Here is a 230,686-nt window from a genome sequence, read left to right on the forward strand (position 1 = left end):
AAAAGCGCGCTACAATCGCTGAGATCAGCGTGTCACGCTTTACCACTGTTCCCGGACATTTCTCCGCTAGACATGCCTCAGCGTTTGTCCTCGGGGGATTTGTCGAGGGCGCGATCAAAACCCTTTTCCGCCGTCTTCTTCAGTTCTTCGCGATGGGCGTCGGCCTGTTTCGGGTCGCTCCGCGCCGCATCGCTTGTGGGATCCAGCTTTTTCGCGTCGACGTCGTTGTTGCTGTTGTTGTTGGCTGCAGCCTTGTCGTTGGTCATTCTTTTCTCCTGGTTGCCATCCCCAACCAGAAGCGATGCCATAGGTTCCAACGCAGCTATCAGCTAATGGACCTCACACGGTCGGCAGCATGCCGTTCAACCGTAGCCAGGTCTCCACCAGCTGGGTCCAGCTGCGCACCGATGGCCGGGTCTTGCCCATGCCCCAGCCGTGGCCACCGGATTGGAAGATGTGCAGCTCGGTGTCGACATCAGCAGCACGCAGTGCGCGGAACAGCATGAGGCTGTGGTCGACGGGCACGATAGGGTCATCCATCGCATGCGCGACGAAGGTCGGTGGCATGTCTTCCGTGACGTGCTGCTCGACCGAAAAGGCCTCGCGCATGTCTTCTGTCGGCTTCTTGCCGCAGATCTTCAAACGGCTCATGGTCTGGTCGAACGGCGCCATCATCGTCACGACCGGGTAGAGAAGGGCTGCGAACGCGACGTCGCTTGGCGAACTGTCGATTTCGTCGGTTTGCACGTAGAACTGCTCGGCGGCCTTGGTGGCCAGCATCCCGGCAACGTGGCCGCCGGCGGAAAAGCCCATCACGCCCAGCCTTGCCGGATCGATCCCGAGGCGTTTCGCCTCCGTGTGGAGGATCTTCATAGCCCGGATACCGTCGAGGAACGGCGCATGGATGCTCCAGCCCTCCTGCGGCACGCGATAGACGAGTTCAACGGAGGTGATGCCACGCGACGCGAAGTAGATGGCAGCCGGCGTGCTTTCGTTGACGATATCGACGCGCGCATATCCGCCGCCCGAACACATGAGCATCGCTGCCCCGGTCGGCTTGTCCGGCTTGTGGATGATAATGCGCGGCAGCGAGATCTGTGTCAGCGACCCGCGCGGCGTCAGGTTCTCGCCCTGGCCCGGACCGGCGCCACCCGGAGGTGAACCCGTCCAGAGGTTGATCACCTCGATCGTAGAATTCTGGGCAGGGTCTGGCGTGGCCGCCACCGCTGCGGTTGTCGTCGTCTGGACGGCTGCGGCTGCAACTGCCGCGCCAACCAGGAAATTTCGTCTTTTCAAATCCATCATCCCTGCCCCGTCAGAAGCATATGACTGAACTATGTCACGAATTTATTTCGAATAACGACTATAATGCACTGCAATATGGATGGTTGCTTTTTAGCATCGATTTTCGACGACTTTTCCACAATCGCAATTTTTGACACCCACTCGGATCAGCTAGGTACAATAGCGTAACCCATTGATTTCATTTCAAGACGTGCTTCTTGATATTCCACCGGTCATGATACCAGAGCCATTGCTCCGGATTTTCCCGTACCCAGCTTTCCACCTTGTCGTTCATCATCTGGGCAGTGGCCGGCAGATCGAGTGCGCCGGTATCGGTGCGCGGCAGCTCCATCCTTGGCTCGATTTCCAGCCGGAAGCGATTGTTCGGCAGCCGGACGCAGCGGGCCGGATAGACCTCGCATTCGAACTGCCGCACCAGCTTCGGCAGCAGCGGATTGGTCTTCACGTCGCGGCCGAAGAATTTCGTCCGCAGTCCCTTGCGGAATTTCTGGTCGACGAGCACGCCGACGCTGCCGCCCTCGTCCAGCTGGCGCGCGAGGGCAAAGGATGAGCCGGCATGCGAGGGAACCAGATGACCCATCCGCTTGGCGCGGAAGTCGTAGACTTTCTTTGCGACATAAGGATTGTTCGGAGGCCTGAAAAGCACGGTGACTTCAAGTCCGAAAGCGGCACTGGCCACCGGCAGCAATTCGAAATTTCCAGTATGGGCGGTAAAAACGATGAACGGCCGTGGATTGTCGCGCAATTCCAGAAAGATCGGTACGCCGGAAACCTCGATGCGGCCCGGCTCGCTCTTCTCGGGATCGAAGTCGAAAAGGCGGTCGAGGAACACATATTCCGCCGCCAGCCGCCCCATGCTCCCCCAGCTGGCAAGCGCAATTGCCTCGATCTCCGCATCGCTCTTTTCCGGAAAAGCATTGCGCAGATTGGTGAGCATTAGCGCATGACGACGCGTACGCGGACCGACCTTGCGCATCAGCCAGTCGGCAAACCGTATGCCGCCATCAGCTGGAAACAGCTTCAGGAAATTCAAGAACCCAAAGGCCAGCTGCGCGATCGACCATTGGCGAAAGTGCCGAAAGGCCAGTACGATCCGGGTGATGAAGAGCTTCACCGGTCAATCCATCTTCAGGATGATCTTGCCGAAGATCTGCCGCGACTCCATCCGCTCAAGCGCCCTGTCGATGTCGTCGAAACTTACTTCCGTGTCGATGACGGGATGCACGTAGCCGCGCGCCATCTTCTGCATGGCATCAGCCATGTTTTCCATCCGGCAGCCGAACGAGCCCATCAGCTTCAACTGCTGCTGGAACAGCATCATCAGGTTGATTTCTGTGGAGACGCCGGATGTCGAGCCGCAGGTGACCAGCCGGCCACCGCGCTTCAGGCAGAACATCGACTGTCCGAACGTGTCCTTGCCGACATGTTCGAAGACGACGTCGACGCCCTTCTTCTTGGTGAGCTTGCGCACCACGCCCTCGAAGCGGTCGACGCGGTAGTTGATGACGTGATCGGCGCCAAGCGCCTTGGCCCGTTCGATCTTGTCGTCGGAACCGACCGTGGTGATGACGGTGCAGCCAATGTTCTTTGCCAGTTGGATCGCCGCCGAGCCGATGCCGGAGCCGCCGGCATGGATGAGGATGGTCTCGCCGGACTGCAGCTTGGCATTGTCGAACAGCATGTGCTCGACTGTACCGAAGGTGACCGGGGCAAGCGCTGCCGCGATGGCATCGACGCCGGGAGGCGCCGGCACCAGCAGACGGGCCGGCAGGTTGACCTTCTCCTGCGCAAATCCGTCGAGATGAAAGCCATGCACGCCGCTGACGTTTTCACAAAGATTATCGCGGCCCGCGCGGCAGTGATGGCAAAGGCCGCAGGTGCGCGCGCCATAGATCGACACCAGCTGGCCCGGCAATACGCTGGATACGCCGGGGCCGATGGCTTCGACGACGCCGGATGCTTCGGCACCGATGACAAGCGGCATCTTGCGCTTGGCAAAGGCCATGCCGCGCCATCCCCAGACGTCGATATGGTTCAGCGCCACCGCTTTGACGCGCAACGTCACTTCGCCGGGACCGGGAGCATCCGGTTCAGGAAGGTCGGTGATTTCAAGCTTGCGGTCGTCGACGAGTTGCAAAGCACGCATGGAAAGGCCCTCCGCCCGAAGGCGTTATCAAGTAAATCGTGTGGCGACAGGCTCTAGAGCATTTCGTCCAGAACTGGAAGCCATTCCGTTGGCAGTACGCGGATGCCGGCGCAAAGGATCACGCGTCGGGCCGAATGAAAACAGCCGCCCTTTCGCAAGGCGGCTGTGTTTCAGACAAACTTGCGTCATTCGCGGCCTCTAGGCCGGATCGAGCGCCATGACAAGGCTGGCATTCTGCCCGCCGAAGCCAAACGAATTCGACAGCACCGCGTGGACCTGCGTCTCGCGCTTGACGTTCGGCACCACGTCGAGGTTGATGCTTGTGTCCGGAATGGCGTAGTTGATGGTCGGCGGCAGCGTACCCGTCAGCATCGTCTGCAACGAGAACACGGCTTCGACGGCGCCGGCAGCAGTCAGCGTATGGCCGATCATCGACTTGTTGGACGATACCGGGATGTTGGCAAGCCGCTCGCCGAAGACGGCCAGCATCGCGCCATATTCCATCTTGTCGTTTTCCGGCGTCGAGGTGCCGTGGGCGTTGATGTAGCCGATATCGGTCTCGGCCATGCCGGCGTCCGCGAGCGCCGCCCGGATCGTGGCAATGGCCGGCGCGCCGTCCGGCGAGGAGCGGGTGCGGTGAAAGCTGTCGGCCTTGTCGCCGGCGCCCTTCATGATGCCGAGGATTTTTGCCCCGCGCGCAACAGCTGATTCCAGCGATTCTAGCACCAGCGTCGCGGCACCTTCGGCAATCACGAAACCGTCCCGGTCCTTGCTGAAAGGCTTTGATGCTTTGGTCGGCGGATCGTTCTGGGTCGAAAGCGCCGAGAGCAGCGAAAAGCGGATCAGCGCCTCGGCGCTCAGCGAGCCGTCTGTCGCGACCGACAAGGCCCGCTCGGTGCGACCCTGGCGGATCGCCTCGATCCCGAGCTGGATTGCGGTGGCACCCGAGGCACAGGCTGTCGACAGCGTCACCGGCAGGCCGCGCGTGCCGAAGCGGTCGGACAACCGCTCGGAGATGGCGCCGAACGAGGCGGCCTCGTGGAACGACGGATCGGGCCGCTCGCGCATGGCGGCAAGAAAGCGTTCATAGGCATCGCCCGGATGATCGGCCGGCGGCGAGCGGTCGCCGAGCGCGAAACGGGCACTCCATTCCGGCTCGATCGGCGGAGCGGCCAGGAACAGCGGACCGTTGAAATCACCGGACAGGCCAGCCTGCGCCAGCGCCTCGACGGTGGTCTCGCGGGCAAACGCATAGGAGCGCTCGACGGCGTTGGAAATCGGCACCTCGATAAAATCGACGGTACCGGCGATGCGGGTCGAGATGTTGTCGGTCGGAAACCGCGTGATGGCGTGGATACCGGAGACGCCTGATGTCAGCGCATCCCAGTTGTCCTTCAGGCCCTGGCCGAGCGAGGTGATGATGCCCATGCCGGTAACGGCAACGATCGGGCGTCCGAGATGGTCCCTATAGGCTGCAGCTGTCATGCTCATCACTCCTGAGGCTCAGTGGACAGGACGGCAACGCCCTCGCCGCGCGTATGTCCGACGGTCGTCACGATCGCCGTCCGGGCGGCTGTGCCCATCGGCTTTTCATGGTTTGGGTCGAACGCCGGCACCTTGGCCTTGTTGGCCAGCGCCAGTGCGGCAAACGCGATGCCGAGCGGAAACTGCGTTTCGAGCCCGTGTCCGGTAACGCCGCCATAGCCACGGATCGCCGCTTCCGGGAGTGTCTTGTCCAGCACCGCCTTCTCGCGGGCTGCAATCTCGTGGAGACCGGAGCTTCCGGAGAACACGATGGTCTCGCTGCCGAAACCGATGGCAGGCTCGAGCAACCGCTCGAGGCGAGCCTCGAACTTGCCGTCGTCGCGGTTGCCGCGGTCGCCCTCGATCGCGTCGATGGTCGCATAGATATGGGCACTGCGGCTTTCGGCGTGGGCTCGTGATTCCAGAACCAGGAAGGCTCCGAGCGAGCCGACGATCATGCCGCCGCCGCCGCCTTCGCGACGAGACCACAAGGGCTGCCAGTCGCCGACGCTGTGGCCGCCGATCGATTCGAACAGCAGGATCATGTCCAGCCGCTCTGCCGAAAACGCGCCGCCGACCAGCGCATGGGTGGATTCGCCGGATTTGATGCGGTGAAAGGCGGTCTCGACCGCCGATATGCCGGCAGCCTCCTCGCCCATGAAGGTCCGCGACGAGCCGGTGACCTTGTGGACGATAGAGATATTGCCTGCGAGCAGGTTTGAAAGCTGGGCGAGAAACAGCGTTGGCCGTAGCTCTGTCGTCAGCTTTTCGTTGAGCATCAATTCGCGGTCGTTGCGCTTCAGGCCCTCGTCGACGATCAGCGTATCGACATTGATGTCGCGCTCGCCACCGCCGGCAGCAACGATCATGTCCATCGCGCCGCATGCCTCGAAATTGTCCTTGAAGCCGGCGTCGTCGAGCGCAAGACCGGCGGCAAAGACGCCGATGCGCTGCCAGTTCTCCATCTGCCGCTGGTCACCGCGCTTGGGGATCTGCTGCGACCAGTCGATCTCTGGCAACGGGTGCACGGGATAGGGCTTGAATTTTTCTGTCTCGACGATGACAGCCGGCGATGTGCCCGATGTCAGCAGCGCAACATGCGCATCCTTGCCGACGCCCTGGCAGGTTACGATACCGACGCCTGTGATGACGACGTCATTGGGAGCCTTGCTCATACATCAATCCTTTTCGGCTGCGTCGCGGATGGCCAAGCCTGTTCAGGCGCTGGCAGCAATCGCGTCGAGAAGCCCGACTTCCGTGGCGCGCTTGCGAACAATATCGGCCAGCGGCACCTCATTAAACGGCAGCGTGCGCAGCTTCAACTGCGCATCGCAGACCTTCTTGCCGGCGACAGTGATCTTCGCCTTGGTGACAGCATAGCCGGATCCGTCATGTTCCATAATGGCCTCGATATCGAGTACCGCATCCGGCTCGACGAAGGAACGCATCTTCGCGCCGTCGACGGTCATCAGGAACGGCATCGCGGCAAAATTCGTGGCGGCCAGAACGAGCATGCCGGACGCCTGCGCCATGGTCTCGATCAAGAGGACGCCCGGAACCAACGGCATTCCGGGAAAATGGCCTTCGAAAACCGGACTGTTGGACGGCACGACGGAGCGCGCCTTCAAGATACCCTTGGACAGGTCGACGGACTCGATCCGGTCGATCATCTGGAAATATTCCAGCAGCATGGTGCTCTCCGGTCCGACCCGCGAGAAAAAGCAAAGCGGGTGGGAGATAGTGCTTGGAACAAAACCGCCCGGCCGTCCTATCAAAGGCGGCAGGGCGTTGGCAAAGATGCAGCGGTAGCTCAGGCCTTGGCGGCGCGCAACTCATCGATCTTGGCGCAGAGATTCTTGAGGACGAAATACTCCTCCGTCGAGACCTTGCCTTCGTTGACTTCCTGCGTCCACTTTTCCAGCGGAATCTTGATGCCGAATTCCTTGTCGATCGCAAACACGATATCGAGGAAATCGAGGCTATCGATGCCGAGATCGTCGATCGTGTGGCTTTCCGGCGTAATCGTCGCCCGGTCGATTTCGCTCGTTTCCGCGATGATGTCGGCAACCTTATCGAATGTAGCAGTCACGCCAGTACCTCTTCAAATGATCTTTCGATCTTCGTCATAGGGAAATCCGTCTCAAAAGCCAATGGCCTGCGCGACAGCCTGCCCAAAATTTGGGACAGTGTGTCAGGCAGGGCGGTCGCTGGCTTACTGGCTGATGATAATGCGTGTGTTCTCAAGCCCGGCTTGGCTCGCCATGGAGAAGAACACAGCAGCATTCGCGGTCTGCAAGCGGACGCAACCGTGAGACGCCGGCCGGCCGAGACGGCGGACCTCGGTGGTGCCATGCACCGCATAGCCGCCGTTGAAGAACACCGCGAAGGGCATCGGGGCGTTGTCGTACTTCTTCGAGTGATGGTCGCGGGACAGCCACTTGGCCGTATAGTTGCCCGTCGGCGTGACATAGCCCGGCCGGGCCGTCGAGACTTTCCACTGATAGCGGGTGATGCCGTTTTCACTGACGGTCATCGTCTGGGCGGCAATGTCGATCCGCGCCAGGAGCGCCGAAGCATCGGCAGACGCAGCATAAAAACCGAGGCAGAGAGTTGCCACAGCAGCAGGAATTGTCGTCTTCATGATTTTCCCCTCGGTCGTTGCTTCGGAGCGAGCAATTTCGACTGGCAAAGGAATAGCACGAAGTTTTCTATATTGAATTAATTTGCACGACGCGCGCTGCCTAATTATTTTTTCCGGATCGCACGCAAATCTTTATTAAGAAATTAAAGTAAAACGAGAAAACCCGCAAGCACGGCCAGCGCCAGTACGCTGCAGGCCGTGTAGAAGATGGCCACGCCCGCCTCGACATCGCTCACGGTCGCGGTATCTCGCCCGGATCCGTTGATCATCGGTTCCCGCACAGTCTCTCCGGCATAGATACGCGGACCCGCCAGCTGTATATCGAGAGCGCCGGCCATGGCTGCCTCCGGCCTGCCGGAATTCGGCGAACGGTGCAGACCACCGTCGCGCGCGGCGATGCGAAAGGCATTATTGAGCGCCGTCACACCACGTCGCACCATCGCCCCGAGGGCAATCAACAGGATCGACAACCGCGCCGCCGGCCAGTTCGCGACGTCGTCGAGAAGCGCCGAGGCCCGGCCAAAATCGATGTAGGTCTCGGATTTATGGCCAATCATCGAATCGGCCGTATTGAGCATTTTGTATAGAAGCAGGCCCGGCAGGCCGAAAACCGCGTACCAGAGCACCGGCGCCACCACGCCATCGGAAAAATTCTCCGCCAGGCTCTCGATGGCCGCCCGACAGACAGCGGGCTCGTCCAGCGTCTCCGGATCGCGGCCGACAATGCGCGACACCGCGCGGCGTCCGCCTTCGAGCCCCTCCTGCCGCAACGCCTCCGAGACAGCAATGACATGGTCGGCGAGGCTCTTCTGGGCCAGGAAAACCGCCACCAGCACCGCTTCGATCAGCAGACCGAGCCAGCCGCACATCCCGAGCAAAGCATGCAGCACGCCACCGGCAAGTGCACTCAGCGCCAGCAAGGCCAGTATCGACACGAGACCGTTGCGACGACGGTCTGCGGCCGAAAGCCGCGTCAGATTATAGCGCTTGTCGACAAAGCTGATCGCCTTGCCGAACAGCACCACCGGATGCGGCAGTCTCGTCCAGAGCCAGTCGGGATCTCCAACGATCCGGTCGAGCAGCAGAGCCAATACGAGGATGAGCAGGTGTTCGTCGATGATCATGATGTCAACCCGGTGAGTGCCGAGGCCAGCCGGCGATCCTCTGCCGCATCGGCCGTCAGCCCGAAACGCAGCCACTCTGCGGCATAGTCGAATTTGCGGACCAAAATGTGATGCCGGCAAAGGTGCTCGTGAATCGCACCCGCCCTGCTGTCGACAACAAGGGAAAACAGATCGGTCCCGCCGGCAACCGACAGCCCCGCACCGCCCAGCACCGAGCGCAATGCGGCGCTGCGTTCGGCCAGGTGCCTGCCGATTACCGCCGTGTCTCCTGCAAACACGGTAGCCGCCAGCGACAACGCCGGACCCGAAACCGCCCAGGGTCCGAGCCAGTCCTCGAAACGTTCCTGCAGGAAAGGATTGGCGAGCACGAAACCGAGCCTGATACCCGCCAGCCCGAAGAACTTTCCAAACGACCGGAAGATTATCAGCTTGTCCATCTGGGACACCAGCGACGCAAGGCTCGCCTGCGGGCTGCCGTCTCCAAAAGCCTCGTCGACCACCAGCCACGCATCCTGCCGGCAAAGTCGATGCTGGCGCGCCACCAGTTGGTCGGGCGTATGAACGCGACCATCCGGATTGTTGGGATTGACGACCACCACCAGCCCATGCGCCTCCGTCACGGCGTCGAGATCGGCGATCTCATCGACGGCAAGGCCAGCCAGCGAAAACACGCGCCTGTACTCACCGTAGGTCGGCCCCAGCACGGCGACGCGCCTGTCCTCGACCACCAGACGCGGCAGCAGCTGGATGACCGACTGCGTCCCCGGCACCGGCAACGGCCGGCAATCGCCACTGCGGTAGTAGGTCTGCGCGGCCAGCCTGGCGCGCTCCACCAGATGTTGGTCCGGCAGCCGGTGCCATGCGCTCGCTTCTATCGGCGGGATCGCCACCGGGTTGGGGTTGATCCCCGTCGACAGGTCGAGCCAATCGTGGGCTTCGCCGCCGTAGAGATGCGCTGCGGCAGTGATGCCGCCGCCATGGGCGATCCGGCCGCTCATCCGGGCTCTCCGGACAGGTCGATCAGGTGCATATAGGAACCGGCGACATTGCCGCGCTGCAGGCCGGCCGTGCCGAGATCGTTGTCCAGGGCATCGGTAACGGCAAACAGCGGGTCGGCGTCGCCTTCGGATACCAGCGTCGAATAGTGAAATTCATGCGCTTTCATCGGCGCTTCGAAGAAGCTGCCCGGCAATGGCGTTACGCGGCGATAGCCGAGATGCCGCTTGCGCGTCTCGTAGCTGGTGACGACAGGCAGAAGCCCTAGCATCGCATGGCGCCCACCGGCTGCATCGATCAGCCCCTCACCGAGCGTCATATAGCCGCCGCACTCGCCAAAAATCCTGACGCCACGCCCGGCCGCCGCCCGCATGGCGGCGCGAAACGCGCTGGCCGAAGCAATGGCCCCGGCGTGCAACTCCGGATAGCCTCCGGGCAAATAGATGGCATCGGCATCTGCCACCGGTGCCTCGTCTGCAAGCGGCGAGAAGAACGAGATCTCCGAGCCGCGCCGCCGCCAGCCCAGCAGCATGTGTTCATAGGAAAAGGCGAAGGCGATGTCGCGGGCGACGGCGATCTTCTGGCCGAGCGGCGCCATGCGGAGAATATTGGCAGGAGAGGCCTTGGCATGTTCCGCACCGGCGCGCATCAGCAGATCGAAATCGCACTCGGCGGAAACAGCCGCTGCGGCACGCTCGACAAACTCCTCGAGCCCCGAGTGTTCGCCAGCCTGCACCAGCCCCAGGTGACGCTCTGGCACCGCCAGCCCCGGATCGCTGCGCACTACGGCGACGACGGGCATGCCGATTGCCCGCAGCGCCTGGCGCAGCATCAGCTCGTGGCGAGCGCTGCCAACCCGGTTGAGAATGACGCCGACGATGCGGATGTCGGCGCGAAAATTGGCAAAGCCGCTGACAAGCGCCGCCACCGATTGCGACGTCCGCGTCGCATCGACGACGAAAACCACCGGCAGAGACAGCATCGCCGCCAGATCGGCCGCTGTACCCTGACCATCGGCAGCGCCGTCGAAGAGGCCCATCATCGCCTCGACCACTAGCATCCTGCCGCCTTCCCGGTGGAGGGCGGCATTGGCGGCGATCAGTTCCGGGCGCATGCCCCAGGGATCGAAATTGAGGCAGGTCGTCCCGCTCGCCGCCGCATGGAAGGCGGGATCGATATAATCGGGTCCGGCCTTGCCCGGCGCCACGGCAACGCCCCGATTGCGCAGCGCCCGCAAGAGCCCGAGCGTTATCGTCGTCTTGCCCGACCCGGAGGACGGCGCCGAAATCAACAGCCCGCTCATACTCGCACCTGTCTCGGTTCGCAGATGCTTTCAGGCACCAATGTGCGCCCGGAGAGTGCGCCCAGCCAATCCAGCGATGGGCGCAGCCCTACCACCGCGCCGATGACGACGATGGCAGGCGGCGAAAGACCTGCGCTTGCAACATCCGCCTCGGCAGATCCGAGCGTCGTCTCCAGCACCTGCTGGCGCGGTGTCGATGCATTGCAGACGAAGGCGACAGGCTCGTGCAGCGACCGGCCGGCAGCAATGAGATTGGCAACGATCTGGGAGATGTGTTTCATCGCCATGTAGATGACGATCACCGGCGACCCCTTGCCGATCGCCTGCCAGTCGATGGCATCTGGCACCAGCCCCGACGAATCATGACCCGTGAGGAAGGTCACGGCGTGATTGACGTCCCGGTGGGTCACCGGAATGCCGGCATAGGCAAGTCCACCGATCCCGGCGGTGACGCCCGGCACGATGCGGAACGGGATGCCATGCTCGACGAGCACCAGCGCTTCCTCGCCACCACGCCCGAAAACGAAGGGATCCCCGCCCTTCAGCCGCAGCACCCGCTTGCCGGACCGCGCCAACTCGACCAGCCGCAGCGAAATATCGCGCTGCTTTGCCGAAGGCTTGCCCCCACGCTTGCCGGCATATTCGAGCACGGCACCGGCGAGCCTAAGGCAGGCATCGTCGACCAGTGCATCGTGGACGATGACATCAGCCTCAGACATAGCCTTTGCAACCAGCAACGTCAGCAAGCCCGGATCGCCCGGCCCCGCCCCGGCCAGCCAGACGCTGCCCGGCTCAAGGGTTGGCAATGTGGAAAACAGGGTTTGGCTCATGATTGCTGTCCTAAGCGCCGACTACTCAAATTGCAATCTTGCCTGACGCCGCACCGGATCGTCCAACGAGCATCATAGCCCCTGCCACTCTGGCGACGAAGCCGCACTCCACTATGCCTCCGCGTCTTCCAACAATACGACCGATATCTGAAGGCAGCAGCTATGTGAAAGCGTATGGTTGAACCATAGGATGAGCGAATTCCGACACCATCACCCCACGATCACATCCCGGATCAGATCCACGACCTTCTCCGACTCGATCCCGACGCACACCGTCTGGCTCGACAGTCCGTCCCAGTGGCCCGGGGGGAAGTGGCGGCCGTCGGGCTTGACGATGGTCTGGCCCTCGGCGATGCCGCCGCAGACCACGCGGACGGCACCTGATATCGAGGTGAAGAGGTTGGGGGCGACGATGTAGGCGCTGGCGCAGCTGTCGTGCACCATCATGCCGTCCTCGACCGCGTGCTTGTAGAAATCGATGTAGGACTGCGAGAGGTCGGCGAGCAGTTGCACGTCCTTGCCGCCGGCCTTGGCCATGTCGGCGAGATAGCTGCGGCTCATTGTGGTGATGGCTGTCACGTCGAGGCCGATCAGCACAACCTTCCAGTCGGCCGTCATGACGGCGTCCGCAGCCTCGGGGTCGCCGTAGATATTGGCTTCAGCCACCGGCGAGACGTTGCCCGGCACGTAGAAGGCGCCGCCCATGATGACGACGTCCTTGACCAGTCCGGCAATCTCCGGATCGTGCCTCAGCGCCAGCGCCAGGTTGGTCATCCGGCCGACGGCGACGAGCCGTACCTCGCCGGGATTAGCCCGGACGGTATCGATGATGAACTGGTAGGCCGGGCGCGGATCGATGGGAAGATCGATGGTTTCAGGCACGTCGATATCACCGAGACCGTTGACGCCGTGCACATGCGTCGGCCAGCCATGCTCCTTGCGCGACGGATCGAAGGTTGCGTCGGCGCCTCGTGCCACCGGGCATTCGAAGCCCCATTCACGTTTCAGGAACAGCGCATTGCGCGTCGTCGTGTCGACCGAGGCATTGCCAAAGATGGTGGTGACGCCGATCAGGTCGATCTCGGGATGACGGTGCAGGAAAAGCAGCGCCATAGCGTCGTCGACGCCGGGATCAGTGTCGTAAATGACCTTGTGCATGGAAATTCCTCATCGCGGCACGGAGCCGGCAGCCATCTCGGCCAGCGGCGAAAGACGTCACCATACCGGCGCCGGGCGGTTTCGCAATATCGCAGATGCCCGGCCGGTCGGTCGTCCAGCACGAAATTCAAACGACGGCGGCAATTGCCACGGTGGCGAGCACGGATTTGAGTTTCGGCACGATGAGCACGGCCTCAGGCCCCGCCCCGGCCAGCGCCGCAGCTTCCGCGACACCATGGCAACCGACGAGTGCGAAAATCTTGTCGGAGGGATTTTGCAGCCGCGGCGTCTCGCGCTCGAGCCGCTCGGCATCGAAAAACAGGGCCGGAATGCCGTAATAGGCCGCAACGGCAAGGATAGCCGGCTCCTTCGCCTTGCCGTCGATCGAGGATAGCGCCTGGAGGTCACGGGCATCGAGACCAGCTCCCGCGAGGGCGCACTTTGCCAGGGCCAGCAACTCGACGTCCGATGCGCCGCTCTCGCAGCCCATGCCGATCACAAGGCGGGACCTGCCGGACGATTGCCGATCGGAAGACGAATGGGTCACGCATGCTCTCTTCGGTAACAATGGCGATCTGTCTAGGCTTCAGCGCGGCTCACGTCAATTTTCGTCGCCCCCGCAAACAACGATTGCAGCCGGCAAGCGCGGGTGCCAGAAGACGCTCCAGTGAAATCGGGTGGCCCGCCGTGCAAGACATCTCCTTTCAACTGCTCCTGCTTCTGTTCATGGCAGCATTCTTTGCCGGCTTCGTCGATTCGATTGCCGGCGGTGGCGGATTGATTACCGTTCCGGCCATGCTGATCGCCGGCATACCGCCGCTGCAGACGCTCGGCACCAACAAGCTGCAAAGCATCTGCGGCTCGGCCTCGGCGACCATCGCCTACGCCCGCAAGGGCCATGTGCAATTGCGCGAGCAGGTGCCGATGGCAGCCATGGCGGCGCTCGGTGGCGTGCTCGGCGCGCTGCTGGCGACGATCATGCCAGCAGATCTGTTGCGCACCATCATGCCTTTCCTGCTGATCGCCATCGCTCTCTATTTCGCGCTGAAGCCCAACATCAGCGATGTCGAGACCCACAGGCGGATGACGGCGCTGATGTTCGGCCTGACCGTCGTGCCGCTGGTCGGCTTCTACGACGGCGCCTTCGGCCCCGGCACCGGCTCGTTCTTCATGCTCGGCTTCGTCAGCCTCGCCGGTTTCGGCCTGTTGAAGGCGACCGCCCATACCAAGCTTCTGAACTTCGGCTCGAATTTCGGGGCGCTTGTAGTCTTCCTGTTTTCCGGCGCCATCCTCTGGAAGATCGGCATCCTGATGGGCATCGGCCAGTTTCTGGGCGCCCAGGTCGGCTCGCGGCTTGCCATGCGTATCGGCGCAAAAGTCATCAAGCCGCTGCTGGTCGTCGTCTGCATCGCCTTCGCGATCAAACTGCTGGCCGATCCGAACAATCCCGTCAGGCTTTGGCTCGGCTACTGAGGGCTCCAGGGAACGCCGATTAGAACAGCGCCAGCAGCAGCGCACCGCTGGCAATCAGCGCAACGCCGAGCCAGTTGACCATTCCAAGCTTTTCCCCGAGGAAGACGACGCCGAAGATGGCGACCAGTACGATCGACAGCTTGTCGATAGGCGCGACGCGGGCCGCATCGCCGAGCTTCAGGGCCCGGAAATAAGCGATCCACGAGCCGCCGGTAGCAAGGCCGGACAGGCCGAGGAACAGCCAGGTCTTGGCAGAAATCGTCGAAGGCGCCTGCCATTGGCCGGTGGCGGTAACGATAGCGGCGAGGATGACGATGATCACCATGGTGCGGATCAGCGTCGCGAGATCCGAATTGACGCCGGAGATGCCGATCTTGGCGAAGATCGCGGTCAGCGCCGCGAAGGCGGCCGACAGGATCGCCCAGAAAACCCAGCTCTGCGTCATCAATATTCCACTCCGGCCTGCCCCTTGATCCCGGAGCGGAACGGATGCTTGATCAGCTCCATCTCGGTCACCAGGTCGGCGATCTCGAACAACTCTTCCTTGGCATTGCGGCCCGTCAGCACGACATGCGTCATATAAGGCTTTTCCGTTTTCAGAAACTCGATGACCTCGGCCAGATCGAGATAATCGTAGCGCAGCGCAATGTTGATCTCGTCGAGCAGCACCATCGAGTTGCGCTCGTCGCGGATAAGCTCCTTGGCCTTCTCCCACGCAGCTCCAGCCGCCGCCACGTCGCGGGCGCGGTCCTGCGTCTCCCAGGTGAACCCCTCGCCCATGGTGTGGAAGGCGCATATATCCGAGAAATGCTTCTCGATCAGATCGCGCTCGCCCGTCCACATCGCGCCCTTGATGAACTGCACGACGGCGGAGCGCTTGCCGTGGGCAATATGCCGAAAGATCATCCCGAAAGCGGCCGAAGACTTGCCCTTGCCCTTCCCGGTGTGGACGATGATCAGCCCCTTGTCGCCGCTCTTCGTCGCCATGATCTTATCACGCGCCGCCTTCTTCTTCGCCATCTTCTCGGCGTGGCGGCTATCGTCGGGCCTTTGCTCCGGCGCGGTCACGCCGTCGGTTGTGTCTTCGCTCATGGCTGTCGTCCTGAAATCTCGGGCTTCTGTGCCAGCGGGCCGCCCGGCCGGAAATGGAAACCGATTTGCGGCTCGCTAATTGTTTTCGGCGTGTGCAGAAAACTGGTCATACTCTCTACAACGACTATCATGCCAGCGCCTCTTCGCCTGTTTGCATCAGAGCGAACCGCGCCGAGTTGCTGCGCGGTGTCCACAGCTGGCGATCGATCGCCTCCAGCAGCCGCTCCTTCATTTCAGCGAAGGCAGCGGGGTTCTTCTCCGTCATGAAATCGGCAACGCGGGCGTCTGCTACGAAGGCCTGGTAGACCGCCTCGAAGTGGTGATCGCGGACGGCGCCTGTCGTTGCCGAAAAGGCGAACAGAAAATCAACGGTCGCAGCGATCTCGGCGGCACCCTTGTAGCCGTGGCGCATGACGCCGGAAATCCATTTCGGATTGACGACGCGGCCGCGCACCACCCGGCCGATCTCTTCCTCAAGCGAGCGGATCACCGGCTTTTCGGGCCGCGAATGGTCGTTGTGATAGATAGGCGGCCGGGCACCGCCCAGTTGCTCGGCCGCCGCCGCCATGCCGCCCTCGAACTGGTAGTAATCGTCGCTGTCGAGCAGGTCGTGCTCGCGGTTGTCCTGGTTCTGCACGACGGCCTGAATCGATGCCAGCCGCTCCTCGAACACACCGCGCTCGGCTTTGCCATCTTCACCGGCGCCATAGGCGTAGCTGCCCCAGACTAGATAGGCCTCGGCGAGATCGGCGCGCTTCTCCCAGCCCTTTTCGTCGATCAGCGCCTGCAGGCCAGCACCGTAGGCGCCCGGCTTGGAGCCGAAGACACGATAGCCGGCCCGTTTTGCTGCTGCAGCCGCATCCAGCCCCTCGGCCATCAGGCGCGCGGTTTCTCCCTGCATGCGGGCTGCGATCGCATTGTCCTCAGGGTCTTCATCCAGCGCGCCCACAGCCCGGACGGCCTTGTCGAACAGCGCGATCTGCTCGGGAAAGGCATCCCTGAAGAAGCCGGAAATCCGCAGCGTCACATCCACCCTAGGACGACCAAGCATGGCCGGCGGTATGATCTCGTAGCCGGTGACCCGCCGAGACGCCATGTCCCACAGGGGCTTGACACCAATCAGCGCCATCGCCTGGGCAATGTCGTCGCCACCGGTGCGCATATTCGACGTGCCCCAGGCCGTCAGGCCGATCGAGACCGGCCATTCGCCATGATCCTGGACATAGCGCCGTACCAGCAGTTCGGCCGAGGCCTTGCCAAGCTGGTAGGCCGCCGGCGTCGGCACCGCGCGGCTGTCGACGGAATAGAAGTTGCGGCCCGTCGGCAGCACGTCCGGCCGGCCGCGCGTCGGCGCGCCCGACGGGCCCGGAGGCACGAAGCGGCCGTCGAGACCGGCCAGCAGCCCGTCGATCTCGGCCGGTCCACAGGCCTGGATCGAGGGTTTCAGGCGGGACTCAATTTCGGCAAGCACGGCCTGCGTCTGCGACCAATCCGGCGGGCAGAGGCTGGTGCCATCGACCAACCGCGCGGCCAGCAATTCGATGCGCTCCACGGTATCGCCGTTGGTGCGCCATGGGTCGCCGGATACATCGACGAGGATTTTCGGGCGCTGGCCTGCCCAGGCATCGGCCATCCCGCAGTCGAGCGGGTCGAAGGTTTTGGGTTGCGGAGGTTTACCCCCCTCTGTCCTGTCGGACATCTCCCCCACAAGGGGGGAGATCGATGGGGCGGCGGCAATCTCCACACTGAAGTCCGCTTTTGCACCAAGCTCCGCAGGTGCATTTTTGTGACCATGGCGCGGCATACCAATCTCCCCCCCTGTGGGGGAGATGTCAGCAGAGCTGACAGAGGGGGGTAGAGCGGCAGACACAACCGCCGCAAGCCCAGCATCGGCAGCAATCGCCCGCTGCAGGCTCTGGTCGCCGCCCTCGCCCAAACCGCGCGGCACGCGGGCCAGCGCCACCGTCAGGTCTGTCAGCAGCCGCCCCTGCGGCGACACGCCGAAGACGTGCAGCCCGTCGCGGATCTGCATTTCCTTCAGGTCGCAGAGATAGGCATCGAGCTTCTGCAGCGCGCTGTCCTCGCTCTCGCCCTTGGCAATGCCCGCATCCTGATCGAGCCCGATATCAGTGACGAGATCGAGGATCTGCTTGCGCAGCAGCAGGATGCGGCGCGGGTCGACGCCGGAGGCTTCGTAATACTCGTCTACAAGCGCTTCGAGGTCCTTCAGCGGACCGTAGCTTTCGGCGCGCGTCAGCGGCGGCGTCAGGTGGTCGATGATCACGGCACTGGTGCGGCGCTTGGCCTGCGTGCCCTCGCCGGGATCGTTGACGATGAACGGATAGAGATGCGGCATCGGCCCGAGGATGGCCTCGGGATAGCAGGTCTCCGACAGCGCCAGTGCCTTGCCCGGCAGCCATTCGAGGTTGCCGTGCTTGCCCATGTGGATGACGGCATGGGCACCGAATTCCAGGCGCAGGAATGCATAGAAGGCGAGATAGCCATGCGGCGGTACGAGATCCGGCGAGTGATAGCTCTCCTTCGGATCGATGTTGTAGCCGCGCGCCGGCTGGATGCCGACCAGCATTTCGCCGAAGCGGGCAAAAGACAGGGCGAATGCGCCATCGACGACATAGGTGTCGCCCTCAGGCCCACCCCAGCGCGCCGACACTTCATCCTGAATCTGAACGGGAAGAGACGCAAAGAAGGTCTTGTAACGACTCATCGAAAGCGTTTCGCGGATGACCTTCCCGTCGCGGCCGGAGTTGGTCGGCCCCTGCATCAGATGGGTGATCAGCGCATCGCCATCTGCCGGGATATCGGCCACCGGATAACCGTTCGCCGCCATCGCCCGCATGACTTCCACCGTGCCGGCCGGCGTGTCCAGCCCGACGCCGTTGCCAAGCCTGCCGTCGCGGTTCGGATAGTTGGCCATGACCAGCGCCACACGCCGAGAGGCCGCCGGCGTCCGACGCAGCCGCGCCCAGTTGGCGGCGAGCGCTGCGGTATAGCGCATGCGATCGATCGATGGCTCGCTGCCGACGATATTAGCCTCCACCCGCTCGTCGTAGCGGGCTGCGGCCTTGAACGATACGGCGCGCGACAGCACGCGGCCGTCGACTTCGGGCAGCGCCACGTTCATGCCTAGATCGCGCGCCGAAAGACCCTGCGCCGAGGCAGTCCAGGCCTCCTTGGAAGACGCGGAGAAGATCGCCTGCAGCACGACGGCGTCGCTCGCCTCCAGCACCGTCGGCTTCCGGTCTGCGCCGGGGGCGGAGATCGCAAAGCCCGTGGTGTTGATGACCGCATCCGGCAACGCGGCGCCAAAAATGTCCGCGATGATGGACTTGGATGCCGGGTCCTTGAGACTATAGGCGAACACCGGCAGCGGCCGCACACCGGCCTCGACCAGTGCCGATATCATCGCCTCGACAGGCCGGGTCTCCCCGCTCTGAACGAGAGCCCTGTAAAAGCTGATTGCGACAATAGGCCGTTGCCCCCGGTTATTCTCCCCCCTTGTGGGGGAGATGTCGGCCCGGCCGACAGAGGGGGGTAACGTCGTAACCTCAGAGGCCGCCAGCCATTCCTCAACATCGACAACACCCTGCCCCGGCCACCAGATGCCGGCCTTGGCAAGCGGGCTCGCCGGCTGCGGTTTTTCGGCTCCGGACAGCATCGCCGACGCATAGGCCAGAAACGCCCGCGCGTTATCGTCGCCGCCCTCGATCAGGTAGGCCCACAACGCATTGAGATCGTCGAGCGCGATGTTGGAAAACGGCATGACGCCCGGATCCGGCTTGGAATCGCCCGGTATGACCGCGATCTTAACCCCCTGCCGTGTCGCCACTGAATGCAGCGCTTCCAGGGCATATTGAAAATAGCTGGCGCCACCGAGCGCCCGGACGATGATCATCTTCGCATGCCGCGCCGTCCGCTCGACATAGGTATCGACCGACATCGGATGTTTCATGCTGAGCAGGCTTGCCAGACGCAGCGAATGGGTGCCGTCATTGTGGGCATAAGCCGCAGCGATAGCGGCAAGCTCGGTATCGGCTGCCGACAGAAACAGGATATCGCCCGGCGATTGACCGAGGTCGATCGCCTCGTCGCCATCGGATATCGAGCCCTTCTGGGCTAGGAGAAGATGCATGTAGCACCTCCCCGATGGGCGGGTTCTAGCACGGGGCGGCGCCCCCCTCTGTCCTGTCGGACATCTCCCCCACGAGGGGGGAGATGTCACGCAGTGACAGAGCGGGGTAAGCCACGGCAAAGACCATCAAACAAGCACCTCGATCGCACTGCGTACCGCCGCCTGGTCCATATCGTGCAGCCCGATCACCACCAGACGCGTCGCGCGGACTTCGCCCGGCGTCCAGGCTCGGTCGAAATAATGGTCGACACGGCTGCCGACGGCTTGCAGTTGCAGCCGCATAGGCTTGCCCGGCACATCGACGAACCCCTTGAGACGCAGCACGTCGTGATGGCCGATGACTGTCTTCAGCCGCTCGATAAACGTGACCGGCTCGGCGATAGGCCCGAGGTCGACAACGAAACTGTCGAACTCGTCATGGTCGTGCGGCGTGCCGTCGGCATGCTCGATCTCGTGGTGGGACAGGCGGTTGCCGACATCGGCCTCCGTGCCGATCCCGAGCCCGAGCAGCACGGCTGCCGAAACCTCGCCGTTGCGAGCCTCGATCATCGGGGGCTTGCGCTCGGTGCGCGACTGGACCTCGGCACGCACGGCCGCAATGCCGGCGGCGTCCAGCAGGTCTGTCTTGTTGAGCACGATGAGGTCGGCGCAGGTCAGCTGGTCCTCGAACAGTTCCTCGATCGGGTTGTCATGGTCGAGCGAGGCATCTTCCGCCCGCGCCGCATTGACGGCGTCGTGGTCGTCGGCAAACCGGCCGGCAGCGACGGCAACGCTGTCGACAACGGTGATCACGCCATCGACCGTCACGTGAGTGCGGATGTCGGGCCAGTTGAAGGCCGCCACCAGCGGCTGAGGCAGCGCCAGGCCGGATGTCTCGATAACGATGTGGTCGGGCCGCGGGTTGCGGGCAAGCAACTGAGTCATCGTCGGAATGAAGTCATCGGCGACCGTGCAGCAGATACAGCCGTTGGTGAGCTCGATGATATCGTCGGCAGAGCAGTTCTCGGCACCGCAATCCTTCAACACGTCGCCGTCCACGCCGAGATCGCCGAACTCGTTGATGATGAGGGCGATGCGCTTGCCGCCGGCATTCTGCAGCAGGTTGCGGATCATCGTCGTCTTGCCGGCCCCGAGGAAGCCGGTGATGACGGTGGCGGGAATTTTCTGTTGCAATGAATCAGCCTTTCATTTTCAGCGGCAGTCCGGCGGCGACGAAATAGACGTCGGTGGCCTCAGCCGCGATCATTTGGTGGAGACGTCCGGCATGGTCGCGAAAATCCCGCGCCATGCGGTTTTCCGGCACGATGCCGAGGCCGACCTCGTTGGAGACGAACACCAGGCGCGCCCTTGCGCCCGGCAGGAATTTGCAGAGTGAGGCGAAGGCGGCAGCCATGTCGCGCTCCTCCATCATCAGGTTGGTGACCCACAGCGTCAGGCAATCGACAAGAACAGCGCGGCCGGGCGCGTCGATGGCACCGAGTGTGCCGACAAGATCGAGCGGCTCCTCATGCGTCGTCCAGCCCTCGCCGCGATCGACGCGGTGTTGGCGGATGCGCTCCGCCATCTCGGCATCCCAGGCTCGGCCGGTGGCGACGTAATGGCGGTCGAGGCCGGAGCCTGTAACGAGCGCCTCGGCAAAAGACGACTTGCCGGAGCGCGCGCCGCCGAGCACGAGGGCCGTTCCGAATGTTGGGGATGACATCAGGTTGTTCCGATCCTCACGCGGTTCTGCGCGAAGCTGCAAGCGTGCAACAGTTCGGATCAGGCAAGCGCGCCGCAATGACGCGCAAAAGCAAACGTTCAGCCATGACAACCTCCGTGCTGGCAGCGGGACGACGTCCCAAAGGGTGGGCTTTTCGCCCGGCACGGATGGCAGGTCTCCTGGCTCACGGTTGCAATCTCCGGCCGAAACGACGGATATCGTTCCGGCCGGAGATCACGGGTCTCTCTCGCCTTCCCGGCAGGTCATCATGAAAAGGCGGACGATTCGTAGATGAAGAGGCGTCCCACCCCGGTAAATCATGATGCCACGCCAGTGGCTTTTCCGATGCCTTCGACTTCAGGCCCGCCTGCACCATTGCAGAACATCACCCGTCGTCCCGGAACACCGGACGAAAGACCCTGACCGTTCTACAGTCGCGGGGTCGGCTGCGATAGGAGCGCCCTGTATGGGTCCGCCCGGTCACATTCCCTTTTGATCCCATACCGTTTTCACGGCGCGGGAACCTTCCGTTATGCGTTCAGGATTAGGCCTTCGCCTTATGCAAGTCAACTGATCGACGAATTCGGTTTCTGCCATATATGTGTTGAAACGGCGCTGAAATCATTCCCGGCGGCGGTCTTTTTGTCGCAATTGCCAGTGTAAAGACGTCCTGCTTTAAACAACCGCCTCTCTTTCATGCGTAACGCCATGCTTCAACGATTCCATGCGCCCCGCTTTCGCACCCTCCGGTCGCTTTTCGAAGCCGGGCGGATGCGCGCGATCCTGCGACAGAGCGAAGTCGGCCTCGTCATAGCCGGCGCCTTGGTCGGCGTGACGTCCGGGCTGGCGGTGACGGCCATGAGCCTGATCTCTCGCCAGATGCACATGCTGATCTACGGTATCGGCGATGACGGCAGGCTGAGCAGCGCGGTGATCGACAACAAGCTGTTGTTGCTGCTGGCGCCGATTGCCGGCGGCGTGCTGCTGGGGCTGATGCTGTTCATTCTCTCCAAGACCCGCAAAAAGCCGATGATCGACCCGATCGAGGCCAACGCGCTTCACGGCGGCCGGCTGTCGCTGACCGATAGCATTCTAGTCTCCATCCAGAACCTCATATCCAACGGTTTCGGCGCATCCGTCGGGCTGGAGGCCGGCTATACGCAGATCGCCGCCGGGATCGCCTCGAAACTCGGACTGAAACTGCAGCTGCGCCGCGGCGACCTTCGCACCCTTGTCGGCTGCGGTGCGGCCGGAGCCATCGCCGCAGCCTTCAGCGCCCCCCTCACAGGCGCCTTCTATGCCTTCGAGCTGATCATCGGCAGCTACACCATCGTCACCCTGACCCCGGTCGTCGTTTCCGCCCTCGTCGCAACGCTGGTCGCACGCCTGCTCGCCGGCAGCGACGTGATGATCGACATCGGAGATTTCGGCAGCGTCGTGCCGGCCGACTACATTCCGGCCCTGCTTCTCGGCGCCGTCTGCGCCGGTTGCGGCATCCTGCTCATGCAGGGCGTCTCCTTCATCGAGGAGCTGGCCCGCAAGAGCGCCATCCCCCAGTATGTCCGCCCGGCACTCGGTGGCATCGTCGTCGGCATGCTCGCGCTGATCTCGCCGCAGGTGCTGTCGGCCGGCCACGGTGCGCTGCATCTCAATCTCGGCCGCGATATCGCCATCCCGGCCTTGATCGGCATCCTGCTGCTGAAGTCGCTGGCCTCGGCGGTTTCGATCGGCTCCGGCTTCCGTGGCGGCCTGTTTTTCGCCTCGCTGTTCATGGGCGCCCTGCTCGGCAAGATCTTCGCCTACTCCGCGCCCTACTTCGATCACGCGACGCTGACGCCGGTCATCTATGCCGTGGTCGGCATGAGTTCGCTGGCCGTAGCAGTCATCGGCGGCCCGCTGACGATGACCTTCCTGGCGCTGGAAATAACGGGCGACTTTCCGATCACCGCGCTGGTGCTTGCCGCCGTCATCACCTCGTCGCTCGTGGTGCGCACCACCTTCGGTTACTCCTTTGCCACCTGGCGCTTCCACCTTCGGGGCGAGAGCATCCGCAGCGCCCACGATGTCGGCTGGATCCGCAACCTGACCGTCGCCCGGATGATGCGCCCCGACGTGCGCAGCGCCAACGTCAACATCAGCATCGCCGACTTCCGCCATGATTTCCCGATCGGCTCGACCCAGCGGGTCGTGCTGCTGGACGATGCGGAGAAATATGCCGGCATGGTGCTGGTGCCGGAAATATACGCCAGCCCCGTCGACCAGGACGATGGCGATCGCGGCCTTGGCGATTTCATCCGCTACAAGAACGACTTCCTGCAGCCGCAGATGAATGCAAAGCAGGCGGCCGCGATCTTCGACAAGACCGAAAGCGAAGCGCTGGCTGTGGTCAACAATCTGATCGAGCGAAAGGTCATCGGCCAGCTGTCGGAAAGCCATACCCTGCGGCGCTATTCGGAAGAGCTCGACCGGCGCCGGCGAGAGGAGTCAGGCGAACTCTGAGCCCGCAATCAATTTCAGTATTGACGCGTACGCACCACGCTCTAACTCAGTTGCATCATAACGTCCGGTACCGTGCCAAGTAGCGCTGCCGGCCCAAGCACCGAAAGCAAACATGGCAAACTCCTCCACGCCCGTCTGGTTCATCACCGGCTGCTCGACCGGCTTCGGCCGCGAACTCGCGACATTGGTACTCGAACGCGGCTGGCGCGCCGTCGTCACCGCCCGTGGCAAGGAGCGCGTCGCCGATCTCGTCACGGGTCACGAAGACAGCGCCCTGGCGCTGGACCTCGACGTCACCGACAAGGACCAGATCACCGCCGCCGTCAAGGCCGCCGAAGAACGCTTCGGCCAGATCGACGTGCTGGTCAACAATGCCGGCTACGGCTACCAGGCCTCGATCGAAGAGGGCGACGACGACGCCATCCGCGCCCAGTTCGATGCCAACGTCTTCGGCCTCTTCGCCATGACCCGGGCCGTATTGCCGGGCATGCGCAAGCGCCGCCGGGGCCACATCATCAACATCACCTCGGTCGCCGGTCTCGTCGGCTTTCCCGGCTCCGGCTACTATGCAGCCAGCAAGCACGCTGTCGAGGGCATGTCGGACGCGCTTGCCGTCGAAGGCCGGCCGCTCGGCATCAAGGTCACCTGCATCGAGCCCGGCCCATTCCGCACCGATTGGGCCGGCAGATCGTTGCAGCAGACGGTCTCCGGCATCGCCGACTACGAAGAGACCGTCGGCGCACGGATGGCCTCGACGTCAGCCATCAGCGGCAAGCAGAAGGGCGATCCCGTTCGGGCTGCAAAGGCGATGATGATGGTGACGGAACTGGAACACCCGCCGCGCCACCTGGTGCTCGGCGCTTTCGGCGTCGATGCCGTATCGAAAAAGCTTTCGGACAGTCTGGCCGAAGTCGAACAGTGGCGCGACACATCGATTGGTGCAGATTTCCCAGAGTCCGAACAATAAGCTCACAGCTATGGCGGCATTCCTCTTACCGCCCTTGAAAAGCCGGTCGTCCACAGCGACGACCGGAAACCACCTTACTGCGCCGTCGCGGATAGGCCGTGGCGAAAAACAGGGACAGCATGGATGACTGACAACAGGTCCGCTGCAACAGACATCGGCAAGCATGAGCCACCGCCCCTGAACGAAGGCCACCTGACCGCCATCCCACGGCCAGTGGCCGACCATGGAACCATCGGCAATCTGCGCACCACCGCTCTGGTCGCCCGCGACGGTGCCATCGACTTCCTGTGCTGGCCGAACTTCGACAGCCCCAGCGTCTTCCTGGCTTTGCTCGATCCGGAAAAGGGCGGCGCCTTCGAACTCTCGCCGGATATCGCCGGCGCGCGCACCATCCAGATGTACGTCCCCGAAACCAACGTCCTGATGACGCGCTGGCTCGGGCATGCCGGCAGCGCCGAAATTACCGACCTGATGCCGAGCCCGACTACGACCGGCGAGAGCGTCTGCCGGATCGTGCGCCGCGTCGCCGTCACGCGCGGCACAGTCACCATCCGGCTGAAATGCTGGCCACGCTTCGACTACGCCCGCACCATCCCGGACGTTACCGTCGATGAACACGGTGCCGTCTTCAGCGGACCGGACGGCTTGCGCCTGCGCCTGACCGCACCGGTGGCACTGACGCCGATGAACGGCGGAGTGACGGCGGAATTGACGCTCAAGGTCGGAGAGCAGGCGGATTTCACCTTCGGAGACGACGACGGCGTGCTCATGCAGACCGAGGAGGTGTCGTGCGTCATCCTCGAGACAAAAAACTACTGGCAGAAATGGGCTGCCCGGTCGACCTATCACGGTCGCTGGCGGGATGCCGTGACCCGCTCGGCACTGGCCCTTAAACTGATGACCTCGCTAAGCCACGGCTCTATGGTCGCTGCCGCCACCTTCGGCCTGCCGGAGGCGCCCGGCGGCGAACGCAACTGGGACTATCGCGCCACCTGGATCAGGGATGCATCGTTCACGGTCTATGCGCTGATGCGGCTCGGCTACCAGGAGGAGGCAATGGCCTTCAGCCGATGGACCGGCGCGCGCACCCAGCAAGACTGGGACGGCCAGCTTCTGATCATGTACCGGATCGACGGCAGTTCCGATCTGGAGGAAGTCGAGCTGGACCATCTGGCAGGTTACGGCGGCGCACGCCCCGTGCGTGTCGGCAACAAGGCTGCCGAGCAGATCCAGCTCGACATCTACGGCGAGCTGATGGACTCTATCTACATCAGCAACAAATACGGAGAGGCGATCTCCGATCGGGGCTGGCGCGGCGTTCAGCGCTTTGTCAATTACGTTTGCGACAACTGGCAGCTACCGGATGCCGGCATCTGGGAGGTGCGCAACGAACCGTCCGAGCATCTGCACTCCCGGCTGATGTGCTGGGTGGCCGTCGACCGCGCGATTAGGCTGGCTGAAAAGCGCTCGCTGTCCGCCCCCTTCGAAAAATGGGTGACGACGCGCAACGAGATCAGCGAAGACATCTGGGCGAATTTCTGGAACGACGAACTCGGCCACTTCGTGCAGGGCAAGGGTGCAACCAATGTCGATGGCGCACTGCTGCTGATGCCGTTGGTACGTTTCGTCAGCGCCACCGACCCGGCGTGGCTGGCGACGCTCGATGCGATCGGCGACCAGCTGGCCGACGACAGCCTGGTGAAGCGCTACAAGCAGGAAGATGGCCTCGACGGCCAGGAAGGTGCGTTTGCCGCCTGCTCCTTCTGGTATGTTGAATGCCTCGCCCGCGCTGGTCGCCTCGACGAGGCACGCATCAACTTCGAAAAGCTGCTGCTCTACGGCAACCACCTGCAGCTCTATCCGGAAGAGTTCGATGCGCGCGGCGAGTTCCTCGGTAATTTCCCGCAAGCCTTCACGCATCTCGCCCTCATCAGCGCTGCCTTCTATCTGGACAGGGCACTGGATGGCAAATTCGGTCAGTGGCGGGCATAGAAGGGCACGGCTTGTTAGCGTCACTGCTTCCCGAATAGTTTGATTTTTATCGGATAACGCGCCGAAGGTGTGTTGTCGTGTTTCATTTCAGGGCGGTTGCATCTCAGCGATTGACAATTTGCCGATATGTTTCAAGAGTGCGCCGCATCGGCTGACTGCTTGGGGGGCATGGGCTATGTCACGGCGCGCGATTATCGGACTGTCGGCTCTTTTGTTCGGCGCTTTCCTTTCTCTCGCGCCCGGACAGGCGGCGGACGCAAGCCGCCAGGTGGTGACCACCCCCGGCGGCGATTATTTCGGCTTCGACCTGCGCACCGTCCAGAACCAGACAATCGAGCAATGCGAGGCGACCTGTATCGCCGATCGCTCCTGCCGCGCCTTCACCTACAATCCGAAGGTGAAATGGTGTTTCCTCAAATCCGACTTCAACCAGCTGAACGATTTTCCGGGCGCCATTGCCGGCAAGATCGTCGAAGTCACAGCCCAGCCCGACATCGGCGCCGCACCCGCTTTGCCCTTCATCAGCGACAAGCTGCGCGACGATGCGGCGAAGGCAAAGGCGAACCTCGCTCTGACCGATGACCAGAAGACGCAAGGCGTCCAGAGCCTGGTGGCGCTCGCCCATGTCGAGCAATCGGCAAAGAATCCGGCAGAAGCCGTAAAAGCCTTTCTTGGCGCCCTCTCCATTACGCCGGAAGATCCCATCCTCTGGATCGAAACGGCGCGTACAGCAAACAGCATCAAGAACAATACTGAAATCGCCGGCCAGGCCGCCATTGCCGCGTTGAACGGCTATCAGCTGACCCGGACCAAGGAGAGCCGCGCCGACGCCCTCGCAGTGCTCGCGGCGTCGCTGGCCAATTCGGACAACGCCCGCGCCGCTCTCAGCGCCTACAAGGCGAGCCTGGCGCTGGTCAATTCCAAGACCGTTGCCGCTGCCTATGCCGACCTCAAAAGCCGCAAGGGTTTCCGCATTCTCGCCAATACCATCGACAATGACAGCACGACCCCGCGCGCCTGCGTGCAGTTCTCTGAAAAGCTCATCAAGAGCGGCACGGACTACACACCCTTCGTCACCGTCGACGGCGCAACGCCGAAGGCGATGGAAGCCAAGGACGACCAGATCTGCGTCGAGGGACTTGCCCATGGGCAGCGCTACAAGATCTCCTTTCGCGCCGGCCTGCCCTCCTCGGTCGATGAAACGCTAGAAAAGACCGCCGACGTCAGCATCTACGTCAAGGATCGCACCGCCTCGGTGCACTTCACCGGCGACAACTTCGTGCTGCCGCAAACCGTTCGCCACGGCATCCCGCTCGTCTCCGTCAACGCGACCACAGCAAATCTGAAACTTTACCGGATCGGCGACCGTGGCATCGCGCCGCTGCTCACCTCCTCGCAGTTCCTGACGCAACTGGATGGCTACAGCGCCCAGCGCCTGCAGGATGAATCCGGCGAACTGGTGTGGCAGGGCGCCATCGACATCAAGTCCGATCTCAACAAGGACGTCGTCACCAGCTTCCCGGTCGACCAGGCATTGCCGCAGCGCAAGCCCGGCATCTACGTGATGACCGCAACCGTGCAGAACGGCGGCGGCCAGGAATGGGATTCCCAGGCGACACAATGGTTCGTCGTCTCGGATATCGGTCTCTCCACCTATGCCGGCACCGATGGCCTCAGCGTCTTCACCCGCTCGCTTGCCACTGCCAAGCCGCTGGCCGGCATCGAGTTGCAGCTGCTCGCCAAGAACAATGAAATCCTCGGCACGGCCAAGACCGATGAAAACGGCCATGCCACCTTTACCGCAGGCCTGATGCGCGGAACGGCGGCCATGACGCCTGCCGTCATCACCGCCAAGGACGGCGATAAAGACTATGTGTTCCTCGACATGACGCGCGCCGGCTTCGATCTGTCGGATCGCGGCGTCACGGGCCGCAAGACGCCCGGCGCCATCGACGTGCTCGCCTGGACAGAACGCGGCATCTACCGCGCCGGCGAGACGGTGCACGCCTCGGTGCTCGCCCGCGACAGCGCCTCGGCGGCTATCGAGAACCTGCCGCTGACCTTTATCTTCAACCGGCCAGATGGCGTCGAGGATCGCCGCGTCGTCAGCAATGGCGGCCTGCTCGGCGGCTATACGATCGACTTGCCCCTGCAGACAAACGCCATGCGCGGCACCTGGACGATGCAGGTGTTCACCGACCCGAAGGGCACGGCGATTGGCGAAAAGCAGTTTCTGGTCGATGATTTCGTGCCGGACCGGATAGAGTTCGATCTGAAGAGCGAGGCAACGACCATCGACCTCGATGCGCCCGCCGCAGTGACGGTGGACGGTCGCTACCTCTATGGCGCGCCTGCTGCCGGACTCATCATCGAAGGTGACGTCGCGCTGAAGACGACGCGCGAAAGCGCCGATTTCCCCGGCTATCTGTTCGGGCTTGCCGACGAGCAGGCGAGCGAGGACACCAAGGTGCCTCTCGAAGGCCTGGAGCCGGTCGACGACCAGGGCCACGAGACCTTCGATGTTTCGCTCGCCACGCTGCCTTCCACCACACAGCTGTTGAATGCCAATATCACGCTGCGCATGCAGGAAGCCGGCGGCCGTGCCGTCGAGCGGTCGCTGACGCTGCCGGTCAAGGCGCAGGGACCGATGATCGGCATCAAGCCGGAATTCGACGGTAATCTCAGCGAAAATGCCATCGGCAAGTTCCATGTCATCTCCATCGACCGGGATGCAAAAAAGCAGGCGATGTCCGGTTTGAACTGGAAACTGCTGAGTATCGAGCAGAACTACCAGTGGTACCGCGACGGCTCCGGATGGAAGTATGAGCCGGTGAATTCGACGAAGCTGGTCGCCAACGGCACGATTGATGCGACAGCCGAAAACGGCGCCGAAATCGCAGTTCCCGTCGCTTTTGGGCGCTATCGTCTAGAGATCGAAACCGCTGCCGTCGATGGCCCGGCCTCCAGCGTCGAGTTCGACGCCGGCTGGTACGTTGCGGCATCTTCGACCGAGACGCCGGACGCCCTCGAAGTCGGCCTCGACAAGGAAAGCTATGCTGTCGGTGACACCGCCAAGCTGAAGATTTCCCCACGCTTTGCCGGCGAAGTGCTAGTCACCATCGGCACCGAAAACCTTGTCTCGACCCAGACGGCGAGCATTGCGGCCGGCGGTGGCGAGATCGACATTCCGGTGACCGAGGCTTTTGGCGCCGGCGCCTACGTCACCACCACCCTCTTCCGTTCGGGCGATGCGCAGGACAGCCACATGCCGATGCGAGCCATCGGCGTGAAATGGCTGAAGGTCGATCCCGCCCAGCGAAAACTGTCCGTCAAGCTGACGCCGCCGCAAAAGACCCTGCCACGCCAGCCTCTGGTCATCCCGGTGGAAGTCGCCGGTGCCGGTATAGGCGAAGAAGCCTATGTGACCGTCGCAGCCGTCGATGTCGGGATCCTCAACCTGACGCGCTACGAAGTGCCGGATCCCGATGGCTGGTACTTCGGCCAGCGTCGGCTCGGGCTTGAAATCCGCGACCTCTACGGCCGGCTGATCGACGGCTCGCTCGGCGCCATGGGCACCATTCGCACCGGTGGCGATGGCGCGGCGGTGGCACTACAGGGCAGTCCTCCGACCGAAAAGCTGGTCGCCTTCTTCTCCGGCCCGGTCAAGCTCGATGCATCGGGCAAAGCCAACATCACATTCGACATTCCGCAGTTCAACGGCACCGCTCGTATCATGGCTGTTGCCTGGTCGAAGCACGGCGTCGGTCATGCCAGCACCGACGTCGTCATCCGCGACCCCGTCGTCGTCACCGCCAGCCTGCCGAAATTCCTCGCCCCCGGCGACGCCAGCCGCCTGCGGCTCGACATCGCTAACACCGATGCGCCGGAAGGCAATTACCAGGTACAGGTCACCAGCAACCCGGCTGTCAGCATCGCCATGAAGGATGCGTCGCAGACCTTAAAGCTGGCAGCAGGTGGCAAGGTCGCCCTGACCCTGCCGCTGACCGGCGCACAGCCGGGAGCCGGTGTCGTCTCGATCAAGCTGTCGGGCCCGAACGGCCTGTCGCTCGAGCAATCGCTCGACATTCCCGTCCGTCCGTCGTCCCTCCCTGTCACCGAATCCCGGCCGCTGACGATTGCGGCAGGCGCAAGCCTGACCGTCAACGGCGAGCTTCTGGCCGACAGCCTGTTGCAGGGCGCCTCCGTCAGCCTCAATGTCGCCCGCGCCCAGGGCTTCGATATCCCGGCGCTGCTGATGAGCCTCGACCGGTATCCCTACGGCTGCACCGAGCAGTTGACCAGCCTTGCCATGCCGCTGCTCTATTTCAGTGAGCTCGCCAAGAAATCCGGCATGCCCGACGATCCCGATGTTCGCAAGCGCGTGCAGGACGCAATCTACAAGGTGCTCGCCAACCAGTCCTCGTCCGGCAGCTTCGGGCTCTGGAGCCCCGGCTCCGGCGATCTCTGGCTGGACGCCTACATCACCGACTTCCTGACCCGCGCCCGCGAGCAGAAATTCGACGTGCCGGATGCAGCCATGGTGCAGGCGCTCGACAACCTGCAGAATGCGGTCGGCATCGACGCCAACATCAAGGACAACGGCAACGAGATCTCCTACGCGGTCTATGTTCTCGCCCGCAACCGCAAGGCGGCGATCAGCGACCTGCGCTATTACGCCGACACGATGCTGTCGAATTTCCCGACACCGCTCGCAAAGGCGCATATTGCCGCGGCCCTCGCCCTCTACAGCGATGCGCAGCGCTCGCGCAACACCTTCCTGGATGCCATGCAGACGGCGGAGAAGGATGCCGAGACCAAGGTCAGCTTCGTACGTTCCGACTACGGCTCGTCGTTGCGCGACGGTGCCGCCGTGCTGGCGCTTGCAACTGCAGCCCGACCGGTGCCCCCGATCGTCTCGGACCTTACCAAGCTCGTCGTGCGCGAATGGCAGAAGAAGGGCAACACCAGCACGCAGGAGCAGACCTGGATGCTGCTTGCCGCCCGCGCCTTGCAGACCGGCGATGAAGACCTGAAGCTCGCAATTGACGGCACCCCCCATACGGGTGCCTACAATGCTCGCCTGACCGGCGACGAACTGCTGGCACACCCGATCACCGTCACCAACCAGACGGCCCAGCCGATCTCCGCCACCGTCACCACCATCGCTGCGCCGAAACAGCCGCTGACCGCCAGCAGCCAGGGATTCACGATCGAACGCAGCTTCTATACCTTCGGTGGCGAGGAGGCGAATATCAGCCAGGTCAAGCAGAACGAGCGCTACGTCGTCGTCCTGAAGGTCAACGAAGCCAACAACTGGCCTTCGAAGATGATGATCACCGACCTCCTGCCTGCGGGCTTCGAGATCGACAATCCGGGGCTGGTCAACAGCGCCCAGCTGTCGAACTTCGATTTCCTGCAGGAGGTCAATCCGGCCCATGTCGAGTTCCGCAGCGACCGATTTGCCGCAGCCGTCGATCGCGCTGCCGACGAAACGGGCGAGATAACACTCGCCTACGTCGTGCGCGCCGTGACGCCCGGCACCTACGACATGCCCGGCGCCAATGTCGAGGACATGTACCGGCCGCAGTTCTTCGCCCGCACGGCGACGGGCCGCATGGAGGTCGAGGCAGCAAAATAATGCGGTTCTGGCGCACCCTCGGCATCGGCACATCGGCATCGCTGCTTCTGGCGCTGGCGGCTGGCCTCGGCCTCGAGGCAGCCGACAAGGCCTATCCGCCGCCGCTTGAAAAGGCCATGGTGACATCGGCCGAGGTGCTCGACAGCGATGGCCAGTTGCTGCGCGCCTTTGCCACGCCGCAGGGTCGCTGGCGCCTTAAGACGACAGCTGCCGACGTCGATCCGCAGTTCGTCCGCATGTTGGTCGCCTATGAGGACCGGCGATTTTACGAGCATCACGGCGTCGACATCGTGGCCATGGGGCGGGCGGCCCTTCAGTTCGTCACCCACGGGCGCATCGTCTCCGGCGCCTCGACACTCTCGATGCAGGTGGCAAGGCTTATCGAGCCGCGCCCCGAGCGAACCTTCGGGGCAAAACTGCTGCAGCTGGCCCGCGCCATCCAGATCGAGCGCCGGCTGAGCAAGACCGAGATCCTCGACCTATACCTCACCCACGCCCCCTATGGCGGCAACCTCGAAGGCATCCGCGCCGCAAGCCTCGCCTATTTCGGCAAGGAGCCCCGGCGATTGACAGTGGCCCAGTCGGCCTTGCTGGTGGCGCTGCCGCAACTGCCGGAAAAGCGCCGGCCCGACCGCCATCTGCAGGCGGCAGAGGCTGCACGAAAACGGGTGCTGACCCGCATGGCCGTGGCCGAGATCGTCGGCGACAGCGAGGCCGGGCGCGCCGAGTTCAGCCCCATCCCCGCCCGCCGGCTGCAACTTCCGGCCTATGCCGCGCATCTCGCCGAGGCGGCCCTCAAAAAAGAACCGTCGGTCGGCCAGCACCACACGACCCTCAAGCGCAGCATCCAGCAAGGGCTGGAAGCCGTCGCCCGCGAATCTGCAGCCAGGCTCGATCCAAAAGTATCGCTGGCCATGGTCATGGCCGACAGCCGCACCGGCGAAATCGTCGGCGAGGTTGGTTCCGCCAACTATTTCGACGCCAGCCGCTCCGGCTGGATCGACATGACACGGATCAACCGATCGCCCGGCTCGACGCTGAAACCATTCATCTATGGGCTCGCCTTCGAGGAAGGCCTGCTCTCCCAGGAAACGATCATCGAGGACCGGCCCGCCGATTTCTTCGGCTACCGGCCAAAGAACTTCGACACCACCTACCAGGGCGACGTCACCGTCCGCCAGGCCCTCCAACTCTCCCTCAACGTCCCGGCCGTCCGCGTGCTCGATGCCGTCGGGCCATCCCGGCTGCTGGTCCGCTTCCGCCGCGCCAATGTGCGACCGGTACTGCCGGCGAATGAAACGCCCGGGCTCGCTATCGGCCTCGGCGGGCTCGGCATGACGCTGAAGGACCTCGTGCAGCTCTACGCCGGCCTCGCAAACCGCAGCAATCCGGTGAAACTCGGCGACGGCATCGTCGACAAGCCCGAAGTCGTGGACAGCCAGCCGCTGCTGGAGCCCGTTGCCGCCTGGAATGTCGCAGATGTGCTATCGGGCATCATCGCACCCGCCGGCAGCGCCCAGCACGGCATCGCCTACAAGACCGGCACCAGCTACGGCTACCGCGATGCCTGGTCCGTCGGCTATGATGGCCGCTATGTGCTTGGCGTCTGGGTCGGCCGTCCCGACAATGGCGCAGTCCCCGGCCTCACCGGCTACGCCTCCGCAGCGCCCATCCTGTTTCAGGCCTTCGCAAAATCCGGCGTCGGCATCACGCCGCTGCCGTCAGCGCCGATCGGCGCGGTGCGCATCGCCCAGGCGCAGCTGCCGATCAGCCAGCGGCGCTTCTCGATGGATGCCAGCGGCCTTATGGCCGCCACGACCCGAGAGCCTGCCCCGCAGATCGTCTATCCGCCGGAAGGCGCCCATGTCGAACTCGGCGAAACCAGCGACGGCCTGATGATGCCGCTGGTGCTGAAGCTGCAGGGCGGCCGCGCGCCCTTCCGGTGGCTCGCCAACGGCAAGCCCCTCGCCGCCATCGCCCGCAACCGCGTCAGCCAATGGACACCCGACGGCGATGGTTATTCCACCCTCACAGTCATCGACGCCGCCGGCCGCGCCGCAACGGTGGGTGTGTTTCTGCAGTAGCGGCAGTTCGCTGCTGGGACCGATCGATGGGTTTCATCCACCCCGTAAATTTGGCAGTCAACAACCTGCGGCGCGTCAGCGCCGCGATGGGGCTTTTTGCGGTAAAAGTCACTCGCTCTCATCGACTCGAGCGCACTGACAGCCGTGACGGGCACAGGAATAAAGGAAAGAGAAAGGGAGCTTGGCCTGTTGTGCACGACTGCGGAATGGCAGAAACATCGGCCTCGCACCTATCCCAGTAGCCGTCCGAGCCAGTCCTTGTCGAGCACCGCTTCGAGTTCGCTGGCGACATCGTCCAGGGCCTTGTCGACGCTCTCGCGGTAGTTGCTGCGGTCGCCGGAGAGGCCGAAGCTTTGGAGGAGGCGGGCGCGGTAGGTGTCGCTTTCGAACAGCCCGTGCAGATAGGTCCCCATGATACGGCCATCACTGGAGATTGCTCCATCCGGACGGCCATCGATGATGACGGGCGGGCGGGCGCAGTCGCTGCCGGTCGTCTCGCCCAGGTGGATCTCGTAGCCGCTGAGCGGTGCATCATACTCCGTCGACCGCGCAAAGCTGTTGCGCACCGTCTTTTCTGGCGCCATCGATGTCTCGACATCGAGGAGGCCGAGACCCGGCATTTCCAGCACGTCGCCCTCGATGCCGAGCGGATCGCGGATAGTCGTTCCGAGCATCTGGTAGCCGCCGCAGACCCCGATAACCCGTCCGCCACGCCGCACATGCGCCGCAAGGTCGCGGTCCCACCCCTGCCTGCGAAAATGCTCGAGATCTGATATCGTCGACTTTGAGCCCGGCAGGATCACCAGTGAAGCGTCCGTCGGCAGCGGATCGCCGGGGCGTACGAAGACCAGGTCGACATCCTGCTCGGCCCTGAGCGGGTCGAGGTCGTCGAAATTGGCGATGCGCGGCAAAACCGGTACCGCGATCTTGAGCGCCCCCGCACCACCACGCGCCAGCCGCTCCAGCACCACCGAATCCTCTGCCGGCAGCCTTCCCGCCGACTTCAGCCACGGCACGACGCCGAAGCAGGGCCAGCCGGTAAAGCTGTGAATTGCCGCCAGCCCGTCGTCGAAAAGCGACACGTCTCCCCGGAACTTGTTGATGATGTAGCCTGCGATCATCCCCCGGTCCTCATCGGACAGAATGGCATGCGTGCCGACAAGCGAGGCGATGACCCCGCCCCTGTCGATGTCGCCGACGAGAACGACGGGAACGCCGGCCTTGGTCGCAAAGCCCATGTTGGCGATGTCGCCGGGCCTCAGGTTGATTTCGGCCGGCGACCCCGCACCCTCGACAATGACGAGGTCGGCGCCATCGCCGACATGGGCAAAGCTTTCGAGTACCGACGCCAGCAATCTCGGCTTCAGCGCCTGATAGTCCCGCCCCTTGGCCTGCCCCCAGACCTTGCCTTGGACGATGATCTGGCTGCCCACCTCCGATTGCGGCTTCAGCAGCACCGGGTTCATGTGGATGGAGGATGGGACGCGCGAGGCGAGCGACTGCAGCCACTGGGCTCGGCCGATCTCCCCGCCGTCGTCGGCAACGGCGGCGTTGTTCGACATGTTCTGGGGCTTGAAGGGACGGACCCGCAGTCCCCTGTTTGCGGCAAGGCGGCAGAGGCCCGCTACCAATACCGTTTTTCCGACATCGGAGCCGGTTCCTTGCAGCATGATCGCCCTGGTCATAGTCTGAAATTCCCGGTATCGGCTCGTCTTGAGCCCCTGCTCTACAGCCGTTCTGTCGAAATTATCGAGCGATATGACCGAGCTTCGGCGGCCAACTGGATGACTACTCTATTTGCGACAAACGATGACGACTTCGCTCGTTGTTTCGTGTCGACAACAGCATTATCTGCACGCCACATCACGCACAAGGCCGGGCTTCCGGCGCAGAGGATACCGGAATGCTTTTCGTCTTCAACAACAAGAATTCGATCCAGATCGCCTGGGGCTCGAAGGTCCCGTCGCAGAAGGCCGAAAGCCGCGCACAGGAACTGGATATCCGCAGCGGAACGGTTGGCGTCGTGCGCACGGGCTCCGCTGGCTAACACGCCAGACTGCACCGCTCGATCCATACCCCACACGCACAGACGAAAATCGCGCCGGCTGCAGGACAGCGCGGCGCGATTTATATACCGGAGGTCTTCGGCAGAGGCGCGAGACAGGCTTTCTCCGGGACGCAGTACCTGATCCGGAGAAACAGCGGTGTCGCCGCCTTGGCACAATCAATAGACGGACACGGTTACCGGATGGTTATTGAGACGTTAATTAAGAATGAATCGTGTTTTTTTTCGATTTTTTTCACGGCCCGCGCTCAGCCATCGAAGGACGCGAATGGAATACAAAACGTCTTGCGCAGGCGTAGCAATTGAACTTTTCTCCATGTCCGCACTTTAGAAGGACCTTTTTTGCCTCGCGTGTGCACAATTTGCAGCCAGTAGCCTCACCTCTCAGGCTATTTTGAAGGCTTTTCCGGCAGCTCAGCGATAGTCCCGGCATCTGTCCGCACATCCCCCCCGGTTGATTTCTCCGCATGAATCCTTAGGCTCGATTTCAAGGTATGAAAAAGCGCGCCCCGGGGGATCTTCTATCCTCAGGCACAATAACAGCGGACATACCAAAGGGGACCGGCATGGACGCTTTCGGGCGCCTGGATCGGTGAAGCAGATACGGTCAGGGATGGGCGCGCCACATCGTGGGCGACCTCCGTGGCCGGATGCACGAACGTGATCAACGGCAAAAAACTGGGAGAACTTTCACATGAAGAAGCTCATCGCTTCCGTTATATTCGCAGCAGGTACCTATGCGCTCGCAGGCTCGGCAAGTGCAGCGGAGTGCGGCGACATCTCTATCGCCGAAATGAACTGGGCCTCCGCCGGCGTCGCTGCGCAGGTCGACAAGATCATTCTCGAAAACGGCTATGGCTGCAAGGTATCGCTGGTGACCGGCGACACCCAGCCGACATTCACCTCGATGAACGAAAAGGGACAGCCGGATATCGCCCCGGAACTCTGGGTCAACGCCGTTCGGACCGCGCTCGACAAGGCCACCGCCGAAGGTCGCCTGATCGAGGCTGCCCCGCTGCTCAGCGACGGCGGTGTCGAAGGCTGGTGGATACCGAAATTCCTCGCAGACGCCCATCCGGACATCAAGACCGTGCAGGATGCCCTGAAGCATCCAGAGCTGTTCCCTGCCCCGGAAGACAAGACCAAGGGCGCCGTCTACAACTGCCCGTCGGGTTGGAACTGCCAGATCTCGACCGCCAACCTCTACAAGGCGCTTGGCGCCGAGAAGGAAGGTTTTGCGCTGGTCGATACGGGCTCGGCAGCCGGCCTCGACGGTTCGATCGCCAATGCCTTCGAGAAGAAGACCGGCTGGCTCGGATACTATTGGGCACCGACCGCGATCCTCGGAAAGTACGAAATGGTCAAGCTGAGCTTCGGCGTTCCTCATGACAAGAAGGAATGGGATGCCTGCACCTCGCAGCAGGATTGCGCGGCCCCCAAGGTCAATTCCTATCCTGTCTCTGACGTCTTTACCGTCGTCACCAAGTCCTTTGCCGAAAAGGCCGGCGTTGCCATGGACTACGTCAAGACCCGCAAATGGGACAACGGCACCGTCGGCAAGGTGCTGGCCTGGATGACGGACAACCAGGGCACCAACGAAGACGGCGCGAAGTACTTCCTCAAGACCTATCCGGACATGTGGACCAAGTGGGTGGCTCCCGATGTCGCGACGAAGGTCAAGGCTTCGATCTGAACGATGCGACGGCAGGCCGGAAGGCCTGCCCTCACCTCTCGCCGCTGCAAGGATCGCGTCTCCCCATTGGAAGCGCATGCACCGAGGGGGTCACGCGACCACACTGCATCCGCCTGAAGGCGGACAGGCGAGCAGACTGAGAACCGGCATCAGCACTACACCACGGACGGCAATCTTGATAGCCACACGGATTGCGCGTCACTGCCCCGATAAAAAGGGCCCGGATAAAAAGGGGAATGTGATGGCTCTGCAATGTAGTTTTCTGCCGAATTTCCTGTGTAACTTCCCGGCGATCAACGACACGATCATCCGCGAAGGCCGCAAGAACATCGACGACGGCTTTCGCGGCATGGTGCGCTCCTGGGGCGCTGTGATCGACATCGTCGTCCAGCCGCTGCAATGGTTCCTGAACTACCTCGAGTGGCTGTTCACCAACACGCCTTGGTTCATCATCCTCGCGGTCATGATGGCCATCGTCTATCTCGCCAGCCGCAATATCAAGATCGTCATCGGCACCGCCATCTCCATGGCCCTGATCGGCGTTTTTGGGCTGTGGAACGATACGATGATCACACTCGCGATGGTCACCGTCTGCACCCTGATCGCCATCGTCATCGGCCTGCCGATCGGCATCCTCATGGCACGCTCCGACCGTCTGCAATCGGTGATCAATCCGACGCTCGACGTCATGCAGACCATGCCGAGCTTCGTCTACCTCATCCCGGTCGTCGTCATCTTCGGTATCGGCAAGGTGCCAGGCCTGATCGCTGTGGTGATCTACGCCGTGCCGCCGATGATCCGCCTTACCAACCTCGGGATACGACTGGTCGACAAGGAAGTGCTGGAGGCAGCAGATGCTTTCGGATCCTCCCACACCCAGAAGCTCTTCAATGTGCAGATCCCGCTGGCACTGCCGACCATCATGGCCGGCATCAACCAGACCATCATGATGTCGCTTGCCATGGTTGTCGTCGCCTCGATGGTCGGGGTGGGCGGTCTCGGCAAGAACACGCTGCAGGCGATCAACAACCAGTTCTTCACGGTTGGCTTCCTCAACGGCTTTGCGCTCGTCGCCATCGCCATCATTTTCGACCGTACCAGCCAGGCATACGGCAGGCGGCTGCAGAAACATTCGGAGGTGGTCCATGGCTAGTCACGCGATAGAGATCAAGAACCTCTACAAGATCTTCGGCCCCCGCGGCCGCGAGTACGTCGAGCAGGTGAAAAACGGCCTCGGCAAGACCGAACTCAACGTCAAGCACGGCCATGTGCTCGGGCTGCAGGACATCAACATCAACATGCCGGCCGGCGCCATCACCGTGGTCATGGGTCTCTCCGGCTCCGGCAAGTCGACGCTGATCCGCCATATCAACCGGCTGATCGACCCGACCGCCGGCGAGGTGCTCTACGACGGCGTCGACGTCTGCAAGATGACCGAGAGCGCGCTGCGCGAATTCCGACGCCACAAGACGGCGATGGTGTTCCAGAAGTTCGCGCTGCTTCCCCACCGCACTGTGATCGAAAACACCGTCTACGGCCTCGAGATCCAGGGGGTGCCACGCGCGGAGGCGCAGAAGAAGGGCCGCCACTGGATTGCACGCGTAGGCCTCGATGGCTTCGAGAACCACTTTCCGAACCAGCTGTCGGGCGGCATGCAGCAGCGCGTCGGGCTTGCGCGGGCGCTGACCAATGACGCCGATATCCTGTTGATGGACGAAGCCTACTCGGCGCTCGATCCGCTGATCCGCGTCGATATGCAAAGCGTGCTGCTCGACTTGCAGAAGGAACTGAAGAAGACCGTCGTCTTTATCACCCACGATCTCGACGAGGCGTTGCGGCTCGGCGACAGGATCGCCATCCTGCGCGACGGCAAGGTCATCCAGCAGGGCTCCGGCCAGGACATCGTCCTGCAGCCCGCCGATGAATATATCAGCGCCTTCGTCAAGGAAGTGAACCGCGGACGGGTCATCAAGGTGCAAACGGTGATGAAGCCGATCTCCGGCGAAGGCTCGTCTATGCGCCTTGCGGGCGACATGACACTGGAGATGGCTGCGCGCCAGATGACCGGCGCCAACCAGACGGTGGCCATGGTGGTCGACGCAGCCGGCAAGCCGATCGGCTCGCTCGATCTGCACAGCATCATCCTGGCGATGGTGACGCCGACCAGCCACACCGTCCCGGAAGCAAAAGCGGCGGCCTGACGCCGCCGCTGACGATTTACGATTGAACAGACGCGATCAAGCGGCCCGCAGCAATGCGGCGCCACTTCTCGCTGTTACTTTCCGCCGCCAAAGGCACGGCCCTCGGCGAAGTGCGGCATGACCATGCTGTCGAAGGTCTTCAATGCCGCGCCGATGGCCTGGTGCATGTCGAGATAGCGGTAGGTACCGAGCCGGCCGCCGAAATGCACATTGGCCTCCGCATCCGCCCGTGCGCGGTAGCGCAGGAACACATCCTTGTCCTGGCGCGTGTCGATCGGATAATAGGGCTCGTCCTTGCGCTGTGCGGAACGCGAATATTCGCGCACGACGACTGTCTTTTCGTTCTGGTAGTTCCGCTCCGGATTGAAGTGGCGGAATTCGAGGATGCGGGTAAAGGGCACATCCTCGTCGGCGTAATTCATGACCGCCGTTCCCTGAAAATCGCCGACATCCAGCGTCTGCTGTTCGAAATCGATCGTCCGCCACCCAAGCTCGCCCTCGGAATAATCGAAATAGCGATCGATCGGGCCGGTGTAGATGATCGGCAGCCCAGCCGGCAGCTGGGACTTGATGTCGAAGAAATCGGTACCGAGCATCGTCTGGATATGCGGCGAGGCCAGCATGCGATCAAAGATGGCGGTGTAGCCGTCTTTCGGCAGGCCCTCATAGGCATCGTTGAAATAGCGGTTCTCGAAATTGTAGCGCACCGGCAGCCGGGTGATGATGTGTTCAGGCAGGTCGCGCGGGTCCGTCTGCCACTGCTTGGCCGTGTAGCCGCGAATAAATGCTTCGTAGAGCGGCCGGCCGATCAGCGAGATCGCCTTTTCCTCGAGGTTGGAAGGGTGCTTGCCTTCCATCTCAGCCGCCTGCCCGGCGATCAACGCCCGCGCTTCGTCGGGCGAGAACCGCTTGCCGAAGAACTGGCAGATGGTCGCAAGGTTGATCGGCATCGAATAGGCTTGGTCGCGGTAGCTCGTGTAGACCCGATGCTTGTAGTCGGTGAAGCCGGTGAAGCGGTTTAGGTAATTCCACACCGTCTCGTTCGGCGTGTGGAACAGGTGTGCGCCGTAGCGATGCACTTCGATCCCGGTGTCCTTGTCGAACTCGCTATAGGCGTTGCCACCGATATGATGACGGCGATCGACGATCAGCACATTCTTCTTGAGGTCAGTCGCCACCCGCTCGGCAATGGTCGCTCCATAAAATCCGGCGCCGACGATCAGCAGGTCGATATTGGAAAAATCGGTCATAGTGTCTCAGCACCTTAGCGGAAGGTCCGCATCCCTTCATCGGGGCCCCGGAGGGCTGTCGGTATGGGGGAAGCGGTCACCAGTGAAACGGGCCCCGGGTGAAGGCCAGCGGCTTTCAAATCGATCGGATCGAAGCTGCAGGCCTTCCACCTTGGCGGCTTACCAAACGCCCTGCATCTTGACGGGCGTGTAGCGGTAGGAGTTGAACAGTGCGGCTTGCTCATCGACAGCCGCCTGAACATTGTAGGTAGCACCTAGAGGCCTCGTATGGGCCACCCCTACCGCATCGATGATAGCCATGCGGTTTGCAGGGCGACCGAGGAAAGCAGGCCAGAGATGGTCGAGGCCGTAGCCGGACTCCGCATCGCGCATCGAGCCGATGCAGATCTTCAGGGCAGCCTTGGAGAAGATCGGGCACATGATCTCAATGAACCCCTCGTGCCGCAAAATGCTGTTCGGCCGCTGGATCGTGATCGGATGGTTGGGGAAGCAACCCGGACCCTGCTTGAGCGACGGCTGCGCCAGTTCCAGCCCGTGCTTGCGGGACAGATGAAACATCCGATTGACGGTATCGCCATCGCAAAGCAGGTCGTCATCCGGGAGCCAGACGCGGTCGTAACCCCAGAGCGGGCTTCCCTCGTAGAACAGGTCGGAAATCAGCCTGAACTTCTTGCGCTTCGGAAGATGGGCGAGATATTCGAACGGGCTTTCGACGACGGGATCTTCGGCACCGTAATAGCCGACGCACAGATCCCAGCTGCGCGTCGCGGCATCCAGCCCGTCGAACCAGCGAGGATGCAGCGACTTAGAGTTGGCGGGGACAACGACGAGGTTGGGACGCTTAGGACCGTTTGCCGGCTGCACCAGGAACTTTGCGTTGCGCTCGTGCGACAGCTGCGTCGCAAACATCGGATGCTCGGGGTGAGGTGTCGACGTGAGCATGTAGATTGCAACAACGCCATCCACCACGCCCCTGCCTGCCAGCAATGCTACCTTCGACCCCTCCATGCGGGAGACATTGAAGACGATCGAAGGCAGACCGGTCTCGTCGATGAAGCACAAGAGGCCATTGACGACTTGCCAGTAATCCGTCGACGCATTGAAAAAATTGCCAACCAATCCGCCCGGAGCCAACACGAGGAACGGCGACAAGGTGCCGCGCTCCAGGTCGGCAAACTGCCAGAACGTTCCGGTTAGCATTTCTTCCGTTACCGGATCGGATTCGCTCAACCCAGCCAGAAAGTCTGAAGCTGTGTTTTCTCTTGTCGAAGCCAGCATATTCACTGTTTCTTCCCCTTCATGTCCCACCCCTGCTCGGTCTGTCCCGATCGTAGTTTCTTGAGTGATTTACGAAACTCGTCTCACTTCGTGGCGTTCGCCACGCATGTTGGTGATCGTCAGCGCCTTACCGTCTTCTGCGGGATCGAGCACGTCGACCATTTTGGATTGCATCCAGCCGACAGCTGCCCTGCCGTCCGTCATTGGGAACCAAGAGGCGACGATCTGCCCCTCGATGGTCACGGAGAAGTCGTTTCCGAAGGTCACCCGCTGGCCCGAATTTGTTTGCCACGTGCCGACGACGACACCGAGATACGGAAAGTAATTCGCCGCATTCGGCACGTTGGTGATGACGCAGACGAGCTGGTCCGGACGGCCCCGCCGGGGAATGATAGCGGCGATCTCGTAGGTCGCGCTGACCGTCTTGAAGAGGCCGAGCCACTGGCCGGGATGGAGCACGGCGCAATGGCTGTGACCGTCATCATAGCAGGCGATTACATGGTAGTTGAGACGGGCGCTGTCGTGGAGCTTGGCAATCAGGGCCGGCAGCGCATCCGGGGTGAAATGCTCGAGGACATCGGCAGAGCAGCAGATGTCGGCGCGCGGCAATGCATCCGTCAGCACGTTGGTGCTCTGGAAATGCACATTCGACGGCAACTGCCCGAGAAGCGGCGAACGCGCCCAGTCGAGGCCGATGACATTGCGGACCGATCCGGCAATAGCGCGCAGGAACCGTCCATTGCCACAACCGACTTCGGTCAGCGTTTCCGGCCGGGCCGACGCGATGACGGCTGCATGATCGACAAGCCAGTTATTGTTCTGGTAGCCGGCATCACCGTCGTGGAGACGCTGGTAGTCCGCCGCAGTAACGTTCCTGGCAGCGACATTCCGGTCGAGACCCGCCGCATATCCAGACTGCAGCAACTGGCTGTCGACAAGCCGCCTGGCATCGGGATCGGCACGCAGCGAGACAGCCAATTCCGCGAATCCGGCAAATGTAGCCCGTGCGACCTTGGTCATGATGTTGTCGCCGACGCTAGCAGCCAGACCGGCGCTATGCATGACAAATGCCGTCTGCGCGGCTAGGTCGTGCTCGATGCCCTGCCCCTGTGCAGCGACAATTTTTTCAGCGGGCGCGTTCCGCCAGTTGCCAGCCTGAGCTGCATTCCTGTCGTTGGCCTCGGCAAGCTGGGATTTGACGTTACCCAGTTCGCGCCGCAACATTTCAACATTCGCATGCGTCCTGAAAAGTTCGTCACGCTCGCCGGTGAAAATTGGCGGCACGTGCCGTACCCTGCCGAGCAGGGCCTTTTCGATGCAGCGATCGATGGTTTGACGGTCTTCGATCGAAAAACAGCAGTTGTCCAGATAGTAGGACACAAAGCGCGCTGCCCGGCCTTCCTCTGGCTGCGAGCGGTGGGTGAATGCTGCGTCGAGGTCAGCGAGCGATCCGCACGGAAAGCCGCCCAGTTCATACTCGCTGGATGCGAAAGTGAAGACCGCCTTTTCGTAAAGCAGAGCCTCCAGGCCAACGCCTGAATTGGCGACGATCACCGTTTCGCACTGCTCCAGATGCCGATGGATGGAAGCCGTCGATACCATCACATTGCGGTGCCGGGCCTGCACTTCGTCAAGGGTTCGTGTAACGAGGCCATTGGTGCATTGCGGATGCCGCTTGACCACAAGCAACCGCCCGGTGACATCGGCTTGAGCCGCGGCATGGCGCAGAACCTCGAGCGGATCGATACGACAAAACTGGGCGACGGGATCTTCGAGCAACTGCATCGGGAAATAGACAAAGGGGCGGCCTGCATCGAAAGCTTCGCCCGATTGTTCGTACTTCGACGTATTGCCGGCCCTGAGAGCCATCACCAGCGCCTTCACGCGGCGGCGGGCGGCCTCGGTATTGACCGCGTCGATACCTTCCGCATGCAGCTCCGGAAACCGCGCAAGTGAACTCCAGCCGGAAAAACCATTCTCGTCGAAGGAATACCAGCCGACGATCGGCGTTTCCTTGATGCGCCAGATATTCGGACCATCGCCGACCGAGTGATAGGAGATGGTGATACCGCCGTTCGGCGGGCGTCTTGGGGCCAGATGCGTCCCGAATGGCACGATGGAGAGATTGGTCGTCACGCGGCGACGACCGAGGCCTGCGCAGAGTTCAGAGAACATCTTGCGATGACGGTCCCCGTCGGCTTTGACGGTAAACCAGAATTCCGGAACCTCGAGGTCCACCGGCACAGACGCGACGTCCGGCGCGAAGGATCCATCCAACAACGGCTTGTTCGGGATGCCGGTATTCCAGGCAACTGTGGTGGGCATCGAGAATCCTTTGATGTCTGATCTGTTGCCAGAGGATTCCAGCATTAGCTTGCGCCAGCCTGTTCGGCACACGCATGGAGAGTCTCGAACCTCGCCTCCAGCCCCACGAAAGCAACCGCTTCTATCCAAGCGCAAAGCCTGCTGACTGGAGAACCCGATGTCCCTCAATGAACCGCTGATCCTGTCGATATGCGTTCCCACCTATAATCGGCAGTTCCTGCTCGAGCGGAACGTCACCTTCCATCTGGATGCTTTCCGGCGGATCGGCATTCCCTTCGAGATCGTCATCGTCGACGACTGCTCGACCGACGATACTGCGGCCTATATTGCCTCGCTCGCCGACCAGCCGGAGATCTCCGCCTTCCGTCGCGCGACGAATTCCGGCTTTCTCAGCAACTATGCCTTTGCCATGCAGCGCGCCCGCGGTCGCTATGCTGTGTTTCTCGGCGATGATGACCTGCTCATTCCGGAAAAGGTCATCGAATATCTTCGGTTGATGGAGGCGGACAGCGAGATCGGCGTCGTACAAGCTCCGTGGCTGCTGGTCGATGCGCGGCCCGGCGGCGGCGATATGTCGCCATTCTACCATGTCGCCTCCCCGACCAGGCATCGCAAGGGCGACTTCCGCGCCCTGCTCGATTTCATCATCAACGGCCATATCTTCCCCGAGTTCATGATCATCCGCCGGGAAGTGCTGCTGCGGTCGATCTCCAGCCCGACACCCTTCATTTTCTGGGCCTTCCTCTACACGACACGAGCTCTCGACAAGGCCGATATCCTGTTCATGCCGGAGCCGTTCGCGCGCGTCACCGCCGTCTCGGACGATCCGCGCCTGCAGCAGGGCAATAAGGAATGCATGTTCCAGTGGGACAGCTATCGGGGGGGGCTGGAATATCTCGCCTCGCAGGCGCTGCGCACGCCGGATCTCCCGCAGGACTACCGCGCTTCCCTGATGGCCCGCATCACCGGCTTTATGCTGCAGCGCCAGGCGGTGGCCTTGCGCCTGCACGTCTCGGCAAAGAACTGGGTCGAGGCCTACATCATGTATCACCGCATGGCTGTCTATCAGCCACAGCCTCTCACGGCCGATGCCTATGGCCAGATCTGCAAGCTCGCGGGCATCGTAACCGCAGCCACAGAGGCCGTCGCCTTCAACGGCGAACCGGCGATCCTCGATCCGGTTATCAACGATACGACGCTCAGCCTGCTGCCGGAATCGATCCAGCAAAAGCTTACCCGCGACCAGCGGACCGGAATGGACGGCGACCGCCCCCGCGCCTACCTGCGGTTCACGCCCGAATTTCCCGAGCGCCACGGTGCGAAGGATGGCGTTTTCGATATCATGAAATACATGGCGCAGTTCGTCTGACCCGCATTTCCCAGCCATTTGAGAGCATGACCACCATGACGACAGCCTTTGCCGACCGCGACGCCATCGCCGCCAGACTTTCCACACTGGCTGACGCCGACCGCTCCGTCATCGCCCTGATCATGGAAAATCCGCTACAGGATGTCAGCCTGATCGAGGGCCTGCACTGGCACCTGGATCAGGCCTCGAAAGCCAAGTTCCTCAACAGCATGAAACTCGAAGCGCTCGGCGAATGGCTCGGAAATGCCGCACCGGCCCGGCTGCAGATCCGCCTGTCCGAAGTGGCGAAATCCAGCCAGCACCCGTCATATGCGGCGTTTAGGGCAGGTCTGACGCGATCGGGCGGCCTGGAGCGCGCCTTTCCGAAGGTCTGAACGGCTTTCAGTCAGGCATCACAGCTGTCACGGCGATGATTGGCCCGAGCGGAAATGCGCTGTCTTCCCTCTGCCACTCCGGCACATAGAGGCTGGAGATGCTGCCGTCCAGGAACAGGGCGTTGCGGCAGCCGAGCACGTCGCGAAACAGCGTGGCGAAATCGTGAAAGCGCACCTCGCCGTCGGACACCACGAACACTGCTTTTCCGTCCGCATCGACACCGACACCATTGCGCCTCTTGAGGCTTGTGCTGTCGATCAAGAACGACGGGTGAAGCGCCCCGTCGATCACTAGCATCGGTCCCGATTGCGTGGCGTAGAGCGGCTCGATACCGGCGGCGGCAAACGCCTTTGTCTCCATGACGCCGACAGCGCCGGGCTGAATGTAGAACACGCCGTTCGGCAGCAGGCGGAAATTTCCCCAGCCTGTGCCGGTGTCGAGCGCCTTCTGCTGGCTGCCGCCCTCGACATAGAGACCGACCGGGCTCTGGTCGGGCTCGTACATGCCACCGTTCATGGCAAAGCGCAGCGATAGCCGGTCACGCGCCAGTGCATCGCGCAGCGCCGCGAACGAGCCGTATGGCTTTCCGGCGCTACCGTTGGAAAACAGGCGGATGTTGTCTTTGGCGGGGTCGAAGCTGCAGACGATGTAGCTCGCCCCGAGATGCTCCACCTTGCGGCAGTTGCCGCCGGTCACCGGTGTCTCGGCCATGACGGGCGTCGAGACGAGCCCTGCCAGAATAATCAACCATCGAAACAAACGTCACGCTCCCCGGCAACAGGCAAATTCAAGACAACAGATGCGGCGGCAGATAGGTGACTTCAAGGGTTGCTCGGTGCGCGTAGTGGCGAGCCCGAATAATGACCCGGATGATAAAGAGATAAAAAATAATAAGGTGTCGGCCGCGACATGCGTCGCAGCCGACAGAATTCGTCAGATTACTGAGCTGCCTTCTTGACAGTGTGGCCAGCCGTCTGGGTCGCGTTGACCGTGTTGGCAGTGTCCTTGCCCATGCCTTTAATGGTATTGGCGCAGGATGCGAGAAGCATCAGGGAAATGCAGGCGACGCCGACTTTTGCGATGACGGAAGAAGACATGATTAGCGGTCCTTCGTGAATGGGTTTTTGACGACAATAAGGCAGAAAGTAAACCTTCCGTCCCCAAAACGCGCCACATTGAAAAAGGTTCACATAAATAACGACGTGGATGCGGTGCCAGCCAAAAGCCCGTGAGACAGGGCCTCAGGCCGCCCGCGCCATCTCGCCGAAAGCGTGCCGGATGCTTTCCGCGACAGCCGCTATTGGTCCCGTGACTTCGCGCGCAGTCAGCAACCGGATATCGAAAGTCGTCAATTCCGGCAGCCCTTCTTTCGCGCCGAGTATAGCCATGTCTTCGGTGACGTAGGAGCGGGGCAGAGGCGCTACGGCGAGATCAGACACGACGGCCGCGCGTTGGGCAGTGGTATGGGCGCTGAGGAAGGCTACGCGATAGTTCCTTTTCGCCTGCTGCAGCTGGTGGATTGCATCGGAGCGCCATATGCAGCCGTCCTCCCAGATCGATATCGGCAGAGGATCCCGGCGATGGGCCGTGCCGCATTTCGCACCGGCCCAGACAAGCCGCTCGGTGTAGATGACGTCACCCTCCGTCGGAAATGGCCTCGTCGAACAATTGATGAGCGCCAGGTCGAGTCGTTGTTCCGCGAAGCGCTTCTTGAGGGCAAGGCTCATGTCGACCACGACGTCGACCATGATGCTGGGATAGCTCTGCGAGAATCGCTTCAGGATGCTCGGCAGCAACCGCTCGCCTATGTCGTCCGGCGCTCCGAGCCTGACGACGCCGCTCAGTTCCGGCATGATGAAACGCGACACCGCCTCGTTGGACAGCGCCAGCATGTTGCGCGCGTAGGAAAGCAGCATTTCGCCATGTTCGGTGAGGCTGACGGAACGGGCATCGCGCAGGAACAGGACGACACCGAGTTGCTCCTCGAGCTTCTTGATCTGCATGGACACCGCTGACGGCGTGCGATGTACGGCCTCGGCCGCCGTTGAGAAGTTGCCGGTCTCGGCAATCGCCACGAAGGTGCGAAGGACATCGTTGTCGAGCAACGGCACGGATCGGCGCAGCGGAACGTTCATCGACGCATCTTTCAATTTTTCTGATTTATATAGCAATATCATTTCGTTTTGCTGACTGTCAATAAGCTTCTATAGCATCGATCTCACCGCCACCTTGAACAGCAGAGGAACGAGCCATGATCCGCTCCTACCTATCCGATGTCATCGATCACTGGACCAACAGTCGAGACCGCGCGCTGCGCCAAACAAACGCTGCGACCCTCAGACAAATGTCCCACCTGCCCCCGCATCTTGTAGCCGACGTCAACGCCCGCGGCTTTCCACCCGACACCGCCCTTCCACAAATCGGAACAACGGCAACCGTCAACTTTTCTTATGGATGCTATAAAATCTATTCGTTTGAATGATGAGTGATACAGGCCCATATCAGCGTGGCCAACATCAACACAACCAAAAGGAGATCAATCATGACCACCATCAGCTATAGACGCCCTTCCCACGGGCGCCCGTCGTTTATCCTCTTCAGCGGCACGCTTTCCCGCCTGTCCGCCTACGTTCTTTCGCTGGCCGATCGCTGGTCTGAGCATCAGGCTGCCAGGCAGATCGAAGCGATGCCATTCGACATGCGCAAGGACTTTGGCTGGCCTGCTGCCGACATTTCGAGCGACCGCAAATGATGCGACAAAATACGACATTTCCGGTCGATTTCAGGGCGACGCTCGGCTGATTAGCAGCGTCGCCAATCCAACCTTCAGTAATATATTAATCGTTATATTTCATGGACTTATGAGTCTTACCAGATCCTATATCGTAAGCTTTTGCCTTGACTTTTTTTGACAAATCATAAATCTTTGACGTGACGCAAATAAGCCTTTGTGGCCATCATCTTCCATGAGACTGTCGCTTTCAGACTAATTTTCTGCTGAAATCGATATGAGGGACGCGGGCATGGTGGTAGCGCAGCATCAGGTGGAGCAAGGCAAGACGCCCGGCAAGAAACGCTCGATCGTTTTCTTCCTTATCCCGCACTTTACGATGCTGCCATTTGCGGCAGCGATCGAGACATTGCGCATTGCCAACCGTATGCTTGGCTATACTGCCTACAGCTGGCGACTTGCCTCGACCGACGGCGACAAGATCTATTCATCGAGCGGCATTGGCATCGAGGTCAACTCGTCGCTGGCCGATGAGCGACGATATCTGGGCGGAGAGAGCCGGCCCAGCATGGTGCTCGTCGCCTCCGGCATCTATGTCGAGGAGTTCCAGAACAAATCGGTCAATGCCTGGCTGCGAGAATCCTACAATCGCGGCGTCGCTGTCGGCAGCCTCTGTACGGGCGCCCATGTGCTTGCCCAGGCGGGGCTCCTGAACGGCAAGCGCTGCGCAATCCACTGGGAAAACCTGCCGGGTTTTGCCGAAGCCTTTCCGCAGGCCGAAGTCTATGCCGACCTCTACGAAGTCGACAGCAATCTCTACACCTGCGCCGGCGGCACGGCCTCGCTGGACATGATGCTCAACCTGATCGGCCAGGATTTTGGCGAGAATCTGGTCAACCGCGTCTGCGAACAGGCGCTCACGGACCGCGTCCGCAGCCCGCACGACCGCCAGCGTCTGCCGCTCCGAGCACGGCTCGGTGTCCAGAATGCCAAGGTGCTGGAGATCATCGAGGTAATGGAAAGTCACTTGTCTGAGCCACTCTCGCTGCTCGACATCGCCGACGACGCCGGCCTGTCGCGTCGCCAGATCGAGCGGCTGTTCCGACAGGAAATGGGCCGTTCCCCTGCCCGCTACTATCTCGAGATTCGCCTCGATCGAGCAAGGCACCTTCTGGTGCAGTCGTCGATGCCGGTGGTCGAAGTCGCCGTCGCCTGCGGCTTCGTCTCCGCGTCGCACTTCTCGAAGTGTTATCGCGAACTCTACAACCGTTCGCCGCAGCAGGAGCGGGCCGAGCGCAAGCTGACCATGTCAAACGTCCGCACCGGCGTCGTCATCTGAAGCCGGATAACGGCTACCGTCCCTCTTCCGCCGCCATCCTAGTGTCGGAGAAGACACGATTGCGCCCGCGGTGCTTGGCCATATAGAGAAACTGGTCGGCAGCGTTGAGATAATTCTCGAACGTCTCCTGGGCGTTGATCGACGCTATGCCGATTGACACGGTCACCGACAGCGCCTCGCCGTCTGCCTGGATTTTCAGACCGGAGATATTTTCGCGCAGTTCCTCGCAGAACTCGGTTGCGACGGATGAGTCCATGTCTGCGAACAGGATGGCAAATTCTTCGCCGCCGATCCGCGACAGGAGGTTGCGGCTGCCTTCCAGAAACGTCTGCAGCCGCGTCGCGACCGCCTTCAGCACCTGGTCACCGATCTCGTGACCGTAGGTGTCGTTCAGCCGCTTGAAATGGTCGATATCGAGGATACCGATGGATGGTCGTGTCTCCAGCCTGAGGCAGTCATTGGCAAGGCGCGGGCCCTGATCGAAGAAGTAACGCCTGTTATAGAGACCGGTGAGATAGTCGACCGAGGCGGCGGCGCGCAGCTGGCGCATTTGCGACAGCGTGTCGATCACCCGGCTGATCCGGTATTTAAGCTCTTCGGCAACGAAAGGCCGACGCAGGAAATCCGTGGCACCAGCTTTCAGGTACGCCGTTGCGGCCAATCGGTCGTCCGACGCAGATAGGCCGATGACCCGCAGGCGATCGGAATTCCGCCTATGGGTGATCTGCCGTGTCAGTTCCCATCCCGTCCCGTCCGGCAGCGCATCGTCGATCAGGACCAGCTCGATCTCGGAATACTGATCCAGCGCCTGGATAGCGGCAGCACCGCTCGCTGCTTCATAGACCTCGAAGCGCTGCATCTCGAGACTGTCGACGAGCATCTTCCGGGCCACGGGCATCGCGTCCACGACGAGCACCCTCGTCTTGCTGTTGGTAATCGAACGACGCACGGAAGCCACGAGATTGTCGGCTGCCTGGGTATTGTCCTTCAGTACGTAGTCGATAATGCTGCGCTCCATCAACCGGTCGCGCATGTCGATATCGGCCGCTGCTGTAAAGACGATGCTCGGGACCCTGTGGTCGAGGAGCATGTCGAGTGCTTCGCCGTAGGCAGCATCCGGCAGATTGAGATTGACGATGGCCAGGCTGAAACCGTGATCGCTGGCGCGAATCGTCGTTTCCAGCGTCTTCATGGATGTACAGAGCGTGACATCGAGATTGAGCTCGACGCGGAAACGTTGGGAGAGCATCGAGCCGAACATGCGGGAATCTTCGACCAGGAGAACCTTCTGGCCGCGTCTCGCCGCAGGGCTCAGGTCCCGCGAGAATTTTTCGAACAACAGGTCGCTCATTGCCGGCAGCCCCCCCGGCAATGCGACCGGCCCACATTCAATGCGGGCAGCGGGATAGTCAGCAGATCAAGACAGGGATTTATGAACACCGGGGTCCAACAGTTTGTAACTAGTCACCGCGAAGTGGGCATGAACGGGCCCCGAAGCGCCTGTTCTTTCTCAAGCATAGGCCTTCTGCTGGCGCATCGATTGGATCTGCAGCAGGGTATCGAGGTTCTGGTTGACCCTGCAGTAGAATTCCTCGTCGATGAACGGCCGCAATATGAAGTCGTTGCCACCGGCCTTCAGGAAGCGGGCCGACAGCAGCCGATTGGTCGACGACGACACGCCGATGATCCGCAGCTGATGCGAGCCGATGCTGGAGCGGATGCGCCGCGTCAGCTCGAATCCGTCGATGTCGGGCATGTTGTAGTCGGTGATCATCAGGCCGATGTCGGCATTGGCCTTGAGGATTTCCAGCGCCTTGGATCCGTTCTCGGCAACGCTGACGCGGAAATTGTAGCGCTTCAGGCGGCTGCTGAGAAGCGCGCGCGCTGTTGCGCTGTCATCGACGATCAACACGTGGTGGCGGTGATTGGTCAGGAAGCGACAAACCGATTCTGCCAGCAGGTCGACTGCGAAGATGTTGTCCTTGAGGATGTAGTCGACGATATCCTTGGCGAGCAGCGCGTCGCGCATTCCCTCATGGAAGGTGCCTGTGAAAACGATCGTCGGGATGCTGAGGTCAGTCAAGTATTCCAGCGCCTCGCCATTCTCGGCACCCGGAAGATTGATGTTGGAGATCGCCAGCTTGATCGGCTCGGGCGACTTGTCGTAGGCGAGCTGCAAATCTTCGAAGTTGCCGCAAATCTCGATCTCGATGTCGAAAAGCTCTTTCAGCCTCTTGCTGATCATCGCGGTAAAGACATGCGAGTCTTCGGCCAGAAGTATGCGAGCCCCCGCAAAGGTCCCACCCGAATATTGCATTCCGGAAATGCCTAAAAATGCCATGACTAACCTTCGATGAGACCTCACTGACCGAAGAATAAGGCAAAGCATTTGAGTTTGTGTTAATTTTGCGACGACTTATGTAAATCGCCATTCAGCTGCAGCAAGTCTGCAGCATTACAGAGTAGATCAGGACTGCACTTCAGGTTTGCCATCGACTTTACGCCGGCTGGGCCTGGTTCGTGTCTCCGCTGGCACCGGCGCTTCTGGCGGCTGGATCGGCGGCTCGACGATGTAATCAGCCTTTTCGATGCTTTCAGGTAGCGTGGCTTCCACCCGCTGTCTTTCCGCGCGGCGGCTGATGTGCAATTCCTGCTGCGGATAAGGCATGTCGATGCCTTCCTTCTTAAAGCGCTTCAGGATGGCAATGCGCAGGTTGTTGCGGATAGGCATGCCATCGGAGAGGTCAGCCAGGTAGAACCGCATCTCGAAGTCCAGCGACGACGGACCGAAGCGGAGGAACTCGACGTGCGGCTCCGGGTTTTTCAGCACCTTGGGCACCGCCTTGACCAGTTCCAGCAGGATTGCCATTACCTGCTCCGGGTCGCAGTCATAGCTCACCGAAACCGGGATTTCGGAGCGCGCGAGCCTGTTGCGGTGCGTCCAGTTGCCGACCGACGCATTGATCAGCTCGGAATTCGGCACGATGATCGATTGCTGGCGAAAGGTCTCGATCTCCGTCGCACGGACGGAAATACGCTTGACGATACCCTCCGAAGTTCCGGAAACAATCCAGTCGCCGACCTTGAACGGCCGCTCCACCAGGAGAATGAGGCCGGAGACGAAATTGGACACGATGTTCTGCAGGCCGAAACCGATACCGACGGAAAGCGCACTTGCAACCAGCGCAAGGCTCGACAGATCGATACCCGCAGCCGAAATGCCGATCACGGCGGCAATTGCCACGCCGAGATAGCCGATGCCGGTCTTGACCGAGTTGCGGACGCCGAGATCGACCTGGCCACGCGCCATGACCGTGCCGTCCAGCCAGCGCTGGAACCAGCGGGTAACGAGGTAGCCGCCGATGAAGAACAGGATGCCGGCAAGGATACCGACGAGGGAGATCCTGATGCTGCCGAGCCTGATCTCGGTGAACAACCGATAGAAGAAGATTTCCAGATCCTGAACGTGGAACCCCCACGACAACAGGATGAGCGGGATGCCGGTCATCAGCGCGAACACATAGATTGCCAGTCCCGCCACGAGGCCCGCTTGGTCGAGCATCGCGGTGCTGATGCTCGCACGGCTCTGCAGAAACCGGCCGATCGATGTCTCGGGGAAATTCCCCTGATCCGATACTGCCTTGCCGAGCAGGATGCCGAGATACATGGTGACGAGAACGGCGCTGGTGACGATCAACTGCAGCGCGATAAAGCGGGCGAGCCCGACATAGCCAATCACCGCCATGAAGATCAGCGCGGCACCGATGACCCTCAGGATGATGGCGAGTCCGTGCGGCCAGCGGCGGCCCGGGGCCTCGGGATCGCCGCTTCTCGCAAGCATCGGCTTGCCGAACGACACCGCGATGAAGATCAGGCCGATGATCATCGCTGCAGAGAAGCTCTTCGCTACGGTGACGATGACCGGCGAGCCCATCGATTCGCTGATGCGATTGAGGACGAAATCGAGGCCATTGACGATGGCAATGGCGAGCAGGCACCAGCCTACGGATCGAGCGCCCTTGTTGGAGAGCTTCACGAGCCGCCAGCTGGGCTCGAACGGCGCAAAGACGGCGTTGACGAAGCTTGCTACGAAATAGACCAGCCCGACGAAACCGAAAACTGCTGAAAACACCGGCGCGATGTCCGGCCGCAGCACATTGAAAGTCTCGAGGAAAAAGAACGAGAGCACGAGGAAGGCAGCCACCGACAACGCCCGGATCATCGTCGACCAGAACGCGATGGAGAGCCGGCTCATATAGGAGGGAGCCTCGATCGTCTCGTCACGGAAGAAGTATCGCCCGAAAAGCCGGTACCCCCCGGCCATGAAGATCAGGGCTGCGGCAAGGGACAGGAAAACAGCGGTAAACAGCGGGATCCGCTTGAATTTCCAGACGAACGTACCCCAGCTCGAGAGGGCGTTGCGAAAGTTGACAGCCTCCTGCACGAGCGCCTGGCCGGCGTCGTCGAAGGTCGACAGCGAGAGTTCGGTACGGCGAAAGAGGGTATCGGCAAAAAGGCGCCGCCGGAGCTCGGTGATCTGACCGGACACCCGATTGGCACTGGCCGTCAGATTGTCCGCATCGCCCATCACGACGTTGATCTGCGCGATTGCAGACGTCAGCTTTTCGCGTTCCTGCGTGACGATGGGAGCCTCGGCAGGCTGGCCCTCTTTCGGAGGCGGGCCGATCTGCGTCAGTCGCGCCGTCATTTCGTCGGCCCGTGGCTTCAGGCGCCCCGAGATCTCGGTCGCGGCACGGGTGAGATCATCGGCCTTTCCGGCAAGGACCACCAGCGCATCGTCATCGGACGCGCCCTGTTTGACGCTATCCTCGAGGGAGGAAAGCTGTTTGCGAGCCTGGGCGATCTCGGCAGCCGTTCGATCCAAGCCGTTGGCCGCAGGCGGTTGCTGTTTTTGCTGGGCATCCGCCGACGGCGCGTCCGGCTTGGTCGCATCGGGCTTTGCTGCATCTGGCGTGGGCGCGTCAGGTGCCGCCGCAGGCGCTGGCGTTGTCTGGGGTGACGATGTCGCCGGAGCCGCCGACTGCTGTGCGCGTGCCGGCAAGGCAATCGCAGTCGCTGACACGGCAAGTGTCAGGAAAAGGACGGAGATCGAATTCAGAAGTGGTCGCAAGCGTCTTCCCCAGGTGAACAGGTCAGTTGGCGAGATCATCGTCATCGCTTGTAAAGCAAACCAAGGCGACAGAAAGGCAACATTCACAGCACTTGCAAGTCGCGCGCCGCATCGATCAGTCGATAGAGAAATTCAACATCGCCCGCGTGCCCTGGCGGTCGGGGGCGTAGAGAATGCTGGACTTCAGGCTGGATGCCATCGCCGTCAGGATCTTGGTGCCAAGTCCCGTGCCCTTGGCCGGAGCCGTCCGGTCGAAGCCGACGCCGTCGTCTTCGACATGCACGCGGAGGCCACCCTGGCCAGTCTGGTCGACAACCACGCGGATTTCACCGGTCTGGCCGGCGGGATAGGCGTACTTATACGCGTTGGTGACAAGTTCACTAATGATCAGGCCAAGCGTGATCACCTTGTCAGTCGACAGGATGACATCGTCGCACTCGACCTTCACGCTATGCGGCCGCTGCTCGTCGCGCATGGACGCCTCGAGTTCGGCAAGCAGGCTCTCCAGATATTCCTTTACCCGGACGGTACCGACCTCGTGGCTGGTGTAGAGCCGCCGGTGGACGCTGGCGATGGCGTTGATGCGGATCTGCGTTTCCTGCAGCGCGTCGATGGTCACCTGATCCTTGGTGACGGAAGCCTGCATGCGGATCAGCGCGGCCACCAGGCCGAGGCTGTTGGCGATCCGATGGTTGACTTCGGAGAGCAGTAGCTCGGCGCGGTCGCGTTCATGGCGGATCACCGCCTGGGCGCGCAACGTATCGCGTCGAAAGCGCGCCCGCTCCAACCCTTGGGCCAACGCTGCGGCCAACAGGTCGAAATAATCGGACGAAACGCCCTTCATGACATAGTCGTCGGCGCCGGCCTTCAGGGCCGCAACTGCAACGCCGGCATCTCCCGATCCGGTCGCGTAGATGACCGGCGGATGATCGGCACCGGAGACGATGCAGGGCAGCAGGTCCAGCCCCGTTTCCCCTTCGAGGAAATGGTCGAGGACAATCGCGTCAATGCCGCCTTCGGCAAGACGCGCCAGGCCAGCAGCGCCATCCTTCGCCAGATGAAGCTCGTAGCCGCGACGCTGCATGTTCTTGCGCGTCAGCACGCCGAGTGCTTCATCGTCGTCTATATAGAGAATATGGATCGCAGCATCCGCCGCAGCATCCAGCTCTATCATTCCACCTCCGGGATCTTCATGACGGCAACGAACATGCCGAGCTGCTGTATCGCATGCACGAACTTGTCGTATTGCATCGGTTTACTGACATAGACGTTTGCGCCGAGGTCGTAGCAACGGGCGATTTCGCGCGGGTCGTCGGTGGTCGTCAGAACGATCACCATTGCCCGCCTCGTATGCTCGTTGGCCTTGACCTTCTGCAGAATATCCAGCCCGCTCATGTCGGGAAGATTGAAGTCGAGCAGGATGAGGATGGGCTGCCCACGCGAAGGCTCGCCACTGCCATCCTTGCCAAGCATGAAGTCGAGCGCATCTCCGCCTGTGACGAAGGGCACAATCTCGTTGGTGACGCCGGCACGACGGATATTCTTCTCGATCAGCCGTGCGTGGCCTTCATCGTCTTCGATCATGATGATCTTGACGGTATTCGGGGAACTCATCATTTCGAATCTTCTCTTTTCAATCGGGCCATATCGGCAGCAATCTTAACTTCGAACGTTGTCCCCTGCCCCAGCTCGGAACTAACGGTAACATCTCCGCCGAGACGCCGGGCCAGCGCGCGAACATGGGCAAGGCCGACGCCGTCGCCCGGCATGTCCTGTCTGCCCGAGCGCCGGAACAGTTCGAAAATCCTCTCTTGGTCGCCTGCAGCGATTCCCCGTCCATTATCGCTGATTTCGACGCTCGCGAACATACCGTGGCGCCTGCCGGAAATGGAGATCTTACCGCGCCGTGAGGGGTCCAGGTACTTGATGGCATTGTCCAGCAGGTTGCCGACGATCTGCTGCAGAGCCAGCCGGTCGGACTGCACCTCAGGAAGGACACCCTGTATATCCACTTCGATCTCGGCCTCGTCCAACCGGTGACGGAGCGTACCCAGCGTGTCCTCGACCAGCTCCGACAGCTTGATCCGATCGCGGTGCAGTTCGCGGTTTCCGGCCCGCGCAAGCACAAGGATCTGGTTGATCAGATTGTCCATCCGACGCATCGAAGTCCGGATGAAACCAAGTGCTTCCGGGATATCCGTGTCGACTGCCTCGATGGCCGCACGACCTTCGATCGTTGTGAGATCGGCATTGTTTTTCTCGAGGTATGACTTGAACACCTGTGCGGCGCGATCGAGCTCCTCCGTGAAGCCCATGATGTTGACGAGCGGCGCGCGCAAATCGTGGCTGACGATGTAGGCGTAGGCCTGCAGCTCGTCGTTTGCCCTTTGCAGCCCTTGAGTGCGGGCGACCACTGTCTCTTCCAGCGTTTCGTTCGCACTGGCAAGCTGCAGTCGTGCCGCCTCGATCTGCCTATGGTGATCGCGGATAAGCTTGAACGCGCCGGCGGCTAGTGCCACGAGCAAGGCCGCACTGACGGCAATGATCGCCGAAAGTGACGTCGTCGATGCCCTGAGCGAGGCGATATGGTCGCCCGAATTGACGATGCCGCGCTGCTGGATGACATTGATCTCACGACGGATTTCATCCATCAGCTCGATCCCGACATTCGATTCGACCAACGCGATCGAACCGGCAGTGTCACCGGCGGAACGCAGGTCCACCGTGCGTTTCATCTCCGCGAGCTTTCGATCCATGAGGGATTTGAGATTGTCCAGCGAAGACTGGGGAACGCCGATCTCGAGCAGGCGCGGCGTGAGCGCGGCAATTTCGGCCGGGATCGACACTGCGGATTTCGTGAACGGCGCAAGATAACGCGCATCGCCGGTCAGAAGATAGCCGCGCTGTCCGGTTTCGGCATCCTGCGCCGAACTCAGAAGGTTGAGCACGCGATTGTTGAGACGGCTTGCATCGACAGCGCTGTCCGCCTCCTCCGCCGCACGACCGCTGAAATACAGAGCGCCGAGAACAACGAGGAGCAGGGTTATAGCGCCAACGGTCAGGATCGCAGGGATGGAGCTGGAAATCGATTTATTGAAACGTATCATTTTAGCTACGATGCACCCATGCCGACCGTTATCAGGCCAGGCCAGACGAGATGCGCCTGTAGCGACGCCACCGATCCCTTCGGGAACGCCCCTGGATTGAAATGGTTCCCAGGCCTCTGAAAAATAATCGATATTCGTGGCATCTCGTTAAGCCGCCTATTGGGAGCCCGGGGACGTGGTCTACCTAGCCCGTCACGGAAACAAGCGCTTCTTCAGCATCTAGCCCTTGCGTCCCGCTCGCCACGAATTGCTCAAGCGTCATATTGTCGAGGATCGTTGCGACGGCGTCGCGAACCACGGTCATCGACCTCCGTACCTGGCAGCCTGCCGGATCGGCACAGTCGTCGCAGGCTTCAAAGGCAGTACGGCTTGCACAACGGATTGGCGCCAGCGGCCCGTCAAGGGTGCGGATCACATGGCCGATACGGATTTCGGCCGCAGGACGAGACAGCGAATAGCCGCCCCCGGGGCCCTTCTTCGAGCGCAGCACGCCGGAATTTCGCAACTCCAGCAAAATCGCATCGAGAAACTTCTTCGGAATGTTGTTGCGCACAGCAACATCGTTGATGAAGGCAGTTTCGCCCGGGCCCAGACGAGCAAGATCGACCAACGCCTTGAGACCGTATTTTCCTTTTTTTGTCAGCATGAGATTCGTTACCTGAAGACGCACGACCGCAGCATCTCGCTGATCGGCAATCACGCAAGCTGCGTAACGCCGGGAGAGCGCGCGGGCAAGCCGATATCGCAGAAATTGCAGGCTTATAAGACGATAAAATTGCGTTTGGACGAGAGGCGGCCGCAACCCGCTAGATGCTGTGCAGGCGCTGCGTCGCTGGAAACATTGCACGGACCGTATCTGCAACGCCGGATGCGACGAAGACCGCGTGCTCCGTTACCTGCGGCAGGCCCATCAGTTCGCCGAATGTACCGCGCGCCAGCGGTCCCGATATGAACAGGGATTCCGTCGCCGTGCCGGACGTACCGATCGCTTGTGAATTTGCATTGCAGTCGAGACCGAGCCGCGTTGGGTCGTTCACCAGATAGCCTCGTTCGGCCAGACCTGCCAGGAAGGGCTGGCTGCGAAGGATGCCGCCATGCCCCGGCCCCGTTGTGACCACCACCGCATCGAAATGCCGCTCGACCCGCTGGCGCGACCGCCCGAGCCGTAGCACGCAGAGGATGCTATCTCGGTCGATTGCAACTTCGGCCACGGAGCCAGCCAGCACGGTCATTCGGCCGTCGGCGATTGCCTCCTCGCTGGCAGCCTCGACTTGCGGCGCGACACGGAACCGGTGGACGTCCCAGAACGGCCGAAGGTGACGTGCGATCCGCCGCCTCTCCCCGACCGGCAGGCCGCGCCACAGCGCCTCGCCATGGCCCCTCACCTGATCGATGACCGCATGCCAGCTAAGCCCCTCCCTGCCCGCTTCGCGAATGGCCGCCCGCACGCGTTTGAGAAGTCCTGATGCAGTCTGCGCAGGCTCGGAGGTGAAATCGCCGAACGGATCCTGCGGCATCGAAGGATGACCGCGCGATCGCAAGCCTCGGCGTGATACCGCTGTGATCTGTCCCCGATGGCCTCGCAGACCAAGCGCTGCAACGACATCGGCCGATGTCAGCCCGTTGCCGACGATCAGCACACGGTCGTCGACACCGATCGGGTCGAGCGCGACCCGCCGGGTCGGGTCGGCGACAAAGCGCGGATCTCCGGCAAGAACGCTGGCAAGCGGCTCCGGTGCGGACGGTGCCGGATGGCTGGTCGCAATGACGAGTATATCGGCGTCGATAACATAGCCTCCCTCGCCCGTCAGATGCCACCGGCCATTGAGGCGATCGGCCGAGAGCACGCGCTCGCGGACATGGCGGATGGAACCGCTCTCGACCAGCGGCCGGATCATCGCGTTCATGTAGCGTCCGAAAAGACCGCGCCTCGGATACAGGGCGCCGCTGGCTGCCAGTGCGTCAGGATCGTCGGCAAGAGCCTCGTTCGCATCGATCCAGCGCTGGAAGTGCTCTGGATCATCCGGAAACAGGCTCATGCGGGTGGATGGCACGTTGATGCGGTGGGCAGGCTCGACAGTGTCGTAGGCGAGACCTGCGCCAAGCAATGCCCGTGGTTCGAAGAGTACTATCTGTTGCCTGCCGAACAGACCTGTTCCCGCCAGATGGTAGGCAACCGCCGCCCCTGAGACACCACCTCCAACAATGGCAACAACAGGAATTGTCTCGGGCGAAGAAAGCATCAGCTAGTCCTTTTTATGCATCGCCTGCCGGAAGCCTAACTCTACTCCGGGCGTCGCGCGATCAATATACGCTGGTGGCGGCGTGACAAGGGAAGGGCTTCCCCTCATGAGACGGGCAGCGGAATGTTTTTTCGAGCTTTTCCGCAACCCTGAATTTTATTCATGACGACCCATCCAAAGAGGAGTACACTGGACGCTCTCTTGAGGAGGAGAAAAACATGGAAATCTTCAGACTGCTGACAGCATTCGACTACCTGCTGGTTGCTGTACTCTGCGGCGTATTCGCACTGGCGATGGCCAACGGAAGAAGCCATCGCTGATAAACAAAATCGGCCCGAAGATCTGAGGAGACCTTCGGACCGACCTACTCTCGATGCTCAAAGCGGCAAGCCCACATGGGCTGCCGGGCGAAAAGGGCTGAAGAAACCCTGCTCCTTAAAGCGAAACCTTGGCATTCTCGCCCATGTCGGGCTTGGCGCTCGACATGGCTGCGGCAATCATCTTGACGTAGCTGACGACGGTGCCTGGGCTATCCCAGTATTCCGCATATTTCGGCGTGACTTTCAGAACCCGGATAGACGGGTCCTCCGCGCTTTCCCACCAGGCTTTGGCGGGCGTCGAGAAAAGTTCGCGGATCCGCTCACGGTCGTTAGACACTTCTGCATCGCCCGTCACGGAAACATACTTCTGGCCCTTTGTGTCGGCAAAGGACAGGCCGACATTATGCCGGCGCTCGATTTCCTCGTCCTTGTGGCTAGCCACGTCCGTCAGAAAATAGATCGCATTTTCAATCGGCTCGAAATGGGCTGCCATTGGCCGCGAACGGATGTCCTCGCCGACCCGGGTGGAAAGCATGCAGAAAAGGATCTTCTCCATCAATTCCCAGGTGCGTGCGACCTTTTCGTTTTCCTGTGTCATGACATTTCCTCTTTTGACTAGATGAACGGCTTGCCGCCGGTGACTGCAATAGTGGTACCGGAAACATAGCTCGACAGCGGATCTGCAAGCATGACGTAAGCTGTTGCGAGTTCCGCCGGCTGCCCCGGCCGCTTCATTGGCGTCTGCTTGCCGAAGTTGGTAACGTTCTCTTCCGGCATGGTGGATGGGATAAGCGGCGTCCAGATCGGGCCCGGCGCAACGGCATTGGCGCGAATCCCCTTCTCGGCCAGCATCTGCGCCAATCCGCCCGTAAAGTTCTGGATGGCGCCCTTGGTCGTTGCATAGGCAAGCAACGTCGGATTTGGCATGTCGGCATTGACCGAGGTCGTGTTGATGATCGAGCTACCGGGGGCCATGTGTTCGACGGCTGCTTTTGTCAGGTAGAACATAGCGTGGATGTTGACCTTGAAGGTCAGCTCCCACTCTTCATCGGATATCTCCGCGATATCCTTGAAGGTATTCTGGTGAGCGGCATTGTTGACGAGAATGTCGATACCTCCGAGTTCGGATACGGCCTTGTCGATGATCGCCCGGCAATGGGCTGCATCCTGGATATCCCCGGGCACCAGAACCGCCTTGCGTCCGGCCTCTTCGACATAGTGCTTCGTCTCCGCTGCGTCCTCGTGCTCATCGAGATAAGAAACGAGCACATCCGCACCCTCCCGCGCAAATGCGATTGCGACGGCGCGACCGATGCCGCTGTCGCCGCCGGTAATTACGGCGCGCTTTCCGGCCAGACGTCCGGACCCCTTGTAGGAGCTCTCCCCGTGGTCGGGCTTCGGATCCATCCGGGCCGTCTTGCCGGGGATGGACTGTGACTGCGTGGGAAATGGCGGCTTGGGATAACCGTTCATGGCCTGTCTCCTTTTGGTCGGCTTGGACCAGACTAACCAGCGTTGCGCGTCATGGTTCCCCACCGAAGTCTCCGAATTCAATCTGAAGGATGGCGGCACTGAAGCCTGCAGGCTGCGGATGAGCGTTCGGCAATTTGCCACGCACGCCATCGAACGGCACGGATCGGAACTTCAAGGGCCCGAATTTGTTTCTGAACATGACAATGAGAGGATCATCATGACCAACACCCTGCACAAGGCAGACGCGACCGGCAAGCTTGAGCTGGCCAACGAAACCGCGCCAGTTTCCTACAGCGTGACTGTCGCGACCGAAAAAGAGAATGGCAAGTTTGCTGTTACCCTGCTCGTCAAGGCACCCCGCGATTGGTTGCTAAAACGCGGCTTCACATCGTCTGCGACCCTCGTCAGGCACGATGGAGACCAGGTCGAACTCCATCATGATGGCGAACTCGACGTCGGCGAAGCAGTATCGGTCGAGTTGTCCGCAGTTGACACCTCCTGCTCCGACGACAGCGAACTGCAGCGCAAGTATCCAGAATTGCGCGGCTGAAGCCGTGCCGAACGGGAGGACCCGCAGACATGAGGCCAGCAGAGCGAGAGGTCGTCTTCTCCAAGCGCGCACTTGCCGCAACGATAACAGGGATCGACAGCGATGACGGCGCCGACGACATGATTGTAGGCCTGTCACTGGGTGAGGCTATCCTGTTCGTCGCCGAAGAGGCAGGTATAGGCGCTTCCAACGCCCATGTTTCTTATGGCGAGAGCAGAACTCTCAGCTATACCGATTGTCTCAGTGTCTATCGAGATTTCGGGCTATCCCTCAAGGCTGACGCGAAGAGTTGAGATTGTGAAACGCAGTGCCGGCGTACTGATCTACCGCTTTGCCACACATGGGGCACCCGAAGTCCTGCTCGTCCATCCGGGCGGCCCCTTCTGGGCCCGCAAGGACGAAGGCGCCTGGTCGCTTCCAAAAGGCGGCATCGAACCGGACGAGGACGATCTCGCCGCGGCCCGCCGGGAGGTCCGCGAGGAGATCGGCACCAGCCTCGACGGTCCGTTCACGCTGCTCGGGGAAATCAGACAGCCTGGTGGCAAAGTCGTCGTCGCTTTCGCGGCCAATGCCGAGATCGATGCAGACGCGATCGTCAGCAACAGTTTCGAAATGCAGTGGCCGCCGAAATCCGGCCAGATACAAAGTTTTCCGGAAGTCGACCGCGCCGGCTGGTTCGATCTCGATCAGGCGGAAATCAAGCTGCTGCGGGGGCAACGACCGTTTCTCGAGGCATTCAAGGCGTTCATGGAGCGCCTTGACGTCCCTAGTCGTCGAGCGTGATCCACGCGGGAGCATGATCGCTGGCATGCGCCCAGCCGCGGACGTCCCTGTCGACCCCGGCGTCGCACAGCCGCTCGACCAGCGAGGGACTGAGGAGGAAGTGGTCGATGCGCAAACCGGCATCGCGGGCATAGGCGTTGCGGAGATATTTCCAGAACGTATAGATCCGTTGATCGGGGTGCATCTGCCGTATGCCGTCTGTCCAGCCTTGATCGAGGAGCTCCCGGAAGGCGTAGCGGACATTGGGATGAAACAGCGCATCGTCGATCCAGCGTTTCGGATTATAAACGTCGAGTTCGGTCGGCATCACATTGAAATCGCCGGCAAGGACGACCGGGACCTCGAGCTCCAGAAGCTCGGTCGCATAGTCGGCGAGGCGCTGGAACCAGGCTAGCTTGTATTCGAACTTCGGGCCTGGTTGCGGATTGCCGTTCGGAAGGTACAGGCAGCCGACCAGGACGCCGCCGATTGCCGCCTCGATATAACGGCTCTGTCCATCGTCATCACCGGGCAACCCGCGTCTGGTCTCCAGCGGCATAGCGTCCCGCGCCAGGATTGCCACGCCGTTCCAGCTTTTCTGCCCATGCCAGATCGCCCCGTAGCCTGCCCGCTCGATTTCCCGAGCCGGGAAGCGGGTGTCCGGCGCCTTCAATTCCTGCAGACAGACGATGTCCGGACTGAATTCGTCGAGCCAGCGCAGCAGGTTTTCGAGGCGACCGTTCACGCCGTTTACATTGTAGGTCGCAATTTTCATCTGATGGCGTCCCTGCGCGTTGCAAGCCGCAACTCTCGCCTCGCAAACGGGTCAGGCGGCAAAAGGATGCATGCGGCCTGCCATGACCTTGCAGTTCCACTCCCTCGGCCGACCCGGGAAAAATCTGCTTTTATCTCTTCCGCTCCATGCTATCAGAGGGGATCGACAGGGGTGCTCCGTATTGCCGGGGCTGAGACCGAAGCGCACATGCTTCCAAACCCTAAAGCTGATCTGGATAATACCAGCGGAGCGAGGCGGGCTAAAATGTTTTCAGGCGCACAAATATCACTTTATCCGATGACCGACGATTTCGTCGGCGTCATCCACGGCGCGCTCGGTGCTCTGGACCCCTATCGTGACCAGATGCGGGTGTCGACCGACGATCTCTCGACCCTGCTGGTCGGCTCGACCGACGTACTATTTCCAGCGATGCGCGACCTCTTCGTGGCGGCAGCCTCATCGGGCAAGCACTGCGTACTGCACGCCACGGTATCGCGCGGCTGCCCCGGCGAACCCGACGATCCGATCTGCACGCCAAGCACCAGCATGGTCAGCACCCTACCGCTCGAAGAACGCAAGCAGGCGGCTCTCGCAGCCGTTCGCGAAACGCCCCTGACGGGAGAGACTGTCTCCGCGCAATTCTCGCTCTACGTTCTCGGCATCGATCAGCACATGGACGAGATCTACGGCTGCATCGACTTCCTCAAGCAGTCCGGCGTGTTCCACAGTTCAAAGAACTTCTGCACCAAGCTGCGCGGCGATGCCGGCGCGGTCTTTGCGACGATCAACGAGGCCTTCTGCCGCTTTGGCCCGACCATGGGCCACGTCACGCTCGATATCACTATATCTGCCCATAGCCCCTCGTCATCCTGAGATCAACCGGGGAAGCCAGCATTACTGTCGAGGATCGTTGCCGAGGTCTCGCGCCGGTTTCGGTTTGGCGAACAGATAGCCCTGAACCTGCGTGCAGCCGATCTCCTGGAGAACGGCGAACTGCTCCTCGGTCTCCACGCCCTCCGCCGTCGTCGACATCCCCAGGGTCTGGGCAAGAGCGGTGATGAGCCGGACGACGGACAGTGATTCCGAATGCAGGGTCAACTCGCGGATGAACGACCGATCGATCTTGATCTTGTCGAAGGGGAAACTTCTGAGATTGGACAGCGACGAATAGCCGGTACCGAAATCATCCATAGCAATCGAGATGCCGAGTTTCTTGAGGGCCAGCAAGGTCGACGCCGTATGGGCGCCTGCATCGAGCAGGACGGATTCCGTGATTTCCAGCTCCAGCCGGCCGGCCTCGAGCCCGCTATCCGTCAGGGCCGCGACGACCGTCTGGATCAGGTTGTCGTTACGGAACTGGATCGGGGAAAGATTGACGGCGACCGTGATGTGGTCAGGCCAGCGCACGGCATCGGCGCAGGCCTGGTTGAGCACCCACGCACCGAGCGCGCCGATCAGCCCTGTATCCTCGGCAATCGGGATGAAGTCCATTGGCGGGATTTGACCCATCCGGGGATGGTTCCACCGTAACAGCGCCTCGTAGCCGGATACCTGACGCGTCGCGGTGTCCACGAGAGGCTGGTAGTAAACTTCCATCTCGCGCCGCTTGAGCGCTTTGCGCAGATCGACTTCCAGCGCCTTTCGCGCCAGCAGCCGCTCGTCCATGTCAGGACGGAAGACGCGCACGCGTCCCTTCCCTTCGGCCTTGGCCTCGTACATGGCCAGATCCGCGTATTTCAACAGTTCTTCCGGATCCGAGGAATGCTGGGGAAACTTTGCCACGCCAACGCTGGCGCCAATGGTCACCTCGTGATCGTCCAACAGGTAAGGACGCGTCAGCTCTGCAACCAGCCGGATCGGCAGCTCCAGGCTCTCCTTCTCGCTGGCTTCCTCGCTCAAATCCTCGTTGGCTTTAAGGATATTGATGACAGCAAACTCATCGCCGCCGATGCGGGCGACGACGTCGCGGGGGCCGACATGGGCGAGCAGGCGCTGCGATACCCGCTGCAGAAGCTCGTCTCCAACGTGGTGCCCCATCGTATCGTTGACATCCTTGAAGCCGTCGAGGTCAAGGAAACATACGGCCACCGCGTCGCCGTCGCGCTTTGCCTCCTTCAGCTTGCGCTCCAGCATCTCCATGAACAGCACCCTGTTCGCCAGATTGGTCAGCGCATCGTGATGGGCCATGTGGGCGATGCGCGCATCCAGCCGACGCCGCTCCGTGATGTCCTCGTAGGTCGCAAGCCAGCCGCCTTCCGGCAGCGGCTCGTGGGTCACCACGTAGGCCTTGCGATCGGAAGCCTCATGCATGAAGACGCCGCGCCGCGCTTCCTTGATCAGCGGAATCTGGAGGGCAAGAAGCTGTTCGAAGGTCGAAGAACCAGACCCGGACTCGGAGGTTTTGGCAATGCTGTCGATGGACGTACCGCTGGCGATGCCGCGCGGCCGCGCCGCCATCGTCGAGAAGCGGTCGTTGCAGACGATCATGCGGCCGTCCTTGTCAAACATGCACAGCGCCTGCGTCATGTTGTTGAAGGCCGTCAGATAGCGAAAATTCTGCGCGTCGGTTTCCCGCGATGTGCGCTGCAGCTCTTCCGTTGCCCTGTTGAGTTTGTCGCGCGCGCGCGCAAGCAGCCGGTTGTGCTGGACAAGAAGGATGATCAGAGCGATGCCGCAGAGGATGAGGCCAGCGGTCAGGCCCGTATAGATCAGATGCAGCCGCTCAAGACCGGCCTCGTCTTCATCGATCTTCTTCGCACCGCTTTCGATTGCAGCGGAACCGAGCGCAATGACATCGGGCTCGATATCGGCGAGGATCTTCAATGCCGGCTGAGGATCGAATGGCGCCGTATCGCTCGCCGGCATCGAACGGTCGACCGTATCAAGCGCCGTCTTCAGCTGTTCGATGGCCAACTTGTTGAAATTGTCGTTGCGGACAAAGTTTCGAAAGGTGGCGTTTTCCAATACGCCGAGACGATTGAACATGATGTCCAGCCGAAGCCGCACATCTTTCAACGACACGCCGCTACCCGGGACCGAATAGGCCAGCAGCGTCTTTTCGAGCCGCAGCAATTCCGAGGACGTCTGGCTGACGCTCCAGGTCTCGTTATAGCCTGCGACCTGATGCAGGGCTTCCTGCCGCTCGATGATCACATAGGAGAGATAGGAAGAAGAAAGGACGAAAAAGCAGACCACCCCGGCGAGCACCCACTGGATCTTCCTGAACGCAACGGTGGTGCTTCGCAACGCCTGTTACTCCACGACGAGCTTGGCGAGTTGCCAGGCTGATCGGCCGTAATATGTCTGCGTCTGCAACTCGCTGTTGCTGTCGAACGGATAGACGATAAACAGCGGTCCCTTGTCGCGAACCGGCATATATTGACCGTCGCGCTTGATCGCCAGCATTGTGCCGTACTCGGCGAAATCGGAAATCGGGATGTTGATGGCGTAGTCGTTGAGCGCGACTGCGCGGACGCTTGTGCCTTTGGCCCCGACCATCTTCATCAGCTTGTCCATAGGCACGCCTTCGAACGTCACCACGCCCTCGTACCAGGGCGTCTTGGTCGACATCTTTTCCATGCCGAGGGCCTCCAGCATCGGCAGGTCGAACTGCGCAGTCCCCGCAACATTGGTGTTTGTGATGTCACCCGAAATCACCAGGATCGGCGCAGACTTCGGCGCAGCAAGGGATTGCGCCATTGAGGCCGATGACACCGCAAGACCGACGGCGATTGCGATAACCGCCCAAAATAACTGTCGCAAGAAAAGCTCCGATTCGAATAATTTTAAAATATGTGCGCTTGAAAATTCTTAATCCGGTAACCCCGAAAGGTCAGTTATCACCCGATCAATCATTTGCAACTGCTCTTGCTGCCCAGCAATCTCCCAAAGCCGGTCTTGGCCAGGCAGATCACTACCCACAGCGCGCCTGACGTGCAGGGTGGCATTTTGATCCCGGCTCAATTGCACTGAAAAGTTCTGTATTCTGCCGGCGCAACCCTTCAGCGAGCACTTTAGTTCCAGACTTTTGAAAAAGACCTGGCTTGGATAAGATTGAGGGCTTGGACAGCACTAAGGGCGATCGACTTGGTGGATGGCAGAGACCTTGATCCGCCATCCGTCAAGTTCGAACGTCCCGTCCCGGCTTGTGACCGCACGGACAATATCCGCATCGGTAATTTTCGCCTTTTTCGGAGCCGTCTTGCCAACGATGGCCCGCAGGCGTGGCAGGGTGAGTACGCCGTTATGCAGCGCAATGCCCCTGTAGTGAACAGAAGCGTGAAAAAGCGTGGAAGCCTCGATCATCATCACCTCCCTGATCGACCATCGGCGATCCTCCTCGCAGGTCCCGATATACATAACTTAGTAACATGACGCATTCGGCACAATGGTGGGGTTATCGGATGACGCGCTAAGCGCGAAATTCCTTAACGAATTTTATAGAATTCGCGGAAAGATCCAGACCGGAACTTGCGTACCCGGACCGTAGGTATCCTCCAAGGATACCTACAACAAATTGATTTTAAAGAGAATTTGGTGGGTGATGTAGGGCTCGAACCTACGACCCGCTGATTAAGAGTCAGCTGCTCTACCAACTGAGCTAATCACCCGCACCGCTTGTTCTTCCGGTGTGAGGGCGATATAAATAGGATCGCTTTCATTGTCCAGCCGATTGACGAATTTTCTTTGCCGAATTGTCAAAAAAAACCGGATAAGTCAGAAAACCCTTTAAAATCAAAGATCCAGCGTTCCGGACGCGATGCGAACAGCCTGGCCGCCAATACGCGCATTGGAAATTTCACCATTGGTGACATCGATGTGCAGATGGATGAGCGACGGCCTGCCCATCTCCACGCCCTGTTCGACGATGATCGGATGATGGCCATCCGGCAACCTGTCGAAACGATGGATGGCGCCGGACAGCGCGGCGACTGCGGACCCCGTTGCAGGATCCTCAACGATGCCCATGCCGGCGGCAAACATCCGCGCATGGAACTTTGCGGTGTGGTTGACCGCGCCTCGGCAGTAGAGGTAGGCCGAGGCCAATGCCCCGTCGACGAAGGGCACGGTCTTCTCCCAGAGCTGCGGATCGAACTCCACACGCCCGGCGGTGCCTATGTCGCGCACGGGAATGAGCAGGAACGGCACGCCGGCCGACCACAGCGACACGACGTGATTCTCGAAAGCGAGTTCGCTCGGCTGCAATCCCAGGGCATTGGCGATCCCGAGCCTGTCGAGCGGCAGGGTGATCTGCTGCGATTTGCGCGGCAGGTCGAATTCGGCAAAGCTCGCCTGCTGCTGGCGGAGGCGAACGGCGCAGCGCACCGGTCCGACCTTCTCCTCGAGCACGCACACCAGATCGAGTTCGCCGCCATTTCCGGCATGATTGCGCTCGGCAAGAGCTATAGCGGTGCCGACGGTCGGATGGCCGGCAAACGGCAGTTCACGCCCGGGCGTGAATATCCGCAAGCTGGCGCTGTGGGCAGGATTGGTCGACGAGCAGACGAAGACAGTCTCCGAAAGGTTCATCTCTCTCGCGATCGAAAGCATTTCCGCGTCGCCGAGCCCGTCCCCGTCGAAGATCACGGCCAGCGGATTGCCGGCCAGTTTGCGATCGGTGAACACATCGTAGATGCCGTAACTGCGAGCCAAATCAGCCTCCTGAAATCTTCGACGACGGGCAACCTGCCCGACCGCGCTGCCAAGTGCAAGGCGACTGGCTCAAGCCTGCCGATTGAAATACCAGTCGAGGATGGTCACCATACTCCCGTGGTAGGGCTGAGCCTTCGGATCGGCCGAACGAATGACCACAGCGCCGGCAATTTCCTGCTCCTCGTCGTCAATCATGTGCCGCTCGATTGCCGCCACCAATTCTTCCGCCGTCTGCGAAAAACGGAAAATGCGAAACAGCGTGACGGTGCTGTTCTGGTGGACCCCGTAATATCCGCCATCGGCCGTCGCAAGGTCCAGATCGAGCCCGGTTTCCTCCCCTACCTCGCGACGCATATTGGAGGCTATGTCGCAGAAACCGTCGACGATATCGTGTTCGTCTAGCGAGCCGGCAGCAAAATACACCTGGCCGGGATTGGCGGTATGCGCGCCCATCCTGATTGCCACCAGCGCCCCATCGGAGCTGGCGATGACGGGATAACCGAACAGATGAAAGCCGCCGCTGCGATCCGCCTGCTTGCGCCACCACATGAAGGACGAGAACGGCACCACGTGACCCTCGCCGCGAATTCCGGAAGAGGTGATCTCCAGACGTCGCTGGAACACCATCCGGCCGTCGAACAGCGTCGGGTTGGCGGCAATCTCCGCTGCCCAGTTGGCCGTGATGGCATCGGCATTGGCAAGATGGACCGGATGGTCGCCGGCCAGCACCCGCAGTTCTACGGCAGGAACCGCAATAACAGTCTTCTCAGGCGGCCATCCGGCGGTTTCTTCGATGCGTGTCGTGTTCATTATAAATTCCAGGGTCATGAGGTCGGAAAGTCGAGATGCGTGCTGCCTGTGCAAGCCACCGCATCGATGGCATCTCGATATCGGGAAATTTAGCCGGCCTTTCCTGTGACGGTCGATTTGAACTTGCCCATGAGGTAGGGGCCGGAAAGGACAGGCGCATATTTCGGGCTATCGCCCGGCGCCACGCAAGACGGCAAGCAGGAGATTTCCGAAAACCAGTTCGGCTGGTGAAAGAAGGCCAGTGACTGGCGACGCTGTAGCCCACCCTCCTCCGCAGACGGATTGACCACCCTGTGCATAGTCGAGACCCAGCGGTCGTTGGTCCACAGCGCCATGAGATCGCCTATGTTGATGACAAATGCACCGGGTACCGGCGGCACCGGTGTCCAGCTGCCGTCCGGTGCGATGATCTCAAGTCCCTTGGATCCCGGCTGCGGAAGCAGGATCGTCAGGCTGCCATAGTCCGTATGCGCACCCGCACGCAGTTGCCCCGGCTCGGGAGACACTGCCTGTTCCGGATAATTGAGAGCTCTGAGGGCGCTGATGGGAGCGTCGATATGGGCATCGAAAAAATGTTCGTCGAGCTGCAGTGCCGTCGCGAACACCCGCATGATCCGCGCAGCAAGGTCTTCCATTGCGCTATAGTAGTTCTTCCAGGCCTCGGTGAAACCCTTCGGAGCAGATGGCCAGATCGTCGCCGCATAGCAAAAGCTAAGCGCCTCCGTATCCGTCATACCCGGCGGTACGGCCAGAGGCCCGCCATTGAAACTCTCTTTCAGATCAGGCGGTGTCTCGACGTTACGCGATTTAGCCAGCGCTTCCGTGCCGGGCCCGAGATAACCGTAGGGATAGCCAGGATAAGGGGCACTGGCCTGCTGTTTCTCTGCCGCGGGCAAGTCGAAGAAGGCCTTTGTCGTAGCCCAGATGTCCTGAATAATGCCGTCGCTGATGCCGTGGTTGGCGATTGCCAGGAAGCCTGTCGAGCGGCAGATATCATCGACAACATTGCCAAGCCTTCGCTTATCGGAAGCCCCTGCAGCCTCATAGGCGCCGAGATCGAAGATTGGAAAAGCTGTGCTCTGCATGGCGACTCCTTTTGAACGACACTCGACTGAAACACAGCTGGCAGAGGGCGACAACCACCTCATGAGGGAGATCGCCATTCAGTGGCTACAGCCTCCAGCCGGCGCGGATGACCACCGGTATCCGGTCGCCCGGTGACACCGAATGGCGGGTGTAGGCGCGCAGGACCTGGCCATCGGGCAGAGCTAGCCGCACGGCATAGCGTTCGCCCTCGTAAAGCACCGCCTCAACGCTGCATTCGATCCCTTCGGCATCGGCGATGACGTCCTCCGGACGCACCAGAATATCGACAGATGCGCCACGACTGCTCGACGAACCCGCCATCAGAGGCGCCAGCGCCCTCCAGTCGAGGGCTCGTCCGACCGTCTCGGGCGATAGCGGCAGCGAAAGAATGCTGCCTTGGCCAATCAGGCTACCCACCAGCTTCCCCTCGGGACGGGCATAGATCTCGGCGGGTTCGGCAACTTGCAGCAAACGGCCTTCCGACATGACGGCGACATCCGTTGCCAGCGCCATCGCCTCGCTCTGGTCGTGCGTCACATAGACCATCGTGGCACCAGAGCGCTGGTGGAACTCGCGGAACGTTTCCTCCATCTCCTTCTTCAGATGTCGGTCCAGATTGGCGAGTGGCTCGTCGAGCAGCACGACGTCGGGCGATGTCACCAGGCAGCGCGCCAGCGCCACCCGCTGTCGCTGGCCGCCAGAGAGGTCAGCCGGGCGACGCTCGGCATAATCACCAAGCCGCACGGTGCGCAGCGCCTCCATCACCCTGTCGCGATAGTCCAAACCGGAAATGCCACGGACCTTGAGCGGATAACCGACATTGTCGGCGACGTTCATGTGCGGCCATAGCGCATAGGACTGAAACACCATCGCCATATTGCGTTTTTCCGGCGGGAGAGCGGACATCGCATTGGCAAGCAAACGGTCGCCGAGATGGATCGAACCTCCCGTCGGCTGCTCGAAACCGGCAATCATCCGCAGCACCGTCGTCTTGCCGCAACCGGATGGCCCGAGAAGCGCGAGGAACCCACCCTCGCGCACGGTCAGCGAAAGTCCTTCGACGGCGGCGCGACCCGTTCCGAAATCCTTGCTGAGCGTATCGAGGATCAGCTGCGCCACGGCACCACTCCCTTCGGCAGCCGATTGGCCAGAAGCTCCAGAAGCAGCATCAGGAGAACCACCATCGCAACGACCAGCACGGACATCGCAGATGCGAGGTCGGAGCTGCCGCTGTCGTCGAGATTGTAGATGACCACGCCAAGCGTCTGCGTGCCCGCCGACCAGAGCAGCGCCGACACCGTCAACTCGTTGCAGGCAATGAGAAATACGAGGATGACAGAGGCACCGGCGGCCGGCGCTATCAGCGGCACGATGATATCGACCAGGCGGCGCCGGAAGCCTGCCCCCGAGAGCCGCGCCGCTTCTTCCAGCGCCGGATCAAGCTGCAGGAACGCGCTCATCACCGGTTTGAGGCTGACGGAAAAATAGGCCGAGAAGTAGGCAAGCAGGATGATCCAGATCGTGCCGTAGAGCGTGACATGGATGAGCGGCAGGGGCGCTGCAAACAGCAGGATGAAGCAGACAGCGATGATGATCCCCGGCAGCGAATAGGGAATGTCGATCAGCCCCGCCAGCAGCCGGCTGGCAAGGTCCCGCCGCTTCGTCAGCACGTAGGCGGCAAGCACCGTCAGCACCAGCAGGCCGAGCGCTGTGGCGCCAGCGAGAAACAGCGAATTGCCAAAAGCGACCCGTGTCACCGACTGGTGAAACAGGATTTCCTCGAAGGCATGCAACGATGCCGTCTTCAACGAAAGCGGCACGCCGTAGGCAGGCACCAGCGCGCCGGCGACAAGCGCAAGGAATGGCGCCACCAGCATGATGAACACCAGCCCCCAGAGCAGCGGTCCGGCGGCAAGTTTCCAGCGTCCAAGCGCAAAGGCAGCTGACGCACCGGAGAGACCGATGACGCGGTAATCCCGCCCTCGCAGCGCCCGGTTCTGCAACGCAAGCCCGGCAATCGAAATGACCGCGATGATCGACGACAGCACGGCGACATCCCCGAATGTGCGCGGGCCAAAAGCGGAGAACTTGGTGAAGATCAACGTCGACAGCGTGAAGATCGAGGCGGGAATGCCGAGGATCGCCGGAATGCCGAAATTGCCGATGGACGAGACGAAGGCGATCGCAGCACCGGCAACGATGCCCGGCATCGATAGCGGAAGGATGACATCGCGAAACACCCGGAAGCCACCCGCGCCGGAAAGCCGGGCAGCCTCGACGCCATCGCGCGGCAACGCCATCAGGCCGGCCCGCAGAGCGAGATAGACCAGCGGCGCGTGCTGCACACCGTAGAGCAACGCGATACCGCCGATCGAATAGAGCGGCTGTGGCGACCCCAGCGGCGGCGCGATGTGGAGTGCTTTGAGCAGCGGGCTCGAGGGGCCGCTCATCTGCACCCAGGCGAGCGCCGTGACCTGCGGCGGGATCATCATCGGTAGCACGAAGAGGAAACTGAGAATGCCCTTTCCGGGAAGATCGGTGAGACCGAGCAGGAAGGCAAACAGGCAGCCGATGGCCACGGAAATGACGGTGCCGATCACCGCGGTCTCGACCGTGTACCAGGTGGATTGCCACAGGCCGGCATCGGAGACGAGATCATATGCACCGCCGTGCAGCAGAGCTGCGATGCCGGCAACGGCAAGGCGCACCAGCGGCATGGCCGACAGGATCAGAACGGCAAGGACAACGAGGGGAAACAGCCAGATTGGCTGGCCATTTCCCCGGCGAAGATAGTCTGTCATGCGTGGTCCAGGTTGATCGACGGGATCTTGTAACTCACTTCACACCGTAGAACGAGGAGAAGGTCTTCAGATCCTGGTCGGTATTCTTGACAGCCGCTGCGGCATCGAGCGGCAGCACCTTGATCGTGCTGCGCGCCGGAAAGCCCTCTGGCATGGCAACCCCGTTGCGCGCCGGAATATAGCCGAGCTTGACGAAACCCGCCTGCCCCTTCTCGGACAGCACATAGTCGACGAACGCCTTGGCAGCATCCGCGTGCTTGGCCGTCGACAGGATCGCAACCGGCTCGGTGACGGCGGACACGCCTTCGGTCGGGAAGACGAAGGCGAGCGGTGCGCCCTTGGCCTTCTCGCGGATCGGCATGTAGTCGACGATCATGCCATAGGCCTTTTCGCCTGAAGCCACCGACTTCAGCACCTGGCCGTTGCCGCCCGATGCAATCGCCCCGTTGGCAGCGAGGCTCTTGTAGAAATCCCAGCCGAGGCTCGGCACACCCGCCAGCGTCTGCGCATGGATCAGCGCTGCACCTGATGTCAGGGGGCTCGGCATGACCACGAGGCCCTTGGCTTCCGGTTTGGCCAGGTCTTGCCAGCTGGTCGGCTTCATGGCGGCGGCAGTGTTGTAGACGATGCCGGTCGTGATCAGCTTGGTCGAATAATAGTAACCGCCTGCGTCATAGAGCGACGCATCGTAGTTCACGGCTTCCGGAGACTTGTAGGCCATCAGCTTGCCAGCTTCCTTGAGCCGCTCGAGCGTCACGGTGTCGGCGATCAGAAGCACGTCGGCAACGGGATTGCCAGCGACCATCTCGGCCTGAAGCTTGGCCATGATCTTCGGTGTGCCATCACGCACCCAGTCGACCTTGATCGACGGGTTCGCGGCCATGAAGCCATCGACGGTCGCCTGCGCATCTTCGTTCGGCTGGCTGGTGTAGAGCACAAGATCGGCAGCGGAGGCCGGCAATGCGGCAAGGCTCGCGGCAAACAGCGCGGCGGCGGTAGCGATCGTCTTCATGGCTCGGTCCTCATTGGTTTGCACTTCCCATAGGGACGGCGTTTTACAGATGTGTGACAGGTCGGCGTGCAATCAATGGCATTTTGCAACGGTCGCGTGCTCAACCGATGGGGAACTGCATCCAACAGGCACAACAACGCCGGAGGCGCCCGGCAGACGAACTGTGCGGCTCCGGAGATAGAGGGATTTCAGAATGGCCCACGGCCGGACAAAACGTCTGCCTTGAGCAAGCGCACCCACTAGGCCGCCTTGGAGACGATCTCTTGCGCAATCAGGTCCGCCAGGCGGTGAATGCCCTCTTCGATCTGCTGGTCGTCGGCGCGGGAAAAACTCATCCGGAATGTATTGGCGCCGGATCCATCCGCAAAGAACGCCTGCCCCGGCACGAATGCGACCTTGGCCGTCTGTAGCGATTTTGCAAGCAGCGTCGCTCCATCCATGCCCTCCGGCAGGGTGACCCAGATGAACATGCCGCCTTCAGGCTTCGTCCAGTGGGTCCCGGCCGGCATGTACTTGGCAAGGGCTGCCAGCATGCAGTCCCGGCGGCGCCTGTAGACCGTTCCGATCCTGGCAACCTGAGCCGGGAAACCATGCTCGACGACCTTGTGAATGGCCATCTGGTTGATGGTCGAAGAGTGAAGATCCGCCGCCTGCTTCATCAGCACCAGCTTGCGGATTACCTGAGCGTTGGCAACGACGTATCCGACGCGCAGACCCGGTGCCATCGTCTTGGAAAAACTGCCGCAATAGATCGTCCGCGTTGCTTCGATATCGCCCTTGCGGGAAATCTCCAGGGCAAGGATCGGCGGGATCGGGTTGCCGTCGTAGCGCAGCGACTGGTAGGCGGCATCTTCGACGATAGCGATATCGAGATCGTCGGCGAGGTCGATGAGCTTTTCGCGCGCCTCGAGGTCGATCGTCTCACCGGTCGGATTGGCAAAATCCGGAGACAGATAGGCAAACTTCACCCGCCCACCGGCCTTCTCCGCAGCAGCGCGATAGGAACCCGGCGTGCGGTTGCCGTTCGGCGTCAACCGGTCGTAAGTCGGCTCGTAGGCGTTAAAGGCCTGCAGCGCGCCGAGATAGGTCGGCGCGGTGACGAGAGCCGTATCATCGGGAGACAGCATCAGCTTGCCCAGATAATCGAGCGCCTGCTGCGACCCGGAGACGATGAATACGTTGTCGAGGCCGCAGGCAACGCCGAGCCCGGCCATCTGCTGCACGAGCCACACACGCAGCGGCTTGTAGCCCTCGCTGACCGAATATTGCAGCGCTGCATCGACAGTCGCACCGTCGAAGATGTCGGCGTAGGCCTGCTTGAACGCATCCTTCGGAAACAACTCCGGATCGGGGATCCCGCCCGCGAACGAGATGATATCCGGCCGATCCAGCAGCTTCAATAATTCGCGGATTTCAGAGGCGCGCATCCGGCTCGAGCGCGTCGCAAAGATCGTTTCCCAATTCAACATGGGGCTTCCTCGTAATTTTGTGTCTTTCGGGAAGCTAACCACGCAACAAAAGATAAGTCAATAATGCTGACCTATTTTGCCAATAGGCAGTGACGATTTTGATGATGAATAGGAAGCGAACGATCGGTCCATACAGTTGGAAACGTCAATTCCCCCGACGTTGCTGGTGTGTTATTCTTACTGGATAGACATCGATCAAGAGATGGTAAGATGGCAACCGCAACCCTATCGTCCAAATTCCAGATTTCGATCCCGAAAGAGGTCCGAGATCAGCAAGACTGGTCTGCGGGTCAGGAGTTCGTTTTCATCCCGAAGGGCAATGCGGTGCTGATTATGCCAGTGCCGACACTCGAAAGCCTCAGGGGGATTGCGGCTGGAGGAAATCCTGAGAACTATCGCGACCGCGACGATCGTCTCTGATGCGCGTGGTCGATAGCTCGGCATGGATCGAATGGTTGCTCGACAGCGCGACTGGTCAACGCTTGGCCGATGAAATGCCCGAACGCGACAAGTGCGTCGTGCCCACCATCGTCCAGCTCGAGCTATCCAAGTGGCTGAGCCGCGAAAAGGGTGAAGAAGCCGTCGATCAGTTTTTCGCGTTTACAGCCACATGCATCATCGCGCCACTAGATACGGCGATAGCACGACTGGCAGCGGAGACGGCAACGCGCCACAAACTGTCGATCGCCGATGCAATCATCCACGCAACTGCTGAAACTTACGATGCAGACATTCTGACCTGCGATGCGCATTTCAAAGGTCTGGCTTGGGCAGCCTACGTCGAGAAGATCAGCTAGCGTAACCCGAAACTTCGCTCTACCCACCATACGGAAAAGGCCGAGGCTTTCGCCCCGGCCTCCTTGTCTCACATAATATCACGAAAGGCTTAGTTGACGGCCTTGTCGACCAGCTTGTTCTTGCCGATCCAAGGCATCATGCCGCGCAGCTTGGCGCCGACTTCCTCGATCTGGTGATTGTCGTTCATGCGACGGATGCCCTTGAAGCGCGAGCCGCCGGCACGGTATTCCTGCATCCAGTCCGAGGTGAACTTGCCGGTCTGGATGTCGGTCAGAACGCGCTTCATTTCAGCCTTTGTTTCGGCCGTGATGATGCGTGGGCCGGTGACGTATTCGCCCCATTCCGCCGTGTTCGAGATCGAGTAGTTCATGTTGGCGATGCCGCCTTCATAGATCAGGTCGACGATCAGCTTCACTTCGTGCAGGCATTCGAAATAGGCCATTTCCGGTGCGTAGCCGGCTTCGGTCAGCGTTTCGAAACCGGCGCGGATCAGTTCGACCAGGCCGCCGCAGAGGACGACCTGCTCGCCGAACAGGTCGGTTTCGCATTCTTCGCGGAAGTTGGTTTCGATGATGCCCGAACGACCGCCGCCGACGCCGCAGGCGTAGGAGAGCGCCAGTTCAAGCGCGTTGCCGGAAGCGTTCTGGTGAACGGCCACGAGGCAAGGCACACCGCCGCCCTTCTGGTATTCGCCACGAACCGTGTGGCCGGGGCCCTTCGGTGCGATCATGACGATGTCAAGCGACGCCTTCGGCTCGATAAGGCCAAAATGGATATTCAGGCCGTGGGCAAAAGCGATGGCGGCGCCGTCACGGATGTTGGCTTCGATGTCGGCCTTCCAGATATCGGCCTGCAACTCGTCCGGGGTCGCCATCATCAACAGGTCGCCCCACTTGGCGGCGTCTGCGACGGTCATGACCTTGAAGCCATCGGCTTCGGCCTTCTTGATCGTCTGCGAACCGGCCTTGAGCGCGATGACCACATTGGCGGCGCCGCTGTCCTTGAGGTTCAGCGCATGGGCGCGACCCTGGGACCCGTAGCCGACGATGACTACGTTCTTGGCCTTGATGAGATTGAGATCGGCATCACGATCGTAATAGACGCGCATTTGATTTTTCCTTCCCTTGCTTGTCGATTTTGGTTTGATCCATCAGACGGATGCGGCTGCATCCGCCGAAACTTTTTCCGTGCCATAGAGCCTGAGGAAAGCACTGACCGCCCTCTCCGCCTGCTGGGCACCATCCTTGATGCTGCGTTCGCCGAGCAGCATGCGAACGTGCAGGTCGGAGACAACGAGGCCATAGAGCGTATGGTAGGCCTCGTTGGCATCGTCGAAGCGCAACAGCCCCGCCCGCTTGCCGGCATCGATCAGGCCGCTGGCACGTCGGTCGATCTGTCGACGTCCGCGCTCGAGCAGCAGCTTCCCAAGCTTCGAGCCATCGCGGTTCGACTGGCCGATCGCCAACCTGTTCAGTGCCAGCGATACGTCGCCGGCCAGCACTTCCAGGAGGTCGCGGGCAAAGATCACCAGATGATCGTGCAGGCTCGTCGCCGTCAGCCGTTCGCCGTTGCGCTCGAAGGTACGGACCTTGCTCGCCTGGTGGGCAATCATCGCAGACAGCAACCCGTCGCGGTCGCCGAACCACTTGTAGAGACTTTCCTTGGAGCAATTGGCGGCGCGCGCCACGCCGGATGTCGTCAGCGCCTTTTCGCCACCGTCCACCAGCAATCGCAGCGCCTGCTCCAGAACGGCGTTCTGACGTGGCGAAAACTCCGATGTCTGCAGTGCGTCGCTCGGCACAATGACCACTCCCACTTGCGTACCGTACGGTACGGTTCGCAGCCTTATGCCGCAGCTGGCTCAAGGCGTCAAGCGACTTTGGGCAGAGAGCCGAAGAAATTTCCGTGAGCGCCGAGACGTGCGGCCAGCTGCTGCGCGAGCCCTATTCGGCGGCGATGGGCGCGCGCATGCCTTCGACGTCGCGCAGCGGCGACAGGCCGTAGAGACGGCTGTATTCGCGGCTGAACTGCGACGGGCTCTGGTAACCGACGCGGTGGCCGGCGGTGCCGACATCGAGCCGCTCGATCAGCATCAGCCGCCGGGCCTCGTGCAGCCGCAACTGCTTCTGGTACTGCACCGGCGTCATCGCTGTGATTGCCTTGAAATGATGGTGAAAGGAGGAAACGCTCATGTTGACGTGCTCGGCCAACTCCTCGATGCGGAGCGGACGAGCGAAATTCTCTCTGAGCCAGGCAACGGCGCGGGCGATGCGGTGGCCGTGATTGTCGGCGACAGCGATGTTGATGAGTTGTCCACCCGCTGGTCCCGTCAGGATGCGGTAGAGGATCTCCTGCTCGAGCAGCGGCGCCATCGCCGGGATGTCGCTCGGATTATCGAGCAAGCGGAGCAGCCGCACGGCAGCATCGAGCAATTCGGGCGTCGCGATGTTGACCATCATTCCGCGCTGGCCCGCAGCAGGTTCGGCTGGCCGCTGGATATCCGTCCGGCTGAGCAGATCGAGCAGTTTCTCGGGGCTGATGGCAAGCGTTATGCAGAAGTGCGGGACTTCCGGACTGGCCTCGACGACGCGCCAGGCGACAGGGAGATCGAGCGACGTCAGGAGGTAGTCGCCGGCGCCGTAATTAATGGTGTCGGTTCCGAGCTGCAGGCTTTTCGCCCCTTGGATAACCATCGCGAAGCACGGCCGATAGCTGGCGTGGCAGGGTGCGCTCGGCATCGAGCGACGGCTTATCCCGAGCCCTTCGATCGCTGTCTTGAACTCTCCTTCGCCGGGCGCAAACCGGGCGGCGATCGATGCGATTTCATGATGGGGATTGAACATCAGTGTCATCAAGGCACTCTTAATCGGGGGTGCAGGGGGAGCAAGCTACCGTTCCTATGTAGGCGAAATCCCTAGCCCGGCAAATAGGCGGCGTTCACACTTTTGCAGGATCGGGCAAAAACCTGAGAGGATCGCTCTAACGCCGGTGACAGGAAACGCGGCATAAGGGATCATCACCTTGCAGCCCCCAAAGAAGGAATATCCCATGCCAATCGCAAAAGGCTACGCCGCAACGGACGCGTCCAAACCCCTCACCCCTTTCACATTCGAACGGCGCGAGCCGAATGCCGACGACGTCGTCATCGACATCAAGTTTGCCGGCATCTGCCACTCCGACATCCACACCGTTCGCAACGAGTGGAAGAACGCCGTATACCCGATCGTTCCCGGCCATGAGATTGCCGGCATCGTGTCCGCCGTCGGCGCCAACGTCACCAAGTTCAAGGTCGGCGACCACGTTGGCGTCGGCTGCTTCGTCGACAGCTGCGTCGGCTGCGCCAACCGGGATGTAGACAACGAGCAGTACATGCCCGGTCTCGTGCAGACCTACAACAGCGTCGAAGCCGACGGCAAGACGCCCACCCAGGGCGGCTATTCGGACTCGATCGTCGTCAAGGAAGGCTATGTCCTCTCGATCCCGGAAAATCTTCCGCTCGACGGCGCCGCCCCCCTGCTCTGCGCCGGCATCACGCTCTACTCGCCGCTGCACCACTGGAAGGCCGGTCCCGGCAAGAAGGTTGCCATCGTCGGCATGGGCGGTCTCGGCCACATGGGCGTGAAGATCGGCGCCGCCATGGGTGCCGATATCACGGTGCTCTCGCAGGGCCTTTCGAAGAAGGAAGACGGACTGCGGCTCGGCGCCAAGGAATACTACGCCACGTCGGATGCCGAAACCTTCACCAAGCTGGCCGGCACCTTCGACCTGATCATCTGCACGGCCGGTGTCGCGATCGACTGGAACGCCTATCTCGGCTTGCTCAAGGTCAATGGCTCGATGGTCATCGTCGGCGCGCCTGAACATGCAATCCCGGTTCATGCCTTCTCGCTGATCCCGGGCCGCAAGAGCCTGTCGGGCTCGATGATCGGCTCGATCAAGGAAACGCAGGAAATGCTCGACTTCTGCGGCAAGCACAACATCGTCTCGGAAATCGAGAAGATCAACATCCAGGACGTCAACGAAGCCTATGAACGCGTTCTGAAGAGCGACGTGCGTTACCGCTTCGTCATCGATATCGCTTCGCTCGCAGCGTAAGTCGAAATCATCCTGAAGACATCAAGGGCGGCCCTCGCGGGTCGCCCTTTTGCGTGACCTCAATCCTCGCGCGGCGTTTCTTTCTGCGTGATCAGCCGTGCGCTGTGCTGGCGGCTGAGATAGATCCACAACCAGCTCCAGGCAACGCTGAGCCTCGACCGCGTGCCGATAAGGAAATAGATGTGGGCAAGCCCCCATATCCACCAGGCGAGACCGCCCTTCATTTTGATCCATCCAAAATCGATGATCGCCGCGCCCTTGCCAATGGTGGCGAGGTTTCCCTGGTGGTGGTAGCGGAAGGTATCCGGCACGGTCTTGCCGGAAAGCCGCGCCTCAATCACCCTGGCGACGAATGCACCCTGCTGCTTGGCGGCGGGCGCAACACCGGGCACCGGCGCCCCGTCTTCGCGCAGAACCGACGCCGTGTCGCCGATCACGAAGATTGCGTCGTCGCCGGGTACCGTCAGGTTCTTTTCGACAACGACCCGGCCTGCGCGGTCTGCCGGCACATCGAGCCAGGCCGCCGCGGGCGACGCCTGCACACCGGCTGCCCAGACGATCGTTCGGCACGGAATGAAGCTGTCGCCGACAACGACACCGTCGGCCGTGCAGGACGTCACGGCCTTGCCGGTGCGGATCTCGACGCCGCTGCTCTGCAGCTTGCTGTGGGCGTAGGCCGACAGGTCATCGACGAAGGCCGAGAGAATGTGCGGCCCGGCCTCGACGAGAACGACCTTGGTCTTCGTGGTATCGATGCGGCGGAACTCCTTCGGAAGGGTATCGTGCGCCAGTTCGGCGATGATGCCTGCAAGTTCGACACCGGTCGGTCCGGCACCGACGATGACGAAGGTCAGCAGCGCCTCGCGGATCGCCGCGTCTTCTTCCATCTCGGCCCGCTCGAAGGCCAAAAGCAGGCGGCGGCGGATGGTCGTGGCATCCTCGAGCGTCTTCAGGCCGGGTGCGACCGGCTCCCATTCGTCATGACCGAAATAGGCGTGCGTGGCACCAGTCGCCAGCACCAGCGTATCGTAGCCAACGATTTCGCCGTTGGTAAGCGCCACGGTCTTTGCCTGCCTGTCGATGCCCTCGACTTCGGCCAGCAGCGTCGTGACATCGGGCCGCTCGCGATAAAGGCTGCGGATCGGCCAGGCGATCTCGGAGGTCGACAGCAGTGTCGTTGCGACCTGATAGAGTAACGGCTGGAAGAGGTGGTGATTGCGCCGATCGATCAGCGTGATGCGGACAGGCGCCCGCCTGAGGTCGTTGACGATCTGCAATCCCGCAAAACCGCCGCCGACCACGACGACATGATGTTCCTGCATGACGATCCTTTCCTGTGCTCCCCCTCCTCACGTGAGCCTGTTCTCGACGGACATCAACCGCCGTTTACGCATGGCTCCGTTGCACATCCTCAGATCCGCCAGCCGACGACCAGAGCTACCTTCCCGGAAGAACAGCAATTGCGGGCTAATCCTCCACGCTAATGTCGACACCAACGTCCGCGTGCATTAAGCGTTGGGAAGCCGACGCCTGCAGTGGCGACTGGGGGAACACAGTATTGACCGTGTCGAAAAAAGATAATCCGGCTGCTGAGAAGACACTGGCCCAGCATATCCTGCCGACATCCGGCACCATGGTCGGTATCTGCACCACGCTGATCGGACTGGTGAAGGTTGTCGAGGGCCGCATCGGGCCAAGCCGGGTCGACGAGTACGCAGGCTGCGCCTCGCTTCTCTTCCTCGTCAGCGCCATCACGTCCTATTTGTCGATCCGCTTTGCCAACCGGCTGAAGCTCAGCAGGACACTCGAGACGGTCGCCGACCAATGCTTCTTGTTCGGCCTGTTCGGCATCACTCTCATCGGCTTGTTGTTCGCCTATGAGGCGATCTGAGCACCCGCCTATACCGCATACCCAACGGGGATTGCCATTCCGCTTTTGAGTTCCTCCATCGAGATGGAAGCCGCTACGTCGAACAGTTCGACCCGGCGGACGATGGTCTTGTAGATCACGTCGTAATGCTCGACGCTCGGCAGCACGATCTTGAGGATATAGTCGTGGTTGCCCGTCAGCCGGTGCGCCTCGACGATCTCCGGTATGTCGGTGATAGCCCTCTTGAAGCGCTCGATCCATTCGTCGGCGTGATGGGCGGTCTTGATCAGCGCGTAGACGGTGGTGGGCACGCCCATTTTGCGGCGGTCGAGCACGACGATCCGCCGGGCGATATGACCGCTGTCCTCCAGTCGCTGGATCCGGCGCGAACAGGCGGATACCGACAGAGCCACGGCATCGGCCAAGGCCGTGACCGATATTCCGGCATCGCCTTGCAAGATATCGAGCAATTTCCGGTCCCGTTCGTCCAGCATCAGCGTCCCTCCTCACTACCACGCGATAAATTTGCACGAAGAAGACATATCGCACAATCTTATTACGTTATTTTTGTAAATCGAACGAAAAATGCAAATCACGCGCGGATGTTTCGAACGACAATGGTGGCAACGGAATCACAAGCGGAGACAAATTCTATGCGCACCATTGGCCTGATCGGCGGCATGAGCTTCGAAAGTTCGGCGGTCTACTACCGTCTCGTCAACGAGATGGTCCGCGATGCACATGGCGGCCTGACCTCTGCCGAGGTTCTGATGCATTCGGTCAATTTCGCCGATATCGTCGCCTTGCAGAAGGCCGGTCGCTGGACCGACGCCTCCAGACGACTCGGGGACGTCGCAGCCGGCCTGGAGCGCGCCGGTGCCGACTGCGTGCTGATCTGCACCAACACCATGCATCTGATTGCTGAGGAAGTGGCAGCCCGCATCTCCGTCCCGCTGGTCCACATCATCGATGAAACCGCAAGCGCGCTCAAGGCAGCCGGTCGCAGGAGGCCGCTGTTGCTTGCCACCCGCTACACCATGGAACACGGGTTCTATGCCGACCGCATGGCCGAACTCGGCGTCTCCGTGATCGTGCCTGACGCCGATGACCGCACGGCGGTGCACGACATCATCTTCGACGAACTCTGTGCCGGCAAAGTCCGCGATGAATCGCGTGTTAAACTGCTGGAGATCGTCGAACGGGCGAAGGCTGGCGGTGCGGACAGCGTCATCCTTGGCTGCACCGAGATTTGCCTCATTCTCGATGCTGAAAAATTGCCGCTGCCCGGTTTCGACAGCACGACGATCCACGCACGGGCAGCCGTAGATTTCGCCTTGGCGCCGCTGGCCAATATCGACGCCGAAGCTGCCTGAAAACACCTGGAAACGCTGGATCCGGCGCGCGCCTCAGGCGCCGGATTCGTCGAACCTGCGGCGGGCATCCCGGACGTTGTCGTGGTTGGCCTCCGCCCAGTTCAGCAAGTGCGACAGCGGCTCATAGAGCGAGCGTCCAAGATCGGTCATCCGGTATTCGACACTCGGCGGCTTTGTCGGAAAGACCTCGCGTTCAACATAACCGTCGCGCTGCAGGTCGCGCAGCGTCTGGGTGAGCATCCGTTGCGAGATATCAGGCACGGCGCGCTTTAGTTCGCCAAAGCGATAGGGACGCTGCGACAGCGCATCGACGAGCAGCGTCGACCATTTTCCATGGATTTGCTGCATCACGTCCCGGATGGGGCAATTGCTCGGATCGAGTTTGGCGACGTCGAACACCCGACCATTCCCGGCCATGTCCTTGTTGCGCAGATTGACGACGGTGCCGCTCATGGCAGTTCCCTTTTGGTAACCTATGGCAGAAAAACTGCCTCCTTTACAGAACTCTCTCAATTCCTATTGTAGCGCAAGTCTCTTTTTGAGACTGCAACGCCGGTCGTGGAGCCGGTTGCAAGGAACAGAGGAAAACCCCATGACCCTTCTCGTCACCGGCGCTGCCGGCAAGCTCGGCCAGAGCGTCGTCCATCACCTGCTCGAAAGCTACAAGGTCGCTCCCGGCGATATCGTCGCCGCGACCCGCAGCCCGGAAAAGCTCGGCACACTTGCAGCCAAGGGCGTCGTCACCCGCAAGGCGGATTTCGACGATGCGGCAGGCCTCGTCTCGGCCTTTACGGGCGTCGACCGCCTGCTGATCATCAGCACGGATTCGCTCGACACTCCCGGCAAGCGCCTGGCTCAGCACAAGGCTGCCATCGAGGCTGCCAAGGCCGCCGGCGTCAAGCACATCCTCTACACCTCGATGCCAAACCCTGACAAATCGCTGGTGACCTTCGCCCCCGATCATCTCGGCACCGAGAATGCCATCAAGGCCAGCGGTATCGGCTACACCATCCTGCGCGACGCCTGGTACCTGGATAATTTCATGATGTCCCTGCCGCACAATCTGCAGGGCGGAAAGTGGTACACCGCGACATCAGGCGGCAAGGCGCCCTACATTTCCCGCGAAGACTGCGCGCTGGCCATTGCCGCAGCCCTTGCTTCCAGCGATACGGAAAGCAAGACCTACACGCTGACAGGCTCTACTTCCTATTCGATCAAGGATGTCGCCTCGACGGTCTCTGCTGTCACGGGTCGCCCGCTAGAGGTCATTGACGTCACCGACGAACAGCTTGCCGCCGGTATGGCCGGCGCCGGCCTGCCGCCATTCCTGGTCGACATGCTGGCATCTGCCGACGCAAACATACGCGCCGGAAACTTCGACAGCCTGACCGCCGATTTCACGACACTGACCGGCAAGGTTCCGCAGACGCTGAGAAGTTTCTTTGAAGAACGAAAGACTGAATTGGCGGCGTAAGCCCAAGGCCGCTAACCCAATCTCCCCCATCCGGGGGCGATTGGGCGACGGTGGCCTAAACTATCTGCCCGCACGCCCGGCGAAACCGGCGAACGGTCTCCGCCATGCCGAACTCCAGCGCATCGGCAGTGAGTGCATGACCGATCGATGCCTCGGCAAGCTGCGGGATACGCTTGATCAGGTCCGGCAGGTTGGCGACCGTCAGATCGTGACCGGCATTGACGCCCATCCCCAGCGCGATGGCCGCATCGGCTGTCTTGCCAAGACCCGCAAGCACGGCAGCCGCCCGCTCCGGCGAATTATGACATCCACCGTATGGACCGGTATACAGCTCGATCCGGTCGGCACCGACAGTCTTGGCAATCGCTACTACCTCGGGATCGCCGTCGCCGTCGGCAAACAGCGAGACGCGGCAGCCCAGCTTCTTGTAGGGCCCGATCACATCGGCCAGAAACGCTTGGTGCTTGCGGAAATCCCAGCCATGGTCCGACGTCGCCTGCGACGGATGATCCGGCACCAGCGTCACCTGCTCCGGCTCGACACCGGCACAGAGATCGAAGAATTCTGGCGTCGGATAGCCCTCGATATTGAATTCCGCCTCAGGGAATTCGTCGTCGATCAGCGCGCGAATGACTGGGAGGTCCGAAAATCGCACATGTCGCTGATCCGGACGCGGATGCACCGTCAATCCGCTGGCGCCGGCTTGGAGCACGATCCGCCCGAGCGCCTCGAGGCTCGGCCAGGGAAGGTCCCGGCGGTTGCGAAGCATGGCGATGGCATTGACATTCACGGAGAGCTTGGTGGGCATCGTCGATATCCAGTTCACGAGCAACGTGCCTGCGCTTTTAATCCGATCGCCCCGTCAACGCCAATGACATTCGCATGTGCAAGCCATGCAAAAGATTGATGCAACCGGCAGACCTCAGCGAACGATGGTCAGCGTCTCTGCGGCACGGGTGATCGCCGTGTAGAGCCAGCGTTCGCGCGTGTCGCGAAAGGCCCAGCTCTCGTCGAACAGGACGACCTTGTTCCACTGCGAGCCCTGTGCCTTGTGCACCGTTAAGGCATAACCGAAGTCGAACTCGTCATAGCGTTTGCGGGTGGTCCACGGGATTTCACCCTGGACATCCTCGAAGGCCGTCTTCAGCACCTTGATCTTGGCCGCACCGCGATCCATGTCGTCGTCTTCAGGACGGATCAGAAGGTTGATGCCGGGCTTGGTGGTCTCTTTGGACGAGGTCATGACCTGCCAGAGCGAGCCGTTCAGCAGCCCCTTAGCCGGATCGTTACGCAGGCAGACGAGCTTGTCGCCAGACTGCGGATATTCTGTATTGAAGCCCTTCAGCTCGCGAAGGCGCTGGTTGTAGCGCTTGCGTGTCTTGTTGGTGCCGACGAGCACCTGATCGGCCTCGAGCACCAGCGGCTGCGTAACCTCGCCCTTGGAGATGACCTGCACGGTCCCGTAATCGCCGTGCATGATCTCCTTGCCTTCGCGCACCTGCATGGCGAGCTGGATGATCGGGTTGTCGCGAGCCTGGCGGTGGATATCGGTCAGCAGGTAGTCCGGCTCTTCATTGGTGAAAAACCCACCCCCGGTGATCGGCGGAAGCTGGCCCGGATCGCCGAGCACAAGGATCGGCGTGCCGAAACTCATCAGATCCTTGCCGAGCGCCTCGTCGACCATCGAGCACTCGTCGACGACGATCAGCGCAGCCTTCGACACCGGGCTCTGCCGGTTGACGGTAAACATCGGCGTCATCGAGCTTTTGCCGGTTTCCTCATCCTCGACGGACTCCTCGCCGCGCGGACGATAGATCAGCGAATGGATGGTCCGGGCATTGGTGGCGCCGCGCGACCGCAGCACCTGGGCAGCCTTGCCGGTGAAGGCGGCAAACAGCACCTCCCCATCGACATTCTCGGCGAAATGGCGGGCAAGCGTCGTCTTGCCGGTTCCGGCATAGCCGAACAGGCGAAAAAGCGGCGACCGCCCGTCCTTCAGCCATTTGGAAACGGCCTTAAGCGCTTCATCTTGTTGTGGCGCAAATTGCATCGCCGGACTTGGCAGGATTCGCCCTTTGGAGGCAACCGGAAAAATCTGCGGATACCGGGAATAAGAGGCAGACCTACCCTCACCCACCCCCCAACGCAGGTGAGCCTCCCCAACGCTGCCTTACTTCAGCATCGGCCAGAGGCTGAGCACGAGCAGAACCGCCATTGTAATATTGAAGCACTTCAGCCGCACCGGCACCGCCAGCCACTCGCGCAGCGCCGATCCGAAGCCGGCCCAGGTGGAGACCGTCGGGATATTGACTGCGGCAAAGACCAGTCCGACGATCGTCACGCTGACAAAATATCGGTCCGCATCGGTGTAGGCAGCCATCGCGGTGACGGCCATGACCCAGGCCTTCGGATTGATCCACTGGAAGGCAGCGGCTGCGAAAAACGACATCGGCCGGGCGCCGCCTTCCCTTTCACCGAGGCTGCGCGACGAGCCGATCTTCCAGGCAATCCAAAGCAGATAGGCCCCGCCTGCGAATTTCAGGGCGGTGTATAACACCGGGACCGTATGCAAGATGGCGCCAAGCCCAAGACCGACGCTCAAAAGCAGCGACAGAAAGCCGACACCTATGCCGAACATATGCGGGATCGTGCGCCGAAAGCCGAAATTTACCCCCGATGCGAACAGCATCATGTTGTTCGGCCCGGCGTGATCGACGTGGTGAAGGCAAATAGAAGCAGGGCCAGCAACGTATCAGGCGGCATCATCGTATCCCCGGCATGTCGCGTTTCCATCGCCCTGTGCAGTACACGGAATGTCCGTCCTCTAAGACGCGTGCATCCGATATGCACACAATCCTCGTGATGTACGAGATGACAAATGTGACGGTGACAAAATAGCATCGGGCAGCGCGTCCGTGGCTGACACCGACGACCGGGGTCACGACAGTGTGACCTTTAAAACTGTAGTGCGGAGCATACATCACTGGGAGACAAGAAGCGTACTCTGTGAACCTCTTCCATGAACGATACGAAAGACGACAGCCATGAGCGATGCCATCCCGTCGATTAGCTTTCCTTCCGGCATCAGCGTTCCAGCCCTTGGCCAGGGCACCTGGAACATGGGCGACGATGCCTCCGGGGCGAAGACGGAGATCGAAAGCCTCCAGGTCGGCATCGACCTCGGAATGACGATGATCGACACTGCCGAGATGTATGGCGAAGGCGCCTCTGAACGGCTTGTCGGCAAGGCGATCAAAGGTCGTCGCGACGAGGTTTTCCTTGTCAGCAAGGTTTATCCCCACAATGCCAACAGCCAGGGCACCGTCGAGGCATGCGAGCGCACCCTGCAACGATTGGGAACCGACCGACTCGACCTCTACCTGCTGCACTGGCGCGGCAGCTACCCACTGGCACAGACAGTCGACGCCTTCGAGCGGCTGAAGGCTGCCGGCAAGATCCGCGCCTGGGGCGTGTCGAATTTCGATGTCAATGACATGGAGGAACTGTTGCGGGTGCCGTCGGGCCGAAACGTCGCCACAAACCAGGTGCTCTACAATCTCGGCCGGCGTGGAGTAGAATTCGACCTGCTGCCGTGGTGCCACGACCGAAATATCCCGGTGATGGCCTATTCGCCTATCGAGCAAGGCCGGCTGACGCGCCACCCGACGCTCGTCCAGCTTGCCAAGGCCTATCAGGCTACGCCTGCCCAGGTCGCACTTGCCTTCGTCCTCAGGCGCGACGGCGTCATCGCGATTCCGAAGACGTCCCAGCCGGCGCGCACCAGGGAAAACCGGCAGGCAGTGTCGCTCGACATTTCGAATGAGGACTGGGCAGCCATAGACGCCGCCTTTCCGCCTCCGCAGAGGAAAACACCGCTGGAGATGCTCTGATCTCCAGCGGCGCCACATAAAAGCAGCTTACATACCCTGCGGGCCGCGGTTCATTGCCGCGATGCCCGTGCGGCAGACCTCGACCAGGCCGAGCGGCCGCATGATGGCGACGAACTGGTCGATCTTCGACGACTTGCCGGTGATCTCCAGAATGAAATGTTCGACGGTGGCATCGACCACCTTGGCGTGGAAAGCGTCGGCCAGCCTCAGCGTCTCGGCCCGCGTCTCGCCGGTACCGGTGATCTTGATCAGGGCCACTTCGCGCTCGATCGGCCGTTCCTGGCCGAGTTCGCGGGCCCGTACCGTCAGGTCGACAACCCGGTGAACGGGGATGATACGCTCCAGCTGCGCCTTGATCTGCTCCAGCACCGGTGGCGTCCCGCGGGTCACGATGGTGATGCGTGACAGATGCGCCTGATGTTCGGTTTCCGACACGGTCAGGCTCTCGATGTTATAGCCGCGCCCGGAAAATAGGCCGATGACGCGAGCAAGCGTGCCCGGCTCGTTATCGACCAGAACCGAAAGCGTGTGGTTCTCGGCCGTCGCAGTTTCCGGCGAAATGAAATAGGCGGAGCCGGTCGGTTGAAGGTGTGCATTCATGATCTTGGGTCCGTTTCCTCAGATATTTGTTCAACGCCATGCATGATTGGAGGCGCGTCCACCGCGCCTCCGCGTCGCGATCAAACCAGCGCGCGCCCCTTGGCGTCGATGGCGTTGGCGACGGCCTCGTCGGTGGCTTCGTCCGGCAGCAGCATCTCGTTGTGTGCCTTGCCCGACGGGATCATCGGGAAGCAGTTGGCGAGATTGGCAACGCGGCAGTCGACGATGACGGGACGCCTGACGTCGATCATTTCCTGGATCGTCGCATCGAGATCGCCGGGTTTTTCGACGCGCAGGCCGACGCCGCCATAAGCATCCGCCAGCTTGACGAAGTCAGGCATTGCCTCGGTGTAGGAGTTCGACAGGCGGTTACCATGCAGCAGTTGCTGCCACTGGCGAACCATGCCCATGTACTGGTTGTTGAGGATGAAGATCTTGATCGGTGCATCGTGCTGCACCGCCGCCGACATCTCCTGGATACACATCTGGATCGAGGCATCGCCGGCGATGTCGATGACCAGCGCCTCCGGATGGGCGATCTGGACGCCAAGCGCTGCCGGCAGTCCGTAGCCCATGGTGCCGAGGCCGCCTGAAGTCATCCAGCGGTTCGGCTCCTCGAAGCCATAGAACTGGGCCGCCCACATCTGATGCTGGCCGACTTCGGTCGTGATGTAGGTGTCGCGATGCTTCGTCAGCTCATAGAGCCGCTGGATCGCGTATTGTGGCATGATGACATCGTCGCTCATCTTGTAGGCGAAGGAATTGCGCGCCCGCCAGCGGTTGATGTCGTCCCACCACTCGGAGAGCTGGCCGGGCTCCTGCTTCTTGGGCAGGGCACGCCACAGGCGGATCATGTCTTCGAGGACATTGCCGACGTCGCCGACGATGCCGATGTCGACATGCACCGTCTTGTTGATCGAAGACGGATCGATATCGATGTGGATCTTCTTCGAATTCGGCGCAAAGGCGTTCAGGCGACCGGTGATGCGGTCGTCGAAACGGGCACCGATGCAGACCATGACGTCACAGTCGTGCATCGCCATGTTGGCCTCGTAGGAGCCATGCATGCCGAGCATTTTCAGCCAGTTCTTGCCGGAAGCTGGATACGAGCCGAGACCCATCAGCGTCGATGTGATGGGGAAATTGGTCAGCTCGACCAGCTCGCGCAGCAACCTGGAGGCTTCCGGGCCTGCATTGACGACGCCGCCGCCGGAATAGATGACGGGACGGCGGGCAGTCGCCATCAGTTCGATGGCCTGCTTGACGCGGTTGATGTCGCCCTGGACCTGTGGCTGGTAGCTCTTCTGGACGGCATGGGCTTCAGGCGGCGTATAAGTGCCGGTGGCGAACTGAACGTCCTTGGGGATGTCGACGACGACGGGGCCCGGACGGCCGGTCTGGGCGATCCGAAAGGCTTCGTGGATGACGGCCGCGAGCTTGTTGACGTCCTTGACCAGCCAGTTGTGCTTGGTGCAAGGCCGGGTAATGCCGACCGTGTCGCATTCCTGGAAAGCATCGGAGCCGATCAGCGTCGTCGGAACCTGGCCGGTCAGGCAGACGAGCGGGATCGAATCCATCAGCGCATCCTGCAGCGGCGTGACAGCGTTGGTGGCGCCGGGGCCGGAGGTCACCAGCATGACGCCGACTTTGCCGGTCGAGCGCGCATAGCCCTCGGCTGCGTGTCCGGCGCCCTGCTCGTGGCGGACGAGGATGTGCTTGATATCGTCCTGCTGGAAGATCTCGTCGTAGATCGGCAGGATTGCGCCGCCCGGATAGCCGAAAATATGCTCGACGCCATTGTCCTTGAGCGCCCGCAGGACGATTTCTGCGCCGGTCATCCTGTTATCGCTGATCTGCTTGTCTGTGCCCGTCATTGTCAAGTTCCGTTGCCTGCTTGAGTATTCTGGAAGCGCGACGCCCGATTTCGGGCATAAAAAAAGGCTCCTTCGGGAGCCTGTTGTCTAGCGCATGGGTGGCTATCGCCGGATGGTTACACCATCCTGCCCATGCGCTGTCCCACCACAATAAGAGTTGTCGCTATGTTCATGACCGGAATTGATAGACAGAAAATTTCGTAGCGTCAACGCTTTGGGCAATAAAAAGTCAATGCACCAAAGGTCAGCTGAAAAAACAAGCACTTCGACAGGACTTTGTTAAGCGGATAACCCTATGCTCGGCCGATATCAGGAGCACCCGGTTGCTAAACAACGATTTGCAGACGTCAGGCAAAGCGGGCGAACATGACCGCCGCGACAACCTCACCCCCGGGAACCGCTTTCTTGGCCGCGTCGTCGCATGCAGCGGAGCTCGTGTCACGATCGCCGCAACCGCAGAGGCGGGCGGCACCGATCTCACAGAACTTTGGTCCGTTGGCCGCCTGATCTCCATCAGCGTCGAAGGAAACCGCGTCGCCGCGCTGGTCTACTCCATGGACACCGGCAACATGGCCTGGGGTGAAGGTGAGGACAACCAGTTCCGCATCGAAGCCGAGTTGCTGGGCGAAGTGCGCGTCGATGCCGATGGCCGCGAAGAATTCTCCTCCGGCATTTCCCGCTATCCTCATCTTGGCGCCGTCGCCCATCGTATTCGCGCTCGCGACCTGATGCGCATCTATGACGCCGGCCAGGAAAGCAGCTGCGTCATCGGCAAGTTGACGCAGGACGAAACGATCGACGCCGCCATCCACATACCCTCCATGCTCTCGAAGCACTTCGCCGTTGTCGGCTCGACCGGCGTCGGCAAATCGACGGCGGTATCGCTGCTGCTGCACAAGGCGATTGCGTCCGATCCGAAATTGCGGGTGCTGATCCTCGACCCCCACAACGAATTTGCCGCCGCTTTTCCCGACCATTCCGTCGTCGTCGATACCGATACGCTCGACCTGCCCTTCTGGCTGATGCGGCTGGAGGAGTTTGCCGAGGTCATCTTCCGGGGCCGCCCGCCCGTGGCTGAAGAACTCGATATGCTGCGCGATATCATTCCGGATGCGAAGCGCGCCTTTCGGGGCAACGATTCGACGCTGATGCGTCGCCAGACCGAAAAAAGCTCGATGACGGCAGACACGCCCGTTCCTTACCGGATGGCCGATCTTCTCGCGCTGATCGACGAGCGCATTGGCAAGCTCGAGGGACGGCAGGAGAAGCCGCATCTTCGCTCGCTGAAAATCCGCGTCATCTCGGCGATCAACGATCCGCGCTATCACTTCATGTTCTCCAACAACACGATCAGCGACACGATCATGGAGACCATCGCGGAAATCTTCCGGATCCCGGGCGACGACCGGCCAATCTGCACGTTTCAATTGTCGGGAATTCCCTCTGAAGTCGTCAATTCCGTCGCCTCGGTCCTCTGCCGCATGGCATTCGAAATCGCGCTCTGGAGCGAGGGTGGCATTCACATGCTGGTTGTCTGCGAAGAAGCCCATCGCTACATTCCAGCCGATCCCAATCTCGGTTTTGTGCCCACCCGGCAGGCCATATCGCGGATAGCCAAGGAAGGGCGCAAATATGGCGTTTCCCTCGGCATCATCACGCAGCGCCCCGGCGAACTCGACCAGACCATCCTGTCGCAGTGCTCGACGCTGTTTGCTATGCGCCTTGCCAACGACCGCGACCAGGAGATCATCCGCTCCGCCATTCCGAACTCGTCCATCTCCACCACCAGCTTTCTGTCGTCGATCGGCAATGGCGAGGCTATCGCTTTCGGCGAGGCGATTGCCGTGCCGATGCGCATGCGCTTTACCAGGGTGGCGGACAATCTCATTCCGAAAGCCAACGGCCTTGCCGAACGGGCCGACGACGTGACCCCGGACACGGTCGATTTGCGCAATATCGTCAGCCGCATGCGCTCGATCTCCGGACCGGACATATCGGCGTTTCAGCAGGCCTATTCGACAGGCAGCAGCAGGAGCGGCGAAGACGAGATCGAGCCGGAAGCAGCCTCGGTGCGCCACCTGTCCGAGGAAACGCCGCGCCCCCTGCCTTTGGGTCCCGTATCGGTCGAGGCCTACAGGCCCGACATGCTGCCTCGCCCCGGCGAGCCTGCCGCCGGCCTCGCCATGCCTCCGCAGACCTCGATCGACAGCAAGCTTGCCGAATTGCGCCGCGAATACAGGCGCGATGATGCCAGCCGGGGAAACCCTACGCAGGACACCGGCGCATCTCCGCGCCGCGATCAGGCTTCGTCGATGCGTGACAGTCTTATCAGGAAGCCGCTGGGGTCGCTGTTCAGCAGGGATTAACGCCCGCCGATTTCAGCCGATCCGCTCCCAGCTTTCATCCATCTGGTTGCGAAACCATGTCATCTGCCGCTTCGCATATTGCCGGGTCGCGGCCGAACCGAGTTCGATGACCTCCTCGCGCCCGATTTCGCCGCGTAACATCGCAGCAATCTGCGAGACGCCGATAGCCTTCATGACGGGCTGCTGCGGCGAAAGGCCGAGCGCCAGCAGATCGGCTACCTCTTTCTCCGCACCATCAGCAAGCATCGCCTCGAACCGGCGGTCGATGCGCGCGTGCAGCAGCTGCCGCTCGGGCATTACGACGATCTTGCGGGCGCGGGCGGGGTCGATGATGACGGGTCCGGCAAGCCCCTGTAGCGCGGCAAGCGACTGCCCTGTCGCCTGTTTTACTTCGAGCGCCCTGACGATGCGCTGCCCGTCCTGCGGCTTGAGGGTAGCCGCCATCGCCGGGTCGCGCTGCGCCAGTTCGCGGTAGAGCGGTTCCGCCCCCTCATCGATCAGCCGCTGGCGCAGACCCTCACGGAGTTCGGCCGGGATTTCCGGCATAGGAGAAAGTCCGCCTGTCAAAGCCTTGAAATAGAGCCCGGTTCCGCCGACGATGACCGGCATGCGGCGCTCTTGGCGGAGTTCTGCCAAAAGCTCCGAAATCTGCCTCAGCCACATCCCGGTCGAATAGGCATCCCTCGCCGGGACGTGACCGTAAAGATGGTGGGGAATGCCCTTCGTATCCTCGATGGACGGGCGCGCGGTGAGGATCCGCAGCGTGTCGTAGACCTGCATGCTGTCGGCATTGATCACCACGCCGTCGTGCAGGCTGGCAAGCTCCACGGCCATGCCGGACTTGCCGCTGGCGGTCGGCCCGGTTATCAGGATCGCGTCGATGTCGTTCACAGGGTTTCCCATCATGGCCTTCGTTGCCACGCTTATTGCCAATCCGTCAAACCCCGTTCTTGTCTCCCGCCTCGCGGAGCAGGCGGCCGATGCGGTGAAAGCATCGGGACTGTACTGGCTGGCGGATGGCATAGCCTGCGACATCGCCCTCCGGGACGGCACCAACCTGCAGGCGGCCGAGACAAGCCTCAGGACCGTACTAGGCAGCGCACCCATCGATCTCGTCATCCAGGATGCCGAGACCCGACGCAAGAAGCTGCTGGTGGCCGACATGGATTCAACGATGATCGCCCAGGAATGCATCGACGAGCTGGCAGCCGAAGTCGGCCTCAAGGATCAGGTCGCGGCCATCACCGCGCAGGCCATGAACGGCGAGATCGACTTCGAACCCGCCCTGCGCGCCCGCGTCGCGCTGCTGAAGGGATTGCCGATCTCGGTCGTCGACGAAGTGATCGCCAGGCGCATCACCCTGACACCAGGAGGCCCGCAACTGATCGCCACCATGAAGGCGAAGGGCTTCTATACCGCGCTCGTCTCGGGCGGCTTTACGGTCTTCACCAGCCGCATCGGCGCCACTCTCGGCTTTAATGAAGACCGCGCCAACGTGCTGCTGGAAGACAATGGCGTGCTCACCGGCTTCGTCGCCGAGCCGATCCTCGGCAGGCAGGCGAAGGTCGATGCCCTCACCGAAATCGCGGCCACCCTCGGCATCTCCACCGAGGCCGCGATTGCGGTCGGCGACGGAGCCAACGATCTCGGCATGCTGGAGCTCGCCGGCTCCGGCGTCGCCCTGCATGCAAAACCCGCCGTCGCGGCTGAAGCAAAAATGCGCATAGACCACGCCGACCTCACCGCGCTCCTCTATATCCAGGGCTACCGCAAAACGGATTTTGTCGACGCCTGAATCGCCAAACGCATTTCGAGACTTAAAGAGACGGATGGAACTTTGGCCATGATCATTCTCGAAACCGACCGCCTGATCATTCGCAACTGGCGCGAACCCGACCGTGATCTTTTCTTCGAGATCAACTCCGACGAGACGGTCATGAAGTTCTTTCCCTTCCGCCGGGATCGGGCGAGCGCGGATGCTTTCTTCGACCATCTGAAGACCCTGATTGCGGAAACAGGCCTCGGCTTCTATGCGCTCGAAAGCAAGGCGACCGGCGAAACGATCGGTTTTTGCGGCCTTGCCCGCACCGACCTAGAACCGTTCATTCCGCTCGGAACGGTCGAAATCGGCTGGCGTCTGCCGGTGCGGTTCTGGGGACAGGGTTTCATCAGCGAGGCGGCAACTGCCCTGCTCCGTCACGGCTTCGAGACCCTACACCTCGACGAGGTCGTCTCCTTCGCCGTCCATAACAACCACCGCTCGACCGCAGTCATGCGACGCATCGGCATGCACCGGGATATGAACGGCGACTTCGATCATCGCCGCGTCCCAGACAGCAGGCCGGAGCTGAAACGTACCGTGCTCTACCGGCTGACGGCGGACCAATGGCGCGACGCGGGGAGTGCGGCCTAAGCCCTACTCCAGCGGCACGGCAATGAAGCGCAGGTCGCCGTTGGGCGCCGCGATCATCATCTGCGCGTTACGACGGCCTTCCTTTTTCAGGGACGTGACCTTGGCCGCGATCGAGCCCGGAGTCTTCATGAACTCCTGCGCCACCTCGACGATCACGTCGCCGGGCTTCAGGCCCTTTTCGAGGGCCGGCGATCCCGGCGCCACCTGCATCACGACGACACCGTCGACGCTGTCTGCAATACCGAAGGTCTTGCGGTTGTCCGCGTTGAGGCCGGCCAGTTGTATACCGAGCACGGTCTGGACTGTATCGGCGTTCGGAGCCGGTGCGGCGTCGCCCTGGTCTTCCTGATCGTCCATCCCGTCGTCATCGCCAGCGCCGTCGCCATCGGGGTTAATGACGCCATTGCCATTGGAGCCGCCGGGCGCCGCATCCGGCGCAGCCGCTTTGTCGTCGGCAGCAGCGGCAGTGTCGTCAAGCTTGCCAAGCGTCACCTTGACCGTCTGCTGCTTGCCGGCACGCATCACCACGACATCGACGGCCTTGCCGACCGGGCTTTCGGCGACGACGCGCGGCAGGTCGCGCATTTCGTTGACGGCTTTACCGTCGAAATTGAGAATGACGTCGCCCGCAAGGATCGAGCCGTTGTCGACCGGGCCGCCCTTGATGACACCCGCCACCAGAGCGCCCTTGGCGGACGGCAGTCCGAGGCTCTCCGACACATCGTCGGTCACAGGCTGGATACGCACCCCCAACCAGCCGCGACGCGTCTCTCCAAAATCCATCAACTGCTTGACGACACCCTCGGCGATTTCGGACGGCACGGAGAAGCCGATGCCGATGGAACCGCCGCTCGGAGAGATGATCGCCGTGTTGATGCCGATCACTTCGCCGCGCATGTTGAACAGCGGGCCGCCGGAATTGCCCTTGTTGATCGCGGCGTCCGTCTGGATGAAATTGTCGTAGGGGCCTGCATTGATGTTGCGGCCCCGCGCCGAAACAATACCGACCGTCACCGAGCCGCCAAGACCAAAGGGATTGCCGACGGCCATCACCCAGTCGCCGATGCGCATCTGGCTGGAATCACCGAAGTGAACCGACTTCAACGGCTGCTTCGGCTCGACCTTGAGGACGGAAAGATCGGTCTTGGTGTCGGTGCCGACAAGCTTTGCCTTCAGCTTGGTGCCATCCGGAAAGATCACCTCGATATCGTCGGCGCCTTCGATCACGTGGTTGTTGGTGACGACATAGCCTTTCGGATCGATGACGAAGCCGGAGCCTAGGGAACTGACCTTGTGATTGTTGCTCTGCCCGGGCTTATCCTTGAAGAAGTCGTTGAACAGATCCTGGAAAGGCGACCCGTCCGGCATCTTCGGCGTCGACACGTTGCCCTCGCCCTTGACCTTCTGCGAGGTCGAGATGTTGACGACCGCATCAAGCAACCCGGCTGCGAGATCGGCAACCGAGGCAGGTCCTGCCATCTGTGGGCGGGGAGCGGCAGGCGCCGCAGATCCTGCCGGTGGCACCGGCAACGGACCTGACGGCGTCGGCGGGGTCGTGGCGTTCGGCGGCGCGGGAGTGGCCGGCATGGTGCCCGGCACGCCCGAGAGGACATTCGTCGTGCCTTCCGCATAAGCCCGTTCGAAGCCATTGAAGGTGGAGCCGGCGACAAGGGCCGCGCCAGCCATCAGGGCAAGCGAACGTCGAAGGGTCGGGCAAGCGGTCGAAGCCATCAGGCATCCTCATCAAAGGGTCAGGTCGTTTATTACAGCATCAGCATAGGGCGGAATGATGAAGGGTGGAATCGCCTTTTTCGCTAATCCCCGCCCGTGATGACAAAGGCCGGAGACAGCGGGCGCTTGCCGGTGGTCGGCGGGCACAAAAAAATCGGGCCATCCTAGGGATGGCCCGACATGATTGCGATCTTGAGTGCGAGACAGCGTCAGTTGACGGCTGGCGCTCCCGGCAGGGCGAGAGGCGCGCTGGCCGACGGCGCGGCCAGGGCGGGTGCGCCTGGCTGCGGTGCAGGCGGCGTGCCGTTCGGGTTTTGGAAATACCGGAAGAAATCCGATGTCGGCGACAACACCATCGTCGTCGTCCCCGAGCCCAGCGCCGTCGTGTAGGCGGCCATCGACCGGTAGAACTGGAAGAAGGCAGGATCGCGCGAGAAGGCATCGGCAAAGATCCGTGCCCGCTCGGCTTCGCCCTGACCGCGCAGGACTTCCGAATCCTTGCTGGCTTCGGCAACGATCTCGACGACCTGGCGGTCGGCGACAGCCCGGCGACGCTGGCCCTCTTCGGTGCCTTCGGCGCGCAGCAGTTCTGCTTCCGCCAGGCGCTCTGCGCGCATGCGGTCGTAAGTCTTCTGCGACACGTCCTGCGTCAGGTCGGTGCGCCGGATGCGGACGTCATCGATCTGGAGACCGAGCGTTTCCGCATCCTTGTGCAGGTCGTTGCGAACTTCGAGCATCATCGATACGCGCTCGTCCGAAAGAGCGGCATCAAATTCGCGCAGACCGTAGACCCGACGCAGCGAGGCGTCGAAGCGGGTACGAAGCTGCGATTCGGCTGCCGTGCGGTCGCCCGACACGGTTTCGCGGAACTTGCGGGCATCGGCGATGCGGTAGACCACGAAGGCATCGACATCGAAGGTGGCGCCGCCCTTAACCTGGACGCGGATGTTGTCCAGATCGAAGCGCAAGGCCTGCTTGGAGACATACTGGACGCGGTCGGCGTCAGCAAAGGCGAAAGGCAGCTTGAAATAGATGCCTGGCTCGGACTTCACCGACTGGATCTGGCCGAAGCGGACCAGAACGGCCTGCTCGCGGGCGTTGACGACGAACACCGACGAATAGACGATGAACAGGAGGACGACGAGGGCGATGACGATCGCCGGAAGACGACTGGAGGACATGTTACTTACCCCCCTCTGTCGCGGCAGCCGGCGGAACGACCTTGCCGATCCCGTTCAGCGGCAGATAGGGCAACACGCCCTGCTTCTGGTCGATGATGACCTTGTTCGAATTCTTCAAGACGGATTCCATCGTTTCAAGGAACAGGCGTTCTCGGGTGACATCGGGCGCCTTGACGTACTGCTCGTAGACCGACACGAAGCGCTGGGCCTCACCCTCGGCTTCCTTGACGACACGGTCCTTGTAGGCAGCCGCTTCTTCGCGGTTCTGCGCCGCCTGGCCACGTGCGCCACCGAGCTTCTGGTTGGCGTACTGGTTAGCTTCTTCGACGAGGCGCTGCTTGTCCTGGTCGGCACGCTGCACTTCTTCGAAGGCATCGGCGACTTCACGAGGCGGAGCGACATCCTCGATGTTGACGCGGTTGATGGCGATACCCGAGCCGTAGCGGTCCATTGTGCCCTGGATGATGTTCTGGACTTCGCTGGCGATCGGCTGACGGTTGTCGCGGAACGCATCCTGTGCCGGACGACGGCCGACGACTTCACGCATAGCGCTCTCGGAAACCTGCTGCAGGGTTTCTGCCGGATTTTCTAGATTGAACAGATAGGCCTTGGGGTCGCTCACCGTGAACAGCACCGTAAACTGTACATTCAGGATGTTCTGGTCGCCCGACAGCATCAGGCCGGATGTGGAATTGGCACTGCCGCGTCCACCGATGCTCTGCAGCTGTTCAGTGACCTTGACGATGTTGATCTGGTCCATCGGCCAAAAGTGGAAATGAAGACCGGGAAGCGAGACTTCCTCTTTGGGCTTGCCAAAGCGCAGTTCGACGCCTCGCTCGTCCGGCTGGACGGTGTAAATGCACTGGATAAGCCAGAAAACAACGACGACCGCAGCAACAATCAGGAAAATACCGCTGTTGAAACCGCCTGGAATGATCCCCCGCAGGCGCTCCTGGCCGCGTCGGATGATGTCTTCCAGATCGGGAGGACCGCCCCCGCCGTTGCCGCGCGGACGGTTGGGACCCTTGCCCCAGGGGCCTGGCTTGTCGCCACCGCCACCATTACCGCCGCCGCTGCCACCGCCGCCCCAGGGACCGCCGCCATTCTGATTACTCCAGGGCATTAAAACCTCATCGTTCGTGGAATTCTTGACACGTTGTCCGGCCCTGGTTCCCCGCGGCAGCAACGATGCCCTCGTTATAGGTATCGGCGGTGTCGCTTTCAACGCAACCTCTGGAAGTTGGGCGGCATAATTGGAAAAATAGTTGATTTTTGGAGCTTAAATGCAGTTTCGCGTGTTTCGCGGCAAAGCCGTTGCAAACCTTGAAGCAGGCAGAACCACGCCTGTGATCCGCGCGACTTTCACCGGCGACGATACGTCACGAAGCGCGTTGCAAAGCTGTCTCGCTCGCCAGCGGGGACTGCCAACTCGGCCTCTTCCTCCCATACCGCCGGGTCGATCGCCGGGAAGGATGTGTCTCCCTCAACCTCTGTCTCGATGTGCGTCACATACATGCGTTCGGCAGTCTCCATCGCCTGGCGATAGATCTCTCCGCCACCGATGACGCAGATTTCATCCACGCCATCGAGCCTCGCCTTTTCGGAAGCCTGCGCAATCGCGTCCTGCAGCGAGTTCACGACCGTAACGTCTTCAGGAGCGAAAGTGGGGTCGCGGGTAACGATGAAGTTCGGCCTTCCCGGCAGCGGCTTGCCAATCGACTGGAACGTCTTGCGGCCCATGATGACCGGCTTTCCCGACGTCAGCGCCTTGAAGCGCTTGAGGTCGGTGGATAACCGCCATGGCATGGCGCCATCCCTGCCGATGATGCTGTTTCGCGAAATCGCGACGATGATGACCTGTCTTATGTCCGACATGGAACCTGCATCCCTTCAATCCCTCGGCAGCGCCGGCACCCATCTTGGCGCGGTCGGCCTTCCCGCCCGTTCTTACCGCACCATAATCATCGGTGCCACAAAAAGGCTCGAGCGGGGGAGCCGTCCCGCGACCGCATCGCACAAGTGGACCTTGCCTGCGAAATGCAGCATACCATTTGGTCCTTGCCTCAAGCAAAAACCGGCAATCCCGACTGGAGTTAACCGATGACAGAGAACACCGAATACAAGCCCGCAAGCGTCTGGACATGGGACAAGGCAAGCGGCGGGCGGTTTGCCAATATCAACCGGCCCATCGCCGGAGCCACCCATGAAAAAGCCCTCCCCGTTGGCAAGCATCCCCTGCAGCTCTATTCCCTGGCGACACCCAACGGTGTCAAGGTGACGGTCATGCTCGAGGAACTGCTGGCCCTCGGCCACGAAGGGGCTGAATACGATGCCTGGCTGATCCGCATTAACGAAGGCGACCAGTTCGGCAGCGACTTCGTCGACATCAATCCGAATTCCAAGATCCCGGCCCTGATGGATCGCAGCGGACCGACACCGGTGCGCGTCTTCGAATCAGGCTCGATCCTGTTTTATCTCGCCGAAAAATTCGGCGCCTTCCTGCCGACGGAACAGCCGATCCGTACGGAATGCATGTCCTGGCTGTTCTGGCAGATGGGCAGCGCCCCCTATCTCGGCGGCGGCTTCGGTCACTTTTACGCCTACGCACCGACAAAGATGGAATACCCGATTAACCGCTTCACGATGGAAACGAAACGCCAGCTGGACGTCCTCGACCGCCGGCTTGCCGACAACGAATATCTGGCCGGCTCGGACTACACCATCGCCGATATCGCGGTCTGGCCCTGGTACGGTGCGCTGGCCAAGGGCTGGCTGTATGAAGCAGCCGAGTTCCTGCAGGTCCAGGAATACAAGAACCTGCAGCGTTGGACCGACCTGATCGGCGAACGCCCCGCAGTCCAGCGCGGCCGCATGGTCAATCGCGTGTTTGGAGAACCGTCGAGCCAGTTGCATGAGCGCCACGATGCCGCCGATTTCGACACGAAGACACAGGACAAGAATCCGTCGTAAACAGTCAGAGGCAGTTTCTTACCGCCCACATGCGGCCCCGGCTTTCGGGGCCGTTCCCATCACGGGTTGGCGCGCAGATAGGCAATGACGTCCTTGATCTCGCTGTCGCTCCACAATCCCCAGAATGGCATGGTCGTGCCCGGGACTTTCTTCTTCGGGCTGAATAGAAACGCCGAAAGCGCTGCCTCGTCCCACACCAGTCCGGCAGCACCGGCATCGCTCATGGCCTTGGAATACCGGTAGCCGGCAACGGCCCCGGCAGGCCTGCCGACGACGCCCTTCAGATAGGGACCGAAGCCGTTCCTCTCGCGGTCCACAACATGGCATTGCGTACAGAGCTGGAAGACTTTCTTGCCATGCGCAAGATCCTCAGCCGACACCCCCGTCGCTCCGCCGATCATCATAGCGACGGTAAAAGCCGCCATCGGCATCTTCCGCAAAATCAAATGTCTGAGGCATTCCATTTCGCTCTGATCTCCTCGACAGCCGGTTGCAGCGGAACGTGATACGCCGTTGCAGGCTGAAAATCGCTTGGCTTTATAGTCGCAGCACCGGTGGTTTCGAAGACCCGGCGACAAAACGCCTGAAACGCGCTTTCAGAGCTGGGCTAAGCGTGGCGATATCGAAAGTGCCGGTTTCGTCTGGATTTGCACGCCTGGATAGTCCAAAACAGCAGAATGAAAACAGCAAAGAAATCGAAATTTCCAATTCGGCCGATGTCGTTCGTGCGGCATTTCCTGCAAAGTTCGTCCGCAGGCGGCATTGTTCTCATGGTGTCCGCAGTGGTGGCGCTGGCCGTCGCCAACTCGCCCCTCTATTCTGTGTATGCGGACACCCTGCATCTCTACGTCGGAGGTCTTTCGATACTTCATTGGGTCAACGATGGCCTGATGGCGATATTCTTCCTGATGGTCGGCATGGAAATCAAGCGGGAAGTTCTCGACGGCCAGTTGTCGACCTGGTCGCGCCGGATCCTGCCCGGTGTCGCAGCGATTGGCGGCATGCTGGTGCCCGCCCTCATCTATCTCTCGTTCAACCTCGGAGAAGCCGGGCATCCGAAGGGCTGGGCTATCCCGTCTGCCACCGATATCGCCTTCGCTCTCGGCGTGCTGTCACTGCTCGGGCCGGCAGTCCCGACATCGCTGCGCGTTTTCCTGACGGCCCTCGCAATCATCGACGATCTCGGCGCCGTGCTGATCATTGCCGTGTTCTATACCGGCGACCTCAATGTCTATGCACTCGGCGGCGCTGCCGTGACGCTGCTCGCGCTCGTAGCACTCAACCGCGCCGGCGTGACACGCCTGCTGCCTTACCTGGTGCTGGGCGCAATCCTTTGGTTTCTGACGCTGCAGTCGGGCATTCATGCGACGCTCGCCGGTGTCGCCCTCGCCTTCACCATTCCGCTGAGGGCTATCGCGAGTAAAACAGATACGGAAGTCTCCCCGCTGCTGACACTGGAGCACGGCATACAGCCCTGGGTCAATTTCCTGATTGTGCCGATTTTCGGGTTTGCCAATGCCGGCGTTTCCTTTGCCGGACTGTCGCTCGGTGCTTTCGTCGATCCCGTCCCGCTCGGGGTGGCGACAGGCCTGTTCGTCGGCAAGCAGCTTGGCGTCTTCGCGTTCTCAGCCGCCGTCATCCGCATGGGTTGGGCGGAATTGCCAAGGCACGCGACCTGGCTGCAACTCTACGGCGTCGCCCTTCTCTGCGGCATCGGTTTCACCATGAGCCTGTTCATCGGCCTGCTGGCCTTTGCCTCGGACCCCATGCTGCAGGATGAAACCAAGCTCGGCGTCCTGCTCGGCTCGTTCTTGTCTGCAATTGTCGGCGCGATCCTCCTCAAGACCACCGGCGGCAACGATACCCAGCCGGACAGGCCGGCAAGCGACTGATCCCTAAGCCGTGCCCGGTCGCTAAACCGCGACCGGGGCCTCGATGGCCGGATGCGGATCATAGCCGCTGACCTCGAAGTCCTCGATGCGATAGTCGTCGATACTGTCTGGATGGCGCAACAGGCGGAGCTTCGGAAACGGCCGTGGCTCGCGACTGAGGATCGTGCGGGCCAGATCGACGTGGTTGAGATAGAGGTGCACATCTCCTCCGACCCAGATCAGTTCGCCCGGCGTCATGTCCACCTGCTGGGCCACCATGTGAACCAGGGCCGCCTGCTGGGCGAGATTGAATGGATTGCCGAGGCCGACGTCACAGGAGCGCTGGCCGACCAGCAGCGAAAGCTTGCCTTTCTTGCCCGACCCCGCAGGGGCGCCCTCGTCTGCGATATTGCTGACATAGAACTGGTACGTCATATGGCATGGGCTGAGCGCCATCCGGTCCAGTTCACCGACGTTCCAGGCGTGGAACAGCATGCGCCGGCTGGAGGGATTCGACTTCAGTGTCTGGATGACGGCCGCGATCTGGTCGTGTTCCTGACCGTCCGCATCTAGCCACCGCCGCCATTGCTTGCCGTAGACAGGCCCGAGATCGCCCCACTCCTGTGCAAACGCATCGTCGCCGAGCACGCGCTCCTCGAAAGCCTCCTGCGAAATGTCTTCGCCTGTTGCCTTGCGATATTTGTCGAGCGGCCAGTCGGTCCAGATCCGGACGTTTTCGCGCAGCAGCGACTGGATGTTGGTCTGCCCGGTCAGGAACCACAGCATTTCCTTGACGGCCGTTTTCCAGAACACCCGCTTGGTGGTGTAGACCGGGAAACTTCCATCGGAGAGGTCGAAGCGCATCATCGCGCCGAACGTCGACAAGGTGCCAACGCCGGTCCTGTCGATACGGCGGTCGCCTTTTTCCAAAAGATGTTCCAGCAGATCCAGGTATTGGTATTCAGGGTGCCGGGCCATATGAGAAATCCTTTTACGTCGCCAGTTTCGTACCGTCGCGGCGCCTCAAAACCAAGCCGTGTCGGCAGTCGGGACTCGCTTCTCCCCCAGTTTCGACGCCGATCGAGAAAATGCCAAGCAATTTTGCCACGAGCTCTTCCCTCGGGCACGAGAAGACACTATATGCGTATTGCCGGTTTTCGGACCGGCTATGGCAATAAATGAGCGATGTAATAAACCTATTGGACCCGGGGGCGGTACCCGGCGCCTCCACCAAAAACCGGCCAGAGATGATCGGCTTTTGATGGGGGCGAAACAGGATCGACAAGGGTGTAAAGATCTACTTTTTGCCCGGCATTGTACCACCGTTATCGGACTAAATCTGTAGTTGCAAACACCAACTATGCGGAAGCTCGTCTCGCTGCTTAATCGCAGTGTGACACTTCAAATCAAGTCCTGAAGGTTCGCACCTTAAGGCGGGGTTCGGAGGTACCTGGCAACAGAAACCTCCACCTTCTCCCTTTTTCGGAAATCATGTATGGTCGGTCGACATGACTCGCGCGTCGGGGGTTTTCCGAATCCGCCTGCTGTGGCATAGAGCCTTGAAGACGGCCAACGAAAGACGGGAAAGCATGGGGCAGGATCATATCCGCTACGATATTCTGGCACAGGACGCTCTGCGCGGAGTTATCCGTAAGGTTCTGACCGAGGTCGGTACGACCGGCCGCCTGCCCGGCGACCACCACTTCTTCATCACCTTCCTGACCGGCGCCGCTGGCGTTCGCATCTCCCAGCATCTGAAGTCGAAATATCCGGAACAGATGACCATCGTCATCCAGCACCAGTTCTGGGAACTGAAGATCACCGAGACCCATTTCGAGATCGGCCTGTCGTTCTCGGACGTACCGGAAAAGCTGGTGGTGCCTTTCAACGCCATCCGCGGTTTCTATGACCCGTCGGTGAATTTCGAGCTCGAATTCGACGTGCCTCTCAGCGACGAGGAAGAATTGCCGAGCGGCGAGATCACCGCATATCCCGTCAATACGGATACACCGGTCGAGCACATCGCCACCAACGAAAGCGAGCCGAAGAAGCCCGGCTCCGTCGTGTCGCTGGATGCATTCCGCAAGAAACAGTGAAATCAAGGCTTCAGGCGATGCGTTGGGGAGCGGATCGATGACTGCAGAGATCGTCAACCTGAAACAGTTTCGAAAGCAGCAGGCACGCTCCGACAAGGAGAAGCAGGCCGAGCAGAACCGCATCACTTTCGGCCGCACCAAGAGCGAAAAGAAGCTGACGACAACGCTCAACGACAAGGCTAGCAAGGCGCTGGACGACGGACATATCCAGCAGCCGTCGACTGACAAATAAGCCGCAAGCTTGGCGGGTCCACGCAGTCAAATACGTCAGGTCGATCGATTTACAGTCGTTTCCGAAAAAGCGTCCACCAGGCCATCATGATCCGCAAACACTCCGCCACGCTCCATGGCCACCGCACCAGCTTCACGCTGGAGGATGGTTTCTGGGACGAACTGAAGCTGATTGCCAATGCACGTGGCCTGTCGCAGGCCGCACTTATCGCTGAAATCGACGATAGGAGATCTCCGGAAAGCAACCTGTCGTCAGCACTGAGGCTCCATGTCCTTCAATGGCTGAAGGATGCTACCAGAAAAGAGTGACGACCGGCGACTGCCCCGCCTGATCAGAACTTTTGCGGTGGAGTGGAAAAATCCGGAACAGTCAGCGGCGCCGGTAAAGGTGGCTGCTGCTGCGATTTGGCTTTCTGTTCGGCATCGGCTTTTGCCTTGGCCTCAGCTTCAGCCCGTGCCGCCTCGTTTGCCTGAAATTTCGCCAAGGCCTCAGCACGTGCCTTCGTTGCCGCTTCGATCTTGGCCTTTACGGCGGCATCGGCCTTCGCCTTTTCTTCCGCCTGCGCCTGCGCTTCGGCCTGTGCCTTGGCCGCAGCGTCGGCTTCAGCCTTGGCGGCGGCATCGGCTTCCGCCTGCAGCTTCGCCTTCGTTGCCGCCTCCGCCTGTCGTTGTGTCTCAGCCTGTTCGGCCAGCATTCTCAGGCGCTCCTCCTCGGCCTTGCGCTGCTCCTCGATGACTGCATCCTGCTGGCGCTTGATATCGCGCTCGGTGGCTGCGAATTTCGTGAGCGCCACCTCGCGCCTCAACCGCTGCTTTTCCAGCACACCAGATTGCAGCCGCTCGACCCGGCGTCGTTCGCGCTCGAAAGCCCGCAACGACAGGAAGCTGGTGACAGCGCTGGAATCGACGCTGCGGGTCGGTGTTGCCAGCGGACCGGTGAAGCCAAGACGCAGCGCCGGATCGGCACCACTGACAGCATCGGCGCCGGCATTGAGCGAAATGGCGAGCGCACCGCGGATGGTCTCGTCGGACAGGTTAATATCGGCATTGCCGGTCAGTTGCGCCGTATCGGTCATGGCAACGACATTGTCGATCCGCACCCGTCCGCCCGAAATATTGAGCGGCATCGTCAGCGGCTTCAACACCGCATCGCCGTTGTTCAGCAGCGTCTGGACGATCGGCTCCACCTTGTCGGCGGTCACGGCGCCCTGGATCTGGTCGGTGGCCGACAGCAGCGATGGCAGGATGCCGAGATTGAGGCCACGAATACGCGTTTCGCCGAGCATCACCTGTCCGGAGCCGCTCGCCGAGGCCGCGAGGTCGCTGACGCTCTTGCCGCTTGCCTCCATGTTAAGCGAGAGCCCTGCCCGACCGGTCGCCACAGGGGCGCCGTCGCGCTGCCAGCCGATGACGGCCAGATCGGGGTTGCCGAGATCGATCTTCGTCTGCAGCAAGGCATTGCCATCATTGTTGGCAAGCAGCAGGCGACCGCCGATCGTTCCACCGCTCCATTTGCCCGCCATGTCGTTGAACTGCAGGGCATCGCCCTTGTAGGACATGTTGGTGGTGAAATCGGATACGGGACCGAAAATGCCGGGCCACATCTGCTTAGCCGACAGTTTTATGTTGATGTCGGTGCCGGTAAACATCGGCAGTCCCAGCTTGGCTCTCGTCAGGCTGCCATCGGCCGGGTCCGTCATCGGGCCGAAGATGGCCTCTCCGAGCCACTCGAGATCGGCTTCCGTCATGGCAATGTCGCCGCTCGCCTTGATGTTGGGTGCCTTGCGGTCGAAGGCCAGCTTGCCGGTCACGCCGTTGCTGGCGAATTGTCCCTTGATGTCGGAGAACGCCACCTTGTCCGAATCGATCGTCGCGGTGGTCTGGAGTTTCGCCGGCAGGCCGGTGCCCATCTGCGGCATGCCGATGCCGTTCATGACCAGATACGGATCGAGATCGGCGCTCTCCATCGACAGCGCCATCGTCCCGTTGAGGAACGTCGCCGGCCGGACATCGACCTTGCCGTTGGCAGTAAACGACGTCTTGTCCGTGGCAAATGTCAGGGCCGCATCGGCCGGGTCGTTATCGGTCGCCGACACCTTCAGAGTCAGGCGTCCGTTGGCATCGGCATCGACGGGCAGCGGATCGAAGCCCGCCTGGCCGAACAGGATCGAAGTGACCGAATTCTCAAGCGTCGCCTCAAGCGTCGTCGTACCCTTGCCGGTCAGCGCCAGAAGGTCGGACATGCGGTAGTCGAGGTTGACGCGGCTGCCGTTGGAAACGCCGGCCAGCGTCAGTGCCAGCCCGTTGCCCTGGTCCCCGCCCAGCGTCAGCGCACCGCGAAGGGCCGTATTGCCATACCATGCACCATTGCGTACCAGGCGGTCGACAACCGGGTGATGTGGCAGGTGCTGACTGAGCATCGTAAAGAACAAGGTCGGATCGGCAGCCTTGAAGGTGATTTCGCCCGATCCCTTGTATTCGAGCAGAGAGCCTGACGCGCGCCCGGTGGCGGTAATCTCTGCGCCGGCAACGTCGCGCACGAACAACTTGTCAAGCTTCAATGCTCCATCGGCAATGCCGAACGTGGTCTCGACATCGCTGGCGGCGATGCCGAAGGCGGAGAACTTGTCTGCTTTCAGATGGGCGTTGATCTTGTGATCGAGAATGTTTTCACCCGGTTCCTGTCCGGTAAACAGGCCGGTCAGGGCGCGCAGCGCGTCGAGATCGAGGGAATCGCCATTGAGATCGACAGCCAGCGTCGGCGCCTGGTTTTCCGGCAGCTGGCGATCCAGCCGCCCTTTCAGCGTCGCTTCGCCGATGGCAATCTCGAGGTTGTCGAAACGCTGCCGCAAATGGGTCAGGTTGACGTCGGCGGAAAAGCCGGCGGCCTTCAACTCGCGAATGGACGGATCGACGGTGCCAGACAGCCAAGTGGCGAGCCCCGAAGGCTGGCTGGAGGCCACCAGCAGGTTGCCAGTGAAGTTCGGGTCGCCTTGCAGCAGCAACTTGCCCTTGGCTTCAACCTGCGTGCGGCCGGGGAGCGTGCCGACTGCCTTGTCGACAGTCCAGCCGGCGCCCGCCGGTTCGAGATCGAGCTGCACGTCGCGCAATGTCGTGTCGCCGGCAACGATTGCCGGCAGGCGTACCGTTGCCTTGCCCGGCACCTGCGGCACCGGTATCTCAGCGGCGATGGCAATGAGGTTGCTCAGCCTTTGCCGCGCGGAAACTGCGGGGTTGCGCGTCGTCTTGCCTTCGCTGCCCTGATTTCCGAGCCGGTTGACGTCGATCTGCTGTCCGTCCGCCGTCAGCAGGAACTCCGGCTTTGGCCCGGTATCGAGCGTTGCCTCGCCGGTGATGACATAAGGGTCGTCGGAAGCACCGAGCTCCAGGCGGTATTCGGGAATACGAATGCGGTCGTTAGTGAGTTCGAACTTGCCCTTGGCCCGCGGCTCGCTCGATTTGGCGTCGCCCGATACCTTGCGCGCCTGCCGGGTTTCGATGCCGGCCGAGAAGGTACCGAGGTAATCGGGCTTGCTCGCCACCAGCTTCAATTCGCCATCGAGATCGATGCTGACCGGGTGGCTTTGCGGCACCAGACGCGTGCGGACCTTAAGCACGCCGTCGTCATCCGGCTGGCTGCTGGCGATTGTGAACTTTCCCTGCTCGCCATCGAGCGCCGCCTCGCCTTCGACCCGCCACGGGCCGGCCAGCGATTTCGCGGACATCTCTGCATTGAGATCGGTAATATGTCGCGTGCGCCCGGATTGCTCGTCGATGAACTCGACCGAGCCGCCATCCACATGGACGTTTTCGAGCACCACGGATTTCGCCGGTATTTCCGACTGGCTGCCGCGCATCCAGTCCAGCGTACCATCCTTCAGCAGCCGGAGGCGGACTTTCGGCTGGGAGATGCGCATGTCGAAGATCAGCGCCTCGCCAGACAGGAAAGGCGCAAGCTCGGCATCCATCGCAAATTCTGAAATCTGCACAATCGGCGTCCCGTCCGGCTCTTGCCCGACGCGAACGTCATGCAGCGTGACTGAGGGAAACGGCAGCAGGCGGGCATCGACGGAACCATGAACGGTGACCTTCTTGCCGATGATGCGGCTGGCCTGTTCCTCGAAACTTTGCCGGAATCCGGTCCAGTCGATGAAGAGCGGCGCCAGCAGCGCCACGAACAGCACCACCACCAGAACGCCACCCAGAAAGACCAGGACCTTGCCTAACAACGCGTTGAATCTCCATTCCTCATGCCCGTCACGACACTAGCGCCATTCGCGTCGGGGGCAAGGCAAACTCATGGTAATATTCCATTTTTCAGTCTGCATGAAAGATTTTGCCGGGATTGAATATGCCATCGGGATCGAGACCGCGCTTGATCTGGCGCATCAGGTCGACGGCGCCGCCGAGCTCCTGCTCGAGAAACGCCATCTTGCCCTGGCCGATGCCATGTTCGCCCGTGCAGGTGCCGTCCATCGACAACGCCCGCGCATTGAGACGCGCGACAAATCCCTCGGCAACGGCGACACCTTCGGGCGTCTTGTCGTCGAACAGCAGCAGGACGTGGAAGTTTCCATCACCGGCGTGCCCGACGATCGGCCCCAGCAGTCCATGCGCCTCGATATCGGCCTGTGTTTCGACGACGCACTCGGCAAGCCTCGAAATCGGCACGCAGACGTCCGTCGACAAGGCCGCCATTTCCGGCGCCAGCGCGCGGCAGGCCCAGTACGCATCGTGACGGGCCTTCCAGAGCTTGTTGCGCTCCTCGACATTGACGGTCCATTGAAACTCGTCCCCGCCACATTCGGCAGCGATCTCACCGAATTCAGCCGATTGCAGCGGCACCGTTTCCTCCGTGCCATGAAATTCCAGGAAAAGCGTCGGCCGCTCGGGATAGGACAGGCCGGAGTAGCGGTTGCAGGCACGAACCTGCATGCTGTCCAGCAATTCGATGCGGGCAACGGGAATGCCCATCTGGATGGTCATGATGACGGCGTCACAGGCCGCCTTGATGGTCGGGAAGGCGCAGACGCCACCGGCGATCTTCTGCGGAATGCCCTGCAGCCGCAGCGTCACCGATGTCAGGATACCGAGCGTCCCCTCGGATCCGACGAACAGCCGGGTCAGGTCGTAGCCGGCAGAGGATTTGCGGGCCCGGCGAGCGGTGCTGATCTCCTCGCCGGACGCCGTTACAGCGGTCACAGCCAGAACATTGTCCTTCATCGTCCCGTAGCGCACCGCATTGGTGCCGGAGGCGCGGGTCGACGTCATGCCGCCGATCGAGGCATTGGCGCCGGGATCGATGGGGAAGAACAGGCCGGTATCGCGCAGGTAGACGTTGAGCTCCTCGCGCGTCACGCCCGGCTCGACGACGCAATCGAGATCCTCCGCATTGACTGCAAGAACCTTGTTCATCCGACTCATATCTATCGATATTCCGCCATTCGGCGCATTGATCTGGCCTTCCAGCGACGAGCCCGTGCCGAACGCGATGATGGGCACCTTGTGCTCGGAACAGGCGCGCACGGCAGCCTTGACGTCGTCGCTGCTCTCGGCAAAAAGCACGCCGTCGGGCAGCTGCGAGGGAATGTATGTCGTAGTGTGCGCGTGCTGGGCACGAAAGGCATCGCCCGTCTGGAAACGGTCGCCGAAAGCCTGCTTCAGAATGCCGAGAACGGCAGTAACGCCCGCCTCGTTGCGTGTTCCTGCTCTTGCATCCGCCAGCGCCATTGCGTGATCTCCCATGCGATCTCGGCAGGACCTGCGAGGCCCCGAAGGGCTTCTATGAGACAAGCGATCCGTCCTGTCCAGCCCAACGTCGGGTCCAGCGGTCTCATGGAACGACACCGGACCTTGCTCTCCGGCAGATCGGAATTGCGGCTGCATCCGACAACCGCCCCAGCGTTAGAGAACCGAAATATTGCACAAAATCGCGGCATATGCGTTTGCGGCAGGCCGCATTTGGGCTCGTCGGAGAGCCCGGACCCGCTACATCGCACCCGTCCCGGCGCCCTTCGTCTGGCACGCGAATTGCGTAGGCCTTCTTGATTTTTCATTCGAGTTTAAAAGGACAAGCCTATGAAACGCCAACAGTTCCTCCTCATGGCCGCACTCGCGATGATGACGGTCGGTACCGTCTCCGCTCCCCATGCGGCGCGCGCCGATGCCCTCAGCGACATCACCGCCCGTGGATCGATCCGCGTTGCCGTGCCGCAGGACGCACCGCCGTTCGGCACTGTCGGCCCGGACATGGAACTGCAGGGCCTCGACATCGACATGGCGAAACTCATCGCCTCCAAGCTGGGCGTCAAGGCGGAACTGGTGCCGGTGACGCTGCCCAACCGCATCCCCTACCTGCAGACCAACAAGGCCGACATCGTCATCTCCAGCCTCGGAAAGAACCCGGATCGCGAGAAGGTCATCGACTTCACCTCCGCCTATGCGCCCTTCTTCAACGGCGCCTTTGCCCCAGCCGACCTGAAGATCACGTCCGCTGCCGATCTCTCGGGCAAGACGGTTGCCGTGGCCCGCGGCGCCATCGAGGACCTCGCCCTGACGAAGATCGCCCCGCCGGATGCCATCATCAAGCGCTTCGAGGACAATAATGGCACGATCTCGGCCTTCCTTTCGGGCCAGGTCCAGGTCATCGTGACAGGCAACGTCATTGCCGCTGCGATCCTCGAAAAGAACCCGCCGAACCGTCCGGAACTGAAGTTCCTGATGAACAAGTCGCCCTGCTATATCGGCCTCAACAAGAACGAGGACGCCCTCAAGGGCAAGATCAACGAGATCATCGCGGCTGGCAGGGCCGATGGATCGATGAACAAGATCACCCAGAAATGGCTGCACCAGGACATCCCGGCAGACCTCTGACCGCTCCCTGATTAAGGCTGGCGCCCCTGCGGCGTCGGCCTCCCGACCGGAAGCGGAGGAACCTGGATGCACTACCATTTCGACTTCGCCTGGCTTGGCGAATACTACCCCATGCTGATCAAGGGCGTCGGCATCACGCTGGAACTGACCGCCGTCGGCGCGGTCTTCGGCATCGCGCTCGCTATCGCCTGCGCATGGGCCCGCTCGCTCGGCCCCCGCTGGCTGAGGCCCATCGTCGTTCCCTATGTCGAGTTGATCCGCAACACGCCCTTCATCGTCCAGCTGTTCTTCATCTTCTTCGGCCTGCCCGGCATCGGCATCAAGCTCGGGGAAATGCAGGCAGCCAATTTCGCCATGGTCATCAATCTCGGCGCCTATGGTTGCGAGATCATCCGGGCCGGCATCCAGGCGACACCGCGCGGCCAGTTCGAGGCGGGCGCCAGCCTTGCGATGACGCCGTTCCAGACATTCTGGCATGTGATCCTCGTCCCGTCGCTGCAGCGCATCTGGCCAGCCCTGTCGTCGCAGATCATCATCGTCATGCTCGGCTCCGCCGTCGTCTCACAGATCGCCGCCGAAGACCTGACCTTTGCCGCAAATTTCATCCAGTCCCGCTCGTTCCGCGCCTTCGAGGCCTATTTCGTCTCGACGACCATCTACCTGCTGCTGGCAATCATCCTGCGCCAGCTCCTGTCTGGCCTCGGCCGCATCCTCTTTCCGCGCAGGAGCATCCGATGATCCAGTTCACCACCTGGGATATCGTCCGCAACCTTCTCTACGCCACCCGCTGGACCATCCTCCTGTCGCTGGTCTCTTTCGTCGGCGGCGGCCTGCTCGGCATGGTGCTGCTCTATCTGCGCACCGGCAAGCGGCGGATGGCGCGGATCTTCGTCAAATATTACGTCGAACTGTTCCAGGGCACCCCGCTGTTGATGCAGCTGTTCCTCGCCTTCTTCGGCATGGGCCTGTTCGGCATCGATGTCCCGGCATGGCTTGCAGCCGGCGTCGCGCTCATCCTCTGGTCGGCCGCTTTCCTAACTGAAATCTGGCGCGGTTGCGTCGAGTCCGTCGTCAAGGGCCAGTGGGAGGCATCCGCCAGCCTCGGCATGGGATACGCCCAGCAGATGCGCCACGTGATCCTGCCGCAGGCGCTGCGCGTCGCGGTGCCGCCGACCGTCGGCTTTTCCGTGCAGGTGGTGAAATGCACGGCGCTGACATCGATCATCGGCTTCGTCGAACTGTCGAAGGCCGGCACCGCCATTACCAATGCCACCTTCGAGCCGTTCACCGTCTACGGTTTCGTCGCCCTCATCTATTTTGCCCTCTGCTGGCCTCTGTCGAAGAGCAGCCAGATCCTGGAAAGGAAGCTCAATGTCGCTCATCGAAATCACTGAAGTGCGCAAGAGCTTCGGCACCAACGAAGTTCTGAAGGGCATCAATATCGACGTCGAACCCGGCGAGGTCATCGCCATCATCGGCAAGAGCGGGTCGGGGAAATCCACCCTCTTGCGCTGCATCAACGGCCTGGAACTTATCGATGACGGATCGATCTCCGTCGCCGGTGCCCAGTTCCTGCCGGACGAATTGCATCTGAAGGCGCTGCGGCTGAAGGTCGGCATGATCTTCCAGCAGTTCAATCTCTTTCCGCACCTGACAGCCGGCCGCAATGTCATGCTGTCGCAGACGGTGGTGCGAAAGACGTCGAAGGCCGACGCAGAAGCCATGGCCCGAAAGATGCTTGAACGCGTCGGCCTCGCCCACAAGTTCGATGCCTATCCCGACGAGCTATCCGGCGGCCAGCAGCAGCGCGTCGCCATCGCCCGGGCGCTGGCGATGCAGCCGATCGCGCTGCTCTGCGACGAGATCACCTCGGCGCTCGACCCGGAGCTCGTGTCGGAAGTGCTGGCCGTGGTCCGCGAACTCGCATCCGAAGGCATGACGCTACTGATGGTCACCCACGAGATGAAGTTCGCCCGCGACGTCTGCTCGCGCGTCGTCTTCATGCACGAAGGCCGAGTCCACGAAATAGGCCCTCCCGCGGAGTTCTTCAGCAACCCCAAAACGCTGGAACTGAAGCAGTTTCTGGGGATGCTGTGAGCAGACAGCCTAAGGCAGCATCGGCGGATTGAGCCGCGCAAACCCCTCCTGCCGGCGGTATGGATAGTAGGGATAAGGCGCTGCGAGAGCACTTGCCGCATCGAGGCGGGCAATCTGCTCGGTGGTCAGGCTCCAGCCGACAGCACCGAGGTTTTGCCGGAGCTGTTCCTCGTTTCGCGCCCCGATGATGACGCTTGAAACAGTTGGCCGGCTGAGCAGCCAGTTGATTGCGATCTGAGGCACCGAACGCCCGGTTTCCTCGGCGATCCCGTCGAGGACATCGACGATGTCGAAAAGCTTGTCGTCATCAACGGGCGGTCCGAACTCTGCCGTCTGGTGAAGCCTGCTGCCTTCCGGCAAAGGCTGGCCACGGCGGATCTTGCCTGTCAGCCGCCCCCAGCCGAGCGGGCTCCAGACGAGCGCACCGACACCCTGGTCTGCGCCGAGCGGCATCAGCTCCCATTCGTAGTCGCGGCCAACCAGCGAGTAATAGACCTGGTGCGCGACATAACGAGGATGGCCGCCCCGGTCGGCTGCCGCCAGCGATTTCATCAGCTCCCATCCGGCAAAGTTCGAGGCGCCGACATAGCGGACCTTGCCCGATGAGATGAGATCGTCCAGCGTCGACAGCACCTCCTCCACCGGCGTATGGGCATCGAATGCGTGGAGCTGCAGCAGGTCGATGTAATCCGTGCCGAGCCGGCGCAACGCATCTTCTGTCGTGCGGATCAACCGCGAGCGCGAGGTGCCGGCATCGTTCGGTCCGTCGCCCATCGGCAGCGCCATCTTTGTCGATATCAGCACGCTGTCGCGGCGGCCACGGATCGCCTGCCCCAGCACTTCCTCCGAGGCACCCGCCGAATAGACGTCCGCCGTGTCGAACAGGTTGAGGCCAGCTTCCAGGCAGATGTCGATGAGGCGGCGGGCTTCGACGACGCCAGTCGTCCCCCAGGCACCGAACAGCGGGCCGCTGCCGCCAAACGTCGCCGCGCCAAAGCTCAAGGCGGGAACTTTCAGGCCGGATCGGCCGAGATATCTGTAGTCCATGGTCGTCTCCTTGCGTTTCGTCAAAGGTAGATTGCAACGACGATGTGAACTAGACTGCCGCAACGATCAGCATTCATGAGTTGAATTCACAGTGAGCAAGACCGACGTAAACCGTTCCGGCGAAATGGAGATCTTTGTCCGGGTGGTTGATCTCGGCGGATTTTCGGCTGCCGCCCGCGCCAGCCGCCTCACCCCGTCGGCAGTCAGCAAGCTCATGACGCGGCTTGAGGGGCGGCTCGGTACCAGACTGCTCAATCGCTCCACTCGCACGCTGCAGCTGACAACGGAAGGCAGCCTCTTCTACGACAGCAGCGTCCGGATACTTGCCGACATTGCCGAGGCGGAACGCAACGCCTCGGTCGGAGAATTGGCGATCGGCCGCATACGCATCAACACGAGCGCGTCTTTTGCCAATCATGTCCTTGCGCCACTCATCCCGCAATTTCTGCGGCTTTATCCCGAAGTCACACTCGAGATTACCGTTACCGACGCGGTCGTCGACCTCATGGCCGAAAATGCAGATGTGGCGATACGGGCTGGTCCGATGAAGAGTTCGCAGCTGGTCGCGCGCAAGCTTGGTGGCACGTCGATGGCGATCGTCGCCACGCCGGACTATCTTCAGGAGCATGGCACGCCGCGCACGCCAGCCGATCTCGACAGCCACCGGAAGATCGCCTTTTCCTATCGGCGTGCCGTTGCCGGCTGGCCGTTGATGGTGGACGGCAAGAGCGTCACGAAAAAGCTGGTCAACACGCTCGAGGCGAGCGATGGCGAGGCCATGCGACATCTTTGCCTGGCCGGCGGCGGCCTCGCGCGTCTGGCAAGCTTTACGATCCTAAACGATCTGGCCGCTGGACGCCTGGTCGTCGTGCTCGATGACTGCAACCCCGGCGACATCGAGGCGTTCCACGCCGTCTATATCGGCGAAGGCGGCCCAGTCCCAGCGCGGGTTCGTGCTTTGCTGGATTTTCTGGCCGAGCACGTCAGGCTGTCATAGGCAAGGTATAGTGCGTCGCAAATGCGAGGCTGAGACGACTGCGCAAGATCGTTGCTCCATTCCGTCAGAAGCGATATCTGCGGGAGACGCCTGCATCGATCGAAACGATACGAATGCACGACAGCACCAGCTCGAAAAATTGACCGAGGATATATGGCCCGCAAGAACAGAGACGACTTTGAATCATCGAACGCGGAGCCGGAGCCAACGATTTGCCCGCTCTGCGAGCGCGTGATCCCGGACGATCAGAAGGACGCCCACCATCTCGTCCCGAAGAGCAAGGGCGGCAAGGAAACCGTCTGCCTGCACCGCGTCTGCCACAACCAGATCCATGCAATCTTCACGGATAGCCAACTCGCCAAGAAGTTCAGCACGATCGAGGCCATTCTCGAGGATCCGGCTGTGCAGACTTTCGTGGCGTGGATCAAAAGCAAGCCGCCAGGATTTGCAGACCTGGCCAAGGAGTCCGGACAAGCCTCGGGCCGTGGGCGCAAACGGTAGTATCCGGGAGCACAGGCCATGACCCTCGATGAGCTCGTCACCCGCTATCGCCCGCATCTGGACGATGAATCCGTCGGGGTCCGGCGGAGCTGGGAGGAGATGTTTACCTACACGCTCAAGCTCTATCCGAGGGACACCCCTCTGGAAGCCTTCGATGTGCATAGCCTTGAGCAAAAGCTGATCTCTGCACGCCTGCACCCGCCCGTCGTCAACGGTTACGTCAAACGCTGGGCGGATTTGCTCGCGCGCGCACAGGACCTCTGATCTACAGCAGGATGAGTTCAGCCCGTCAGGGGCGGCGCGGGTCCTGCCTGCGCACGCCCTACATCGGCAATCAGCCGTTCTGGGTGATCGGCGCTATCTGGATTTCGACGCGACGGTTCTGCGCGCGGCCGGCTTCCGACGCGTTGCTGGCGACCGGCTGTGTCGGGCCGAAGCCGACGGCGGAGACGCGGCGCGGATCGATGCCCTGGGTGCCGAGATAGCCGGCAACCGAGTCTGCGCGACGCTCCGAGAGCTCCTGGTTATGCTGCATGCTGCCGGTCGAATCCGTATGGCCGTTGACGTCGATCAGCGTTTTGTTGAACTTGCGCAGAACGATTGCCACCGAGTTCAGCGTCTGGTCGAACTCCGGCTTTACGTAATACTGGTCGGTATCGAAGGTGATCGCCGACGGCATGTTGAGAATGATACGGTCGCCAGTGCGCGTGACGGAAACGCCGGTGCCCTGCAGCTGCTGGCGCAGTTCCGATTCCTGCTGGTCCATGTAATTGCCGATAGAACCGCCGGCGAGAGCGCCGATGCCTGCTCCGATCAGCGCCGCATTGCGCCGTCCGACAGGTGAGCCGCCGACGGCAAGGCCCGCAATCGCCCCGAGCCCCGCGCCGATGGCAGCGCCACCCGCAGTGTTCGAAACCTTCTGCTCGCCCGTGTAGGGATCGGTGGTCGTGCAGGCATTCAGGAAGGCAGCCGAGACGGCGAGTAGGACGAATTTCTTGATCATGGACGAGGGCCTCTGCTTCGATGACGAGACGTGTATCAAGGATTGCGGCAATATCATGAAAAATAATGACAGCCCCTTGTCAACGCACAGATTTGCCCCATGAGCGTCGTTGCGAACCATAGGCCGTAGTCGATGCGCGGGGACATTGCCGCGCGGGCGACGACAGGTCACCGCGCCCTGCCGTCTCCGAATCGCGCGCTGGGGCGGCTCCGATAGCGGGCGGGATGGCAATAAGGGAATGAAAGCAGAACATCTTTTCTGGCCTTTCGAATCCGAATCACTACATTACGCGACATGACGATAGGACACGACGACATTCCCTTCTTCGACGAAGAGCCCGAGCACGCCGAGCCAAGGCGCCACGAGCCGGCTGCAGCCCGCCCGCAGGCTGCTGGCGGCATTGCCGCGCGCGCCATGGCAGCGCGCGATGTCGGCCGCGTGCCGGATTACCTCGCCGGCCTCAACGCCGAGCAGACAGAGGCTGTCGAGACGCTGGAGGGGCCGCTGCTGGTACTGGCCGGCGCCGGCACCGGCAAGACCCGTGTGCTCACCACCCGTATCGCCCATATCCTGTCGACCAACCGCGCCTTCCCCAGCCAGATCCTGTCGGTGACCTTCACCAACAAGGCGGCGCGCGAGATGAAGGAGCGTGTTGCGCTGCTCGTCGGTGGCGCCGTCGAAGGCATGCCATGGCTCGGCACCTTCCACTCGATCGGCGTCAAGCTGCTCCGCCGTCACGCGGAACTGGTCGGCCTGACATCGGATTTCTCCATCCTCGATACCGACGACGTCGTTCGCCTGATCAAGCAGATCATCCAGGCCGAGGGCCTCGACGACAAGCGCTGGCCGGCAAAGCAGTTCGCCGGCATGATCGACGGCTGGAAGAACAAGGGCCTGACACCGCCCGATATTGCCGAGGGCGATGCCCGTGCTTTTGCCAACGGCAAGGGCCGCGAACTCTACGCTGCCTACCAGGCGCGGCTGAAGACGCTGAACGCCTGCGATTTCGGCGACCTGCTGCTGCATCCGATCACCATGTTCCGCCAAAACCCGGATGTGCTGAAGGATTATCACCAGCGCTTCCGCTATATCCTCGTCGACGAGTACCAGGACACCAACACCGCCCAGTACATGTGGCTGCGGCTGCTCGCACAACGGCCGAAAGGCGAGATGCAGAATGTCTGCTGCGTCGGCGACGACGACCAGTCGATCTACGGCTGGCGCGGCGCCGAGGTCGACAACATCCTGCGCTTCGAGAAGGATTTTCCGGGCGCCAAGGTGATCAAGCTCGAGCGCAATTACCGCTCGACCGAGCACATCCTCGGCGCCGCTGCCCATCTGATCGCCCACAACGAAGGCCGGCTCGGCAAGACGCTTTTCACCGACCGCAGCGATCCAGAAGACGCCAAGGTTCAGGTTCACGCCGCCTGGGACTCGGAAGAGGAAGCCCGGGCGCTGGGCGAAGAGATCGAGCAGCTGCAGCGCGGCGGCCACGCGCTGAACGACATGGCGATCCTCGTGCGCGCCTCGTTCCAGATGCGCGAGTTCGAAGACCGCTTCGTCACGCTCGGCCTCAACTACCGCGTCATCGGCGGCCCACGCTTCTACGAGCGCATGGAAATCCGCGATGCCATGGCCTATTTCCGCCTCGTCTGCCAGCCGGCCGACGACCTCGCCTTCGAGCGCATCGTCAACACGCCGAAACGCGGTCTTGGCGACACGACCGTGCGCGCCCTGCACGACTATGCCCGCGCCCGCAATATACCCATGCTGGCCGCGGCAGCCGACATCATCGAAACCGACGAGATGAAGCCGAAGCCGCGCAAGGCTTTGTACGACGTCGTGATGTCCGTCCGCCGCTGGCAGGAACGGCTCGAAAACGCACCCCACACGCAGCTTGCCGAGCAGATCCTTGAGGAATCCGGCTACACCGACATGTGGAAGAACGACAAGTCGGCTGAAGCGCCGGGCCGCCTCGACAACCTGAAAGAACTGATCCGCTCGATGGACAGCTTCGAGAGCATGCGCGGCTTCCTCGAACACGTCTCGCTGGTCATGGACGCCGAAAACAACGAGAACCTCGATGCTGTCTCGATCATGACGCTGCATTCCGCCAAGGGGCTGGAATTCAAGACGGTCTTCCTGCCCGGCTGGGAAGAAGGCCTGTTTCCCCACCAGCGCTCGCTCGACGAGAGCGGACGGGCGGGCCTAGAAGAGGAACGCCGGCTTGCCTATGTCGGCCTGACGCGGGCAAAACGCCTCTGCCACATCTGGTTCGTCTCGAACCGCCGCATCCACGGCCTCTGGCAATCCACCCTGCCCTCCCGCTTCCTCGACGAGTTGCCGAATACCCACGTGTCCGTCGCCGAGACCGAGCAATCCTACGGCGGCTATGGGCGCAGCGCCTACGGCCAGTCACGCTTCGACAAGGCCGAGCCATTCTCCAACAGCTACGGCACGCCGGGCTGGAAACGCGCCCAGGCCAACAAGACCGATGCAACGCGCGACAACTGGGGCTCGCGCTCCGGCCACGCGGTCGAGCGCATCGGCTACGGCGAAAGCGGCCCGAAGGCGCGCACCATCGACGGCGAACTGGTGGCAAAGTCGACCACCGACACGCCCTCGCGCTTCACAGTCGGCGAGCGCATCTTCCACATCAAGTTCGGCAACGGCAATATTTCAGCTATCGAAGGTAACAAGCTGACCATCGAATTCGACAGGGCCGGGCAGAAGCGGGTGCTGGACGGGTTTGTGGAGAGGGTGTGAGGGCGAAAGCGCGCTGTGGCGAGTAACCCCGTGGCGGATGTCGGCCCGTTGGGGACATTTTACGAATTCGAAGAATAGCTATTTAGCTCTGCGTCCAACGAATTCCGCAAACCGTCCTGCTTCGCCGTTAGCCTTAGGTAATCCAAGATCTCGACGATATATCCGGGATACGATATCCAACGATCTGGCGCAATCAGGACCTAATATTGAAGCGGTGTGGCAAAATGTAGGACGACACGGCACCTGAGGGCTGGGCGTGATCGCTGCGTCTTAATTGCGCCGCCGCCTTAATGAATAATGCAATCCCCGCGGCTTTCGCCGTTCTTGTCTGTATCCAGATAGCTCAGGTAGTCGATCAACATCTCGCTGCGCTGCTCAGCAAAATCATAGCCGCCAGCATTGGCAAGCATTTCCGTGAGCGCGGTGTCAGGGATCTCGCAACCCCGCCTGCGTTTTTCGAACGCCCCCAACCTTAGGCGTGCTCGATCAAGCGCGCTCTGCTTCGCCCGACGATCTTCATTAGCCCTATCGGCAAGCGTCTTTAGTGCCTTTTCAGCGGCCTGCCGCGCTACAGGGTTGGGCCAGATCTCGCCAGCCATGTCGATCGCCTCGGCCTCACGTTCGAGGCCCGGCCCCGCCTCGCTGCCATCATATTTTTCGAGATACCAAGTCAGTGCCTTGCTTCTGTCGGTATCGTAGAAGGCATCTTCACGGTGAACCTCCATAAATTCGGCAAACGACTGCTGAAGGAACTCCATGCCATAAATGCCCTTTTCAGCAATGTCGCTGAGCATCATCGCTGACTGCTGTACAGGCAGTCGGGCGAACACCTTCACCGCCTGATCGTGTTGACCGGCCTCTTCGAAGTGCAACGCAAGCGGTTGTATCAGACCCTCTGCAACTTCGCTGCGGATCACGCCAACAACGAAGGCCTGTTCCTGCGGGTTCTTGTATTTTTCTTTGGCCTCGCGCACATCCGTCTGCATCTGCGCCAGGACAGGATCAACAAGGTCAAGCGCAGCCTGCTCGCCTCGGCAAGCAAGCACACCAGTGGTCTGCCGAGACCAGTCTATCGCCTGTTTCTCTCTCTCCAGCTTCCAGCCCTGCTTCTCCTTCTCAAGCAGTGCGAGGATGCGCTCCCCTGGCTCATGATTGCCGTTATCACAGAAACGTGCAGCGGCCCGGCTCAGCCCCTCCCTCGGATCATAAGTCGCGGACTGCGGAAAATTATAGCGGCTGGCATAACGCTCCAGCGCATCCACATCATTATTTGCCATCCAGTCGAAAACCAGCGTGACGGTATCGAACGCATCGTTCCAGAGCATCTCTACGTGCTCGTCCCAAAGAGAAAGCGTAGCCGCGCGTTCTTTCTTAAGCAAAACGGGAAAGGCGAACTCAACGAAGTCGGCAAAGTTCGTCCTATCAGGCCCCTCTTGGCTGTCCAAAGCTTCCTCAAGGAGGTCAGCAGTCAGCCAGTCCGATGGAAGGAGAGGCCAGCTGGTCTTGTCTAGAGTGGCGAAGAAAGCCTCATCTGCTCCCGCCGCCTGCCAGCGTTGCCGAACCGCCTGCCACTGATCTGGCGGAACAAGCGCATAAAGCCTGCCGGCCCGCGTTGCATGTGGAGCGGCTTCGGCAATCGGATCGCGGCTGCTGAAATCCTTGATCGCTATGTCGAGTGCTACATCGAGGACACATTGTCGATCTTTAGGCTGGCAGAAGACGGCCCTGCTGCCAAAGGCGTCAAAAATGCCTGCGTTGGCGAACTGCGTTACGCAGAAAAACGATAATATGTTTGCAAAAAGGAGGGCAATCAGGAGACGATACTTCCGGAGAGGCAACCTTTTTGCAACGCGCATTATCGAGGTCACCCCATCCAGCCTGTCTGCTCATCGCACCTTCAGAGGCACCAAATAAGGTGCTTGTTCAGCATGACAAGGTCAGGGTGGGGACAGAATGACTGCAATTGGTGGTTGGCTCAACTGATCGCTGCAACACACTCACCGAAGCAGCCGTGGCCGCTCCAAGCGAAGCAGACACGCGACCTTTGCGATAAAGCTAGCGATGGTAAGGTACCGGATAATTGTCAAGGTGCAGCATTATGACCGGCCGACGGTGTCACCACCTTGCATATCCATAGAAGCTGATCCGCAGTCCTCGAGAAAAAATCACAGCATCTTGCGCAGGAAGAACCGCTGCATCTCGCCCGGATAGTGATCGAGCACGCCGAAGACGGTATAGCCTTGCTTCTCGTAGAAGCCTGGCGCCTGAAAGCTGAACGTATCCAGCCAGACGCCAACGCAGCCTCGCTCTCTGGCCCAGCCTTCCGCCTGTTGCAGCATCCTCGCACCAAGGCCTTGGCCGCGAAAGGCTTCGGGGACCACGAGCAATTCCACGAAAAGCCAGTCATAGCTGTAGCTCGCCCATAGACCACCCTGCACCGTTCCAGCCTCGTCGCGCAGCAGGATTGCGAGTGGGCCCCATGGCCCATCCACCTTTGAAGCATTGTAGTCGATCAGCGGTTGGCGAATTGCGTTGTAATCGTCATCGCTGGGCTGGGTGACAAGCTCGAGGTCAAGGGCAGACATGTCGTTCTCCCGTGGGTTGGCTAGGAACATTCCCGCAGGCAGCGGTCAGGTTCCGTAGAACGCCCTGTGATAGACCACAACGCCTTGTCGCGTCTCATCTTCAAAGTCGAGTCTTTGGAAATATTCCGCCGGGACTCCGGGAAAGCGCAAAGCGGGGTCGGCCTTGAACCCGAAGCGGGCATAGTAGCCGGGGTCGCCGAGGACGACACATCCAGCCGCGCCACGGGTTTTTATCTGGTCAAGTCCAGCTTCGATAAGCCTCCCTCCGAGGCCCTGTCGCCGCTTGTCGGGTCGCACGGCGACCGGCCCGAGCCCGTACCAGTTGACGGCTTGGCCATGGATTTCGACTGGAGAAAAGGCGACACGGCCGACAATTTCTCCATCCTTTTCTGCCACCAGCGACACCGTTAAAGCGCCTCCGGCTCTAAGGCCGTCAACAATAGCGCCTTCCGCGCCATCGCTGTGGGGAGCGCCGTCGAATGCGTTGGTGACGAGCACGCGGATCGGCTGAATGTCGTTGGCATTTTCGGGTCTGATGATCATCTGACGCTTGTAGCAGACAACAGAAAAACGGCAAAGAAGCAACAGCTTAGCGCAGTTTCAGTACCCTACTCTGCCGCTGAATTACCATCAGCCGCCACCGGTTCGACACCCCCAAGCCTCAATCCTGACGCTATGCTGCACTGCAAAAAACACAATGCTGCGGTGCTACCAATTGTCGCTGACTGCTTTATATCGTCGCCTACGGCCCTGCCTCCCGCGCTCTTTTGCGGATTTTCAGCGGGCCGCTGCCAATCTGCCGCCCGGCAGGGCCTGAAACGTTTCAGGCGCGGCGACAACAGTTTTGAGGATCAATAAAGTGGCTGGTATAACAACAAACAGCGCTGTCTCCGAAGGTGCCAAGGCGCCGGCGGGACAGAATTATCAATTTGCGCTTATTGCGCTCACCTCTCTCTTTTTCATGTGGGGCTTCATCACCTGCCTGAATGATATTCTGGTTCCGCACCTGAAAAACGTCTTTCAGCTGAACTATACGCAATCGATGCTCATCCAGCTCTGCTTCTTCGGCGCCTACTTCATCGTCTCGCTGCCGGCCGGCGCTCTGGTCAAGCGCATCAGCTACAAATGGGGCATCGTCGTCGGCCTCGTCATTGCCGCTATCGGATGCGCGCTGTTCATCCCCGCCGCCAGCTACCGCATCTACGCATTGTTCCTCGGCGCACTCTTCGTGCTCGCCGCCGGCGTCACCGTTCTGCAGGTTGCCGCCAACCCCTATGTCACCGTCCTCGGCAAGCCTGAAACGGCCGCCGCCCGCCTGACACTGACCCAGGCCTTCAATTCGCTTGGCACCACCATCGCGCCGATCTTCGGCGCCTTCCTGATCCTCTCGGCGGCAACAGCCGATCTCAGCACCGCGACGCCGGAACAGCTCGACGCCATCCATCTGGCTGAAGCCAGCACGGTCAAATTCCCCTACATGATCCTTGCCATCGCGTTTCTGGTGCTGGCAGCCGTCTTTGCCGCGCTGAAGCTGCCGAACGTCCAGGGCGATGAAACCGTCAACAAGCCCGGCGATACCGGATCGGCCTGGCAGTATCGCCATCTCGTCCTCGGCGCCGTCGGCATCTTCCTCTATGTTGGCGCTGAAGTCAGCATCGGCAGCTTCCTCGTCAACTTCTTCAGCCAGTCCGACATTGGCGGCCTGTCGGAATCGGATGCTGCCCATTACGTCGCCTATTTCTGGGGCGGTGCGATGATCGGCCGCTTCATCGGCGCCGTTGCCATGCGCTACGTCGATGACGGCAAGGCTCTGGCATTCAACGCCGCTCTCGCTGCCATCCTGCTGCTCATCACCGTGCTTACTACCGGACATGTCGCCATGTGGGCCGTGCTGCTGGTCGGGCTGTTCAACTCGATCATGTTCCCGACGATCTTCAGCCTGGCGCTCGAAGGCCTCGGCAAATACACCAGCCAGGGCTCCGGCATCCTCTGCCTTGCCATCGTCGGCGGCGCCATCCTGCCGGTCATTCAGGGCGGTCTTGCCGATACCATTGGCATCCACCTCGCCTTCCTGATGCCCGTGCTCTGCTACATCTACATCGCATTCTACGGCATCAAGGGTCACAAGCTGCGCTGACACCCTGAACCCAATGCGCCTCGCACCCTGTGCGGGGCGCAAAGCACTTGATCCTTCCGCGCCGTCTTGGCATCGTGCGCCAAGACATGGATAGAAGGACGTGAGATGAAGGCCCTGCTGCTGATCGATATCCAGACCGGCTTCTGCCCGGGCGGAAACCTCGCCGTTCCAGAGGGCGACGAGATCGTGCCCGTCGCCAACAGACTGATCGACAGCGGCAAGTACGACCTTGTCGTCGCCTCGCAGGACTGGCACCCCGAAGGCCATGGCAGCTTTGCCTCCTCCCATCCCGGCAAGAACCCTTTCGACATGGGCATGCTCTCCGGCAAACCGCAGATGATGTGGCCGGACCATTGCGTCCAGGATACCCCGGACGCCGCCCTCCATCCCGACCTCCACGCCGGCGCCATCGATTTCATCCAGCAGAAGGGCCAGAACCCTGAGGTCGACAGCTACTCCGCGTTCCGCGACAACGATCAGGCGGCCCTGACCGGCCTCGCCGACTACCTGCGCGAGCGGCAGGTCACTGGACTCGATCTTTGCGGCCTCGCCACCGATTACTGCGTCAAGTTCTCCGCAATCGATGCCGTCGAGATGCTGCCGGGCGTCAGGGTGCGCTTCATCGAGGACGCCAGCCGCGGCATCGACCCTGCCGGCGTAAAGGCCGCCATCGACGAAATGCGCACGCGCGGCGTGGCGATCATCGACAGCGCCGAGGCGCTCAACGCCTGAGCGATCGGCGGAGGCGCTAAACCTTCCTTCACGAAGATCGCCGAATGTGGCGGAAACGCCATGGGGCCATTGCCGTGCAAACCATCACCATCAACGGCCGCTTTCTGACGCAGCCCCTTTCGGGCGTGCAACGCTTCGCAAGGGAACTGACACTGGCGCTGGATGCAAGGATCGCAGCCGGCACCGTGCCAGAAGCCTTGAAAGGGGTCGACTGGCGCCTCGCTGTCCCCGATGGCACTGCGGTTGATCTCGATCTTCAGGCCATCCGCGTCGATGCGTTCGGCCGGGGGCCCGGGCACCTGTGGGAACAGACAGCGCTTTACGCTCATGCCCGCAAAGGCCGATTGCTGGGCTTCGGCGGCAGCGGCCCGCTGCTGCACCGGCGCCAGGCGGTTGTCATTCATGACGTGACGATCTTCCGCCATCCGGGCTCCTTCAAGCGCAGCTACCGGCTGCTGCACGCCGCTCTCGGCTTTGCCCTGACCCGGACGGCAAAGATCGCCACGGTCTCGGAGTTTTCCCGCGGCGAACTCGCCTCTGTCTTCAAGGTGCCGGCCGCCGGTATCGATGTCGTCTACAACGCGGTTGATCATTTTGCCGCCATTGCGCCGGATACCGGGATCATCGACCGGCTCGCCCTCTCCACGAACGGCTTCTTCCTGCTGGTCGGCACCATGAAGCCCAACAAGAACCTGGAGTTTGCCATCCGCGCCTTCGAAGCCCTTGGCAACACCGGCCAGAAGCTGGTCGTGGTCGGCGGCAGCGCGCCGAGCGTTTTCAAATCGAAAGACGCGGCCTCGACCGGCAGCATCCTCTATCCCGGCAGGCTGACCGATGCCGAGATCGTGGCGCTGGAACGCCACGCGACCGCCTTCGTCTTCCCGAGCCTCTACGAAGGCTTCGGCATTCCGCCGCTGGAGGCCATGACACAAGCCTGCCCGGTCCTCGCGGCAGATATCCCGACCGTGCGCGAAGCCTGCGGCACTGCCGCCCTCTATTTCGATCCGACCAGACAGGAGGAACTGACCGACGCGATGCGCCGCATCTGCGACGATCCATCCCTGCACCAGTCTTTGCAGGATGCCGGCCGGATCAATGTCGGTCGTTTTTCCTGGGATACAAGCGCCGGCCGCATCCTGGACATGCTGGCCGCCCTGTAAGCCATGACTAGGAGGTTGCCGCCGCGCTGAACAGCCGCCTGAAATAGCTGTACAACCCGGCGAGGCAAAAGACGCCGCCGCCGACCACGCCGACAGCCACCGAGGACCAGAGCGCATGCGCGTAGCCGGCAGTGGCCACGACCGGGATGGCAAGCCCCACTGCCGCAAAAGCTACTGGCTGCCAAACGAAATCGAACGGCAGCGTCACCAGCACCCTGATACCAACCACCATAGCCAGCAATGCACCGACCATGCCGCCCGCCATCAACGGTCCGCTTGCATCGCCAAGCATCGCTGACGCCGCCAGCGTAGCGCCGTTCAGCAACAAGCAATCGACGGCCGACAGAAGGAAGATGGACAGAAGCCGGTGCCGAAGATGCGCCGGTGTCGGCAGCATGTTGAGCGTCAGCGCCCGGCAAAGCGCCAGCCCGACGACGAAAGGTGCAGCACTCATGAACCCGTCCCGGAGAGCAGGCGCGATAACGAACAAGCCGATGGGTTGCAACAGGGCAAAAATGCCGGCAGCCGTCATCAGCGTAAAGCCGGTCAGCAGCGAGTAATAGGCACCGAGTTGCGCCTTGAAAGCGCTGGTTTTGCCGTCCCGGTCGTAAAGTGCCACAACATCGGGGTATTGGATCGCCTGCAGCGCCGAGACGATGAGCACGAAGGGCCGCTGCAGCAGATCGAGCGCCAGCAGCGCCCCGGCAGCAGCGGTTGGCCCGAGGACACTGGTCAGGATCGCCTTCAGGCCGAGTGGCGCCAGCAGGCCGACGACTGAGGCGCCGGCAGCGACGCTGCCATAGACGAAGTGCTTGCGGGCAACGGTAGCGTCGAAGCTTGCGCGCTCCGGCGAGACGCTGCGGGTCAGCGCCACCGCCAGTAGCGTATAGACCACATAGCCGGCCAGCAGCCCCACGATCGCCGCCATGAAGGTCGGGGCCAACAGCGCGCCGCTGAGCGTGCCCACGGCGAGGATTGTAGCGCGCGATCCCTGAAGCCTCGAAAAGGTGCGAAATTCCTGGCGGAAGCGCAACATCGTCAGGTGTAGGTCGCTCGCGCCTTGAAAGATCGCCACAAGACCGCCAACCAGCGCCACGCCGACAGGCACGGCAAACAGGATCGACACCGCAGCTGCGACCACGCAGATGAGCGCGCAGGCGGCAAACTCGACCTTCAGAGCGCGCCGTTCTGTTGGCTCGCTCCCCGTCTGGCCGGGATAGAACCGGCTGCAGGCAAAGCGGATCCATTCGAAACAGAGGATCGCTGCAAACTGGCTGATGGAGATAAACAGCGAATAGGCAGAATAATCGGCAGGCGACAGCCAGTGGGCGACGACGATCAGCAGCCCGAATGCCACCGCCGCCTGATAGAAATATGCCGCCAAAGCCACGATCTTCGCCATCCGACGAGATAAGCGCAAAAAGCTGACGAAAATGCTAAGTCGCCTCTCATTCCGTGGTTGGCAGCGCAGGTTCCGGACGAAGCGCCGAATTGCCTTTGGCAGCGCGGCGCGCTAGGAGAGCCTGCCGTTTCGTGGATGGGATGCATGGCCGGCTCGCGGGACTTCGGTTTCGCCCTGCGTGGGGAGGAGTGATCTATGGATGTGACAAGCACCATTGCGGAGATGCGCGCCAGGCTTCTGCCGCATCTGCGCGCCGGACACCGCATCGGCCTTGTGCCGACCATGGGCTATTTGCATGCCGGACACCTGGAACTTGTCCGCCGGGCGCGGAGCGAAAACGACATCGTCGTCACCTCAATCTTCGTCAATCCGCTGCAATTTGCCGCCGGCGAGGATCTGGCGAAATATCCGCGCGATTTCGAGCGTGACAGCGCCATGTTGCGCGAGGCCGGGGTCGATTATCTCTTCGCCCCGACGCCTCCAGACATGTATCCAAGACCGATGGAAGCCGTCGTCGACGTGCCGGCGCTCGGCACCGAACTCGAGGGCTCTGTGCGTCCCGGCCACTTTGCCGGCGTCGCCACCGTCGTGACCAAGCTCTTCAACATCGTCCAGCCCAACAAGGCCTATTTCGGCGAGAAGGATTTCCAGCAGGTGACCCTGATCCGCCGCATGGTGGAGGATTTGGCGCAGCCGGTGACCGTCGTCGCTGTCCCGACGGTGCGCGATATCGATGGCCTGGCGCTGTCATCGCGCAATAGCTACCTCACCGCCGATGAGCGCGCCGCTGCCGTCATCGTGCCTCAAGCGCTCGCAGAAGCCGAACGCCTCTACGCGGCGGGCGTCCGGGATCCCGCAGCGCTGGAAAGTGCCCTCACAGACTTCATCGCGCGCGAGCCGCTCGCCACACCCGAAGTGGTCGCCGTGCGCGATCCGCAAACTCTAAAACCCCTGGCGGCCACCGGCGAAAGCCCGATACTCGTCGCCCTCTTCGTGCGGATCGGAACAACCCGGCTGCTGGACAACCGCGTCATCGGTCAAATCAACGCCCGCAGCGAAAAGGCCGCCTGACATGAGTGCCATGACCTCCGCCAAGCGCATCACACCAGCCCGCATCGAAGCGATGAAGGGCACGCGCCCTGTCGTAGCGCTCACGGCCTACACGACGCCGATGGCGCGTCTGCTCGATCCTCACTGCGACCTGCTGCTGGTCGGCGATTCGCTCGGCATGGTGCTCTACGGCCTGCCGACCACGGTCGGCGTCACGCTGGAGATGATGATCGCCCACGGCCAGGCCGTGATGCGCGGCGTCGCCCATGCCTGCGTCATCGTCGACCTGCCCTTCGGCACCTACCAGGCCTCTAAGGAACAGGCATTCCTGAGCGCTGCCCGCATCATGAAGGAAACCGGCTGCGACGGCGTCAAGCTCGAGGGCGGACGGGAAATGGCCGAGACCGTCGCCTTCCTCACCGCACGCGGCATTCCCGTATTCGGCCATGTCGGCCTGATGCCGCAGTTGGTCAACACCAACGGCGGATACCGCGCACTTGGTCGCTCGGACAAGGAATCGGACAAGATTCGTGACGATGCCGCCGCCATCGGAGAGGCTGGCGCCTTTGCCATCGTTATCGAAGGCACGGTTGAGCCGCTGGCTCGCGAGATCACCGCGAGCCTGTCGATTCCCACCATCGGCATCGGCGCCTCGCCTGCCTGCGACGGCCAAGTGCTCGTGTCCGATGACATGCTCGGCCTGTTCAGCGATTTCAAACCGCGCTTCGTCAAGCACTTCGCCAATCTCGCGCCGCTGATATCGGAAGCCGCCGCAGCCTATGCGGAAGACGTGAAGGCGCGGTCGTTTCCCGGGCCGGAACATACGTTTCAGCCTAAAAGCTGACTCAATACATCAGGTCCCGTCATTGCGTTCCCGCTCGAGCAGATAGATCGCCTCGCCGAAATCCTCCATCTGCTTCGTCAGCGCCGCATGGGCGTCGCGTAGACCCTGGTTGTAGAAGAATGCGCCGATATCGTTGGCGAAAAATTCCAGCAGGAATTCGGCCGGCAGCACGCCGATGGTCTGGTCGAGTTCGTCGGCGAAATATTCGCGGATGCGCGTGACGGCAGCGGCCTTCTCCTCCTTGGGTAGAATGATCTTCTTCATCTGTGCCCTCCTTGCGCGCCGCAAGGTTCAGCGAAATCGATCCATCGATCAAGGAAATTCAGTTGCCGCTGCCAGCCCCTCGCCTTACAGGGAAGCCCGCAACCGGAAATAACGCAGGGCTTGAGATGAATCGCGCGGACTTTCAGGAGGGACTGCGCGGCGGTATCCTCGTAGGCCTTGCCTCCACACCCTTCGGCGCCCTGTTCGGCGCCATCGCCCAAGGCCACGGCCTGTCGCTCGGCGAACTGACATTAATGAGCGGCATCGTCTACGCCGGTGCCAGCCAGCTGGTCGGCCTCGATCTCTTCGGTCACGACGTCGCCGCCTGGCTGATCGTCCTGTCGATCCTGGCGGTCAACTTTCGCCATATCCTCTATTCGGCGGCGATTGCCCGCTACATCAGGCACTTTAATGGCATCCAGAAGGCCCTGACCTTCTTCCTGCTGGTCGATCCACAGTTTGCCGAGACGGTGAAACGCGGCGAAGCCGGCAAGCAGGTCAGCTTTTCCTGGTATATCGGCCTTGCGTTGATGGTCTATATTCCCTGGGTATTCGCAAGCTTCATCGGCGGCCTGCTGGGCAGCCTGATCGGCGATCCCCGCTCGATCGGCCTTGATGTGCTGCTGCCCCTCTATTTTCTCGGCATCGTCATAGGCTTCCGCAAGCGCGACAATTTCCTGCCCGTCGTCGCTGCCAGCGCCGTTGCCGCTGTCGTCGCCTACCGTTATGTCGGCTCGCCCTGGCATGTCAGCATCGGCGCGCTTGCCGGCGTCGCATTGGCAGCCCTGCTGCCGCCGGTCAAAAGCAACCGCAAGCCCGACCTCGCAGTCGAAAACCACGAGGTGTAACAATGACGCAATTCGATCCCCACATGCTGTTGCTCATACTCGCGGCTGCCGGCGTAACCTACCTGACGCGCATCGGCGGCTACGTTCTCATCACCCGAATGACCCGCATCCCGCCGCGCATGGAGGCCGCCCTCAACGCCGTGCCCGCCGCCGTGCTGACAGCGCTGATGGCCCCCACCTTCTTCAACGGCGGCATCGACCTCAAGGTGGCGCTGGTAGCCGCAGGATTGGTCGGCCTTTATCTGCCGGCCAGCGCAATGCTCGTCACCGGCTGGATCGTCGTCATGGTCTGGCGCCAGTTCATCGGCGCCTAACCCTGACTTCGCGTGAAAAGTTCGGCCTCAGTGGCCGAGCGGCAGCGTCGCATTCTCCAGCCAGCTGCGCACCTGGGCGTCATGGATAAGCGGCATCAGCGCCTCACGGGTGCGCGCGTGATAGTCGTTAAGCCAGTGAAGCTCGTCATGGGTTAGCAATTCTGCGATGATCAGGCTGCGGTCGATGGGGCAGAAGGTCAGCGTCTCGAAACCCAGCATGTCGATATCGCCGCCGTCGATCGGCTCCGCATCGCGGACATAGATGAGGTTTTCGATTCGGATGCCGAAGCTGCCGGGACGATAGTAGCCAGGCTCGTTCGACAGGATCATGCCGGGCAGCAGTTCCTGCGTCGAGAGACGGGCAATGCGCTGCGGGCCTTCATGCACCGACAGGAACGAGCCGACGCCATGGCCGGTGCCGTGGGCATAGTCGGCGCCGGCCTTCCAGAGCGCGATGCGGGCCAGCGGATCGAGATCGCAGCCGCGCGTGCCGACCGGAAAGCGCGCCGTGCTGATGCCGATCATGCCTTTCAGAACCAGCGTGAAGAACTGTCGCTGCTCCTCCGGCACGGTGCCGACGGCAACGGTACGGGTGATGTCGGTTGTGCCGTTGATATATTGAGCGCCCGAGTCGAGTAGGTAGAGTTCGCCAGCCTGCAGCAGCCGGTCGCTCTCCGTCGTCACCCTGTAATGGATAATGGCGCCATGCTCGCCGGCTCCCGAAATCGTGTCGAATGACAGGTCTTTCAGCGGATTTTGCATCGCCTGGCCGACTTCGGCCCTGACGGCCTCGAGCTTACGAGCTGCGTCGATCTCGGAAACTGTCGCCGGCTTCTGCGTCTCCAGCCAATGGAGGAAGGTCACCATCGCCGCGCCGTCCTGCAGATGGGCAGCAGCCGAGCCATTCAGCTCCGCCTGGTTCTTGCGGGCACGCGGCAGCCGTGCGGGATCGCTACCCTCGACAACCTCGCCACCGACGCTGCGGATAATATCGGTCAGAGCCTGCGCTGCCAGATCCGGGTCGACCATTACGCGCGCGCCATTGGCGGAAGCTTCATTCAGCCTCTCGATCAGATCGGACGGGGGAAGTTGCTGGCAAAGTTGCGCCAGATAGGCTTCCGCCTCGATATTGGTCTTGCGCTTGTCGAGAAACAGCTCTGCCCTGCCGCCGGCATGAATGATCGCCCGGGCGAGCGGATGTGGTGTATGCGGCACGTCATTGCCGCGAATATTGAAGATCCAGGCGATCGACGAGGGATCCGTGACCAGCACGGCCGCGCAGTTCTTCTCTTCCAGAAGCCGTGCAATAGCGCCGATCTTCTCGCTGGCAAGCACGCCCGCCTGCTCCACCGTCTGGATGGTCACGGGTCCGAGCGGCTCGGCAGGGCGGTCTGTCCACAGGCGATCGAGCGGATTGTGCGGCAGGAACACAATCGTGCCGCCGATCTCGCCCAACGCCTTTTCCAGCCGTCGCACTTCCGCGCCGGTGTGCAGCCACGGGTCGATCCCGAGCCGAAGCCCCTTGGCGGCGTGCTTCGTAAGCCACTGATGCGGCGGTTCTCCGACGAGATCCCCACCGGAAAACACTGTCGTATCCACCTGCTCCAGCAGCTGAGTCGTGTAGCGGCCATCGACGAAAACAACGGCCTGCGATTGCGTTACCAGCGCCACGCCGGCTGAACCGGTGAAGCCGCTCAACCACGCCAGTCGCTCCGAGCAGGCGGGCACATACTCGCCCTGGAACTCATCGGCGCGCGGCACCAGAAATGCATCGATCCCGAGAGCTGCAAACGAGGCTCGAAGCCCCTCGACGCGTTCACGGCCGAACTGCGGTGTGGAAGTGACATCAAAAGACTGGAACATGGGGCATCCAAATGCTGACAAAGCGAATCCGCCTTGGGCGGTTGCCTGCATGTTATCCCAATTCGGCGCCATTGCGAGACTGGCCCTCGCATTAATGCCTGTTAATGCCCGTTAACGACTACGCCTATTTCATGGGCAGAATCGAGCGATTATGACTCAATCACGACAATCCCCATAACATAAACGCATAGCTCCCATTCCGCATTAAATCTGTGCTGCAGTGCGGGATAGTTTATAAGGGGTGTATCACAAGGGTTGAAAGCAACTTACCCAAAAGGAATACGACTATGAACACTCCCCGTTTCGCATACAGCAGCCCGATGCAGGCTGGCGAACGCCGGACCGTACGTCACGTAATCGGCGCCCTGCGCGTTGCAGACAGCGAAGCTTCCCGGATCATCGGCGTAAGCCGCGGCGACGTGCGCAACACGAACACCAGCTACGCATTCTAGGATCGGTCGACACGGCTTCTCCTCCCGGCCGACGACTGACGAGAATGCGAGACGCCCGCTTGAGCATTTCCTCCCCTCTGCTCGCGGACATGATCAGGTAACACTGATCTGCAAGGCGACACCTCTGGTGTCGCCTTTTGCATTTTGGAGTATATTCAAGAGCTTGGTAAGAAGGCCGGAATCGCTGCGCGAGACCATCAAGGCTCAGCCGCGGTCGAGATGGATTGTCACCCAGCCGTTGCGCCAGATGGTACGGACATGGCGCAACCGCGCACCGTTATAGGCGGCAATCACCTTCCAGCGCTGGGCTGCAAGGATACCGGACAGGATGACGGACCCGCCGGGAGCAAGGTGGTTGGCAAGCTGCGGCGCCATGCGGATCAGCGGCCGCGCAAGGATGTTGGCGATAATCAGGTCGAAAGGCCCATGCCGGGAAAAGGCCGTCGAGTGAAATCCGGGAGCGGTTTCGAGCGAAATTCCAGAGGCTATGCCGTTGCGCACGACGTTTTCGCGGGCGACCCGAACCGCGATGGGATCGATGTCGGTGGCCAGCACCGGAATATTCTTAAGTTTCCGCACGGCAATGGCCAGCACGCCGCTGCCGGTGCCGAGATCCAGCGCATTGCGGACGCGTCGGCTGCGCATGACCATCTCGATGGTTTCGAGGCAGCCGGCAGTCGTGCCGTGATGGCCCGTACCGAAGGCCTGGCCGGCGTCGATCTCGATAGCGATCTCGCTGGCGCGGATCTTGTCGCGATCATGGGAGCCATGGACGACAAAGCGACCGGCGCGCACCGGCTTCAGGCCATCGAGCGAGCGGGCGATCCAGTCGACGTCGGGGATGATTTCCTTGTCGATCGCAAGACCCGGATAGGCCTCGGCCAGCAGCGCCTCGAACCGGGGGCGAACGTCCTCTTCCTGATCCGCATAGAGGTAGATCGAGGCTTCCCAGATGTCCTTCTTCTCGTCGATCTCGGAGGTTGCAATCGGCAGCTCCTCGTCTTCGAAGACAGGCGTCATCAGGTCTAGGATCCGCTCGGCATCGCGCTCGGTCGTCGTCACATACAGGCGAATCTCATTCAACGCTTCGGTCTCTCATCGTCGTTCAGTCCAGCCGGTCGATGGCGGTTTGCAGGTGTCGTACCTCGCGACATGGCGCAAAAGCAAGCGGCGGACGACGGGAAGCCGCATTACCGGCGGGTTCATGGTCACAAAGCTCATCGGGCGCTGCGGCTCTTGCCTACCTGACGTATCGTGGATCGTACAACCGACAGACCGACAGGTCCGGCCCAGGCACCCCGCCTAGCCCTTGTTGATCAGGTTCTGCAGCTTCTTGACGGCCGTATCCGGATTTTCCTGATAGGCAATCGTTCCTGCAAACCGGCCCTCTGCGTCCAGAAGATACACAGATGCCGAATGGTCCATCGTATAGTCGCCATTCGGATCCTTGGCGTCGAGCGGCACCTTGACTGCATAGACCCGGAAACCGTGCACCATCTCGGTCACCTTGTCGGTCGGCCCGGAAATGCCGGTGATGCGGCGCGAAACGTTGGAGACATATTCTTTCATGATGGCAGGCGTGTCGCGCTCTGGATCGACGGTGACGAAATAGGCCCCGAGCTTGGATCCATCCGGATCGACCTTCTGGAGCCAGCCATCCATTTCGAAGAGCGTCGTCGGGCAGACGTCGGGGCAATGCGTGTAGCCGAAGAAGACCGCCGACGGCCGGCCGCGGAATGCCTTCTCGGTGATTGGCTGGCCATTTTGCGCCACGAGGGTGAAGGGAACGCCGAAGGGGCCGCCTGCAGCAGCGGATTCAGGCGATCTGGTGAAATATAACGACCCTGCCCCGAGGAACCCGGCCATCAACGCAACCAGGACCCAGATCGCAATACGCAGTTTTTTCATGATCGATTCCCGATGCCAAAGCGGCCCGTCCAATGGACTACCTGTTGAGAGGCTGCAGGGATACCGCTTCGGGCGACCAACCGCAATTCAACACGCTGTCACCCATATCGAATATGCGCGATACCTTGGAAATCCGCACAACGTTAAGCTGATCGTAACCAGTCTCGGTCAACATGTTTTTCAACGGCAAACCTCAATGATTCCGCTCAGACGCTCCGGAAAGAACTTCACATGTCGAACGCCATCAAACAGTCGGGTGCCTACCTGGAAATCGTTTCGTTTCACCTTGCCGATCAGGAATTCTGCATCGACATCATGGCGATCCGCGAAATCCGCGGCTGGGCGCCAGTCACGCCGATGCCACACACGCCACCCTACGTTCTCGGTCTCATCAACCTTCGCGGCGCGGTTATCCCCGTCATCGACATGTCCTGCCGCCTCGGCATGAAGATGACCGAGCCGTCGGAGCGCTCTGCCATCATCGTCACCGACATCGCCGGCAAGCTGGTCGGCCTGCTCGTCGAGCAGGTGTCGGACATGATGACCATCAAGAGCGAAGACCTGCAGCCGGCACCGGAAATCATCCCGGAAGCCCAACGCGCTTTCTGCCGTGGCATCGTCGCCCTGGAAAAGACGATGGTCTGCTTCCTCAACCTCGACACCGTCATCGCCGACGAACTGGCACAGGCCGCCTGAGCCTGACTACCCCGTTTTATCCAACGGCCCGATGCGCAAGCGTCGGGCCGTTTTCGTATGGGATGGGTCAGGGAGCGGGCTTGCCTTTTGTCCAGGTCACGGTCTGGCCGTAGAGCGGGATGGTCGAGATCGACATCTTTGCCGAGCCATCCGTCAGTTCGCGCGAATGGGCGAGATAGATCAGCGTGTCGTTCTTCTTGTCATAGATCCGGTTGACGACAAGCTTCTTCCAGATCAGCGACATGCCGGACTTGTAGACCTCCTCGCCGCCCTCTGACAGGTTGATATCGTTGATCTGGATCGGACCCGTCTGGCGGCAGGCGATAGAGTTGTTGGACGGGTCCTCGAACCACTTACCCTTGCGCAGACGGTCGATCACGCCCCGGTCGAAATAGGTGACGTGGCAGGTGACGCCACTGATTTCCGGGTCGGGAACGGCATCGATGAGGATGTCGTTACCCGTCCAGTCGACGCCGACCTTGCCGACGACTTCGGCCGAGGCCGTGCCGGCGATGAGCGTGAGAATTGAAGCAGCGGCGAGAGCGAAACGGCGCATGGAAAACTCCTTGTTGATCCAGCGCCGAAGATATGTCGCAGGCGGATCTTTGCAAGGAGAGACGTTAGCGCTTGCGGCAGGTGCAGGGCTCGTAGCCGCGCGACGTCAGGCGGCCGATCGTCATGCCGATTGCGGCCGGAATACCGCCGACATCGACGGCCTTCACCGCCTTCGCCATCTCGATGGCGGCAGAGGCACAGATGGCCGCGTCTTCAGCTGCATTGTGATGCTTGAACCTCAGCGCCAGATGCTCGGCGATCACATTCAGCCGGTGCGACAGGAGCTGCGGCCAGATCCGCTGCGCCATCTTCAGGCTGCAGAGATAGAACAGCTCCGGATAGGATTGCCGGTAGTGATCGAGGCTTGCCCGCCAGACGCTGAAATCGAAGGACGCATTATGGGCGATCATCGTCGCGCCGCGAAAGTCCTCCTGGAACTCCTCCATCACCTCGGGAAACGAAGGCGCATCCTCGACATGCTCAGGCCGGATGCCGTGAATGGCGATGTTGAAACCCGAAAACCGCATGTCCTTCGGGCGGATCAGCCGCTCCTCTACCCGCACCACACGCCCGTCCTCGATCCACGCCAGTCCAACCGAACAGGCGCTCCCGCGCTGCTCGTTGGCAGTCTCGAAATCGATGGCGATGGTTTTCAAGGGTGGTGTCCGATTCGTCTTATCGCACAGTAGTAGCGAGGCTTGAGCCTTGAAGCAATTTGGCAGCGAGGTTGACATTCTTCCGATGCTGAGGAAATCTGGGTGGATGATCGGATCGCTCAACAACGTCATGCTTCACATCACCACCACCCTTCCAGGGTGTGGGGACGCGTTGCCGGGCTGAAACCCGACCGATCATCCCGACAACCCTGCCCGAGGCGAGCAGGGTTTGGGAACCGGCTCTCCTTGGCCAAACAAGGAGAGACCCCGTGAACGAGACGCCGAGTTCTGACAAATCGCGTTCTAAAACACCTCCCGAAGGACTGCTGATCCGCGCGGCCGAAGTAGATGATGCCGAGGGTATCGCGACAATCGCCAACCTGCCCGGCTTTCGCGCAGGCACGCTGCGCCTGCCCTATCAGACGACGGACGATACCCGTCGCTGGCTGGCAAAACCTGAGCCGGGATCGCCCAGTCTGGTTGCCGTCCTCGACGGAAAAATCGTTGGAAACGCGGGTCTGCGCCGGTTCGAGGGGCGACGGCAACACGTCGGCAGCATCGGCATGGGCGTCCATGACGCATACACCGGTCGCGGTATCGGCAGCACGCTCATCGGTGCATTGCTGGATTGCGCCGACAACTGGCTGAACATCCGACGCGTCGAACTCACCGTCTATGCAGACAACGCAGCCGCCATCGCGCTCTACAGGCGTTTCGGATTTATCGAGGAAGGCCGGCTGAAGGACTTCGCCTTCCGCGCCGGGTCTTACGTCGACGCCCTGACCATGGCGCGCCTGCGCGAGCAAGGATGATGGAGGCTGCGGCCTTGCCTCACCCGATCAGCGCCAGCCACTCGTCCTCGTCCATCGTCTGCACTCCAAGCTCGCGCGCCTTGTCGAGCTTGGAGCCGGCGCCGGGGCCGGCAACGACGATATCGGTCTTCTTCGAGACGGAGCCTGCCACCTTGGCACCGAGACTTTCCGCTTTAGCCTTGGCCTCGTCGCGCGTCATCTTCTCCAGCGTGCCTGTGAAGACCACGGTCTTGCCGGCCACCGGACTGCCGGAGGCCTTGGGCTGCTCGGCATCCTGCGGTCGCACCTCGCGCAGCAGTCGCTCGATGACCTCGCTGTTGCGCGGCTCCTTGTAGAACTCGACGATGGCGCGGGCGACGACCTCGCCGATACCCTCGATGGCATTGAGATCGTTCCATGCATCTCCCGTCAGCGGCGCTGCCTCGCGCATCGCCTCTCCGAAGGCCTCATATGTGCCATAGGAGCGGGCCAGCAGCTTGGCATTGGTCTCGCCGACGTGGCGGATGCCAAGTGCATAGATGAAACGCTGCAAGGCGATCTCGCGCCGCCCGTTGATGGCGGCATAGAGCTTGCCGACGCTGACCTTGCCGAAGCCATCGATATTCTCGAGCTTGGTCAAGGACGCTTTCTGCCGCTCCTCCAGCGTAAAGATATCCGGCGCGGTGCGGATCTGCAGGGCCGGATCGTCGCTTTCGAAAAAGAAATCGATCTGCTTGGCGCCCAGCCCCTCGATATCGTAGGCATTGCGCGAAACGAAGTGCTTCAGGTGCTCCTTGGCCTGCGCCTGGCAGGCAAAACCGCCGGTGCAGCGCGTCACCGAATCAAGCTTGCCGGTCTTCTCGTTGACCTCGCGCACCGCATGACTTCCACAGACCGGGCAGACCTTCGGAAACTCGTAGGCGACGCTTGCGGCATCGCGCTTCTCAAGCACCACATCGACGATCTGCGGAATGACATCGCCGGCGCGCTGGACGATGACGATATCGCCGATCCGGATGTCCCGCCCCTCTCGCAAGACCTCGCCGCCATTGCCGATACCCTTGATGTAGTCCTCGTTGTGCAGCGTCGCATTGGTGACAACCACACCGCCGACAGTGATCGGCTCCAGCCGCGCCACTGGCGTCAGGGCGCCTGTCCTACCCACCTGGATATCGATGGCGGTCAGTCGCGTAAACGCCTGCTCGGCCGGAAACTTGTGCGCCGTCGCCCAGCGGGGGCTGCGCGAGCGGAAGCCGAGCCTAGCCTGCAGCGCGAGGTCGTCGACCTTGTAGACAACGCCATCGATATCGTAGTCGAGATCGGCGCGCTTCAAGCCTATATCGTCATAGTGGCTGAGAATATCGGCTACCGATTCCAACCGCTTCATCAGCGGATTGATCGGAAAGCCCCAACGCCCGAAAGCCTCGACCATGCCAAGCTGGGTATCCGCCGGCATCTCGGACATCTCGCCCCAGGCATAGGCAAAGAAGCGCAGCTTGCGGCTGGCCGTCACCTTGGCGTCGAGCTGGCGAAGCGAGCCGGCGGCCGTGTTGCGCGGGTTGACGTAGGTCTGCTTGCCCTCCGCCGCCATCTGGGCGTTCAGCGCCAGGAAGTCGCTCTTGGCCATGTAGACCTCGCCGCGCACCTCGACGATCTCTGGTGCGTCCTTCGGCAGAGTGTTCGGGATCTCCTTGATGGTTCGGATATTGGCAGTGACGTTTTCGCCGGTCGTGCCGTCGCCGCGCGTCGCCGCACTCACCATTCGACCGTTCTCGTAGCGGATCGACATCGACAGCCCGTCGATCTTCGGCTCGGCGGTAAAGGCAATCGACTGGTCCGGCAGGCGTCCGAGGAAACGGTAGATGCCGGCAACGAAATCCTGCACGTCCTCTTGCGAAAACGTGTTGTCGAGCGACAGCATCGGCCGCGCATGGGTGATCTGGGCAAAGGTCTCGGACGGAGCAGCGCCGACATGTCGGGAAGGACTGTCGATTCGCACCAGCGCAGGAAAGCGCGCCTCGATCGCATCGTTGCGCCGCTTGAGGGCGTCGTAATCGGCGTCGGAGATCTCCGGCGCATCCTTGCCGTGATAGAGCGCGTCGTGGTGGGCAATCTTGCCCGCCAGCCGCTCCAGTTCGGCGGCTGCATCGGCCTCGGTCAGATCCTCGACGGACATAGCTTCGCTCGGCATCCATATCACTCCACAGTTTGAGTGGATCTTTCTAGAGCAATTCCAGCCGATGAAAAGATACCCTGCGACAGCGGCGCTCAGCCGTTTCCGGATAACAGCCGTGCAGCGGCGGCCCGCGCCTCGTCGGTGATCGATGCGCCGGCCAGCATGCGGGCAATTTCCTCGGTCCGGTCCTCCGGCTCCATCGTCGCCACCCGCGTGGTGATCTTATCGGAGCCATCGGCAGACGGGCCCTTGGAAATCAGCAGGTGGGTCGCAGCGCGGGCCGCCACCTGCGGCGCATGGGTGACGGACAGAACCTGCACCTTCTCCGACAGCCGCTTCAGCCGCTGGCCGATGGCATCCGCCACCGCCCCGCCGACACCGGTATCGATCTCGTCGAAGACCAGCGTCGGTGCCGAGCCACGGTCGGCCAGCGCCACCTTAAGCGCCAGCAGAAAGCGTGACAGCTCGCCGCCCGATGCCACCTTCATGATCGGTCCCGGACGGGTGCCGGGGTTGGTTTGGACATGGAATTCGACGACATCGATGCCTTCGGCGGCGCCGGCCGCCGGATCGGTGGTGATCTCGACCATGAAACGCGCGCGCTCCAGCTTCAGTGCCGGCAACTCGGCCATCACGGCGTCACTGAGCGAAGTTGCGGCATGATGGCGCTTCTCTGAAAGGCTCTGGGCGGCACGATCGAAAAGCCCCTTGGCAACCGCCAGTTCGGCATCGAGCTTGGCGAGCTTCTCCTCGCCGGCATCCACCTCAGCGAGATCGGCAATCATCTTCTCGGCAAGATCAGGCAGGCCGGCAACCGGAACGGAATATTTGCGCGCGGCTCCGCGCAAGGCAAACAGCCGCTCCTCCACCCGCTCAAGTTCGCGCGGGTCGTATTCGGTCTTGCGCAATGCCGCCTCGACTTCCATCTGCGCATTCGACAACTGGTCGAGGGCTGCGTCCAGCAGGGCGACGGTGTCTTCCAGCAGGCCGGGAGCTTCCTGGCTCTTGCGCTCGAGGCGCCGCACCAGCGAGGCGATATGCGGCACGGGAGAGGCATTGCCGTTCAGGAACTCGGAGGCCTCTGAAATATCGCCGGCAATGCGCTCGGCTTTCATCATCTTCGAGCGGCGCTCGGCAAGATCGTCCTCTTCGCCATCCTGCGGAGAGAGCGTTTCCAGCTCCTCGACGGCGGCGCGAAGATAATCGGCCTCGCGGGCGGCAAGCTCGATCTTGTCGCGATGCTTCTTCAGAGCCCGCTCGCATTCGCGCCACTGGCGGTAGAGGCCGGAAACGGCGACGACTTCATCCGTGAGACCGGCAAAGGCATCGAGCAAGGTGCGATGGGCGTTGGTGTCGACGAGAGCGCGGTCGTCGTGCTGGCCGTGGATTTCGACCAGCAGCTGCCCGGCCTGGCGCATCAATTGGACGCTCAGCGCCTGGTCGTTGACATAGGCCTTGGTGCGGCCGTCCGCAGACTGGGTGCGTCGGAAAATGAGGTCGCCTTCGTCGTCGATACCGTTTTCACGAAGCAGCTTGCGGGCGCCATGGTCCATTGCCACATCGAAGACGGCGGTGATCTGGCCGCGTTCCTCGCCGTGGCGCACGAGCCCACCATCGCCGCGGCCGCCCATGGCCAGCGACAGGCTGTCGAGCAGGATGGACTTGCCGGCGCCGGTCTCGCCGGTCAGAACCGACAAACCTTTTTCGAAGGCAAGGTCCAGCCGCTCGATCAGGACGATATCGCGGATCGAAAGCTGGACCAGCATCTCTTATTGGTTCTCAACTGCTACCGAGAAGAAGCTTCTTGCCGGCACGTGCGATCCACGATCCCTCGTTCTGGCGTGGTTCGACGCCACCGCTCTTCAGCAGCTTGTACGAGTCGGCATACCACTGGCTGTCGGGATAGTTATGGCCGAGGACGGCAGCGGCAGTCTGTGCTTCCTCAACGATGCCCATGGCGTAATAGGCTTCGACGAGACGCGCCAGCGCTTCCTCGATCTGGTTGGTGGTCGGATAGTTCTCGACGACAACGCGGAAGCGCGAGATAGCGGCGAGGTAATCCTTGCGTTCCAGATAGTAGCGACCGACCTGCATTTCCTTGCCGGCCAACTGGTCCTTGGCGAAGCGGATCTTTGCCTGGGCGTCATCGACGTATTCAGACTTCGGATAGTTGTCGATCACCTTCTGCATCGCCTCGATGGTCTGCTGCGAGGCGCGCTGGTCCTGCGTGACGCTGACGATCTGCTTGGCATAGGAGGCGCCGACCAGATACTGCACGTAAGCGGCATCCTCGGAACGCGGATACTGCTTCATGTAGGTGTTGCCGGTCGTCACGGCCTCGTCGTAGTTGCCGGTGCGATACTTGACGAACGTGCTCATGACCAGCGCCTTGCGGCCCCAGTCCGAGAATGGCTCCTGGCGGGTGATGGCATCGAACTTCTTGCCGGCCTCGCCCATGTTGCCTGCCTTGATGTTGGCAAGGCCCTGATTGTAAAGCTGCTCCGGCGGATCGGTCTCAACGCCGAGCTTGGTGATGTCGATGTCCTTGTCCGACTGGCAACCGGAAACGAACGCGCCGGTCCCTGCGAGGAGAAGCGTGACGAGCAAAGCCCGCGCTGTAATCTTCATGCTTTCAGATCCTGCAAAACCCATTCGGAAATTCCCAATTACCGCCACGACAAAAAACGAGTGCTACCGGCCCGCGTTTCTATCCATAAAAGCGTCGTCAGGGCAACGCAATGATGAACCATTAACGCATTTTTGTGGCGCATCCACGAGATTTACCCGCATCCTGCCACCTTGCTGCCTTTCGTCCGCCCAAGAAAAAGCCGCCCCCTTTCGGAGGCGGCTACCCTGGTCGAACATTATCTGGAGGTCATGCGGACCAGGGAGCAAACTCGGGTGCGTTTACGGCGACGAAGTCGCGCGCTGCCGGCCGGCGGCGCGGCACGGACGTCTCGACCACTTCGTAGGCAGACGTGTCGCTGAGGAGTGCCTTCAGTGCGTTGGCATTCATCTTGTGGCCACCGCGGTACGAGCGGTAGCAGCCGATGAACTGCGTGCCGGCAAGGGCAAGATCGCCGACAGCATCGAGTGTCTTGTGGCGGACGAACTCGTCCTTGGCATAACGCAGGCCTTCGACATTGATGACCGTGTTGTCGTCGGAAATGACAACCGAATTTTCAAGCGACGAGCCAAGAGCATGACCGGACGCCCAGAGACGCTCGACATCACGCATGAAGCCGAAAGTCCGGGCGCGCGACAGTTCTTTCTTGAAGGTCTCTGCGTTCAGGTCGCCTTCCCACTTCTGGCGGCCGATCAGCGGGCAATCGAAATCGATTTCGACTTCGAAGCGCGTGCCGTCGTAGGGGCGGAACTCGCACCAGGAGCCACCCGATTCGATGCGGACCGGCTTGACGATGCGGATGTAGCGGCGCTTGACGCCGAGTGGTACGATGCCGGTCTGCTCGAAAGCTTCGATGAAGGGATACGAGCTGCCATCCATGATCGGCATCTCGGCGCCCTGGACTTCAACCACAACGTTGTCGAGGCCGATGGCATAGATCGCAGCCATGACATGCTCGACGGTCGCGACAGAACGGGCAGCAGAAAAGCCGAGAACGGTGCAGAGATCGGTGTTGCCGACCTGCGAGGACACGGCGCGGAGCTCGGTGACATCGCCGTTATCGTGGATGCGCTGGAAAACGACGCCGGTGTCGGCTTCGGCAGGAAGAAAGGTGATCGACACGTTGGCGCCGGAGTGAACGCCGATGCCGGAGAGTGTCACGGGGGCTGCAACAGTTGTCTGAAAACCCAGCAATCCAATTGCCATTTACGTTCTGCCTTATCATCCTGCACCGAACCGACTTGCTTTAGAGAGACTGCGATGTCGTGGTTCGGTCTGTTACTTGGCACGAAATTCAAAGTTGATCCGAAGAGCGGATGCGATTCCGTAGTGCGCTTGGTATCTACATACGCGCCACGTCGCGGCAAACCAAATCACTGTTTCTTTCGCAATGTAACGGAATCAGGTCACTGAAATTCCAAGGTAATTTCGCGCAGCATAGGTCAGATAAAACATAACCCCCGGAGCAGATATCTGCGCCGGGGGCCAAAGTTTGCGGGGGCTGAAGGATCAGTTCGACTGGCGGCGCAGGAATGCCGGGATCTCGAGCTGGTCGTCTTCATTGCTCATGCGCGGCTGTGGCTGCTGGCGACCGTGATCGTCAAGCTGGCCGCGACGCGGAGCATAAAGGCTGGCCTCGGCAGACAGCGGCCGGCGCTGCTGCGAAGCGGCAGTCGGTGCCGGCGCGGTCATGTCGGCGGAAACATCGTCCTCGTCGCGACGGCCAAGCGAATTGGTGATTCGCTTCAGCAGACCCATTGGGCCGCGTTCTTCGGCAGCGGCATGGTTTGGCTGTGCACGATGATCCATCTCGGCTTTGACGACCGGAGAGAAATCCTCGACCTTTGGCATGCGGACTGCTTCTGCCGTCTGGCGGACCATCGGATCCTGGCGCATAGGTGCAGCCTGCGGAGCCTGCATGACAGGCTGCTGCATGACCGGAGCCGGCTGCGGTGCGGGTGCCGACTGACGCAGCACCGGTGCTGCGGCTTCCGGGGCTGCGAAAATGCGGCTCTGCGGACGGAAGGCTTCTTCCTGCATCGCAGGCTGCTGGACCGGCTGGGGAGCTGGCGCAACCTGGCGGGTGGTCAGCATTTCCAGTTCGCGTTCCATGTCGGCTTCCGCCATGCGGATCGTCTGGGCGATAGGATCGGCAGCCTTTGGTGCCTGCGCGACATAGGCAGGCTGAGCAGCGGCCGGTGCCGGGGCAACGGCCGCAGAAGGACGGACAATCGGCTTCGGTGCGGAGCGGAGTTCCATGTTCCGTTCGGCTGCCATGTTCATCGCACGGTCGATACCGGTGGCAACGACGGAGACGCGGATGATGCCTTCGAGCGATTCGTCGAACGTTGCGCCGAGGATGATGTTGGCGTCCGGATCGACTTCCTCGCGGATGCGGGTCGCGGCTTCGTCGACTTCGAACAGCGTCAGGTCACGGCCGCCGGTGATCGAGATCAACAGGCCCTGTGCACCCTTCATCGAGGTTTCGTCGAGCAGCGGGTTGGCGATCGCAGCTTCTGCAGCCTGCATGGCGCGGCCGTTGCCCGATGCTTCGCCGGTGCCCATCATTGCACGGCCCATTTCGCGCATGACGGAACGAACGTCGGCGAAGTCGAGGTTGATGAGGCCTTCCTTGACCATCAGGTCGGTGATGCAGGCAACGCCCGAATAGAGAACCTGGTCGGCCATGGCGAACGCATCGGCAAACGTCGTCTTGTCGTTGGCAATGCGGAACAGGTTCTGGTTCGGGATGACGATCAGGGTGTCGACCGACTTCTGCAGTTCCTGGATACCCATTTCGGCCAGACGCATGCGGCGTCCACCTTCGAAGTGGAATGGCTTGGTGACGACGCCGACCGTCAGGATGCCCTTGTTGCGGGCGGCCTGGGCGACGACAGGAGCAGCACCGGTGCCTGTACCACCGCCCATGCCGGCGGTGACGAAGCACATATGCGTACCCTGCAGGTGGTCGACGATCTCGTCGATGCACTCTTCAGCGGCAGCGCGGCCGACTTCCGGCTGCGAGCCGGCGCCAAGGCCTTCCGTGACGTTGACGCCGAGCTGGATGATCCGCTGTGCCTTGGTCATGGTCAGCGCCTGCGCATCTGTATTGGCGACCACGAAGTCGACGCCCTGGAGGCCGGCTGTGATCATGTTGTTGACGGCATTGCCGCCACCGCCACCGACACCGAACACGGTGATGCGGGGCTTAAGCTCGGTGATATCTGGCTTCTGCAGCTTGATCGTCATGGTACCGTTCCTTCTTGTCTATGACCGCGTCGCCACGCCAGCCAATTCACTCAATGTGCTCGCCCGTGCCGGAAGGCATTGCCGCCCGGCCCGGAAACTCAAAAACTTTCTTTCAGCCACTGCCCGACCCGGGCAATGCGGCTGTTATTGCCGCCGAGCGACGAAAGCAGACCGCTGCCGCCCATATGCGTTTCCAGATCCGCCACCTGCGGATAGATCATCAGGCCGACCGCCGTCGAAAAGGCCGGCCCCTTGGCTGCCGTCGGCAGGCCGGAAATGCCCATCGGGCGGCCGATGCGGACGTTGCGCGCGAGGATATGGCGCGCCACTTCCGGCAGGCCGGTCAGCTGGCTCGCACCACCCGTCAGCACGACGCGCTTGCCGACGATCGGGCTGAAGCCCGAGCGCTGGATACGGTCGCGGATCAGCTCAAGCGTCTCCTCGATACGGGCGCTGACGATGCGCGACACCAGCGCACGCGGCACCTGGGTCGGCTGGTCGCGGTCATCCTCGCCGATTGGCGGGATGGAAATCATTTCGCGGTCGTCGCCCGGATTGGGCAGCGCCGAAGCGTGCACGACCTTCAGCCGTTCGGCATCCTCGATACGGGTCGACAGGCCGCGGGCCAGATCGGTCGTGACGTGATGACCGCCGATGCTGACCGCATCCGTGTGCACGAGCTTGCCTTCGGCAAACACCGAGATCGTCGTGGTGCCGCCACCCATGTCGATGGCGGCGCATCCGAGTTCGACCTCGTCGTCGACCAATGCAGCCAGACCGCTGGCATAAGGCGTTGCCACCATGCCCTCGACCGAAAGGTGGGCACGGTTGACGCTGAGTTCGAGATTGCGCAGTGCCGAGCGCTCAGCCGTCACCACATGCATGTCGACGCCAAGCGCGTCGCCGAACATCGCCAGCGGATCGCGAACGCCGCGCTCGCCGTCGAGCGAGTAGCCCGTCGCCAGCGAATGCAGGATGGCACGGTCCTGGCGCAGCGACTGCTGGCAGGCGGCTGTCAGGACCTTCTTCAGATCGGTGGCTTCGACTTCCTGGCCGCCGAGATCGATGGTTGCCGTATAGATGTCACTTCCGAGGCGACCGGCAGAGACGTTGACGATCAGGCTCTCGACCGTCAGGCCAGCCATGCGCTCGGCAGCGTCGACCGCAAGGCGGATGACGCCTTCGACCGCATCGAGGTCGGCAATGACGCCGGTCTTGATGCCGCGCGAGCGCTGGTGGCCGATGCCGATGATTTCGATGTTGTGCGTGCGGCCGGGAAGAACCTGCGTTTCCTCGCGCGGCGTCAGCCGACCGATCATGCAGACGATCTTCGTCGAGCCGATGTCGAGCACGGAGACGATATGCGAGCGCTTCGACGAAAGCGGCTTCAGGCGCGGCAGGCCGAAATGGGACGAACCGAATAAGCTCATGTGTCTTGTCCCGCCTTTTTCAGAGCCTTGGTTCTCAAATCCAGCGCCGCCTGTCGGCGCACCATCGCATCCGGCGTCAGTTCCACCGTCGTGCGATCTTCGAGACGAAGGTCGACGGCAGCGATGTCGCGCGCCAGAAGGTTCTGTTCCTTGTCCAGCTTTGCCAGCTTTGCGAGCGCCTGCTGCAGGTCGTCTTCCGGCAGCTTGATGACGATGCCGCTGTCGAGATAGAGATCCCAGCGGCGACCGGCGACACGCACGAAAGCCTTGACGTGGCTGCGAAGATCCGGCCAGGCGGCAAACATGTCACCGACCGAAGTCGCGGCCTTCTCGGCTTCGCGCCCGACGAACAATGGCAGGGACGCAAACTTGTTGTCGCGCAGCGGCGCGATGACCGTACCGTTCTGCTCGATCAGCGAAAGCTCGGCGCCGTGCTGCCAGATACCGTAAGCGGCCTTCTCCTTGAGCTTCACCTCGATGGTCTTCGGATAGACCTTGCGGACCTCGACGTTTTCGACCCAGGGAAGGCTGGCAATCTTCTGGCGCGCGGCATCGACGTCGAGTGCGACAAGCGATGTCGTGCCATCGAGGCCGAGAAGCTGCAGGATTTCGATTTCAGAAGTCTGGTCGTTGCCCGAAACCTTGACGTCCTCGATAGCAAAGCCGGCTGCTGCCGTCGTTGCCTGGGCGACCGTCTGCGTATGACCGCCGAGCGACATGCCGTAGAGGCCTGTCGCGGCAAGGAAAGCTATGGCGGAGACAGTGCCGAGATGTGGTGGAACGTAGATGCGCCCGGAGCCGAGGCTCACCAGGAAACGCACGGCACGACGGAGCGGCCGCGGCAGGACGAACAGGTCCTCCGGCTGGTCGAACAGCACCGGAGCACGGTGCCTCGAGCGCTTCATCCTTTTGACCGTCAACGCAAACATGACGCGTCCTCCACCATCCACCGGAGAAATTCGCCAAACGAGTAGCCGGCGTGGCCTGCCATTTCCGGCACAAGCGAAGTCGGGGTCATGCCGGGCTGGGTATTGATCTCCAGCCAGATAAGTTCACCATCCTCGGAAAAGCGGTCGTCGTAGCGAAAGTCTGATCGTGTGACTCCGCGGCAGCCGATTGCTTGATGCGCCGTTAACGCTAATCTTTGTATTTTTTGGTAAATATTTGGTGAAATTTCTGCGGGAATTACGTGTTTCGAGCCGCCTGCGACATATTTCGAGTCATAGTCATAGAAGATGTGTCCCTGCGGCACGATCTCGGTGACGGCCAAAGCCTTGTCGCCCATGACGCCACAGGTGAACTCGCGGCCGGCAATGTAGCGCTCGACCAGCACGTCGTCGCCGTAGCGCCATTCCGACGACGTGATAACCTGCGGCGGGTGCGCCTGGTCTTCCTTGACGATGACGACGCCGAAGCTCGAACCTTCCCGGACCGGCTTGACAACATAGGGTGCCGGCATCGGATGCTCGGACCCGAAGTCGAAACGGCTCATCAGCAATGATTCGGCAACCGGCACGCCGGCATCGGCCGCCACCAGCTTGGCGCGCGACTTGTCCATCGCCAGCGCGGACGCAGCAACGCCGGAATGGGTATAGGGGATCTGCAGGTATTCAAGCACGCCCTGGATCGTGCCGTCTTCACCGAAGGGGCCATGCAGAGCGTTGAAGACGACATCGGGCGCAAGATCGGCGAGCTGCGCCGAGATATCGCGATCAACATCGATCAACGAGATCCGGTAGCCCTGCCCTTCGAGAGCGTCAGCGCATGCCTTCCCCGACGACAGGCTGACCGGCCGTTCCGAGGAAAAACCGCCAAACAGGACGGCTACATGCTTCTCACTCATCGATACCCCCAAAAATACAGCTCTTTGCGACAGCACGCTTGCGCGAAGCTTTTACCGGGCGATTCCACCGGCTTCTGAATGAGCCTATTAGAGCGTCATTATAGTTAACGAAGCGTTTACTTTGGTTAACCCGATGCATCTTTTGCCGCCATCGACCCAAAAAAATCAAAATCCCGATGGCAATTACCCTCTTGGAATCAGAGCTTTAGATCCGTGGCAAGAGGCACCTTCGATTTTCTTAATCCTGGACATCACCCCGGCGGGAGCTTCCAATCCGAGATATACAACCCCTGCGATACCGGAGTGATTGCGAGTAACGGCAGACGCGTCGCCGGTTCAACTTGAGATTCCTGCGGATCTGCCGGAGACACCCGACGCTGCCGACATTATTGTGCGACGCATCAACGATTTCGTTCGGGAAATTGCTACTTTGGCGTTTGCGCCGGTCTTAAATTGCGTTAAGGCCCGTGAAGTTGAACTTAGCATTCCGGATTGGTCACGAAAATGAAACAAGCGATATCGCCATTATCGCCGGCTCCCTCGTCGCGAAACAGTGCCTCCCTGAATTCGCCGTCACGCGTTCTGCTGGCAAGCCTGATCGGCACCACCATCGAATTCTTCGACTTTTACGTTTACGCGACGGCTGCAGTCCTCGTTTTCCCGACGCTGTTCTTTCCGACCAGCGATCCAACCACCGGCGTCCTGCAATCATTCGCGACTTTTTCCATCGCCTTCTTCGCCCGTCCGATCGGCGCCATCGTGTTCGGCCATTTCGGTGACCGCATCGGCCGCAAGGTGACGCTCGTTGCAGCCCTGATGACGATGGGCATCTCGACGGTACTGATCGGTTTCCTGCCCTCCTACGCCTCGATCGGCGTGGCAGCGCCTTTGCTGCTGGCCATCTGCCGCTTCGGCCAGGGCTTCGGTCTCGGTGGCGAGTGGGGCGGCGCGGTGCTGCTGGCGACAGAAAATGCGCCGGAAGGCAAGCGCTCCTGGTACGGCATGTTCCCGCAGCTCGGCGCACCCGTCGGCCTGTTCCTGTCGTCGGCCGTCTTCTGGCTGCTGCTCCACTTCATCTCCCAGGAAGACTTCATCACCTGGGGCTGGCGCGTGCCGTTCATCGCCTCGATCGTCCTGATCGGCATCGGCCTTTGGGTCCGCCTGTCGATCACCGAAACCCCGGAGTTCAGCGAAGCCGTTGCCCGCAAGGAGCGCGTTGCCGTTCCCGTGGTCGAGATCCTGAAGAACCACAAGCGCAGCCTGCTCCTCGGCACCTTCGTGGCGCTGGCAACTTTCGTGCTCTTTTACATCGGCACGGCCTACCTGCTGTCCTACAACGTCAAGGTCCTGAAGATCAGCTTCCTCGACGCGCTTCTCGTGCAGATCGTCGCCTCGGTGTTCTTCGGCATCTTCTGCCCGATCGCCGGCAAGCTGTCGGACCGCTTTGGCCGCCGCACCGTGCTCGTCGCCACGACGGTCGGGATCGGCGTCTTCTCGTTCTTCCTGCAGACACTCCTGACCGGCGGCCTCACCGAGATCTACATCTTTGCAGCCGTCAGCATGGCGCTGATGGGGATGACCTACGGCCCGATCGGCACAGCTCTGGCAGCGCCGTTCCCGGTCGCCGTGCGCTACACCGGCGCCTCCATCACCTTCAACTTTGCCGGCATCTTCGGCGCATCGCTGGCCCCCTTTATCGCCACCTGGCTCGCCAGCAACTACGGCCTTGCCTATGTCGGCTACTATATGGCAATCGCCGCCTTCATCACGCTGGTCTGCATCCTGCTGTCAGGCAACGAAGAGATCTGATCCAAACGATCGCATCAAAAAAGGCCGCGAAACATCTGTTTCGCGGCCTTTTTTTTCTAACTACGTATCGGTTCCCAGCAGGCGCTCTGCTATTTACCTACTCCGTCGTCACACCATGGAATGGGCGAACCTCGCGGCCATCCATGAAGGTTCCGAGCCGCTTGATTTCCCATTCCAGCTTGACGCCGGATTTCTCGAACACCTCGCGGCGAACCTGCTCGCCGAGATATTCCAGATCGTAGCCAGTCGCCTGGCCCATGTTGATCATGAAATTGCAATGCAGCGACGACATCTGCGCGCCACCGATGACGAGACCACGGCAGCCGGCCTCGTCGATGACTTCCCAGGCGGAAAGGCCCGGCGGGTTCTTGAACGTCGAGCCGCCGGTCTTTTCGCGGACCGGCTGAACGGTCTCGCGGTGATTGCGCACGGCATCCATGTCGGCACGGATCTTGGCCTTGTCCTCGGTATAACCCTCGAACACAACATCGGTGAAGATTAGGTCGGCCGACGCTGATGAATGGCGATAGGTGTAGCCCATGTCGGCGTTGCTCAGCACATGCTTGTTGCCGCTGCGATCCACAGCATGGACCTCGACAAGCCGGTCGCAGGTCTCGACACCGTTGGCGCCGGCATTCATGCGCGCCGCACCACCGATCGAGCCCGGAATGCCGTAATAGAAATGGAAACCGCCGATGCTGTTGTCCATGGCCATCGCCGCGACATGCTTGTCGGGGCAGATGGCGCCTGCCTTGATCCGGTTTTCCCCGGCAAGTTCCAGCGAGCCGAACCCCTTGGCCGACAGCCGCAACACGACGCCGGGAATACCGCCGTCACGCACGAGGATGTTCGAGCCGACACCGACGACCATCAGCGGCACTTCGGGAGGCAAAAGCTTCAGGAAGGTGACGAGGTCGTCCGTATCGTGGGGCTGGAACATCAGCTCCGCCAGTCCGCCGGCACGAAACCAGGTGACGCGATCCATCGGCGCATCCGGCGTCAGCCGTCCGCGAATATCCTTGACGCCGTCGCCTAAAGACGCGAGCAGCTTTTCTCCATTGACCTGCTTCATGCGGATTTACCCGAAAGGCCTTCCAGTTCCTGTGGCAACGCTGCGGCCCAATAAGTTATGCTGCCAGCCCCTAACAAAACCACAAAATCGCCGGGCTTTGCAATCTCGGCAACCATTCCGGCCAGACGATCGGGCGATGGCAGGTAACGGGCATCGCGATGTCCGCCTGCCTTGATGCGCGATACCAGCGCTTCCGAATCGACGCCCTCGATCGGCTCCTCGCCAGCCGAATAGACCGGCGCCAGGAAAATGCTGTCGGCGTCGTTGAAGCAGGCGGCAAATTCCTCGAACAGGCTCGAAAGCCGCGTAAACCGGTGCGGCTGGTGAACGGCGATGATCCGGCCGGAGCATGATTCGCGCGCCGCCTTGAGAACCGCTTTGATCTCGACCGGATGATGCCCGTAGTCGTCGAAGATTTTCACGCCGTTCCACTCGCCGGTTAGCGTGAAGCGGCGCTTGACGCCGCCAAACGCCGCAAGGCCGCGGGCGATGTCTTCGTTGGAAATTCCAAGCCGGTTGGCAACGGCAATGGCAGCCGTGGCATTGGCGATATTGTGACGGCCGGGCATCGGCAGCACGAGATCCTTGATCTCGATGACCTTGCCGGTGCGGCGGCGACGGATTTCGATGTCGAACAGCGACCGCGTGCCGTCGATGCGGACATTCATGAAGCGCACGTCGGCCTGCGGGTTCTCCCCATAGGTGATGACCTTGCGGTCCTCGATACGGCCGACCAGCGTCTGGACTTCCGGATGATCGAGGCACAGAACGCCGAAACCATAGAACGGCACATTCTCGACGAACTGCCGGAAGGCAGCCCGTACGGCATCGAACGTCCCGTAATGATCGAGATGCTCAGGGTCGATGTTGGTGATGACGGCGACGTCAGCCGGCAGCTTCAGGAACGTGCCATCCGATTCGTCGGCCTCGACCACCATCCACTCGCCCTCGCCCATGCGGGCATTGGTGCCGTAGGCATTGATGATGCCGCCGTTGATGACGGTCGGATCGAGCCCACCGGCTTCGAGCAGCGTCGCCACCATAGAGGTGGTGGTTGTCTTGCCGTGCGTGCCACCTATGGCAATCGCATTGCGGAAGCGCATCAACTCGGCCAGCATTTCGGCGCGGCGGACCACCGGCAGCAGCTTTTCGCGCGCGGCGATCAGTTCCGGGTTGTCTTTCCGGATGGCGGTCGAGACCACCACCACTTCGGCTTCACCCAGGTTCTCTGCCTTGTGGCCGATGAGAACCTCGATGCCCTTGGCGCGCAGGCGCTGGACATTGGCGCTGTCCGCCTGGTCCGACCCTTGCACCTTGTGGCCGAGATTGTGCAGCACCTCGGCGATGCCGCTCATGCCGATGCCGCCGATACCGATGAAATGTACGAGGCCGATGGCCTTAGGCAGCTTCATGCGCCTGCCCCCTTGAATTCTGCAATTGAACGTTTGTCGGCAATAGCCTCTACAAGATCCGCGAGCAAGTTTGCTGCGTCCGGCTTCCCCGTCGATTTCGCAGCAGCGGCCATCTTGGCGAGCTTTTCGGGCGAATTCATCGAGCCTCGCAAGATCGCCGACAGTTTTTCCGACGAGAGCTCCGACTGTGCGATGACCTTAGCTCCACCATTGGCGGCAAGCGCTGCGGCATTGGCCGCCTGGTCGTGGTCAAGCGCATAGGGATAAGGCACGAGGATCGCCGGTCGTCCGATGACCGCAAGCTCGGAGACCGTCGAGGCGCCGGAGCGGCAGATGACGAGGTGGGCGGCAGCAAGCCGAGTCGCCATGTCGTTGAAGAACGGCGCGATGTCTGCCCCCATCTGCAGGTGCACGACGCAGTTGTTGACCGTCTCCATGTCCTCGACGCGGACCTGCTGGGTAATCCGCAGCCGGTTGCGCAACGGTTCCTCCAGCAGGCTGACTGCCGTCGGGATTGCCTTCGAGAAGAACTGCGCACCCTGGCTGCCGCCGAAGACGACGAGGTTGAACGGCTCATCCGGACCGGATGGATGATAGGGCGTCTGGGCTGCCTCGATGACGGCCGGCCGCACGGGATTGCCGGTGGTCACCGTCTTTTCCGGGTACGCCCCGCCATTGTCCGGCAGGAAGCCGCCGGCAATCGCTTTCACCCGGCCGGCCAGCGCCTTGTTGGCGCGGCCCATCACGGCATTCTGCTCGTGGATGACGGTCGGCACGCCCATGCGTGTCGCGACGAGCAACGGGGGAATCGTTGGATAACCGCCGAAACCGACGACGCAAAGCGGGCCGATGTTGCGGATCAGCTTTCGGGCCGCGCGCATGCCGGTCCAGAGCGTCCAGAGCGAGCGGGCGAGATTGACCGGGTTCTTGGAGCCGATCGTTGCGGACGGCACCACGTGGATCTCGTCGGCCGGAAAGGAGCCCGCATAGCGCTCGGCGCGGCTGTCGGTGACCAGATGCACGGAGTAACCCCGGTCGCGCAGCTTGTAGGCCAGCGCTTCGGCTGGAAATACATGGCCGCCGGTGCCACCGGCGGCGAGAAGAATGATGCCCTTGCTCATCGCATCACTCCGCCGGAACGCCGTGGGTCACGCGAAACAGGCTGCGCTCCTGCATGCGCTTCTCCGGTCGGTGACGGGTCAGCGCCAGGATGAAGCCTGCGGTAACGCAGATCGCGATCATCGACGAACCACCGTAGGAGATCAGCGGCAGAGTCATGCCCTTGGCCGGCAGCAACTGCAGGTTCACGCCGACATTGATGATAGACTGGATGCCGATCTGCAGCACCAGGCCGGCAACGGCGAAGCGGTTGAAGTCGTTCTTCTCACGGTAGGCATGAGAAAGTCCGCGCAGGACGAGGACCGCGAAGATGCAGACCAGGAACATGCAGAAGATGATGCCGAACTCTTCCGCAGCCACCGAGAAGATGAAGTCGGTGTGGGCGTCGGGAATGATGCGCTTGACGATACCCTCGCCCGGACCGACGCCGAACCAGTCGCCGCGCACAATTGCCTCGCGGGCTGTATCGACCTGGAAGGTATCGCCTTCGCCGGTCAGGAACTTGTCGATGCGCAGCGCCACGTGCGGGAAGACGTAGTAGGCGCTGAAAAGACCACCCACGCCCATGCCGCCAAGCACGAAGATCCACAGCCAGGGCATGCCCGCCATGAAGAACATGCCCGCCCAGACGGCCGATGTGAGGATGGTTTGGCCAAGGTCGGGCTGGGCGACCAGCAAAGAAGCCACGATACCGAAGAGGATAATGGCAAAGAGGTTGCCCGGAATTTCAGGCTGGCGCGCATGCTCGGCAAAAAGCCAGGCGCAGACGACGACGAAGGCCGGCTTCATGAATTCTGAAGGCTGGATCGACAGGCTGGCGAGATTGACCCAGCGGCGCGAACCCTTGACTTCGACGCCGAAGAACAACGCAAACAGCATCATCGCCAGCGAGACGACAAGAATGATCACAGCCGTCCGGCGCACCTGACGCGGCGTCAGGAACGAAATGCCGATCATCACGGCGATTGCCGGGATGAGGAAAGCGGCATGGCGCTTGACGAAGTGGAACGGTTCAAGCCCGATGCGGGTAGCCACTGCCGGCGACGCTGCAAAGGACAGCATGAAGCCAATACCGAGAAGCAGGATGAAAATCCCGAGGAAAAAACGATCGATCGTCCAGAACCAGTCGGCCAGGGCCCCACGGTCTACGCGGCTTACCATCTCATGCGCCTCCTGTTGGCGAACCGATCAGCATGGTGATCCCTTCCAGCGCCGACACGTGTGTGACGAAGGAATCCCCTCTGACCTCGAAGTTCTTGTATTGGTCGAAACTTGCGCAAGCCGGTGATAGCATGACAGCAGCGCTGACGCCCTGATCCATCGCCGCATCGGCAGCCGCGTGCAGAACGGCGCGATCAAGCGTGCCGGAAATCTCGTATGGCACGGCCTCGCCCAGAGTCGCTGCAAACTGCGGTGCCGCCTCGCCGATCAGATACGCCTTGGCGATGCGGGGAAACAGCGGTGCAAGCGAAGCGATGCCTCCCTCTTTCGGCAAGCCGCCGGCAATCCAGTAGATCCGCTCGTAGCTCGACAAGGCCGGAGCCGCTGCCTCGGCGTTGGTCGCCTTCGAATCATTAACGAACACGACAGTGCCGCGCCGCGCCACCGGCTGCATGCGATGCTTCAGGCCCGGGAACGACGCAAGGCCGGACTGGATGTCCTCGACGGATACGCCCACCGCCAGGCAGGCGGCGATGGCCGCTGCGGCGTTCTGGGCATTGTGGCTGCCGCGCAATGTCTGAATGCCGCCGAGATCGGCGATGGCGGCCGCCTCTCCGGCCGATGCCCGGACAATGCGGCTCCCGTCGGCATAGAGACCGTCCGACAACACCTGACGGCGAGAGATGCGCGTCACCCTGCCGCCGGCGCGTTCGATGCGATCGGCAATGACCGTCGAGAAGCTGTCGTCGACGCCGACGATCGCCGTACCGCTGCCGGCCACAAGGCGCTCCTTGATATCGGCGTAATGCTGCATGGTCCCATGCCGGTCGAGATGATCGGGGGTCAGGTTGAGGAGGATACCGGCCGAGGGGTTAAGCGTCGGGGCGAGATCGATCTGGTAGGACGAGCACTCGACGACATAATAGCGCTCGGCCTGCGGCGGATCGAGCGTCAGGATGGCGGTACCGATATTGCCGCCCATCTGTGTGTCGCGACCGCTCGATTTCAGGATATGGGCGATCAGCGCCGTCGTCGTCGATTTGCCGTTGGTGCCGGTAATCGCGATGAACGGGCAATCCGGTGCGTGCACGCGACGCTCGCGAACAAACAATTCGACATCGCCGATGATCTCGACGCCTGCCGACCGCGCGAGGTCAACGGTCCAGTGCGGCTTCGGATGGGTCAGCGGCACGCCCGGCGACAGCACGAAGCTCGACAGCCCTGGCCAGTCGATTGTTCTAAGGTCGGCCGTCGGAACGCCGGCGGCCGACGCCTTAGCAACGCTGTCGGGATTGTCGTCCCAGGCGGTGACGTCAGCACCGCCAGCCACCAGCGCCAGGGCCGTGGCGAGGCCCGAGCCGCCAAGCCCGAACAGCGCAACCTTTTTCCCCTTGAGCGTGGTGACCGCTATCATCTCTTTTACCGCAGCTTCAGTGTAGACAGGCCGACCATCGCGAGCACGACGGCAATGATCCAGAAGCGGACGACGACCTGGCTTTCCGTCCAGCCCTTCTTTTCGAAATGGTGGTGGATAGGCGCCATCAGGAAAACGCGCCGCCCGGTCATTTTGAAAAAGCCGACCTGGATGATGACCGACAACGTTTCCATGACGAAAAGCCCGCCGATGATTGCCATGACGATCTCATGCTTGGTGGCGACGGCAACCGTGCCGATCATGCCACCCAGCGCCAGCGAGCCTGTATCGCCCATGAAGATAGCGGCCGGCGGCGCGTTGAACCACAGGAAGCCCAGCCCCGCCCCGATCATCGCCCCAAGCACGACGGAAAGTTCGCCGGTACCGGGCACGAAATTGATCTGCAGGTAATTGGCAAACACGACGTTACCGGCGAGATAGGCGATGACGCCGAACGACGCCGCGGCGATCATCACCGGAACGATGGCGAGGCCGTCAAGGCCATCTGTCAGATTGACCGAGTTGCCGGCCGCAACAATGACGAAGCCGCCGAACAGCACGAAAAACAGACCGAGATTGATCATGAAGTCCTTGAAGAAAGGAAAGGCGATCGACGAGCCGAAAGTCGATCCGGCCGGACCCGATGCCAGCGCCGAGCGCATCATGAAATAGACGGCGATGCACGCAATGACGAACTCGATCAACAGGCGCTTGCGGCCGGAGAAGCCCTTGTCGCTCTGCTTGGTGACCTTGAGATAGTCGTCGTAGAAGCCGATGGCGCCGAAGCCGAGCGTTACCAGGAGAACCGCAACCACATAGACGCTGGAAAGGTCGGCCCACAACAGGCAGGAGCCGACGACACCGGCGATAATCATCAGCCCGCCCATCGTCGGCGTGCCGGCTTTCTTGAAATGCGTCTGCGGTCCATCGGCACGGATCGGCTGCCCCTTGCCCTGGCGAAGGCGAAGAGATGCAATGATTCTCGGTCCGAACAGGAAGACGATCAGTGCCGAGGTGAACAGGGCGCCGCCGGTGCGAAACGTGATGTATCTGAACAGATTGAAGAATTTCACATGTTCAGAGAGGTCGACGAGCCAGATCAGCATCCAGGGCCCTTTCTAGGGTCAAAATTCAATTAGGTTTGCGGCTTCGTGTCGGAAACTGCAGGAAATTTGTCAAGCAAAGCCGCCACGATCTTGCCGAACCCGATCCCGAGCGACGACTTGATCATCAGCACATCGCCGGGCGCAACCGAGGAAAGAACGAAGGCGGTGAGCTCTTCCGTCGTCTCGCGATATTCGACATGCACTGTTTCAGGCAACGCCTCCTTCAGGGCCAGCATCTCCGGCCCGGAGAGCCAGGCGTGTTCGATCCCCGCGGCAATCAGCGGACCCGCCAGATCGGCATGCACCCTACGCGCATGTTCGCCCATCTCGAGCATGTCGCCAAGGACGGCGATGCGGCGTCCGCGACTGTCGGCGGCACCCGTTGCCAGCAGCGCCATTGCCGCGCGCATGGAGGCGGGGTTGGCATTGTAGCTTTCGTCGATGACGGTGAACGTGCTCGCCCCGATCGCAAGCCTGTGGCGTTTGCCACGGCCCTTTTCCGGCTGCAGCGTCGCCAGCGCCTCGATAGCCCTGTCGAGGTCGCCGCCGACCAGCGTCACGGCGCCGAGCACGGCAAGCGCATTCTCGGCAATGTGGCGACCGGGCGCACCGATGGCGATCTCGAAGGTCTCGCTGCCGAGCGTCAGCCAAAGAGCCGATTTCTCGTCGGAGCCATTGAATTCCGCCAGCCGGAAGTCGGCCTTGGCATGCTGGCCGAAGCTATAGATTCGAGTGATGCCGAGCGCTTGCGCCTGGCGCTCGAGGAACGAGAACTGGTCGCTGTCACGATTGAGGATGATGTCTCCGTCGGGCTCTAGACCCTCGAAGATCTCAGACTTGGCGGCTGCGATTTCCTTGATGCTCTTGAAGTTGCCGAGATGGGCGGCGGCCACCGTCGTGATGATCGCCACATGCGGGCGGACCATCTTCACCAGTGGCCTGATTTCGTCCGGATGGTTCATGCCGATTTCGAAGACGCCGAAGTCGGTATCGATTGGCATGCGTGCCAGCGTCAACGGCACACCCCAGTGATTGTTGTATGAGGCGACCGAAGCATGGACCTTGCCGGAGGGCGACAGCACGTGACGCAGCATCTCCTTGGTCGTGGTCTTGCCGACCGAGCCGGTAACGCCGATTATCTTTGCGCGCGAACGATCTCGGCCGGCGATGCCGAGCGTGGTCAATGCCGCCAGCACATCCTCGACGACGATCATCGGCACGGTGAGGCGCCCGAGCGCCGGTAGCCGCGCTTCGCTGACAACCAGCAACGACGCGCCATTGGCCATCGCCATGCTCGCAAAGTCATGCCCATCGACGCGATCGCCCTTGATGGCGAAGAAGGCTTCGCCGGGTCCGATCGAACGGCTGTCGATGGAAATTCCTGTAATACCCGCCGGCAACGAGCCAACAGGCCGGCCATGCATGATGTCGATCAGGTCTTCGCTTGTCCAAAGCCAGCTCAAGATGTCGTCTCCCCTAGTGCCCGGCGCACTTCCGCATGATCCGAGAACGGCAACGTGACACCGTCGACCGTCTGGCCTTCCTCGTGCCCCTTGCCAGCCACGATCAGCGTATCGCCGGCCTTCAGCATGTCGACTGCGGCGCGGATGGCCTCGGCACGGTCGGCGATTTCCGTGGCTGAGGTGGCCGCAGCCATGATTTCGGCGCGAATGGCAGCCGGTTGTTCAGAGCGCGGATTGTCGTCGGTGACGATGACCACATCGGCCAGCCGGCAGGCAATCTCGCCCATGATCGGCCGCTTGCCACGATCCCGGTCGCCACCGCAACCAAAGACAACGATGACACGACCGGTGGTAAAGGGCCGAACAGCCGCCAGCACGTTTTCCAGCGCATCCGGCTTGTGGGCGTAATCGACATAGGCAAGCGCGCCGTCTCGCGTCTGGCCGATCAGTTCGAGGCGTCCGGAAGCTCCCTGCAGCTTTTCGAGCGCCTGCATGGCCACGGCTGCCGGAACGCCGGTCGATATGGCAAGCCCTGCGGCAACCAGCGCATTGGCAATCTGGAAATCGCCGGCGAGCGGAATGTGAATCTCGAAGATTTCAGTGCCGAAATGAACCTCGGCGACCTGCTTGTGGCGCGAATGCTCGACCCGCTTCAGCGTCAGGAAGTTGCCCTTGCGGCCAACGGTGCGGATATCGTGACCGGCCTGCCGGGCAGCAGCTACGGCCTGATCCGACCAGGCGTCGTCAGCAAAGATGACGGCCGGCGATCCCTGCGGCAGCAGCGTATCGAAAAGCCGCATCTTGGCGGCCATATAGGCCTCTACGGTCGGGTGATAGTCCATGTGATCGCGGCCGAGATTGGTAAAGCCGGCGGCCTTGAGGCGCACGCCATCGAGACGGAACTGGTCGAGCCCGTGGCTGGATGCTTCCATCGCAGCGTGCGTCACACCCTCGTCGGCAAGCTCGGCCAGCAATTTGTGCAGCGACACCGGGTCCGGCGTGGTCAGCGAGCCGTAATCGTTGCGGCTGGGCGAGATGACGCCGGTCGTGCCGATCATTGCAGCCGTGCTGCCGGCATGCGCCCAGATCTGGCGGGTGAAGGAGGCAACGGAGGTCTTGCCGGCAGTGCCCGTGACGGCGACCATGGTCTCCGGCTGGCGCCCGTAAAAACGCGCGGCTGCCAGCGCCAGCAGGCGGCGCGGCTCGGAGACGGCAACAACGGGTACAGAACCGGCATCCGCAACATGCTGGGCGAAAATCACGGCGGCGCCGCGCGCAGCAGCGTCGGCGACGAAGGCGGCGCCATCGGCCTTGCTGCCGGCAACCGCGACAAAGGCCATTCCCGGCGTAATCTGCCGGCTGTCGGCGGAAAGACCCGTGATGTCGATGTCGCCCAGCGAGCCGCCGACCGGTCCGTTCAACTCGGGAAAATCGGTCCCGACGAGATCACGCAATTTCATGGCGTCTACTTCTTTGTTCTAGGCCTGCCCGCCCCACGCGAATCGACCGCGTTATCCATTCAATCTCAATAAGACACCAGCAAGGCGGAGCCGCCCTCACCGAATTTCGGTTTTACACCGAGAATCGCCGCCGAACGGGCGATGATATCGCGCGCGATGGGAGCTGCCGTATAGGCTGAAATCGTGCCTCCATGCTCGCCCGTCAGCGGTTCGTCGCAAAAGCTCATGACCACATAGCGGGGATTGTCGATCGGGAAGGCTGCCAGGAAGGTGTTGAAGTTGGCGGTGTGGGAGTAGCGACCGTTAACGACCTTGTCCGCCGTACCCGTCTTGCTGCCGACATCGTAGCCGGGAACGCGGGCGGCACGACCGGAACCCTTGGAGCCGTTGAAGTCGAGCAGGAAGCGGACATCGTCGCTGGTGCTCTTCTTGATGACGGTTTTCGCGACCAGGTCGGCCTGCTCTGCCGTGCGTGGCAGGAAGGTCGGCTCGATGAGCTTGCCGCCGTTGACGAGCGCCGCACCGGCCACCGCCGTCTGCAGCGCCGTCGTCGAGACGCCGTGGCCGAAGGAGATGGTGATCGAGTTGATTTTCTTCCAGACTTTCGGCTGGCTGGGCGTCTTGACCTCAGGCAGTTCCGTCGGCATCCGGGTCAGGAGACCGAGGCGCGTCAGGAACTCCTTGTGGGCATCGATGCCGACGAGATCGGCGATCTTGGCCGTACCGATGTTGGACGAATACTGGAAGATTTCCGGAACGGTCAGCACGCGGCCCTGCCCGTGGAAGTCGTGGATCACGAAGCCGCCGATGCGGATCGGCGCGCTGGCATCGAAAGCGTCCCGAAGCGTCACCTTGCCGCTATCGAGCGCCATCGCCATCGTGAAGGTCTTGAAGGTCGACCCCATTTCGAAGGTACCGTTCGACATGCGGTTCAGCCAGCCTTCGGCGGCACTCGCATTCGGCTCATTCGGATCGAAATCGGGCGCGGACGCCATGGCGATGACTTCTCCGGTCTTGACGTCGAGGACGATGGCACCGCCACCCTTGGCCTTGAAGTTGACTACGGCCTTGGTCACGACATCGCGGGCAATCGCCTGAACGCGAACGTCGATCGACAGCTTGACCGGCTCCAGCGGGCTGTTGCTGGTCATACCTACGGCGGCGAGATCGGCCAGGCCCTGGTCGTCGATATATTTTTCCATGCCCATTACGCCACGGTTGTCGATGTTGACATAGCCGAGGATGTGGGACGCGGTCGGGCCGCCTGGATAGAAGCGGCGCTTTTCAGGCCGGAAGCCGATGCCGGGAATACCGAGCGCAAGAATCTGGCTCTGCTGCTTTGGCGTCAGCTGGCGCTTCAGCCAGGCGAAGTGCGACGTGTTGGTCGAAAGCTTCTTGTAGGTGCCCTTGAGGTCGATATCCGGCAGCACGGTCGAGAGTTTTTCGACGGCGTCGTCGACATCGACGATCTTGTTCGGCTCGGCAAACAGCGACACCGTACGGATGTCGGTCGCGAGCAGCGCCCCGTTACGGTCGACGATGTCGGGCCGCGAGGCCATCAGCCTGTCGGCCGGCAGAATGCTCGATACCGTATCGGGCATGGCAGTGCCATATTCGACCAGTCGCGCGCCGATGATGCAGTAGACGACGCCGAAGCTCACGCTCAACAACAGGACACGGCTTCGCGCCTGCCCCGTCTTGCGCTTTCGCGATCCCTCGACGACAGCGCTTGCAAGCGCGTCGACTGGCTTGCCGTTGGTACCGGCGGAAAAATGTGCCTTGCTCTTCAAGAGCATGATGCGGGACAGAAAAGACATCAGCGCTTCACCGATCCCGTTTTGATATCGTCGACACCGGACTTGCCATGCCTAGCCGGTGCCAGCCTTGCGACTGGTTTCGGCGCAGGCTTGGCTGCCACGTCGGCTATAACCTTGCGGATATCGGCATCGCTGTCGTCGCCCTTTGATGTGCCGGGCTTTGCGGTCGGCTTGCCGTCCATGATACCCGGAGGTGGCGGCAGCTGGCTGCGCAGCATGGGCAGTTCGTTCGGCTGCACGAGGGATGTCGACAGCGTCGGCTGCAGCTGCAGTTCGCTGTTATAGTTGGCGACCAACCGCTCGAGGCGGTTCGGCTGTACGACCAGCGCCCAGTCGGCCTTCAGCAGCTCGATGGTATCCTTCTCGAGCTTGATCTCGGCTTCGAGGTGATGCACCTCCTCGAGCTTGAGCTCGGCGCGGTGCTTGATGGTGTAGGTCACGGCTGCCGCAGTGGTCATAACGCCGATGAGCACGATATCGAAGGTCTTCAGCATCTCAACCTCCAAGCTTTGCAAGGGTGGCAAGGTTCGGCAGCTCGAAAATCGAGACGTCGGCTGCTTCTGCCGGCGCAGCGGTTCGCACAGCAGCACGCAGCTTGGCCGAACGGGCACGTGGATTGAGCTCGGCCTCGACCTCGCCGGCCGAGACGACCTGCTTGCCGATGGCATCGAAAGTCGCCGCCCGCTCGTGGACGACTGGCATATGGCGCGAGCCCGTCGAGCGGCCCGAACGATCGGTGAGGAACTTCTTGACGATCCGGTCTTCCAGCGAATGGAAGGTGACGACGACGAGGCGGCCGCCGGGCTTCAAAGCCCGCTCGGCGGCAAACAGCGCTTCTGCGAGTTCACCGAGTTCGTCGTTGACGAAGATGCGCAGCGACTGGAAGACACGGGTCGCTGGATGGATCTTGTCCTTGGCCTTGCGGGGCGTCACCAGCTCGATCAGTCCTGCAAGATCACGCGTGGTCTCGAAAGGCTTTTCGGCACGGCGCTTCTCGATGGCATGGGCAATGCGCGGCGCCTGCTTCTCCTCGCCGAGAAAGACGAAGATTCGGATCAGGTCGGCGAGCTTGGCATTGTTGATGACGTCGGCAGCAGACACGCCCTTTGCAGACATGCGCATGTCGAGCGGACCGTTCCTCTGGAACGAGAAGCCGCGCTCGGCCTCGTCGATCTGCATCGAGGATACGCCGATATCGAGAACGATGCCGTCGAGACCGCCCTCAGGAGCATGCTCTGCCAGCTGCGAGAATTGCGAGTGAATGAGAGTAAGTTTGCCGGGATGAGCTTCGACTAGCGCCTGGCCTGCCGCAATCGCCGTCGGATCGCGGTCGAGCGCAATCACATCGGCGCCCGACGCCAACAGCGCCGACGTATAGCCGCCAGCCCCGAACGTGCCGTCGAGAATGACCTTGCCGGGCGCAGGCTCCAGCGCCCTTACGACTTCGGCCAGGAGAACCGGAATATGACGAAGCGGCCCGCCACCGGCTTCAGCACAATCTCCGCCAGGTTGAGCTTCCATTCCGTCCCCTCGTTGTATCAGGAACGCATGCCCGCCAGCCTGCGCTCCTCTCTTGAGGTTGCCTGCAGGGCTTGAAACGCCTGCGGCTCCCAAAGCTGAAAGTAGTCCGCCCGACCCACGAAGGTCACCTCGTCGGTGATTCCGGTGAAATCGCGGATGAAATCCGTGACCATCAACCGTCCCTCGGCATCGAGCTTCATGAAGACCCCGCCCCCATGGATGAGGAGCGACATCTGATTCGCCTGCGACGAAAACGGATCTTCCGCCGCAATCTGTTGCTCGAACCGGTCGAGCAGATCCAGTCCGCCGATGCTGATCGCCGGGAACACGAAATCCTGGAAGCAGTACAGCTCCGGAATGGCGCGCTCCGACAGCACCGATCGAAATACCGAAGGCACGGAAACGCGGCCCTTGGCATCGATCTTGTTCGTCGCATTCGACAGGAAGCGTTTCATGACGCGAAACACCCGTTTCCATTGGTCGCGCGAAAATCCTTCGCCCACATTCACTGCCGCCATCGCACAAAGCTTCGCCCGCCGGAAAAACTATTGTCTTCCCGGTCTCCCCGAGAGGAGCACGACCTTTACTTTGCGATGATTGGGCCTTGATTTGCCCCTGTGCAGTGCGAATTTGGGATACCATGGGACCATATGGGCGTCAATGGGATACGGCCTGCGGAAGCCGGTTGCAGTCCCCCATATTCATAGGCCGTTAAGCTTAACGAAAGGTTAGGAAGTGCGGCATTTGCCCGCCGCGAGCGCCTGAGAGGCGATCGCATTGCTTGAAAAAATTGGACATTTGACTATCGATTAGCGACCGCAAATAAAGGGCGCGAGGCGCCACCGCAGTGCTCGAAAAAAATTACCAGTTGGCCTGTAAGCCGGGTTCTGTAAGGCCCCGACCGAAGTCGGAACGTGGCAGCCATTCATCTGGGACGACACTTGCGTGCCGCCTCGTGCAACCCACCCGGATGACAGGCCCGGAAACAGGCTGGTGCGCTTGCGCGCCCCGCGTCATCCCTATTCGGTTTTGCTCCCGGTGGGGTTTACCATGCCGTCGCTGTCACCAGAGACGCGGTGGGCTCTTACCCCACCCTTTCACCCTTACCCGGTCGGGACCGGGCGGTTTACTTTCTGTGGCACTTTCCCTGAGGTCACCCTCGCCGGACGTTATCCGGCACCGTGTTTCCGTGGAGCCCGGACTTTCCTCACCCCACCGCCTTTCGACATTGTGAAGCGCGGCTGCCCGGCCAACTGGTAGGCGCTCATTAGCCGAGGCCGCAGGCAATTGCCACCTTAAATCCAACGACCGCCGGCAAATCCGCTCACTGGCGAAAATATGGTGCAAAATCCGTGCTGTAGGCGTCGTCGTTGATTCGACCCTCGAGCAGCAATTCGGCACCAAGCCGGCCGATTTCATCCGAACTCTTCGCCGACGTGCCGCTGCAGCCGGTCAGGACGCCAATCCGCGGCGACGCCGTGTAGCCGATCATCGGATAGGTCGACGGTGAATAGGAGGTGACACAGGCGCCCGACGATATCGACAACGGCCGCAAATCGGGAACCAGCCGTCGAACGATCCGCGTCAGGTGATCGCGTACCGAGGCCCGGCCATCGGTGCGAAACCAGGCACGCATCTCGGCGTCGCTGGTGATGTCGTAGTCGTCGGGATCCCCGCCGATCTTGAGGTAATACTTGCCGTCGGGATATCGGATCGGCGGCAGCAAATAAATGCTGTCGACGTCATCAGGGCCCTTGGTGATCAGCGACGGCATGGTTCCGAGCGCCATTGCATCGGCTTCGCTGATCTCAAAATAGGCAATCGTCCGGCCACGGACAATCATCTCGACCGGAGCCGCCAACAGGCTGGCGGCAATGGAAAACCCGCCGGCAGCCAGCAGCGCCTTCTCCGCCCGGTAGACGTTACCCTCGCCCGTCGTCACCACGGCAATGCCGCCCTCGTCGCGGATCGATACTACGGTCTCTTTCAGCACCTTCGCCCCGACCTTTTCGGCAAGCAGCGATTGCGCCTTCACCAGCCGGCGCGGGCTGATATGGCCGGCACCCTGTGGCTCATAGATGCCCTCGCTGCCGCGGTCGAACGCAAAGAATGGAAACCGGGCACGCAGGCCATCGTCATCAAACCGCTCGGTACGCACTTTCAGAGCCTCGGCAGCTTTGGCGACGTGATCGATATAGGCATCTGCGCCACCCTGCCTCGGCCCGACCGCAAGGCAGCCAACCTGGGAGTAGAAGGCAATGCCGCTTTCCCGCTCCAGTTCGCGGTAGCGCGCAATCGACCGGTTTGCCAGCAAGGCCCAGTTCGGATCGGGATCTATCGTCCGGGTGATACGACCCTCGTCATAATGGCTGGCGAAGACGCCGCTGTGGACCTTCCGATCCGCAGGTTCGTCAGGCCCTATCACGGCGACGCCGTTCGTCTGGCGGGCGAGGTGGCGAGCAGCCGCCGCCCCCATCATGCCGCGACCGATGACGATGAACTTGAAATCCGCTGCCATGTTAGGTCTCCATCGATATCGGGAATCGATAGCATGACAATCGGCTGGATTTCCAGACGAAGTTCACCTGATAAACAATTCGTCTTCAAGCACTTGCCGCCTAGTCGAGAAGCGCCAGCACCTTGCCGCAGTACCGCTTGGACACCGGGTTCATGCGCGTCGCGCCATGGCCGGCATTGTATTTGAGGATAGTATTGCAAGTCTCGCCACCGCCGAGCGTCTGCGCCAGGGCCAGATATTTCATGCCGATGCGGATGTTGGTATCGGGATCGGCGAGCCCCTTGACCGAGCCGGAATAACCCATCATCCGTGCCGTTGCCGGCTTCACCTGCATCAGGCCGACCTCGCCATGGCTGCCGCGCATACGCGGGTTGAAGTTGCTTTCGATCTTGATGACTGCCGTTGCCAGCGCGACATCGACGCCGTTCTGCCTGGCATATTTGGTGATGATCTCGGAATAGCGATTGTCGCTCGGACCCGGAACAACGGTGTTGCCGGTGCTAGCCGTTGCATCCTGCCTGGCGTAACCGATGCTGCGGCCGAGTGTCTTGAACGATTTCGTCTCGACCCTGACCCGGTGCTGGCCTGCAAAAGCGCAATCGTATCCCATCAGCAACATGCTTGCGCATGCTGCCGTCGCAACAATCAAATTTTTCATTCAGTCTCTCGTCTCCGGGTGGGATCGCGGCAGCGGCGCATGGCGCTGCCCTGCCGTCGGGATAGCCATCTCGATGGCCAGTTCCCGCAAAAATCCACGTTGTCGTCTACGGCTGCTGTTCCGGATAAGTGAACGGTTCAGCGCCGCTGTTCATCGGCGCCGTTAGACCATCGCAATGCGCAGATAATAGGGAAATGCTGTGGCAGCGTCCGGATCTGCAGCCTTTTGCGATGCCGGAAGCCGTAAGCAGGCATTCAAAAGACAATTGGACAGGTGCAATCTTCAGGCGAAGTGCGGCAACGCCCGCAGCAGGCGATGCAGCGTATCGATGGTCGAGAAATCGGCGATCCCGTCGACCCGTTCCTGGCGGAAATGCCGCTGGAAAGCCTCGACATCGCCGGCCATGGCTGCGGAAAAATCGCCATTGATTTCCGTGCCGTAACCATAGAGTGACAGCATCGACTGCAGCGCCTCGACCGGCTGCCCGCTGTCGCCCATCTGGAAAAAGCGCCCCCCGGATATCGGCGATGGCTCCACCCAGTGACCGACCCCTGCGGCATGCAGCCTTGCCCACGGAAAGCGCTCGCCGGGATCGACCTTGCGAATGGGTGCTATATCGGAGTGACCGAGCACCCTTTCCGGCGCTATGGACCAGCGCTCGCCGCAATCGCGACACAATTCAATGACCGCATCGATCTGCGCATCGGGGAATTGTGGCAAGCCGCCCGGGTGGCCTGCATTGGCGATCTCGATGCCGATGGAGAGCGAGTTGATATCGTTTTCCTTGCGCCAGACACCCTTGCCCGCATGCCAGGCACGACGCGCTTCGGGCACGAGTTGCAGCACCCGGCCGTCTTCATGGATGAAATAGTGGCTGGAGACCTGGCTTTCCGTCCGACAGAGCCAGTCGAGGGCGCCATCGGCCGTGCCCATGCCGGTATAGTGCAACAGGATCATATCCGGCTTGCGCCCACCTGCCCGCTCGCCGTGGTTCGGAGACGGTTGCACCAGGGCACCGCTGTAGTCAGCCGCAAACGATGTCATGCGGCGCGGCGTTCCTTCTCGATTTCCTCGTAGGCAGCGTTCAGTGCCGCCATCCGCTCGTTGGCGATGACGTGGAACTCCTCGGGCACGCCACGCGATACGAGGCGGTCGGGATGGTGTTCGTAAACCAGGCCGTGGTAGCGCTTGCGGATGGTCGGGAAATCGTCGGAAGGCTTGACGCCCAGAACCTTGTAGGGATCGCGCCCGTTACCGGAGACATGCCGCGCCATGATCTGCTCGAAGCGTTCTTCGTCCATCTGGAAGATCTCGGCGATGTGGGCGAGGAACGAGATTTCCTTCTCGTGGATCAATCCGTCGGCCTTGGCAATGTGGAACAGGCCGTCCAGCACGTCCTCGAGCACGGGGCAGTTTTCGCTGCAAGTGACGCACAGCGTTGCCAGCCGTTCGGCATAGGCCTCGTAGCCGGCAACGTCCTGGCGCGCCAGATTGTAGAGGCGCGCGACATTCTTCGCCTGGTCATCCGGAAACTCAAAAATCTCGCGGAAGGCATTGACTTCATTCTCGGTGACGACACCGTCTGCCTTCGCCATCTTGGCAGAAAGCGCGATGATCGCGACCGAGAACGCCACCTTGCGGCGGGTTTCGGGATCGCCTTCGAACAACGTCCGGATGGCTTCGACCACGCCTGACAGGGCATTCCCCGCGGTGCCGACGGCATTCAGCAGCTTTTCCCAGATAGACATGACGATCCCGATTACTCCAAAGAATGAGCAACACGTTGATCAAAGAATGGTGGCGAATGCAAGCTGACCATTGGCCGCAGCGTTGAAAACACCTTTCACGAATAGGTAATGATCTAACCATAAATGCCGCTCCCATCGGTTTCGATGTTGCCCGCATAAGTCAAATGAATTGGACAGGGGCGCTCCGGCCTGTAAGCGCTGGCGTCACCCTTATCCCGGAGCCACCATGCCCTTTGCAGACCGACCGCAGCTTCTTGGCCTCGCCCTCGGGCTGATCGGCGTCCTCATTTTCAGTGCAACGCTGCCTTTCACCCATATTGCACTGGAAGGTTTCTCCCCGGCCTTCATTACCTTCGGCCGCGCGCTGGTCGCCTCCGCTGCCGCCATCGTGACGCTGCTCGTCCTGCGCCGCCGACCGCTGCCGCGCGGTCACTTCGGTCAGTTGTTCGCTGCCGGCCTCTGCGTTGTCTTCGCCTTTCCCGGTTTTTCGTCAATCGCCATGCAGACCATCCCGGCAAGCCACGGCGCCGTCGTCCTCGGCCTGCTGCCGCTGTTGACGGCGATCTTTGCCGCCATCATCGACGGCGAGCGACCCGGGATCCTGTTCTGGATCTGCGGCGTCATCGGCGCCACCCTGGTCGTCAGCTTCTCGGTGACGCAAAACGGTTTCCAGATGCAGCCCGGCGACCTCTGGCTGTTTGCCGCCGCGGTCATCGTGGCGCTCGGCTATGTCCTGCTCGGCAGGCTTTCGCGCAGCCTGTCGGGCTGGGAGGCAATCTGCTGGGCGCTGGTCGTGACCCTGCCGATCTCGCTCATCGGTACCGCCATGACAGCCTCGAACGGTTTTCACGCGCCAACGGTGACAGCGTGGGGCGCCTTTGCCTATCTCGGGTTGATGTCGATGTTTGCCGGCTTTCTCTTCTGGAATGCGGGGCTTGCGATCGGCGGCATCGGCCGCGTGGCCCAGGTCCAGCTGATGCAGACCTTCTTCACGCTCGGCATTTCCGCCCTCCTCCTTGGCGAGCATGTCGGGCTGGAGACCGTGGGCTTCGCGATGCTGGTCGCCTTCGTCGTCTGGCTCGGCCGCAAAGCACGCCATTCGTAAATTCTTTACTTTACAGCCCTCCCCACCTGTCGCATCCATCAGGCAACACCGAGTTGATGCACTGACCTTGCAAGGAGGCAACCATGGCCAGACAGAAAGTCGCAATGCTCACCGCCGGAGGGCTCGCGCCCTGCTTGTCGTCCGCTGTTGGCGGGCTGATAGAGCGCTACACGGACATCGCGCCCGACATCGAGTTGATTGCCTATCGCTCCGGCTACCAAGGTGTCCTGACGGCCGACCGAATCGAAATCACCCCCGCCATGCGTGAAAAGGCGCACCTGCTGCATCGCTATGGCGGATCGCCGATTGGCAACAGCCGCGTCAAGCTCACCAACGCCGCCGACCTCGTCAAGCGTGGGATGGTGAAGGAAGGCGAGAACCCGTTGCGTGTCGCTGCAGAACGGCTGGCATCCGACGGCGTCACCATCCTCCACACCATCGGCGGAGACGATACAAACACGACGGCAGCCGATCTCGCTGCCTACCTCGGCGCCAACGGCTACAACCTCACCGTCGTCGGACTGCCGAAGACGGTCGATAACGACGTCGTGCCGATCCGGCAGTCGCTTGGCGCCTGGACGGCAGCCGAAGTCGGCGCCCACTTCTTCGGTAATGTCAGCAACGAGCAAACGGCGGCACCGCGCTCGCTGGTCATCCATGAGGTCATGGGCCGCAGCTGCGGCTGGCTGACGGCAGCAACGGCGCGCGCCTACATCCAGAAGACCAGCGCCAACGAATATGTCGATGGCATGATGACCAACGCCGCGATGAAGAGTATCGACGGTCTCTACCTGCCGGAGATGGCTTTCGACATCCATTCCGAGGCCGCCAGGCTGAAAGAGATGATGGACAAGAACGGCCATGTGACGCTCTTCGTCTCCGAAGGTGCCTGTGTCGATGCCATCATCGCCGAGCGCGAAGCTGCCGGCGAAAACATCAAGCGCGATGCCTTCGGCCACGTGAAGCTCGACAGCATCAATGTCGGCAACTGGTTCCAGAAGCAGTTTGCAGCCCTGCTCGATGCCGATCGGTCCATGGTCCAGAAATCCGGCTATTTCGCCCGCTCGGCGCCGGCCAATATCGACGATCTCAGGCTGATCCAGGGCATGGTCGACCTCGCAGTCGAAAGCGCCCTCAACAAGGTCTCCGGCGTCACCGGCCATGACGAAGGCCAGGGCGGAAAGCTGCGTACAATCGAGTTCCCGCGCATCAAGGGCGGCAAGAAGTTCGACATGTCGGCAAAGTGGTTCGGCGAAGTGATGGACCACATTGGCCAGCAATACCGCGAAGGATGATTGACGAAGCGTGAAGACGGTGTCTTCGCTGGTGGCGGATGGGATGAGGATGATTCGATGTCCGTTGAAACCTGGCTTGCCTTCGCCGCCGCTTCTGCCGTCATGCTGGCTATCCCCGGCCCGACGATCCTGTTGGTGATATCGTATGCGCTTGGCCACGGCCGGCGCACGACGGTCGCAACCGTTGCCGGGGTGACGCTCGGCGACTTCACCGCGATGACCGCCTCGCTTGCCGGCCTCGGTGCCCTGCTGGCAACTTCGGCAGGCCTGTTCACGGTGCTCAAACTGATCGGCGCAGGCTACCTGATGTTTCTCGGCATCAAGCTCTGGCGCGCCCCTGTCGTGACCGGCCCGATGGGCGACAACGATAACCTTCCCGAGGAAAGATCGTCCAAGATTTTCCTGCACGCCTATGTTGTAACGGCACTCAATCCTAAAAGTATCATCTTCTTTATTGCCTTCGTTCCGCAGTTCCTCGACCTCGGCAAGCCGTTCTTGCCGCAAACCCTTATCCTGGAAGCAACTTTCCTCGTCCTCGCAGCCCTCAATGCGTTTCTCTATGGCCTGCTGGCCGACGTTGCGCGCGGCTACATCCGCAAGGCCAGCGTGCAGCGCGCGGTCAACAGGACAGGGGGAACGTTGCTGATTGCGGCCGGCGCCGTCACGGCCGGATACCGGCGAATGGCGGCTTAGTCGCCGTCCCACCTTGCGGGGCTGTCACGAATAGGTTAATTGGCGTTCATAATTTAATTCCCCTGTGACCGAATTGCATCGCAGGTGGAACGCAATTTTCGAAAGAGACAGCATGATAGCCAGCGGATTTACGAGCCTGAAGCGCAGCGTCGCCGTCTCGGCAATCCTTTGCGGTGGCCTCGCCGGTTGTGCCACCCAGCAGCAGACATCCCAGGCAGATCTCTCTCATACGACGACAAACGTCCCCCACCCGACATCGACGGCACAAGTTTCCACAACAGCAACGCCCGGTTCCACGACGGCGATTGTGTCGCAGGCCCAGCCACAGGCGACAGCGACCCTTTCGAAATCCGGCCGCCTGCCAGGGACCGAGACAGCTGCGGCGATAGGCCCACGCCTGCCGGCCGACCAGGCCTCGAATATGCAGGACCGCATGGGGCAACCTGCTGGAAAATCCGGCAAGGGCAGCGAGGCGCAGGTCGCCATTGCTTCGGTCACCGGCGCTCCTGCGGCAAATACCTCGGCGTCCGCCGCCTATGCCTCTTCAGACGATATGCTAATCCCGTCAGTGGTTGCCATTCCCACACCCAATCCTTCCCGCCCCGGGGATCTCACGCAGACCCCGGCCTTGAGCTCGGCGCTGGTTGAAAGCGGCAACGCTATCCCGATGACGCCGGAAATGGTAGCGATCCAGGCAGTCGTGCCGACACCACGCCCGGGCGAAGCCAGCCCCTTCACCGCGACGCAGGTTGCCTATGCCGCCCCCTCTCAGGCTGCAAACCTCAGCTACGCGGACAACCGTCTTCATTACGACTTCAACTTCGACACGACAGGCCCGAGCATCGTACCTGCCGTTCTGGAAGAGAGAAGCGATGACAATGTGTCCTCCGAGGAAAAGGGCCACATCACCACGCTGATCGAGAAATATGCGAAACTCTATCAGGTGCCGGCAGCACTAATCCACCGCGTCGTGCACCGAGAAAGCCGCTATGATCCAAAGGCTTTCAACAATCGCGGCTATTTCGGCCTGATGCAAATCAAGTACAACACGGCAAAATCCATGGGCTACGACGGCCCAGCCTCCGGCCTTTTCGATGCCGAGACCAACATCAAGTATGCCGCAAAGTATCTGCGCGGTGCATGGATGGTGGCCGACAACAAGCTCGACACCGCAGTCGCCCTTTACGCGCGTGGCTATTACTACGATGCCAAGAACAAGGGCATGACCAACGTCGCCAACGGCAACTACTGAGGTTGCCTTTGGGTTTTTACAGTTTTGAGCGCATCGACGATCTTTTGCACAAGAATCTGAGGCCGATAGTTCAATTCGTCTGGAGTAAGTCCGAGGCGAACGACAACGATATTGGCCGACGGCACGATCGCAACGCTCTGCCCGTCATGCCCAACCAGCCAGAACGTATCCAGCGGCAATCCGAAATGCCGGCTTCCACCGCCCGGGGCTGACAACCACGCCTGGCCTTGGGTGAATATCCCGTTTGATGCTTTTGTCGGCGTCCGCATCGCGCCCACGAAGCCCTCCGATAGCAACCGCTGCCCGTGCCAGACGCCATCCTGAAGCAGGAATTGCCCAAACCGCGCCCAGTCCCTGGCCGTCGCGTAGAGATAGGATCCGCCGACAAGGGTGCCGTGCTCGTCGGCCTCCAGCACGGCGCTCGACATGCCGAGCGGGGCAAACAGGGCATCGTGGGGGTAGTCCCGGGCCGCGTGCTGATTGTCGAACCTGTTCATCCAGATCCGCGACAGCAGCACCGCAGTCCCCGTGGAATAATGAAATTCCTGCTTTGGAGGAGAGACCTGCGGCGCGCTTGCAGCCATCGCCGCCATGTCCGGCTCCAGGAAGAGCATCCGCGTGACATCGGTGACCGAGCCATAGGATTCGTTGAAGGCAAGACCGCTTTCCATCGCCAGGAGGTTTGCCACCGTGATCTTCGATCGGCTGTCGCCGTGCCATTCCGGAAGCAGGTCGGCATCATCGAAGGACATCCGCCGCGCCTGCATGAGGCGCCCGATAATCGCTGAATTAACAGTCTTGGTCATCGACCAGCCGAGCAGCGGCATGCCGGCATCGAAGCCTTTGCCATAGCTTTCGGCCACCAGCCTGCCATCCTTAATGACCACGATCGCCCGCATCCCGGGCCCGCCAACGGCAGGATCCTTGATCACGTCCGAGATAGCGGCATTGGGTTCGCCGGCTGCGTTATCGCCGTCCGGCCAGTCGGCATCCCGTCCCGTCACGACCGGAACGCGAGGCATCGACAAGTGTGCGGCCATCTTCATGTCCCCGTCGGGCACGCTGGCGCAACCGAGCGGCCCGCGATAGACGGCGAAATTGGGAGCAAACAGGCCGAGCATCCGGGCAGAGACGACGCCCTCGTCGCGGGAAATGGAGAGGCGAACGAGCCTCAGCGCCGGATTGCCGGGCGCCTGCACGTCTTCGGAGAGAATAGCCTGGGGATCCCGGCCCGAAATGAAGACGCCGGAGCAGACTATCTTGGCGGCATAGCCATCGGCAACCCTCAGCAGATCGGGGGGCGCGATGGCGAGCCAGGCAGCGGCACCCGCCACGCCCGCCATCATGAACCCCGCCAATCCCAGCCCGATCTTCGCTCTCAAACGCATCGCATGTCTCCGCCAGTTCGATGACGAAACAAGCAGCAAAGTCGGCAGCGATCAAGAGGTGACCTATCAATAGACCGAGAGGGCCATGCTGGCCGCTGCCCCGCCGCGCCGGCCTGTCACGCGGCTGTAGCACTGCCGCGTTACATGCGCCGAACCGCAACGGGGTGACGAATCATGACGGAATTCGCTTCGGACAGCAGCTTCCCGAAGAACAGGAAGATCAAAGACGCGCTCCTCCAGCACAAGGCGCTGTCAAAGGCCGGCTTTTCCGAGCGCCTGTTCGGCCTTCTGTTTTCCGGCCTCGTCTACCCGCAGATCTGGGAAGACCCGGATGTCGACATGGAGGCAATGGAACTCCGTCCGCACCACCGCATCGTCACAATCGGCTCCGGCGGTTGCAACATGCTCGCCTACCTCTCGCAAAACCCCGCCTCTATCGACGTCGTCGATCTCAATCCGCACCATATCGCGCTGAACAGGCTGAAGCTCGCCGCCTTCCGGCTGCTGCCCGGCCACGGCGATGTCGTCCGCTTCTTCGGCACGCCGGATGTCGGCGTCAATAGTCAGGCATTCGATCGCTTCATCGCACCCGGCCTCGATGAGGCGACCGGCGCCTACTGGAACGGCCGCGACATGCTCGGCCGTCGCCGCGTCACGGTATTCAACCGCAACATCTACCGCACCGGCCTGCTTGGCCGCTTTATCGGCGCCGCCCATCTGCTCGGCCGCCTGCACGGCGTCAAGTTTGCAAAGCTTACGGAAGCCCGCACCCTGCAGGAGCAGCGCCAGTTCTTCGATACCGAGATCTCGCCGGTCTTCGAGCGGCGCATGGTGCGCTGGCTGCTTGGTCGCAAGAGCTCGCTCTTCGGCCTGGGCATTCCCCCGCAGCAATACGACGAACTGGCAAGCCTTGCCGGCGACGGCTCCATCGCTGCGGTCCTGAAGTACCGGCTGGAAAAGCTCATCTGCCATTTCCCGATGAGCGAAAACTATTTCGCCTGGCAGGCCTTCGCCCGTCGCTATCCCGAAGCCGACAAGGGGCCCCTGCCGACCTACCTCAGACCGGAACACTTTGCAGCGATCCGGGCCAATGCAGAGCGCGTCACCGTCCATCATCTGAACTTCACCGAGTTGCTCGCCACCAAGCAGGCAGCGTCGATGGATCGCTATGTGCTTCTCGACGCGCAGGACTGGATGAACGACGCCCAGCTCAACGAACTGTGGGCCGAGATCAGCCGCACAGCGGCACCGGGCGCCCGGGTCATTTTCCGCACGGCCGCCGAGAAAAGCATCATCGAGGGGCGCCTGTCTCCCGCCATCCGCGACCAGTGGGAATATGTCGAGGAGCGCTCGCACGCCCTCAACGCTCGAGACCGCTCGGCCATCTATGGCGGCTTCCACATCTACGGTAAAAAGCCATGAGCCGCGTCGAGGCCGGCCCGGAGCCTGAAGTCGGCGGCCATGCCGGCCTGATGGACGGCATGTACCGTTACCAGCGGCACATCTACGACCTGACGCGCAAATACTACCTGTTCGGTCGCGACCGCACGATCAACCATCTCAATATGCCCTTTGGCGGCTCGCTCCTGGAAGTCGGCTGCGGCACCGGCCGCAACCTGCTCTACGCCCACCGCCGCTTCCCATCCGCCCGGCTCTTCGGCCTCGACATCTCGCAGGAGATGCTGATATCGGCCCGAGCGAGCTTTCGCGGCATATCGCCGATGCCGGATTTCAAGGTTGCCGATGCGACCAGCTTCACCGCGCAGGATTTCGGCACAGAAGGTTTCGACCGGATCATGATCTCCTACGCGCTGTCGATGATCCCCGACTGGAAAGCCGCCATCGACGCCTCAATCGATGCCCTGAACCCCGGCGGTGAACTGCATATCGTCGACTTCGGCCAGCAGCAGCGCCTGCCCGGCTGGTTCCGCAAGGGGCTGCAGTCGTGGCTGCGAAGCTTCCATGTGACACCCCGCGCAGACCTGCAGGCCGTACTGGAAGAGCGCTGCAACAGGCTGGGCGCCAGGCTTTCCGTCGAAGATATCGGCCGCGGCTATGCGATACGGGCAGTTATTGTGACCGCGCGCGCATAATTAGCTTGAAGATAACGCATTTTTTACGTTGATATGATGAGAACGGCTTCAGTGCCTTTTCCGCCACGGCTGCGATTCGTCGGCCGAAAACTTGAACTTGGGCAGAATAACACCTCACCTGGATACGGGACGCCCATGCGCCGGCTTTTGTTATGTTTACTGCCGTTGGTCCTGCTGCTGAGCGGCTGCAATTCGAGCTATGACTTCATGGAGACGAAGTCGATCCCGAAATCTCGCTTCCGCGATACCAAGCCGCAGGATTTCGGCGCCGACCATCCGCAACTGCACCCCATCCACGGCATCGACATTTCCAAATGGCAGGGCGACATCGACTGGCGGACGGTCAAGTCGTCCGGCGTAGCCTTCGCCTTCATCAAGGCGACCGAAGGCAAGGATATCATCGACACCAAGTTCCAGGAATATTCGAGCGAGGCGCGCGCTGCCGGCATCCCGAGCGCGCCGTACCACTTCTACTATTTCTGCTCTTCCGCCGACGAGCAGGCCGACTGGTTTATCCGCAACGTGCCGAAATCGGCCATGGTGCTGCCGCCGGTGCTCGATGTCGAATGGAACGCGGAATCCAAAACCTGCCGGCTGCGCCCCGATGCGGTTACCGTACGGGCGCAACTGCAGCGCTTCATGGACCGCCTCGAGGCCTATTATCACATGCGGCCGATCATCTACACGTCCGTCGATTTTCACCGCGACAACCTCGTCGGCTACTTCAAGGACTACCACTTCTGGGTCCGCTCGGTTGCCAAGCATCCCGGCGTCACCTATGCCGATCGCCGCTGGGCCTTCTGGCAATATACCTCCACCGGCGTCATTCCGGGCATCAAGGGGCCAACGGACATCAACGTCTTTGCCGGCAACGAAAAGAACTGGCGGAACTGGGTCGAGGCGGTCACGAAGCTCAAGAATTCTTGAAGCCAGCGCCATTTCCTTCTTGCATCGAAGCTCATGTTCTGGGAAAGCGACCTCATCCGTAAGCAACGAGGACCGCCCATGGACCGCTTCAACGCTCGACGCACTGCACTCGCGATGATCTTCGCATCAACAATGGCAGGTGCTGCCGCGGCCCAGACGAGCGCCCCGGCCCCGCAGAACCCAACACCGGCAGCCGCCTGCGGCGGTGACCTCTCCACATTTCTCGAAGGCGTCAAGGCCGATGCTATCAAGGCAGGCGTAACGCCGGAAGCCGCTGAAAAGACGGTCGCCGGCGCCCAGATCGACCCCAAGGTCCTCGCCCGCGACCGCGCCCAGGGCGTGTTCAAGCAGACCTTCCTCGAATTCTCGCAGCGCACCGTCAGCCAGGCGCGCCTCGATATCGGCCGCAAAAAGATGGCGCAGTACGCCGACGTCTTCGCGCGCGCCGAGAAGGAACACGGCGTACCGGCCGGCGTCATCACCGCCTTCTGGGCCATGGAAACCGACTTTGGCGCCGTCCAGGGAGATTTCAACACCCGCAACGCTCTCGTCACGCTCGCCCATGACTGCCGCCGTCCGGACCGCTTCCGCGAACAGCTGATCGCACTCAGCGAACTCGTCCAGCGCAACGATGTCGAACCTGCAACGACCCAGGGCGCCTGGGCCGGCGAGATCGGCCAGACGCAGCTGCTGCCGAAGACCATCATCGCTTATGGCGAGGACGGCGATGGAGACGGCCTGGTAAAATTGCGCGAGAGCGCCCCGGACGTCATCCTGACGACTGCCAACTTCCTGCAGTCGCTGGGCTTCCAGCGCGGCCAGCCCTGGCTCCAGGAGGTGACGCTTCCGGCGACGCTTCCATATGAAAAATCAGGCATCGGTGGCACCATGACCGCCGCCGACTGGTTCGCCCTCGGTGTCAAGCCACGCGACGGCAACACCTCCTTCGGCAATCTGGTCTCTGCGCTGATTCTGCCGCAGGGCCGCTTCGGTCCGGCCTTCCTCACCTACCCTAATTTCAACGTCTATCTGGCGTGGAACCAGTCGTTCATCTACACGACGTCGGCCGCCTATCTCGCGACCCGCTTCGCGGGCGCCCCGACCTATAACAAGGGCACGCCGGAGAAGGGCCTGAGCGACACCGACATGCGAGCGCTCCAGACCAAGCTCAAGGCGCACGGCTACGACGTCGGCGAGATCGACGGCATCCTCGGCTCCGGCACCCGCATTGCCATCCAGAAAGAACAGTTCCGCCTCGGCCTCCCCGCCGACGGCTGGGCCACGGAAGCGCTGCTGAACGCGCTTTGAAGACGCAGACTATCGAGGATAGGGCGGCTGTGAAGACCGCCCTTGGAATGACAGCCAAAGTGCAGTCAAGTGCCTAGCACATCAAGTTTCGGCAGCCTTTGCTTTAGCGACGTCAAAGAGAACGCAGGCACACTTCGTTCCAGACCGGCGACTTCACGGCATCGAAAAGATCAGGCACACAGCTTACGGCTTCACCGGAATATTCCAACTGTGGAGACAGGAACGCATGGGCATATTGATTTCCGGCAGTTCCAACGTAGGCAAGACGACATTGGCGACGCGCCTCGCTCGCCAGCTTGGATGTGACATGATTTCAACGGATAGCCTCGCCCGTCATCCCGGGCGCCCTTGGCCGGAGGTACGGCCGCCTGTCGCTGAATATTATTCCCGGCTTTCCGATGAGACCATCTATTGGTTTCTAAGGGTCCATCACGAAAACATGTGGCCGGCCATACGGCAGCAGATCGACGCCAGGGTCCATGCCAGAACACCTTTTATAATCGAAGGCTCTGCGCTTCGCCCCGAGTTCATAGCGCCGCTTGTCTCTGACGAGATCTCTGCTGTTTTCCTGTATGCCGACAACGACGTCCTTCGGGAAAGAATGCGATCCGAGGCCGAATATGCCCAGCGCGATCAAGCCAGACGCAGCATCATCGACAAATTCATAGAACGATCCTTGCGTGACAATGCGGAAATGTACCTCGCCGCTCGCAGCCATGACATAACCACCCTCGACACCTCCGACGCCGTCGCCGTATCCAATCTGTGTGACGAGCTGGTGCAGCTTGAGATCAGTGCAAGGTCACGACAATTCTGAGTTTGCCAATAAAACGGGGGATTGTTTAGGATCTCCTCACCGCCCCCCTTCACCAACTCCGCCCCAACCTAACACCCCTTGCACGGCAAGCGGGAATCGGCTGGATGCAGGGGGTGGGAGCTGCGATTGTGTTGCTTTGGACTGGGGGAGCCGGGATGGAAGCTGACAATCGCATGAATGCGGTGACCTGGGGGCTGCTTGTGCTCCTCAGCCTGATCTGGGGCGGGTCGTTTTTCTTTGCGCGTATCGCTGTGCACGATGTGCCGCCGTTCACGCTGGTCTTCCTGCGGCTGATTTTGGCCGCCGCGGCGCTGCATCTCTATATCGGTGGCCGATACGGTATCTACGGCCTGCTGCGCAGCCACTGGCGGCAATTCTTGCTGCTCGGGCTGATCAACAACGCCATTCCCCACGCCATGATCTTTCTCGGCGAGACCGAGATTGGCGCCGGCCTTGCCTCGGTGCTGAACGCCACGACGCCGATCTGGACGGTCATCGTCGCCCATTACGCGACGCAGGACGAGAAGCCCGGTCGGGCGAAAATCATCGGCTGCTTCGTCGGGCTGATAGGCACCGTCGTGCTGGTGGGGCCGGGAGCGCTGGATGCCGCAGGTGCGCCGCTCTGGGCGCTGCTGTTGCCCATCGTCGCCGCCATGTCCTATGGCCTTGCCGGCGTCTATTCCAAGCGCTTCAAGGGCATCCCCGCGCCGGTGACCGCCGCCGGCCAGCTGACCGGCTCGTCGCTCATCATGCTGCCGGTTTCGCTGCTGGTCGATCAACCCTGGACGCTCGCCATGCCGCCGATGCAGACGATTGCTGCCATTGTCGCCCTGGCCCTGCTGTCGACCGCCTTCGCCTACATTCTCTATTTCCGCATCATGACGCTTGCCGGCGCCACCAACACGTCGTTGGTCACCTTGCTGGTTCCACCGAGCGCCATCCTCCTGGGCTTCGTCTTTCTGGGCGAACGGCTGGGCGCCACGCAGGTCGCCGGCATGCTGCTGATCGGTCTCGGCCTTGTCATCCTCGACGGACGGCTTTTTTCGCGAAGGGCACCTTCGACGGCAAAGAGATAAGCGAAGGCATGGCGTTAATCTGGCGTTAGGATTCGTGAAGAAATACACAATTATTTTGACGTTTAGAATCAACGGCTAACGACAAAACATTAGCGAATCTCGCACAGCCCGCTGCGGTGCAGTATGGAAATTGCTTTCGGGCGACATATTTGTGACATAGGCTTTAAGGGTTAACGGAGGAGGCAGACCATGGGACTGACGCAATCCATCAACGTCCTTCTGATCAGTGCAGCATTTATGTTCGTCGTGACGATGCTATTCATCTGAGACGCCGTTCGCGGCAATCCGCGACCGGAAATGCAGGCTTCTCTAAGCTTAACATACGGGTTTGAAATGAGCGCCGGTCCTGAAAAGGCCGGCGCTTTTTCCGTCGTTAGGCAGCAGCGCCTGCCGCCGCTGCAATCTTGGTGCGCTTGAAACCCAGTCGCTCGAGCACGGCGCCGACCAGGGGAGCGCGGTTCATCGTATAGAGATGAAATTCACGGTGGCCCCGGCGCACGAGATCCTCGATCTGCTCTGCCGCGACATCGGCCGCCACCTTGGCCCGCTCTTCAGGCTTGTCGTCGAGCCCGGCAAAGCGTTCGTCCAGATAGGACGGGATACTAGTGCCGCACATGCCGGCAAAGCGCTTTAGCTGCGTCAGGTTCTGGATCGGCATGATGCCCGGCAGCACGGGAATGGCGATACCGGCCGCCCGCACCCGCTCCATGTAGGTCTCGAAGACGTCATTGTCGAAAAAGAACTGGGTCAGAGCACGGTCGGCGCCGTTGTCGGCCTTGCGCTTCAGCATGTCGATATCGGCAGCCGTGTCGCGGCTCTCCGGGTGCTTCTCCGGATAGGCAGACACCGAGATCTCGAAGTCGCCGATATCGCGCAAGCCCGCCACCAGCGCTGCGGCATTCTCGTAGCCGCCGGGATGTGGCTGGTAAGCGGTGCCGATGCCGCCGGGCGGATCGCCGCGAAGGGCAACGAAGTGCCTGACGCCGGCCGCACGCAACTCATCGACGACCCGGTGTGTGTCTTCGCGCGTGGCACTGACGCAGGTCAGGTGCGAGGCAGTCGGCAGTGGCGTCTCGGCGATCATCCGGCGCACGGTATTCAGCGTCGGTGCCTTGGTCGAACCGCCGGCCCCATAGGTGACGGAGACGAATTCGGGCTGCCATTCCGTCAGCTCCGTGATGGCGGCCCAAAGCTGGCCTTCCATGTCGGGTGTCTTTGGCGGAAAGAACTCGAAGGAGATGCTGACGTCGCTGCGCCCTGTGTCCGGTGTAGAAGTCATGTCACGCCCTCTTTTCTGCGCGTAATGTTGGTTGACGGCTTTCACTGGTCGCGATCAGCAGGCGCGGATCGCGCGCCACCCAGATCGTTACCGTCAGATCCTCGCCACTCTGCTTTCCGGAATGAAGGTCCCTGACCTCCTCGAGCTCCAGCCCGGCCTTCTTCAACCACTCTTCCATCGTCGCGTGGCTGAAGCCGAGGCGGAGATGGGCATGGTCGTCGCGCAGGTATTCCAGCGCATGCGGGGCGAGATCGACGATCACAAGCCGGCCGCCCGGCCGCAGCATGCGCGCCGCCTCGCCGATCGCCAGTTCCGGCTGGTAGAGAAAATGCAGGACCTGATGAATGGTGATCAGGTCGAAATCCTGCGCCTCGAGCGGCAGGTTGAAGATATCCCCGTGGCGCACCGAGGCGGTGGTGATATTCGCCTTGTCGAGATTGGCGCGCGCGACTGCCAGCATGTCGCGGCTGGCATCGACGCCGATGGCGCGGCGGTAGACGCCGGACAGCAGCTGAAGCATGCGCCCCGTTCCCGTGCCGAGATCGAGAAACGTGTCGATCGGCCGGGTGCCGATCAGCTGCTTCAGCGCAGCGTCGACATCCTCGTCGGCCACATGCAGGCGGCGGAGCTCATCCCATTCGGCAGCGTTGTGGCTGAAATAGGCCTGGGCACGCTCGGCGCGTACATGCTTCACCGAACCGAGACGTTCGCTGTCGCGCAGCAGGACAGGGTCGCTCTCGTCGGCGTGGCGCAGCAGCGTGCGGGCGAGATGCACGGCAGCACCATCCTGCTTCAGGCGGAAATAGGCCCAGGCGCCCTCCTGGTAGCGATCGATCAGGCCCGCCTCGCCCAGAAGCTTCAGATGGCGCGAAATACGCGGTTGGGATTGACCGAGGATTTCGGTGAGGTCGGTGACCGTCAAATCGCCGGCGGCCAGCAGCGCCAGCAGCCGGAGCCGCGTCGGCTCGCCTGCTGCTTTCAGGACATCGACCAGCCCCTCGAGACCAAATTTAACAAGATCCGCCATACGCTCACCCAATCAAGACATAAACATATCTTTATGTGATTGAGGGCAATGGCGCAAGTGGGAAATGGAAGGTCGCTACTGTCAGATGCGAGCCGGCGAACCGGCAGTTCAGGGCCGCAAATGAAAACCCCCGCAGCTGCGGGGGATCTCGAATTTGTGTAGCGCGCGCCGATGGCAATCAGCGCGTCAGGCGCTTGTAGGCCTGGCTGCTCGGGTTCAACGCATCGGCGCCGAGGCGGCGGATCTTGTCCTGCTCGTAGTCCTCGAAGTTGCCTTCGAACCATTCGACATGGCTGTCACCCTCGAAGGCGAGGATGTGGGTCGCCAGCCGGTCGAGGAACATGCGATCATGGCTGATGATGATGGCGCAGCCGGCGAAGGATTCCAGCGCGCTTTCCAGTGCACCCAGCGTTTCGGTATCGAGGTCGTTGGTCGGTTCGTCGAGGAGCAGCACGTTGCCACCAGCCTTCAGCATCTTTGCAAGATGCACACGGTTGCGCTGACCGCCGGAAAGATTGCCGACCTTCTGCTGCTGGTCACCACCCTTGAAGTTGAACGCGCCACAATAAGCTCTTGAATTCATGTCGAACTTGCCGAGCTTGATGATTTCGGCGCCGCCCGAGATTTCTTCCCAGACGGTCTTCGAGCCATCCAGTGCATCGCGGCTCTGGTCGACATAGCCGAGTTGCACGGTGTCGCCGATGCGGATGGTGCCGGCATCGGGCTTTTCCTGGCCGGTTATCATCTTGAACAGCGTCGTCTTGCCGGCGCCGTTCGGGCCGATGATGCCGACGATGCCGCCGGGCGGCAGCTTGATCGACAAGTCCTTGATCAGCAGCTCGTCGCCGAACCCCTTGGAAACGTTCTCCATCTCGATGACAACCTGGCCGAGACGCTCGCTGACCGGGATGATGATCTGGGCGTCGCCGGGACGCTGCTTCTCGGCGGCATCGACCAGCTGTTCGTAGGACTTGATACGGGCCTTGGATTTTGCCTGGCGGGCCTTCGGGCTGGAGGCGATCCATTCCTGCTCGCGCGAGATCGCCTTCTGGCGTCCTGCCTCTTCGCGGTTTTCCTGCTGCATGCGCTTGGCCTTGGCAAGCAGGTAGGCCGAGTAGTTGCCCTCGTAAGGAATGCCGCGGCCACGGTCGAGCTCGAGGATCCAGCCGGTGACATTGTCGAGGAAGTAGCGATCGTGGGTGATCATCATCACGGCGCCGGGATAGGCGCGCAGGTGCTTTTCCAGCCAGGCAATGGTCTCGGCATCCAGATGGTTGGTTGGTTCGTCGAGCAGCAGCAGGTCCGGCTGCGACAGTAGCAATCGGCAGAGCGCAACGCGACGGCGCTCACCGCCCGACAGGCTGGTGACTTCCGATTCAGGCGGCGGGCAACGGAGCGCATCCATCGCCATTTCGACCTGGCTTTCGAGGTCCCAGAGGTTCTGGCTGTCGATGATGTCCTGCAGCTTCGAGCCTTCTTCGGCCGTCTCGTCGGAGTAGTTCATCATCAGTTCGTTGTAGCGCTCGAGAACAGCCGTCTTCTTGGCAACACCTTCCATGACGTTTTCACGCACCGTCTTGGTCTCGTCGAGATGCGGCTCCTGCTCGAGGTAGCCAAGGGTCGCGCCTTCGGCGAGCCAGGCTTCCCCGGTGAATTCCTTGTCCAGGCCGGCGATGATCTTGAGAACGGTCGACTTACCCGCGCCGTTCGGGCCGAGGATACCGATCTTGGCATCGGGGTAGAACGACAGGTTGACGTTCTCGAGGATTTTCTTCGCGCCGTAAGACTTGTTGAGTCCCGACATGTGATAGATGAATTGGCGTGCCATTGCTGGGCTTCTCCTAGGCGCAAGAGATCTGGGTTTGAGCCGCTATGTAAGGGAAACCACGCCGCGCGGCAACGCCGAAACCGGCCTTGTGCCGCATTTGTCGACCACCGGGGTGACGCAATCAGCCAAACCGCTGACGTCCAAGCCTGCCCCGCCGCTGACGATACCCATCGGACAACGCCGCCGCGCAGTCAGAAATCCTAGCGGCCGACTGCCTGCACCAGACCTTCGTTGCAGCCGAACGCTGTACTACCGGCGCCCTGGATCAGCTTGCCCAACCTCGGACCGCTCTCGCCGGGCGATACCGCATCCTGCGACAGGCCGATGGTGAGCTCGGAAATCACCCGCGCGCTGCCGTTGCCGCGGCAGCTCATCTTGACGCGGCCACTGGCGCCCTCGCCAAAACTCTTGTCGAATGCGGCCTTGATGCGTTCGGCATCCAGTGTCTTGCCGACGTTCGCCGCAAACAGCGCGCCGACGGCAGATGCGTTCAATTCATCGATCAGAGACACGGCAGTGCCGAAATAGGCGTCTGCCGAGAGTTTCGTGCAGGTTCCGTGCTTCAGCCACTCATGGCGCTCGAGGCCAGACTGCGTGCCCGGCATTGCCTTGTCGAGAGCGGCCTTGGTCGCCGCCGACAGTTCGACGGCAGGCAGGCTGTCCCAGCCATGACTGCGGTCGGCCTGTTGCAGCGCATCCGGCACACCGCAATAGTTCTGCCGCATCGGCCAGAGCCCGTGCAGCGACAGGTGGGTGGCATCGAAGCCGTTGGCGCTCTCGTCCCGGCACTCGGCCTTCTCAGCGTTGGTAGCGCAGAATGCCGGCTCCCAGCTGGCCGCAAGAATAAACCTAGTCTGTCCATCGCGTGCTTCGGCCGGAAGGGAGAGGCTGCCCAGCAAAACCGGCAGGCAGGCAAGAGCGGCCAGAAGCCTCAATGAAACAACGTGCATGATGACCCACCCCAGGAACAATAAGAGAACAAGTAAGCAGATCGCACCTTCCGTCGCAAGCTGTAAATTCCCCACCGCCGGATTATCATTATCCTGTGCGCCTCCCCGAAGTTGCATTGCAAAGTTCCAGCCATTGCCGTCAGGTGCAGCGATGCGAGGAGATCCCATGTTTCAAGAGATAAGACGGCACCAGAGCCCGACGGGCGCGACACTTGCCTACCGTCATCAGCCCGCATCGGGCACGGCGCGCGGCATCCTTCTCGTGCTGCACGGGCTTGCCGAGCATTCCGGCCGCTACGGTCGCTTTGCCGAGGCGATGGCGGGCAACGGTTATCACGTCTACGCGCACGACCACCGTGGCCATGGCCGCACGAAGGCGCCGGATGCGCCGCTTGGCCAATTCGCCCGCCGCGATGGCGTGGCGTGCGTCATCGCGGACGTCATGGCCGTGAGGTCGCTGGCCTCGGCTGACCACCCCGGCCTGCCTGTCGTCTTCTTCGGTCATTCCATGGGCGGACTGATCAGCCTTTCCGCCGCCATCGCCCATCCCGCAGACTTCGATGCCGTCGCAGTGTGGAACTCGAACTTTCATCCCGGCCTCGCCGGACGGGCTGGACAGCTGATCCTCGGCATCGAGCGCATGCTCAAAGGCTCGGATGTCCCGAGCGCCCTGCTACCGCGACTGACCTTCGGCGCCTGGGGGCAGTCCATCCCCGATCACCGCACGCTGTTCGACTGGTTGTCGACCGATCCGGCCGAGGTCGATGCCTACATCGCCGACCCGCTCTCCGGCTTCGATGCCTGTGTATCCCTCTGGCGCGACCTGCTGGCGATGAGTTTTGCCGCACCGAAGCGACGCCACCTCGCCCGGTTACGTCCCACCTTGCCAATCCATCTGGTGGCGGGCGCGCAGGATCCGGCGACGGATTACGGTAAAGCCATAACCTGGCTGGCAAACCGTTTGAAAGGATTCGGCTTTTCGAATATCACAACGGAAATCTATAGCGAAATGCGGCACGAGACCCTGCACGAGGTCGATGCCAACAGGGCCACGGCGAACTTTGCCGCGTGGTGCGAACGCGTCTTGCCAAAGCCCTGACGCCGGAGGAATGTCGATGCAAAGCCCCAGCCATACGCTCAGCCAGCGGCATTCGTCGGAAATGACGATGGGCCTGACCCTTATGTTCGTGTCGGTCATGCTGTCGCCGATCGTCGACATCTTTTCCAAGCTGGCGGCTGTCACCATCCCGCCGGTCGAGGTCACAGCGGCACGCTTTCTTTTTCAATGCCTGTTCGCCCTGCCGATGATCGTCTGGAAACGCAGTTGGATGCCTGGCACGTGGTGGCAGAGAAGAATTCACGCCCTGCGTGGCGGCTTGCTGGTGTTGTCGATGATCACCTTCGTGACGACGTTACAGGTGATGGAGGTTGCCGATGCCATCGCCATCTTCTTCGTCCAGCCGATTATCCTCACCGTTCTCAGCAGCATCTTCCTGAAGGAAACGGTGGGTTGGCGGCGTTACGCGGCCTGCGTCGTCGGATTCAGTGGCGCCTTGCTGATCATCCAGCCCAGCTTCCAGCAACTCGGCTTCGTCGCTTTGCTCCCCGTTGTTACAGCGCTCTGCGGCTCGATCTTCGTGCTTTTGACGCGCGTCCTGTCCCACAGCGAACCGGCCTCGTCGATGCAGCTGAACACCGGCCTCTGGGGATTGCTGTTCTCCGTGATCCTGCTGGCAATCGGCAGCCTCACCGGCAATGCTATCCTGTCGCCTGTCATGCCGGACGCCACTGCCGCACTCCATCTCCTCGGCGTCGGCGTGACGGCAGCCGTCTGCGGGATGCTGACACTTTATGCATACCGCGCCGTCCGGGCATCGACGCTCGCACCGCTGCAGTATTTCGAGATCATTTCGGCGACGATCTTCGGCTGGCTGGTGTTCGACAATTTCCCGAACATGCTGAAATGGGTAGGCATTCTCATCATCATCTGCTCCGGTCTCTACATCCTTTGGCGCGAGCGGCGGCTTGCATCCAAGCCGGTATCCGATACATCTCAATCGCTCCGCGCACCCTGATCGAAGATCTGCAAAACATGACCAACCGACCGATAAAAAAGCCACCGCTCGCAGGCATCCGCGTCATCGAACTCGCGCGCGTGCTGGCTGGACCTTGGGCAGGCCAGATGCTGGCCGATCTCGGTGCCGATGTGATCAAGGTGGAAAACCCGCATGGCGGCGACGACACGCGCCAATGGGGACCTCCGTTTGTCGAGGATGCGGAGGGCGCAAATCTCTCCGCCGCCTATTACCACTCGGCCAATCGCGGCAAGCGTTCCATCGTCGCCGATCTGCGCACTGCCGACGGCCAGGATCTGGTTCGCCGGCTGGCCATGACGGCAGACGTTCTGATCGAGAATTTCAAGCTCGGCGGCTTGGTCAAATACGGCCTCGACTACGAGAGCCTGCACAAGCTCAATCCGAAATTGGTCTATTGCTCGATCACCGGCTTTGGCCAGACCGGTCCCTATGCCAATCTCGCCGGCTACGACTACATCGTCCAGGGCATGTCCGGCTTCATGTCGATCACCGGCGAGACGGACGGACAGCCGATGAAGGCGGGCGTCGCCATCGCCGATATTTTCACCGGCATCTACGCGGTCTCGGCAATCGAGGCGGCCCTGATCCATGCCCTCAAATCCGGTGAGGGGCAACTGGTCGACATGGCGCTGCTCGACGTCCAGGCGGCAGTGCTGGCCAACCAGAACATGAACTACCTGATATCAGGCAAGGCGCCGGAGCGGCTGGGCAATGCCCATCCCAACATCTCTCCCTATGAGGTCGTGCCCGTCGCCGACGGCTTCCTGATTCTCGCCATCGGCAACGATGGCCAGTTCCGTCGTCTTTGCGGCCTGCTCGGTATCGAGGCTATCGTCGGCGACGAGCGCTTCGCCACCAACAAGGCCCGCGTTGCCAACCGCATGGAAGTTCGCCAGCTCGTCTCGACCGAGACGCTGAAATGGACCAAGGCCGCCCTGCTGCAGCGCTGCGAGCAGAATGGCGTTCCGGCTGGTCCCATCAATACCATCGAGGAAATGTTCGCCGACCCCCAAGTGGTGGCGCGCGGCCTGCGCATCGATCTCGACGATGCAGCCGGCAATGCCATTCCGGGCGTTCGCACCCCGGTCATTCTCTCCGAAACACCCCTACGCTACGAACGGCCGAGCCCGAGGCTCGGCGAACATCAGGACGAGGTGCTGGCGGAACTCGCTGCCCTCGAAGGAAAGGCAAGATCATGAAACGCACAGGCGGCCAGCTCATCGTCGAGGCTTTGAAAGCCAATGGCGTCAAGCGCATCTCCTGCGTTCCCGGCGAAAGCTTCCTGGCCGTGCTCGACGCGCTGCACGACAGCGACATCGAGGTTCTCGTCTGCCGCCAGGAAGGCGGGGCTGCGATGATGGCCGATGCCTGGGGCCGGCTGACCGGCGAACCCGGCATTTGCATGGTGACACGCGGCCCGGGCGCTACGAATGCTTCTGCCGGCCTCCACATCGCCCGCCAGGACTCCATACCGATGATCCTGTTCATCGGCCAAGTGCAGCGCGATGCCCGCGAACGCGAGGCGTTTCAGGAAGTCGAATATCGCCGCGCCTTCACCGAGTTCGCCAAGTGGGTCGGCGAGATCGACGATGCCGCACGCATTCCGGAATTCGTCACCCGCGCCTTTGCCGTCGCCACATCCGGACGCCCCGGCCCCGTCGTGTTGAGCCTGCCGGAAGACATGCTGCGAGACCTCGTCGAGGCGCCCGAGGCAAAGCCCTATATGCCGGTGGCGAGCCATCCCGGTAAAAGCCAGATCGACGAACTCCAGCGCCGGCTGATGGCTGCGGAGCGGCCAATGGTCATCGTCGGTGGCACGCGCTGGAACGAAGAAGCGGTGGCATCGCTCCGGACGTTCGCCGAACGCTTCCAGCTGCCGGTCGGCTGCTCCTTCCGCCGGCAGATGCTGTTCGACAATCTCCACCCCTCCTATGCAGGCGATGTCGGTATCGGCATCAACCCGGCGCTCGGCAAGGAGATCAAGGAGGCCGACCTCCTCATCCTGGTAGGCGGTCGTTTCTCCGAAATGCCGTCCTCCGGCTATACGCTGATGGATATCCCATACCCGGCGCAGACGCTGGTGCACATCCATCCCGACCCGTCGGAACTCGGGCGCGTCTATCGGCCGGATCTTGCCATCTGCGCCAGCCCTGCCGATTTCGTCTCCGCTCTGGCGGATCTTCCCGCGCCGGCAACGCCCATCTGGGCAGAGCGCACCGCCCGGATGCATGCCGCCTACCGCACATGGTCCAAAACCCCTGAAACCAGCCCAGGCGATGTCCACATGGGCCGGATCATGGACTGGATCGAGGCGAACACGGCAGCCGATACCATTTTCACCAATGGCGCCGGCAACTATGCGACGTGGCTGCACCGCTTCCATCGCTTCCGCCAGTTCAACACCCAGGCAGCCCCCGCCTCGGGCTCGATGGGCTACGGCCTGCCGGCGGCGGTGGCTGCAAAGGCATTGTTTCCGGAGCGTGAAGTCATCTGCTTTGCAGGCGACGGCTGCTTCATGATGCACGGACAGGAGTTTGCGACGGCGGTCCAATACGGCCTGCCGATCATCACGCTGGTGATCAACAACGGCATGTACGGCACGATCCGCATGCACCAGGAACGCGACTATCCCGGCCGTGTCAGCGGCACGAAGCTCACCAACCCCGACTTCGCGGCTTTCGCCCGGGCTTATGGCGGCCACGGCGAGACGGTGAAGACAACGGCAGAGTTTGCACCTGCCATCGAGCGCGCACGGGCAAGCGGCAAGCCCGCAATCATCGAGATCGTACTCGACCCGCAGGCAATCACGCCGACGCGGACGCTCAACGAGATTGCCGGCCTGAAGTAGCCGGGGGGCGGCCTGCCGTCAGGCCGCATCTTTGGGACAAGTTCAGACTAATAGGCAGCCAATTCGGCGCTGCCGAAGTCGGGCTCCACGCCCAGCAATGGCGCCGCCCTGGTGATGATATCGTGCACCATGGGTGCCGCTGTTTCAGCGGCAAGGTTCAGGTTATGTACGCCCGTCAGCGGCTGGTCGATGAAGGTCAGCACGACATATCTCGGGTTCCCCATGGGAAAGGCGCCCAGGAACGAATTGAAGCTGAGCTTGTGCGAATAGACACCGTGGATGACCTTGTTGGCGGTGCCCGTCTTGCCGCCGACATGATAGCCAGGCACGTCGGCTGTTCTGCCGGTGCCCTGCTCACCATTGAGGCGGAAGAGGTAGCGAATAGTGTCGCTTGTGCTCTTCTTGACGATCATCGTTTCGGTTTTTTCTGCATCTTCCTGGGTTCGCATCAGGAAGGTTGGCTCGATCAGCTTGCCGCCGTCGATGAGAGCAGCACCCGCGACGGCAGTCTGCATCGGCGTCGTAGCAACGCCGTGGCCGAATGCGATGGTGATGGAATTGAGCTTCTTCCAGACTTTCGGCTGGCTTGGCGCCTTCACCTCAGGCAGCTCCGTCTGCATCTTCGATAGCAGTCCGAAGCGGGTCAGGTAGGCCTTCTGGTTATCCATCCCGACCTTCTCCATCATCTTGGCAGTACCGATGTTGGACGAATAGCGGAAGATTTCCGGAATCGACAGGACACGACGCGGCACATCCCGGTCGTCATGGATTGTAAAGCCACCGTAGTGCAGGGGAGCGCTGGCGTCGAAGGTGTCGGTCAGCTTAACGAGGCCGGTATCGATGGCCATTGCCACCGAGAAGGTCTTGAAGACGGAGCCCATTTCGTCGGTGCCGTTAGACATCCGGTTGAGCCAACCATCGGAGCCATTGGCATTCGGTGCGTTAGGATCGAAATCGGGTGCCGAAGCCATGGCCAGGACTTCACCGGTGTGAATATCGAGGATGACCGCTCCGGCGGCCTGGGCCTTGTAGGTATTGATAGCATCCACGACGACATCGTGAACGATGTTCTGAACGCGGATATCGATCGACAGCTTCACCGGTTCAAGCGGTTCGCTGCTGGCAAGACCCGCCGACGTCAGGTCGGAAAGGCCCTGGTTGTCGAGATATTTCTCCATGCCGGCAACGCCATGATTGTCGATATCGACATAGCCGAGCACATGCGCAGCGGTGCTGCCGCCGGGGTAGAAGCGGCGGACTTCCGGGCGGAAGCCGATGGCGGGAAGTCCGAGGGCGAGGATTTCGCCCTGCTGCTTCGGTGTCAGCTGACGTTCCAGCCAGACAAAATGCGACCGCTTGTCGGACAGCTTGCGATAGGTTGATTTCCTGTCGAGATTGGGAAATATCTTCGTCAGCTTTTCGATGGTGTCGTCGACGTCGACCATCTTGATCGGCTCGGCATACATCGAGAAAGTCCGGATGTCGGTTGCCAGCAGCGCGCCGTTGCGATCCTCGATATCGGGACGCGAGGCCATGGCCGGACCTGCGGGAATGTTCGTCGTGTCTGCCTGCGGCTGCATGCCGAGGAAGATCAGCTTCCCGAACACCACGCAGTAGACGACGCAGAGAGTACCGGCGAGGATGCCGAGTCGCGACTTGCTCTGCCGTGACTTGCGGACATTGCCCTTCTTGGAATCCTTGCCGCGGGGGGCGCCAAGACTAAGCCTTATCAGGCGATCGCTGCGAAGCGTAAGGGCGTGGATAAGAGACATCGTCCAACTTTTTAACAGGCACGGATGCGGTTGAAGACGGCAACCTTATAATCAGATTAACTTAGCGTTAAGGATATTAAGAAACCGTAAAGCCGGAGGCACCGCTGCCCTCACGGTTCCGTTACGACCGCCTATCCACAAAAAAGCCGGCGAGGATAAGGCACCCGCCGGCTTTCTTTGTACAATACCAATGATCAACCGATTGCGGCTGTGACCGTGAACTCGACCTTGTATTTCGGTGCGGCGAGCTTTGCTTCGCTGGTGGCGCGGGCCGGCGTGTTGGCCGGATCGACCCAGGCTTCCCAGGCAGCGTTCATCTCGGCGAAATAGGACATGTCCGAGAGATAGATCAGCGTCTGCAGGATCTTGGACTTGTCGGTGCCGGCAGCCGCCAGCAGGCGGTCGACTTCGGCCAGCGCGTATTTGCACTGTTCGGTAACGGTTTCGCCTTCGCCGACCTGGCCAGCGAGATAGACGGTGTTGCCGTGGACGACTGCGCCGCTCATGCGGGCGCCGGGGTCGATGCGCTTGATGCTCATGTGGTTCTCCTGATGGTGGTCGAATTCTATGGTCGTGATGCCGCAGGGCGCGGCACCGGCAGGCATGTCCGCAGGATGCGGATTACATGCGCATATGCTTGGTCTTTTCGTAGATCGCCGTCGAGCGCGCGCCGGAGCGGCAATAGCCGAGCATCGGCCGCGGAAACTCGTCAAGCGCATCCATCATGCTGCTGACCGCTTCCTCGGTGACACCCATCGGGCCGACCGGCACATGCGCGACGATGAAGCCCAGTTCCTCGGCGCGCGTGGCGATATCGTCGAACAGCGGCTGATCCGGGCTTTCATGGTCTGGACGATGGCAGACGATCGACTCGAAGCCCATCGCCTTGATCTCGTCGAGATCGTCGACCGATATCTGACCTGTGACCGAGTATTGGTCGTCGATCTTGCGGATATCCATGGCACATTCCTCCTTGAGACCGGTCTTTGGGATCGGCTTTCTCTGAAACGGTAACGCTGATCTACGACGCGAGACCGCGAGCGTCAACCGCTCAGCGGGCCTCGACAAAGGCAAAGCTGAGGCCGAAATTCCGCCCCTCGCCCGGCTGCAAAATGTTGAACTCGCCGGCCTCTTCGAGCTCTGCGCGTGGTACCCATCGGTGCGACACCGGTTCGATGCCGAGCACATCGGCGGGTGCCTTCTGGTTGCGCCAGACCTGCAGAAACGGCAGCGTTTCGGTTGCAATCCGCACCCGCAGCGTCTTGCCGCCGATCTTCGCAATCGGCCCGAGAGAAACCTCGGAAAACCCGGCCTCCGTTGCCGGCGCCGGCACGCAGAATATGCCGCCGAGTTCCTCTCCGAAAGTCCAGGGAAAACCACCGCCTTCCAGCATTTGCCCGGTCAGGCGCACAGCGTCGTCGAACCATTTTCCACCGATGTTCATGTGATACATCAGGAAGACAGGCATCGGCTCGCTGCCAGTGTTGATCACCCGGTCCTCGAGGAAAACCTCGCCCGTCGCCCCGTCGATCCTCCACAAGCGCTCGAGCCGCGCTGTGCGTCCTTCGGCCGTCACCACGTCGACATCGGCCCGGCATTCTGCATTGCCATTGTCGAAGCGCGTCCAGAGCACCCGGGCAGGCGTCGCCGAAAAAGACCCGTGCAGCGGATAGGTCCGGCCGGCATGGGCACCCTGCATCGGTTCGCGATGGCGGATATGGTCCGGGCCGCAGGTGAACAGGAAACCCTCGACCGAATGGGAAATCCGCGCATCGCCATCGTCCGGAACGGCCTTGCCGGGCGCAAGGTCGATGCCATCGACGACACAGGCGCCGATATCCATGACCGACGCTTCGTCCAGGTTCAGCTTCGGCCCTTTAATGGCTGAAAATTCGATCATGCGCAGTACCCTCCCTTGCGCCGGCGCTGCCTGCCCGCCACCGCGCGTTATAACACTGTTAACCATACCGACCGTGGCCTGGATCACGAAATCAGGAGCCGGCAACCAATCCCGCAGCGCGGCGTTACGTCGATAACCACAACGTGACGAATTTTTATCTTTTATTCAGCATGCTGCCGAAATATTCCACACTCGTGTCAAGATTGAAGTGTGTGTGGCAACCGACGACCGATCAAGGACAGACCTAACGTGAACCGATTCTTCCAGACAGGCTTATCGCTGGCCGCCGTGCTTGCTGCTTCCGTCGCGACGCTCTCGCCCGTCGAGGCGCAGCAATACTATGGAGGCCAGAACAGTGACACGGTGCTGGTAGCACCCGATGGACGCATCCTTGAGCAGATCCCGGAACAGGGCGACGTCGTGATGACGCGCGACCGCCGCGGCAACCGCGTCCTCGTCGACCGCTACGGCACCGTCATCGCAACCGAAATGCGCGCCAGCACCTATTACCCCAAGGCTCCGAGCCGCGATGGATATGGCGGCGGCGACACGAACCGTTATGGCGATACCGAACTCAGCAGCAACCGCGGCTATGGCAACGATTACGGCAACGGCCAGCCAGACGATTTCTACGGCCAGCGGGAACCCGGCGCCGTCACCGGCGGCATTCCGGGCAGCGGCTCCATCGAACGGATACCTTTGGACAACCAGGGCATTCCGGATGCGCAGGGCAATGGCGGCGGAAATGGCGACTATGCGTCGCTCAACCCCGATGACGCGCCCGCGAGACCAAGAACGGTAGAGCCCGTCATCACCCTCAAGAACAAGTCGAAGATGGAGATCACCGCGCTCGAGGTGTTCCTCGATCGCAAGGGTATTTCACCCGGTGCCATCGACGGCCGGATCGGTGGCAACGTCACCAAGGCGATCTACGCCTACCAGCAAATGACCGGCCAGCAACTCGACCCGAACAACACCGACGCCATCCTCGAGGATCTCCGCAACTCGGGCGGCATGCCGATCGTCAACTACACGATCACGCCGGCAGACGCAGCCGGACCTTACGTGGCCGAAATTCCGGAAGACTATGCCAAGAAGGCAAGCCTGACGTCGCTCGGATACACCTCCACGACCGAAATGCTCGCCGAGCGCTTCCATATGGATGAGGGTTATCTGAAAGAAATCAATCCGGGCGTGGATTTCACCGTGCCGGGTGCGACGGTCAAGGTCGTCAACATCGGCCCGCCGAAGACCGGCGAAGTCGCCCGCATCGTCGCCGACAAGGCGCGCAAGCAGGTGTTCGCCTATGACGCCAGCGGCGCACTGATATCCGCCTATCCGGCATCGATCGGCTCGACCGACACCCCCTCGCCTTCGGGGACGGTCACCGTCGAGCGCGTCGCCTTCAATCCGGGCTACACCTACAATCCGAAGATCAATTTCAAGCAGGGCGCCAACGACAAGGTGCTGGACATTCCGCCAGGCCCGAACGGTCCGGTCGGTACTGTCTGGATGGCCCTATCGAAGCCGACCTACGGTATCCACGGCACACCGGAGCCTTCCAAGATCGGCAAGTCGCAGAGCCACGGCTGCGTGCGTCTGACGAACTGGGACGCAACGGAACTGGCAAAGATGGTCAAGCCGGGCACTGTCGTCGAATTCGTCGACTAGAAAAAATCAGACACGATAAAAAGCTGCCGGACATCCCTCCGGCAGCTTTTTTATTTGAAGAACGCGGGTTTTCAGGAACGAGCACTGCCTTCCTCGCATATTGACCAAGCGCGATAGGAAGTTCCGAAATGAAAGTTTGATGGCGGCATTGCGCCAACAGCTGCCATACTCAATTCAACTTTTGAAAGTCGGAAAAGGGGCAGGGAGGGGACTGGCGGCTTTGAACCAATTGAGGGCAATAGCAGACATCAATCGGCATTCGGCATTGCGGTGAACGGGGCATCGTTCGGGGTGTGTCCCGGAGTCAAACATAAAAGGGAAAATCAGCACACCGCCGGCATTGGGCCTGCGTTTTGTTGATAACTACGAGTTTCGACACCCCATCGATTGTATGTTACGTGTGCTAGTATAGGTTGCGGGCTGCTGCCATTGTCGCAAACACCTCCAAGTAAAGCTTTGATTATGCACCAAGCTGGCCCGCCGAAAACTGTGCTTCAAACGATACTGGATTGGTCGCAAGGGCGTCCATTGTGGCAGCGAGATGCACTGCGGCGTATTGTAACGGGTGGTACACTTGATGCTGCGGCCATCGACCAAGTTTTGGACCTCTGTAAGAAAGAGCACGGCGCGCCCGATATCTCACTGATGGCCGCAGCGCTGGAAGCGGTGCATTTGCCTGCGAACCCCGGTAACGGCGCAACCATCGCATTAGTCTCCCTCGGCGATGTCGTCGGCGTGAACCAATTGGCTCCGAGGCAGACCCTTACGTTCGAACAACAGGGCCTGACAGTTGTTTACGGACCAAACGGAGCCGGCAAATCGGGATATGGGCGAGTGTTGAAGCGTGCCTGCAGGGCACGCAAAGCCGGTGAAATTATGCCCGACGCATTTTCCTTAACGATCGGCGGCAAGGCCACGGCCAGTTTTACAATCTCGCAAGACGGCGTGCAGCAGTCTGTGCTGCCATGGGAGGACAACAAGAATCCTGATCCGGTGCTTTCTGCCGTTAGCGTGTTCGACCGCGAATGCGGCGCAGTCCACATCCAGGACAAGACAGAGGTTGCCTTCCGGCCGTTCGGGCTCGACATTCCCGACGACCTCGCGGCGGTCTGCACGCAGATCAAAGTGCTGCTACAGGCCGAAGAGACCCAGTTCAAGGCGCTCCGCGATCCCGTGTTCGAGATGCCTACTTGGCGGGCGACCACAGCCGTCGGGCGTATCATGTCCAATCTCAAGCACAATACCAAGCTGGAGCCGCTGGCGACCCTCGCAGTCATGACCGATGCCGAACGGGCACGGCTCCAGCAACTCACCGAAGACCTCGCCAAAAATCCGGTTGAGGCCGCCGCCGAGCAGCACCAGTTTGCCGATGGTATCGCGAGGGTCCTGCGCTATCTCAGAAAGGTTGAGGAATACTATTCCGACGACGCTCTCAACACGCTGAAATCGCTTGCAGACGATGCCAGAACCAAACGGTTTGCCGCGACGATCGCCGCGGAAAACGCCTTCAAGGACGCCACCTTCCCCGGCGTCGGCGCGGAAGTATGGCGGGAGCTATGGGAGGCGGCGCGGCACTATTCTAAGCATGTTGAGCGGCAGTTCCCGGCGGCGGAAGGTGAACACTGCATATTGTGCCATCAGCCGCTCAGCGCCGAGGCCGGTGCGCGGCTGGGCGGCTTCGAGGGTTTCATCCGCGATGATACGGAAAAGCAGGCTGACGCGGCCGAGAAGGTCTATATGAATACACTCAAAGAGTTCCGGATGCGTAAACCGGATATTCGGCTAGTGGCGGACATACGCAGGCGGATTTCCATCCAGCGCGCTGATGTCGCCGCCGAGGTGCTGCGCTTTATGGCCACCGCCGATCTGCGTAGACTACAGTGTCTGCGAGACATCGAGCACAGCGTTGTCATGACACTGTCGCCGATGTCGGTGATCCCGGAAGCAGAGCTGCTGGCACTTGAAAGTGACACCCGTACCTATGCCGGCCAGTTAGAGGCGGCAGCCGATGTCGTAGGCCGTCAGATCCTGCAGGCCGAGCATGACGAGCTCGAAGACCGAGCTGCAGCTACCGCCCTTCACGCGGTCGCCATGAAGGAGGTCAAGCGGCTGGCAAAGCTCGAGCGCATTGCCAAGTGCCTGGGGCAGACCGCGACGACAACTATCACGAAACTTGGCAACGCACTTGCCGATGATATCATTACTCCCCGGATGCGTGATCGCTTCCAGAGAGAGATCGTCAGGCTTGCGGCGGAAAAGGTGCGTGTTGAAGTGGTGCGTTCCGGCGGCCAGTACGGCTCGCCAAACTACCAAATCCGTCTGTTCGCAAATCCCAAGACCAAGGTGCATCTGGTGCTGAGTGAAGGCGAGCAAACCTGCGTAGCACTGGCGGCTTTCCTGACCGAGCTCGCGACAGCCACACACAAGTCCGCACTCATCTTCGACGACCCTGTGACATCGCTCGACCACCGCTGGCGTAAGAAGGTCGCGCAAAGGCTCGTGGAGGAGGCGAAGGAACGTCAAATTATTGTTTTCACCCACGACCTGGTGTTCGTGAACGATCTGAATGACAACGCCCGCGGCCAAGGCATTCCCGCCAAGCTTGCAAACCTTTCACGCGGCCCGGAAGGTACTGGTATCGTGGGCGATGGATTGCCGTGGGATCATGCTGGCGTCAAGGCGCGCTTGGACCGGCTCGAGAAAGACCAACGGGCTGCCAAGGCTCTTTATGATGCCAACGACGAGGACGGCTACCGCAGCTCCGCCGTCAGACTTTACGGTTTTCTGCGGGCCACGTGGGAGCGCGCGCTCGAGGAGATCGTTTTCGCAGGTGTGCTGATGCGGCACCGGGATTACATTGATACCAAGCATTTGAAGAAGGTCACCGCGCTTTTGGAGACGGATACGGAAGCGTTCCGAGCAGCGTTTAATAAATGCAGCGACTTCATCGAGGCGCATGATCCGTCGCGCGTTCGTAATGAGGAGCCACCGCCACCTTCGGAGATCTCGGACGATATTAAGGCCCTAAAGGACTGGGCCGACGCTCTTCGTATTCGGCAGAATGCAGTAGCATAGTCATTCTGAGGCCCGCGTAGGAAACATGGCGCGGCAGCGAGGCTATGCCCGCTCTCGGGCGCGTGCCACTACAACATCTACGACTGCCATGAAGGCGCTAGGCCGACGTTGGCTTAGCGCCTCCTCGATGGCTGCTTCGGGCCGACAGCAGACTTCAGCCGTTTGTTCGTCCAGAATAATTCCACGGCATCGGCGGCGCTGACCGCTCAGCCGTCTGGCAAAGCGAGCCTCCGGATCGAGCCCAGGCAGTTCAGCCTCGATCCAATACAGCTCTGCAAGCCACTTAACGACTGAGCCGTTGCGGGTCATCTCGACCAGCTCGCGCCAGGCGTGCGCCCTGCAATACGCAAGCCGGATGTCCGGGCCAACGCGCCCTGGCCTGTCTGCTTTTCAGGCCGCGCGGGACATCAGTCGATGGGCTGCGATGCGGGCTGAGGAGGTGAGGCGGACGGGCAGTTTCGCCAGCATCTCCTCGGCGAATTCGCTGGCATTGTGGCGCGCCTTTTCGAGGTTGCTTACCCTGGTCGGGTCGAGCGTCTGCAGAGTACCGCCAACGTCGAAGATATCGCGGAAGGCCGAGCGTTCGACGATCGGCGTTTCCAGCACCGATACCTGACGCTGGTTGAGCAGCGTCTTGACGGTCTGCAGGGCGCGGGTCGTCACCATCGAATTGACACGCGTGAGCACGACGGAATGGTCGATGTGGATGCCGCCCTTCTGTGCGAGGTATTGCAGCAGTTCCAGCACCTGCGCCCCGCCGCGAGCATCCATGGCGCAGCCCTGGATCGGGATCAGCACATGGTCCGACAGGCCGATGGCGGTTGCCAGCAGCGGAGTGCGCGTGCCCGGCAGGTCGATGATGAAATAATCGGTCGATGCCTGGTTCTCGCGGATATGCAGCGGCAGCGACGTGGCGGTGACGAAGTCGATAACGGAGATATTGGCAACCGGCCCGGACATCTCGCTCCAATGCGAAATCCAGTGCTGCGGATCGGCATCGAGGATGGTGACGCGATAGCCTCTGCGAGCCAGTTCGGTCGAAAGCAGCAGAACCGCAGTGGTTTTACCGGCGCCGCCCTTGGTATTGGCAAATGTGATGACTGGCATGGTATGTCCTAGGCAAAGGGAGCTTCACCATCGCTCCGGCTTGCACCGGGGGTCATGGTGCGTTTAACCATCCTTTCGAATTATGGTTAACAAAGTACAAACGTCGCCACCCTCATTTCATGCGGACATTCTCATAATCACATCCGAACAGCGAGATGCAGCCTCAAGACCGGGAGCGCTTTCGCCTCCCCCGGCCGTCGTCTGGGCTCGCTCCAGCGGCTAGAAGCAATCGCGAAACAGCGTCTTTGTGTTTTCCAGCGTCAGCGGAACAGGATTGCCACCGGCGCTGGGATCTTCGATCGCCATCGCTGCGAGATCGTCGATCCGGTCGCTGGCGATCCCCATTTTGGTGAGGTTATCCGGGACACCGAGATCGGCCCGCAGTTGCAGCACGTAGTCGTAAAACCCGTCGAACCCGCCGGAAATACCGAGATAGGCAGCAGCTCGGGCGATCTTCTCCTCGATCGGCTTCCTGTTGAAGCGCAGCACAGCCGGCATGACGACAGCGTTGGTCATGCCATGGTGGGTATTGTAGACGGCGCCGATCGGGTGGGAAAGCGCGTGGATGGCGCCAAGCCCTTTCTGGAAGGCGACCGCACCCATGGCGGCAGCCGCCATCATGTTGGCGCGGGCCTCGAGATCGGTGCCCTCCCTGACTGCGCGCGGCAGGAACTCCTTCACCAGCCGCATGCCCTCGAGCGCGATACCGGCCGACATCGGATGATAGAAGGGCGAGGAGTAAGCCTCGAGGCAATGGGCAAAGGCATCCATGCCCGTGCCAACGGTGATGATCTTCGGCATCCCGACCGTCAGTTCCGGGTCGGAAATGACGACGCCGGGCAGGAACTTCGGGTGGAAGATGATCTTTTTGACATGCGTCACCGAATTGGTGATGACGCTGGCCCGGCCAACTTCCGAGCCCGTGCCCGCTGTGGTGGGCACCGCAACGATGGGCGCGATACCGTCGACGTTGGCGCGCGTCCACCAGTCGCCAATATCCTCGAAATCCCAGACCGGGCGCGTCTGCGCCACCATGAAGGCGACGCACTTGCCGAGATCGAGGCCAGAGCCACCACCGAAGGCGACGACACCATCATGGCCACCATCCTTGAAGGCCTTGACGCCGGCTTCCAGGTTTTTCTCGTTCGGGTTCGGGTCGACTTCGGCAAACATCGCCCGCCCGAGGCCCGCTTCTTCCAGAATGTCGAGAGCCGTCTTGGTGATCGCCATAGTCGCGAGACCACGGTCGGTAATGAACAGCGGCTTCTTCATTCCGAGGCTCTTGCAGGCCTCGGCCAGCTCCGAAATACGGCCACGGCCGAGCTTCAGGGAGGTCGGATAGCTCCAGTTGGCAGTAATCGCGCTCATGCTGTCACCTTCTTCAGATGGTAGGATTTGGGACGTGTCAGATTGTGGAAGCCAAGTACGGACAGCGAGCCGCCACGACCCGTTTGCTTGACGCCGGTCCAGCAAAGCGCAGGATCGAGATAGTCGGCGCGGTTCATGAACACGGTGCCGGTCTCGATCTCGCGGCCAAGCCGGGCTGCCCGATCCGAATCCTGCGTCCAGAGCGACACCGTCAGCCCGTACTGGCTGTCGTTCATCAGTTCGAGCGCTTCGGCGTCGCTTTTCACCTTCATGATACCGACCGCCGGACCGAAGGTTTCCTCGCGCATGAACGCCATGGAGTGATCGACATCGACGAGGATCTGCGGCGCGAGATAGGCACCTCCGTCATCGGCCGGAAACAGTTTCGGGTCGACCAGCGCCTTCGCACCCTTGCCGACGGCATCTGCAATCTGTTCGTGGACAACCTTGGCAAAGCGCTTGTGCGCCATCGGCCCGAGCGTCGTTTCCGGGTCGAGCGGGTTGCCAAGCTTGTAGTTCGATACCCAGGCAACGGATTTTTCGACGAAGGCATCATAGAGGGTTTCGTTGACGTAGATGCGCTCGATCCCGCAGCAGCACTGGCCGGAATTGAAGGTGGCCCCGTCCATCAGCGTGTCGACAGCCGCGTCCAGATCGGCGTCCTCCATAACGTAGCCTGGATCCTTGCCGCCAAGCTCCAGGCCAAGCCCGGTAAAGGTGCCGGCCGCAGCCCGCTCGACGGCGCGACCGCCTGCGACCGAACCGGTGAAATTGATGAAATTGAAGCTGCCTTCGGAGATCAACGCGTCGGCGATATCGTGCTCGAGAAAGACATTCTGGAACACATCGGCAGGCACGCCAGCCTCGACAAAGGCCTGCACCATGCGCTCGCCAACCAACAGCGTCTGGGCCGCATGCTTCAGGATGATGACATTGCCAGCCATCAGCGCCGGGGCAATCGTGTTGATCGCCGTCATGTAGGGGTAGTTCCAGGGTGCTATGACGAAGACCACGCCGTGCGCCTCCCGCTCGATGCGGCGTTCGAAGGTTGCACTGTCCTCGACCACCAGCGGCGCAAGCGCGTCGGCTGCAATGGCCGCTACATAGTTCGAGCGCTCGTTGAAGCCGCGGAACTCGCCGCCATACTTGATCGGCCGCCCCATCTGCCAGGCCAGTTCCGGCACGACGGCATCGACCATCTCGTTCAGCCGCGCCACGCCCTTCATCACCAGTTGCACGCGATCTTCCAACGGCCGGCGCGCCCAGTCCTTCTGCGCCTTGCGGGCGCGGGCGACAGCCTCCCTCGCCACTTCCAGCGACAGGCCGGGGCGCTCGGCATAGACCTCGCCGTTAACCGGCGAAATGCATTGAATCATGCTCATTCTCTCTGCTCCAAAAGGCTCAACAAGCCAATGTCTTGACGTGACCGGCGGCACCATAGGCTAGGATCGCACGGTCGCGGGTGATAATTGTCAGGTCGTGTTCGCGGGCGGTCGTCTGGCATGGCCAAGTGCCGCAAGGGCAAGGGGCAACAGCGATTCATTCCGAGCGCTGTCGATGTGTCCCATGGCGGCCTCCAAAGATCGTGGGCGAGCCTAGCATAGTGCCTCCATGGCAACAACAAAGCACAACCATTGCGATTATCTCAAGCCCGCTCGAACCCTCTCGCCACTTCCCAGTCCGTAACGCGCCGGTCAAAATCTTCCTGCTCCCATTCGCCTGCGCGGGTATAGTGATCGATGACATCGTCGCCGAGGGCTGCGCGCAACATCTTCGATTCCGTCATGGCAACCGTTGCATCCCGCAAGGTCCGGGGGACTTCGCGCACGTTGCGGGCGGCGTAGGCGTCGCCGACGAACGCCGGCTCCAGCGCCATCTTGTTCTCGATCCCGTCAATGCCTGCCGCAAGTAGGGCCGCGAAGGCGAGGTAGGGATTGAGGTCCGAGCCTCCGACACGGCATTCGATGCGGATGGCCTTGCTGTCGGCGCCGCAAAGACGATAGCCAGCCGTCCGGTTATCTGTGCTCCAGACGGCCTTGGTCGGCGCAAAAGTGCCCGCCACGAAGCGCTTGTAGGAGTTGATGTAGGGCGCCAGGAAATAGGTGATCTCGCCGGCATGGGCGAGTTGGCCGGCAATGTAATGCTGCATCAGGGACGACATGCCGTGCTCGGCCTTTTCGTCGAAGAACAAAGGCGTCTTGCCATCGGCGCTCCACAGCGACTGGTGGACGTGCGACGAACTGCCGGCAGATGCGGCGCTCCACTTTGCAAGGAAGGTGATGGACTTGCCCTGGGACCAGGCGATCTCCTTGCAGCCGTTCTTGATGATGACGTGGCGGTCCGCCATCGTCAGCGCGTCGGCATAACGGACATTGATCTCTTCCTGCCCGGCCGATGCTTCTCCCTTGGAATTTTCGACCGGGATGCCGGCGCCCTGCAGGCCCTTGCGGATAGCGCGCATGACGCCTTCTTCCTTGGTCGTCTGGAAGATGTGGTAGTCTTCGTTATAGGCGCTGGCGAGCGGCAGGTTGCGATATCCGGATGCCTGCGCCTGCTCGTAGCTCTGGTCGAACAGAAAGAATTCCAGCTCGGTCGCCATGAAGGCCTTCATACCCATCGCTTCAAGCCGTGCCACCTGCTTCTTAAGAATCGCGCGTGGCGAATGCGGCACGTCGGCATGGGTGTGGTGGTCGAGAACGTCGCAAAGCACCAGCGCCGTCCCCTCTAGCCACGGAATGCGGCGAAGCGTCGAAAGATCCGGCTTCATGGTGTAGTCGCCATAGCCCTTTTCCCAGCTTGTCGACGCATAGCCGGAGACGGTTTCCATCTCCATGTCGGTCGCCAGCAGGTAATTGCAGCTGTGCGTTTCCTTCCAGGCGCTCTCGAGAAAAAACTCGGCCTGAAACCGCTTGCCCATCAGCCTGCCCTGCATATCCACCTGGCATGCGAGAACCGTGTCGATGCGCCCTTCGGCCACATCCTTCTTCAAATCGTCAAACGTATAGATGCTGCTCATAAAATCCGCCCTGACCCTTTAAATTCTGCGATCTCGTCGGTCTTGCGTCCGACGCCCCTACCGACCGCCCTGGCGAGGAGCCGCCCGAAGGCGACCCCTCATGGCTCGATTATCGCTCAGATTTCCCCGACTGCCTTCTCGGCAGCAGCAATGCTTGCCGCGCGACGGGCGACTTCCTCGCCGATCGGTGGCCCCTTGAAGCGCCGGTTCTCGAACACCAGCCAGACGATCGCCGTCAGCACGAGAAAGCCGACGGTGATGTAGAGTGCCCAGTCGTTCGGCGGCTGTACGCCGATAACGAACATCACCACCATCGAGATCAGCGCCAGCACCGCCACGACGCGGAACAAGGTCGGACCGATGCTCCATGGACCCATTTTCGGCCATTTCGGCGTGCCGTAGGCGAGAAGGCCGAGGCCGATCGGAACGGCGAAAGAGAGAAACAGGAAGATTACCGTGCAAGACACGACGATGGCATAGGCCGAGGATTCGCCGATGGTGATCACCGAGGTGAGCCAGACGAACAGCACCGACAGGATCGATCCCGTCCAGATCGCAGCAACCGGCGTGCGGAACTTGGGGCTGACCTTGGCAAGCGTGCTGGAGCCCGGAAGGCCCTTGTCACGCGAGAAGGCATAGATCATCCGCGACACGGATGTCACCGTCGCCAGGCCGCAGAGGAACTGCGATACGAAGATGGCGATGTAGAGGATGATCTTGACCGTCGGGTTGACCTGGCTGTCCATCGCCCAGAAAAACACGTTCCAGCCCTGCTTGGCAGCATCTTCCATGTTGGGCAGCACCAGAACGAAGGCGCATAGCATGATGTAGCCTATGACCGAGGCCCAGACTGCGGCAGAGACCATGCCCTTCGGCACCGAGACGGATGCCTTCACGGTTTCTTCCGACGTATGGGCCGAGGCGTCGTAGCCGGTGATGGTGTAGATCGGCAGCAGCAGACCGAGCGCAAAGACCCAGGCACCCGAAACGGCCGGCCAGACCGGCGGCCCGCTCTGTGTTCCGTCCGCAGCCATCGTCGCCAATCCGGAATAGTTGGTGAAGGTGAACAACCGCGAGAACTCATAGGACGGCGCGCAGATCAGGCACACCACGGTCAGCGCCAGAGCCGCGCCGAGGATGAGATAGCCGGACATGTCGGTGAGCTTGGCGGTGAGCCCGATGCCCATGTGGTTGACCAGCGCCATGATGGCGGTGATCACGGCGACGAAGGTGATACGAACCACCACCGTATCCTCCATGCCGAAATAGGTGCCGAAGGCACCGAAGAAGAAGTAATAGGTGCCGACATTGATGGCACCGAGAACGGTGATCAGGCCAAGCAGGTTCAGCCAGGCCGACAGCCAGCCTGTGAAGCGGTTGCCGAGGATGGAGCCCCAGTGATAGAGGCCACCGGCTGTCGGATAAGCCGACGAAATCTGTGCCAGAGCCAGCGCGAAGAAGATCGACATCAGGCAACCGACCGGCCAGCCGATGCCGATGGCGATGCCGCCTGCCCCGGAAGTCGCCTGCGCCAGCGAATTGATACCCCCCGACATGATGCAAATAATGGAAAATGAAATCGCGAAATTCGAGAACGAACTCATCCGTCGCTCGAGCTCCTGGGCGTAGCCCATGGAGTGCAGGATGCCGACATCCTGCTTCTTATCCAATTCGGTATAATCCGACATGTGAAACGTCCCCTTCAACCGAAAGTCCGCGGAATTGCGGACCGTCCCCTTTTATGGCGTGGCAAATATGTTGCCCCGCCTGCCGCAGTTTGACTGTTCCCCGGGGTCTTTATTGTTCAGGCGTCCAGGCTACGCTGGATCAGCCCTGTCAGATAATCGGCCATGACCCCTTGGCCGACATCATCCACGATCAGGTCGTTGCGGACCTCGATCATGACATTCTTCAAATCGTTCGATACGCCGTGTAGTTGCAACGTGTGGGTAACCCCGTGTTGCGGCCCGTAGGGCTGGTTTCGCTCCGTTCGATAGAGCGGCGCTTCGCCTGCCAGCGCCAGCATGCGGTTCGCCAGCCGGTCATCCGTATCGTGCAGGATGCCGAGTTCGACCTCACGGTACCGGCCGTCATAAATCGGCGTGAAACTATGAATTGTGACAATGACGCTGGCCATCCCCAGCGCCGTCCGGCGCAAGAGTAAATCGCGGATACGTTGATGAAACGGCACATACAGCGCTTCGGTCCGCGCCCTGCGCTCCTCGCTATCCAGCTGTCGATTGCCCGGAATATCATAGATTTCGCTCACCTCCGGCATGGCTGCGGGAGACTCCGGCGGACGGTTGCAATCGTAAATCAGCCGCGAAAAGCGCTGGTAGACCAAAGGCGCATCGAGATTGCGAGACAGTCCCCTCGCAACGGCCAAAGCACCCGGATCCCAGGCGATGTGGCTGTTCCGCGCTTCTTCGGACAGGCCGAGATCGCCAAACCGCTCCGGCAACCTGGAGGATGCGTGCTCACAAATCACCACGACCGGGCTGCGACCATCGGGTCGCTCGACGGCAACACATTCCCCTTCTTGTTCGCTCAGCACAGCCTGATGCATCAGCATCCCGGCCCTCCACCCAAAGTTTAACAAAACCTTCACAGAAAAGAATTCTTCAGCTTATGGCGAGTGTCAACCGTAAACTGAAATTATCTCTTCAATTTAGACATTGACTCGATATGTGACAGCGTTGTTTAAAGTGTCATGGAGACAGGCAAAGACCGTCCCTGGGGGCTAAAATAGAGTGATCAACGCATCGAAAACCGTGGCTGACGTTATCCATGCCCATTTCGATGGGCTGACGCGGGCCGAGAAGCAGCTGGCGGAAAGCCTGCTGGACAATTACCCTGTCTCGGGCTTGGGAAGCATCACCACGGTTGCAGAAAATGCACGCGTCTCGACGCCGACTGTTGCGCGCATGGTGCAGAAACTCGGCTTCAAGGGCTATCCGGAATTCCAGTCCCATCTGCACCAGGAGGTCGAGGCAACGATCTCCAATCCGCTGACAAAACGCGGGCGCTGGGCAAGCAATGCTCCGGGCACGCATATTCTCAATCGCTTCGCCGATGCCATCAGCGCCAACCTGCGCCAGACGCTTACCGATCTCGATACAGCCACCTTCGACAGCGTCGTCTCCCTGCTTTGCGAGAGCCGCCGCGAGCTTTATTTCGTCGGTGGACGCATAACCGGCGCACTGGCAGAATACTTTTTCACGCACATGCAGGTGATCCGCGCCAACACGACGCTGCTATCCGCCAATTCGAGTTCATGGCCGCAATATGTGCTCAACATGAACCCAGGCGACCTGCTCATCATCTTCGACATCAGGCGCTATGAGCTTGAAATGGTGAGCCTGGCCGCCGCCGCCCGCCGCCGCGGCGCCGAGATCATCGTCTTCACGGACCAGTGGGCCTCGCCCGCCTCCAAACACGCAAAGCATACCTTCCGCGTCCAGATCGAGGCGCCGTCCGCCTGGGACTCCTCTGTGGTCACACTGTTCATCGTCGAGGCTCTCATCGAGGCCGTCCAGAACTCGACCTGGGACGAGACGAGCGAGCGCATGAAGACACTGGAAGGCCTGTTCGAACAGACCAAGCTCTTTCGTAAAATCGGCTAGAGGAGAAGAAAAAAGGTCGGCAACACGACCACGCCGAAAACGGCTGATGCCATCGATATTCGAGCGCAGGGAGACGCGCCAACATCCCGGCAATTTCCCGCTAATCGGGTGCAAAACAACCGTCACACAAGCTTCACGCAATGTCATTAACAGCTTCGCCAGACACTGAAGATCAAGGAGAACAACAGTGACCAGATCTATTCATCGCCTCCTTTCGCTCTCGACCGCAATCGTCATGGCGTCCACCGCCATAGCCTCTGCCGCGCCGAGCGACGACCTCATTGTAGCCGCCAAAAAAGAAGGCTCGCTGACCACGATCGCCCTGCCGCACGACTGGTGCGGCTACGGCGACGTCATCGCAGGCTTCAAGGCCAAATACGGCCTGACCGTCAACGAACTGAACCCGAACGCAGGTTCCGGCGACGAAATCGAAGCCATCAAGGCCAACAAGGGCAACAAGGGCCCACAGGCCCCTGATGTCATCGACGTAGGCCTGTCCTTTGGTCCATCCGCCAAGAAGGACGGCCTGCTGCAGCCTTACAAGGTTTCCACATGGGACTCGATCCCTGACAGCGCCAAGGATTCCGAAGGCTACTGGTACGGCGATTACTACGGCGTTCTGGCCATCGGCGTGAACAAGGACGTCGTCAAGGAAAGCCCGAAGAGCTTTGCCGATCTGACGGACTCCAAATATGCCAACGCAGTTGCCATGCCTGGCGACCCGCGCACCGGCAACAGCTCGATGATGACCGTTTACGCGGCCGGCACGGCCAAGGGCGGCAAGGGCGGCGCTGAAACAGCCAAGCTCGGCACTGCATTCATGAAGGACCTCAAGGCCAGCGGTAACCTGGTACCGGTCAACGGCAACGCCCAGAACATGGCGCAGGGCACCACGCCGGTCCTGTTCGACTGGGACTACAATGTCCTTGCCATGCGCGACAAGCTCGCCGGCAACCCGCCGATGGATGTCATCGTACCATCTGACGCCGTCATCGCCGGTGTCTACGTTCAGGCGATCTCCGCATTTGCGCCTCACCCGAACGCTGCCAAGCTCTGGATGGAATACCTTTATTCGGACGAAGGTCAGGTCGGCTGGCTGAAGGGCTATTGCCACCCGATCCGCTTCACCGACATGGCGACCCGCAAGGTCATCCCCCAGGCACTGCTCGACAAGATGCCAGCGGCCGAAGGCTATGCAAAGGCCATCTTCCCGACCCTCGAGGAGCAGTCTGCAGCCAAGGCCGTCGTTGCTTCCGATTGGTCCAAGGAAATGGGCGCCAAGTAATCGGATCGATAATCTCGCGCGGATGCCGGCACCAGCCGGCATCCGTTTTCATTACTTGCTTCAAGGGTGTTGTGCATGAGTGTCGCGAATAACGCCTCCAGGTCACCGCCGGGATCGCCTGCGAAGGCGCCGACCGCCCGCCGGACTGGAGCCATCAACTGGGACTGGCTTGGCGTTGCGCCGTTCTTCCTGTTCGCTCTCTTCTTTCTGATCGCACCCGTTCTCTACCTGGTCACCGGCGCATTCGAGAATTCGGCCGGCGGATTTACATTCGACAATTTCATTGCGCTGACCTCCCCGACCATTCTCTCCGCTTATTCCCTTTCGTTGCGCCTCAGCCTCGTCGCCGCTGCCCTCGGAGCGGTTGCCGGCTTGCTTCTCGGATATGCCGTGGTGCTCGGCGGGCTGCCACCCTGGGTGCGCACCGCGTTCATGACGTTTTCCGGGGTTGCCTCCAATTTTGCGGGCATCCCGCTCGCCTTCGCATTTATCGCAACGCTCGGCCGCCTCGGCCTTGTGACCGTGTTTCTGCGCAACGTCTTCGGTTTCAATCTCTATGGGTCGGGCTTCAGCCTTTTCTCGTTCGCGGGCCTGGCGATCACCTATCTTTACTTCCAACTGCCGCTGATGCTGCTGATCATCACGCCGGCGCTCGATGGCCTCAAGTCGGAATGGCGGGAAGCTGCGGAAATTCTCGGTGCAGACCGCAGGCAATACTGGCAGATGGTCGCGCTGCCAGTGCTGATGCCGTCCATTCTCGGCTGTTTCCTGCTGTTGTTCGCCAATGCCTTCGGTACTCTCGTCACGGTCTACGCCCTGACCGGATCGAGCTTCGGGGTCGTTCCGATTGTCCTCTACCAGCAGATCCAGGGCAACGTGCTCTACAATCCCAACCTCGGCTACGCGCTGGCGGTCGGCATGGTTGTCATCATGGGGATCAGCAACACGCTGTATCTCGTGCTCCGCAACAAGGCTGAGAGGTGGCGCCAGTGACCAAGCGTTTCCCCATCGTCTCGACGTTCATCGTGATCGTTGCAGCGTCCTATTTTCTGATACCGCTCTACGCGACCTTCCAGTTCTCGCTGCAGATGCTGCGCGGACAGTGGAGTTTTGCAGCCTATCGGTCGGTATTTTCCAGCGAGAAGTTCCTGGCGACCCTCGGCTTTTCGGCCACCGCATCGCTGCTCGCCATCATCGCCGGGGCCCTCATCGTCGTTCCAACCGCCTACTGGGTACGCCTGAAACTGCCGAAAATCCGCCCGATGATCGAGTTCATCTCGCTGATGCCGTTGATCATCCCGCCCGTGGTTCTGGTGTTCGGATATATCCGGCTGTTCGGCTCCAATTCTTTCCTGCCGTTGACGATGTCGGAAACAGGCACGAACGTACTGCTGGTCATCGGCTACGTGGTGTTGTCCTTGCCCTACATGTTCCGGGCGGTCGACAACGGCATGGCGGCCATCGACATCAAGACGCTGACAGAAGCCGCCGAAAGTCTCGGCGCATCCCGCTTGCGCACCGTCGCCCAGGTGATTTTCCCGAATATCCGGTCTGCCATCCTGTCCGGGGCCTTCTTGACATTTTCCATCTCGCTCGGCGAGTTCGTGCTTGCCAGCCTTCTGAACAGGCCGGCCTTCGGTCCCTACCTTGTGCAGACCGGGCAGGATCGCGCCTATGAACCAGCAGCACTCGCCATCATGTCTTTCGGGATCATCTGGTTCTGCATGGTGCTGATGCAGTTGTTTGCCACGAAAAGACCGGGACAGCGCTGGTTGCCGCGCCTGTCACAAAAAACTGCAAGGAGTGTAGAGCCATGAGCTTCCTCAGGATCGATTCGGTCAGCAAGAGTTTCGGCCCCAACACCGTCGTCAAAGATTTCAACATGGGCATCGAAAAGGGCGAGTTCGTCTCGTTCCTCGGCCCGTCCGGCTGCGGCAAGACGACGGTTCTGCGGATGATCGCCGGCTTCGAGACGCCGACTTCGGGCTCGATCCTGATCGGCGGCAAGGAACAGCGGGATCTGAAGCCGAACAAGCGCAACATCGGCATGGTCTTCCAGGCATACGCCCTGTTCCCCAACATGTCGGTGTTCGACAACGTCGCCTTCGGCCTGAAGGTCGCCGGCGCGCCAAAGGCGGAAATCGAAAGCCGCGTCAAGGAAATGCTGTCGCTGATCAGGCTCGATCATCTGGCCGACCGCTTCCCCTACCAGATGTCCGGCGGCCAGCAGCAGCGTGTGGCACTTGCCCGCGCCCTCGCTGTCAAGCCGCAGGTGCTGCTGCTCGACGAACCGCTGTCGGCGCTGGACGCCAAGATCCGCGTATCGCTGCGCGAGGAAATTCGCCTCATCCAGCAGAAACTCGGCATCACCACCGTCTTCGTCACCCACGACCAGGAAGAGGCGCTGTCGATATCCGACCGCATCGTCGTCATGAACGCCGGCCGCGCTGACCAGATCGGCACGCCCTTCGAGATCTACAATCACCCGGCGACCCGCTTTGTCGCCTCCTTCGTCGGGACGCTGAACCTGATCGAGGCGAAGGTCGTCGATCCCGCCACCAACCGTATCTCGATCGGCGACCAGGGCGTGACGCTGAAACAGTCGGTTACCGCCTTCAAGGCCGGCGACACCGTGTCGCTGGCGCTGCGTCCGGAAGCGGGATCGCTGTCCGAAGGTGCCAAGGGCGATACCTCGCTCACCGGCGACGTCACCTCGGCACACTTCCTCGGCTCGGTCATCCGTACCCGCATGAATGTCGGCGGCAACACGATTTCCTTCGACATGTTCAACGCTCCCGGCAAGATGCCGCCAGCCGTCGGCGAACGCGTCACCCTGCGCTTTGCCGCGGAAGACCTGCTGGTCATCAACGACTGATCTCCCTGTCAAGATACAGTGTTCACAAACGCCGGGTATTTCCCGGCGTTTTTGCTTTGATTTCTGTGTTGCAGCGCGGCATATTGGCTGTGTTCTCAGGGCGGGGTGCAATTCCCCACCGGCGGTATCAGGATCTGCGCGAATGCAGCGAATGGAGCCCGCGAGCGCCTTTCGCCCTCTAGCGGAAGGGTCAGCAGATCCGGTGCGATGCCGGAGCCGACGGTCATAGTCCGGATGGAAGAGAGCAGGCCTGATCGACGACCTTTCCGCGCGAAAGGTCTCGGGATCGGGCGTGTTCGCCCAAGGGATATTTGAAACCCTTGAAAGGCAAGATAGAACCATGACCATCTCTACACTACCGCAAAAAGGCAAGATCGCCCTCGTCCGCGCCCGCTGGCACGCCGAAATCGTCGATCAATGCATAGACAGCTTCATCGCCGAATGGAGCAAATACGACGATCGCGGTGCGGCCGCCGTCGAGGTCTTCGATGTGCCGGGCGCGCTCGAAATCCCGTTGCACGTCCAGACACTGGCCCGCACCGGCCGCTACTCCGCCGTGGTCGCCGCTGCCTTCGTCGTCGATGGTGGCATCTACCGCCACGATTTCGTGGCCGGCAGCGTGCTCGACGCGTTGATGCGGGTGCAGCTCGACACCGGCGTCCCCGTGCTCTCCGTTGTCCTCACTCCGCACCATTTCCAAGACACGGAAGCCCATCTCGGTTTCTTCAAGGAACACTTCGTCGTCAAGGGCCGCGAGGCAGCCGGCGCCTGCCAGCATATCCTTAGCGAACGCGCCCGGCTGATGACCTTTGCGGCCTGATGACAACAGGCGGCGTGCACTGCGCGCCGCCATGCCTGCCGGGATCATCGATCCGGATACAGCCTATCCCGGGGCTCGATGGCCGTGACACCAAATACCGCTTGAAATGCAGCCCCCAATCCCGCATGCAACCTGCGGAGTTGAGGCACAAACATTTCATCGGAGTTGATTGCCATGTCCCCTATTGCGACGACAACGGGGGCGCCGCGCCGCCTGACTTCCCAGGATTTTCGCACGCTGGGCCTCGCAGCCCTCGGCGGTGCGCTGGAATTCTACGATTTCATCATTTTCGTCTTTTTCGCCACGGTCATCGGCAAGCTGTTCTTCCCGCCTGACCTGCCCGACTGGCTGGTGCTGATCCAGACCTTTGGCATCTTCGCAGCCGGCTATCTGATCCGCCCCATCGGCGGTATCGTGCTCGCCCATTTCGGCGATCTATACGGTCGCAAGCGAGTGTTCGCCTTCTCGCTGCTGCTGATGGCGCTGTCGACGCTCGGCATGGCCGCCATGCCCACGTATGCATCCATCGGCATTGCCGCTCCCATCCTGCTCGTCTGCCTGCGTATCCTGCAGGGGGCCGCCATTGGCGGCGAGGTGCCGGGCGCCTGGACTTTCGTCGCCGAGCACGTTCCCTTCCGTCGCGTCGGCTTTGCCTGCGGCTTCCTCTGCTCCGGCCTGACGCTGGGCATCCTGCTCGGCTCGTTCATCGCCGCCATCATCAACACGGTCTTTACTCCTGATGAAGTCGCCTCATATGCCTGGCGCATCCCCTTCCTGATCGGTGGCATCTTCGGCCTGATCGCCGTCTACCTGCGCCGCTGGCTGCACGAAACGCCGATCTTTGCCGACATGAAGAAGAGCCGGGCGCTGGTATCGGAACTGCCGCTGAAAGCGGTGCTGCGCGACTATCCGAGGGGCATTGTCATCTCGATGCTGCTGACCTGGATCCTGTCGGCCGGCATCATCGTCACCACGCTGATGACCGCCACCTTCCTGCAGAAGCTCTACCACTACACCGCCCAGCAATCGCTGGCCGCCACCAGCTTCGGCACGCTCTTCCTGATCGTCGGCACGGCAGCCGCTGGCGCCATTGTCGACCGTGTCGGCTCCGGTAAATTCTTCACCGTCGCCAGCGTGTTCTTCGGCGCCGCCACCTTCGTCTTCTACAGCTACGCCGCCACCTCCCTGACAGTCATGTTCATCCTCTACGCGGTGATGGGCCTGTCGGTCGGCCTCGTCGGCGCCGTACCCTATGTCATGGTCCGCGCCTTCCCGGCCCGCGTCCGCTTCACCGGCCTGTCCTTCTCCTACAATGTCGCCTACGCGATCTTCGGTGGCCTCACACCGATCGCGGTCAGCACGCTGCTGGCCATCAACCCGATGGCGCATGCCTATTACCTCCTCTTCATCGCCGCCCTCGCCTTCTGCCTCGGGCTCTACCTGATGGCCAAGGGCGATGAGATCGAAGCACAAGCCGGCATCGAGGAACTGACGACGCGGCTGGCAGCAGGTTCCTAGACACTTTCAACGACCGTCCGGAGATAGCCCATGATCACCTGCCACCTCCGCTACATCATCGACGCCTACAAGATTGCGGAATTCGAGGACTATGCACGGCGGTGGATCCCCATCGTCAACCGCATGGGCGGCACGCATCACGGCTACTTCCTGCCCTCCGAAGGCGCCAGCAACGTCGCCGTGGCACTCTTCTCCTTCCCGAGCTTCACAGCCTACGAAGCCTACCGCAACAGCATGGCCGCAGACGCAGAATGCCAGGCGACGCTCGAACTTGAGGAGAAAAACCGCAGTATCATCAGCTACGAACGCAGCTTCATGCGGCCGATACTGGGGTAGCGACTACGCGCCTTATTCACGACCACTGCGCGGCAGCAACAGAAGGCCGACAATCCGCCACGGCCGCAGACTATCACGAACCTCGTCGCGCGACATTCCGGCATCGCGGAGCAAATGATCGTTCTCCCTGCGCGCAATGACTTCCAGCGCGCTGTATCCGGCCAGCCACAACCGAAGTCTTTCCATCCGCGTCACTGGCGCTTTGTTTTCGTCCTTTTGACCCGCGCTCATCCACCGCCCTCCACCATGACAGGCCTTTGGTTTGAACCGCTGATTGACATCGCACAAACGAATAGTAACGATATCTGACATTGAGAAATCTCATGGCTGGCGACAATGAATCTTCCCCTCGACAGCGATCTGCTGCGAATGTTCCTGGTGGTTGCCGACACCGGCAATCTCACCCGTGCGGCCAGTGATGTCGGAAGGACGCAATCGGCCATCAGCCTGCAACTGAAGCGTCTGGAAGAGAGTGTTGGCCAACCGCTGTTTGACCGGGGGCCACGCGGTGTGGCGCTGACAGAAAGCGGGCGACAACTGCTGCCCTATGCCCGCCGGATTGTGGGCCTGATGAATGAGACGACCGCCGCTATGCGACGTAAGCCGCTGGACGGCGTCGTCAGGATCGGCATTCCAGAGGAATATGGCGACACCGTTCTTCCACGGGCACTGGCAGCCTTCGCCGAAAGCCATCCTTCGGTCGACGTGACCGTTTTATGCGGCTACACTTCACAGCAGATGGAGGCGCTGGAAAACGACCAACTCGATCTTGCCGTTGTGTTCGATTGGAGCTCCCAGACTCAAGGGGAGGTTCTGTATATCGACCCGACCGTCTGGGTGACCTCGACAGTCCACAGGCTGCATGAGCGCAATCCCATTCCGGTTGCCATCTATGGACGCTCAAACTGGTGCCGTGACTTTGCCATTCGCTCTCTGGAACAGCACAACCTGCCATTCCGCATCGCCTATAGCTGTGATACTTCAAGTGGCCTGAAGATCGCCGTCATTGCCGGTCTGGGCATAGCCCCGCTCTCGCGCAGCAACATACCGCCCGATTGCCGAGAGCTCGGTGTTGGAGATGGCTTCCCACCTATCGACGCCTCCCGCGTCGTGCTGAGGCGCAACGCTTACCATTCTAACCCCGCGGTGGAGAGCATGGCGGAAGTGATCCACCAGTCCTTCCGGCCGATGACGCGGCCCCGCTGATTGGGTCCTTCTAAATGATGCCCACCTTCCTTCCGGGTGACCTGACCATGATATTCACCGCCTATCGGGCTGCCCGATCATCCTTGCCGAACAATGCGTATGCGCCCGGTCTCGCGTCGCGCACAGTGTCGCGTCGGAGGGCGTAACAGCGAGGGAGGGCGATGGCGTACTATCCGCCCCCTACCGCACCGCCTTGTCGTCTTCGCCGAAGCGGTGCATGTGGGCCGGGTCCGGTGTGGCAAAAACCGTCTCGTCCGGGGCATAGGGATGCTCGCCGAAAAGGCGGACCGTCAGGAGGCCGGTCTGGTCGGTTTCGAGGTAGAGTATGGTGTCGGCGCCGAGATGCTCGACATGGACGACCTTGGCAGGCCAGGTCCCGTTTTCGCGCGACAGGGTGATGTGTTCGGGGCGGACGCCGATGGTTTTTGCGCTCTCGCCAAGCTTGGCGCCCGGGATCATGTTCATCTGCGGCGATCCGATGAAGCTGCCGACGAAGACGTTGGCGGGACGGTTGTAAAGCTCCATCGGCGTGCCGACCTGCTCGATGGCACCGGCGTTGAGAACGACGATGCGGTCGGCCAGCGTCATTGCCTCGACCTGGTCGTGGGTGACGTAGATCATCGTCGCCTTCAGGCTGCGGTGAAGACGGGCGATCTCGAGCCGCGTCTGGACGCGCAGCGCCGCATCGAGATTGGACAGCGGCTCGTCAAACAGGAACAGCGCCGGTTCGCGGACGATGGCACGGCCGATGGCAACGCGCTGGCGCTGGCCGCCGGAGAGTTCCGCCGGACGACGGGCCAGGTAGGGCTCGAGGGAGAGCATGCCGGAGGCCTTCGCAACCCGCTCCTCGATAGCATCCTTCGGCGTGCCCGCCTGTTTCAACCCAAGGCCCATATTGTCCTTCACCGTCAGGTGCGGGTAAAGCGCATAGGACTGGAACACCATGGCGATGCCGCGCTTGGCCGGCGGGGTCGTGGTGACGTCGACGCCGTTGATGATCACCGTTCCGTCGGTCACATCCTCGAGGCCGGCGATGCTGCGCAGCAAGGTCGACTTGCCGCAGCCGGACGGGCCGACGAAGATGACGAATTCGCCGTCCTTGACCTCGAGGTCGATGCCCTTCAGCACCTCATGGGTGCCATAGGCCTTGCGGATGGATTTCAGTTGAAGCGATCCCAAAGCTTTTATCCTTACAAAGTGACGGTCTTGCCGGTCCGGACGCTCTCGTCCGCGGCAAGGCAGATGCGCAGCGACTGCACGGCATCGTGCATGTGCCGCGTCAGGTCGATGTTTTCGCGAATGGCTTTCAGCACATAGGCCTGCTCGAAGTTGCAAAGCTCCTGGTGACCAGGCTCGCCATCCATATGCAGGTCGCGATCAGGCCGGATGAACCTGCCATCCGGGCCGGTTTCGGCATTGTGCAGCCGGATGACCGATGTCTTGGTGTGCGTGTCGATGTCGTCGGACTTGGCGTTCGGGTCCATGACGATCGAAACGGCGCCGTTCGGCGACATCACATCCTTCACGAAGAACGCCGTCTCCGAGATCATCGGCCCCCAGCCCGCTTCGTACCAGCCAACGGAGCCGTCCTCGAACTTCACCTGCAGATGGCCGTAATTATACATGTCGGGCGCAATCTCGTCGGACAGGCGCAGGCCCATGCCGCGCACTTCGACAGCCCTCGCATCGGTGATCTGGCACATGACATCGACATAGTGCACGCCGCAGTCGACGATCGGCGAAGTCGTCTGCATCAGAGCCTTGTGGGTTTCCCAGGTCGGGCCGCTCGATTGCTGGTTGAGGTTCATGCGAAAGACATAGGGACCGCCAAGATTGCGGGCCTCGGCAATCAGCCGCATCCAAGACGGATGATGGCGTAGGATATAGCCGATGACGAGCTTCTTGCCCGCCGCCTTTGCGGCTGCAACCACGCGCTCGGCATCGGCTACGGTCGTTGCCAGCGGCTTTTCGATGAAGACGTCGCAGCCGGCCTCGAACGCCATGACCGCATAGTCGGCATGGCTGTCGGAATAGGTACAGATCGAGCAGAGATCGGGCTTCAGTTCTGTCAGCGCGGTCTGGAAGTCGGCGTGAATCGTATAGCCGTGCAACGCTTCGTCCAGCACTGGCTTGGAGCGATTGACGAGGCCGACGATCTCGAAGCCTGCGTTATTGTGATAGGCGAGCGCATGGCTTCGGCCCATGTTGCCAAGCCCGGCGACAAGCACGCGGATGGGTTTTTCGGATAGGCTCATTTGACCGCTCCCGCAGTGATGCCGCGGATCAGCTGCCGCGAAAAGATGACGTAGAGGACCAGGATCGGAAGGATAGCCAGCGATAGCGCCGCCAGAACGGCATTCCAGTTGGTGACGAACTGGCCAATGAAGATCTGGCTGCCGAGCGTGACAGTCTTGGTCGCTTCGCTCGGCGCAAGGATCAGCGGGAACCACAGATCGTTCCAGATCGGGATCATCGTGAACACGGCGACGGTCGCCATGGCCGGACGGATCAGCGGCAATACCAGCCGGATAAAAATCGCATACTCGTTCAGACCATCGATGCGGCCGGCGTTCTTAAGGTCATCAGAGACTGTCCGCATGAACTCGGACAGGATGAAGATCGCCAGCGGCAGACCTTGCGCGGTATAGACGAGGATCAGTGCCGTCAGCGTGTTGACCAGACCGGCGGCGACCATGCCCTGCAGGATGGCAACGGTACCGAGCCGGATGGGGATCATGATACCGATCGCCATGTAGAGCCCGACGACCATATTGCCGCGAAAGCGATATTCCGAGAGCGCAAACGCCGCCATCGCACCGAACAGCAGCACCAGCACGATCGAGACGATGGTGACGACGAAGCTGTTCTGGAAATACATGGCGAAATTGCCCTGCCCCAGGACCGTCTGGTAGCCGATCAGGCTAAAGGTGGTCGGCGTCGGCACCATCATCGGCGCGCGAAAGATCGCGCCGCGATCCTTGAACGAATTGATGACGGTCAGGAAGACCGGAAACAAGGCGATCAGCGTGTAGCTGATCAGGGCCAGATGGACGAGACCGGTGCGGATGGTGGATGAGCGTGCCTTGGACATCGGTGCCGCCTCAGAACTGGTAGCGGCGGATGCGCCGCTGGACGATGAACAGGTAGAACGAGACGCCGGCAAGGATGATCAGGAACATAACGGTTGCGATCGTTGCGCCCATGGAGCGGTCGCCAAGCTGCAGCTGGAAGCCGAAGAAGGTGCGATAGAGCAGCGTGCCCAGAATATCGGTCGAGCCATCAGGCCCGGCGAGCGCACCCTGCACGGTATAAACCAGGTCGAAGGCGTTGAAATTGCCAACGAAAGTGAGAATCGAGATGATCCCGATAGCCGGCAACACCAGCGGCAGCTTGATCTTCCAGAACTGGCTCCAGCCGGTAATGCCGTCGCATTCCGCAGCTTCGATCACTTCTTCTGGGATGTTGAGCAGCGCCGCATAGATCAGCATCATCGGGATGCCGACATATTGCCAGACGGAGATCAGGGCGACCGCGATCAGCGCCGAACCCGGTTTGCCGAGCCACGGGCTGAACAATGCCTTGAGGCCAACGAGGTCCATCATCCACGGCGTGACGCCCCAAAGCGGCGACAGGATCAGCTTCCAGATGAAGCCGACAATGACGAAAGACAGCAGCGTCGGCAGGAAGATTGCCGTGCGGTAGAAGGTGACGAAGCGAAGCTTCGGCAACGACAGCATGGCGGCCAGCGCCACGCCGATCGGGTTCTGCACGCACATGTGGATGACGAAGAAGATGAAGTTGTTGCGAAGCGCATTCCAGAAATCATGCGCCCACCTAATATCGCCGAACAGCACCTTGAAGTTGGCAAGGCCGACGAAGGTAAGCTGCCCGTCGACCAGATTGTAAAAGGATTGCCGCAGGGTCTCGACCAGCGGCAGGATCATCACCACCGTGTAGACCAGGAACGCCGGAAAAAGGAAAACGAGAATATGCCAGCGCCGCTGGCGCTTGATCGAAACCGGCTGCAAGGCCGCTGAAGTGGTGATGTCGCTCATGGCTTTGCCTGTTTTCTTGGGGCTTGCGCGGGCACAGCATGATCACGGTACCTCCCCCTTGAGGGGGGAGGTCGCAGCGAGGCTGCGGGTGGGGGTGACGCCACACGCGCAAGGATCACCCCACCCCGGCCGTCGGGCCGACCCTCCCCATCAAGGGGAGGGTAAACTTCTTACTTGGCAGGCTTGAACCAGCTGTCGAGGCCGGTCTGGAGCTTCTTGGCAGCAACTTCCGGCGTATCCGTGCCGTTGATGACGTTGGCCGATTCCACCCAGGTTTCGTTCTCGAGGTTAGGCGTGCCACGCGACAGGATCTGGTAGGTCGAGCGAACCGTCGACTTGTACGGGCCGCGCCAGGAGACGAATTCCTGCGCCAGCGGATCGCTCATCTTCACCGGTGTCGAGTTCAGGCTGAAGAAGCCCGGCAGCGAGTTGGCGTAGATGTCGGCGAATTCCGACGAGGCAACCCAGGACAGGAACTTCTTGGCTTCTTCCGGATGCGCCGACTTGGCATTCAGGCCAACGCCGATATCCGGATGATCCGAGATGTAGCCCGTGTCGCCGGCCTTCGGAACCGGTGGCGGGAAAGCGCCCATCTTGAACTGGGCTTGGGCTGTGAACAGCGCAATTTCCCAGGAGCCGGCCGGATAGATGGCGGCGCGGCCGAGAGTGAAGAGGTTCTGGCTGTCGGCATAGGTCTGGGCTTCGAAACCGTCGCCGAGGTATGGCTTCCACTTGGCCAGCTGCTTGAAAGGCTCGACCCAGTCGGCGTCGGTCAGCTTCTGCTTGCCTTCCATCAGCGCAACGCGGCCTTCTTCGCCCTTCCAGTAGTTGGGACCGATGTTCTGGTAGCCCATGGTTGCGGCTTCCCAGAGGTCCTTCGTGCCCATGGCCATCGGGATATAGGTACCGTCAGCCTTGATCTTGTCGAGCGCGGCGTAGAACTCGTCGGTGGTCTTCGGAACGGAGATACCGAGCTTCGCGAAGGCATCCTTGTTGTAGATGAAGCCGTGGATGACCGAAGCCATCGGTACGCAGAAGGTCGACTTGCCGTCATCCGTCGACCAGGCAGCCTTGGCGACCGGCGAGAAATTGCTCATGCCCGGCAGCGTTGTCAGGTCGGCAAGGTGCTTCTTGTTGAACAGGTCCAGAGAAGCGTCGAACGGACGGCAAGTGATGATGTCGCCCGCAGAACCGGCATCGAGCTTGGCGTTCAGCGACGCGTTGTACTCGGTCGGGGCCGTCGGCGAGAAGGTGATCTTGATGCCCGGGTTCTTGGCTTCGAAAGCCGGGATGATCTTCGTCTGCCAGATCGACAGGTCGTCGTTGCGCCAGCTCTCGACGTTCAATGTCACGTCCGCCGCATGAACGAACCCGGCCGAGCTCAAAAGGCTGGATGCGAGCAGCAAGCCCTTCAGAATTTTCTGTGTCATTTTTTCCCTCTCCTGTTCCTGGCGTCTCAAGACGCCGTTTTCGATCTGAAACGAGCACCGGCCGGCTCAAGCCAGCGGCGACCCATATCCCCGCATGAAACCGCAGCAGGAATACATATCAATCAGGAAAACGCTGCAACGTCACGCCGCACGGATCGAAATCGATCCGCCCTTTGCCGCGACATCTGCTGACGAATATTGTCGTCCGCCTGGCGCTCCGGCTATTTTTGTTTGCCGCTTCCGCCGATGTCCGTCGATGCTGTTCCCTTGACCGGAATTAAGTCCAAAAAAATACCAATTGTCCAGTTGAATTTAACCTTTCCGTCGCAAAAAATCCTGGAAACGAAAAATTCATAACAAAAACAATCGAATAAAAACAAACGGCGCAGATCATCTTCGCACTTGGTAAATGGTATTTTTTTGGTATGGTAGTGAAAAACGCGGGAACAGACGGCATCCGGGGGCTCACATGACGAAGTATGCAATCGGCATAGATGGCGGCGGAACGAGTTGCCGTGCCGCCGTAGCAGATGCGACCGGCAGAATTCTCGGGCGCGGCAACGCTGGCCCTGCCAACATCATGTCGGACCGCGTGATGGCACTTGAGAACATCGTTGCCTCCAGCCGCAGCGCCTTGGAGAATGCCGGGATTGATCCATCCTGCCTCGCAAGCAGCACCGCCGTGCTTGGCGTTGCCGGCGCCAATGTCGGCCCGCACGGTAGCCTCATCCGCGAAGCACTGCCATTTGCAAAAGCCGATGTCGTCACCGACCAGCTGATCGCCCTGCAGGGAGCGCTCGGGCCCTCGGACGGCGTTGTCGCTTCCTTCGGCACCGGTTCCGTCTATGGCGCAAGGCGTCACGGCAAGGTGACGGAAATCGGCGGATGGGGGTTCGTCATCGGCGATCAGGCCAGCGGCGCCAGGCTTGGCCGCGACCTCCTCGAGCTGGCACTGCTTTCCCATGACGGCGTCTATGTGCACACGCCGCTGACGCGCATCGTCATGGCCGCATTCGGCAACAATCCGCAAAACGTCGTGGAATTCGCGCACAGTGCCACGCCGGGGGATTTTGCCCGGTATGCGCCCCAGGTTTTCGAGCACGCTGCTGCTGGCGACGCCATTGCAACACGGATCGTCCGCAAGGCGACGTCCGACATCGACAACAGCCTCGACGCCCTGCTCTGGCCAGATTGCACCACCGTCTGCCTGCTCGGTGGCCTCGCTCTCGCCTATCGCGCGTGGCTGAGCACAGCGCATCAGGCGCTGCTTGTCGATCCACGCGGCGACGCGCTGCAAGGGGCCGTTTCGTTTGCGGTAGCCCTTGCCGGGCAAGACGAAAGGCGCAGCGCATGACCGGCGACCTGACCCTGATTTTCTCTCCCGCCCGCATGCAGGAAGCAGGCACCGGCCCGCTCTACGTCAAGCTGCGCAGAACGCTGGAGGAGGCCGTCAAGGCCGGTACTTTGAAGCAGGGCGACGCACTGCCACCGGAGCGCGACATCGCCGAATATGCCGCCGTCAGCAGGGTCACCGTGCGCAAGGCCATCGACAATCTGGTGACCGACGGGCTGCTGGTGCGGCGCCACGGTTCCGGTACCTTCGTCAGCAAGCCGGTCTCCAAGGTCGAGCAGAAGCTGTCGCAGCTGACCTCGTTCACCGAGGATATGGTGCGGCGCGGTATGACGGCGCGATCGCAATGGCTGCACAAGGGCATCCACACGCCCTCGCCCGACGAGATGATGATCCTAGGCCTTGCCGCCGACACCAAGGTTTCCCGCCTGAGCCGCCTGCGCATCGCCGACGACCAGCCGCTGGCGATCGAACACGCCAGCGTCTCCGGCGAATTCCTGCCCGACCCGTCGACCGTTACCGCATCGCTTTACGCCGAGCTTGAGAAGCGCCAGGTGCGGCCGGTGCGCGCCGTGCAGCGCATATCTGCGACAAACATGAAGGAGACGGATGCGGAATTGCTCGGAGTATCGGCTGGAGCAGCCGGCCTGTCGATCGAGCGCATCTCCTATCTCGCCTCCGGCCGCGCAGTCGAATTCACCCGCTCGCTCTATCGCGGCGATGCCTACGATTTCGTCGCGGAACTGACCATCGGGCCGGGTTGACGTTTACCAGATACGAGCGATCCAGTCTCCGAGATCGTCGAGAGCATCGAACACCACGTCGGCCGAGATGATCGCGATGCGACTGTCCATGGCCGTTGCTGCAAGCAACCGGTCGAAGGGGTCGCGGTGGCCCCAGTTCATCATCGAAGCATATTGCAGGAGTAAGATCAGCGATTTCACCGCCCTGCTGCTGGAGAAGCGCCGGAAGCTCCTCGACAAACGGCTCCATCTCAGGCCAATTGCCGAGGCGGACCTTCTGGCCGATTTCAAACAGGCTGATCGGGCTGACGAAAATATGCTCCGCCTTCTCCATCACTGCGACCGCTCGCGGTGAGAGCCGCTTGTCGCCCGTCAGCGACCATGCCCAAACATGGGTGTCGAGCAGGAATGAACTCACTGCGCGCCTTCCCAGAGAGCCAGTTCTTCCTCATCCATGTCGGTGAGAAAATCCGGAGCATCGCCGATCAACTTGCCTTAGAGAATGCCTATCTTGAACGACCGCTGCTCGATGGGCACAAGCTTCACGACCGGCTTGCTGCCCTTGGCGATGACAACCTCTTCCCCGGAAAGCGCAGCATCGATGAGCTTGGACAGATTGGTCTTTGCGGCATGGACGGTGACTTGCATCTTCTGGCCCTCAGCTAAGTTAGCCAAAATAACATCGGGGCAACCGCATCACCATCCATTTTCAATCGAGCGCTATGTGCTGCCTGATCAAACACTTACGGCCGAAAGGTGAATCACCTTCCGGCCGCATGAACGTGAATCAAATCGCCAGCGTCTAGCCCTAACCGCTTGCAAAGACACGCCGATCAGGCGGCAGCGTCGATCTTTTCCTCGCGCTTGTTCGGCACGTAGTTGAGCACCGGGCCGAGCCAGCGCTCGACTTGCTCGACCGGCATTCCCTTGCGGGCGGCATAATCCTGCACCTGGTCGCGCTCGACTTTGGCGACACCGAAATAGTAGGAGCCGGGGTGGCCGATATAGACGCCGGACACTGACGAGCCCGGCCACATGGCATAGCTCTCGGTCAGCTTGACGCCGGTGGCCGCTTCCGCATCGAGCAGCCGGAACAGCGTTTCCTTCTCGGTATGATCAGGTTGGGCCGGATATCC

206 protein-coding genes, 1 tRNA gene, 2 other RNA genes, 2 pseudogenes and 3 riboswitches (1 of these 214 only partly in view) are annotated in these 230,686 nt (G+C 61.3%); of the genes and pseudogenes, 81 read left to right on the forward strand and 130 right to left on the reverse strand.

Features of this window, described 5'->3' with window-relative positions; translation table 11 throughout:
• Positions 1–77 precede the first annotated feature (77 nt).
• The 15 genes from J5289_RS12500 to J5289_RS12570 all read right to left on the reverse strand — a co-directional run bounded on the left by J5289_RS12500 (position 78) and on the right by J5289_RS12570 (position 13,517).
• Positions 78–266 carry a hypothetical protein gene (locus J5289_RS12500; protein WP_209183966.1) on the reverse strand — a complete coding sequence of 63 codons (189 nt, stop codon included), beginning with the start codon at positions 264–266 and terminating at the stop codon, positions 78–80.
• Between the two features lie 73 nt (positions 267–339).
• A complete protein-coding gene (locus J5289_RS12505) occupies positions 340–1,296 on the reverse strand; it encodes an alpha/beta hydrolase (RefSeq protein WP_209183967.1) in 957 nt (318 codons plus the stop codon).
• 187 nt (positions 1,297–1,483) lie between these two features.
• Positions 1,484–2,419 carry a lipid A biosynthesis lauroyl acyltransferase gene (locus J5289_RS12510; RefSeq protein ID WP_209183968.1) on the reverse strand — a complete coding sequence of 312 codons (936 nt, stop codon included), beginning with the start codon at positions 2,417–2,419 and terminating at the stop codon, positions 1,484–1,486.
• Between the two features lie 3 nt (positions 2,420–2,422).
• A complete protein-coding gene (locus J5289_RS12515) occupies positions 2,423–3,451 on the reverse strand; it encodes a zinc-binding dehydrogenase (protein WP_209183969.1) in 1,029 nt (342 codons plus the stop codon).
• 198 nt (positions 3,452–3,649) lie between these two features.
• On the reverse strand, positions 3,650–4,936 hold the full coding sequence (locus J5289_RS12520; RefSeq protein ID WP_209183970.1) for a beta-ketoacyl-ACP synthase: 1,287 nt from the start codon (positions 4,934–4,936) through the stop codon (positions 3,650–3,652).
• Between the two features lie 5 nt (positions 4,937–4,941).
• On the reverse strand, positions 4,942–6,150 hold the full coding sequence (locus J5289_RS12525; RefSeq protein ID WP_209183971.1) for a beta-ketoacyl-ACP synthase: 1,209 nt from the start codon (positions 6,148–6,150) through the stop codon (positions 4,942–4,944).
• A gap of 42 nt (positions 6,151–6,192) precedes the next feature.
• Complete coding sequence (locus J5289_RS12530) at positions 6,193–6,666, reverse strand: 3-hydroxyacyl-ACP dehydratase FabZ family protein (protein WP_209183972.1); 474 nt, start codon at positions 6,664–6,666, stop codon at positions 6,193–6,195.
• Between the two features lie 119 nt (positions 6,667–6,785).
• Positions 6,786–7,064 (reverse strand): acyl carrier protein, encoded by a 279-nt coding sequence (locus tag J5289_RS12535; RefSeq protein WP_007814022.1) that lies wholly within the window; start codon positions 7,062–7,064, stop codon positions 6,786–6,788.
• 123 nt (positions 7,065–7,187) lie between these two features.
• Complete coding sequence (locus J5289_RS12540) at positions 7,188–7,616, reverse strand: L,D-transpeptidase (protein WP_142823079.1); 429 nt, start codon at positions 7,614–7,616, stop codon at positions 7,188–7,190.
• Positions 7,617–7,759: 143 nt separating this feature from the next.
• Positions 7,760–8,740, reverse strand: a complete 981-nt coding sequence (gene cbiB, locus J5289_RS12545; protein ID WP_209183973.1) for an adenosylcobinamide-phosphate synthase CbiB — start codon at positions 8,738–8,740, stop codon at positions 7,760–7,762.
• On the reverse strand, positions 8,737–9,738 hold the full coding sequence (gene cobD / locus J5289_RS12550; protein WP_209183974.1) for a threonine-phosphate decarboxylase CobD: 1,002 nt from the start codon (positions 9,736–9,738) through the stop codon (positions 8,737–8,739). Before cobD ends, cbiB begins: the two co-directional genes overlap by 4 nt.
• Complete coding sequence (locus J5289_RS12555; RefSeq protein WP_209183975.1) at positions 9,735–11,039, reverse strand: cobyrinate a,c-diamide synthase; 1,305 nt, start codon at positions 11,037–11,039, stop codon at positions 9,735–9,737. Before J5289_RS12555 ends, cobD begins: the two co-directional genes overlap by 4 nt.
• On the reverse strand, positions 11,036–11,869 hold the full coding sequence (gene cobA / locus J5289_RS12560; protein ID WP_209206535.1) for a uroporphyrinogen-III C-methyltransferase: 834 nt from the start codon (positions 11,867–11,869) through the stop codon (positions 11,036–11,038). The genes J5289_RS12555 and cobA overlap by 4 nt, the downstream gene beginning before the upstream one ends.
• Positions 11,870–12,079: 210 nt before the next feature.
• Positions 12,080–13,027 carry a nucleoside hydrolase gene (locus tag J5289_RS12565; RefSeq protein ID WP_209183977.1) on the reverse strand — a complete coding sequence of 316 codons (948 nt, stop codon included), beginning with the start codon at positions 13,025–13,027 and terminating at the stop codon, positions 12,080–12,082.
• Between the two features lie 127 nt (positions 13,028–13,154).
• On the reverse strand, positions 13,155–13,517 hold the full coding sequence (locus J5289_RS12570; RefSeq protein ID WP_209184130.1) for a cobalamin biosynthesis protein: 363 nt from the start codon (positions 13,515–13,517) through the stop codon (positions 13,155–13,157).
• A 236-nt stretch (positions 13,518–13,753) separates the two neighbouring features.
• On the opposite strand from J5289_RS12570, the gene J5289_RS12575 reads away from it, so the two are divergent.
• Positions 13,754–14,500, forward strand: a complete 747-nt coding sequence (locus J5289_RS12575) for a TSUP family transporter (RefSeq protein ID WP_209184131.1) — start codon at positions 13,754–13,756, stop codon at positions 14,498–14,500.
• A gap of 19 nt (positions 14,501–14,519) precedes the next feature.
• Here the strand turns inward: J5289_RS12575 and J5289_RS12580 are convergent, their stop codons facing one another.
• The 5 genes from J5289_RS12580 to cobU all read right to left on the reverse strand — a co-directional run bounded on the left by J5289_RS12580 (position 14,520) and on the right by cobU (position 21,444).
• Positions 14,520–14,945, reverse strand: coding sequence for an EamA family transporter (locus tag J5289_RS12580; protein ID WP_142823088.1), 426 nt, complete (start codon positions 14,943–14,945; stop codon positions 14,520–14,522).
• Positions 14,945–15,592, reverse strand: coding sequence for a cob(I)yrinic acid a,c-diamide adenosyltransferase (cobO, locus tag J5289_RS12585; protein ID WP_209183978.1), 648 nt, complete (start codon positions 15,590–15,592; stop codon positions 14,945–14,947). Before cobO ends, J5289_RS12580 begins: the two co-directional genes overlap by 1 nt.
• 127 nt (positions 15,593–15,719) lie before the next feature.
• A complete protein-coding gene (gene cobN, locus J5289_RS12590; protein ID WP_209183979.1) occupies positions 15,720–19,742 on the reverse strand; it encodes a cobaltochelatase subunit CobN in 4,023 nt (1,340 codons plus the stop codon).
• A gap of 126 nt (positions 19,743–19,868) precedes the next feature.
• Positions 19,869–20,855, reverse strand: coding sequence for a cobalamin biosynthesis protein CobW (cobW, locus tag J5289_RS12595; RefSeq protein WP_247749142.1), 987 nt, complete (start codon positions 20,853–20,855; stop codon positions 19,869–19,871).
• Positions 20,856–20,919: 64 nt separating this feature from the next.
• Positions 20,920–21,444, reverse strand: a complete 525-nt coding sequence (gene cobU / locus J5289_RS12600) for a bifunctional adenosylcobinamide kinase/adenosylcobinamide-phosphate guanylyltransferase (RefSeq protein ID WP_209183981.1) — start codon at positions 21,442–21,444, stop codon at positions 20,920–20,922.
• Positions 21,445–21,595: 151 nt separating this feature from the next.
• A riboswitch (cobalamin riboswitch) is annotated at positions 21,596–21,987 on the reverse strand.
• A 165-nt stretch (positions 21,988–22,152) separates the two neighbouring features.
• Here cobU and J5289_RS12605 point away from each other — a divergent pair.
• The 5 genes from J5289_RS12605 to pbpC all read left to right on the forward strand — a co-directional run bounded on the left by J5289_RS12605 (position 22,153) and on the right by pbpC (position 34,624).
• Entirely contained in the window at positions 22,153–23,943 is a 1,791-nt protein-coding gene (locus J5289_RS12605; RefSeq protein WP_142823093.1) for a chloride channel protein, read from the forward strand.
• A 112-nt stretch (positions 23,944–24,055) separates the two neighbouring features.
• A complete protein-coding gene (locus tag J5289_RS12610) occupies positions 24,056–24,910 on the forward strand; it encodes an oxidoreductase (RefSeq protein WP_209183982.1) in 855 nt (284 codons plus the stop codon).
• 123 nt (positions 24,911–25,033) lie between these two features.
• Positions 25,034–26,902 (forward strand): glycoside hydrolase family 15 protein, encoded by a 1,869-nt coding sequence (locus J5289_RS12615; RefSeq protein ID WP_209183983.1) that lies wholly within the window; start codon positions 25,034–25,036, stop codon positions 26,900–26,902.
• Positions 26,903–27,077: 175 nt separating this feature from the next.
• On the forward strand, positions 27,078–32,540 hold the full coding sequence (locus J5289_RS12620) for an alpha-2-macroglobulin family protein (RefSeq protein WP_209183984.1): 5,463 nt from the start codon (positions 27,078–27,080) through the stop codon (positions 32,538–32,540).
• Positions 32,540–34,624: a penicillin-binding protein 1C gene (pbpC, locus tag J5289_RS12625; protein ID WP_209187485.1), complete on the forward strand. Its 2,085-nt coding sequence runs from the start codon at positions 32,540–32,542 to the stop codon at positions 34,622–34,624. Before J5289_RS12620 ends, pbpC begins: the two co-directional genes overlap by 1 nt.
• A gap of 230 nt (positions 34,625–34,854) precedes the next feature.
• On the opposite strand, the gene J5289_RS12630 is transcribed toward pbpC, so the two are convergent.
• On the reverse strand, positions 34,855–36,309 hold the full coding sequence (locus J5289_RS12630) for a cobyric acid synthase (RefSeq protein WP_209183986.1): 1,455 nt from the start codon (positions 36,307–36,309) through the stop codon (positions 34,855–34,857).
• Between the two features lie 218 nt (positions 36,310–36,527).
• Between J5289_RS12630 and J5289_RS12635 the strand changes: the two genes are divergently transcribed.
• The 4 genes from J5289_RS12635 to J5289_RS12650 all read left to right on the forward strand — a co-directional run bounded on the left by J5289_RS12635 (position 36,528) and on the right by J5289_RS12650 (position 40,583).
• Positions 36,528–36,671, forward strand: a complete 144-nt coding sequence (locus J5289_RS12635; protein WP_162854764.1) for a hypothetical protein — start codon at positions 36,528–36,530, stop codon at positions 36,669–36,671.
• A gap of 712 nt (positions 36,672–37,383) precedes the next feature.
• Positions 37,384–38,382, forward strand: coding sequence for an ABC transporter substrate-binding protein (locus tag J5289_RS12640; RefSeq protein WP_209183987.1), 999 nt, complete (start codon positions 37,384–37,386; stop codon positions 38,380–38,382).
• A gap of 241 nt (positions 38,383–38,623) precedes the next feature.
• Complete coding sequence (locus J5289_RS12645; RefSeq protein WP_111222951.1) at positions 38,624–39,535, forward strand: proline/glycine betaine ABC transporter permease; 912 nt, start codon at positions 38,624–38,626, stop codon at positions 39,533–39,535.
• Positions 39,528–40,583 carry a glycine betaine/L-proline ABC transporter ATP-binding protein gene (locus tag J5289_RS12650; protein WP_142823100.1) on the forward strand — a complete coding sequence of 352 codons (1,056 nt, stop codon included), beginning with the start codon at positions 39,528–39,530 and terminating at the stop codon, positions 40,581–40,583. The genes J5289_RS12645 and J5289_RS12650 overlap by 8 nt, the downstream gene beginning before the upstream one ends.
• Before the next feature lie 74 nt (positions 40,584–40,657).
• On the opposite strand, the gene glf is transcribed toward J5289_RS12650, so the two are convergent.
• From glf to J5289_RS12665, 3 genes are all read right to left on the reverse strand, one after another.
• Positions 40,658–41,833: a UDP-galactopyranose mutase gene (gene glf / locus J5289_RS12655; RefSeq protein ID WP_209183988.1), complete on the reverse strand. Its 1,176-nt coding sequence runs from the start codon at positions 41,831–41,833 to the stop codon at positions 40,658–40,660.
• Positions 41,834–41,992: 159 nt separating this feature from the next.
• On the reverse strand, positions 41,993–43,111 hold the full coding sequence (locus tag J5289_RS12660) for a DUF707 domain-containing protein (RefSeq protein ID WP_209183989.1): 1,119 nt from the start codon (positions 43,109–43,111) through the stop codon (positions 41,993–41,995).
• A 69-nt stretch (positions 43,112–43,180) separates the two neighbouring features.
• Positions 43,181–45,436: a hypothetical protein gene (locus tag J5289_RS12665; RefSeq protein ID WP_209183990.1), complete on the reverse strand. Its 2,256-nt coding sequence runs from the start codon at positions 45,434–45,436 to the stop codon at positions 43,181–43,183.
• A gap of 157 nt (positions 45,437–45,593) precedes the next feature.
• Here J5289_RS12665 and J5289_RS12670 point away from each other — a divergent pair, with 157 nt between their 5' ends.
• Together J5289_RS12670 and J5289_RS12675 are read left to right on the forward strand one after the other, a co-directional pair.
• A complete protein-coding gene (locus tag J5289_RS12670; RefSeq protein WP_209183991.1) occupies positions 45,594–46,805 on the forward strand; it encodes a glycosyltransferase family 2 protein in 1,212 nt (403 codons plus the stop codon).
• A gap of 35 nt (positions 46,806–46,840) precedes the next feature.
• Positions 46,841–47,179 carry a hypothetical protein gene (locus J5289_RS12675; RefSeq protein WP_209184132.1) on the forward strand — a complete coding sequence of 113 codons (339 nt, stop codon included), beginning with the start codon at positions 46,841–46,843 and terminating at the stop codon, positions 47,177–47,179.
• Between the two features lie 7 nt (positions 47,180–47,186).
• On the opposite strand, the gene J5289_RS12680 is transcribed toward J5289_RS12675, so the two are convergent.
• The 3 genes from J5289_RS12680 to J5289_RS12690 all read right to left on the reverse strand — a co-directional run bounded on the left by J5289_RS12680 (position 47,187) and on the right by J5289_RS12690 (position 49,357).
• Positions 47,187–47,891, reverse strand: coding sequence for a phosphodiester glycosidase family protein (locus tag J5289_RS12680; RefSeq protein ID WP_209184133.1), 705 nt, complete (start codon positions 47,889–47,891; stop codon positions 47,187–47,189).
• Between the two features lie 227 nt (positions 47,892–48,118).
• Complete coding sequence (locus J5289_RS12685) at positions 48,119–48,277, reverse strand: entericidin (RefSeq protein WP_142823106.1); 159 nt, start codon at positions 48,275–48,277, stop codon at positions 48,119–48,121.
• Positions 48,278–48,421: 144 nt separating this feature from the next.
• Complete coding sequence (locus J5289_RS12690) at positions 48,422–49,357, reverse strand: LysR family transcriptional regulator (protein ID WP_209183992.1); 936 nt, start codon at positions 49,355–49,357, stop codon at positions 48,422–48,424.
• Between the two features lie 74 nt (positions 49,358–49,431).
• On the opposite strand from J5289_RS12690, the gene J5289_RS12695 reads away from it, so the two are divergent.
• The 3 genes from J5289_RS12695 to J5289_RS12705 all read left to right on the forward strand — a co-directional run bounded on the left by J5289_RS12695 (position 49,432) and on the right by J5289_RS12705 (position 51,250).
• Positions 49,432–49,662, forward strand: a complete 231-nt coding sequence (locus J5289_RS12695; protein WP_209183993.1) for a hypothetical protein — start codon at positions 49,432–49,434, stop codon at positions 49,660–49,662.
• A gap of 60 nt (positions 49,663–49,722) precedes the next feature.
• Positions 49,723–49,932, forward strand: a complete 210-nt coding sequence (locus J5289_RS12700) for a hypothetical protein (protein ID WP_142823109.1) — start codon at positions 49,723–49,725, stop codon at positions 49,930–49,932.
• A 271-nt stretch (positions 49,933–50,203) separates the two neighbouring features.
• The gene (locus J5289_RS12705) at positions 50,204–51,250 is read left to right on the forward strand and encodes a GlxA family transcriptional regulator (RefSeq protein WP_142823110.1); all 1,047 of its coding nucleotides are present in this window, start codon (positions 50,204–50,206) and stop codon (positions 51,248–51,250) included.
• Between the two features lie 13 nt (positions 51,251–51,263).
• Here the strand turns inward: J5289_RS12705 and J5289_RS12710 are convergent, their stop codons facing one another.
• The 10 genes from J5289_RS12710 to J5289_RS12755 form a co-directional block, all read right to left on the reverse strand.
• Positions 51,264–52,601 carry a diguanylate cyclase gene (locus J5289_RS12710; protein ID WP_247749106.1) on the reverse strand — a complete coding sequence of 446 codons (1,338 nt, stop codon included), beginning with the start codon at positions 52,599–52,601 and terminating at the stop codon, positions 51,264–51,266.
• A 159-nt stretch (positions 52,602–52,760) separates the two neighbouring features.
• Entirely contained in the window at positions 52,761–53,591 is an 831-nt protein-coding gene (locus J5289_RS12715) for a response regulator (protein ID WP_142823112.1), read from the reverse strand.
• Between the two features lie 126 nt (positions 53,592–53,717).
• Positions 53,718–56,420 (reverse strand): mechanosensitive ion channel family protein, encoded by a 2,703-nt coding sequence (locus J5289_RS12720; protein WP_209206533.1) that lies wholly within the window; start codon positions 56,418–56,420, stop codon positions 53,718–53,720.
• A gap of 76 nt (positions 56,421–56,496) precedes the next feature.
• Positions 56,497–57,555, reverse strand: coding sequence for a histidine kinase dimerization/phosphoacceptor domain -containing protein (locus tag J5289_RS12725; protein WP_142823114.1), 1,059 nt, complete (start codon positions 57,553–57,555; stop codon positions 56,497–56,499).
• A complete protein-coding gene (locus J5289_RS12730; RefSeq protein WP_374108561.1) occupies positions 57,552–57,998 on the reverse strand; it encodes a response regulator in 447 nt (148 codons plus the stop codon). Before J5289_RS12730 ends, J5289_RS12725 begins: the two co-directional genes overlap by 4 nt.
• A complete protein-coding gene (locus J5289_RS12735; protein WP_209187486.1) occupies positions 57,995–59,488 on the reverse strand; it encodes a CHASE3 domain-containing protein in 1,494 nt (497 codons plus the stop codon). The genes J5289_RS12730 and J5289_RS12735 overlap by 4 nt, the downstream gene beginning before the upstream one ends.
• 184 nt (positions 59,489–59,672) lie before the next feature.
• Positions 59,673–60,134, reverse strand: a complete 462-nt coding sequence (locus J5289_RS12740) for an Rrf2 family transcriptional regulator (protein ID WP_209183996.1) — start codon at positions 60,132–60,134, stop codon at positions 59,673–59,675.
• Positions 60,135–60,294: 160 nt separating this feature from the next.
• Positions 60,295–61,731, reverse strand: a complete 1,437-nt coding sequence (locus J5289_RS12745) for an FAD/NAD(P)-binding protein (RefSeq protein ID WP_209206532.1) — start codon at positions 61,729–61,731, stop codon at positions 60,295–60,297.
• A 435-nt stretch (positions 61,732–62,166) separates the two neighbouring features.
• Positions 62,167–62,649 (reverse strand): pyridoxamine 5'-phosphate oxidase family protein, encoded by a 483-nt coding sequence (locus J5289_RS12750; protein WP_142823118.1) that lies wholly within the window; start codon positions 62,647–62,649, stop codon positions 62,167–62,169.
• Between the two features lie 17 nt (positions 62,650–62,666).
• Complete coding sequence (locus tag J5289_RS12755) at positions 62,667–63,524, reverse strand: SDR family oxidoreductase (protein ID WP_209183998.1); 858 nt, start codon at positions 63,522–63,524, stop codon at positions 62,667–62,669.
• A gap of 13 nt (positions 63,525–63,537) precedes the next feature.
• Here J5289_RS12755 and J5289_RS12760 point away from each other — a divergent pair, with 13 nt between their 5' ends.
• The 3 genes from J5289_RS12760 to J5289_RS12770 are packed head-to-tail and all read left to right on the forward strand — an operon-like array spanning position 63,538 to position 64,857.
• Positions 63,538–64,074, forward strand: coding sequence for a hypothetical protein (locus tag J5289_RS12760; RefSeq protein WP_209206531.1), 537 nt, complete (start codon positions 63,538–63,540; stop codon positions 64,072–64,074).
• Between the two features lie 29 nt (positions 64,075–64,103).
• Complete coding sequence (locus tag J5289_RS12765; protein ID WP_209184000.1) at positions 64,104–64,367, forward strand: hypothetical protein; 264 nt, start codon at positions 64,104–64,106, stop codon at positions 64,365–64,367.
• A gap of 1 nt (position 64,368) precedes the next feature.
• On the forward strand, positions 64,369–64,857 hold the full coding sequence (locus tag J5289_RS12770; protein WP_142823122.1) for an NUDIX domain-containing protein: 489 nt from the start codon (positions 64,369–64,371) through the stop codon (positions 64,855–64,857).
• Here the strand turns inward: J5289_RS12770 and xth are convergent.
• Positions 64,841–65,611 (reverse strand): exodeoxyribonuclease III, encoded by a 771-nt coding sequence (gene xth / locus J5289_RS12775; RefSeq protein WP_209206530.1) that lies wholly within the window; start codon positions 65,609–65,611, stop codon positions 64,841–64,843. The genes J5289_RS12770 and xth overlap by 17 nt on opposite strands.
• A gap of 157 nt (positions 65,612–65,768) precedes the next feature.
• A riboswitch (TPP riboswitch) is annotated at positions 65,769–65,881 on the forward strand.
• Between xth and J5289_RS12780 the strand changes: the two genes are divergently transcribed.
• Entirely contained in the window at positions 65,876–66,484 is a 609-nt protein-coding gene (locus tag J5289_RS12780; RefSeq protein ID WP_209184002.1) for a YkoF family thiamine/hydroxymethylpyrimidine-binding protein, read from the forward strand. It overlaps the preceding riboswitch by 6 nt.
• A 21-nt stretch (positions 66,485–66,505) precedes the next feature.
• On the opposite strand, the gene J5289_RS12785 is transcribed toward J5289_RS12780, so the two are convergent.
• The 11 genes from J5289_RS12785 to J5289_RS12835 form a co-directional block, all read right to left on the reverse strand.
• Positions 66,506–68,857, reverse strand: a complete 2,352-nt coding sequence (locus J5289_RS12785) for a bifunctional diguanylate cyclase/phosphodiesterase (RefSeq protein ID WP_209184003.1) — start codon at positions 68,855–68,857, stop codon at positions 66,506–66,508.
• Positions 68,858–68,863: 6 nt separating this feature from the next.
• Entirely contained in the window at positions 68,864–69,310 is a 447-nt protein-coding gene (locus J5289_RS12790) for a molybdopterin-dependent oxidoreductase (RefSeq protein WP_142823601.1), read from the reverse strand.
• 372 nt (positions 69,311–69,682) lie between these two features.
• A complete protein-coding gene (locus tag J5289_RS12795) occupies positions 69,683–69,970 on the reverse strand; it encodes a hypothetical protein (RefSeq protein WP_219276555.1) in 288 nt (95 codons plus the stop codon).
• Between the two features lie 175 nt (positions 69,971–70,145).
• A tRNA-Lys gene (locus tag J5289_RS12800) sits at positions 70,146–70,221 on the reverse strand.
• A 124-nt stretch (positions 70,222–70,345) separates the two neighbouring features.
• Positions 70,346–71,263: a PhzF family phenazine biosynthesis protein gene (locus J5289_RS12805; protein ID WP_209184004.1), complete on the reverse strand. Its 918-nt coding sequence runs from the start codon at positions 71,261–71,263 to the stop codon at positions 70,346–70,348.
• A 69-nt stretch (positions 71,264–71,332) separates the two neighbouring features.
• Entirely contained in the window at positions 71,333–72,073 is a 741-nt protein-coding gene (locus J5289_RS12810) for an NUDIX hydrolase (protein WP_247749107.1), read from the reverse strand.
• Between the two features lie 89 nt (positions 72,074–72,162).
• Positions 72,163–73,158 carry an isopenicillin N synthase family oxygenase gene (locus tag J5289_RS12815; protein ID WP_209184006.1) on the reverse strand — a complete coding sequence of 332 codons (996 nt, stop codon included), beginning with the start codon at positions 73,156–73,158 and terminating at the stop codon, positions 72,163–72,165.
• Between the two features lie 85 nt (positions 73,159–73,243).
• Positions 73,244–74,278, reverse strand: a complete 1,035-nt coding sequence (locus J5289_RS12820; RefSeq protein ID WP_209184007.1) for an ABC transporter ATP-binding protein — start codon at positions 74,276–74,278, stop codon at positions 73,244–73,246.
• Positions 74,266–75,960, reverse strand: coding sequence for an iron ABC transporter permease (locus tag J5289_RS12825; protein ID WP_209184008.1), 1,695 nt, complete (start codon positions 75,958–75,960; stop codon positions 74,266–74,268). The genes J5289_RS12820 and J5289_RS12825 overlap by 13 nt, the downstream gene beginning before the upstream one ends.
• A 34-nt stretch (positions 75,961–75,994) precedes the next feature.
• The gene (locus J5289_RS12830) at positions 75,995–76,972 is read right to left on the reverse strand and encodes an ABC transporter substrate-binding protein (protein WP_209184009.1); all 978 of its coding nucleotides are present in this window, start codon (positions 76,970–76,972) and stop codon (positions 75,995–75,997) included.
• A gap of 239 nt (positions 76,973–77,211) precedes the next feature.
• On the reverse strand, positions 77,212–78,441 hold the full coding sequence (locus J5289_RS12835) for a PLP-dependent aminotransferase family protein (protein WP_209184010.1): 1,230 nt from the start codon (positions 78,439–78,441) through the stop codon (positions 77,212–77,214).
• 210 nt (positions 78,442–78,651) lie between these two features.
• On the opposite strand from J5289_RS12835, the gene J5289_RS12840 reads away from it, so the two are divergent.
• Positions 78,652–78,861, forward strand: coding sequence for an AbrB/MazE/SpoVT family DNA-binding domain-containing protein (locus tag J5289_RS12840; RefSeq protein WP_111222917.1), 210 nt, complete (start codon positions 78,652–78,654; stop codon positions 78,859–78,861).
• Positions 78,861–79,238 (forward strand): type II toxin-antitoxin system VapC family toxin, encoded by a 378-nt coding sequence (locus J5289_RS12845; RefSeq protein ID WP_209184012.1) that lies wholly within the window; start codon positions 78,861–78,863, stop codon positions 79,236–79,238. The genes J5289_RS12840 and J5289_RS12845 overlap by 1 nt, the downstream gene beginning before the upstream one ends.
• Before the next feature lie 89 nt (positions 79,239–79,327).
• Here the strand turns inward: J5289_RS12845 and ilvC are convergent, their stop codons facing one another.
• The 3 genes from ilvC to J5289_RS12860 all read right to left on the reverse strand — a co-directional run bounded on the left by ilvC (position 79,328) and on the right by J5289_RS12860 (position 82,091).
• Complete coding sequence (ilvC, locus tag J5289_RS12850; RefSeq protein ID WP_111222915.1) at positions 79,328–80,347, reverse strand: ketol-acid reductoisomerase; 1,020 nt, start codon at positions 80,345–80,347, stop codon at positions 79,328–79,330.
• Positions 80,348–80,389: 42 nt separating this feature from the next.
• A complete protein-coding gene (locus J5289_RS12855; RefSeq protein ID WP_374108265.1) occupies positions 80,390–81,055 on the reverse strand; it encodes a TetR/AcrR family transcriptional regulator C-terminal domain-containing protein in 666 nt (221 codons plus the stop codon).
• Between the two features lie 127 nt (positions 81,056–81,182).
• Positions 81,183–82,091, reverse strand: coding sequence for an AraC family transcriptional regulator (locus J5289_RS12860; protein ID WP_111222914.1), 909 nt, complete (start codon positions 82,089–82,091; stop codon positions 81,183–81,185).
• Between the two features lie 196 nt (positions 82,092–82,287).
• Between J5289_RS12860 and J5289_RS12865 the strand changes: the two genes are divergently transcribed.
• Entirely contained in the window at positions 82,288–83,334 is a 1,047-nt protein-coding gene (locus J5289_RS12865; RefSeq protein WP_209184014.1) for an NAD(P)-dependent alcohol dehydrogenase, read from the forward strand.
• 59 nt (positions 83,335–83,393) lie between these two features.
• Here J5289_RS12865 and J5289_RS12870 read toward each other — a convergent pair whose 3' ends face one another.
• Positions 83,394–84,656 (reverse strand): NAD(P)/FAD-dependent oxidoreductase, encoded by a 1,263-nt coding sequence (locus J5289_RS12870; protein WP_209206529.1) that lies wholly within the window; start codon positions 84,654–84,656, stop codon positions 83,394–83,396.
• Positions 84,657–84,892: 236 nt separating this feature from the next.
• On the opposite strand from J5289_RS12870, the gene J5289_RS12875 reads away from it, so the two are divergent.
• Positions 84,893–85,225, forward strand: coding sequence for a hypothetical protein (locus J5289_RS12875; protein WP_111222911.1), 333 nt, complete (start codon positions 84,893–84,895; stop codon positions 85,223–85,225).
• 8 nt (positions 85,226–85,233) lie between these two features.
• Here J5289_RS12875 and J5289_RS12880 read toward each other — a convergent pair whose 3' ends face one another.
• Positions 85,234–85,698 (reverse strand): Lrp/AsnC family transcriptional regulator, encoded by a 465-nt coding sequence (locus J5289_RS12880; RefSeq protein WP_209184016.1) that lies wholly within the window; start codon positions 85,696–85,698, stop codon positions 85,234–85,236.
• Between the two features lie 159 nt (positions 85,699–85,857).
• Here J5289_RS12880 and J5289_RS12885 point away from each other — a divergent pair, with 159 nt between their 5' ends.
• Positions 85,858–86,577: an aspartate/glutamate racemase family protein gene (locus J5289_RS12885; protein ID WP_209184017.1), complete on the forward strand. Its 720-nt coding sequence runs from the start codon at positions 85,858–85,860 to the stop codon at positions 86,575–86,577.
• 33 nt (positions 86,578–86,610) lie between these two features.
• On the opposite strand, the gene J5289_RS12890 is transcribed toward J5289_RS12885, so the two are convergent.
• Positions 86,611–87,030 carry a helix-turn-helix domain-containing protein gene (locus tag J5289_RS12890; RefSeq protein WP_209184018.1) on the reverse strand — a complete coding sequence of 140 codons (420 nt, stop codon included), beginning with the start codon at positions 87,028–87,030 and terminating at the stop codon, positions 86,611–86,613.
• A gap of 139 nt (positions 87,031–87,169) precedes the next feature.
• Here J5289_RS12890 and J5289_RS12895 point away from each other — a divergent pair, with 139 nt between their 5' ends.
• Complete coding sequence (locus J5289_RS12895) at positions 87,170–88,051, forward strand: SDR family oxidoreductase (RefSeq protein WP_209206528.1); 882 nt, start codon at positions 87,170–87,172, stop codon at positions 88,049–88,051.
• A gap of 55 nt (positions 88,052–88,106) precedes the next feature.
• On the opposite strand, the gene J5289_RS12900 is transcribed toward J5289_RS12895, so the two are convergent.
• The 3 genes and pseudogenes from J5289_RS12900 to J5289_RS12910 form a co-directional block, all read right to left on the reverse strand.
• Positions 88,107–88,859 (reverse strand): pyridoxine 5'-phosphate synthase, encoded by a 753-nt coding sequence (locus tag J5289_RS12900; RefSeq protein ID WP_209184020.1) that lies wholly within the window; start codon positions 88,857–88,859, stop codon positions 88,107–88,109.
• A 114-nt stretch (positions 88,860–88,973) separates the two neighbouring features.
• Complete coding sequence (locus J5289_RS12905) at positions 88,974–90,101, reverse strand: ATP-dependent RecD-like DNA helicase (protein ID WP_111222907.1); 1,128 nt, start codon at positions 90,099–90,101, stop codon at positions 88,974–88,976.
• Between the two features lie 120 nt (positions 90,102–90,221).
• Positions 90,222–90,814 (reverse strand): annotated as a pseudogene (locus J5289_RS12910) (LysE family translocator).
• A gap of 281 nt (positions 90,815–91,095) precedes the next feature.
• On the opposite strand from J5289_RS12910, the gene J5289_RS12915 reads away from it, so the two are divergent.
• Complete coding sequence (locus J5289_RS12915) at positions 91,096–91,941, forward strand: aldo/keto reductase (RefSeq protein WP_209206527.1); 846 nt, start codon at positions 91,096–91,098, stop codon at positions 91,939–91,941.
• A 27-nt stretch (positions 91,942–91,968) separates the two neighbouring features.
• Here the strand turns inward: J5289_RS12915 and ilvN are convergent, their stop codons facing one another.
• Both ilvN and J5289_RS12925 read right to left on the reverse strand, forming a co-directional pair.
• Positions 91,969–92,541, reverse strand: a complete 573-nt coding sequence (ilvN, locus tag J5289_RS12920; RefSeq protein WP_209184022.1) for an acetolactate synthase small subunit — start codon at positions 92,539–92,541, stop codon at positions 91,969–91,971.
• A gap of 80 nt (positions 92,542–92,621) precedes the next feature.
• Positions 92,622–94,415, reverse strand: coding sequence for an acetolactate synthase 3 large subunit (locus J5289_RS12925; RefSeq protein ID WP_209184023.1), 1,794 nt, complete (start codon positions 94,413–94,415; stop codon positions 92,622–92,624).
• A gap of 323 nt (positions 94,416–94,738) precedes the next feature.
• Here J5289_RS12925 and J5289_RS12930 point away from each other — a divergent pair, with 323 nt between their 5' ends.
• A complete protein-coding gene (locus J5289_RS12930) occupies positions 94,739–96,781 on the forward strand; it encodes an ATP-binding protein (protein ID WP_209206526.1) in 2,043 nt (680 codons plus the stop codon).
• 12 nt (positions 96,782–96,793) lie between these two features.
• Here the strand turns inward: J5289_RS12930 and miaA are convergent, their stop codons facing one another.
• Positions 96,794–97,687, reverse strand: coding sequence for a tRNA (adenosine(37)-N6)-dimethylallyltransferase MiaA (gene miaA, locus J5289_RS12935; RefSeq protein ID WP_374108264.1), 894 nt, complete (start codon positions 97,685–97,687; stop codon positions 96,794–96,796).
• Here miaA and serB point away from each other — a divergent pair.
• On the forward strand, positions 97,686–98,576 hold the full coding sequence (gene serB, locus J5289_RS12940; protein ID WP_209184136.1) for a phosphoserine phosphatase SerB: 891 nt from the start codon (positions 97,686–97,688) through the stop codon (positions 98,574–98,576). The genes miaA and serB overlap by 2 nt on opposite strands.
• Positions 98,577–98,624: 48 nt before the next feature.
• Positions 98,625–99,194, forward strand: coding sequence for a GNAT family N-acetyltransferase (locus tag J5289_RS12945; RefSeq protein WP_209184026.1), 570 nt, complete (start codon positions 98,625–98,627; stop codon positions 99,192–99,194).
• A 3-nt stretch (positions 99,195–99,197) separates the two neighbouring features.
• Here the strand turns inward: J5289_RS12945 and J5289_RS12950 are convergent, their stop codons facing one another.
• The 4 genes from J5289_RS12950 to J5289_RS12965 all read right to left on the reverse strand — a co-directional run bounded on the left by J5289_RS12950 (position 99,198) and on the right by J5289_RS12965 (position 103,981).
• Positions 99,198–100,925 (reverse strand): Do family serine endopeptidase, encoded by a 1,728-nt coding sequence (locus tag J5289_RS12950; protein ID WP_209184027.1) that lies wholly within the window; start codon positions 100,923–100,925, stop codon positions 99,198–99,200.
• Between the two features lie 209 nt (positions 100,926–101,134).
• Positions 101,135–102,106 carry a protease modulator HflC gene (hflC, locus tag J5289_RS12955; protein WP_209184028.1) on the reverse strand — a complete coding sequence of 324 codons (972 nt, stop codon included), beginning with the start codon at positions 102,104–102,106 and terminating at the stop codon, positions 101,135–101,137.
• Between the two features lies 1 nt (position 102,107).
• The gene (hflK, locus tag J5289_RS12960) at positions 102,108–103,229 is read right to left on the reverse strand and encodes an FtsH protease activity modulator HflK (RefSeq protein ID WP_209184029.1); all 1,122 of its coding nucleotides are present in this window, start codon (positions 103,227–103,229) and stop codon (positions 102,108–102,110) included.
• A 239-nt stretch (positions 103,230–103,468) separates the two neighbouring features.
• On the reverse strand, positions 103,469–103,981 hold the full coding sequence (locus tag J5289_RS12965; protein WP_209184030.1) for a dihydrofolate reductase: 513 nt from the start codon (positions 103,979–103,981) through the stop codon (positions 103,469–103,471).
• Positions 103,982–104,206: 225 nt separating this feature from the next.
• Between J5289_RS12965 and yghU the strand changes: the two genes are divergently transcribed.
• Positions 104,207–105,076: a glutathione-dependent disulfide-bond oxidoreductase gene (gene yghU / locus J5289_RS12970; protein WP_111222893.1), complete on the forward strand. Its 870-nt coding sequence runs from the start codon at positions 104,207–104,209 to the stop codon at positions 105,074–105,076.
• A 59-nt stretch (positions 105,077–105,135) separates the two neighbouring features.
• Here yghU and J5289_RS12975 read toward each other — a convergent pair whose 3' ends face one another.
• The gene (locus tag J5289_RS12975) at positions 105,136–105,501 is read right to left on the reverse strand and encodes a cytochrome c family protein (protein WP_247749108.1); all 366 of its coding nucleotides are present in this window, start codon (positions 105,499–105,501) and stop codon (positions 105,136–105,138) included.
• A gap of 252 nt (positions 105,502–105,753) precedes the next feature.
• Between J5289_RS12975 and nhaA the strand changes: the two genes are divergently transcribed.
• Complete coding sequence (nhaA, locus tag J5289_RS12980) at positions 105,754–106,968, forward strand: Na+/H+ antiporter NhaA (RefSeq protein WP_209184031.1); 1,215 nt, start codon at positions 105,754–105,756, stop codon at positions 106,966–106,968.
• Positions 106,969–106,989: 21 nt separating this feature from the next.
• On the opposite strand, the gene J5289_RS12985 is transcribed toward nhaA, so the two are convergent.
• Positions 106,990–107,925: a thymidylate synthase gene (locus J5289_RS12985; RefSeq protein ID WP_209184032.1), complete on the reverse strand. Its 936-nt coding sequence runs from the start codon at positions 107,923–107,925 to the stop codon at positions 106,990–106,992.
• 132 nt (positions 107,926–108,057) lie between these two features.
• Between J5289_RS12985 and ssrA the strand changes: the two genes are divergently transcribed.
• The 4 genes from ssrA to J5289_RS13005 all read left to right on the forward strand — a co-directional run bounded on the left by ssrA (position 108,058) and on the right by J5289_RS13005 (position 109,583).
• Positions 108,058–108,418: a transfer-messenger RNA gene (gene ssrA / locus J5289_RS12990) on the forward strand.
• Positions 108,419–108,536: 118 nt separating this feature from the next.
• On the forward strand, positions 108,537–109,043 hold the full coding sequence (locus J5289_RS12995; protein ID WP_142823604.1) for an SspB family protein: 507 nt from the start codon (positions 108,537–108,539) through the stop codon (positions 109,041–109,043).
• A 37-nt stretch (positions 109,044–109,080) separates the two neighbouring features.
• Positions 109,081–109,275: a DUF4169 family protein gene (locus J5289_RS13000; protein ID WP_209206525.1), complete on the forward strand. Its 195-nt coding sequence runs from the start codon at positions 109,081–109,083 to the stop codon at positions 109,273–109,275.
• Positions 109,276–109,361: 86 nt separating this feature from the next.
• Entirely contained in the window at positions 109,362–109,583 is a 222-nt protein-coding gene (locus tag J5289_RS13005; RefSeq protein WP_209184033.1) for a ribbon-helix-helix domain-containing protein, read from the forward strand.
• 23 nt (positions 109,584–109,606) lie between these two features.
• Here J5289_RS13005 and J5289_RS13010 read toward each other — a convergent pair whose 3' ends face one another.
• Positions 109,607–113,503, reverse strand: a complete 3,897-nt coding sequence (locus J5289_RS13010; protein ID WP_209206524.1) for an AsmA family protein — start codon at positions 113,501–113,503, stop codon at positions 109,607–109,609.
• 88 nt (positions 113,504–113,591) lie between these two features.
• Positions 113,592–115,004 (reverse strand): FAD-binding oxidoreductase, encoded by a 1,413-nt coding sequence (locus J5289_RS13015; RefSeq protein ID WP_209184138.1) that lies wholly within the window; start codon positions 115,002–115,004, stop codon positions 113,592–113,594.
• Positions 115,005–115,352: 348 nt separating this feature from the next.
• Here J5289_RS13015 and J5289_RS13020 point away from each other — a divergent pair, with 348 nt between their 5' ends.
• From J5289_RS13020 to J5289_RS13035, 4 genes are all read left to right on the forward strand, one after another.
• Positions 115,353–116,147, forward strand: a complete 795-nt coding sequence (locus tag J5289_RS13020) for a transporter substrate-binding domain-containing protein (RefSeq protein WP_209184035.1) — start codon at positions 115,353–115,355, stop codon at positions 116,145–116,147.
• 66 nt (positions 116,148–116,213) lie between these two features.
• Entirely contained in the window at positions 116,214–116,885 is a 672-nt protein-coding gene (locus tag J5289_RS13025; protein ID WP_209184036.1) for an amino acid ABC transporter permease, read from the forward strand.
• The gene (locus tag J5289_RS13030; RefSeq protein WP_209206523.1) at positions 116,882–117,541 is read left to right on the forward strand and encodes an amino acid ABC transporter permease; all 660 of its coding nucleotides are present in this window, start codon (positions 116,882–116,884) and stop codon (positions 117,539–117,541) included. The genes J5289_RS13025 and J5289_RS13030 overlap by 4 nt, the downstream gene beginning before the upstream one ends.
• A complete protein-coding gene (locus J5289_RS13035; RefSeq protein WP_209184037.1) occupies positions 117,519–118,244 on the forward strand; it encodes an amino acid ABC transporter ATP-binding protein in 726 nt (241 codons plus the stop codon). The genes J5289_RS13030 and J5289_RS13035 overlap by 23 nt, the downstream gene beginning before the upstream one ends.
• Positions 118,245–118,253: 9 nt before the next feature.
• On the opposite strand, the gene J5289_RS13040 is transcribed toward J5289_RS13035, so the two are convergent.
• The gene (locus tag J5289_RS13040) at positions 118,254–119,291 is read right to left on the reverse strand and encodes an aldo/keto reductase (protein WP_209184038.1); all 1,038 of its coding nucleotides are present in this window, start codon (positions 119,289–119,291) and stop codon (positions 118,254–118,256) included.
• 91 nt (positions 119,292–119,382) lie between these two features.
• On the opposite strand from J5289_RS13040, the gene J5289_RS13045 reads away from it, so the two are divergent.
• The 3 genes from J5289_RS13045 to J5289_RS13055 all read left to right on the forward strand — a co-directional run bounded on the left by J5289_RS13045 (position 119,383) and on the right by J5289_RS13055 (position 121,053).
• Positions 119,383–120,288 carry a LysR family transcriptional regulator gene (locus J5289_RS13045; protein ID WP_209184039.1) on the forward strand — a complete coding sequence of 302 codons (906 nt, stop codon included), beginning with the start codon at positions 119,383–119,385 and terminating at the stop codon, positions 120,286–120,288.
• A gap of 153 nt (positions 120,289–120,441) precedes the next feature.
• A complete protein-coding gene (locus tag J5289_RS13050; protein WP_209184040.1) occupies positions 120,442–120,789 on the forward strand; it encodes an HNH endonuclease in 348 nt (115 codons plus the stop codon).
• Positions 120,790–120,807: 18 nt separating this feature from the next.
• Positions 120,808–121,053: a hypothetical protein gene (locus J5289_RS13055; RefSeq protein WP_209184041.1), complete on the forward strand. Its 246-nt coding sequence runs from the start codon at positions 120,808–120,810 to the stop codon at positions 121,051–121,053.
• A 70-nt stretch (positions 121,054–121,123) separates the two neighbouring features.
• Here J5289_RS13055 and J5289_RS13060 read toward each other — a convergent pair whose 3' ends face one another.
• On the reverse strand, positions 121,124–121,792 hold the full coding sequence (locus tag J5289_RS13060; RefSeq protein ID WP_142823167.1) for an OmpA family protein: 669 nt from the start codon (positions 121,790–121,792) through the stop codon (positions 121,124–121,126).
• A gap of 294 nt (positions 121,793–122,086) precedes the next feature.
• Here J5289_RS13060 and J5289_RS13065 point away from each other — a divergent pair, with 294 nt between their 5' ends.
• The gene (locus J5289_RS13065) at positions 122,087–124,558 is read left to right on the forward strand and encodes an ATP-dependent helicase (RefSeq protein ID WP_209184043.1); all 2,472 of its coding nucleotides are present in this window, start codon (positions 122,087–122,089) and stop codon (positions 124,556–124,558) included.
• 287 nt (positions 124,559–124,845) lie between these two features.
• Here the strand turns inward: J5289_RS13065 and J5289_RS13070 are convergent, their stop codons facing one another.
• The 3 genes from J5289_RS13070 to J5289_RS13080 all read right to left on the reverse strand — a co-directional run bounded on the left by J5289_RS13070 (position 124,846) and on the right by J5289_RS13080 (position 127,686).
• Entirely contained in the window at positions 124,846–126,414 is a 1,569-nt protein-coding gene (locus tag J5289_RS13070; RefSeq protein ID WP_142823169.1) for a hypothetical protein, read from the reverse strand.
• 309 nt (positions 126,415–126,723) lie between these two features.
• On the reverse strand, positions 126,724–127,143 hold the full coding sequence (locus J5289_RS13075; protein ID WP_209184044.1) for an N-acetyltransferase: 420 nt from the start codon (positions 127,141–127,143) through the stop codon (positions 126,724–126,726).
• 45 nt (positions 127,144–127,188) lie between these two features.
• The gene (locus tag J5289_RS13080; RefSeq protein WP_209184045.1) at positions 127,189–127,686 is read right to left on the reverse strand and encodes a GNAT family N-acetyltransferase; all 498 of its coding nucleotides are present in this window, start codon (positions 127,684–127,686) and stop codon (positions 127,189–127,191) included.
• Between the two features lie 316 nt (positions 127,687–128,002).
• On the opposite strand from J5289_RS13080, the gene fucP reads away from it, so the two are divergent.
• The 3 genes from fucP (at position 128,003) to J5289_RS13095 (ending at position 131,172) form a co-directional block, all read left to right on the forward strand.
• Complete coding sequence (gene fucP, locus J5289_RS13085; protein WP_209184046.1) at positions 128,003–129,280, forward strand: L-fucose:H+ symporter permease; 1,278 nt, start codon at positions 128,003–128,005, stop codon at positions 129,278–129,280.
• A gap of 105 nt (positions 129,281–129,385) precedes the next feature.
• On the forward strand, positions 129,386–130,012 hold the full coding sequence (gene pncA, locus J5289_RS13090; protein WP_209184047.1) for a bifunctional nicotinamidase/pyrazinamidase: 627 nt from the start codon (positions 129,386–129,388) through the stop codon (positions 130,010–130,012).
• A gap of 44 nt (positions 130,013–130,056) precedes the next feature.
• Positions 130,057–131,172: a glycosyltransferase family 1 protein gene (locus J5289_RS13095; protein ID WP_247750654.1), complete on the forward strand. Its 1,116-nt coding sequence runs from the start codon at positions 130,057–130,059 to the stop codon at positions 131,170–131,172.
• A gap of 7 nt (positions 131,173–131,179) precedes the next feature.
• Here the strand turns inward: J5289_RS13095 and J5289_RS13100 are convergent, their stop codons facing one another.
• Positions 131,180–132,562 carry a hypothetical protein gene (locus J5289_RS13100; RefSeq protein ID WP_257623393.1) on the reverse strand — a complete coding sequence of 461 codons (1,383 nt, stop codon included), beginning with the start codon at positions 132,560–132,562 and terminating at the stop codon, positions 131,180–131,182.
• 207 nt (positions 132,563–132,769) lie between these two features.
• Between J5289_RS13100 and panC the strand changes: the two genes are divergently transcribed.
• Complete coding sequence (gene panC / locus J5289_RS13105) at positions 132,770–133,645, forward strand: pantoate--beta-alanine ligase (protein WP_209184049.1); 876 nt, start codon at positions 132,770–132,772, stop codon at positions 133,643–133,645.
• Position 133,646: 1 nt separating this feature from the next.
• Positions 133,647–134,468: a 3-methyl-2-oxobutanoate hydroxymethyltransferase gene (gene panB, locus J5289_RS13110; RefSeq protein ID WP_209206521.1), complete on the forward strand. Its 822-nt coding sequence runs from the start codon at positions 133,647–133,649 to the stop codon at positions 134,466–134,468.
• A 9-nt stretch (positions 134,469–134,477) separates the two neighbouring features.
• Here the strand turns inward: panB and J5289_RS13115 are convergent, their stop codons facing one another.
• Entirely contained in the window at positions 134,478–134,732 is a 255-nt protein-coding gene (locus J5289_RS13115; RefSeq protein ID WP_209184051.1) for a DUF2164 domain-containing protein, read from the reverse strand.
• 125 nt (positions 134,733–134,857) lie between these two features.
• Between J5289_RS13115 and J5289_RS13120 the strand changes: the two genes are divergently transcribed.
• Together J5289_RS13120 and J5289_RS13125 are read left to right on the forward strand one after the other, a co-directional pair.
• On the forward strand, positions 134,858–135,580 hold the full coding sequence (locus J5289_RS13120; protein ID WP_142823178.1) for an AzlC family ABC transporter permease: 723 nt from the start codon (positions 134,858–134,860) through the stop codon (positions 135,578–135,580).
• A gap of 2 nt (positions 135,581–135,582) precedes the next feature.
• The gene (locus J5289_RS13125) at positions 135,583–135,894 is read left to right on the forward strand and encodes an AzlD family protein (protein WP_209184052.1); all 312 of its coding nucleotides are present in this window, start codon (positions 135,583–135,585) and stop codon (positions 135,892–135,894) included.
• A 27-nt stretch (positions 135,895–135,921) separates the two neighbouring features.
• Here the strand turns inward: J5289_RS13125 and J5289_RS13130 are convergent, their stop codons facing one another.
• Positions 135,922–137,757 carry an aminopeptidase P family protein gene (locus tag J5289_RS13130; RefSeq protein WP_209184053.1) on the reverse strand — a complete coding sequence of 612 codons (1,836 nt, stop codon included), beginning with the start codon at positions 137,755–137,757 and terminating at the stop codon, positions 135,922–135,924.
• Between the two features lie 287 nt (positions 137,758–138,044).
• Here J5289_RS13130 and J5289_RS13135 point away from each other — a divergent pair, with 287 nt between their 5' ends.
• Entirely contained in the window at positions 138,045–138,209 is a 165-nt protein-coding gene (locus J5289_RS13135; protein ID WP_162854792.1) for a hypothetical protein, read from the forward strand.
• A gap of 204 nt (positions 138,210–138,413) precedes the next feature.
• Here J5289_RS13135 and J5289_RS13140 read toward each other — a convergent pair whose 3' ends face one another.
• Both J5289_RS13140 and J5289_RS13145 read right to left on the reverse strand, forming a co-directional pair.
• Positions 138,414–139,292 carry a 50S ribosomal protein L11 methyltransferase gene (locus J5289_RS13140; protein WP_209184054.1) on the reverse strand — a complete coding sequence of 293 codons (879 nt, stop codon included), beginning with the start codon at positions 139,290–139,292 and terminating at the stop codon, positions 138,414–138,416.
• A gap of 219 nt (positions 139,293–139,511) precedes the next feature.
• Entirely contained in the window at positions 139,512–140,117 is a 606-nt protein-coding gene (locus tag J5289_RS13145) for an SCO family protein (protein ID WP_209184055.1), read from the reverse strand.
• Between the two features lie 231 nt (positions 140,118–140,348).
• Between J5289_RS13145 and J5289_RS13150 the strand changes: the two genes are divergently transcribed.
• The gene (locus tag J5289_RS13150) at positions 140,349–140,813 is read left to right on the forward strand and encodes a chemotaxis protein CheW (RefSeq protein WP_111222864.1); all 465 of its coding nucleotides are present in this window, start codon (positions 140,349–140,351) and stop codon (positions 140,811–140,813) included.
• Positions 140,814–140,880: 67 nt separating this feature from the next.
• Here J5289_RS13150 and J5289_RS13155 read toward each other — a convergent pair whose 3' ends face one another.
• Both J5289_RS13155 and J5289_RS13160 read right to left on the reverse strand, forming a co-directional pair.
• Entirely contained in the window at positions 140,881–141,369 is a 489-nt protein-coding gene (locus J5289_RS13155; RefSeq protein ID WP_142823182.1) for a CreA family protein, read from the reverse strand.
• 64 nt (positions 141,370–141,433) lie between these two features.
• Positions 141,434–142,024, reverse strand: a complete 591-nt coding sequence (locus tag J5289_RS13160; protein WP_142823183.1) for a 3'-5' exonuclease — start codon at positions 142,022–142,024, stop codon at positions 141,434–141,436.
• Between the two features lie 269 nt (positions 142,025–142,293).
• Between J5289_RS13160 and J5289_RS13165 the strand changes: the two genes are divergently transcribed.
• Positions 142,294–142,836, forward strand: coding sequence for a GNAT family N-acetyltransferase (locus tag J5289_RS13165; RefSeq protein ID WP_209184056.1), 543 nt, complete (start codon positions 142,294–142,296; stop codon positions 142,834–142,836).
• A gap of 19 nt (positions 142,837–142,855) precedes the next feature.
• On the opposite strand, the gene ligA is transcribed toward J5289_RS13165, so the two are convergent.
• The 8 genes from ligA to J5289_RS13205 form a co-directional block, all read right to left on the reverse strand.
• Complete coding sequence (gene ligA, locus J5289_RS13170; RefSeq protein WP_209184057.1) at positions 142,856–145,006, reverse strand: NAD-dependent DNA ligase LigA; 2,151 nt, start codon at positions 145,004–145,006, stop codon at positions 142,856–142,858.
• A 77-nt stretch (positions 145,007–145,083) separates the two neighbouring features.
• A complete protein-coding gene (gene recN / locus J5289_RS13175; protein WP_209184058.1) occupies positions 145,084–146,757 on the reverse strand; it encodes a DNA repair protein RecN in 1,674 nt (557 codons plus the stop codon).
• A 13-nt stretch (positions 146,758–146,770) separates the two neighbouring features.
• A complete protein-coding gene (locus J5289_RS13180) occupies positions 146,771–147,643 on the reverse strand; it encodes an outer membrane protein assembly factor BamD (protein WP_202617092.1) in 873 nt (290 codons plus the stop codon).
• A gap of 223 nt (positions 147,644–147,866) precedes the next feature.
• The gene (lpxC, locus tag J5289_RS13185; protein ID WP_142823188.1) at positions 147,867–148,823 is read right to left on the reverse strand and encodes a UDP-3-O-acyl-N-acetylglucosamine deacetylase; all 957 of its coding nucleotides are present in this window, start codon (positions 148,821–148,823) and stop codon (positions 147,867–147,869) included.
• Positions 148,824–149,126: 303 nt separating this feature from the next.
• Positions 149,127–150,866: a cell division protein FtsZ gene (gene ftsZ, locus J5289_RS13190; RefSeq protein ID WP_209184059.1), complete on the reverse strand. Its 1,740-nt coding sequence runs from the start codon at positions 150,864–150,866 to the stop codon at positions 149,127–149,129.
• 98 nt (positions 150,867–150,964) lie between these two features.
• A complete protein-coding gene (gene ftsA / locus J5289_RS13195) occupies positions 150,965–152,296 on the reverse strand; it encodes a cell division protein FtsA (RefSeq protein ID WP_111222856.1) in 1,332 nt (443 codons plus the stop codon).
• Positions 152,293–153,225: a cell division protein FtsQ/DivIB gene (locus J5289_RS13200; RefSeq protein WP_142823190.1), complete on the reverse strand. Its 933-nt coding sequence runs from the start codon at positions 153,223–153,225 to the stop codon at positions 152,293–152,295. Before J5289_RS13200 ends, ftsA begins: the two co-directional genes overlap by 4 nt.
• The gene (locus tag J5289_RS13205; protein WP_209184060.1) at positions 153,213–154,139 is read right to left on the reverse strand and encodes a D-alanine--D-alanine ligase; all 927 of its coding nucleotides are present in this window, start codon (positions 154,137–154,139) and stop codon (positions 153,213–153,215) included. The genes J5289_RS13200 and J5289_RS13205 overlap by 13 nt, the downstream gene beginning before the upstream one ends.
• A gap of 504 nt (positions 154,140–154,643) precedes the next feature.
• On the opposite strand from J5289_RS13205, the gene J5289_RS13210 reads away from it, so the two are divergent.
• Positions 154,644–155,948, forward strand: a complete 1,305-nt coding sequence (locus J5289_RS13210; RefSeq protein ID WP_209187489.1) for an MFS transporter — start codon at positions 154,644–154,646, stop codon at positions 155,946–155,948.
• Between the two features lie 97 nt (positions 155,949–156,045).
• On the opposite strand, the gene murB is transcribed toward J5289_RS13210, so the two are convergent.
• The 17 genes from murB to J5289_RS13295 form a co-directional block, all read right to left on the reverse strand.
• Positions 156,046–157,020 (reverse strand): UDP-N-acetylmuramate dehydrogenase, encoded by a 975-nt coding sequence (gene murB / locus J5289_RS13215; RefSeq protein ID WP_209184145.1) that lies wholly within the window; start codon positions 157,018–157,020, stop codon positions 156,046–156,048.
• Complete coding sequence (gene murC / locus J5289_RS13220) at positions 157,017–158,432, reverse strand: UDP-N-acetylmuramate--L-alanine ligase (protein ID WP_142823193.1); 1,416 nt, start codon at positions 158,430–158,432, stop codon at positions 157,017–157,019. The genes murB and murC overlap by 4 nt, the downstream gene beginning before the upstream one ends.
• On the reverse strand, positions 158,429–159,553 hold the full coding sequence (gene murG, locus J5289_RS13225) for an undecaprenyldiphospho-muramoylpentapeptide beta-N-acetylglucosaminyltransferase (protein ID WP_209187490.1): 1,125 nt from the start codon (positions 159,551–159,553) through the stop codon (positions 158,429–158,431). Before murG ends, murC begins: the two co-directional genes overlap by 4 nt.
• A 4-nt stretch (positions 159,554–159,557) precedes the next feature.
• On the reverse strand, positions 159,558–160,712 hold the full coding sequence (gene ftsW, locus J5289_RS13230) for a putative lipid II flippase FtsW (RefSeq protein ID WP_142823195.1): 1,155 nt from the start codon (positions 160,710–160,712) through the stop codon (positions 159,558–159,560).
• A gap of 1 nt (position 160,713) precedes the next feature.
• Positions 160,714–162,126, reverse strand: coding sequence for a UDP-N-acetylmuramoyl-L-alanine--D-glutamate ligase (gene murD / locus J5289_RS13235; RefSeq protein WP_209184149.1), 1,413 nt, complete (start codon positions 162,124–162,126; stop codon positions 160,714–160,716).
• Positions 162,127–162,131: 5 nt separating this feature from the next.
• Positions 162,132–163,232 (reverse strand): phospho-N-acetylmuramoyl-pentapeptide-transferase, encoded by a 1,101-nt coding sequence (gene mraY / locus J5289_RS13240; RefSeq protein ID WP_142823197.1) that lies wholly within the window; start codon positions 163,230–163,232, stop codon positions 162,132–162,134.
• Positions 163,233–163,261: 29 nt separating this feature from the next.
• Complete coding sequence (locus J5289_RS13245) at positions 163,262–164,695, reverse strand: UDP-N-acetylmuramoylalanyl-D-glutamyl-2,6-diaminopimelate--D-alanyl-D-alanine ligase (protein ID WP_209187491.1); 1,434 nt, start codon at positions 164,693–164,695, stop codon at positions 163,262–163,264.
• On the reverse strand, positions 164,692–166,155 hold the full coding sequence (locus tag J5289_RS13250) for a UDP-N-acetylmuramoyl-L-alanyl-D-glutamate--2,6-diaminopimelate ligase (RefSeq protein ID WP_209184153.1): 1,464 nt from the start codon (positions 166,153–166,155) through the stop codon (positions 164,692–164,694). The genes J5289_RS13245 and J5289_RS13250 overlap by 4 nt, the downstream gene beginning before the upstream one ends.
• A gap of 65 nt (positions 166,156–166,220) precedes the next feature.
• Positions 166,221–167,972 carry a penicillin-binding protein 2 gene (locus J5289_RS13255; protein ID WP_209184155.1) on the reverse strand — a complete coding sequence of 584 codons (1,752 nt, stop codon included), beginning with the start codon at positions 167,970–167,972 and terminating at the stop codon, positions 166,221–166,223.
• Complete coding sequence (locus tag J5289_RS13260) at positions 167,972–168,466, reverse strand: hypothetical protein (RefSeq protein ID WP_209184161.1); 495 nt, start codon at positions 168,464–168,466, stop codon at positions 167,972–167,974. Before J5289_RS13260 ends, J5289_RS13255 begins: the two co-directional genes overlap by 1 nt.
• Position 168,467: 1 nt before the next feature.
• Positions 168,468–169,493: a 16S rRNA (cytosine(1402)-N(4))-methyltransferase RsmH gene (gene rsmH, locus J5289_RS13265; RefSeq protein ID WP_142823202.1), complete on the reverse strand. Its 1,026-nt coding sequence runs from the start codon at positions 169,491–169,493 to the stop codon at positions 168,468–168,470.
• A gap of 17 nt (positions 169,494–169,510) precedes the next feature.
• A complete protein-coding gene (gene mraZ, locus J5289_RS13270) occupies positions 169,511–169,948 on the reverse strand; it encodes a division/cell wall cluster transcriptional repressor MraZ (RefSeq protein ID WP_209184256.1) in 438 nt (145 codons plus the stop codon).
• 405 nt (positions 169,949–170,353) lie between these two features.
• Positions 170,354–170,750, reverse strand: an RNA gene (gene rnpB, locus J5289_RS13275) — RNase P RNA component class A.
• A gap of 67 nt (positions 170,751–170,817) precedes the next feature.
• Positions 170,818–172,011 (reverse strand): FAD-binding oxidoreductase, encoded by a 1,194-nt coding sequence (locus J5289_RS13280; protein WP_142823203.1) that lies wholly within the window; start codon positions 172,009–172,011, stop codon positions 170,818–170,820.
• A gap of 100 nt (positions 172,012–172,111) precedes the next feature.
• On the reverse strand, positions 172,112–172,669 hold the full coding sequence (locus J5289_RS13285; RefSeq protein WP_142823204.1) for a lytic transglycosylase domain-containing protein: 558 nt from the start codon (positions 172,667–172,669) through the stop codon (positions 172,112–172,114).
• A gap of 282 nt (positions 172,670–172,951) precedes the next feature.
• Positions 172,952–173,713 (reverse strand): N-acetylmuramoyl-L-alanine amidase, encoded by a 762-nt coding sequence (locus tag J5289_RS13290; RefSeq protein ID WP_142823205.1) that lies wholly within the window; start codon positions 173,711–173,713, stop codon positions 172,952–172,954.
• Positions 173,710–174,417, reverse strand: coding sequence for a DnaJ family molecular chaperone (locus J5289_RS13295; RefSeq protein WP_142823206.1), 708 nt, complete (start codon positions 174,415–174,417; stop codon positions 173,710–173,712). The genes J5289_RS13290 and J5289_RS13295 overlap by 4 nt, the downstream gene beginning before the upstream one ends.
• 226 nt (positions 174,418–174,643) lie before the next feature.
• Between J5289_RS13295 and J5289_RS13300 the strand changes: the two genes are divergently transcribed.
• The 4 genes from J5289_RS13300 (at position 174,644) to J5289_RS13315 (ending at position 178,762) form a co-directional block, all read left to right on the forward strand.
• Entirely contained in the window at positions 174,644–175,522 is an 879-nt protein-coding gene (locus tag J5289_RS13300; protein ID WP_209184165.1) for a DMT family transporter, read from the forward strand.
• A gap of 83 nt (positions 175,523–175,605) precedes the next feature.
• Positions 175,606–176,817, forward strand: a complete 1,212-nt coding sequence (locus tag J5289_RS13305; protein ID WP_209206517.1) for a pyrophosphate--fructose-6-phosphate 1-phosphotransferase — start codon at positions 175,606–175,608, stop codon at positions 176,815–176,817.
• 57 nt (positions 176,818–176,874) lie between these two features.
• Entirely contained in the window at positions 176,875–177,510 is a 636-nt protein-coding gene (locus J5289_RS13310) for a LysE family translocator (RefSeq protein WP_142823209.1), read from the forward strand.
• Positions 177,511–177,622: 112 nt separating this feature from the next.
• The gene (locus J5289_RS13315; RefSeq protein ID WP_142823210.1) at positions 177,623–178,762 is read left to right on the forward strand and encodes a lytic transglycosylase domain-containing protein; all 1,140 of its coding nucleotides are present in this window, start codon (positions 177,623–177,625) and stop codon (positions 178,760–178,762) included.
• Here the strand turns inward: J5289_RS13315 and J5289_RS13320 are convergent.
• A complete protein-coding gene (locus J5289_RS13320; RefSeq protein ID WP_209184169.1) occupies positions 178,756–180,150 on the reverse strand; it encodes a serine hydrolase in 1,395 nt (464 codons plus the stop codon). The genes J5289_RS13315 and J5289_RS13320 overlap by 7 nt on opposite strands.
• Positions 180,151–180,324: 174 nt before the next feature.
• Here J5289_RS13320 and J5289_RS13325 point away from each other — a divergent pair, with 174 nt between their 5' ends.
• From J5289_RS13325 to J5289_RS13350, 6 genes are all read left to right on the forward strand, one after another.
• Positions 180,325–181,572, forward strand: a complete 1,248-nt coding sequence (locus tag J5289_RS13325; protein ID WP_142823212.1) for a DUF3419 family protein — start codon at positions 180,325–180,327, stop codon at positions 181,570–181,572.
• A complete protein-coding gene (locus tag J5289_RS13330) occupies positions 181,569–182,243 on the forward strand; it encodes a class I SAM-dependent methyltransferase (protein ID WP_209184177.1) in 675 nt (224 codons plus the stop codon). Before J5289_RS13325 ends, J5289_RS13330 begins: the two co-directional genes overlap by 4 nt.
• Before the next feature lie 135 nt (positions 182,244–182,378).
• Positions 182,379–183,170 carry a GH25 family lysozyme gene (locus J5289_RS13335; RefSeq protein WP_209184179.1) on the forward strand — a complete coding sequence of 264 codons (792 nt, stop codon included), beginning with the start codon at positions 182,379–182,381 and terminating at the stop codon, positions 183,168–183,170.
• A gap of 78 nt (positions 183,171–183,248) precedes the next feature.
• Positions 183,249–184,478, forward strand: a complete 1,230-nt coding sequence (locus tag J5289_RS13340; RefSeq protein WP_209184181.1) for a lytic murein transglycosylase — start codon at positions 183,249–183,251, stop codon at positions 184,476–184,478.
• A 226-nt stretch (positions 184,479–184,704) separates the two neighbouring features.
• The gene (locus tag J5289_RS13345; protein WP_209184183.1) at positions 184,705–185,295 is read left to right on the forward strand and encodes an AAA family ATPase; all 591 of its coding nucleotides are present in this window, start codon (positions 184,705–184,707) and stop codon (positions 185,293–185,295) included.
• Between the two features lie 155 nt (positions 185,296–185,450).
• Positions 185,451–186,371 carry a DMT family transporter gene (locus J5289_RS13350; RefSeq protein WP_209184184.1) on the forward strand — a complete coding sequence of 307 codons (921 nt, stop codon included), beginning with the start codon at positions 185,451–185,453 and terminating at the stop codon, positions 186,369–186,371.
• Positions 186,372–186,744: 373 nt separating this feature from the next.
• On the opposite strand, the gene metF is transcribed toward J5289_RS13350, so the two are convergent.
• From metF to J5289_RS13370, 4 genes are all read right to left on the reverse strand, one after another.
• Complete coding sequence (gene metF, locus J5289_RS13355) at positions 186,745–187,650, reverse strand: methylenetetrahydrofolate reductase [NAD(P)H] (protein WP_209184186.1); 906 nt, start codon at positions 187,648–187,650, stop codon at positions 186,745–186,747.
• 1 nt (position 187,651) lies between these two features.
• Positions 187,652–188,677 (reverse strand): metalloregulator ArsR/SmtB family transcription factor, encoded by a 1,026-nt coding sequence (locus J5289_RS13360; RefSeq protein WP_209184188.1) that lies wholly within the window; start codon positions 188,675–188,677, stop codon positions 187,652–187,654.
• A gap of 178 nt (positions 188,678–188,855) precedes the next feature.
• Entirely contained in the window at positions 188,856–190,505 is a 1,650-nt protein-coding gene (gene ettA, locus J5289_RS13365) for an energy-dependent translational throttle protein EttA (RefSeq protein ID WP_142823220.1), read from the reverse strand.
• Positions 190,506–190,705: 200 nt separating this feature from the next.
• A complete protein-coding gene (locus tag J5289_RS13370) occupies positions 190,706–191,455 on the reverse strand; it encodes a ribonuclease (protein ID WP_209184190.1) in 750 nt (249 codons plus the stop codon).
• Positions 191,456–191,621: 166 nt separating this feature from the next.
• On the opposite strand from J5289_RS13370, the gene J5289_RS13375 reads away from it, so the two are divergent.
• The 4 genes from J5289_RS13375 to J5289_RS13390 are packed head-to-tail and all read left to right on the forward strand — an operon-like array spanning position 191,622 to position 196,399.
• Positions 191,622–192,554: an alpha/beta fold hydrolase gene (locus J5289_RS13375; protein ID WP_209184192.1), complete on the forward strand. Its 933-nt coding sequence runs from the start codon at positions 191,622–191,624 to the stop codon at positions 192,552–192,554.
• Positions 192,555–192,570: 16 nt separating this feature from the next.
• Entirely contained in the window at positions 192,571–193,530 is a 960-nt protein-coding gene (locus tag J5289_RS13380) for a DMT family transporter (RefSeq protein ID WP_209184193.1), read from the forward strand.
• Positions 193,531–193,547: 17 nt separating this feature from the next.
• Complete coding sequence (locus tag J5289_RS13385) at positions 193,548–194,750, forward strand: CaiB/BaiF CoA-transferase family protein (RefSeq protein ID WP_209187494.1); 1,203 nt, start codon at positions 193,548–193,550, stop codon at positions 194,748–194,750.
• Positions 194,747–196,399 carry a thiamine pyrophosphate-binding protein gene (locus tag J5289_RS13390; RefSeq protein ID WP_209184195.1) on the forward strand — a complete coding sequence of 551 codons (1,653 nt, stop codon included), beginning with the start codon at positions 194,747–194,749 and terminating at the stop codon, positions 196,397–196,399. The genes J5289_RS13385 and J5289_RS13390 overlap by 4 nt, the downstream gene beginning before the upstream one ends.
• A 47-nt stretch (positions 196,400–196,446) precedes the next feature.
• Here J5289_RS13390 and J5289_RS13395 read toward each other — a convergent pair whose 3' ends face one another.
• From J5289_RS13395 to J5289_RS13410, 4 genes are all read right to left on the reverse strand, one after another.
• Positions 196,447–198,171 carry a penicillin-binding protein 2 gene (locus J5289_RS13395; protein ID WP_209184196.1) on the reverse strand — a complete coding sequence of 575 codons (1,725 nt, stop codon included), beginning with the start codon at positions 198,169–198,171 and terminating at the stop codon, positions 196,447–196,449.
• Between the two features lie 194 nt (positions 198,172–198,365).
• Positions 198,366–198,710, reverse strand: a complete 345-nt coding sequence (locus J5289_RS13400) for a RidA family protein (protein WP_111223016.1) — start codon at positions 198,708–198,710, stop codon at positions 198,366–198,368.
• A gap of 82 nt (positions 198,711–198,792) precedes the next feature.
• Positions 198,793–199,131 carry a beta-lactamase hydrolase domain-containing protein gene (locus J5289_RS13405; protein ID WP_142823227.1) on the reverse strand — a complete coding sequence of 113 codons (339 nt, stop codon included), beginning with the start codon at positions 199,129–199,131 and terminating at the stop codon, positions 198,793–198,795.
• 91 nt (positions 199,132–199,222) lie between these two features.
• On the reverse strand, positions 199,223–200,071 hold the full coding sequence (locus J5289_RS13410) for a DUF4432 family protein (RefSeq protein WP_209184197.1): 849 nt from the start codon (positions 200,069–200,071) through the stop codon (positions 199,223–199,225).
• Positions 200,072–200,320: 249 nt separating this feature from the next.
• Between J5289_RS13410 and J5289_RS13415 the strand changes: the two genes are divergently transcribed.
• Positions 200,321–201,742: a L,D-transpeptidase gene (locus J5289_RS13415; protein WP_209184198.1), complete on the forward strand. Its 1,422-nt coding sequence runs from the start codon at positions 200,321–200,323 to the stop codon at positions 201,740–201,742.
• Between the two features lie 645 nt (positions 201,743–202,387).
• Positions 202,388–204,817, forward strand: a complete 2,430-nt coding sequence (locus tag J5289_RS13420) for an AAA family ATPase (protein ID WP_247750653.1) — start codon at positions 202,388–202,390, stop codon at positions 204,815–204,817.
• Between the two features lie 390 nt (positions 204,818–205,207).
• Here J5289_RS13420 and J5289_RS13425 read toward each other — a convergent pair whose 3' ends face one another.
• The 6 genes from J5289_RS13425 to J5289_RS13450 all read right to left on the reverse strand — a co-directional run bounded on the left by J5289_RS13425 (position 205,208) and on the right by J5289_RS13450 (position 212,880).
• The gene (locus tag J5289_RS13425) at positions 205,208–205,924 is read right to left on the reverse strand and encodes a ParA family protein (RefSeq protein ID WP_209184200.1); all 717 of its coding nucleotides are present in this window, start codon (positions 205,922–205,924) and stop codon (positions 205,208–205,210) included.
• A gap of 219 nt (positions 205,925–206,143) precedes the next feature.
• On the reverse strand, positions 206,144–207,292 hold the full coding sequence (locus J5289_RS13430) for an iron-containing alcohol dehydrogenase (RefSeq protein ID WP_209184201.1): 1,149 nt from the start codon (positions 207,290–207,292) through the stop codon (positions 206,144–206,146).
• Positions 207,289–208,674, reverse strand: coding sequence for an aldehyde dehydrogenase family protein (locus tag J5289_RS13435; RefSeq protein WP_209206516.1), 1,386 nt, complete (start codon positions 208,672–208,674; stop codon positions 207,289–207,291). The genes J5289_RS13430 and J5289_RS13435 overlap by 4 nt, the downstream gene beginning before the upstream one ends.
• 263 nt (positions 208,675–208,937) lie before the next feature.
• Positions 208,938–210,308: a glutamine synthetase family protein gene (locus J5289_RS13440; RefSeq protein WP_209184203.1), complete on the reverse strand. Its 1,371-nt coding sequence runs from the start codon at positions 210,306–210,308 to the stop codon at positions 208,938–208,940.
• A 116-nt stretch (positions 210,309–210,424) separates the two neighbouring features.
• Positions 210,425–211,996, reverse strand: coding sequence for an amino acid permease (locus J5289_RS13445; protein WP_209184204.1), 1,572 nt, complete (start codon positions 211,994–211,996; stop codon positions 210,425–210,427).
• A gap of 116 nt (positions 211,997–212,112) precedes the next feature.
• Positions 212,113–212,880 (reverse strand): N-formylglutamate amidohydrolase, encoded by a 768-nt coding sequence (locus tag J5289_RS13450; RefSeq protein WP_209206515.1) that lies wholly within the window; start codon positions 212,878–212,880, stop codon positions 212,113–212,115.
• A gap of 178 nt (positions 212,881–213,058) precedes the next feature.
• Here J5289_RS13450 and J5289_RS13455 point away from each other — a divergent pair, with 178 nt between their 5' ends.
• The 8 genes from J5289_RS13455 to J5289_RS13490 all read left to right on the forward strand — a co-directional run bounded on the left by J5289_RS13455 (position 213,059) and on the right by J5289_RS13490 (position 220,765).
• On the forward strand, positions 213,059–213,931 hold the full coding sequence (locus tag J5289_RS13455; protein ID WP_111222809.1) for a MurR/RpiR family transcriptional regulator: 873 nt from the start codon (positions 213,059–213,061) through the stop codon (positions 213,929–213,931).
• A gap of 187 nt (positions 213,932–214,118) precedes the next feature.
• Complete coding sequence (locus J5289_RS13460; protein ID WP_209184206.1) at positions 214,119–215,216, forward strand: ABC transporter substrate-binding protein; 1,098 nt, start codon at positions 214,119–214,121, stop codon at positions 215,214–215,216.
• 75 nt (positions 215,217–215,291) lie between these two features.
• Positions 215,292–216,209 carry an ABC transporter permease subunit gene (locus tag J5289_RS13465; protein WP_209184207.1) on the forward strand — a complete coding sequence of 306 codons (918 nt, stop codon included), beginning with the start codon at positions 215,292–215,294 and terminating at the stop codon, positions 216,207–216,209.
• Positions 216,206–217,033: an ABC transporter permease gene (locus J5289_RS13470; protein ID WP_111222807.1), complete on the forward strand. Its 828-nt coding sequence runs from the start codon at positions 216,206–216,208 to the stop codon at positions 217,031–217,033. Before J5289_RS13465 ends, J5289_RS13470 begins: the two co-directional genes overlap by 4 nt.
• Positions 217,030–218,091, forward strand: coding sequence for an ABC transporter ATP-binding protein (locus tag J5289_RS13475; protein WP_209184208.1), 1,062 nt, complete (start codon positions 217,030–217,032; stop codon positions 218,089–218,091). The genes J5289_RS13470 and J5289_RS13475 overlap by 4 nt, the downstream gene beginning before the upstream one ends.
• 87 nt (positions 218,092–218,178) lie before the next feature.
• Positions 218,179–218,341, forward strand: a riboswitch (FMN riboswitch).
• Between the two features lie 90 nt (positions 218,342–218,431).
• A complete protein-coding gene (locus tag J5289_RS13480) occupies positions 218,432–218,911 on the forward strand; it encodes a 6,7-dimethyl-8-ribityllumazine synthase (protein ID WP_209184209.1) in 480 nt (159 codons plus the stop codon).
• Between the two features lie 174 nt (positions 218,912–219,085).
• Positions 219,086–220,429: an MFS transporter gene (locus J5289_RS13485; RefSeq protein WP_209184210.1), complete on the forward strand. Its 1,344-nt coding sequence runs from the start codon at positions 219,086–219,088 to the stop codon at positions 220,427–220,429.
• Between the two features lie 30 nt (positions 220,430–220,459).
• Positions 220,460–220,765, forward strand: a complete 306-nt coding sequence (locus tag J5289_RS13490; RefSeq protein ID WP_209184211.1) for an NIPSNAP family protein — start codon at positions 220,460–220,462, stop codon at positions 220,763–220,765.
• Between the two features lie 12 nt (positions 220,766–220,777).
• Here the strand turns inward: J5289_RS13490 and J5289_RS13495 are convergent, their stop codons facing one another.
• Positions 220,778–221,077, reverse strand: coding sequence for a hypothetical protein (locus J5289_RS13495; RefSeq protein ID WP_209184212.1), 300 nt, complete (start codon positions 221,075–221,077; stop codon positions 220,778–220,780).
• Between the two features lie 24 nt (positions 221,078–221,101).
• Between J5289_RS13495 and J5289_RS13500 the strand changes: the two genes are divergently transcribed.
• Positions 221,102–221,971, forward strand: coding sequence for a LysR substrate-binding domain-containing protein (locus tag J5289_RS13500; protein WP_209184215.1), 870 nt, complete (start codon positions 221,102–221,104; stop codon positions 221,969–221,971).
• A gap of 180 nt (positions 221,972–222,151) precedes the next feature.
• On the opposite strand, the gene J5289_RS13505 is transcribed toward J5289_RS13500, so the two are convergent.
• The 5 genes from J5289_RS13505 to J5289_RS13525 form a co-directional block, all read right to left on the reverse strand.
• Positions 222,152–223,150, reverse strand: a complete 999-nt coding sequence (locus J5289_RS13505) for an ABC transporter ATP-binding protein (protein WP_209184217.1) — start codon at positions 223,148–223,150, stop codon at positions 222,152–222,154.
• An 11-nt stretch (positions 223,151–223,161) separates the two neighbouring features.
• Positions 223,162–224,226, reverse strand: coding sequence for a Gfo/Idh/MocA family protein (locus J5289_RS13510; protein WP_209184219.1), 1,065 nt, complete (start codon positions 224,224–224,226; stop codon positions 223,162–223,164).
• A complete protein-coding gene (locus tag J5289_RS13515; protein WP_142823244.1) occupies positions 224,223–225,062 on the reverse strand; it encodes a carbohydrate ABC transporter permease in 840 nt (279 codons plus the stop codon). The genes J5289_RS13510 and J5289_RS13515 overlap by 4 nt, the downstream gene beginning before the upstream one ends.
• Before the next feature lie 10 nt (positions 225,063–225,072).
• Positions 225,073–226,026 carry a carbohydrate ABC transporter permease gene (locus J5289_RS13520; RefSeq protein ID WP_142823245.1) on the reverse strand — a complete coding sequence of 318 codons (954 nt, stop codon included), beginning with the start codon at positions 226,024–226,026 and terminating at the stop codon, positions 225,073–225,075.
• A gap of 170 nt (positions 226,027–226,196) precedes the next feature.
• Positions 226,197–227,456 (reverse strand): ABC transporter substrate-binding protein, encoded by a 1,260-nt coding sequence (locus tag J5289_RS13525; RefSeq protein ID WP_111222796.1) that lies wholly within the window; start codon positions 227,454–227,456, stop codon positions 226,197–226,199.
• Between the two features lie 469 nt (positions 227,457–227,925).
• Between J5289_RS13525 and J5289_RS13530 the strand changes: the two genes are divergently transcribed.
• Both J5289_RS13530 and J5289_RS13535 read left to right on the forward strand, forming a co-directional pair.
• Positions 227,926–228,810 carry an N-acetylglucosamine kinase gene (locus tag J5289_RS13530; protein ID WP_209184221.1) on the forward strand — a complete coding sequence of 295 codons (885 nt, stop codon included), beginning with the start codon at positions 227,926–227,928 and terminating at the stop codon, positions 228,808–228,810.
• A complete protein-coding gene (locus tag J5289_RS13535; RefSeq protein ID WP_209206514.1) occupies positions 228,807–229,571 on the forward strand; it encodes a GntR family transcriptional regulator in 765 nt (254 codons plus the stop codon). Before J5289_RS13530 ends, J5289_RS13535 begins: the two co-directional genes overlap by 4 nt.
• 3 nt (positions 229,572–229,574) lie before the next feature.
• Here J5289_RS13535 and J5289_RS29830 read toward each other — a convergent pair whose 3' ends face one another.
• The 3 genes and pseudogenes from J5289_RS29830 to metH form a co-directional block, all read right to left on the reverse strand.
• On the reverse strand, positions 229,575–229,751 hold the full coding sequence (locus J5289_RS29830) for a hypothetical protein (protein WP_247749112.1): 177 nt from the start codon (positions 229,749–229,751) through the stop codon (positions 229,575–229,577).
• A 213-nt stretch (positions 229,752–229,964) separates the two neighbouring features.
• Positions 229,965–230,198, reverse strand: a pseudogene (locus J5289_RS13545) (type II toxin-antitoxin system Phd/YefM family antitoxin).
• Between the two features lie 185 nt (positions 230,199–230,383).
• Positions 230,384–230,686, reverse strand: the 3' end of a protein-coding gene (gene metH / locus J5289_RS13550) for a methionine synthase (RefSeq protein ID WP_209184223.1). 3,474 nt of this gene lie beyond the right edge of the window; the window shows 303 of its 3,777 coding nt (coding positions 3,475–3,777); the start codon falls outside the window, past its right edge; its stop codon occupies positions 230,384–230,386.

This window comes from Rhizobium sp. B230/85 (assembly GCF_019355735.1).
GTDB lineage: Bacteria > Pseudomonadota > Alphaproteobacteria > Rhizobiales > Rhizobiaceae > Rhizobium > Rhizobium rhododendri.

Bases quoted from the DNA above. Each gene is read 5' to 3' on its own strand.
- J5289_RS12500 (WP_209183966.1), bottom strand. From the start codon at position 266: ATGACCAACGACAAGGCTGCAGCCAACAACAACAGCAACAACGACGTC.
- J5289_RS12515 (WP_209183969.1), bottom strand. From the start codon at position 3,451: ATGCGTGCTTTGCAACTCGTCGACGACCGCAAGCTTGAAATCACCGAC.
- J5289_RS12520 (WP_209183970.1), bottom strand. From the start codon at position 4,936: ATGACAGCTGCAGCCTATAGGGACCATCTCGGACGCCCGATCGTTGCC.
- J5289_RS12525 (WP_209183971.1), bottom strand. From the start codon at position 6,150: ATGAGCAAGGCTCCCAATGACGTCGTCATCACAGGCGTCGGTATCGTA.
- J5289_RS12530 (WP_209183972.1), bottom strand. From the start codon at position 6,666: ATGCTGCTGGAATATTTCCAGATGATCGACCGGATCGAGTCCGTCGAC.
- J5289_RS12540 (WP_142823079.1), bottom strand. From the start codon at position 7,616: ATGAAGACGACAATTCCTGCTGCTGTGGCAACTCTCTGCCTCGGTTTT.
- cbiB (WP_209183973.1), bottom strand. From the start codon at position 8,740: ATGATCATCGACGAACACCTGCTCATCCTCGTATTGGCTCTGCTGCTC.
- cobD (WP_209183974.1), bottom strand. From the start codon at position 9,738: ATGAGCGGCCGGATCGCCCATGGCGGCGGCATCACTGCCGCAGCGCAT.
- J5289_RS12555 (WP_209183975.1), bottom strand. From the start codon at position 11,039: ATGAGCGGGCTGTTGATTTCGGCGCCGTCCTCCGGGTCGGGCAAGACG.
- cobA (WP_209206535.1), bottom strand. From the start codon at position 11,869: ATGAGCCAAACCCTGTTTTCCACATTGCCAACCCTTGAGCCGGGCAGC.
- J5289_RS12565 (WP_209183977.1), bottom strand. From the start codon at position 13,027: ATGCACAAGGTCATTTACGACACTGATCCCGGCGTCGACGACGCTATG.
- J5289_RS12570 (WP_209184130.1), bottom strand. From the start codon at position 13,517: ATGGGCTGCGAGAGCGGCGCATCGGACGTCGAGTTGCTGGCCCTGGCA.
- J5289_RS12575 (WP_209184131.1), top strand. From the start codon at position 13,754: ATGGCAGCATTCTTTGCCGGCTTCGTCGATTCGATTGCCGGCGGTGGC.
- J5289_RS12580 (WP_142823088.1), bottom strand. From the start codon at position 14,945: ATGACGCAGAGCTGGGTTTTCTGGGCGATCCTGTCGGCCGCCTTCGCG.
- cobO (WP_209183978.1), bottom strand. From the start codon at position 15,592: ATGAGCGAAGACACAACCGACGGCGTGACCGCGCCGGAGCAAAGGCCC.
- cobN (WP_209183979.1), bottom strand. From the start codon at position 19,742: ATGCATCTTCTCCTAGCCCAGAAGGGCTCGATATCCGATGGCGACGAG.
- cobW (WP_247749142.1), bottom strand. From the start codon at position 20,855: ATGATCCGCAACCTGCTGCAGAATGCCGGCGGCAAGCGCATCGCCCTC.
- cobU (WP_209183981.1), bottom strand. From the start codon at position 21,444: ATGTCATCCCCAACATTCGGAACGGCCCTCGTGCTCGGCGGCGCGCGC.
- J5289_RS12605 (WP_142823093.1), top strand. From the start codon at position 22,153: ATGCTTCAACGATTCCATGCGCCCCGCTTTCGCACCCTCCGGTCGCTT.
- J5289_RS12610 (WP_209183982.1), top strand. From the start codon at position 24,056: ATGGCAAACTCCTCCACGCCCGTCTGGTTCATCACCGGCTGCTCGACC.
- J5289_RS12615 (WP_209183983.1), top strand. From the start codon at position 25,034: ATGACTGACAACAGGTCCGCTGCAACAGACATCGGCAAGCATGAGCCA.
- J5289_RS12620 (WP_209183984.1), top strand. From the start codon at position 27,078: ATGTCACGGCGCGCGATTATCGGACTGTCGGCTCTTTTGTTCGGCGCT.
- pbpC (WP_209187485.1), top strand. From the start codon at position 32,540: ATGCGGTTCTGGCGCACCCTCGGCATCGGCACATCGGCATCGCTGCTT.
- J5289_RS12630 (WP_209183986.1), bottom strand. From the start codon at position 36,309: ATGACCAGGGCGATCATGCTGCAAGGAACCGGCTCCGATGTCGGAAAA.
- J5289_RS12635 (WP_162854764.1), top strand. From the start codon at position 36,528: ATGCTTTTCGTCTTCAACAACAAGAATTCGATCCAGATCGCCTGGGGC.
- J5289_RS12640 (WP_209183987.1), top strand. From the start codon at position 37,384: ATGAAGAAGCTCATCGCTTCCGTTATATTCGCAGCAGGTACCTATGCG.
- J5289_RS12645 (WP_111222951.1), top strand. From the start codon at position 38,624: ATGGCTCTGCAATGTAGTTTTCTGCCGAATTTCCTGTGTAACTTCCCG.
- J5289_RS12650 (WP_142823100.1), top strand. From the start codon at position 39,528: ATGGCTAGTCACGCGATAGAGATCAAGAACCTCTACAAGATCTTCGGC.
- glf (WP_209183988.1), bottom strand. From the start codon at position 41,833: ATGACCGATTTTTCCAATATCGACCTGCTGATCGTCGGCGCCGGATTT.
- J5289_RS12660 (WP_209183989.1), bottom strand. From the start codon at position 43,111: ATGCTGGCTTCGACAAGAGAAAACACAGCTTCAGACTTTCTGGCTGGG.
- J5289_RS12665 (WP_209183990.1), bottom strand. From the start codon at position 45,436: ATGCCCACCACAGTTGCCTGGAATACCGGCATCCCGAACAAGCCGTTG.
- J5289_RS12670 (WP_209183991.1), top strand. From the start codon at position 45,594: ATGTCCCTCAATGAACCGCTGATCCTGTCGATATGCGTTCCCACCTAT.
- J5289_RS12675 (WP_209184132.1), top strand. From the start codon at position 46,841: ATGACGACAGCCTTTGCCGACCGCGACGCCATCGCCGCCAGACTTTCC.
- J5289_RS12680 (WP_209184133.1), bottom strand. From the start codon at position 47,891: ATGGCCGAGACACCGGTGACCGGCGGCAACTGCCGCAAGGTGGAGCAT.
- J5289_RS12685 (WP_142823106.1), bottom strand. From the start codon at position 48,277: ATGTCTTCTTCCGTCATCGCAAAAGTCGGCGTCGCCTGCATTTCCCTG.
- J5289_RS12690 (WP_209183992.1), bottom strand. From the start codon at position 49,357: ATGATATTGCTATATAAATCAGAAAAATTGAAAGATGCGTCGATGAAC.
- J5289_RS12695 (WP_209183993.1), top strand. From the start codon at position 49,432: ATGATCCGCTCCTACCTATCCGATGTCATCGATCACTGGACCAACAGT.
- J5289_RS12700 (WP_142823109.1), top strand. From the start codon at position 49,723: ATGACCACCATCAGCTATAGACGCCCTTCCCACGGGCGCCCGTCGTTT.
- J5289_RS12705 (WP_142823110.1), top strand. From the start codon at position 50,204: ATGGTGGTAGCGCAGCATCAGGTGGAGCAAGGCAAGACGCCCGGCAAG.
- J5289_RS12710 (WP_247749106.1), bottom strand. From the start codon at position 52,601: ATGAGCGACCTGTTGTTCGAAAAATTCTCGCGGGACCTGAGCCCTGCG.
- J5289_RS12715 (WP_142823112.1), bottom strand. From the start codon at position 53,591: ATGGCATTTTTAGGCATTTCCGGAATGCAATATTCGGGTGGGACCTTT.
- J5289_RS12720 (WP_209206533.1), bottom strand. From the start codon at position 56,420: ATGATCTCGCCAACTGACCTGTTCACCTGGGGAAGACGCTTGCGACCA.
- J5289_RS12725 (WP_142823114.1), bottom strand. From the start codon at position 57,555: ATGATAGAGCTGGATGCTGCGGCGGATGCTGCGATCCATATTCTCTAT.
- J5289_RS12730 (WP_374108561.1), bottom strand. From the start codon at position 57,998: ATGATGAGTTCCCCGAATACCGTCAAGATCATCATGATCGAAGACGAT.
- J5289_RS12735 (WP_209187486.1), bottom strand. From the start codon at position 59,488: ATGATACGTTTCAATAAATCGATTTCCAGCTCCATCCCTGCGATCCTG.
- J5289_RS12740 (WP_209183996.1), bottom strand. From the start codon at position 60,134: ATGCTGACAAAAAAAGGAAAATACGGTCTCAAGGCGTTGGTCGATCTT.
- J5289_RS12745 (WP_209206532.1), bottom strand. From the start codon at position 61,731: ATGCTTTCTTCGCCCGAGACAATTCCTGTTGTTGCCATTGTTGGAGGT.
- J5289_RS12750 (WP_142823118.1), bottom strand. From the start codon at position 62,649: ATGACACAGGAAAACGAAAAGGTCGCACGCACCTGGGAATTGATGGAG.
- J5289_RS12755 (WP_209183998.1), bottom strand. From the start codon at position 63,524: ATGAACGGTTATCCCAAGCCGCCATTTCCCACGCAGTCACAGTCCATC.
- J5289_RS12765 (WP_209184000.1), top strand. From the start codon at position 64,104: ATGAGGCCAGCAGAGCGAGAGGTCGTCTTCTCCAAGCGCGCACTTGCC.
- xth (WP_209206530.1), bottom strand. From the start codon at position 65,611: ATGAAAATTGCGACCTACAATGTAAACGGCGTGAACGGTCGCCTCGAA.
- J5289_RS12780 (WP_209184002.1), top strand. From the start codon at position 65,876: ATGTTTTCAGGCGCACAAATATCACTTTATCCGATGACCGACGATTTC.
- J5289_RS12790 (WP_142823601.1), bottom strand. From the start codon at position 69,310: ATGGCGCAATCCCTTGCTGCGCCGAAGTCTGCGCCGATCCTGGTGATT.
- J5289_RS12795 (WP_219276555.1), bottom strand. From the start codon at position 69,970: ATGTATATCGGGACCTGCGAGGAGGATCGCCGATGGTCGATCAGGGAG.
- J5289_RS12810 (WP_247749107.1), bottom strand. From the start codon at position 72,073: ATGAACACGACACGCATCGAAGAAACCGCCGGATGGCCGCCTGAGAAG.
- J5289_RS12815 (WP_209184006.1), bottom strand. From the start codon at position 73,158: ATGCAGAGCACAGCTTTTCCAATCTTCGATCTCGGCGCCTATGAGGCT.
- J5289_RS12825 (WP_209184008.1), bottom strand. From the start codon at position 75,960: ATGACAGACTATCTTCGCCGGGGAAATGGCCAGCCAATCTGGCTGTTT.
- J5289_RS12830 (WP_209184009.1), bottom strand. From the start codon at position 76,972: ATGAAGACGATCGCTACCGCCGCCGCGCTGTTTGCCGCGAGCCTTGCC.
- J5289_RS12835 (WP_209184010.1), bottom strand. From the start codon at position 78,441: ATGTTGAATTGGGAAACGATCTTTGCGACGCGCTCGAGCCGGATGCGC.
- J5289_RS12840 (WP_111222917.1), top strand. From the start codon at position 78,652: ATGGCAACCGCAACCCTATCGTCCAAATTCCAGATTTCGATCCCGAAA.
- J5289_RS12845 (WP_209184012.1), top strand. From the start codon at position 78,861: ATGCGCGTGGTCGATAGCTCGGCATGGATCGAATGGTTGCTCGACAGC.
- ilvC (WP_111222915.1), bottom strand. From the start codon at position 80,347: ATGCGCGTCTATTACGATCGTGATGCCGATCTCAATCTCATCAAGGCC.
- J5289_RS12860 (WP_111222914.1), bottom strand. From the start codon at position 82,091: ATGACACTGATGTTCAATCCCCATCATGAAATCGCATCGATCGCCGCC.
- J5289_RS12865 (WP_209184014.1), top strand. From the start codon at position 82,288: ATGCCAATCGCAAAAGGCTACGCCGCAACGGACGCGTCCAAACCCCTC.
- J5289_RS12870 (WP_209206529.1), bottom strand. From the start codon at position 84,656: ATGCAGGAACATCATGTCGTCGTGGTCGGCGGCGGTTTTGCGGGATTG.
- J5289_RS12880 (WP_209184016.1), bottom strand. From the start codon at position 85,698: ATGCTGGACGAACGGGACCGGAAATTGCTCGATATCTTGCAAGGCGAT.
- J5289_RS12885 (WP_209184017.1), top strand. From the start codon at position 85,858: ATGCGCACCATTGGCCTGATCGGCGGCATGAGCTTCGAAAGTTCGGCG.
- J5289_RS12890 (WP_209184018.1), bottom strand. From the start codon at position 87,030: ATGAGCGGCACCGTCGTCAATCTGCGCAACAAGGACATGGCCGGGAAT.
- J5289_RS12895 (WP_209206528.1), top strand. From the start codon at position 87,170: ATGACCCTTCTCGTCACCGGCGCTGCCGGCAAGCTCGGCCAGAGCGTC.
- J5289_RS12900 (WP_209184020.1), bottom strand. From the start codon at position 88,859: ATGCCCACCAAGCTCTCCGTGAATGTCAATGCCATCGCCATGCTTCGC.
- J5289_RS12905 (WP_111222907.1), bottom strand. From the start codon at position 90,101: ATGCAATTTGCGCCACAACAAGATGAAGCGCTTAAGGCCGTTTCCAAA.
- J5289_RS12915 (WP_209206527.1), top strand. From the start codon at position 91,096: ATGAGCGATGCCATCCCGTCGATTAGCTTTCCTTCCGGCATCAGCGTT.
- ilvN (WP_209184022.1), bottom strand. From the start codon at position 92,541: ATGAATGCACACCTTCAACCGACCGGCTCCGCCTATTTCATTTCGCCG.
- J5289_RS12925 (WP_209184023.1), bottom strand. From the start codon at position 94,415: ATGACGGGCACAGACAAGCAGATCAGCGATAACAGGATGACCGGCGCA.
- serB (WP_209184136.1), top strand. From the start codon at position 97,686: ATGGCCTTCGTTGCCACGCTTATTGCCAATCCGTCAAACCCCGTTCTT.
- miaA (WP_374108264.1), bottom strand. From the start codon at position 97,687: ATGATGGGAAACCCTGTGAACGACATCGACGCGATCCTGATAACCGGG.
- J5289_RS12945 (WP_209184026.1), top strand. From the start codon at position 98,625: ATGATCATTCTCGAAACCGACCGCCTGATCATTCGCAACTGGCGCGAA.
- J5289_RS12950 (WP_209184027.1), bottom strand. From the start codon at position 100,925: ATGGCTTCGACCGCTTGCCCGACCCTTCGACGTTCGCTTGCCCTGATG.
- hflC (WP_209184028.1), bottom strand. From the start codon at position 102,106: ATGTCCTCCAGTCGTCTTCCGGCGATCGTCATCGCCCTCGTCGTCCTC.
- hflK (WP_209184029.1), bottom strand. From the start codon at position 103,229: ATGCCCTGGAGTAATCAGAATGGCGGCGGTCCCTGGGGCGGCGGTGGC.
- J5289_RS12965 (WP_209184030.1), bottom strand. From the start codon at position 103,981: ATGTCGGACATAAGACAGGTCATCATCGTCGCGATTTCGCGAAACAGC.
- yghU (WP_111222893.1), top strand. From the start codon at position 104,207: ATGACAGAGAACACCGAATACAAGCCCGCAAGCGTCTGGACATGGGAC.
- J5289_RS12975 (WP_247749108.1), bottom strand. From the start codon at position 105,501: ATGGCGGCTTTTACCGTCGCTATGATGATCGGCGGAGCGACGGGGGTG.
- nhaA (WP_209184031.1), top strand. From the start codon at position 105,754: ATGAAAACAGCAAAGAAATCGAAATTTCCAATTCGGCCGATGTCGTTC.
- J5289_RS12985 (WP_209184032.1), bottom strand. From the start codon at position 107,925: ATGGCCCGGCACCCTGAATACCAATACCTGGATCTGCTGGAACATCTT.
- J5289_RS12995 (WP_142823604.1), top strand. From the start codon at position 108,537: ATGGGGCAGGATCATATCCGCTACGATATTCTGGCACAGGACGCTCTG.
- J5289_RS13000 (WP_209206525.1), top strand. From the start codon at position 109,081: ATGACTGCAGAGATCGTCAACCTGAAACAGTTTCGAAAGCAGCAGGCA.
- J5289_RS13005 (WP_209184033.1), top strand. From the start codon at position 109,362: ATGATCCGCAAACACTCCGCCACGCTCCATGGCCACCGCACCAGCTTC.
- J5289_RS13015 (WP_209184138.1), bottom strand. From the start codon at position 115,004: ATGGCGCTGGCGGATGCAAGAGCAGGAACACGCAACGAGGCGGGCGTT.
- J5289_RS13020 (WP_209184035.1), top strand. From the start codon at position 115,353: ATGAAACGCCAACAGTTCCTCCTCATGGCCGCACTCGCGATGATGACG.
- J5289_RS13025 (WP_209184036.1), top strand. From the start codon at position 116,214: ATGCACTACCATTTCGACTTCGCCTGGCTTGGCGAATACTACCCCATG.
- J5289_RS13030 (WP_209206523.1), top strand. From the start codon at position 116,882: ATGATCCAGTTCACCACCTGGGATATCGTCCGCAACCTTCTCTACGCC.
- J5289_RS13035 (WP_209184037.1), top strand. From the start codon at position 117,519: ATGTCGCTCATCGAAATCACTGAAGTGCGCAAGAGCTTCGGCACCAAC.
- J5289_RS13040 (WP_209184038.1), bottom strand. From the start codon at position 119,291: ATGGACTACAGATATCTCGGCCGATCCGGCCTGAAAGTTCCCGCCTTG.
- J5289_RS13050 (WP_209184040.1), top strand. From the start codon at position 120,442: ATGGCCCGCAAGAACAGAGACGACTTTGAATCATCGAACGCGGAGCCG.
- J5289_RS13055 (WP_209184041.1), top strand. From the start codon at position 120,808: ATGACCCTCGATGAGCTCGTCACCCGCTATCGCCCGCATCTGGACGAT.
- J5289_RS13060 (WP_142823167.1), bottom strand. From the start codon at position 121,792: ATGATCAAGAAATTCGTCCTACTCGCCGTCTCGGCTGCCTTCCTGAAT.
- J5289_RS13065 (WP_209184043.1), top strand. From the start codon at position 122,087: ATGACGATAGGACACGACGACATTCCCTTCTTCGACGAAGAGCCCGAG.
- J5289_RS13070 (WP_142823169.1), bottom strand. From the start codon at position 126,414: ATGCGCGTTGCAAAAAGGTTGCCTCTCCGGAAGTATCGTCTCCTGATT.
- J5289_RS13075 (WP_209184044.1), bottom strand. From the start codon at position 127,143: ATGTCTGCCCTTGACCTCGAGCTTGTCACCCAGCCCAGCGATGACGAT.
- J5289_RS13080 (WP_209184045.1), bottom strand. From the start codon at position 127,686: ATGATCATCAGACCCGAAAATGCCAACGACATTCAGCCGATCCGCGTG.
- pncA (WP_209184047.1), top strand. From the start codon at position 129,386: ATGAAGGCCCTGCTGCTGATCGATATCCAGACCGGCTTCTGCCCGGGC.
- J5289_RS13095 (WP_247750654.1), top strand. From the start codon at position 130,057: ATGTGGCGGAAACGCCATGGGGCCATTGCCGTGCAAACCATCACCATC.
- panC (WP_209184049.1), top strand. From the start codon at position 132,770: ATGGATGTGACAAGCACCATTGCGGAGATGCGCGCCAGGCTTCTGCCG.
- panB (WP_209206521.1), top strand. From the start codon at position 133,647: ATGAGTGCCATGACCTCCGCCAAGCGCATCACACCAGCCCGCATCGAA.
- J5289_RS13115 (WP_209184051.1), bottom strand. From the start codon at position 134,732: ATGAAGAAGATCATTCTACCCAAGGAGGAGAAGGCCGCTGCCGTCACG.
- J5289_RS13120 (WP_142823178.1), top strand. From the start codon at position 134,858: ATGAATCGCGCGGACTTTCAGGAGGGACTGCGCGGCGGTATCCTCGTA.
- J5289_RS13125 (WP_209184052.1), top strand. From the start codon at position 135,583: ATGACGCAATTCGATCCCCACATGCTGTTGCTCATACTCGCGGCTGCC.
- J5289_RS13130 (WP_209184053.1), bottom strand. From the start codon at position 137,757: ATGTTCCAGTCTTTTGATGTCACTTCCACACCGCAGTTCGGCCGTGAA.
- J5289_RS13135 (WP_162854792.1), top strand. From the start codon at position 138,045: ATGAACACTCCCCGTTTCGCATACAGCAGCCCGATGCAGGCTGGCGAA.
- J5289_RS13145 (WP_209184055.1), bottom strand. From the start codon at position 140,117: ATGAAAAAACTGCGTATTGCGATCTGGGTCCTGGTTGCGTTGATGGCC.
- J5289_RS13150 (WP_111222864.1), top strand. From the start codon at position 140,349: ATGTCGAACGCCATCAAACAGTCGGGTGCCTACCTGGAAATCGTTTCG.
- J5289_RS13155 (WP_142823182.1), bottom strand. From the start codon at position 141,369: ATGCGCCGTTTCGCTCTCGCCGCTGCTTCAATTCTCACGCTCATCGCC.
- ligA (WP_209184057.1), bottom strand. From the start codon at position 145,006: ATGCCGAGCGAAGCTATGTCCGTCGAGGATCTGACCGAGGCCGATGCA.
- recN (WP_209184058.1), bottom strand. From the start codon at position 146,757: ATGCTGGTCCAGCTTTCGATCCGCGATATCGTCCTGATCGAGCGGCTG.
- J5289_RS13180 (WP_202617092.1), bottom strand. From the start codon at position 147,643: ATGGGTTTTGCAGGATCTGAAAGCATGAAGATTACAGCGCGGGCTTTG.
- lpxC (WP_142823188.1), bottom strand. From the start codon at position 148,823: ATGGCAATTGGATTGCTGGGTTTTCAGACAACTGTTGCAGCCCCCGTG.
- ftsZ (WP_209184059.1), bottom strand. From the start codon at position 150,866: ATGACGATCAAGCTGCAGAAGCCAGATATCACCGAGCTTAAGCCCCGC.
- ftsA (WP_111222856.1), bottom strand. From the start codon at position 152,296: ATGAGCTTATTCGGTTCGTCCCATTTCGGCCTGCCGCGCCTGAAGCCG.
- J5289_RS13200 (WP_142823190.1), bottom strand. From the start codon at position 153,225: ATGTTTGCGTTGACGGTCAAAAGGATGAAGCGCTCGAGGCACCGTGCT.
- J5289_RS13205 (WP_209184060.1), bottom strand. From the start codon at position 154,139: ATGAGTGAGAAGCATGTAGCCGTCCTGTTTGGCGGTTTTTCCTCGGAA.
- J5289_RS13210 (WP_209187489.1), top strand. From the start codon at position 154,644: ATGAAACAAGCGATATCGCCATTATCGCCGGCTCCCTCGTCGCGAAAC.
- murB (WP_209184145.1), bottom strand. From the start codon at position 157,020: ATGAAGCAGGTCAATGGAGAAAAGCTGCTCGCGTCTTTAGGCGACGGC.
- murC (WP_142823193.1), bottom strand. From the start codon at position 158,432: ATGAAGCTGCCTAAGGCCATCGGCCTCGTACATTTCATCGGTATCGGC.
- murG (WP_209187490.1), bottom strand. From the start codon at position 159,553: ATGAGCAAGGGCATCATTCTTCTCGCCGCCGGTGGCACCGGCGGCCAT.
- ftsW (WP_142823195.1), bottom strand. From the start codon at position 160,712: ATGGTAAGCCGCGTAGACCGTGGGGCCCTGGCCGACTGGTTCTGGACG.
- murD (WP_209184149.1), bottom strand. From the start codon at position 162,126: ATGATAGCGGTCACCACGCTCAAGGGGAAAAAGGTTGCGCTGTTCGGG.
- mraY (WP_142823197.1), bottom strand. From the start codon at position 163,232: ATGCTGATCTGGCTCGTCGACCTCTCTGAACATGTGAAATTCTTCAAT.
- J5289_RS13250 (WP_209184153.1), bottom strand. From the start codon at position 166,155: ATGAAATTGCGTGATCTCGTCGGGACCGATTTTCCCGAGTTGAACGGA.
- J5289_RS13255 (WP_209184155.1), bottom strand. From the start codon at position 167,972: ATGTCTTTTCTGTCCCGCATCATGCTCTTGAAGAGCAAGGCACATTTT.
- J5289_RS13260 (WP_209184161.1), bottom strand. From the start codon at position 168,466: ATGCTGAAGACCTTCGATATCGTGCTCATCGGCGTTATGACCACTGCG.
- rsmH (WP_142823202.1), bottom strand. From the start codon at position 169,493: ATGGAAGCTCAACCTGGCGGAGATTGTGCTGAAGCCGGTGGCGGGCCG.
- mraZ (WP_209184256.1), bottom strand. From the start codon at position 169,948: ATGAAACGCTTCCTGTCGAATGCGACGAACAAGATCGATGCCAAGGGC.
- J5289_RS13280 (WP_142823203.1), bottom strand. From the start codon at position 172,011: ATGGCAGCGGATTTCAAGTTCATCGTCATCGGTCGCGGCATGATGGGG.
- J5289_RS13285 (WP_142823204.1), bottom strand. From the start codon at position 172,669: ATGAAAAATTTGATTGTTGCGACGGCAGCATGCGCAAGCATGTTGCTG.
- J5289_RS13290 (WP_142823205.1), bottom strand. From the start codon at position 173,713: ATGACATCGTTTGCGGCTGACTACAGCGGTGCCCTGGTGCAACCGTCT.
- J5289_RS13295 (WP_142823206.1), bottom strand. From the start codon at position 174,417: ATGTCTATCTGGGAAAAGCTGCTGAATGCCGTCGGCACCGCGGGGAAT.
- J5289_RS13300 (WP_209184165.1), top strand. From the start codon at position 174,644: ATGCCCTTTGCAGACCGACCGCAGCTTCTTGGCCTCGCCCTCGGGCTG.
- J5289_RS13305 (WP_209206517.1), top strand. From the start codon at position 175,606: ATGGCCAGACAGAAAGTCGCAATGCTCACCGCCGGAGGGCTCGCGCCC.
- J5289_RS13310 (WP_142823209.1), top strand. From the start codon at position 176,875: ATGTCCGTTGAAACCTGGCTTGCCTTCGCCGCCGCTTCTGCCGTCATG.
- J5289_RS13315 (WP_142823210.1), top strand. From the start codon at position 177,623: ATGATAGCCAGCGGATTTACGAGCCTGAAGCGCAGCGTCGCCGTCTCG.
- J5289_RS13320 (WP_209184169.1), bottom strand. From the start codon at position 180,150: ATGCGTTTGAGAGCGAAGATCGGGCTGGGATTGGCGGGGTTCATGATG.
- J5289_RS13325 (WP_142823212.1), top strand. From the start codon at position 180,325: ATGACGGAATTCGCTTCGGACAGCAGCTTCCCGAAGAACAGGAAGATC.
- J5289_RS13330 (WP_209184177.1), top strand. From the start codon at position 181,569: ATGAGCCGCGTCGAGGCCGGCCCGGAGCCTGAAGTCGGCGGCCATGCC.
- J5289_RS13335 (WP_209184179.1), top strand. From the start codon at position 182,379: ATGCGCCGGCTTTTGTTATGTTTACTGCCGTTGGTCCTGCTGCTGAGC.
- J5289_RS13340 (WP_209184181.1), top strand. From the start codon at position 183,249: ATGGACCGCTTCAACGCTCGACGCACTGCACTCGCGATGATCTTCGCA.
- J5289_RS13345 (WP_209184183.1), top strand. From the start codon at position 184,705: ATGGGCATATTGATTTCCGGCAGTTCCAACGTAGGCAAGACGACATTG.
- J5289_RS13350 (WP_209184184.1), top strand. From the start codon at position 185,451: ATGGAAGCTGACAATCGCATGAATGCGGTGACCTGGGGGCTGCTTGTG.
- metF (WP_209184186.1), bottom strand. From the start codon at position 187,650: ATGACTTCTACACCGGACACAGGGCGCAGCGACGTCAGCATCTCCTTC.
- J5289_RS13360 (WP_209184188.1), bottom strand. From the start codon at position 188,677: ATGGCGGATCTTGTTAAATTTGGTCTCGAGGGGCTGGTCGATGTCCTG.
- ettA (WP_142823220.1), bottom strand. From the start codon at position 190,505: ATGGCACGCCAATTCATCTATCACATGTCGGGACTCAACAAGTCTTAC.
- J5289_RS13370 (WP_209184190.1), bottom strand. From the start codon at position 191,455: ATGCACGTTGTTTCATTGAGGCTTCTGGCCGCTCTTGCCTGCCTGCCG.
- J5289_RS13375 (WP_209184192.1), top strand. From the start codon at position 191,622: ATGTTTCAAGAGATAAGACGGCACCAGAGCCCGACGGGCGCGACACTT.
- J5289_RS13380 (WP_209184193.1), top strand. From the start codon at position 192,571: ATGCAAAGCCCCAGCCATACGCTCAGCCAGCGGCATTCGTCGGAAATG.
- J5289_RS13385 (WP_209187494.1), top strand. From the start codon at position 193,548: ATGACCAACCGACCGATAAAAAAGCCACCGCTCGCAGGCATCCGCGTC.
- J5289_RS13390 (WP_209184195.1), top strand. From the start codon at position 194,747: ATGAAACGCACAGGCGGCCAGCTCATCGTCGAGGCTTTGAAAGCCAAT.
- J5289_RS13395 (WP_209184196.1), bottom strand. From the start codon at position 198,171: ATGTCTCTTATCCACGCCCTTACGCTTCGCAGCGATCGCCTGATAAGG.
- J5289_RS13400 (WP_111223016.1), bottom strand. From the start codon at position 198,710: ATGAGCATCAAGCGCATCGACCCCGGCGCCCGCATGAGCGGCGCAGTC.
- J5289_RS13405 (WP_142823227.1), bottom strand. From the start codon at position 199,131: ATGGATATCCGCAAGATCGACGACCAATACTCGGTCACAGGTCAGATA.
- J5289_RS13410 (WP_209184197.1), bottom strand. From the start codon at position 200,071: ATGATCGAATTTTCAGCCATTAAAGGGCCGAAGCTGAACCTGGACGAA.
- J5289_RS13420 (WP_247750653.1), top strand. From the start codon at position 202,388: ATGGCCGCAGCGCTGGAAGCGGTGCATTTGCCTGCGAACCCCGGTAAC.
- J5289_RS13425 (WP_209184200.1), bottom strand. From the start codon at position 205,924: ATGCCAGTCATCACATTTGCCAATACCAAGGGCGGCGCCGGTAAAACC.
- J5289_RS13430 (WP_209184201.1), bottom strand. From the start codon at position 207,292: ATGAGCGCGATTACTGCCAACTGGAGCTATCCGACCTCCCTGAAGCTC.
- J5289_RS13435 (WP_209206516.1), bottom strand. From the start codon at position 208,674: ATGAGCATGATTCAATGCATTTCGCCGGTTAACGGCGAGGTCTATGCC.
- J5289_RS13440 (WP_209184203.1), bottom strand. From the start codon at position 210,308: ATGAGCAGCATCTATACGTTTGACGATTTGAAGAAGGATGTGGCCGAA.
- J5289_RS13445 (WP_209184204.1), bottom strand. From the start codon at position 211,996: ATGTCGGATTATACCGAATTGGATAAGAAGCAGGATGTCGGCATCCTG.
- J5289_RS13450 (WP_209206515.1), bottom strand. From the start codon at position 212,880: ATGCTGATGCATCAGGCTGTGCTGAGCGAACAAGAAGGGGAATGTGTT.
- J5289_RS13465 (WP_209184207.1), top strand. From the start codon at position 215,292: ATGAGTGTCGCGAATAACGCCTCCAGGTCACCGCCGGGATCGCCTGCG.
- J5289_RS13475 (WP_209184208.1), top strand. From the start codon at position 217,030: ATGAGCTTCCTCAGGATCGATTCGGTCAGCAAGAGTTTCGGCCCCAAC.
- J5289_RS13480 (WP_209184209.1), top strand. From the start codon at position 218,432: ATGACCATCTCTACACTACCGCAAAAAGGCAAGATCGCCCTCGTCCGC.
- J5289_RS13485 (WP_209184210.1), top strand. From the start codon at position 219,086: ATGTCCCCTATTGCGACGACAACGGGGGCGCCGCGCCGCCTGACTTCC.
- J5289_RS13490 (WP_209184211.1), top strand. From the start codon at position 220,460: ATGATCACCTGCCACCTCCGCTACATCATCGACGCCTACAAGATTGCG.
- J5289_RS13495 (WP_209184212.1), bottom strand. From the start codon at position 221,077: ATGTCAGATATCGTTACTATTCGTTTGTGCGATGTCAATCAGCGGTTC.
- J5289_RS13500 (WP_209184215.1), top strand. From the start codon at position 221,102: ATGAATCTTCCCCTCGACAGCGATCTGCTGCGAATGTTCCTGGTGGTT.
- J5289_RS13510 (WP_209184219.1), bottom strand. From the start codon at position 224,226: ATGAGCCTATCCGAAAAACCCATCCGCGTGCTTGTCGCCGGGCTTGGC.
- J5289_RS13515 (WP_142823244.1), bottom strand. From the start codon at position 225,062: ATGTCCAAGGCACGCTCATCCACCATCCGCACCGGTCTCGTCCATCTG.
- J5289_RS13520 (WP_142823245.1), bottom strand. From the start codon at position 226,026: ATGAGCGACATCACCACTTCAGCGGCCTTGCAGCCGGTTTCGATCAAG.
- J5289_RS13525 (WP_111222796.1), bottom strand. From the start codon at position 227,456: ATGACACAGAAAATTCTGAAGGGCTTGCTGCTCGCATCCAGCCTTTTG.
- J5289_RS13530 (WP_209184221.1), top strand. From the start codon at position 227,926: ATGACGAAGTATGCAATCGGCATAGATGGCGGCGGAACGAGTTGCCGT.
- J5289_RS13535 (WP_209206514.1), top strand. From the start codon at position 228,807: ATGACCGGCGACCTGACCCTGATTTTCTCTCCCGCCCGCATGCAGGAA.